The sequence below is a fragment of the Verrucomicrobiia bacterium genome (assembly GCA_019634625.1).
Classification (GTDB): domain Bacteria; phylum Verrucomicrobiota; class Verrucomicrobiia; order Limisphaerales; family CAIMTB01; genus CAIMTB01.
On record JAHCBA010000001.1, the window covers coordinates 1 to 230,686 of the forward strand.

Sequence of the window (230,686 nt, forward strand, 5' to 3'; positions counted from 1 at the left end):
GCGGCGCTCGTCCCTCCGATGGCAACCGGGCGGGGCGATTCCGTCTGCGGCGCGGTGCGGTCTGCGAGGGCGGCGCCTTGGGTGGGGGTGGGGACACCTGGCGGTGCCACCGTGGGCGGAGTGGGCCGGAGGACAGCGGGTTGGGGCGCGGCTTCGCTCGGACTCGCGGCGCTCGTCCCTCCGGTGGCAACCGGGCGGGGCGATTCCGTCTGCGGCGCGGTGCGGTCTGCGAGGGGGGCGCTTTGGGTGGGGGTGGGGACACCCTGCGGTGCCACCGTGGGCGGAGTGGGCCGGAGGACAGCGGGTTGGGGCGCGCCTTCGCTCGGACTCGCGGCGCTCGTCCCTCCGATGGCAACCGGGCGGGGCGACTCCGTCTGCGGCGCGGTGCGGTCGCCGAATGCAAGACTTTGGGCAGTGCCCTGGGGCGCGGGAACCCCTCCACGTGGGCCGATTCGCGCCATTCCGGCGGCAGGCGGCCCGCCTGGGTTGGGGCGAGTCCCGGCGCCATCCGATCGACCCTCCACTCCGCGCTCCAGCGGCGTGCCGTTCGGAGCCGCGCCCGACTGGATCGGCCGGTCGGCGAATGGGTCCGACAACGCCTTGCTCGGAGCCGGCCCGGTTTGCATCGGCGCGGGTTCCGTCTCCGGAGGCTGCTCCGATCCGGAGGTGACCGGAGCGGCCTTGGGCGATGCCCCCGCGGCGGAGACTGCCACGATGGCAGGGTCCCGGATTCCCAACACGTCTTCCGGCGTCGTGCCCGGAGGCCTCGCCAGACTCGGGACGGATCCCGACGCGGCGGGGCTTTCCGCGCCGACAACCGCCTGAGGCGTTCCCATCGGCAACCCGGGTCGGATCGCATCCTCCTGCCAGGCGGGATCCCCACCGGGGACCGCGAACCTGCTGTTCCCCGCTGCAAGGCTGTTCTCCGCCAGCGGCCGGCTCACGTCGTGTCCGGCCTGACCTGCATGGGGGATCGCCCGCGGTCGTGCGGACGTCGAGGGCCCTTCGCCCGCTGGAACGGTCGTTGTCGCCAACGGGATCTCCGGAGATGACGTTCGCGCGCTCACTGCAACACCCTGACGGGCAGTCCCGATCACGGCGGGCGTCCCCGGCTCCCGCGGAACGAACCTCGGCGCCGGTTCGTATCCCGAAGCGGACGGGCGACTGAAAGGGTGATCCTCGGCGGAGTGGGATCGCGTTTCCCGATTCGCGTCGTGGACGGCCTCGCCGTGAGGCGTACCCGGCAGGGTCGGCGGGGGGGCAATCATCCCCGGTGCGGTGTCCCCGACCACGGGCCATGACTCCAGCACGGGGGGGATGACCCGATCCGTTTCGGGTCCCACGCCCCCGCCGTCGCTCCATGCCGCCGCCGGGTCCGGTTCGACCGTCGTCCGCCCGTTCACCGTCGGCTCCCCAGCCTTCGTGGACGCCGCCGCGACGACTGAGATCCCGCCGGCTGGCGGGACCCTGGGAACAGGCATGCTTTCGGCGGCCTCTGGCCTTGGCCCCGGTGCGGACATCGTCTGCCGATCCGGGCCACGCTGGGGCAGGGCCGGACTCCATGTCGGAACGGGATTCGAACCGGGCTGGATCGTGACGGGCCGAGTGGCTTCCGCGGAAACGTCCGCCTCGCCCCGAGGAAGATCGGCCCGCCGGCCGGGTCCCACGGTCGAAGTCGGGACCGATGCCTCAACCGGGCCGGCGTTCGCATCGCGCACCTCGGGGGCGGCCCCGCGATGGGTTTCCCCCTGCACCAGGGCACGCGCCACCAGGGCCGGGAAATCGGACACCCCCGGAATGACCGGTTCGCCGGCGGATGCCGGTCCCGCCGTTGCGCCCGGAACCATCAGGTCCACCGGACCCGGCCCGGTGCCGCCCAACCGCGCGAGAAAGCCATGGGGAGAGGTCATCGGCGGGAAGGGTTCGGAGGCGGGCGAAACACCGCCACGCGCAGTCGTTCGGCAATCGACGCGGCCATCTTCGACTCCGCCTCGCCGAGGCGCACGAACGCCTCGAGGATGGGGGCGATCTCATCCTCCTTGAGGTAGATCAGCACCTTCACGATGGTCGATTCGTCGAGCTGCCGGAGGATCGCCACCGAACCTTCGGGGCCCATGTTGGCATACACGCGGGCGAGCTTCTTGAGGTTGGCGACCTCCTCGTTGTCCACCCGCACGAGCATGGCATCCAGGTCCTGGCGCAACCGATGGACGGCTTGGGTCACCACGGTGAGTTCCATCTGCTCGGACCGCAGCCGGGCTTCGAATTCGTTGAGCTGACGGGCCCGCTCGGCCAGAGCGGACCGCTCGTTGGTCAGTTCGACCGTCAGCATCTCCAACTCAGGGTTGGAGTACTCCCACGATGGGCCGCTGCGTCGGGTGCCGCTCCCATCGGGGGACACGTCACGTGCCAGCTCCAGCTTCGGCCAGCACAGCACCGTGACGGACACGTATAACAGGGCGCCGAGCGTTCCGACACCGGTGGGGGACTGGAGGAACCGGGTCATGGTCGTGGGTCCGTCCCGTGCAGCGTCCGGGCCAGGGCGGTCCGGCGCAGGGCCAGTTCATCGATGAGCTTCGCCTCGGCCGCCCATTGGTCGCGCTGATGCCGCTGCCGCTGCTTGTCCCGGCATTGCTCGACCACCTCGCGCTGCCGGCGGGCTTCGAGCATGGCCTGGAGCGCGGAGGCGACCCCACGGTCGGCCGTGCGCAGGACCTCCACCGCCTGCGCACGACGGACATCCAGCTCGCGGAGATGATCCTGGTGCCGGGCCGCATCGCCCGCCGGCACCGCGGCGGCGAGTCGCGTGCGAAGGACATCGGCCCCACGCACCAGCTCCTCCTCGGCCGACTCCAGCGCTTCGCCGGCCTTCCGCCGTGCCATCAGCGCCGCCGCATAGCGTTCGAGGGCCTCACGTTCCTGGCGTTGCCGGACCGTCAGGACCGCCTGAAGGGTGAATCGAAACGGTTTCACGAAGTCGCTCGTTGGCCGGGTGCGGGCGCCGTGGACGCGGCGGACGTGAGGGAGCGGGCCAGGCCCTCCCAGCTCTCCCGCAGGGCACAGCCCTGATCCACCGGCTGCCTCAGGAATCCCTTCAGCGGCTCATGCAGGCGGATGGCCTCGTCGATCGCCGGATTGCTGCCCGGGGGATAGGCGCCGATCCCGATCAGGTCCTGGTTGCGTCGGTACACCGCCAGCGCCTCGCGCGCCCGCCCCGCCAGGTCGCGCTGTTCCGCCGAGGTCAGATCCCGCACCAACCGGCTCACACTCTCCAGCACGTCGATCGCCGGGTAGTGGTTCTGGGTGGCCAGTTCCCGCGTCAGCACGATGTGCCCGTCGAGGATCGACCGCACCGCGTCGGCGATCGGGTCGTTCATGTCGTCCTGCTCGACCAGCACCGTGAACAGGCCGGTCATCGATCCCCGTTCGCCCGTGCCCGCCCGTTCCAGCAACTGCGGCAGCAGCGAAAACACCGAAGGGGTGTAGCCGCGCGTCGCCGGCGGTTCCCCGACCGCCAGGCCGATCTCCCGCTGCGCCATCGCGAAGCGCGTCACCGAATCCATCATCAACAGCACATTCTGTCCCTCCGATCGGAAATGCTCCGCGATGGACATCGCCACAAACGCCCCCTTCAGCCGGGCGATCGCCGGCTCGTTCGAGGTCGCCACCACCACCACCGACCGGCGCCGCCCCTCGTCCGTCAGGTCCTTCTCCAGAAACTCGCGCACTTCGCGACCCCGCTCGCCAATCAGGGCGATGACGTTCACATCCGCCTCCGACCCGCTGGCGATCATGCCCAGCAGGGTGGACTTGCCCACACCGCTCCCGGCGAAGATGCCCATGCGCTGTCCCCGTCCGCACGGCATGAAGGTGTCGATGGCCTTGACCCCTGTCCGGAACACCTGCCCGATGCGCTGCCGCTTGAGCGGGTGCGGCGGCTGCATGTGAATCGGCACGCTGTCGGCCGTCCGGATCGGACCCAGGTCATCCAGCGGCTGGCCGAGCCCTCCCAACACCCGTCCCTTCAGCGCCTCGCCCACCGGAATCCGCAGCGCCGAACCCAGGGCGATCACCTCGCTGCCCGGATGGATGCCGTGCGTCTCCCCGAGGGGCATCAGCAGGACGTGGTGGTTCCGGAACCCCACCACCTCGGCAAGCGTCGCACCCTCATGCCGGGCGGATTCGATGCGGCACATCTCCCCCACGGCGGCCAGCGGTCCCTCCGATTCCACCACCAGTCCGATGGACTGCACCACCCGGCCATGGTTGCGGACGAACGACGCCTGCTGCAGGCGCTGACGAACGGCCTCGACGCGATGCAGGGGCCGGCTGGGGGTGGAGATCCGGGGGGTCATTCGAGAAGCGATCGTTGGATGAGGTCCAGCTTGGTTTCCCTTCGCGCATCCACGATTCCGAACCGCGTCTGGACCAGGCAACCGCCCCGCGACACCTCGGGCGATCCGTGAAACCGCACGGCGCCCTCATCGTCGGGAGATGCCAGCAACGGCGATTCGACCTTTCGGAGAAGCTCCAGATCGGCCGGATGCAGGCGCACCTGGAATTCGGACGACCCCTCCACCTGGGAGAGCGCCTCGTGGACGGCCGCCTCGACCACCTCGACCGAGATGGGGATCTCGCCGACCACCTTCCGGGCAATGTCGAGGGACAGGGCCACAAGGTGCTCTTCGGTGTCCGCCACCACCTGCCCCACGGCCTTGCCCAACGCCGCGATCGCACCATCGAGCATTTCGCGGACCTGCTGCCGCTGCTGCAGGAGCTGTTCGCCGAGCGCCTTTTCGCCGTCGGCCCGTCCCCGCTCGTAGGCGGCCTGGACGTCCGCCTCGGAGAGGGCGGGCCCGGGTTCCGGCATCGCGGCACCATTCCGGACCGGGCGCACATCGCGCACCGGAGCGGTCAGGCGGATGACCTCACGCGACAATTTCATCGCCTCCCCCCCCGGCGGCGCTGAGTTCGATCTCGCCCTCGGACTCGAGCCGCCGCACCACATCGATGATCCGGCCCTGGGCGCCCTCGATGTCGCGCAGGCGCAGCGGTCCCATGAAACCGATCTCCTCGTTGACGGTCTCGGCGGCGCGCTTGGAGATGCTGGCCAGGAGCGCCTCCTTGACCCGGTCGCTGGCGGTCTTGAGAGCCATGGCCAGGTCGCGCATTTCGACTTCGCGAAGGATCTTCTGGAGCATCGCGGTGTCGAGCTGGGCGAGGTCCTCGAAGGTGAACATCTTCTGGCGGATCGCCGCCCCGAGGTCCGGGTTGCGTTCCTCGAGCCCCACCAGCAGCGCCTTGCTGGTGCTCTTGTCCATCGAGTTCAACAGATCGGCCGCCGTCTTGATGCCCCCCGTCTGGCTGAGCGCCCGGGTGTGGCGCCCGGCGATCTTCGCGTTCAGCAGCTCCACCACCCGCTCGACCACCTCGATCGGCGTCGGCGCCATCGTGGCCAGCCGTTCGATCACCTGGTCCCGCGCCTCCGTGCGCAGCAGCATCAGGAATTCCGAGCTCTTCTCCGCAGCCAGATAACTCACCACCAGCGCGATGGTCTGCGGTTGTTCCTGCTTGAGCAGGTTGAAGATCTGCCGGGCATCCATCTCCAGGATCTGCTGCATCGCCCCCGGCGTGGACCGCGCCGGCGCCACCCGCCCGATGATGCTCGAAGCCCGGAAGGGTCCGAACGACTTCTCCAGCATGTCCCGCGTAAAATCCAGCCCCCCCAGCGTGCAGGTCCCGGCCTGGACCGCCACCTCCGCAAACTCCCGCAACACCTCCATCCGCATCTCCTGGGAAACCACCGTGATCTTGGTCATCTCGGACGTCACGGCCTCCATCTCGGCCTCGTTCATCTGCCGCAGCAGGGTTCCGGCCCCCTCGGGTCCCAGCACGATCATCAGTGCCGCCAGCTTCTGCAGCTTGGTCATCGACGCCACTTCGGGCGCCGCCGGGGTTTCTGTTGAGGACGTGGCCATGGACTACTTGGCTGGGTTGCCCCGGTTCATCCAGGACCGCACGGCCTGGGTGACACTGGCGGGATTCTCGCGGATCAACTGGTTGAGCACCTCGACGGTGACGACCTTGGGGGCGTCGTCCTGGTGGCCATGGGCGCCGTTGCCGTTCCTTCCCATTCCCGGCACCAGCCGGCCGTTGCCCGACCCGTTGGCCGACGGCACCGGCAACCCGAAGGTCAGATCCTCGGGCCGCGTGCGTCGCAGGGCCCGGCGGAACAGCAGCAGGGCGCCGAGACCCAGCGCCGGGAGAATGAGTTGCTGGCCCAGCTCCAGGCCCTGACGCCACGACTCCTGACGGTCGAGCTGGGTCGCCAGATCCATGACCTGACGATCGTTGAACGGCATCTCCTCCAGGGTGATCGCATGCGGCCGGTCCGGATCGCCGTCGGCAATTCCCAAGGCGCTTTGCACAATCCTCTGCAGCCTCAGCAAATCTTCCGCGCTGCGCGGGAGCGCCCGGCGGTCCGCGCCAGTACCCTCGAACTGCTGGGCCACGAACACCGCGGCGGTCAACCCCTCAAGACTGCCCGCCCCCTGCGTCATCGTGCTGACCGTGCGGTTGATCTCGTACTGGTTGTTGGTGGTCTTGCGCTTGGTCCGCGAGGTGGGCGATGCGGGCGCCGCCGGGGCCGAGGGTTCCAGGTCGAACTCCGTGTTGGCTGCCATTCCCGCCGCTGCGGTCGAGGACGGCGAGGTGGACTCGACGCTTTCATCCTCCACGGTGGAGATCCGGATCACCTGCCCGTCCGGGTCGTAGCGCTCCTCGTACCGGGTGATGGAATCCCAGTTGATGTCGGCCGACACCCGCACGACCGCCTGGCCGTGACCCAGCACCCGCTCGAGCATCCCTTCGGCCTTTCGTGCCAGGTACTGCTCGAGGTTCTTCCGTGCGGTGAGCTGGTTGTTGCTCAGGCCGGCGATCGAATCGTCCTCGTTGTCCGAAAGCACATTGCCCAGGTTGTCCACGACCGACACGCTCTGCACCGCCAGCCCTTCGACGGCATTGGCCACCAGCAGGCGGATGGAACTGACCGCCGCCGCCGGCAACGGGCCCGCACCCCGCACCCGTACAAACACGGACGCCGTCGGTTTCTGCTGGTTGCCGATGAGCAGCCGGTTCTCGGGCAGCACGATCATCACCCGGGCGGCATCCACCTGGTCGAGCTGGCTGATGGTGCGGGCCAGTTCCCCCTGGATCGCCCGCGTGTAGTTCGCCCGCTGCACAAAGTCCGACACCCCGAAATTGGGCTTGTCGAAGATCTCGAACCCGACCCCTTCGCCCCGCGGAATCCCCTTTCCCGCCAGTTGCATGCGCAGGGTGTGCACCTGGTCGGCAGGCACCAGGATCGCGCCCCCCGGCCGCACCTGGTAGCGCACCTTCGCCTCGTCGAGCGCCGCAATGACCTTGGCCGCCTCCCCCTCGTCCAGACGGCCGTAGAGAAGCGAGTAGCTGCCCCGGGCGGACCACGCCGCCAGTCCCAGCAGTCCGCCGATCACCAGTGCGCCGGTCAGGGCGATACTGATCCGCTGGTTGAGCCCCAACTGCTTCCAGATGGCCAGCAGTTGGCGCCCGAGCTGCGACAGACTTTCGTTCATAACATTGCCACCGTCTCAGTCCTCACACCTGCATCCGCATCAGCTCCTGGTACGCCTCGAGCAGCTTGTTGCGGACCTCGACCATCAGTTGAAACGACACGCTCGCCTCCTCGGTCGCAATCATCACCCGGTGCAGCGGAATGTCCTCGCCGCTCAGCAGTCCACGGACGGCCTCGGCCGACGCCATCTGCTTGCTGTTGACCTGCTCGACGAACCGGCCCAGGACCGTTTCGAAGGGCTTGGCACCCTCCGTCGGTCCGAGCGGCGCCGCCGCCGCGCCCGGCGGCATCGGCGGCACCGGCGGTTCGATCGCGGGCATCCCGCGCATCGCCGGATCCACCACGTTCCGAATGGCCGAAAGAGAATGCATGCGCCCTCCTCACCGCTTATCGCTTCCCGATGCCCAGGGTCTGCATCGCCATGCTGCGGGCCGTCTTCAGCACCGCCAGGTTCGCCTCGAAGGCCCGCGTCGCCGCAATCATGTCCACCATCTCCTCGTGGACGTTCACGTTCGGCATCGCCACCATCCCCGTCCCGTCCGCATCCGGATGCCCCGGCCGGTACACCAGCCGCGGCTCCCGCGAATCCCCCTCCACCCGGGCCACGCTCACCGCCGGCAGGCTGGGTGAACCCGCCCTCCCCTGGGCGGAAGCCAGCACCGCCTCGAAAACCACCTGCTGGCGCCGGTACGGCTGCCCGTCCGCCCCGCGCGTCACCTGGGCGTTGGCGATGTTCTGTCCCACGACATCCATCCGGACGCGCTCGGCCGCGAGGGCGGCGGACGTGCTTTCGAGACCTCCGAAAATCTTGATCATGGCGTCAGGCGGACCGTCCGGTGATGGCGTGCCGCATCTTCAGCAGCGCGCTGGTGATGAAGTGGGCCTCGACCCCGTACTCGATGCTGTTCCGGTTCAGCCGGACCATCTCGCTCTCGAGATCGACCGTGTTGCCGTCCCGGCGCCGCGACACCGCCGTGGCATCCACCGCAAGTTGCGGGCGGATCGACTTCATGGACGCGACGTCCCGCGCCGCCACCGCCTTCTGCAGTTGCTGCTCGAAGGCCGGCCCCACATCCATCCGGCGGTAGCCCGGCGTCTCCACGTTCGCCAGATTCGTCGCGATCGCCTCGTGACGGAGCACCGTCACGTCCATCAACCGCTTCGCAGCGACCAGGTTCGGTTGATTGAAGAGGGCGTCGATCATGGCGGGCCGTTTCTATCCCCCAGCCTCGAAGCACCCGGCATGCCAGGAGAAGAACCTGCCGCCTGCGTGGGGTTTCCCTCCCCGTCACCCCGTCAGCCGGGCAATTTCGTTCCCATCCACCCCCCAACCCGGCAACGAACGCCTACCCCAACCCGCCCTGGGAAGAATTCGCCACGTGCCATGCTCCCAACCGCCTTCACGCGTCCCCAAGACCGGCCTGGAGCGGAACGCCGCCCACCTTTCGCCCCGTTCCCAACGGCCCCCTGCCCTCCGCCCTTCATCCCCCACCGCTCACTTGTGGCGGCTCAGGCGCCCTCCCCCAGATCAAATAGACGGAATCGTCGTGCATATGCACGACGATTCCGTCTATTTGATCCGCCCGCCCCTGCCGCGCCCGGCCCCGCCCGGTCAGGCGTCAGGTCGAGGCCGCCATCTCCCCGGCCAGGTGCGATCCCTCAGGGATCCCGGGCGGAACCGGGAAGGCGATCACAAATTCGCAGTACTGACCCTCCTCGCTGCGCGCTTCGATGGTCGCACCGACGTCACGTAGAAGCCGGTAACAGATGCTGAGACCGAGTCCCATGCCGCGCCCGGTCTCCTTGGTGGTGAAGAAGGGCTCAAAGATCCGGCCCAGACTGACAGCGGACATGCCAGGACCATTGTCCCGAACCCGCACCATCCGGCACTCGCCGTTGCCGTCGGCGGACAGTCGGATGCGGGGCCGCTCGCCGGGCGGGAAGGTCTTCGACCGCAGGGCGTCCGCAGCGTTGTGGAGCAGATTGATGAACACCTGGGTGAGCCGGGGGCCGACGGCATCGACCGTGAACTCTTCGGGGATGAGATTCTCGACCTCGACCTGTCCTTTGAGTTCTCCGGCCAGGAGCCGCACCGCGACATCCGCCACCCGCTTCACTTCCACCGTGGCCATCGCTCCGTAGCTCGGGTGGTTGAACTCGCGAAGGTCGCGAACAACCGACGCAATGTGGCTCAACCCTTCGCGAATGTCCGTCAGGGTCTCCAGGAACTCCTCCCGACTCGATTCCGAGATGTCCGTGGCATGGCGCCGGCACAGGTTGATCGCCGTGAGCGCGTAGTTCAGGGGATTGTTGATCTCGTGCATGATCCCGGCGCTCATGCGGCCGAGGGAGGCCATCTTCTCCGAATGCACCAGCTGCACCTCCGTGTCCCGCAGCTGGTTGAACGTGCTTTCGAGGGTATGTCGCAACCGATGCAGCACGTCCGGCAACGACCGGACGTCGATGCCGTCGGCACCGGGATTCGGAGGCTTGAGATTCGAGACGCCCGCGGCCTGCGCCCGGGTCAGACCCCGGGCCCCGGCCGAGCGAACCAGCATTTCCTGCATGTCGCGGACCACCCCATGCAGCCGGTCCGTGGCCGTGGCAGCCTGGAGGTTGAGATCCCGTTTCCGGCCCATCGCATGGGCCAGTTGCTGCACCTCGACGTTGTCGAACGGCTTCTTGAGCACCACCAGGTTCTCCGGCTGCCCCAGGCGGGCCCGCATCTCGTCCCACGAATAGTCCGAGTACGCTGTGCAGATCACGATCTGCAGCGCGGGATCCACCTCCCACAACCGCGCGGTGGTCTCGATCCCATCCCATCCCGGGGGCATGCGGACGTCCACAAAGGCCAGCGCATAGGGTTGATCCTGGGCCAGCGAGCGCCGGACCATCTCCAGCGCCTCCTGACCCTGATAGGCGCTCTGCAACTCGAAGACGGGACCGGCATCCGGGCGCGGCGCCGTATTGAAAAGGATGCTCTCCAGCTCCTGCACCGCTCCCTCCCCGGACCGGTCGGGGCACAGGATCTTGCGGAAGTCCACGTGGATCGACGGATTATCGTCGATCACCAGAATGCGTCGATTCGGAGGCGGGGCCGGTCCCCAGGGAGGGCATGAGTTCATGGTGTGAATCGCTGACTGCCGGATGAATGGGAAGTTCCAGGATGAATGTGGCGCCCTGACCCAGACCTTCGCTGTGGACCGACAGGCTCCCGCCCATCTCCCGTGCGGCGTTGGCGCCACTGTGCAGTCCGAAACCGTGCCCGTTCTTCTTGGTCGTGAAGCCGTGCTGGAAGACTCGGATGAGATTCTCCCGGGCGATGCCGATGCCCGAGTCCCGCACGATGAAGGCCAGACGCTCGGCGGCACGGCGTTGGATGCCGATCTCGATGCGCCGTGCAGCGGCATCCATCGTCGCCACGGCATGCTTCGCGTTGCGCAGCAGGTTCACGAGGATCTGCAGCACCTTGTGCCGGTCCACGTTCATCGGCGGCAGATCCGCGTCGAAATCGCGAAGCACCCGGATGCCGTTCGTTTCGAAGGAGGCCCCGTTCATCCGGAGCGCGTCCTCGACCAGTTCGACCGAGGCGACCTGTTCCGAAGTGCCCGACACCGTGGCATAGGCCTGCTGCAAGGCCACCACCTTCTTGATGTGCTCGATGTTGCGCATCAGCCCGTCGATCTCCGTCAGGATGGCGGCGCGCTCGCCCTCGATCTGGGCCGTAACGGCGGCGAAATACTCGGGGAGAATACGACCGCGCTGATCCTCGGTCAGGAACCGGCCGAGCTCTCCTCGGTGCTCAACGAGCATGGCAACCGCCCGCTGAAGTCCGTTCAGCGGGGACTTGCGCAGGCGATCTCCAACGAGCGTTGCGGAGACGCCGACGCTGTTGAGCACGTTGCCGACGTTGTGAAGCACGCTGGTGGCGACCTCGGCCTTGCCGGCGAGACGGGACGCCTCGATCAGCCGCTGCTGGGCCTCGGCCAGGTCCTTGCGGGCCTTTTCCTCTGCGCGCACCTGGTCCACCAGCTCCTGGGTCCGTTCCGCCACGCGCTCTTCAAGGGTCCTCTTGGATTCGAGGAGGGCGTCCTGAACCCTCTGGCGCGAAATGGTGGCCCCCAAGGTGTCGCCCACCGTGCGGAGACTGTCCCGCTCCGAGTCGTTCCACACCCGGTCCTCCCGGCACTCATCGATTCCTAGAAATCCCCACCAGTCTCCGTCCACATGAATGGGTATGGCCAGAAGCGAGCGGATTCCCTGAGGATCGAGCGTCTCCCGTTCCTCGGCAGGCATCTCACGAACCAGCCCGAAAACGACCTCCCCGCGGCTGAGAATCTCCACCCAGCGCTGAAACCCCGCAGCCTCGTAATCCACCTCCTGGAGTGCCGGATTGCCGACCTGCGAAGCAGCGTACGAAACAGTCCATTCGAAGCGCTGACAGGTGAAAAGGCGACCTCCCGGTCCGCGGTAGTTCTGAAACAGGTAGGTGCGACAGCTCTCCGTCGCCTCGCCGATCTTGGCGAGCACCGCCGGCAGCGCGTGATGCCAGCCGTCCGCCTCGAGCAACTCCTGGGCCGCAAACCGGACGCTTTCCAGAACCCGATCCCTCCTCTGAAGGGCGGACGTCATGCAATTGACCGACCCGGCCAGCGCCCCGATTTCGTCAAGGCCCCCCACCTGGGCCATGGCAGACAAGTCGCCGCCCGCAACCCGTCCGACCACCGTGCGAAGGCTGAGGATGGGCCGGACCAATCGGCGGGCGTACACGACCGAGGCGCCAAGGCTGAGGAGAATGCAGGCGGCAGCCATCTGGGTGGTCCTCAGATAGGCATCCGTGACACTGCGATTGAAACCATCGAGGGAGAGGCCGACGTTGATCCAGCCCCATTCGATTTCCGGATAGTCCAGGGGAAGGGCGTAAGCGAACACCCGGCGTTCAAGGACGGGCGCCATGGCAATGCCGCTGTGGATCTCCCGTCGGGCCGGACGCCATTCGACCGGACCGTCTTCCAGGGAGAACCAGCGGTCGCCCCCCTTTTCGTGCAGCAGCGAATACCCGTCATGGCGGGCGATGACGATGTAGTCGATGGAGGGATTGCCGCGAAGGACCAGCCGGCAGTGCTCCACCACGGCGCCGTAATCTTCGCCGGCCAGCCCACTGGTGGCGACGTCACGAATGGAGATGGAAACGCCGTGCGCCTTGGACTCGAGGTTTTCCAGAAACGTGCGCCGCTGCCCGGGAAGCATCGCCACCAGAAAGATCAACAGCGAGGCAATGGCTATCAGCCAGGCGAAGAGTGCGGTGCGGAAGGTGATGCCCCGGCGCGGAAGCCAGCCGACCACCGCGGCCTTCAGCCGGCAGCACGGGCGCCCGACCCGTGGCCCCGAACGCTCGCCCTCTGACGACGAAACGACTGGAGGGGATAACGTCACGGCGGGCCCTCCAACCGGACCTGCTTCCGCAGCACGACCGCCGCACCTGGGGGGTGGACTGTGGGCCGAGTCATCACGGCAGGGGTTCGTCGTGGCTCAAATCGTCAGATGCACCGCCGGCCAAGGGCTCCGGAGCATGGGAATCCCCGTGCCCCGGATGGCTGTCTGACAGGACCCGCGGATCGCCCGCCTGAGCCACCTTCAGTACCAGGACAAATTCCGCCCCATGGCCGATCCCGTCACTGGTGGCCGTCAGGTGCCCCCCCATCTCGCGGGCGGCGTTGGCGCCGCTGTGCAGACCGAATCCATGCCCCTCCTTCTTGGTGGTGAAACCGTGCTGAAAGATGCGTGTCAGGTTCTCGGAAGCGATCCCGACCCCGTTGTCGCGAACGCGAATGGCAATGTGTTCGGGGTTGTACGGCTCGATAAGGATGGTGAGCCGGCGACCATCGGTGCGGCCAGCGTCCAGGGCATGCTTCGCGTTGCCCAGGAGGTTGATCAGGATTTGCAGCGCCTTGTGCCGGTCCACGATGACCCGGGGCAGGTCCGGGTCAACGTCGCGGCAGACCACGATTTGATGCCGTTCGAAAGACGCGGCGTTGATCCTCAATGCGTCATCGACAAGTTCGGCCGGGTCGATGGGTTCGTATGCCCCGGAGACCTTGGCATACGCCTGCTGCATGGCGACGATCTCTTTCAGGTGCTCGACGAACCGGTTGAGCGTGGCGATTTCGTTCAGCAGTTCGGCATGTTCCATGACGAGGAACCCCGCCGCGGTGCCAAGGTACTCCGGGAGCAACCGGCCCTTGGGATCGTCCTCGAGGTAACGGGCAAGGTCCTCCCGGCGATCCCGGAGCATGCCGACAGCACGCTGGAGATTGCCGACCTGCTGGCGCTTCAACCGCTCGGCGACGAGGTTGACGGAGACGCTGACGCTGTTGAGGACGTTGCCGACGTTGTGGAGGATGCCGGTGGCGACCTCCGCCATGCCGGCCAGGCGCGACGACTCCATCAGGCGACGGTGCAAACGCTCCAATTGTTCCTCGGCCCGCTTTTGCTCGGTGATGTCCAGCGCCACGCCCCGAAGACACGACGCCCGCCCGTCCTCCGATTCCACCGCGACGTTCTCCCGGATCCAGATCATGCGTCCGTCGGCGCCCAGCATCCGGTAGTCGATCTGGAAGCCTTTGGAATCCGCCACGGCCTTGTCGTAGGTCTCCTCAACCCGGCGCCGGTCGCCCGTGTGCACGATCTCGAGCCGAAACGCCGGGTCCTCGATCCACCGGCGGAATGGGTACCGAAACAGCGGCTCAACCTGCCGGCTGACGAAGGTGGTGTGTCGGGTGACGGCATCCGCCTCCCATACCACCCCGTGAACGGATTCGAGGATCGACTCCAGCTTGGCGTGGGAATCCAGGATCGCCCGTTCCTGACTCTGCACCCGGCTCAGCACCTCGTTGAAGGTGCGGGTCAGCACTCCGAGTTCCCGTCCCTCTTCCTCCCGCGCGCGGATCGAGAAGTCCTTCCGGTCGGCAATCTCTTGAGCAACGCCGGTGAGGCGGGCAAGGGGGTCGGTTACAACGCGCCGCATCCAGACCAGACAGACGCCCACCAGTGCGGCCCCCGCAGCGGTGAGCCCGACCAGTAGCCAGGCGACGAGACGGGAAAGGCCGGAGTAGACTTGGGTGTGGTCGCCGACAAGGTTGAGCCAGGCCACCGTCTGACCATCCATCACGACAGGCTCCACCAGGAACCCTTCCCGGCCCCGGAGCAACACCCCCCCATCGCCGTGAGCCACCGGTTGCCCCACCGGGTTGCCATAATCGGCAAGCACTGTCCCGTCGGGAAGGACCAGCACCGCACCGAGAACGTTCGCCTTGGTGCGCAACGATCGAAGGAGTTCAGCCGCGGCGCGCCCGTCATCGAAGACCACTGCAGCCGCGGCGTTGTCGGCGACGATGCGAGCCACAGTCTGGAGATCGCGGACGAAGTCCCGGCGAAGCATGCGCATCTGGAAAGCCACCAGGGTCGTGCCCGCAAACAGCAGAAAGACCAGGCACGGCACCAGGACGATGAGTAGCACCTTCCCCTGGATGGACATTCTGACTTGTGGTTCAGCGGAGTTCATGGGCAATCACCGGATCACTGTCCGGGCAAGCGACAGCAGTCGGGAACTGATCTGCAGGCGGGCCGCCTGGGTCGCGCGGAGGTTGATGTCGAAGCGTACATTCCGATCCACCAGCACGAACCCGATCATGCCGCCCTGGCCGACGAAATCCGCATGGCGGCCGACCACCAGCACCGGATGCCTGGACAGCGGCCGCAGCACCTCGCCCATGGGCTCCATGGGGCCCGGATCGAGATACAGCAGGTGAATCCCCGTGAAGTCGTCGTCCAGCGCCAACCGCCGCACTTCAAGCCGGCGCCGGCCGACGGTCTGCCCGGGAACGATCAGCTCCAGGACTGACGCCATGGCCTCGTCACCCACGACTCCGATCGCCAGCGGGGCGTCGCCTTCGAAAACGGCGGACGGCCACTCGACGAATCGGGCGAAATTGATCAGGAAAGCCGCCCTGACCTCATGCTCCCTGGGCGGTGCGGATGCAGGTGACGAAACGGAGAGCACGCCAAGCAGAACGGCCAACAGCCCGGGGAAACGCCCCCATGCCACCTCAGGGCGGAAGGATGCCGCCCACGAAGGACGGGTCACACCGGGTGGGCTGTGGAGATTCATCGGGCGGGTCTTGCGGGGAGGATTCTGCCGAACCGCCAGCTAGAAACGGTAGGTCAGCTTGCACCGGAAGGTGCGGCCGTTCTGCTGGATCCGGTCCAGCTCCACGATCCCGCCGGAGACGGGCCCGCGATAGTAATGGTCGCTCGAAACCGGGTCGGAATATCGACGATCGAAAAGATTGTAGATGCCCGCTGTGACCTCCAGTCCGGGCATGAGTTCGCGGGCGAACAGGTTCAGGTTGACAACCGCATGGGGACTGACCGTCTCGCCCGCAAGGGAACGGCGTCCGCTCATGGCCTGGATCGCCGTGCTGGCAAAGACCTTGTTGCCCCAGACCGGCACGCTGAGGTTGACCTTCCCGAGATGCTCGGGAGCGTTCGGAAGCGGCGCCCCGCGGTCGGCATCCATGGTGTCCGTGAACGAGTAGCTGGCCGACGCCATCACGCCCCTGGGAAGATGATGATCCACCTCCAATTCCACGCCCCGGATCCGGGCCGATCCCTGGTTGGCGTACCTGAAAACCCCGCCCCCGAGATGGTCGGGATCCGCGGACGGATCGACCTCCAGTCCGATCAGATGATCGACGTCGTTCCAGAAGGCGGAGAGGGTGAGGTTCCATCGGGCGCCAAGGACCTGCTCCCAGACGAGTTCGTAGGAGCGGACGGATTTCGGGGTCAGGTCGGGATTCACCGCGAAGAAGGCACCGCTGTAGAACGCCTCGTATGCGTTGGGGGCCCTGAACGCCTGACCATAGAGAGCCTTGAAGGTGGTCTTCTCCCAAGGCGAGTAGAGGGCGGCCACGCGGGGGGTCAAGGCGCCGCCCGAGGGGGTGACATGATCGTAGCGAAGCCCGCCGCTCAGGACCAGATCGTCGCGAAGGCTCCACTCGTCCTGGGCGAAGATCCCGACCCTATCGGCGGATTCGTTCGAATCCGCATGGCTCAGGTACGGGTCATCGTCCCAATTGCGCTGGTCGAGAACCATCTGACCCCGCCACTCGACGCCGGTGCTCAGGTGATGGCGCTCTCCAAGCGGCTTGCCGAGGAGCAGGTTGAGCCCCGTGGAGAAGGACTCCGCGAGGTAGCGATTGACGATGGGCGGCGCTGAAGAGTCGTCCTCGCTGGCGTAGGGGTAGATCCCATCAAAGCGGAACCAGTCGAGTGAACTGCGGGCGTCGAGCAGCCATCCGTCCCCCCACTCGTGCCGGAAGCCGAGTGTGGCGAATGCCCGCTGGTCGGTGATGGACAGTCCTGGTTCCTGCGAATTGGGTAGAGTGTACCAGGCGGCCGTCGGCACATCCTTGACCCTTCGCCCGTAACCGCCGCGCAGCGACCAACTGGCATGCACCACGCTCATGAAGGCGTTGCCCGCCTGTTCTCCATCCAGGTCTTCGGCCACGAATTCCGGAAACTTCAACCGCTCCGCCCCCTCAGACCCCTGCAGCGTCCCGGACACCAGCAATTCCGTCCCATTGCCGAAACGCGTGCCGTAGGTGGTGCGGCCGGACCAGGCGTCGTACGACCCGTACGTGCCGGAGACCTCCACCCCATCGACCTGCCGGCCGCTGCGGGTGATCACGTTGATGACTCCGAAAAGGGCGTTGTTGCCGTAAAGGGACGAGCCCGGGCCGCGGATGATCTCGATCCGTTCAATCAGGTCGATATCGAGTGGAAAATCGAGACCGACGGCCGCCGTGTCGTACACGGCATCGTTGATCCGGTGCCCGTCGATCATCACCAGCAGACGCCCTCCGAAATCGCCGGGCCGTTGGAAACCCCGGATCCCGAGATAGCTGTACGACCGGTCGGACGTCACATAGAAGCCTCGAACGCGCTGAAGCACTTCGCCCAGCGTGCGGTCCCCATGCCGGGCAATCTGCTCGCGGGTGACCAGGGTGACCGCGGAGGGCGCACGGTTCAGCTTCTGTTCCCGCCTCGATGCGCCATAAACGGTCTCCACCTTGATCTCGCCAAGCTCCTCCAGGCTCATTCCGACCAGACTCTGCAGGCGGGCGAGTTCTGACGGCGCATCGCCTGGCAGTTCCTCCCCGCCCCAGACACCCCCCCAGCACCCGAGAACCACCGCAGCGATCAGATGGGGCGTGCGCAGCACTGGGGCAGGCAGCGGACGGGTCATGGCAGCGCCGCGATCAGGGGCTCGGGTCGGCTCTCACCTCCCCGCAGGGAGGACACATGATGGTAAAACAGCGCAGGGATCGCCGACCACTGCACGGGTTTGGAAACGTACTCGTCCATCCCGGCCGCCAGGCACGCTTCGCGGTCGCCGCGAACGGCGCTGGCCGTCATCGCGATGATGGGGACGCGCCGTCCCGTGCAGGTTTCGTTCTGCCGAATCAGCCGGGTGGCGGCCAGGCCGTCGAGTTCCGGCATCTGGCAGTCCATCAGGACCAGGTCGAACGCCTCCTCGGCCGCGGCTTCCACGGCCTGACGGCCATTGACCGCGAAGACCACCTCGCAGCCCATGCGCCCAAGGTAGAGCCCGGCGACCTTGCGGTTGACGGGGTTGTCCTCCGCAACCAGCACGCGCAAGGCAACTGGAAACGGGCCAAGGACCGGCGCCCGTTGCGCACGGGGCGATGCCGGCGCCGCGGCGCCGGAACACGAAACCACGCCCGGGTCGGCGGCAGCGGGAAGCGGGACGCGCAAAACAAAGGTCGAGCCCTGGCCAGGCATGCTCGATGCCTCGATCGATCCACCCATCAGCTCGGCAAGCTGACGGGAGACCGCCAGTCCCAGTCCGGACCCACCGAATTTCCGGGTGATCGAGGAGTCCGCCTGAGAGAAGGCCTTGAAGAGGAGGGGAAGCTGCTCCGGGACGATTCCAATCCCGGTGTCCCGCACCTCGAACTCAACGCCTGCCGGGCCCGCCGGCAACCCGCACGGGCGCACCGCAAGGCCGATCGATCCCTGAAGCGTGAACTTGACGGCGTTGCCGACCAGATTGAAGAGCACCTGCCGAAGGCGCACCGGGTCACCCACCAGCACCGCGGGAAGTTCGGGATGCAACGTGGCGGTCAGCGCGAGCCCCTTGACTTGAGCCTTGGGGATGAAGAGGCCGACAGAGGCGTCCACCAGCGCATCGAGGCGGAACGGCGTCCGTTCAAGTTCCAGCTTGCCCGCCTCGATCTTAGCGAGGTCGAGGATGTCGTTGAGCTGGGCCAGAAGCGACTCGCTGGAGTACTTCAGCGTATTGGCTGCGTCCCGCTGCTCGGTGGACAGCGGGGTCCCCAGAAGAAACTCGCACATTCCCAGAACTCCGTTCATCGGGGTGCGGATCTCGTGGCTCATGTTGGCGATGAACACCGACTTGACGCGGGACGCCTCTTCGGCTGCCAACCGGGCCTCGCGTGCCTCCATCTCGTGCCTCCGACGCTCGACGATCTCGGCCCGCAACGCCGCGGTGCGGTTCGCCACAATGGCCTCGAGTTCGTCCATGCGAACGCGCGCGGCCCGCTGCAGCCGCCACTTCTCCGTCAGAGCATGGGCGAGCTGGATCACCTCCACCGTGTCAAAGGGCTTCTTGAGAATGACCAGGCTGTCCGACTGCCCCAGGCGCCCTGTGATGCCGTCCCACGAATAATCCGAATAGGCCGTGCAGAGCACCACTTGCAGGCCGGGATCCACCTTCCACAGTCCCTCGATCGTTTCGATCCCATCCATCCCGGGCGGCATCCGCCCATCCACGAAGGCGAGGGCAAAGGGAGCCCCCCCGCGATACGCCGCTTCCGCACGGAGAATGCCGTCCCGTCCCTGATACGCCGACTCCAGTTCGAAACAGGCTGCCTCCGGCGTGGGTGCAGGGACGCTCTCCGAGAAGAGCACCGCCTCCATCGCGGCCATCGAGCCCTGCAGCTCCGATACCCTGGGCGTCAGGATCTTGCGGAAGTCATCGTGGATTGCGGCATTGTCGTCGACGATCAGGATCCGCCGGTTCACCGGAGACGGCATCGAGGTCGCCGGCGCTTCGTTCGTCGCGACGGGCCCCGGAGGAGGGCAACAGGACGCCAATTGGACCGACTCCGCATCGTTCGTGAGAGATCCCACATCGTATTCAACGGCCGGTTGGCACCTGCCATTGAGTTCGCTGGGACTTTTTTGCGCACCGTCCTCCATGTCACGGCGGACGGGCATGGCAACCCGGCCTTGGAATCGATTTGGATTGAAGCGGCCGGTACGAGAACCGCGACAACGGTCGATCAGCCCTCCTCAACTCACCCGGGACGGGCGCTCACCGTCCCGCGATGGAAGTCGTCAATCGCCCTCGGGGCCACTTCCGGCGTCGTCCAGGTCGCCGTCCCGCGTGTCCCGGCCATACTCGTGCAGCTTGTTCCGAAGGGTCCGGATGCTGATGCCCAGCAACCGGGCCGCGTGGGTGCGGTTCCCTCCCGTATGGTCGAGGGCCTTGAAGATCTGGATCCTCTCCAACTCGGCCAGCGACTGGATCCCGTTGGCCCCTTCTCCTGACCCCGTTCCCTCGGCCCCCGCATCCCCGACGGCCGTCGCCTTCGTGCCCGCAACCGGGGCGAATCCCAGGTGTTCCGCCTCGAGCAAACCTCCCTCGCCACAGAGAATCACGCCGCGCTCAATGACGTTCTGCAGTTCCCGGACGTTCCCCGGCCAGGAATGGCTCTGCAGGACCCGCAGGCAATCGTCGGCGATCCCGCGCACCCGCACCCCGTGCTTCCGGGCGAACCGCTGCATGAACTGCTCGGCCAGTTCGGGAACATCCCCGATCCGGTCCCGAAGCGGCGGCACCTGGATGGGCACCACATTGAGCCGGAAGTACAGGTCCTGGCGGAATTCCTTGCGCTGCACGCTCTGCTCGAGATTCCGGTTGGTGGTCGCGATCACCCGGACATCCACCTTGATCGTCCGATTCCCTCCCACCCGCTCCAGTTCCCGCTCCTGAAGCACCCGCAGCAGCTTGGCCTGCACCTGGGGCGACACCTCGCTCACCTCGTCCAGCAGGATCGTCCCCCCATGCGCCAGCTCGAACCGCCCCTCCCGACGGGAAATGGCCCCGGTGAAGGAGCCCCGCTCGTGCCCGAAAAACTCGCTCTCGATCAGGTTCTCCGGGATCGCCGCGCAATTGACCTTGATGAACGGCGCCTGGCCCCTCGGGCTTTGGCGGTACAGGGCCCGCGCCACCAGTTCCTTCCCGGTGCCGCTTTCCCCCTGGATCAGCACCGTCGCCTGCGTCGGCGCAATCTTCCGGATCATCTGCCGCAATCCTTCCATCGCCGGACTGCGCCCCAGCAGCTCGAAACCCGTCTCCTCGCTCTCCTCGTGACTCAGATAGCGGGTGACGCGCACCAATTGCGAGAAGTCCTCCGCCTTCTTCAGCCGCACCTCGATCTCATCGAAGGTGAAGGGCTTGGTGAGGTAATCGAGCGCCCCCATCCGCATGCACTCGACCGCCGACTCGATCGAACCCTCCCCGGTCATCATCACCACATGCGGCCGTTGCGGCCGCGACTGAAGCTCCCGAAGCAGATCCCGCCCGTCGCCGTCCGGCAGATTCACATCCACCAGGATCAGGTCGAAGGTCTCCCTCCCGAGCAACTCGTGCGCCTCCCCCAGCGTACCCGCGCTGGCCACCTCGTACCGCCGCTGCCGCAATTGCAGCTCGAGATTCTTCCGCTGAATCAGATCGTCTTCGAGGACGAGGATCTTCTCGATGGGCATGGGCGCTGGGGTTTCATCGGGCACCCTGCCGGCGGTAGAGGTCGGTCACAAAATGGGGCCGTTGCCGGTTCACGGAAGGCAGCTCGCGAGCCGGGAACATCCCCTTCCTCAAAAGCATCTGTTCGTTCTCGCGATCCATGACGATGATCTTCATCAGCAGATCCTGGCTCTGCCGAACCAACGCGCCCACCTCCGGATGACGCGCCCGCGCCGCAGGGCCTCCCGCCTGCCAGGCAGCCCGTGAACTGGCGAGCGCATCTAGCGACGCAACCAGACGGGGAAGCAAGTCCTTTTTGTCCCGCCCCTGCCGCACCGGAACCTGCCCCGTGTCGGAGCGCAGTTCCTCCCCCTCTTCGGACACGGCCCGCCATACGGTCTCGTACAGCGCCAGGTTTTCCCGCAGGACGGCGGCGATTTCAGAAGGTGCCTTCATCGACATTCAAGGATTCCTTTTCCGTCAGCGTCCCCCGCAGCGCCGCCACCCGCTCGGCGACCCCGCCAAGCCAGCCCAACTGGTCCGCGCGCCACTGCGCCATCTCCAGCACGGTTCGCAGGTCGGGCGTGCGCTGCCCCTCCTCCAAGCCCTTCCCCCGCTGGACCACATTCGAATAGGTGGCCGAGGCGCGTCCGGGTTGCTCGAGCCGCTCGTACACCAGACCGATCTGGTACCACAGCGGAAGCTGCCACTCCGGCGAATCATCCAGCACTGCCAGCCGCTCGAAGATCGCCAGCGCGCTCAGATAATCGCCTTCCTGGTAAAGCTGGTTCCCGATCTTGTTCCCGGCCCGCTTCTGCCAGTAGGCCCACACCCGCGGATCCTCCGTCGCCTGGGCGCGTTGCACTTCCAGCAGCCGCAACACCTGCCGCAGCGAATCCGCATTCCGCCCCTGCTCCTTCAAGGCGCCCGCCAGCAGAAATCGCACCTCCGAGGCCTCCGGCAGCCCGCCGTGCGATTCGAGGTACAGCTCCGCCTGGGCCACACACTCGTCCCGCGCCTCGGGCATCATCGAAAGGGCCCGGATCAGCTTGTAACGCACCTGCGCCCGGTCCAGATGGGGCGACGCCAGCCGCAGCAACCGGCGCAGAAAATCCGCCGCATCCTTCCATCGCCCCGCCAGGTAATGCGTGTCCGCAATCCCAATCTGTGCCTCCAGCACCAGCCGCTGGTACAGGTCCAGTTGATCCACACGCAGGCTCAGCGCACTCGTCATGACCGCGTAGTACTTGGACAATGCCAGCCCGTTCGCCCCCGCACGCCGATACAGGTCTCCCTGCCTCAGCAGCACCTCCACCGTGCTCGGATGCCGCGGATACCGGCTCACGTACTGCGACAGGATCTGCTGCACCCGGTTCCACTGCCCCTCGTCCTGCGCCACCCCGGCCAGTTCCAGAAGCGCCGCCCGATGAATCTCGTCCGGGGCGTCCGACTCCAGCAACTGGGTGAGGTGACGCGTCGCCTGGGAACGATGACCGCTCGCCCGCAGCGTCCGCGCCATTTCCAACCGCACCCCATGCGCCTGCAGGCCGGTCCCCGTCACCCCTGTCCCCGCTGCCACAGCCTCCCCACCCGGGTTGATCCCCACCCCCACCCCTCCCGGATCCGCCCCCACACCGCCACCCGCCAGCGCCACCGTCCCAACCAGAACCAGGACCAGCGCCGCCAGGCGCCGCCCGGCCCGATCTCCTCGATGAATTCCAGCAGGCATGGCTCCAGGTTCCGGCTACCGCCCGCGCGTGTACGTCGCCTGACTGGACCGCCTCGCCGCCGGCTGCGGCGGCACAAAGCGCACCGGCTCCGCCACCAGCAGCGCCGCCCGGCTCGCCTCCGCGTCCGTGAAGAACGGCACCAGCAACTGCGGCGTGACGATCTCGGCCCGTTCCGCAACCCCCAACTCCAGCGGCGTCGTTCCAGCCCAGGTCAGCGTCGGCACCCCATTGGTCGAACCGCCGGCGACCGCCACCCCGGCCGTGCCGGAAGGCCCCTCGACCCGCTCCAGGACAGCCCCGGACTGCCCCCCCGAAGCTCCGTTCGCCGAGGCTTGCGGTCCCGCCTCCGCCGGGGTCGAAACGGCAGGCGCCGGATCCCACAGCGCCAGCGGCGGCAGCACCACCGGGTTGGCCACCACCGGCTTCGGCCGTTGATACCGCAACCTCGGGGGCGCGTCGCTGGCGAGATAGCCTCCCGCCCAACCCAAGCCGCTGCCCCACAGGCCCGCGGCCACCATCAACGCATGTCCGGCCGGCAGCTTCATGGCCTCGATCGGCAGCGGCCTACGCCGCCACCGGCACCTCCCGGCCGTTCAATGCCGTCAGCGCATCCTCAAACGAACTGGCAAACGACCAGTCCTTCGTCTCCTCGTACTTCCGGCATTCCTGGATCACCACCGGCGACCCGATCATCCGCAACCGCAGCGACAATTCGTTGCAGAACTGCATCACCTCGAGTCCCAGCTTGATCAGCAGGATGTCCGCGGACTTCAACGCGCTCACATCGAACACCACCCGCCCAAAGCCCGCATCCACCGCCTCCGCCACCTTGGCCCGAAGGTGCGAGGACACCTCGTTGGCCACCGCTCCGTTGAAGGACACCGGCAGGCTCAGCACCAGCACGCCGTCCCGGTGCTGGAAGTACTTGTACGAAGTGTCCAGCGAGAGCGCCCGGGCAACCTTCCCCTTCAGTTCCTCAAACTCGATCGGCTTGGTGATCACACCCGTGAATCCGCTCTGCTGCGCCCGCGCCTGATCCTCCACCGCGTTTTTCACGCACATCGCAAACACCGGCACCGACTTCGTCCGCGCATTCCCCCGCAGCGCCTGGAACAGCGAGAACGCCGAATCGTCCGGCAGCGTGAGGCTCACCAGCACCGCATCCGGCGCCGTCTGATGGCAGTAGTCCAGCGCCTCCCCCGCCTGGCCCCGCGCCACCACCGTCCACTGCGTGTCCGCCAACCCGGCCCGCACCTGATCACCAATCGCCGGCTTGTCGTCCACCACCAGAATCGACAGGGCGTCGTCGAAGCGCCGCGCCTTCACCGGCTGCAGCCCCTTGGGCTTCAGGTCGATGATCCGCCCCACCCGCTCCACGATCAGCTCCTCCTTGAAGGGCTTCACCAGGTAGTCGCGCACCCCCTGTTTGGCGATCCGCAGGACGTTCTCGCGCCCGGATTCGGCGGTCAGCATGACCACCGGGATCGATTTGAGGTCGGGATCCGACTTCAGCTTGGTGAGCGCCTCGTATCCGTCCATCACCGGCATGGTGAGGTCGAGGATGATCACATGCGGCCGTTCCTTCGCCGCCACCGCCAGCCCCTCCACCCCGTTCGAGGCCTCGAACACCTCGCAATCAAAGGGCTTGAAGGCCTTGGCAACGATCAACCGGATCGTCTTGCTGTCGTCAACAGTGAGGATCTTGATGGGCATAGTCCCCGTTTCAGCTGGATTTGATAAGTGTTTCCACCACGAACTGCCGGTCGCCGCAGCGAAACGTATTCACCCGGCGCGTCGTTGAACTGACCGACTCAATGACAAAATGGCTTCCCCGCACAATCGACGGGATCGTCAGCACGCACGGCATCCCCCGGTCCGACAACTGCGACTTGATCTGACCCACCACCATGTTGGTCAGCTCCCCCACCGCGTCGTTGACCATCTCGTCGCCCTCGATCTCCTCCGTCGCCAGACCGAGCATCCGTCCCGTGATCTCCCGCGCCAGGGGCGCACTGGCGTAGATGTACACCACTCCGCTCAAGCGCCCGATGAACCCCACCGATCCCGCCACGTGCGGTTCTCCGTTCCACGTCGGCACCCCGGCCTCCTCGGGCGTCACCTTGAGACTCAACATCGTCTCGAAGGCGCGGGCCACCGCCTGAGTGACCAGTTCCTCCAGTTGATCGATCATGCACCCGTTACATCGGCATTTTCTGCCCGCCCTTGAGCGCCCGGTTTCGATTTCCTCAAGTCGCCGCCGCCTCAGCCGATATCGATGACCGATGAGCGTCGCCGTCGCCCCATGTCCCGTCGAGTTGCCGCGCTATACGACGGCCCAGATCGAGACCCGCCTGCACTCCTGCCCCCGCCTGCCCTCCCTCGGCAGCGTCAACAGCGCCCTCCGGGAACTGCTCAGCGCCGACCACCGCTACACCACCCAGATCGCCGAAATCATCCGCCGCGACCCCAGCCTCACCGAACGCCTCCTGCGCCTCGTCAATTCGGTGTATTACGGATTCTCCACCCCCGTGAACAGCATCGAGGAGGCCGTCTTCTTCCTCGGCGTGCGCCAGATCCGCCAACTCGCCATGATGACCCCCATCATCGAGGACTTCCAAAAGCTGTCCGCCGGGGCCCCCTTCGACTGGCGCGAGTTCTGGCAGCATTGCATCGGTACTGCGATCCTGGCCCGCGAAGTCCTCGGCACCTTCGAGATCCCCGGCGACGAATCCGACTACGTCGCGGGACTCGTCCACGATGTCGGCAAGATCGCCATGGCCGCCGCCTTCCCCAAACACTTCGCGGCCATCCATACCCTCCACCGCGAATCCCTGCGCGACCTCACCGAGCTCGAATCGGAGATCCTCGGCGTCGATCACTGCGAACTCGGGGCCCTGTACCTCCGCAACCATCGCCTCCCCGACCTGCTCGTGGAGGCCGCCCGCCACCATCACCGCCCGGAACTCGCCAGTCGCCATGTCCGCATCGTGGCGGCCGTCCAGATCGCCGATCTCCTCGTCCGCCACGGACGCGTCGGGCACAGCGGGAACCATGTCGAAGTCACCTCGGAGGCCTGGACCAGCGCATCCGGCTGGGCCATCCTCTGCGGCCGCCGGCCCCACACCGAACGGACCATCGCCGAGGCCAGCCTCATGCGGAGCCTCCAACGCCTTCCCAGCATCCTCGAGGGGCTCGTCTAGGCCGTATCCCTGCACCTGGCTACGGCTCAGCCGGATCCGCCCGCCCGCCCGCCTCCACGCAACGCGTCACCTCGTCGATCAGCGCCCGGATCGGAAACGGCTTCTGCAGGAACGCCACCGGCCCGCCCCACGCCCGCTCCGCATCCTCCCGCTGCGACGGCATCCCGCTCACCGCCACCACCGGCACCGCTCCGTTCAACCGCCGAAACGCCGCGATCGCCGACGCTCCGTCCAGGTACGGCATCATCATGTTCACCACCACCACCCCGATCTCCGCGTGGCGTCGCCCGAAGATCGAGATCGCTTCGGCCCCGTCCCGCGCCGTGATGACCTGATACCCGGATCGTTCCAGGGTCACCCGCGCGAGTTCCCGGATCGCATCCTCGTCGTCCGCCACCAGAACCCACTGCCGCCCTCCCTCCTGCGCCGCCGGGGGCAAACCGCCCCCCACATCCACCCCGGACGTCTCCGGACTCGCCGGCAGGTGAACCCTGAACGCAGATCCCCTTCCCACCTCCGTCTCGTACAGGACAAACCCCTTGTGCCCGCGCACGATCCCCTGAACCGTCGAAAGGCCCAGCCCGCTCCCCTGACCCTGCGGCTTCGTCGTGAAGAACGGATCGAAAATGCGATTCGCCACGTCCGGCGCAATCCCGCTTCCGCTGTCCGCCACCTCCAGCACCACATACCGCCCCGGGATGGCCTCCTGAACCGTCCCCAATCGTGCCGCATCCAGTTCAACGTTCCCGATCGACAACCCCAGCGTCCCCCCGCGGGGCATCGCATCGCGTGCGTTCACACACAGGTTCAGGATCACCTGGTGCAGTTGCGTGGCATCCCCCACCACCGGCCATAGCAACGCCGGCACCTTGACCTGGACCTCGATCGATTTCGGAAAGGTCTCCCGCAGGATGGTGGCCGTCTCCTTCAACAAATGCCGCAGATCCAGCGGCACCTGCGCCCCGTCCGCACCCCGCCCGAATTGAAGCAACTGCCGGATGATGTCCGCCCCCCGTCGCGCACTCCGGGTCAGCAGGTCCAGAAATCGTTCCCCCTCCGTCCCCGCCACCGCCGTCCGCAGCAGATCCGCCACCATCTGCACCGGCGTCAGGACGTTGTTCAGATCGTGCGCAATCCCGCACGCCAACGTCCCCAGACTCTCCAGTCGCTGTCCCCGGAACACCTGCCGCTCCAACTGTCGCTTCTCCGTGACGTCCGTCCCCACCAGCAGGATGGACCTCGATTGCCCGTCGGCGTCCCGCATCGCGCTCGCCCGGGCCTCCACCGTCAAGGGTTCGCCCCCGGGGCGGAACGACTGCAATTCGCCATCCCAGTGGCCTTCCTGCGTCACGGCCTTTCGAATCGCCGCCCAATACCGGCTCGCCCCGCCCAGCACCACGCCGGCCGCCATCTGCCCCACCGCCTCCTCCGCAGACCACCCGAACAGCCGCTCCGCACCCCGGTTCCAGTACCGGATCCGACCCTCCAGATCCGTCACGCAGATCGCATCCTGCGCCGCCGCCAACAGCGCCGCCTGTTCCCGCACCCGCTCCTCCGCCAACCGCGCCGCCGTCACATCCTCGATCCCCACCAGCACCATCGACCTCCCCTGGCTGCGCACCGGGCACGACGACACCAGCATCGTCACCTCCACCGGCAATCCGCCACGCAACAGCTTCTGCCGCACCTCGCGCCGACGGTGGACCGTCCCGTGCCGCATCGTGTCCTCCATCACCGCCCTCAATCCACACCCCTGGCACGCCTCCCCCAATCCGCAGTCGGGCGGTCCCTCCAGTTCGCCCCAACACCCCATCAACTCGCTCGCCCGCCAATCCCGGCACGGCCCCTCCTCCACGCCGAAATACTCCATCGCCGCCGCATTCATCCGGCGCACACGGCCGTCCTCGCCGAAGACAACCTGGATGCCGGACGACCCGAAGAACATCGCCTCCAATTCGCTCTCCTCCCCCCCGGGGGCCGGCAGCGATCCGTCCGCCAGTTCCTCCCCCAGCGCCACCAATCCGTGCACCTCCCCCCCACCCGTCCGCACCACCACATAACTCCATCGGACCAGCCGGGTCTCGCCGCTCCGCGTCCGGACCGCACTTTCCCGGCGGCGCGGCACCGCCTTCCCCGCCCGGAATCGCTCCAATACCTCGCGCTCCCGCCCCGATTCCGGCGGTGGAACCATCGCCGTCACCCAGTCCCGCCCCGTCACCTCGGCAGCCCGCCATCCCGCCAGCTCGGCAAGACGCTGGTTGACCGTCCGGATGCGCCCCTCCCGGTCGAGTTCCACCGCCAGCAAGGGCAGATCCTCGAACAAGTCCGGCCACGGCGGGGTGACACCGTCCGCGCCCACCGGACGCGTCATCGCCAACTCGTCCGCTCGATCGTTGATTGCAGTCCCCATCGTGGATGGTTCGTCGCCCGCGGATAGGACCCCTTCCCGGATCGTTGCCCGATCCCCCTTCCCCATCCCAACAACCCCTCTTTACCTAACGAACCCACCACAGAAAACCAAAAGTGGGTGAGTTGGAGGCAAGTGAATTCGCTACGTAAATACACTCCCGTCAGGTCGCGTAGCGCCATGCAAGGGGCGCACGCGAGGCCCCACCCCCTCCGAAGCCCCTGCACAGATCGGATCGGTGCAGGGTCCGCGCAGGACCCGTACCTCCCAACGCCCCGCCCCCCCCGATCGCCGGCTTAGGTCCGCTCGTCCCCCGCCGCCATCGGCGTTTCCACACGACATTCCAGGATCCACTCCGTGTATTCCCACTGCAGCACCGGCACGCTCCTCGCCCCCATGTCCGACTCCGGCGCCCCCCCCTTCCCGCCGGCAATCCGCGCCCGCCCGACCTCCACATCCTCGGTCTGCGTCGCCTCCCCGGGACAATGCGTCGGACGGGCGGACACGACAGGGACGGATCGAAGTTCGAAGCTGGGGCGCTGACGCATGGTGCGGAGGAATGAGAGGGATTGGGAACCAGGCCGGACCGGCAACCTGCGCCGGAACCGTGGCCCCGGATGTTCAGGTCTGAAGTCCAGGCGGGATGGCGTCGGTTCCGATCACCTTGTCGATGTCGAGCAACGTCTTGACCCCACCCTTGATCTTGGCCATTCCCAGCAGGCATCCCGTGTCCTCGGTGGCCCCGAAATCCGGCGTCGGCTCGATGTCCGCCGCCGCGATCTGGATCACCTCCTCCACCGCATCCACGATCACCCCGTTCTGCGCACTGGAACCGTTGGGCAGCTCGACCCGTACGACGACAATGCACGTCCGCTCGGTGGCGTCCGCCACCGGAAGTCCGAACTTCATCCGCAGATCGATGACCGGGATGATCTTTCCCCGCAGGTTGATGACGCCCCGGATGTGGGCCGGCATCTGGGGCACCGAGGTGATGTCCGTGTACCGGATGATCTCGCGGATCTTCAGCACCTGGACGCCGTACGACTCGCGCCCAAGCAGGAACGTCAGGTACTTGCCGGCCACCGCGTGCTCAGCCGATTGAATGGAGGGTAGGGTCTCTGTCATAGTCCTTCTTCTGTTTGCCCCGGATGCGCCGATCCGGTGCCTTCTTCCTGAGTATCGGAGGGAACCCGCGAAACGTGAGTCTCCGTCCGGGCCGGCGCACCCCGCAGGGCCTCGGTCAGGCCGCCATCGCCAGGGCACCCGCCCGGGATGTCCCCAACTGCTCGACATCCAGGATCAATCCCACGCGCCCGTCGCCCAGAATGGCCGCGCCCGACAGTCCGGCACTCCGTTTGAACGTCTCGCCCAGGCTCTTGATCACCACCTCCTGCTTGCCCAGCAGATCGTCCACCAGGATGCCCCGTGCGTCCCGTTCGGATTCCACCACGATCACGATGCCCTGGGTCGCATCCGCCGACCGCGGCGTCAGCCCGAACAAGGCGTGCAACCGCAGCAGCGGCAGCAACCGCCCCCGCACGTTGATCACCTCCGTCCGCCCCTGCACCGTCGAGATCATGTCCGCCGTCGGCCGGAACGACTCCCGCACGGTCAGTGTCGGCACAATGTACCGGTGCGGCCCGATCCCCACGATCATCCCGTCGATGATCGCCAACGTCAGCGGCAGATGAATCGTAAACCGCGATCCGCGCCCGGGCGTCGAACTGATCTCCACCCGGCCCCGCAACTTCTCGATGTTCCGCCGCACGACGTCCATCCCCACACCCCGCCCCGACAGGTCCGTGACCTTTTCCGCCGTCGAAAATCCCGGGGCAAACACCAGGTTGAACACCTCGCTGTCCGTCAACTCGCTCCCCTCGGCCAGGATCCCCTTCTCCACCGCCTTCCGGTGGATCCGCTCCCGGTTCAACCCGGCCCCGTCATCCTCCACCTCAATGACAATGTTGCCGCCCTGGTGAAACGCCCGCAGATGGATGACCCCGTGCGGCGACTTGCCCGCCGCCAACCGCTTCTCCGCCGTCTCGATGCCGTGATCCACCGCGTTCCGGATCATGTGCACCAGCGGATCGCTGATCTCCTCCACAATGGTCCGGTCCAGTTCCGTCTCCTCCCCGCTCATCCGCAATTCGACATGCTTGCCCGCCTTCACCGAGACGTCCCGCACCAGCCGGGTCATTTTCTGGAAGGTGGACCGGATCGGAACCATCCGCAGCGACATCGCCACCCGCTGAAGATCCTTGGTGATCCGTCCCAACTGCCCGAGGTTCCGGCTCAAGACGCGACTCTCCAAGCTCGCAAGGTCCGGATCCTGCATCACCAGGGACTGCGCGATGACCATCTCCCCCACCATGTCCACCAGCGCGTCGAGCTTCTGCGTGTCCACTTTCACGGTGGTCGCCCCCCGCCCGGCGCCACCCGCCTCCGCCAGCGACGCGGATCCGGTGCCCACGGAGGCCTTCGCCACGTCGGCCGCAGCCCCGCTCGATCCGTCTTCCTCCCCCCCGGACGCCCCGGGCCCGACCGGGCCCCTCACGACGGGTTCGACGGCCGCTGCCGGCCCGGCGGCCATCACCGCCCGCACCCGGCCCAGCACGGTGCCGGTCGGCACGAAGATCGGCTCATCCTCCTGCCGGCCGCTCAACCGCGTCTCGATCTCCCCGACAAACCGCTTGAGGATGTCACCGCCGGCAAGGATCAGGTTGATCACCCCGGAGTCGATCGCCAGCCGTCCCTGGCGCGCCAGGTCCAGCAGCGATTCCAGCTCGTGCGCCAACCGGTTGATCGGGCGGAGATTCAGAAAGCCCGATCCTCCCTTGAACGTGTGAAACGCCCGGAAGATCGAGTTCAACGTCGCCGAGTCCGTCGGGTTCTCCTCCAGCGTGAGCACCCCCAGCTCGATGTTCTGCAGATGCTCGTGCGACTCGTTGGCAAACTCCCGCAGCAACTCGGCGTCGCACGCCAGGTTCAGTAGAAACGCCTCCTCCTCCGACTCGTCCCCGTTCGCTTTCGTCAACGGGGGCGCGACCGCCGCTTCGTCCCTTTCCGCACCCGCCGCCGCACCTTCCGCAGCGTGCGCGCCATCCGCGCCATCCGCGCCATCCGCGCCGTCCGCCCCCGCGTCCGGCGTGGCCGGCAGCGGCCCGCCAGCCCCCACGGCCATCGCGCCCGCCTGCATCCATTCCACCCACTCCCGCAGGCGCCCCAGGGTCTCTTCATCGAAGTTTCCCCGCCGGAGCGCCTCGTCCACCACGCCCCGTCCCCGCACACACATCGCCGCGAACGATTCCGGCAGATCGAGACCCGACACGGTCTCCTCGATGTCTCCCAGCAGGCTGTTGATCGGAAGCAACCCGCCATCCTGACCCGGCTGGGCCAGAACGAGCTCCAGCGCAACCTTGTCGATCGACTGGGTCAGGGCGTTCAGCTGGGGGCGGTCCGGGCAGTCCATGGGTTGCATTCCTTCGTTACCTTCCATGAATGCATCGGCACCCGCCGCTCCGGACTTGAGAATCCCTCCACGCCCCGTGCCCCGGAATCGTGGGGAAAGGTGCGAGCTTCGCGAAGCCTCGCCTCCGAGGGCCGGGTCCCACGAGGCCGCAACGGTGTGGAGCCTTGGGTTCAGGACTCGCGGGGCTCGTCCCTCCGATTCCCCGCCTCCTCACCCCCAACTCCGCGAGGCACCGCGCCGCCCCCCCCGGCCGGCCCCCTTCAGCAGTACACCACCAGGGACTGGGCGATCGGCTGGATCCGATGATGGTTCCGCAGCTTGTCGATCGAGGTCTCGTTCAGCTCCCGCCCATCCGGAACCAGCAGGATCCCGTTGGCCGTGTAAATGCCCTTGGCCAGCACCATGCCCGGCTTCAATTCCCCCAGCGAAACCTCCCGCTGCCGCCGTGGAATCGATGCCCCGGGAAGGCACCGCATGAAAACCAGCACCGCTTCCGGATCGTAGGCGCCCCCCCCCTGGTCGTGCACGGTCTGAACCGTGGTCGCATGGTCGTGCGGGCTGGCCGCATACCCCACCGCCACCGCCAGCAGCCGCCCCAGCCACGGTATCTCCTCCCCCGCCAGTCCCGCCGGATACCCGCGCCCGTCGTGCCGCTCATGATGGGTCCGGATCGCCACCCGCACCGCCTCCAGGCTCCCGACAAAGGAGGCCAGCTCCTCCCCAAGGATGGGGTGCTGCTCGATGAGCGCCCGCTCGGCGTCATTCAGCGTTTCCGGTGCCTGCTGCCAACGCGCGATCAGCCGCCGCGGAATCCCCACCAGCCCGACATCGTGCAGCCATGCCGCAATCCCCAGCGACCGTCGCTCCTCCCCGGTCAGACCCGCCGCCACCCCCATCGACCGGCACAACTCGAAGACCCGCCGCGCCTGCGTCCCGAGCGTCGGGTAAAAGGTCTCCATCGTCTTCACGCACAGCTCCACCGAATGGTCCAGGTTGCGCTCCAACGCCCGATTCAACCGCTCCAACTGCTCGTTCTGTTCCGCCACCCGACGCACCTGGTCCTCCAGCCGCCCGTTCAACTCCTGGAGCGACGCGTTCATCGCCTCCGTCTCGGCCCGCAACTGCGTGTTGCGCGCCATCAGGTCGTACCGCTGCGCCGCACTCTCGATCGCCCCAAGAAACTCCTCGCGCAGCCACGGCTTGATGATGAACCGGTAGATCTCCCCCTTGTTGATCGCCTCGATCACCGTCCCCAGGTTCAGCACCGCGGTGATCAGGATCCGCGTCGCGTTCGGCTGCTTCTCCTTGGCGTGACCCAGAAATTCCAATCCCGTCATCCCCGGCATCTGCTGGTCGGTGATGATCACCGCAAAGGCCTGCTCCTCCAGAAACCGGACCGCCTCCTCCGCATCCCCCGTCGCCACCACCTCGTACCCCGCCCGCAGCAGCGTCTCCCGCAACGCCACCAGCACGATCTCCTCGTCGTCCACCACCAGCAGGCGGCGTGACGGCGAGACACCGGTCGGATTTCCAGGAACAGGCGTGGACACTTAGCGGCCGAGGATTTTCCCCAGCTTCTCCAGCACCACCGGCGGAGACAACTCCGGAGTCAGAACCAAGTCCGAAAGCGCCAGCAGCCCGGCATCCAGTTCGTCCCGGTCCCGCCCGATCGGCCGCAACACCACCCGCAACCCCGGCTGCACCTTCCTCCACGCCTCCACATGCGGCCCCAACACCACCCCCGTCGTGTCGAGCAGCAGGAACAACCCCCCGTAAACGTAGTCGCCCGCCGACAGGAATTCGGTCGCCCTCTCCAGCGTGTGGACCGTCGCCACATGGTACCCCCCCGTCCGCAGCACCTCCGCCACCTCGTCGAACAGCCGGCTCGGCGGCCCGTACAGCAGAAGCGCCGGCCGGGTCGCCGGTCGCGACTCCGGCATCGCCACCCGCTCCGCCTCCGAGAAATCCGCCTCCGGCAGGCACACGTGAAAACTCGTCCCCTGCCCCTGGGTGGACTCCACCTGAATCCCGCCCCGATGCTTCTCCGCAAACAGCCGCGCGTTGTACAACCCCAGCCCCGATCCCTTGCTCCCGGACTTGGTGGTGAAAAACGGATCGAACAGCAGGTCCAGGTGCGCCGGCTTGATCCCGCACCCGGTGTCCTGGACGGTCAGACACACACAGGGAAAGGCCGGCGTCACCCCGTGGAATCGACCCGTCGCCGGCGGCGCAATCAGCCGCGCCGTCCGAAACACCAGCCGCCCGCGCTCCGGCATCGCATCCGCCGCGTTCAACGCCAGGTTCACGATCACCTGCCGGATCTCGAACGCATCCACGTACACCGGCAACTGCGCCCCGGTCAGGTCGGGCGCGATCACAATCCGCCGGGGAATCACCTTCCGCACCAGTTCCATCAACTCCCCCACCACCTGGTTGAGATCGTGATAGTTCCTCTCCCCCGGCTTGCCCAGGTGCAGATTCACGATCCGATGCACCAGCTGGCTCGCCTGCAGCGAACTCTTCCGGATCAATCCCAACCCCTCGTGAAACGCGTGCCCGGGCTCGATCTGGCTCAGGAACGATTCGCTCAGCGAATGAATCCCCGCCATCACGTTGCTGAAATCGTGCGCCAACCCCATCGTCAGCACCCCCAGCGTCTCCTTCCACGCCGCCGACGTCAGCAGCTTCTCCGCCAGGGTCTGCCGCGTCACATCCAGCCACACCCCCTCGTACCCCAGCACCAGCCCCCCTCCACTCACCACCGGCTGCCGATGCTCCAGCACATAACTCACCCGGCCCGTCCCCAGATTGCGCACCCGGAAGGTCGTGGTGACGCTCTCCCGACGGTGCGCCGCCCGCGTGATCCTCTGCTGGAGCTCGACCGCATCCCCCTCATGCACCACGTCCCAAAACCGGCCCCGCTGCTGCCGCCATTCACCCGCCTCCAGCCCCGTCAGTTCCCCAATCCGTCCGCTCACCGATTCCATCGAGAAATCGGCCCGCTGGCTGAAAATCACCCCGGGCCAGTGCTGCGCCAGCCGCTCCACCTGCGATTCCGCCCGCAGCAGCCGCACAAACATCTCGCGTCCCGCCCCCATCCCTCCAAACCCCTCGCACCACCCCGCCTCCGCCAATTCCCCACCCCGTGGCAGATTCGCCGCCAGCCGCACCACCCAGCCCACACCCGGCCGCGCCAGTTCCAGCCGGTACGACCCCGCCGGACCGCCCTCCTCCGCCGCCATCGGCAGATCCACCCGCTCCAATCGCTCCGTACCGGCAAACAACCGCTCCACCGTTCCCGCCCAAGGCGGACATCGTTCCCGCAGCGCCTCCCGGAAATCCACACCCTCCAGCCGCTCCCGTCGCATCCCCAGCCAGCCGGACATCGCCTCATCGGCCGTCATCACCCGTCCGGCGTCGTCCAGCACCGCCCACGCCCCGTCCAGCCATTCCCCGCTCCATGCCGCCAGCCCCCCGGATTCCGATCGGTCCCGGATCCCATCCTCCCGCCCCCCTCCCGCTGGTTCCGGTTCACTCATTCGCACGGACGGTCTTGCTCCTCGTCGAGTCGCCCCTCAGGAATAACACTCCCAGCCCGCCTCGGGCTGTCCGATGAACCCCCGGTGCAGCCGGCGCAGTTGATGCGTGCTGCGCTCCGCCGCCATCCGCTCCGCTTCCGCCCGGCTCCGACACTCCTCCAGTCGCAGGGCGTTCTCCCGCTCCCCTTCGATGAGCTCCCCGAAGACGCGCCGCTCCTCCGCCGTCAGGACCCCGATTCCCGCCCCGCCGCCTTCCGCCTCCTCCCAGACCGCCCCCAGCCGCCGTTTGGCCTCCTGGGCCAGCAGGACCGCATCCCACGCCCCGGCCTCCATCGAACGAGCCTCATCGCAGGTCGCCCGGCGCCACGCCTCGCACCATGCCGTCACTTCAAATCGTTCGGTCATGGACATCACGGCTCCTTCACCCCAGCGCCCCGAGTTCTGCCACCACCTGCCCTTCGGTCTGGCCGCCCCGCGTCAGCATCTCCCGCCAGGCGTCCCGCAGCACACCCAATCGCCGGATCACCTCCTCGATTCCGTCGGGCTCCTTCCGGAGATTGCTCTCCTGCAGCCGACGCTCGAAGTAGTGGTAGATCCCCCGGAGCCGCTCCGCCAACTCCCCCCCCTGCTTCACATCCAGCGCGGCGTTCAGCTCGTCCAGGATCATCTGCGCCCGCTGCACGTTGTTGTTGATGGCCTGGTTGAATTCCGCCGGATCGTCCGACGAGAATCCCAGCAGCGCCCTCTCGAGGAAGCGGATCGCCCCCTCATACAACATCAGCACCAATTGCCCGGGCGGCGCCGTCTGCATCGCCACCTGCATGTACGATCTTCCTGCGGCGTATCGATTCATGGTTGAAATGGCTCGCCTCTATCCATCCGCCGGCAGTCGCATCGCCAGCAGATGCGACAACCGCTGGATGGTCTCCCGGGGCGGATAGGTGGGATCCCCCACCAGGTTCCGCGCCCGCTGGATCATCTCGACCCGCACGTCCGGCGCCTCCTCCAAGGCCCGCCGAACCGCCGTCGAACCGGCGAAACTCTCCTCCTCACGTGGAGGATCCTGGCGGCGCAAACCGCTCCGTTGCACCACTGCCGGATTGATGCCGCCCGCTTTCTGATTTGGCTGAATTTCCATAGTACGGCTCTCTTTCAGGCAGGCTCGTCTCGTTTGCTCTCTCTTCCTACCCTGACTCATCTATCGTCAGATCTCCGAAAAAACCTTAGCGCCTTTCGCGCTCAGCGCCCCGGACAGGTGGCCACCAGCAGACTCGCCGTATAGCGGCCAAACCGCGTAGGCGAATTCAGAATGTCGCCCCCGTCCGTCCCCGATCGGCTTCCCCCCGATCGCCCCCCCTGGTAGCGCCGTGCCGCCGCGGCCACCCCGGGCTCGCCCGCGTCGAACACTTCGTCCACCGCCCACCACACTGTCGGCCCGTCGGTGTCCACCAACTGCCACCGCCACCCCACCGCAATCGGCGGGTACGCCCGGTACTCGGTCACTTCGCCGAACAGGACGCCGTCACACCCCGTCTCCTCCCGCAACCGCTCGAAGAAATCCACCGGCAGCCGGTCCGTGGACCGCCATTCCCCCTGTCCCGTCCACTGACGCAGCCGCCCCGCCTCGACCGTCACCACCTCGAATCGTCCCGCCTTGCCCAACTCGGCCGCGAGTACGGGCTGCAACCCCTCCCGGATCCGGCTGCGATGCGCCTCCGGCGCATGCACCGCCAGCGGCAGCAACGCCACCCGCTTCAGTCCCCGCGGCAATCGATCCTCCAGCCGGAACACATTGCCCGGAACCGGGTCGCGGACCGCCGACCCCGACCCCGGACCCGAGGCACACCCCGTCAGAAGTGCCAACAGACACCCCGCTCCCATCCCCACGACACCCGGGACGATCCAGGCCCGACTAAAAGTCGCCACGTTCATTCTGGTCCTGCTGAACCCGCTCCAACTGGCTCAGGCAGGTCGCCAGGCGCCCCGCCAAGAGGTTCGAAAAACTCTCCCAGTCCCGCCGGCGTCGCAAGACTTCGTCCACCTCATCCTCCAACCGCCGCGCCTCGTCCGCCAGACGATCCAGCTGCCCCGCCTCCCAATCGCCGCCCGCCGCCATCGTCCGACCCCGCCGCCGCAGCGACTCCAACACCCACAGCCGCGTCCGCAAATGGGGCCGGAGCCCGCTCCAAACCCGCTCCGCAAAAGCCCAGGGATCCTCCGATCCCGCCCCCGCGGCCTCCCCCATCCGCCCTCCCGGACCCGGCCCGTCATCTCCTCCCGCCAGCGGAAAGGTGGGTGGCGCCGGAGTCGTTGCCGCCTGTTCGATCGTCATCATGAAGTGGCCCTCGGGGTTCACACGCGAGCCTGCGTGCTTCCGAATCGCTGCATCAGAAACTGCATCTGCTGGTTGATGTTGGCCTGCGCCTTCTCCATCACCACAAACCTGTCGAGCATCCGCGCCCGGTTCGACTGCACGATCCGTTCCAGATCGTCGATCTGACGCCCGATGTCCGACGCCTGCCGCGTGAGCAGCGACTGCTTCGATGCCACCACCCCCTCGTCGCCGGTCATCCGGGTCAGATAACTCCCCAAACGCACGGCCAGTCCATGGTCAGGATCCGAAAACAACGCCCGCACCGCCGGCAACCGTTCCGCCAGCGCCCGGTCCAGGGCCTCCGGGTCGGCCAGCTCCAGCTTGTCGTCGTTGCTGTTCGAAACGATCCCCAGCGACTCCAGATGCCGCAGCCCCAGCCCCTCCCCCGACACCGGGCTGTACACCATCCGCCGCAGCGTCGCCGACATCCCATCCGCATCCCCGTCCGCCGTCAGCGGACTCGCCTTCACCTTGCCCTCGGAGTCCGTCGTGCTCGCCGTCTGCGACGCTATCTGCGACTGCACCTTGTTGTACGCATCGATGAAATCCGTGATCGCCTTCCGCATCGCCCCGGCATCCCCCTCCACCCGCACCGTCGTCGTCTCCCCCTCCCGCAAGGCCGTGACAGTCACCCCCGCCAGTCCGGAACTGCCCTCCCGGATGGTGTTCGACTGGCTCCGCAGTTCCCCCCCGCCATTGACCGTATAGAGAAGGTCCCGGCCCCGGTCGAGGGTGCCCCCCTGCAACCCGGTTGCCGCCAGGAAGTTCCCGGTCACATCCTCAAGGGCGATCCCCATGTCCCCGGTCCCCTTGTTCGCCAGGACAAACCGGTCGTTCGAGAAATCGTAGCTCGCCGTCACCCCCGCCGATGACTCGTTGATCCGCCGCAACACCGCGTCCAGCCGGTCGTCCGCATGGAAGGAGATGTCCACGCCGTTGATCCGGAACTTCCCCGCCCCCGCCCCCCCGTCACTCACCGTCGTCGCCAGATTCGACTCCGCCAGCGAAGCCGTCAGACGAACGCTCCCCAGCGCCCCGGCGCTGCTCACCTCGCCCGTCCCGTTGTTGTGAAGCTGCGCCACCTGCAGGAAGTTGCTCGTGTCCGTCGCGCTCCCCAGCACGATCGGCCCCGCACTGTCCAGCCGGATTCGATCCTGCGCCGGGTCGTAGCTTCCCACAACCGCCCCGCCGGTGGCGCTTCCGATCCTGTCGAAGACGTTCTGCAGCGTGTCGTCGGCCGTCACTTCGACCAGGGCGCCATTGACGCGGAAGCTCCCGGCCGTGATCGGCGCGGCGAAGCCGGCCGTCGCCAGGGACAACCCCGACACATCGGGCCCGTCGTGCAACGGTCCTCCGATGTTGCCCTGCCCCACCTGGCGCGCCGCCGTGGCCAACTGACGAAACTCGAAGGTGTACGTCCCCTCCGCCGCCCCCGCGGACGCCGTGGCGCTCGCCGCCGCCGCATCCCCCACCGATGCCTTGCGCGCCTGAAACAGGTCCGGTGACTTCAACGCATCGACGCGGGTCGCAAGAATGTTGAGCTGGGTGAGAATGCTCCCGTAGGCGTTCTTTCGCTGCTCCAGAAGGTTCTGCTCCGACATCAGCCGCCGCTGCGGAAGCCGCTCGACGTTGGCAATCTGGTCCACCAGCGATCGCCAGTCGAAGTTCGACGCCAATCCTGAGAGACCAAGCTCCATGTCTCGGTTCTATCGGCACCCGACGCCCGGACTTGAGTCGAACCTCCCCGCCCCGACGCAGCGCCACCCGGCGCCCGACCCCCCCCACCCCATGGAAAAACCCGGCTGGCCGAAGACCAGCCGGGTCGCACAACCCGATCGTTGAGGCCGACGACTACGAGAGCAGCCGTAGCGCCGACTGCGGATTGGCGTTGGCCTGGGCCAACATCGCCGTGCCTGCCTGGACGAGGATGTTGTACCGGGCGAATCGTGTGCTCTCCTCCGCCACATCCACATCCTTGATCCGGCTGTTGGCGGCCGAGAGATTGTCCTTGAGGACTCCCAGCTGTTCGCTGGTGTAGGTCAGGCGCGAGATGTTCGCTCCCACGTTCGCACGATCGGTCGCCAGCGCTGTGATGGCCGTCTTGACATTGTCCAGCGCCGTTGCCGCCGCCGTCGTCGTCTTGATGTCGTCCGACGCCAGGGTCGATACCGCCGTGGCATCGAGATCGACCGCCGTCATGTTGTACTTGTTCCCGTCCTCGTCCTTGGTGACACCCAGCGACGCGCCGTTGAACAAGCTGACCCCGTTGAACTCCTTCGCCGCCACATCGCCGATGTAGGCCTTCAGCGTGGTGAACTCGGCGTCGTACAGATCGCGGTCCGCGTCCTGCTTGGTGACATCCTGCGACAGGACGGCCAGTTCGCTCATGCGATCAAGAGCCTTGCCCACCTTCTTCAGGAACCCGTCCTGCGTCTGGCTGAACGAAATTGCATTGTTGACGTTGTTGTTCGCGGCCGTGATCCGGTTGACCTGCGCGTCGAAGCGCGTCGAAACCGCCATACCCGCCGCATCGTCCTCCGGCGAGACGATCTTCGAGCCCGATGACAACCGGGCGAGAGACTTCGACAACATCGAGGACGATTCACTGAGCAGACGAGCGCTGGACTGGGCCGAGGTGTTTGTATTGATGACCATAAGAGACTCTTTCCTTGAGTCACCCCTTGCGGGGGTTTCCGACGCGGCATTCCATGCCACGGGCAGATCTTTCCTGGGGCGTCCGCCTTTCTCCCCGCTGGCTCTTACTGGCTGCCAACCGCCACTGTCTTACGACACCCCATTCATCGGCAGCCCGTTCCACCACTTGAGGACCCTAATTCCCATCGTCCCGAAGCCGCAACTCCACCCCCTGAACCCCTTCCCTCCGGTTCAATCCCCGCACCAGTTCCGCCGCCCGAGCCCCCTCCCGCATGGTCACCGTCCAGCTCACCTCCATCACCGCCCCCTGCCTTGCCGTGGACGCCGACCCCGCCGTCCAGCGACTCAGAAACTCCGGAAACGCCTCCCGCGCCAGCGCCTCACTGTCCGTTCCCAATCCCACCCGCATCGTCAGCACCCACTCCGTCGTGTCCGCCGCCAGCCCCCGCCCCGACCGCATCAGCCAGGCCGCCAATCCCGCCACCGCCAGGGTGGCCAGCCCCACCCGGGCATGACCCGCCCCCACCCCCATCCCCACCACCACCGAGAAAATCACGAACGCCGTGTCCCGCGTGTCCCGTACCACCGTCCGAAACCGCACGATGCTCAGGGCCCCCACCAGGCTGAACGCCCGGGCCACATTGTCTCCGATCACCTGCGTCACGGCCGCAATCAGCACCGCCAGCAGCACCAGCGTCGCCGGCAGACTCGGCGCCCCCGCCCCGTTCCTTGTCCTCCCGTACAACCAGGCGATCACCCCCCCCGCCCCCAACGCCAGCGGCAACCGGACCGCCAGAACCGTGAACGGGACCGACGGCCCCTCAGCCAGTGCGGATGTCAGCGACTCAAGGAACATGGCTGCTCTCCAACTCCCGCCCGGGGTCACCCGCCTCCTCCGTCGCCAAGCCGCATGCCCGCACCCCAAGCCGGTACTTCGACAGCGGACCCGGCACGAGATTCCATTCCTCGATGAGTGCCTTCACCATCGCCGGCATCCCCCCGCGGAATTTCACCTCCAGCACACCCCGCCCCTCCAGCAGATCCCGCCCCTGCAGCGGTCGTGGCGGACCCCATCCCCCCGCTTCCTCCGCCCGCACCCCGCGGTCCAGCGTCATGCGCAATGGACCCTCCGCCGTCTCCCCCACCCGCGCCACCCGCTGGTAGCACATCCGCACCACCGGATGCAGCCCCCGAAGCGCCAGTCGATGCTGAAACCACGCCCCTTCCCATGCCGTGCCGTTCAACCGTGCCCCCAGCAGCGCCAACGACGCCTCCGGCACCGCCACCCGCCGCTTCCGCACCACGCCCGACCGCTTCAGCTTCCGCTCCAGAAACACCCCCGCCCCGTCCCCATACCGTCGCACCCGGAACTTCGCCCGCCCGTAGGAGCCGCGACGGTGGAACACGTCGTACCCGGCCGTGTCGCAATACACGCTCTGCACCAGGTACTCGTCCCCACACACGCCGCTGCCGTGGGGATCCGGCCGACAATGCCGGCGCAGCCACTCCAGCACCGGCTCCACCGCACCGCCCGTCAGGGGGAACTTCACCTCTGTCACGCCCGGGTCCGATTCGCCTGCCATGATCGCCTTCCTCTCTGCTTCAAATACCCGTCCATCACCCGTTCCGCAGCCCCGCGGATGCATCGTTTTCGCCTCGGGAACCTGTGGCGGCCCGCTCCCACCCTCACCGCGTTCCCGGTGAAGTGCCGCCCGGAGGTCCCCCCTCCCCGCCCGGAAACGCCGGCATCGTGCCCCGGAACCCCTCGCCGATCTCCTCCGCCGTCAGCGTTCCGTCCCCGTCCCGATCCCACTCCCTCGCCCAGCGCTCAAAAAGCGCCCGCATTTCCCCGCCCGTGAGCCGCCCATCCCGGTCCGTGTCGCCTGCCGTGAAGAATCCCGCCGCCCACATCGCCCCGGGCCCCCCAAACATCGTCGGTCCACCGGCACCAGGACCCGGCCTGAGGCGTGGCCCTGCCCCGCCAGGCCCCGGACCCGCTCCGGGAGGCGGCCCGAACTCGCGGTTCAACCCCTCAACCACCTCGTCCCGACCCACACTCCCGGTTCCCGCCCCGTCCCAAGCCTCATGCCATCGCCGCCCCAGGGCCCGGAACGATTCCGCCGTCATCCCTTCGCCCGGTTCCACCCCCGCCCCTCGCAGAAAGGGCATGGCGAAGACTTCCGCCGGCGGCGGCTGAAATGCCCCCGGTCCGCCTGGTCCCCGCCCGCCTCGCGGCCCGCCCATTCCCGGTATCCCGAACTCGATCCGCTGCCCCTCGCTCCGCCCCTCCAACTGATCACGCACCGATCGCACCCGGCGCTCCACAAACTCCACCAGCGGCAGGTTCGCCGCCTGAAACGGCCCGAAGGCCATCGGCGCCGACCCGCCCGACGGCGTCCCGAACACCGACGCCTCGAAGGCCCGCAGCATCCCCTCCCCCTCCCGTGCGATGGCCGGACGCAACACCGCCGCCCAGGTCTCGATCTCCCGGCGCAGCTTGTCCGGACGCATCGGCCCTTCGATCAGCCGTTTCAAATCCGCCAGGTACCGGCTCCGGATCTTCTCCACCCCCAGCAACCGCTCGATCAACCGGTTCTCCCCCTGCCACGGCTGCCCTATTGAAAACGCCACCCGCTGTTCCGGGGTCCCCATCAGCGCGAAATACCCCCAGCAGTTGTCCAGATCCCACAGCCACCAGTGCAGTCGTCCCGACTCCGCCTCGAGATATGCATAGTAGTTCTGCCCGATCGTCAGGATCGAATCGAGGTTCACCATCGCCACGTTCAACGCCAGGAACAGCGCCGTGTTCTCCACATCCACATAGCGCCCCACCTCCCTCGCAAAAGTCGCATCGTCCGCCTCTTCCAGAAGTTTCAGGAACGCCACCATCCGCTCCCGGTCCGCCGCCGAGCCCTTCTCCTTCACATTCAACGGCCGCTCGTACTCCGCCCACGCCTCCCCCCGATACCGCAGGCTCTCCCGCCCGCCCGGCTTCATCAGCAACCCCTTCCCCGTCCCGAACCGGCCCTTCAGAAACACGTCATCCACCTGCTCGGTCACCGTGTACACGCCCAACGGCGCCCGCTCGTGGCGCCCAGGCACCGTGATCCACACCTCGGCATACGTCGTCCTCGGCGCCGGCAACCCGGCCTCCCGCGCCACCGCATAGCCCAGCGTCTCGTGCAGAAACGTCCGGTCCACCACGTTGTTGTGCAGGTTCAACGTCTTCAGCCCCCGGAACCGTTGCCCCTTCACATACCGGTTGAAATCCACCTTCATCGGCCGCTTGTCCCCGCCTTGCGCCATCACGTAGGTCCCGTTCCCCTTGTACCTCAACCCCACCTCGCCCACCCGTTCCCCATCCACCTCGATGGACCCTCTCACATACGCGAAGTCCAGCCCCAACGCCCCCGCCAATCCCGGCCGCGTCGCCCGCCCGCTCTCGAACGCCTCGCTCAGATCGAACCCCCGCCGCCCGGCCCCCGGCGGCCCAAACCCGCCCCCCTGCCCCTGCCTCGGCTCCATCGCCTCCCAGTCCTCCGCCGACACAATCAGGTGGATCGCATGCACCCGTCCCGGCTCGAAAAACGCCGCCGCCGGGTCCGCCAGCACTTCAGCCGCGCCTCCAACCGCGCGTCCCAACCCCGCGGAACCCAGCAATACCCCCACCAAGGCTCCCACCCGAACCGACGCTTCACGCCATCTCATGACTCCATCCTGGGTCGCCCCCAACCCAAACCCGAGACCGTTGTGATGAATCCCCATCCGATTGTGACAAGAGGGTGACGATCCGTTGTCACCCTGTCCACCCGCAACCCACCCCCCAGTGCCGATGCCGTGCATCCCGGAGTTGCGGGTGAGGAGGCAGCGAATCGGAGGGACGAGCTCTGCGAGTCCTCAACCCAACGCTCCGCACCGTTGCGACCTCATGGAACTCGGCCCTCCGAAGCGACGCTGGGCGGAGTTCGCACCTCACAAGAATAGTAGGTCAGACACACTATTGTTGACCACCGATACCCCAATTCCGCTTCCACTAGATTGCCATGAACATAATTGTTGACTTAGATAGCAGAAGGAAAGCAGGTCAGGCCGACCATTGTTGACCGAAAACTGCACTGCATATGATATGACCAGTCAGTCAATTGTTAACCACCGGTCTCAATGGATTGTCTGGCACCTAATAGTTGATTGTTGACACGCCCATTCCCAAGTCAGCGCCACCATGGCGCTTTCCTGCGCCTTCCTGCGCCCTCCACCCCGTCTCCCCGTCTCTGCTCTGCTCTCCTGCGTTCTTGCGCCGCCCTCGCCCTTTTCCAGGCCAAACAGGGGTGCGACACCCTCCGCACTGGACCCCAGGCAGCCTCCGCAAAGACTTCCCTAACCCACCCCCCTCCACTCCACCTTGGACCTCGTCGGTCCTACGCGGGGTTCCGGGGCTCGAACACGGCCTTGACAGCTCTGCCGCATAGCGTCAGATCCCCGCCCATGTCCCCCGTCCGGCCTTCGCCACGGCGTATGCTGCCCGTTCCCCGCAACGCTTTCACCCTGATCGAACTCCTGGTGGTCATTGCCATCATCGCCATTCTGGCCTCGATGCTTCTGCCCGCGCTCGCCCGGGCCAAGTTCCAGGCCAGGGTCACGCAGTGCACTTCCAATTACCGGCAATGGGGCATCGCCGTGAATGTGTACGCCGGCGACGACGACAAGGGCCGGCTGCCCGCTTTCCGCATGCCCCGCACCGGGCTCAATCCGTGGGACGTCTCGATTCAAATGGCCCCGGGTCTCGAACCCTACGGCCTGACCGTCCCCATGTGGTATTGCCCCACCCGCCCGGCCGATTTTCTGGATGCCAACAGATGGTTCGCCAGCCGCAACGGCGGACAGAACATCCGCACCATCTCCGACCTCAACGGCTACTTCGTCCGCCAGTACGGCAACTTCGCCATCATCTGGCACTGCTGGTGGGTGCCGCGTCCCCTCGATGACGGCGGCCTGTTCCCCACCCCCACCACCTCCGGAACCGTCTCCCGCACCCAGGACGGCTGGCCCACCCGGCTCGAAGATCCCGTCGCCGCCATCCAACCCGTCATCACCGACCTCTGTCTCGCCCAGGGCACCCGCAATACCAATGTCGCCCAGGCCCGCGCCGGTCATTCCATCGGCACCCGGCTCCAGAGCGTCAACCTCGCCTTCGCCGACGGCCACGTCGAAACCCGCAGTGTCCGCCGCATCCAGTGGCAGCAGTCCGGCAACTGGACCACCTTCTACTGAGCCGTCACCCTCCCCATCCCATCCAGCGCCCGCCCTGGTACACCGCCCACGCCAGCACCCACGCCAGCGTCGTCATGTACAACCACTGCGCCACCGGCCATCGCCAGGAGTTCGTCTCGCGCCGCACCACCGCCACCGTGCTCACACACTGAAGCGCAAACACATAAAACACCATCAGGGTGATCCCCGTCAGCGGGGTGTACAGCCGCGTCCCGTCCGGACGCACCTGCGTCTGCATCGCCTCCGCCAACCCGCGGCTCCCGGCCTCCCCCCCATCCATCTCGCCCACGCTGTACACCGTGGACATCGCGCTCACAAAAACCTCCCGCGCGGCAAACGACGCCACCAGCCCGATTCCGATCTTCCAGTCGAACCCCAGCGGCTCGATCAACGGCTCGATCGCCCGCCCCAACCGACCCGCATAGCTCTGGCGCAACCGTTCCCCGGCATCATTCGAACCGGCATGGACTTCCCCCGAATCCGCCACGAACCCCGGAGTCTCCGGCGGACGCGCCCCCCGCGGATAGGTCGCCAGCACCCAGAGCACCATGTTCAGCACCAGGATCACCGTGCCGGCCCGTCGCAGAAATACCATCGACCGATCCCATAGGTGCCGCAGCACCGCCCGCAGTCCCGGCCGCTTGTAGGGCGGCAATTCCATGATCAACAGCGGGGCCGGACCCCGCAGCAGCGTGGACTTGAACAACCACGCCGAGGCCAGCGCCACCCCGATTCCCAGGGCGTACATCCCGAACAGGGTCAGGGCGGACAGTCTCAGAAACCCAAGAAACTCCCGCTCCGGCAGGCACGCCGCGATCAGGACCGTGTACACCGGTAGGCGCGCCGAACAACTCATCAGCGGCGCCACCAGTATGGTCACCAACTGGTCCTTCGGAGTCTCGATGGTCCTCGCCGCCATGATCCCGGGAATGGCGCAGGCAAAGGAACTCAGGAGCGGAATGAAACTCTTCCCGTGAAGACCCACCTTGCTCATCAGCCGGTCCATCAGAAACGCCGCCCGCGCCATATACCCGGTGTCCTCCAGCAGCCCAATGAAGAGAAACAGCAGAACAATCTGCGGAAGAAACACAATCACCGCCCCCACCCCCGCGATCACCCCGTCCGCCAGCAACCCCTGCAAATCGCCCTCCGGCATGACATCCGACACCCACCCGCCCAGTCCCGCCACACCCTCCTCGATCCACCCCATCGGGACCTCGGCGACACTGAACATCGCCTGGAAGATCGCCAGCATCAGACCCGCGAAAATCGCCAGTCCCCACACCCGATGGGTCAGCACCCGGTCGAGCCGGTCGCTCAGAGTCTCCTCCATGCCTCCCGCCTGGGCCGCCGCCGCCCCCAGAATCCGGGCCACCCCCTCGTATCGACCCTCGATCGCCGCCCCCGAGGGATCCACACCCGCCTCCGCCACCCTGCGCCGCGCCTCTTCCGTCGCCCTGACCACCCCTGGATCGTGCCGCCGTCGATTCTCGTCCCCCAGTCGCCCCTCCTCGCTCAATAGCAGCAGCGCCTCGTTCGACGCCCGTCGCCATCCCAACCCCTTCAACTGCTCCCCAAGCCACTCCCGTTCCCGTTCCAAGGCCGGCGGCAACACCGCAAAAAAGGACCGCCGCGGCCCGGTCTCCTCCCGCGGATGCAGGGCCAGACGCAGGATCTCGGCGCGCAACCGGTCCAACCCCTCCCGCCGGCTGGCCACCATCGGCACGACCGGAACTCCCAGTTCCCCGGACAACACCGCCGCATCCACCTCGATCCCGTTTGCCCGCGCGACGTCGGTCATGTTGAGCCCGACCACGGTGGGATACCCCAGTTCGATGACCTGCGTGGCGAAGTACAGGTTCCTCTCGAGATTCGAGGCATCCACCACCACCACCACCACCGATGGCTCCCCCACCTCCGGAAGGCGGCCCAGCAGCACATCCCGCGCAATCGCCTCATCCACCGACTGCGCGCTCAGGCTGTACGCCCCGGGAAGGTCCAGAACCGTCATCCGCCAATGCGGCGCCGTGCCCCGCAACCGCCCCTCCTTCCGCTCCACCGTCACCCCCGCGTAATTGCCCACCTTCCCCCGCAATCCCGTCAGGGCGTTGAACACGGTCGTCTTCCCGCAATTCGGGTTCCCCGTGAGGACCACCAGGGATTCGCTGGGCGGAGGAGCTGGATTCATCCGGATCGGCGCCGTCACCGCGCCGCCAGCCTGACCTGCCCCGCCTCATCCGGCTATCGCGCAGTTGCCGTGAGCTGGCGGAGCCTTGCCACCCATGGGGTCAAATCGATACTTTTTACAATTGGCATGCCAGTCGAAATGTACGGATCTGACCCCTTTCCGTGCATCCCGGCGTTGTGGGTGAAGAGGCGGCGAATCGGAGGGACGGGCTCTGCGAGTCCTCAGCCCAACGCTCCACACCATTGCGGCCTCGTGGAACTCGGCCCTCCGAGGCGACCCTTCGCGAAGTTCGCACCTCTCCCCACCACTCCGGGATGCACCGGACCCCTTCGCCGCTGATTTACCCCCATTGCCATCCTCGAGAAGTTCAAGCCGGTGCGGCCGGGCTTGATTCCTGGTAACAGGGCCCCTTCCAGTTTTCAGACAGGCTCTTAAGGCAAGGGCAGGCGCAGCCGGAAATACCGCTCGGACTCCCCCCCAGGCACCATCACCGTCAACCCCTCTCGGGTGGCCTCCGGTTCGACAGCCACTACGGTCCATTCCGCCGCCGATAGACTCGGACTCGACTCCAACACCGCGTCCGCCGCCAGGGCCGGCCAGGTCAATGCGAGGTCCGGACCGTGGACTTGCACTTTCAGGGCCGGCGGTTCCGCAACCACGGTCATCTGTTCCAATCCCACCAGGTTCGGGGGCGGCATCGTGCCTCCCCCCAGGGTGACCCGCACCGGATTGGATTCCCCACGGCCCCAGCCGCCAATCTCCCGCACCACCACCTTCAATGTCACCTCTTCCCCCGGTTGGCTCCCCTCCACCTCGCCCATTCCCCCGAAGAAATAACCGCCCGCCAGACCCTCAGGCGCCAAGGTCGCAGGCCCCAGCACTCTGCGGCTTGAACCGTCCGCCTCGATCCGGTGCAGTTCGGCCGTCCACCGCTCCCCCGCCAGCCGCTCCCCCGTCGATGCCAGCCGCACGGGGGCATCCACCCCGGCGGCCCCGTTCGCGAAGTTGACCGTGCCCACTTCGCCCGCTCCCGCCACCCATCCCCACATCGCCGCTCCCAGCCACAATCGCTTCATGGGTCCACCTCCGTCACCCACTCCAGTGCCTTCTCCGCCCGGATGAAAAAGCCCTCTCCCCGGCTCAACCGTGGTTCCTCCGGATGCCATGCGTCCCCAGGCAAATACGTGTACACCTCGAACCTGCCGTCACGCCACAGATACACGTTGTCCAGCGGCAACAACTTCAATCCCAGATCGGTCGTGAGTCGTCCCGAGATCGGGTGCAGGGCGGATCGCATCGACAATCCCGCTGGAATCGAATTCGTCCTCCGGCCCGCAGCCAGCCCTCCTGTCAATGTCACCGTCATCGGCTCATCCTGCGGGTTCAATAGAAAGGCGCCCTCGCCGATCCGCAGCCGCTGGGCCGGTTGGTCCCACTCCCCACCGTCGAACCGGGCTTCCACGAAGGACCCATCCGACCACGTCCACAATTCCGTCCCCGCAGGAACCCCTCGCAACACCTCCCCGACCCGCTCATCCGCACCGAGCAATGGGTTCCCGATCAGGGAGTACCCCGGTGGCAAAGCCAGATTCAGGAACAGCATCACGTTCGACGCCTGCGCCATCATCCACCCCAGACCCAATGACAAGCCGAAAGCCCAAACAACCACCTGCCACAGTTTTCGGAAATCCGATGACAACGGGATTCTCACGGAAGGGGTATCTTGTAATAGAATTGATACGTTGCCGCCGCATTGCCCCGCGACGCCATCCCGATGCGCTCCCGTCGGTACCAGGCCACGTGCCCATCTTCGATTGATGTTTGCCGGCCCAATCCCGAAGTACAGAAGGCCTGGGGCCACCCCATGAAGTGCGGAAGCTGGGAGATGACGGCCGCGATCTGCAAGTCCATTCTTGGCTGGCAGCGGACCTCGGGCGCATCTCCGAGTTGTCGGAAGGTGCGACGGAATCGGGGTCGGGGTCGCTATCGGAATCGGTATCGACAGGAGCCAGGAAGCTTCGCGCTTTCGAGCGTCGTCTTCTGCCGGCCAAATAGGTTCCATCCTGCCCGCACAAGAATTGGTTCGACACCCTCCCCGCCGGATCGTAGGCAGCCTCCGCAACATCCCCCCGAACCCGGCCCCGCCCGATGCTGAAACCTCCCACCCCCCTCGATCTCGAACTTCGGTTCTCCGGCATCCGGCTCGAACCCGCCGCAGGGGGTGCGTTGCGCCCGGCCTTCGACGTGCACGTCGTGGACCATTCCCTGGCCAGTCCCGCCGGGATGTCGATGTCTCTCGCGCTCCCCAATGATGTCCCCCTGGGCGGCGACCTCTCCGGATCCTTCGAAGACGCACAGAAGCGTTTTGCCCAGAATGCATGGTCCGAAGGGGAAGCTCTGGCCTTCGGTCGCTGGCTCGCCAACTGGCTCTTTCCATCCCGCGAACCCGAGATCCGGCAAGCCTGGGAAAACCTCTGGCGCCGCTCCCAGCGCGAACTCCGTCCCCTTCGCCTGTTCCTCACCTTCCCGCCGGACCTCGACCTTTCCTTCGATCCCGCCTCCGTTCCCTTCGAACTCCTCGCCGTGGAGGGTGCCTTCGCGTTCCGCGCCGGCGGTTCGTCGGTCATCCGGACCTTCGCCGACCTCGAAGCCGAATCGTGGTCGTGGGAACCCGGCAAACGATTCGGAACGGTCTGGGCCAATACAGCCGCCTCCGCCGGCACCCTCCCCGACGATGTCTTCGAAGCCCACGTGGCGACCGTTCGCGACAGCGCGGCGGCCCTCGGCGGCACCGCCCTGGACCCGTGCCCCCGGGCTTCCCTCCCTGCCCTGCGCGCCTACTTCACCGACCATTGCCCCATCGACGTCGTGGTCTGTGTCGCCCACGGGCAGCCCGGAGGAGGAAGGGTCTGGCTTCATGACCACCCGAACCGCGATCACCCTCTCGATCCGGGGGAACCGGTCTCGGCCGGCGACTTCGCCGCGGAATTCCGATCCGCCCGGGTCCGCGTCGCCTTTCTCTGGATCTGCCACGGCGGCGAACGCAATCGCGAGCTCGACGGACTCGCGGCCCAATTGCTCAGGAACGGGCGCGTGGCCGCGGTGGTGGCGGCCCATGTTCCCGTGCACGCCGAGCGCAGCGTCACCCTCGCACGCGCCATCTTCCACGCCGCCGGCGCCACGGCCCGTTCCCTCGAAGAGGCCGTCAGCGACGCCCGGCGCAGCCTGCACTCCAGCGATCTTCAATGGGCGGCCCCCGTCTATTATGCACGGCCTCTCCGCGGCGAGAGCATCTCGTTCGAGCAGCGCCTTCGCCAATCCTTCGAGGAAATCCTCGAACGCGACAGGGACCAGGCCTTCGTCCTCGCCGCGCCAGACCTTGTCCCGTACTTCCGCGGACGAAACGAAGACCTCGCGGAACTGATCCGGCGAATGACCGCCCATCGCCTCGTCACTCTCACCGGCCTGCCCGGCATCGGCAAAAGCGAACTCGCCCGGGCCGCCGTCGCCCGCCTCGATTCCGACAAACTCCTCGTCCAACGGGCGGTCTGGATCTCGCTCCAAGCGATCTCCTCGGTGGACGCCATCGTCGCCCGCATCGCCTCCGAACTCTTCCCGGATGCCAGGGATCTGGAAGGACCCGCGGCCTTGTTCCGTGCCATGGGAAAGCTCCGGGTGCTCTGGGTCCTCGACAACGCCGAAGACCTCATTGCCGCCGACCGGCACGGCTTCCGTCAATTCCTTGCCCAGGCCTTCGCCGCAGTCCCCGGCCTTCGCTGCCTCCTCGCCAGCCGGCGGGAACTCGGCGACCTGGAAGGGGTGACCGAAAACCTTCTCGAAGTCGATGTCCTGCCGCCCGGTCATGCCCGCGAGGTCTTCCTGGCGATCGCCGGACCCAGGCTCAACCAGGACGAGGTCGAGTCCACCGACCTGCAGGATCTTCTGAGCCTCCTGGACGGGCATCCGCGCTCGATCGTCCTGGTGGCCGGCCAGGCGGGCAGGAGCTTTCCCATCGGGTCGCTGCGGCGGCGGGTTCGCGAGCGGCGCGTGGACGCGGTGGTGGCTTGCCAGATGCTGGGCGAGGCCCCCCCGGACACCCCCGACGAACGGCGTCTCCAACGCTCCCAGCGCCTCGTGGCCAGCCTTGAACTGGCCTATGAGGCACTCGCCGCCGCTTCCCCACAGGCGGCCAGCCTGTTCCGATGGCTCAGTGTGTTTCCTGCCGGACTCCCTTCGGCACTGGCTGTTCCCATCTTTGGGGACGAGGCGGAAGAGGCCGTCGCCTTGCTGCGCCGGCATAGCATGGTCCAGGTCCTGGGCGGCGACCGCCGCTTGCGCCTGCCGGCGCCACTTCGATGGTATGCCCATCGCCAGTGGCATGCCTCCCCGGACCCGGATCGCGACGGCCGTTTGATCGCTGCGACGAAGGTGTTCGCCGAATGGTTGCCGGGCCATTACATCGCGAATCTGGGACAGCCGGGCCGCACAGGGATCGCGCTCCGGACCGCGGCGGAGGATGGGCAGAATCTGGACGAATTGTTCGCCATCTTCGCTGAACTGTCCGCCGACGTCGCCCCATCGGCTTGGTCAGCCGCAGATCCGGCGATCGAGGCCTGGGCGGCGATCGAAGCATTCGCGGGTCGGGCCACGGCAGCCTTGGTGTTTGTTCACCGTTGGTCCGAAGAATCCGGCCGCTGCCTGCCCGGGACGCTCAAGGCGCTGGGCGATCTTCAGGTCCGCAGGGACCGGCTCGAGGACGCCGAGCAGTCCTACCGCGACGCCTTGCCCATCTATCGCCAGATCGAGTCCCGCCTCGGCGAGGCCAACACGCTTAGGGCGCTGGGCGATCTTCAGGTCCGCAGGGACCGACTCCAGGACGCCGAGCAGTCCTACCGCGACGCCTTGCCCATCTATCGCCAGATCGAGGACCGCCTCGGCGAGGCCAACACGCTTAGGGCGCTGGGCGATCTTCAGGTCCGCAGGGACCGGCTCCAGGACGCCGAGCAGTCCTACCGCGACGCCTTGCCCATCTATCGCCAGATCGAGGCCCGCCTCGGCGAGGCCAACACGCTCAAGGCGCTGGGCGATCTTCAGGTCCGCAGGGCCCGGCTCCAGGACGCCGAGCAGTCCTACCGCGACGCCTTGCCCATCTATCGCCAGATCGAGGCCCGCCTCGGCGAGGCCAACACCCTCCAGGCGCTGGGTGAACTTCAGGTCCGCAGGGCCCGACTCCAGGACGCCGAGCAGTCCTACCGCGACGCCTTGCCCATCTATCGCCAGATCGAGGCCCGCCTCGGCGAGGCCAACACGCTCAAGGCGCTGGGCGATCTTCAGGTCCGCACGGACCGGCTCCAGGACGCCGAGCAGTCCTACCGCGACGCCTTGCCCATCTTTCGCCAGATCGAGGACCGCCTCGGCGAGGCCAACACGCTCAAGGCGCTGGGCGAACTTCAGGTCCGCACGGACCGGCTCCAGGACGCCGAGCAGTCCTACCGCGACGCCTTGCCCATCTATCGCCAGATCGAGGCCCGCCTCGGCGAGGCCAACACGCTCCAAGGCATCGCCACACTGACTCTCCGCCAGGGTCTCTTCCGACCGGCCTTCAATCGCTATCGGCAGGCCTTGGACCTTCAGGCGGCCATCGACGATCGCCTCGGAATGGCGGGCAGCCTCGGCTACCTCGCTCGCGCAGCAGCGGCGGCAGGCGAGACCGATCGTGCGATCGTGCTCGGCGTCCGGACATGGAAGGCCCTCGCGGCCATCGAGGACGTGTTCGGCCAGGGGATTGCTCTTCATGACCTCGCGACCGTCTTCGCCAAACGGGATCCGGATTTGGCGTTTGCCGCCTTCTACCTCTCCTGGTCGAAATGGCAAAGCATCGGTGATCCAGCCGCCGGAAGGATGTCCACGATCCTCGCCCAGGCGCTCCCGGGGTTTGACCCTCAGCACCCGAATCCAGCCCTGGGCGCGTCCTGCGAGGTTTCGATCGCCCACGCCGCCGCCGCCAGCCAGCAGGCCCTCGACGATCTGGGCATCGATCCCCTGAGTCCGCTGGACGAGGCGACAGGAAACATTCAGACGGCATGATCCCCGAATACCAGCGCATCGTCGTCCTCAGCGACCTGCACCTGACCCCGGCGGAGCGGTTGGGCAATTTCAATTCGGGTCCGCAACTCGCCGAATTCACCCGGGTCCAGGCCGCGGCCACGCAGCCCGGCCAGGCGCTCGTGCTGGCCGGCGACATTGTCGATTTCCTGCTCATCGAGGATCGCCCACCCACCCTTCACCTGGCCACAGCGGCCCGTCTGGCAGGCCAGACCATGGCGCGCCTGCGCTCGGAGACCGATTGGATGAACCCGTGGCTCGATGCCTTGCGCCAATGGATCCAGCAGGGAGGGCACCTCGTCCTGCTGCCCGGCAATCACGATCTCGAATGGTTCCATCCGGATACCGACAAGGTCTGGCTTGATGCGCTGGGCGTCGCCGACGGATTCTCGATCTGGCGCGACGCGGAACCGTGGCAGGCGAGAGCGGGTGCCTGGGAGATCCTCGTCGGCCACGGCCATCGCGGTGACCCCCTGAACGATTGCGATCCACGAAGGATTCACGCCGCCCTGAATCAGGGCCAGGCATCCATCCCGCTTCCGCCCGGTTCCCAATTTGTCCTGACAACGCTGCATGCCTTCAAACGGGCAATGGATCCGGCGACCGGACGCAGAAGGTTTCCATTTCTCGACGCCCTCAAACCCGAGAGCGCAACGCTGGTACTGTTGTGGGCGCTCGATCCCCCGCTCTTCTTCCGCCATCTGCCCGCCGGGTTTCGCCTGAAGACCACGGAGATCCTGCGGACGCTGCTGCGCCGGCTGCAATCCGCCAGGGTGCTGGGCGCCATCCCGCCGGCCGCCACCTCTCCGCAACCCTCTCCTGCCGCGAGCGATTCCGACAACCTGGAGCTCGAACTCGCCATGGCCGATCTGATCGCGGACGGAATGCCCGAGGGGATGACCAAGGCGGTGCTCGAAGCCGAGATGGCCGCTCTCTTCCGTTCCGACGAACCTGCGCTTCATGGAACCTTGGCCGCCACCTCCTCCGCAGGAAGGATCAGCCGGGCCCGTCGCTGGATGCTCCGCGGCTGGCTGCGGCAGGTTTGCAGGAACGCCGGGGCCTTCTTCCATCCCACCGAACTGTCCGCCCCGGACCGCGCTGTGGTGGAGGCCTGGCTGCCGGAAGAACTCCCGCCGGAAACGCGGCGCGTCGTCGTCTGTGGTCACACCCACGCGGCACGATCCTGGTCGCGCGAAGGCAGACCGCACCACTACCTCAACTCCGGCACCTGGACGAACCTCGTCCACCTGCAAACCCCCGATGAATCGGATGCCTCCATCGACGCCCTGTGGAAATCCCTCGAAGGTGGCGAGCCTCCCCCCTGCCTGCGCCTGACCTGGGCGGAGATCTCAACGCAGGGACCCGCGTTGCAGACCTTAGCCGTATCCATGCAGTAAGGAGGAAAGCGATGGCGCCGCAGATTTTCGGGCAAGACGAGGAGTGAGCGAGGCGCGTATCGGAACCGAGATACGTAACGAGCGAACGACGAAGCTTTTGCCCGAAAAGATCAAGCCAGCGCCTCCGACCTTGCTGCATGGCTACGGCTTAGAAAGCGGGATGGGCCCGACACCTCCCAATGGCCCACCGTGGCCCGCCATTCCATCAGGGCATTGAACACGGTCGTCCTCTTCGATTCACGTCCCCCCGCCGGCCGGGCGGACGAGGATCCGGTCCGCCTCGTGCCGCCGCAGGGACAGGTGGTATCCCCGCACCTTGATCTCCACCGGATCCCCCAGCGGTGCGAAGCGCACCACGCTGATCCGGGTGCCCACGAGCACCCCCATCTCCATCAGGCGCGCCCGGTCCCCCGCCTCGATCCCGATCTCCATCACCCGCCCGTCCGTCCCCACGGGCAACGAACTCAACGGCTGCAACGCCTCGCTCATGGTCGTTCCTCCTTCCAAACCCCATCCACCCGCTCCACTTCAATCATCCCCGCCAGCTCCCGGCTGATCCCCAGCCGCACATTGCACACCAGGCAGATCACCTGCGTGTGCCGGGTCAGCAGCCGCACCCGTTGCCGCTCGCAAAACCCCAGCTCCCGCAGCCGGATCGCCACCTCCGGCGGCGCGGTTACGGCCCGCACGCGCACCGTTGAACCCGGTTCCGCCTGCGCCAGGGAACTCACGCCGTTCCCGGCCGAATCCTCCCTCGCGGTCTGCATCGCCCCTCTCAGGCCGCCGTCGCCACCGGTGCCCGCTCGCCCACCTCCCGGCCCTCCGACGGCTCCGGCCGATGCGGATCCCCCAACGACAACGCCTCCGGCACCTCGACAAACTCCGCAATGGCCGCCCACAACCGGGAGAAATCCTTGTTCACATCCCCGCTCAGGCAGTCCGTGATGTCCGCCGCCAGTTCCGGATACCGGTCGATCACCTGCTTGAACGAGAACTCCTTCTCATAAAACGCGTACACCAGCCGGCGCATGTTCTCGATCCCCTCCCGCATGGTCCGTGCATACGGGAGGAACCGATCCGCGGAAAGATCCCCCTCCGCCAGCGCCTCATGCACCGCATCCCCGACCGCCACCCCGCTTTTCAGCGCCAGCATCAGCCCCGATGAGAACACCGGGTCCAGAAAACAGAAGGCATCCCCCGCCAGCAGCAGCCCGTCCGTCCCGCAATGGCGCGAATGGAACGAGTACTCGCTGGTCAGGTAATGCGGCCCCACCTGCCGTCCCGGGGCCAGGTGCCGCTCGATCCATTTGTTCTCCCCGATCTCCCGCTCGAAGATCGCCCGCGGATCCTTCACCCCGCCCCGCGTCAGGTACCGCCCCTCCGCCACCACCCCCACGCTCACCCGGTTCTCGTGCTGCGGAATGTACCAGAACCACCCCTTCTCCGGCACAAACGCCACCGTGGTCGCCCCCGCGTCGATCCCCTCGTCCCGCGCCGCCCCCTCGTAATAGGTCCACACCGCCACCTTGTTCAGCTTCGGATCCTTCACCCGCCAGCCCTGACGCACCGCGCTGAACGCCTCCTTGCCCGTGCAGTCGATCGTCATCGGCGCCCTCAACTCCCGTTCCTCACCCGTCCCGTCCTTCACCCGCACCCCCGCCACCCGCCCCCCCTCGCGCAGCAACGCCTTCACCTCGACCCCTTCCCACACCTCGGCACCCCGCGACCGCGCATGTTCCATCAGGGTCTGGTCGAATTCGGACCGCACCACCTGCCAGGTCTGAGCCACCTCCGTCCCGTACCGCGTGAAGAAGTAAAACGGCTGGGAAGCGCTCCCGTTCGGCTGCACGAACTGGACACTGAACTTTCGCACAAACGCCGACCGCTCCATCCGCTCGATCAATCCCAACCGCCGCATCGGCAGATTGGTGAACGGAATCATCGATTCGCCGATGTGATACCTCGGAAACCGTTCCCGCTCGAGCACCAGCACCCGGTGCCCGTGCCCGGCCAGGATCGTCGCCGCCGCGCTGCCCGACGGGCCGGCCCCCACAATCAGCACGTCCCATTCTCGCTCAGTGTTCATGCTCATAATTCAGCGTCTCCAGCCATGACCGCGCTCGCTCCCCCTGCAAGCCCCCCTTCCCACCCTTTCTCAAGGCGGCAGAATCTCCACCACCTCCGACATCGTCCTCCCCTCCGGATCGCGCAGCGTGTTGCGCCGGCCATACAGCATCCGTGCCCCGCTCAATCCGAACGCCCGGTTCATCAAGGCGTCGCTCTCCACCCGGAAGAACGCGCCCGGCCTTCCCCAATGCGCCACCTCGTGCGCCTTCAGCAGGTGTCCCAGCGGCAATTGCTCCTCCAGGACCAACCGCCGGACCAGGCTCGGAAGCCGGTCCAGTTCAATCCGGTTCGCCCCGAATTCGACCGCCCGGCCATCGGTGTCCAGCCGCAGGATCACCTCCCGGAAATACACCGCCCCCTGACGCTCCCGCCCCAGCACCTCGATATGGATGTCCCCCCCGTAGTGCCCCTCCAGCGTCGGCGTCATGTCCCGGTCATGCACCAGCAGACCCCGGTACGGTTCCGGAACCGACGTTCCCGGGATCACCTCGAACCGTGGCAACACCACCCCCGAGCGCTCGTAGAACGAATTCAGCGGGAAGATCGCCCCGACGTCGGCCGCCTGCCGTCCCGCCCCGTCGCACTCCTCCACGCGCTTCATGCCTCCGGATTCCTGGCTCGGGTTCGACCTCATCCCGTCCCGCCCGCGTCACGCATAACGACCTGTCCGGTGCTCCTCGAGAAAGAACTCGTGCAGCAACCGGTCCACCTGCAGCAACCCCGCCCGCGTGATCCCCAACCGATCCCCCTCCCCCCGGACCAGGTACCCCCAGGACTCCAGCGTCGCCAGGGGCGCCGCAAACCGGACCCTCGGATCCTCCCCGAACTTCTCCGTGAAATATCCCGCGCTCACATTCCCCAGCTTCAGTTGCAGGATGAACTCCCGGATATACCGCTCGTCGTCACCCGGCGTCAGGGCCCGGTACACCGGGAACTCCCCCGCCGCCACCCGGTCCAGGTAAGGCTGGAAATCATGCACGTTCTGGTAGTGCGTCCCGTTGATGTGCCCGAAACTCGCCACCCCGACCGACAGCAGATCCGCCCCCCGCCACAACTCGTCCCGATACACGAACCGCGTCCGCTCCTTGTCCTTCACCGCCGTGTACGCGCTCCCCACCGTGTATCCCGCCCGCTCCAGTTCCCCGAAGGCGTAATCCACCCAGCGCCGCTTCGTCTCCCAATCCGCCACCGGCGCCGTCAGCTTCCCCTCCGCCTTCATCTGCCGGTAGATGCCGGTGTTGTACGGCACCTCCATCTGGTAGATCGTCACCGAGTCCGGCCCCAGTTCCAACGTCTTCGCCACCGCCATCCGCCACTTCTCCTCCGTCTCCTCCACCATCCCCGCAATCAGATCGATGTTGATCTGCGGAAACCCGATCTCCCGCGCAAACCCATACGCCCGCTCGATCTCCTTCGACCGGTGCGCCCGCCCGTTGATCTCCAGAATCCGGTCGTCGAAATGCTCGATCCCCAGGCTCAACCGCGTCACCCCCATCTCCCGGATCGCCCTCAACTTGTGGTCCGTCAGCGTCCCCGGCTCGCACTCGAACGCCACCTCCTCCACCTCGTCCCACGGCAGACTCCGCCGCATCCCCTCCATCAACGAACGCAACTGCGCCTCCGACAGGTAACTCGGCGTCCCGCCCCCGAAATACACGAACCGCGGACGCCTCCCCCCCACGAACGGCTTCGCCGCATACGCCTCCAACTCCTTCAACAACGCCTCCAGATAACCCCGGATCTCCTGCGAATCCTTGTCGGTATAAACCTTGAAATAGCAGAAATGACACCGCTTCCGGCAAAATGGGATGTGCACATACACCCCCAGCGGCCGGTCCGCCGCCGGCGGACGCTCCAACGCCGCGTGAAACTCCGGCACCGCCTCCGGCTTCCAGAACGCAAACGGCGGATAGTTTGACACGAAGTAGTTCCCGGCTGTGGTCTCCTTCTGAATCGGAGGGAGCGCGCTGCCAGCAGGACGAGGGGCGACGGTGATGCTGCTCATGATGCCTTGCCCGGGCGCCACCGACCCCCGGCCGCGCACCGACCCGCCGAATGTGCCCGGCCCGATCCCAACCGCAACCGCAAATGCTACCTGTACGTATTAAATCGCCTCCTCCTCCCCCGGTCCCCCAACGCCCATCCCCTCCCCATCCCCTCCCCATCCCCCATCTCAACCCCCTCCCCGCCCTCATCGCCGGAGCGAACCTCCGAACACCGGATGTTCGACATCGACACCACAAACCGCCGTCCGCCCGCCCCCACCATCCGTTGCGCCGGCAGAAACCCCAGCACCGTCACCTGCTGCCCCGCCCGCAATCCCCGCGGCAGCGGATACCGCTCCCGCTCGCAGACCCACACCGGATCCCCCAACCGACAGAATATCGTTTCCATGCCCCCATCCTCCCACACCCCATGGGACATCCGCGGTCCCACCCCTCCGCCCTCCGGCGCATCCCGGAATTGCAGGTGACGAGGCAGCCAATCGGAGGGACGAGCTCCGCGAGTCATCACCGCCACATGATGGGCGCTGCGAACTATGCCGGTCTCCCTTCGCGTCTTGGCGTCTCCGCGTATGATCCGCCTATTCCTGAACTCCATTTGAACTCGGCATCGGATCGTGCCCGCGACGCCTCCCAATAATTCGCCGCCACAGAAGTCCCAGACCGGAGCCATTGCCTCCCGATCACCACCACCTCCACCCGCTCTACAGCAGCTCCCTGAACAACCGGATCACCCCCCCTGCAAACCCTTTCGTCCGAGCCCGCAGGTCGCTCTTCCTCCCCTCATAACTGTCCTCCAACTCCATCCTCTCCCACAGGTCTCCGGTCTCAGGTTTCCGGTCTCAGGTCTCAGGTTTCAGGTTTCAGGCCTCAGGCCTCATCCTTCAGTTTTTCCCGTAACGCCCTCCGAAAAATGCTTCTGAGGCCCGGCAGGAAGCTCAATCCTGTCCATGAACACACCCGTGAATCCGAACCGGCCCTGCCCCACCTGCGGCCAGCCCGTCCCCGCCGCCGCCCCGGCCGGCCTCTGTCCCCGCTGCCTCCTCGCCGGTGGCGCCGAACCCCCCTCCGCCTCCAGGTCCCAGCCCTCAGGCCTCAGGCCTCAGCCTTCAGGTTTCAGGTCCCAGCCTTCAGGTTTCAGGTTTCACCTCGAAGAAATTGCCGCCCTCTTTCCCAACCTCGAAATCCTCCGTCCACTCGGTGCCGGCGGCATGGGCGCGGTCTATCAGGCCCGCCAACCCGCCCTCGACCGCCTGGTGGCCCTCAAGATCCTCCCCCGCGGTGGCCCCGACGCCCCCCAATTCACGGAGCGCTTCAATCGGGAAGCCCGCGCCCTCGCCCGCCTCAGCCATCCCCACATCGTCGCCGTTCACGAGTTCGGCCAGACCCAGGGCCTCCACTACTTCATCATGGAGTACGTCGATGGCACCAACCTCCGCCAACTGCAGCAGGCCGGCCGCCTTTCCCCCCGCGAAGCCCTTCAGATCGTCCCCCAGATCTGCGACGCCCTCCAGTACGCCCATGACGAAGGCGTCGTCCACCGCGACATCAAACCCGAGAACATCCTCGTGGACCGCCGCGGCCGCGTGAAGATCGCCGACTTCGGTCTCGCCCGGATTCTCGACACCGACACCTCGGCAGCCCGCCTCACGGCCGACGGACAGGTGATGGGCACGCCCCATTACATGGCCCCTGAGCAGGTCGAACGCCCCCTCACCGTCGATCATCGCGCCGACATCTACTCCCTCGGCGTGGTGTTCTACGAAATGCTGACCGGTGACCTGCCCCTCGGGAAATTCCCGCCCCCGTCCCGCAAGGTCGAAGTCGATGTCCGCCTCGACGAAATCGTCCTCCGCACCCTCGAAAACGATCCGGAACGCCGCTACCAGCGCGCCGGCGAGGTCAAGACCCAGCTCTCCACCATGGCCGGCACACCCAGCCCCGGCGCAGGTTCCCACGCCAGTGCCCCCCCGGCCGCCGAATCGCCCGGTCCATCCTCACCCACCCCGCCTCGGACACTCCACTGGGCCGGAATCCCCGTGGTGATCGAGCGGGACGGCGAACGGGAAGTCTCCTTTTCCGGCGCGCTCACCGCCCTCGCCACAGCCCTCGGGGCAAGCGCCGTCGCGCTCGCCGCCATTCACCTCGCGACCGGCGTTCCCCACACGATGCCGCGCACCGCCGCCTTGCTCGCTGTCGCAACCATCGTCCTTGGAATCCGACACACCCTCCGCCGGCCCGATCCCCCAACCGTCCTCACCGCTCAGGGCACCCGGATCCTGCCCCCCGAACGACCCGCCCTGTCCGCCCGCAATCTCGCCGGTTGGGCCGCACTCGCGCTGGCCATCGTCGGTCTCCACTTCCTCAAGCGCGATGTCATCAATCCTCTCCTTCAACGGAACTCGCCCAATACCGTTCGAGAGGTTCCCGCCCACGCCGACCCCGCCCGGGGAACCCATGTCGCCCCGGTCCCCGGTGGCGGCACCGTCGAACTCCTCGCCATTGGCGAAGGCGGTTCCTCCGACGACCGCTGGTGGAGCCTCCAAGGCACGCCCCTCGAAAACCAGCACTTCGTCCTCTCCCCCGCCGGCACCGTCTTCACGGAATTCGAAGCCCGCACCCGCCAGTTCGTCCTGCGCCTCATGGACCTCCCCCAGGGGGCGTCCGGAACCCGTTTCACCTTCGATCCTCCCGCCCCCCACTCCGGCGGTGGAACCGTCTTCGGACCCGAAGGCCCCATCGACGGCGCCTGGCCGCTGGTCGCCGCCTTTCCCCCTTCGCTACGGTCCACCACGCTCCGCGTCGGACTCGATTTCGGCCCCTGGAACACCATCACCACCCACCTCCCCGAAGAACGTTCCAGCACCCAGTTCCGGCACCCCGGCCATCCCCGCTGGACCGCCGCCGTCCACCGCGCCACCGAGTCGAACGGTTCCGCCCAGATCACCGTGCTCCTGGCGACCGACGATCAACGCTGGAAAACCCGCGTCGTCGCCCTCGATCATGAGGGAACCCCCCATCCCTACACCGACGGCGACGGCACCCCCGCCACCGATGGTGAAGTCTGGACCTTCGCCTTTCGCGATCTGCCGCTGGCCCGCATCCGCGAATTCCAGGTCCAGGTGCGACCCATCCACTGGTTCCGCTTCGAGAACATCCGGCTGGATCCCGTCCGCCCCTGATCCGCCCCGCTCTCCGACGCCCCCTCCCATGAACGATTCCGCTCAAGACGCCCGCCCGCGGGCCGACTGCTTCGCCACCACCCGCTGGACCCTGGTGCTCTCCGCCGGCCGGAAATCCTCCCCCCAGTCCGACCAGGCCCTGGCCGAACTGTGCAGCGCCTACTGGTACCCCCTCTACGCCTATGTCCGACGCCAGGGCCGTTCCCGCGAGGACGCCGAAGATCTCGTCCAGGCGTTCTTCGCCCGCTTCCTCGAACGGAACGACCTCGATGGACTCGACGCCCAACGCGGACGTTTCCGGGCCTTTCTCCTCGCCTCCCTCAAGCATTTCCTCGCCAACGAATGGGACCGCTCCCAGCGCCAGAAACGCGGCGGCGGCATCCCCCATCTCTCCCTCGACTGGCAGGATGCCGAAGGTCGCTACCATCTCGAACCGCCCGACCCCACCCCGCCCGAACCCCTCTTCGACCGCGCCTGGGCCCTCGCCCTACTCCAGCGCGTCGTGAACCGCCTCGAAGCCGAATGCGCCTCCGAAGACAGGGATCGCCTCTTCCAGCACGCCAAGGGCTTCCTCACCTTCGGCGCCGAAGGCCGGACCTACGCCGAAGCCGCCCGGGAACTCGGCCTCGACGAAGGCGCCCTCCGCGTCGCCGTCCATCGCCTCCGCCGCCGGTACCGCGATCTGCTCCGGGATGAAATCGCCCAAACCCTCGCCGACCCGGCCCTCGTGGACGAGGAACTCCGCTCCCTCCAGCTCGCCCTCAGCAGTTAGCACGACACCGGGATCCGATCCGCCCGCTGGACACCGGCATCCTGACGCTGCCGTGGGGCTGGATGGTGCCAGCCGATTGATGCACCGGCTGCAATTTCCTCCGCTGGGGCCTTTGGACGACGTCGTTGTTGGCGAGGTCCCATCAACGCCGCATCGGCTGCACACTGCCATCCCCCAGTGCCACCACAGTGCTGCCGTCCGGAAGTACCACCTTGGCCAGGACCTCACCCGGCTGGGTCTCATCGACATGGATGCGCAATGTCACCTCCATCCCCAGCAGATCCCCCGCGTCCGACTCCGAAAGGAAGCCCCTTCGGATCAATTCGGACAGCGTCACCTCGGCGGGAACCTCCTGTCCTTCCTGGCGCATCGATTCGCCGTAAGCTTTCACGGCCTCCATCCACCGGACGGCGTGGAGGGTTCCCGACTCACGGCCGGTCCCCACGGCCATCCCTACCACCACCAAAGCCAGTGCGATCACCCCCATCCCAACCCCACCCAATACATATCTCGTCTTGGTGCTCATAAGTCCTGGAACACGGATAGCACCACCCATTCCAGCCGAATCCACCCCGTGCATCCCCCGCAAGAGCCTTCCCTCTCGGCCATTCAGCACCCCCTCTCGCGTCAACGTCGCGCACCCCGCGTCACCTCCACGCCCCCAGCCCTCAGGCTTCAGGCTTCAGGCTTCAGGCTTCAGGCTTCAGGCTTCAGGTTCAGGTTTCCGGTCTCAGGTTTCAGCCCTCAAACCCACCCCAACTGCCGATACCAGGCCACCGCGTCCCGCGCCGACTCCCGGATCGGACGCGGCTCCAACCCGAGTTCGGCCAGGCTGGCCGAGGGATCGAACTGCATGCAGCGCCGCGTCAGGCGTACCCCCGTCACCGTTGCCATCGGCATTTTTCCCGTCACCTGGTTCGCCCACCACTCGCTGCCCCACGCCGCCATCAGCGCCACCGCGTAGGGAACCTTCCACTTGGGGAGCGAACGACCCACCTCCTCCCCGAGAATTCGCAGCCAGTCGGTCAACCGGTAATTCTCGCCACCGAGCAGATACCGGATCCCGGTCCGACCCCGATCCATCGCCAGGATCATCCCCCGCGCCACGTCGCGCGCATCGACCAGGTTGAAGCGGCATTCCAGGTAGGCCGGAAGTTCCCCCCGGCAGAACGCCACACTCATCCGGGTCGGCGGCGTCTGATGCCGGTCGCCCGGCCCCACCGGAAGCGTCGGACTCACCACCACCACCGGCGCCCCCTCGGCTGCCAGCCGGAACGCCGCCTCCTCTGCGCGATACTTGCTCCGGCAGTACGGCCCCAGCATGTCCTTCTCCCGGAACCGGACCGTCTCGACCGGACCGCCCTCGAATTCAGGCGACGTCAGAATGCTCTCCGTGCTGGTGTGCAGGACCCGTCGCGCCCCGTTCTCCAGCGCCGCCCGCATCACCTGCACCGCGCCCACATGGTTCACCGCCTCAAACCCGTCTCGCTCCCGCCGCCACAGGTTCGGATCCGCGGCCAGGTGATACACGTACTCGCAACCCCGCGTCGCCTCCCGCACCGATCGCTCGTCGCGAATGTCACCCCGGACCAGTTCAATCCGGTCCAGCGGCAGGTGATCCACGGGAGCCCGGTGCCGTTCCAGAACCCGCACCGGCCGGCCCGCTTCCACCAACTGCCCCACCAGATGCGATCCAATGAACCCCGCCCCGCCCGTGACCAGATTCATCCGCCGCCCCCCCCACGCCACAACGCCTCCACCGCCAGCAACCGCTCCCGCGCCGGACGCAACCGCTCCCGAATGATGGTCTCCACCACGCTCAAGACGGCGCGATTCAGCGGACACGGAAAGTCCCCAGCAAGCCGAATGAGATGCCCGTTGTACGCCTGAACCTCCGTCTGCTCCCCGGCCATGTCCGGCGCCATCGAGCAATACGTCCCCCGCAACGAAGGCCGGAAAAAATGCCCCATCAGCTCCGGCAACCCCGGCGTCCCCAGGATCCGGGAAACGGTGTCCGGGTGAAATGGCCCGATCCGCGCCAGCGGAATCCGGGCGTGTTTGAGAATCCCGTAGTTCTCCCGCAGCAACGCAAAAAACAACCGCCGCGCCAGCCGGTCCCTCAGCAGTTCCCCGTTGTCCACCCCCGCCGCCGCCGCCAGCGGTGAAACGGCTGCGTTATACATCAGCTTGGTCGCCTTGTACGGCCGGATATCCTCCACCCACTCCACCCGGAACAGCTCCCCGGCCTCCAGCACCTCCGCCAGTTCCATCAGGTCCGCCCGCTCCTCTCCGGTCATCCCCCGGCGCGGCCCCAAATGGAGGCTCCCCGCCCGCGTGATCCGTGTGACCGGACGGTCCCGCTCGCACTCGGAGACAAACGACGCAATCCCCTCCCCCGCATGTCCCCACCGATCCAGCTCAGGATCGAACCCGTTCTGCACCGGCACCAGGCGCATCCCGTCCCCCAGCCGCGCCAGCACCGCCGCATTGTCGTAGGTCTTCGTGCACAGCAGCGTCACCACCTCGTCCGAAGGCTCCCAATGCTCGAACCGGATAATCTCGATCTGCGCCGCCGGCCTCCCCACCACCTCGATGCCCGCCGACCGCCCGGCCGCCACCTTCTCGAGAAGCGCCTCCACCATCAGCACCTCGCAACCCGCCCGCGCCAGCGACCAGCCCAGAGCCACCCCAATGCCCCCCGCACCCAGAACGTGAATCGGTCGTTTCAAGCAGTTGTCCGCCACCCTCGGCGCGGCGGCGCGCACGCTAGGCCCCGTGACACAACCCTGACAAGTTCGTTATCGGTGCATCCCGGAGTTCTGGGTGAGGAGGCCGTAAATCGCAGGCAGCGAAGCGGGGGATGTATTCGGAGGGCCGAGTTCCACGAGGCCGCAAGGGAGTGGTGCATTGGATTGAGGACTCGCGGAGCTCGTCCCTCCGATTCATCGCCTCCGAAGCGTTGCCTCCTCACCCATAACCCAGGAATGCACCACCCCAAGACTTGACCGCCGAACGCCGTTTCCGTAGGTCCATCGCCCATGAGTCAGAGCGAGCATCATACGTTCCAGGCCGAAATCCAGCGGGTCCTCGACATCGTCATTCATTCCCTCTACACCGACCGCGAGATCTTCCTCCGGGAATTGCTGTCCAATGCGTCGGACGCCCTCGAAAAAATCCGCTTCCTTCAAACCTCCGGGCAGGTCGTGCATGAACCGGAACGGCCCCTCGAAATCCATCTCACCACCGACGACCAGGCCCGGACCCTGACCATCGCCGACGCCGGGGTGGGCATGACCCGGGACGAACTGGTCGAAAACCTCGGCACCATCGCCCATTCGGGTTCGAAGGCGTTCTTCCAGAAGCTGGCCGAGGCCAGGGAGAAGCCCGCCCTCAACCTCATCGGCCAGTTCGGCGTCGGCTTCTACTCGGCGTTCATGGTGGCGTCGAAGGTCGAGGTCCTGACCCGCGGCCATGCCCCCGACGCCTCCGGCTGGCGCTGGGTCTCGGACGGAGCAGGCGGTTACGATATCGAACCGGCCGGGGAACTGCCCCGCGGCACCCGCGTGGTCCTCCACCTCAAGGAGGACGCCAAGGAGTTCGCCGAAAACTGGCAGGTCCAGCGCACCATCAAGCGCTACTCCAACTTCGTCCCCTTCCCCATCAAGCTGAACGACAGCCCCATCAACACCGTTCAAGCCCTCTGGGCGCGCCCGAAATCGGAGATCAAGGAGGAGGAGTACAAGGAGTTCTACGAGTTCATCGGGCACGACCCCGAACCGCCCCTCGCACGACTGCACTTCAACGCCGACGCCCCCCTCGCCATCCAGGCCCTCCTGTTCATCCCCGGCCGCAACCTCGAAACCATGGGCCTCGGCAAGTCGGAGTCCGAGGTCAACCTCCATTGCCGCAAGGTCCTCATCCAGGCCAAGGCCAAGGACCTCTTCCCCGACTGGCTCCGGTTCCTCAAGGGCGTGGTCGATTCCGACGATCTGCCCCTCAACATCTCCCGCGAGACCATGCAGGACAGCGCCCTGCTCCGGAAACTCAACCGCGTCCTCACCGCGCGCTTCCTCAAGTTCCTCGCCGAACTCTCCGAAAAGGAGCCCGAAACCTTCGCCAAGGTCTATGCCGCCCACAGCCGCTTCCTCAAGGAGGGCGTCATCACCGACTTCGAACACCGCGAGGCCCTCGCCAAACTTCTCCGCTTCGAGTCCTCCTTCACCCCCGCCGGCCAGACCACCTCCCTCGGCGACTACGTGTCCCGCATGAAGGACGGCCAGCAGGAGATCTTCCACCTCAGCGCCCCCAACCGCGCCGCCGCCGAGGCCAGCCCCTACTTCGAGGCCTTCAAGGCCCTCGGCCATGAGGTCCTCTTCACCTTCGAACCCGTCGACGAATTCGTCTTCGAGCATCTCCACGAGTTCGGCGGCAAACCCCTCAAGTCCGCCGAGAAGGCCGACCTCAAACTCGATCCCCCAGCCGAGGGCGGCCTCGATGACGACACCGCCCGGCTCCTTGGCAACTTCGTCAAGGAATCCCTCGGCGACCGCGTCGGTGAGGTCCGCACCTCCCGCCGCCTGGTGGACAGCCCCGCGGTGGTCCTCGAAAGCGACGAGGGCATGACCTCCTCGATGCGGCGCCTGATGCGCGCCATGAAGCCCGAAGCCGATGCCCCCGCCGCCAGACTCGACTTCGAAATCAATCCCCGCCATCCCGTCATCGTCGGCCTCGAGTCGCTCCGCCACTCCAACGCCCCCCTCGCCGCCAAGGTCGCCGAGCAGTTGTTCGACAGCGCCCGCCTCGGTGCCGGCCTCCTCGAAGATCCCCAGGCCCTCCTCCAACGCATGAACGACCTGCTGGTCCAGGTGGTCGCCCCGCGTTGACCGGACCCGGATCGTGACGCCCCCCCCAGCGAACCCCGAAGCCGGCGGCCCATTGGCATCCGCATCGCCCGGGTCGCCGGCAGACCGCTTCCTCGACCGGGTCCGCGACGCCCTCGCGGAGGAGACCTTCGTCCGCCTGGTCCTCTCCCGCCCCGACCCGGCGCTCACCCCGCTGGTCCGGACCGAGGCGCGGCCCATTCAATTGAGGGGGGAGGCCGCGCTGTCGGTGACCCTTCGCGAACCGACCCGGGACAGCACCCGCAATTTCCCCCCCGACGCCTTCCCCGCGTGGGTGGCGGGGGAACTGGCGGGCCGCTTCCGGGCGGCCCTGCTCGAAACCACCCGCCGCGACTGGCAACTCTCGCTGGCACCCGGACGGCCCCCGCGCCTCGTCGCCCACAAGGCCCCGCCCCGCCCCGTGCCGCCCGCCACGCACGACCGCCCCCGGCACCGCTCCCTCGACACCACCGCAAACGACTGGCTCCACGCCCTCGGCCTGACCCATGCCGACGGCAGGGTCCTGCCCAGCCGCGCCGACAAACACCGCCAGATCCTCCGCTACACCGAGATCCTCGATCACCTGGTCCGCGATGCCGGCTGGCACGCCGGCGCTCCGCTGCGCGTCGCCGACATGGGCTGCGGCCGCGGCTACCTCACCTTCGCCGCCTGGCACCTGCTCCGACGTCAGCGCGCCTTCCCGGCAGAAGTGCTCGGCGTGGAAGCGCGTCCCGAACTCGTCCATGACGCCAACGCCACCGCCCGGCGCCTCGATCTCACCGGCCTTCAATTCATCGAGGGCGACATCGCCGGCGCCGTCCTTCCCCCTCTCGACATCCTGATCGCCCTCCACGCCTGCAACACCGCCACCGACGACGCGATCCGGCGCGGCATCGACCTTGGCGCCCGCCTCCTCATCGTCTCCCCCTGCTGCCATCGGGAACTCCGTCCCCAACTGGGCCGCCCCGAACCCCTCGCGCCCATCCTGCGCCACGGCATCATGGCCGAACGCTTCGCCGAATGGGCCACCGACGGATTGCGCGCCCTGTTCCTCGAATGGGCCGGGTACCGCGTGAAAGCCATCGAGTTCGTCGCCTCGGAACACACCCCGAAAAACCTCCTCCTTGCCGGTGTCCGCCAGTCCACCCCGTTCCAGGAACCCGCCCTCCGCCAGCAGATCCTTTCGCTCAAGACCTTCCTCGGAGTTCAGAACCACGCCCTCGATCCCCTGCTGGCTCGCGCGGAGGGATTTCGGGAGGATCCTGGGGAGGCCCCCTGATCCGAAAAAATCAAGCCAGCGCGCCCGACCTTGTTGCATGGCTACGGCGAAGCGTGGCGCCCTGAAAAGTCCTCCCCGGAAGAGAACTCCCGGACAATTCCCTCGGCGGATCCTCCTGACCCCCTGCCCATGACGACACCGGATCCCGCCCCCGACTGGGCCACCCTCGATCGCCTGCGCGAACGGTTCCTCTCCGGCACCGCCGGCCATCACGACTACTGGAGCAGTGACGCCGAACTGGCGGGTTACGACGCCACCTTCGCCCAGCGCATCGGTTGGAAATGGGCGTTCGTCCTCGACGACCTCGCCCGGCGCGGCTGGATCCCCCCCGGGGGCGACGTCCTGGATTGGGGCTGTGGCACCGGCATCGCCGGGCGGGTCTTCCTCGAACGGCACGGCACCGACCCGCAACGCGTGCTGTGGCTTCACGATCGATCCCCAGGAGCCCTCGAATACGCCTCGACCCGGGCCCGGACGCGCTTTCCCGGATTGACGGTCCGCACCAGCTCGAATCCTCCCGGCATGGCTGTCGCCCTGGTCAGTCATGTCCTCACCGAACTGACGTCCGGCCAGGTTGAGGCGCTGGTCGCGACGCTCACCCGGGCGGACGCCATCCTCTGGATCGAACCGGGCACGCCACCGGTCGCGCGCACGCTCGTCGCCGTTCGGGAACGCCTCACCCCCATGTTTCATCCGGTCGCGCCGTGCGTGCATGCCCGTCCCTGCGGGTTGCTGGCCCCCGGGCGGGAATCCGACTGGTGCCACCATTTTGCCACACCGCCGCCCGGGGTGTTCACCGACCCGTTCTGGGCCCGGTTCGGTCAACGACTCGGCATCGATCTGCGCAGTGTCCCGCTCAGCTATCTCGTTCTGGACCGCCGTCCGCCCCCTCCCCTGCCGCGCGGGGCCTGGCGCCTGCTCGGGCGCCCCGGATGGGACAAGGCCCATGCCCACGCCACCCGCTGCGATGGGGATGGCGTCCGCCAGCATACCTGGTCGAGGCGGGAGCATCCGGCTGCCTGGCGTGGCGTCCGCAAGGATCGCTGGGAATCCCTTCAGGACGCCGGGACGAACGGTGGCGCCGACGTTGTCGGAACGGAAACCACCGGGACCGGCCCGCCCCTCACCCCCCCCGCGGCCTGAATCCAGGGGGAAGATTCGAGGGCGGTTCCGGATCCGGAGGATGACCGCCGCCACCCTCCGGCGCTTCCGCCGATCCGGTCAACTCGATGCCGGAGGCTTCCAGACGATCGCGGGCCTTGGCCGCCGCCGGCGTTTCGGGGAACTCCGCCACCACCCGCTGCATCAGCGCCACGGCCTGCTGCGGCTTGTTCAGGCGGTTGTAAAGGTTCACCAGGTGAATCGCTGTCCAGGACTTCCGCTCCGGATCGAAGGTGCGCTGCAACACCTCCTCGTACTCCAGGGCCGCCGCCAGGGGATTGTTCAGATCCTTCTCGTAGATCTCCGCAATGCGGATCTGCCCGTGCACGGCCTGCGGCTTCTCCCTGATGAACTCCCGCAGCAACCGGATCGCCTCCAGATAATCGCCCTCGCCATACGCCTTCTCCACCTGCTCGTAGGTGCTCTCACCAATCTCCTCCCCCTCGTCATCGAACAACGCCTCCCCAGTCCGGTTCGCGGTGTACTGGGTGATGTCGTAGGCCGCCAACGCCCCCAACCCCACCACCGAAACCACCGCCAATAGTCCCCAGCCGATCATCCGACCCAACCCCCGTCCGGTCATCACCCCGGAACCCTCCATCGGCACCACCTCCCTCTCCGGCGTCACGGACGGCGCCACTGACGGCGTCCTTGGTGCCGGTTCGCCCATCCCACGCCACGCGTTGAAGAAGAGAATCCCGAACACCAGCGTCCCGAGTGCGGTGACGACATACAATCCAATCTTGACCTGGGGTTTCATCGGCTGACCCGGGCACCATCGCCGACCCGGCCCGGGGCATCAAACCGTTTCCCCGCCGGCCGGATGGAACAGTGCATCCCCAAGTTGTCGGTACCGAGCCAGCGAACCGGAGGGACGAGCTCCGCGAGTCCTCGTCCCAACGCTCCACACCGTTGCGGCCTCATGGAACTCGGCCCTCCGAAGCGCCGTTTGGCGGAGTTCGCACCTCTCCCCACAACTCCGGGATGCACCGCCCGGGCCCCGGTAGCGCCGCTACCGCTCGCCAGCAGCAGGGCCATTGTGACAACCTTGAAACCCGTCATGCCCGCCGACCTTCGTGCGTCACTCCTTGGGCCGTCGCCTTCCTGCGTCCAGCGCCCGCCATCACCCGAGCGCGCCGAACTCCGTGGATGCAAGACGTCCCGCATCGGCCCCCAGGCTGGCCCCTTGATCCTGGCACTCGTCCTCGCCCTCGTCCCGCTCGCCTGGCCTTCCGCGGCCCCAGCCGCCACGCCGCCGCCCGACTACGCCGCCTGGCGCGCCGCCTGCCGCGAACTGCCCACCAATCGTCAACTCGGACAGCGCCTCGCCCCCCGCCACCTCCTCCCCCTTCGATCGCCGGCCGAATTCAACCGCGCCCTCGACGAACTCCTCGACCTGTTCCGGTCCGGCCCCCTGGCCCAGGCCGATGCCTGGCTCGACGGTCCCCCTCCTCCTTCCTTCCTCGACCCCAACGCCGCGTACTACCTCCAATCCGACACCCCCTTCGTCCCGTTCGCCCGCCGGCTGCGCGTCCCACCCGGCTCCCGGCTCCTGATCCAAGGTGACCTGCACGGCGACATTCACTCGCTCCTGGCCTGCCTCGACCACTTCCAGGCGGAGGGGCACCTCGACGGATTTCGCATCGTCCGCCCGGAAGTGCGGATGGTCTTCCTGGGCGACTACACCGACCGCGGCATGCACGGCGTCGAGGTGCTCTACACCCTCATGCGGTTGCAGCTCGCCAATCCCGAGCAGGTCGTCCTCGTCCGGGGCAATCACGAAGACCTCAACCTGGTCGCCCGTTACGGATTCCTGGCCGAACTCGCCGCCAAATTCGGCCGCTCCGTCGATCCACGCCGCGTGGTGCGCCTCTACGACTTTCTCCCCGCCGTCCTTTACCTCGCCGGCGGCCCCGACGTCATCCAGTGCAACCACGGCGGACTCGAACCCGGCTACCAGCCTGCCCCGCTGCTGGACGCCCCCGATCCCGTTGCCTTCCACTGGATCCGCCAGCTCGATCAGAGCCGGTTCCTGGCCGAACACCCCGACTGGCTCGCCCGCCAGCCCGCCGCCACCCGCCGCCAGTTCCGGGAGCACCTCAAGGACTTCGTGCCAACCAGTCCCACCACGCCGTCCGTCCTGGGTTTCCTCTGGAACGACTTCACCGTGCTCCCCTCCGAACCCCAGTTTGCCCACGACCCCGCCCGTGCCTTCGTGTACGGCAACGAGGCCGCCCGCCTCATGTTCGATCGCGCCCGGGGACCGGCCCACCGCCTTCGCGCCGTCTTCCGCGCCCACCAGCATTCGGCCGCCCTCAGTCCCGTCATGCGCCGCCTCCTCGCCAGTCGAGGTCTGTACCGCCACTGGCAACCCGCCGACAGTCCCGCCCTGCTCCTCGCCCCTCCCGCTTCCCTCCGGACCCGGCTGGAAACGTCCGAGGAACGTTCCCTGCCCGACGGCTCGGTCTGGACCTTCAATGTCTCGCCCGACAGCGTGTACGGCACCGGGTGCGGTTTCGGGTTCGCCACCGTCGGCGAACTGATCACCGGCGATTCCTGGCCCGACTGGCGCCTCCGCGTCCACACCGTCCAGGTGGTCCCCGACCCGTGAACTCCAGGCAGGCGCCGGCAACTCAGCGCTCTTCCAAGGCCTCCTCCCCCGGACCGCCCACAGGAACGGCCTCCGTCGTCTTCCCTTCCCCTGCCCTCCCCTTGGGGTCCGGCCAGAGGCGGCCCGCCACCTTCCACGCCACCACCAACTCCCGAAAGCGCACCACCGCCGGCGTGTCCTCGTCCTCATGCCACACCAGCACGAGGGGGACGGTCTGCCGTGGACGCAGCGGCACAAACCGCAGCGCCCGATCCCGGACCCCGACGGATTCCGTCACGATCCCCATCCCGGCCCCGGCCGCCACGTAGGTAAGGACGGTCCCGATGAGGCTGGGGGTATGCGCCAGGCGCGGAGGGAACCCCGCCGCCCGGCAGGCCCCCAGAATCGCATCGTGCAACCCCATGCCCTCGCGTCGCGCCAGCACAATCAGGGGTCCCTCCGCCAGCGCCCGCCATTCCATCGAAGACCTCCCCGCAAGGGGATGATCCTCCCGCAGGACCACCCCCAGGCGCTCGTCGCGCAACAAGACGGTGCGCATCCCCAGCGACTCATGACCCGTCACCGGCCGCGTCATCGCCACCGACAGCCGGGTCTTCGACACCATCTCCCAGACCCGCTCCGGGGTCCGTTCCTCCAAATGCAGGGCCACCCTCGGGTGCCGCTGCCGGTAGGCATGCAGCAGCCGCCCCAGGAACGGCTCCGTGGGCGGCCCGATGTACCCCAATCGGAGTTCCCCCTCCTCCCCCGAGGCCGTTCGACGCACCCTTCTCAACCCCTCCTCCAACCGCTCGACCACCACCGCCACCTCCCGGAGCAGCACCGCCCCCGCCGGGGTGAGCCGGACATGGTGCCGCGACCGCTCCAGCACCGCGGCCCCCAATTCCCGCTCCAGATCCTGCACCGCCCGGCTCAGAGCCGGTTGCGCAATCCGCAGCCGGCGCGATGCCCGGACAAAGCTCAGTTCCTCGGCCACGGCCTGGAAATATCGGAGATGACGCAGATCCACGGTGTCGTCCAGTGATAACAGCAGGGCATCACGCTGATAGCGAGGTATTGTTTCCATCATAAGCCCCCGCCTGCTACCCATGCCGGCCATGAGTCATGGCGACCTCGCCGTTCTCTTCTTCCTCCAGATCGCCGTCATCCTCGCCGCCTGCCAGGCGGTCGGTTGGATCGCCCGGCATTTCGGCCAGCCCCAGGTCGTCGGCGAAATGATCGCCGGGGTCCTCCTCGGCCCCTCCCTCCTCGGCCTCTTCTTCGCCGGCACCTCCGCCCGCCTGTTCCCCGAGGAGTCGATGAAGGTCCTGTTTCCCGCCTCCCAACTGGGTCTCGCTGCCTACATGTTCGTGGTCGGACTCGAGTTCCGCGTGGACATCGTCCGCCGCCGCTTCCACAGCGCCATGGCCGTGTCGGTGGCCGGCATGGCGGCCCCGTTCGTTCTCGGGGGTCTCCTCGGATGGTTCTTTCACCGGCACACCGACCTCTTCCCCGATCGCACCACCCTCTTCGAGGCGGTCGTCTTCCTCGGCGCGTCGATGTGCATCACTGCGTTCCCAATGCTCGCCCGAATCATCCATTTCAAGGGCCTCGCCGGAACCACCATGGGCACCGTCGCGCTCGGCGCAGGCGCCATCGACGACGCCGCGGCCTGGTGCCTCCTCGCCGTCGTTCTCGCCAGCTTCGATGGCGACTTCACCCAGGCCGCCCGCAATATCGCCCTCGGCGCGGCCTACGTCGCCGTCACACTCCTCCTGATCCGGCCCCTCCTCGAAGCCTGGGCCCGCGGCATCGAACGGCGCGGCCTCCTGTCCGACCGCGAATTCGTCTTCTGCCTCGTCCTGCTGGCCCTCGGCGCGTGGATCACCGATGCCATCGGTCTGCATGCCGTCTTCGGCGCCTTCATCATGGGCACCGCCATGCCACGCGGTCTCGTCACCCGCTCCCTGATCGAACGTATCCAGCCCCTCACCGTCGCCCTCCTCCTGCCCCTCTTCTTCACCTACTCGGGACTCAACACCCAGATCGGCCTGCTCGATTCCAGTTACCTGTGGGCCATGGCCGGCCTGGTCCTCTTCGCCGCCATCCTCGGCAAGGGCGTCGCCTGCTGGCTGGCCGCCCGGCTCACCGGACTCTCCAACCGGGAGGCCCTCGGCATCGGAACCCTCATGAACGCCCGCGGTCTGATGGAACTGATCATCATCAATATCGGCCTCCAGCGCGGCATCATCTCCCCCTCCCTCTTCGCGACCCTGGTCATCATGGCGGTGGTCACCACCCTGATGGCCTCCCCGATCTTCGAATGGCTGGTGGCCCAACGATCCTCCCCGGCCGGAAACGAAGACAGGGAAGATCGTCCCATGCCCCACCACGCTTCCGGCGGCTGAGGGCGGACCTGCCCCGAATCCTTAGCATGGCGAGCCTACAAATGAGTCAGACACCTAGTATTAGTTATTGACCCCAGGTTCCTGCCCTGTAACCCCGCACGCACCGCAGAAAACCGATCGAACCGCAGGGGACGATCTGGTCGCGGTTCGTCAATAATGGTCTGCCTGGCTTGTTAACTGCGTCATTGAATTGGAGCGAATCAGCTTCAAGGGGTCGGTCGATGCGGTTCGTCGCTTCAGCGAAGCCTTGGCACAGGCACGGAACCGGAAGCAGCGCCGGCGGCTGGAGGACCAACTCCTGGCAGTCCTGGCCCACGACCTTGTGCCCGATCGTCCGGGCCGTCGGGAACCCCGTGCGATCAAGAGGCGCCCCAAACCCTTTCCGTTGCTGACATGCCACCGCCGCCAATACAAGGAGATCCCCCACCGCAATCGCTGTCGTCCCAAGAACGAGCCCAAGAACGAGCCCAGGATTTCAAGGGGCTAAACTAAGCGCCATTCAAGTCAGACACCTTGTTTTTGACCCCAGGTTCCTGCCCGGTAACCCCGCACGCACCGCAGAAAACCCATCGAACCGCACGGGACGATCTGATTGCGGTTCGTCAATAATGGCATGCCTGGCTTATTAACTGCGTCAATAATGATTTGCCGGGCATGTTATCTGGAATCATGTCAACAAAAACTAGCCTGTCTTATTCTTTCAAAATCAACAGTAAGCCGCCTGTCTTATTATTTATATTTATGCAGATGGGCAGGGGATGCCGGGAACCCATCCGTAGGCGCTCCAAACCCAAACCGTGCGAACCGTTCGGCTCCGAATTCCGCCTTGTCGAACGGCTCGGCTCCGGAATTCCCCTCGCTTCGTAGGGCGCGGCCCTTCAGCCACCGTTGGCTTGGGCCAGACTGGCGGCGGCCAGTTCCGCCGGGTTGCGTCGGGCATCCTCGACGCTGACCTCCCCGGCATCGATGCGGGCGAGCAGGGCCTTCTGTGCGAGGTAATCCTTGTTGGTCACCCCGGCCCGGCTCTGAAGCATCCGCCATGCCTTCCGCCGTTCCACCCCGAACAGCACCATCTGGCGGCTGACCGCGAAGCACTTCAGTTTTCCATCCACTTCGGCACGAATGTAGGTCCCGAAATTGGGGACGTGGCTTCGGTGGTTCGGATCGAACACACGCCGGTGCACGATGTCGTCCTGGGTGATCAACCAGAGCTGGTCAACGAAGGGCACCAGGTTGGTCGCCTCTTCCTCGCGGATCGCCTTCACATGCTTGCGGAATCGACCCTCGGTCACCGCCCAATGGGCCACCGTCATGTCGTATTCCTCGCCGCTCCTGGCGAAACGGGTCCGCCACCAGTCCCGGTCCAGGGCGGGATTGCCACGCAGATCGAAGGCCTCCTGGCTGGTCTCGCCCTTGCGAGGATTGAAGACGAACTCCGGCATGCCGCGGGCGTCGCGCACCAGGCGGGCCTGATCGGCGGACATGTTGTCGCCCACCCCGTGCTCGGGCTGGCAGGTGGTGTAGCACTGGAAGAACGCCGTGCCCCTGTACTCCACGCCATCGAGCATGGCCTTGTAGAGCTTGGCCGCGTTGGCCATCGAAACCTGCGCCACGAACGGCGAGCCGTGTCCCGCGGTGAACGCCTCGGCCACGTTCTTCTTCTCGATCAGCTTGCCCTGCGACGCCACGCCGAACTGGTTCATGTCGTACCCGCCCAGCATGGTCGAGGAATCCGAGTTCTGGCCGCCGGTGTTCGAGTACACCTGGGTGTCCAGCATCAGGATCTTCACGTTCGGCCGGTTCTGCAGCATGACCTTCGAGACGTTCTGGAACCCGATGTCCCCAATGGCGCCGTCCCCGCCGATGACCCAGACCTTCGGCAGTTCCCGCACCTCCTGCTCGGTCATCAGCGTGTCGTCCAGATGCGTCAGCGTGAACGCCTCAGCCTCGGTCAAGGAACCTTCCGTCCGATCCAGCAGCGCGTCCGCAATCCGCTCCGGCACCACGGAACGCCGGGCGTGCGCCAGGATGACCGACTCCGCCATCAGCCAGGAAATGGTCGCCCCGTCCTGGAACAGCGAGTTCATCCACGGGTACGGATGGGGATTCGAGGGCGGCGTCGATCCGTACACCGTGTTGCAGCCGGTGCTGGCCCCCATCATCATCACCGACATTCCCTGCGCCGGCCGGCCGTCGATCGCCTGCAGGTTCTTGTGATCGAAGGCGTCCTGGCGCAGCACCGCGGCCAGTCCCCCCACAATCTCCGTGTCCGCAATCGTCCCGTGCCGCGCCTCGTACGCGGCGATCCGCGTCGCCGTGTCCTCGGCACTCTCGCCCCCAAGTCCGATCACAATGTGGGCGAACAAGGTGCGCAACCGCTCGTAACCCGCGGCGTCCCGAGCCTTCAACGACGCCAGCCGTTCCACACCCTCCTGTTCCAGCCGGTCCGCCTTGCCGCGCAACCGGTCGGCCTTGCGGTGGTAGATGGGACGCAGGTAGGCCTCGGTCACCGAGGTGCAGGCCCGCAGGACGCTCTTCTCGCCGCAGCCGGCGCAGGCTCCGTCGCCCGAAACCAGCGCCTCGTAGTTCCGCCGCACCATGAGGTGATTGCGAAGGGCCGCCTCCCGGGATTTCTCGGGCTCGCTGTCGTTGTAGAGACCGAGGTACTTCTGCGGGGTGTCCGGCAGCAGACGGGAGAAGATCTGCGCGGTGGTGAGCTGGGCGTTCAACTCCTCCGTCTCCCGCGTCATCCGCAGCGCGTCGTGATCCCCGCACACCTGAACGCACTCGCCGCATCCCTTGCATAGATCGCTGACAAAGATGGCGAAAAGCCCGCCGGAGCCGGCCTTCTTCTGTTCGACCGAACGGTAGATGGCCGGGACATTCGAATAGGCCAGCGGCAGTTGCTCGAGAATCCCGAGGAACTGGCCCCGCGCCTCCTCGGACATCCCGGTCAGGCGCCCCGCCTCGTCCGCGACGATGTCCTTGAACGGCACCTTCTCCCGCTTCCTGACCGCCTCGTTCATCCGGGCCCGGGCCCGTTCCTCGAGGGCCGGAAGGGCCTCCACCAGTTTCCGGCGCTCGGCCGGATCCCGCACATAGTGGATGGCTGCGGTGCGAAGGACGGTCGCCACCTCCTGCGCGGTGTTCGGCAACGCCGTGTCCGGGCAGGCGGTGATGCACTCCATGCACTGGGTGCAGTTCTCCGCGATGTACACGGGCGTCTCGCGGCGGGCGACATACTTGGACTGCGTCGCCCCGGTGCCGGCTCCCATGACCGCAAGCGACGCCAGCGCTCCGGAGGGCTGGTGGTAGCCGAGCCCCGCCCGGAACTCGCTGTCGAACTTGGCCAGCGTCTGGAACGGGGCGCGCGTCTGCCCGGCCGGTCGCGCCACGCCGCCGGTGGCATCGCCGCACCCCGCGGTGGGAGGAAGCTCCGGCGCCTCGATGGGTCGCAACGGCGCGTTGCGCATCGACGAACGGTCCGGATCCTCGATCTCCCCGTACCGGATCTCCTGAACCCGGGAAAAGCCCCCGTTCATCACCGTCATGTTCGAGGCCACCACCGCCTCGCCGAACCGTCCGAACTTCTTCTCGTACTGGTGCCGCACCACCGAGTGGAACTGCTCCTCGCTGATGTCGAAATCGCGCAGAAACGAACTCACCCGGAAAAACGCCCCGAGAAACGAATTGCCCTGCATCCGCAACTGGAGTTCGGCCTGCTGGGTGGCCTCGCGGGCAATGTCGAATCCCGGCAGAATGAACACCCGGATCCCATTCTCGCGGACGAAGCGGCGATGCTGCGCCGGAATCCGCTGCCAGGCCGTCTCCGGGGAATCGCTGGATTCCCAGACCAGACTCCCACCCTTCTTCAGCCCCTCGAGCGGATTGGTGTGGGTGAAGGCCTTGGGATCGCAGCACAGCACCACGTCCACGTGGTTCAGCTCGCAGTTCACCCGCACCCGCTCGGGCGCAACCACCAGGTAGTAGTTGGTCGGGGCCCCCTTCTTCTCCGAGCCGTACTTCGGGTTGGCCATGACGTGGAGTTCGTCCTGACTCCGGCTGCCGGCGCCGCCCGACGCCGACCGCTCGGCGATGAACTGCCCGAGGTCGCCAATGATCGACCCGAGGTTCTTTCCCGTCGTGATCATCCCCCAGCCGCCAATCGAATGGAACCGCACCGCAATGGCCCCCTGCGGCAGAAGCGACGGCGTATCCTTGCTGATCACCGCCGCGGCGTGGTCCACGCCCAGCACCATGTAGGTCTCCCCCTCCGCCGCACCCCGCCCATCCCGGCGCCGCGTCTGGCCCGTGGCGAATTCGTAGGCGCCCAGAATGTGTTCCGGACGGAAATCCCGGGAACCGATGCCATAGGCACCGCGAAACAACCGGGGCGTCTCCTCCGGCGTCAAGGCCGGCAGCGGCCCGCCAAACCGCGCCGCCTCGAGCGCCTTGCCCAGCGCCGTCCGGATGTCCCGCGCCAGGGGGTTGTCGCCCGCCATCCCCTCGTCCGTGCGCTCGAGCACAATGACCGACTTCTTGCCCCGCAACGCTTCGATGATCGCTGCCTCCGGGAAGGGCCGGATGACATTCACGTGGATCGATCCGACCCGGGCATTGCGCTGGCCCCGCAGATAGTCGCAGGCGGCCTCGATGTTCTCCGCCGCGCAACCGAGGGACACAAACACCGTGTCGGCGTCCTCGGTCCGGTACTCGGTGAGGAAATGGTAATGCCGCCCGGTCAGACGCCCGAATTCGGCGTACGCCTGTTCCAGCATGCCGAGAATCGGTTCGTTGAAGTGGTTCCGACGGGCCACCACCCCGTTCATGTGATGCTCCTGGTTCTGAACCGGCCCGAGCAGGATCGGATTGCGTGGATCCATCATCTGCGGAACCCGCCGACGCCGCTCGCCAAACAACTCCCGCTGCGCCGGGGTGGGGCTCTCGATCAGGTCGTCCGGCGCCCCGAGAAACTCCCGCAGCAGCTCCGCTTCCGGTGCCAGATAGGTCCGCTCGGAATGCGTGGTCAGCATGCCGTCCTGGATGTTCATGCCCGGATTCAACGACAGCTCGTTGACCTTGCGCAGGATGATCGCCTGGTCGGCCGCCTGCTGGGCGTCCCGCGCCATCAACATCGTCCATCCCGTGTCCAGCGCGGCGTAGAAGTCGTCATGGCCGCAATGGACGTTGAGCGCGTGCTTGGTCAGCGCCCGTGCCCCAACCTCGAGGACCATCGTCGAAAGCTTCCCGGGCGCGTGGTAGTACTGCTCCATCGCGTACACGATCCCCTGCCCCGAGGTGAAGTTCACCGTGCGCCGCCCGGTCACCGAGTACGCCGTCGCTCCCCCCTGCGCCGCATGCTCGCCCTCCGCCTCGACCGCCACCTTCGGATGGCCCCAGACGTTCAATTCCCCCTGCGCGTAGGACTGCTGATAAATCTCCCCCCCTTCGGTGGAGGGAGTGATCGGATAGAAGACGCCCCCCTCCGTGATGCGCGTCTCGACCCACTGGGCCACCAGGTAGTTCCCGTTGCAGGTGACCCGGATCCCGGGGTACGGCGCCGGATGCCCCTTGGCGGACTTCGACGGCGCTCCTTCAGGGACAGATACGATTTCGGGCATCGACTCGGCTGGAGGGGTCATGAGGCTGGGGGGTACAGGTTGTCCACGACGTCACCACGGGCACTGTGGTTTGGCAAACGTGTTCACGAACCGTATCAGTCCAGCTTCCCACGACAACCCCGAAGCGTGCGTCCGCCCACGCTGGGGAAGCTCGAAACGCCCACCCCGCTCAACCCACCCGCCAGACAATCCGGGCCTTGCCCAGATCGTACGGAGACATCTCCATCCGGACCCGGTCCCCCGTGGTCAGGCGCACCCAGCGCTTGCGCATCTTCCCCGAGATCACCGCCAGGACCTCGTGGTTGTTGTCCAACTGCACCCGGAACATGGTCCCGGGCAGAACCGTCGTGATCTTCCCTTCAACTGTGATGTGATCTTCCATAGAAAACTCGCTCTGACCCGCATCCTCGCACGCCCGGCACCGCAACAACAATCTCCCGTTTCGCAAAGACTTTCCAAGGCATCCCCGCGAGATCGGCAAACCGGACGGTCCCCGTGAAGTCCTGCCCCGCCTTCCACCCCGGAACCGGCATCGCCACGCTCACGATGACCGGGCACAACAAGGGGAGACCCAGCCGCCAATCGGCCGGGTCTCCCTCGAATCCAACAACGGGATGCTTGGGACGCTTAGTAACGGCCGCGCCCGCCGCCGCCGCCGCCACGGCCACCGCCGCCGCCGCCGTAACCGCCACGGCCACCACCACCGCCACCACCACCCGAGGGACGCTCCTCCCGCGGACGGGCGATGTTCACCGTCAGCGGACGGCCGTCCAGGGACGCTCCGTTCATCGCGTCGATGGCGCGCTGCGCCTCGTCAGGCGAACTCATGGTCACAAAACCAAACCCCCGGGGACGACCCGTTTCACGATCCACCATCAGGTTCGCCTCGACGACCGTCCCGTGCGCCGCAAAGGCGTCGTGGAGGTCATTCTCAGTCGTGTTGAAGGAGAGATTCCCCACGTACAATTTGTTGTTCATAACGATCTAAACCGCCGCCCAGCGCAACCGACCTTACCAGACTGTTCCCGACCACCGGGTTTCGAATCATCACTGAACAACGTTCACCTGAAGATCTACCAGACCGTGGAAGCGACATGCAGCCGAATCGGCGGGGAAAGAATGCCGATCCAGTGTCCCCATGCAATGCTTTTTTCGGACATTCTGCAGCCCCGCATTCCGGAGGGGTGGGGAGTGGTGCGGGCTTCGCAAAGCGCGGCATCCGAGGGCCGGATTCCACGAGGCCCCAACGGTTTGGCGCCCTGGGTTGTGAACTCGCGGATCTCGTCCCCCCGATTCGCTGCCTCCTCACCCACCCTCCGGCGACGCACCGTGGAAGCCCCATGACCGTCGGCCCCTCAGGATCGCGCCATCGCCTTCACGACGACCACCGTCAGATCGTCGTCAATCGGCTCCGGACCCGCATACCGGCCCGCCGCCTCGCACAACGCACGCACAATCTCCGCAGCCGGCCGCTCCGCATGCGCCCGCACCACGTCCAGCATCCGTTCCAATCCGAAATCGCCCTCGGCTTCGAAGCCGTTCGCCGTGGGATGCGCCTCCAGGATGCCGTCGGTGTACAACACCAGAATCTCCCCGGGCATCATCCGGATCGGCTGGACGGAACGGTGGGCCGCTCCCATCCCGAAACCCAACGGTCCCCCCGTGCGCCGGAGTTCGCTGCGAACACGCCCTCCGGCATCCAGCAACAGCGCCGGCGGATGCCCCGCGCTGGCATGCACCAGCGTCCCCGTCGCCGGGTCCAACCGGATCAGCACCAGGGTCACGTAATACTCCCCCTGGACATCCTCGGAGATCACCCGGTTGACCCGCGACACCAGCTCGGCCGGGTCGGAACAGTGATGGGCCACGCCGCGCAACAAGCCCCGCGTCTCAACCATCAGCAGACTCGGCCCCAACCCATGGCCGCTGACGTCTGCCACCACCAACCCGACCTGTCCGTCCGGCATCGTCAGGAAATCGTAGTAATCCCCCCCGGTCGCATCGGCCGGCACCGAAATCCCGGCAATGTCGAATCCCGGAACGACCGGCGCCTCCCGGGGAAAGAGCCGTTGCTGGATCTCCCGCGCGGCCCGCATCTGCTCCTCGCGCGCCAGCAGCGCGGTTTCGTTGCGCCGCTTCTCCGTGATGTCCCGGGCGAACAGCACGATCCAACGCCGCTCCGGCAGTTCCAGGCGGCTCGAGGTCACCTCCAACAACAGCACGAGTCCGCCGGAACCCAGGGCCGGACCCTCCACCGGGACCTGTCCCGCCCCGCTGCCGTCCCCCTGTCCCACCGAGGCCAGCGCCCGCTGCAGTCCCCCGCCACCCTCCGGTTCCAAGGACCGGATGGTCCGCCCGGCCAGTTCGTCGGCGCGCACCCCGAACATCCGTTCCGCGGCCGGATTGGCAAAGGCGATGGCGCCCGACTCGTCGCAGACAAGCACCCCGTCCGGCGAGGTCTCCCAAAGACTGCGATACCGCAGTTCGCTCTCCCGCAACCGGCGCTCCGCCTCCCGCCGCGCCCGCCGCTCGACCGCCTCCCGCAGTTCCCGTTCCACGGCAGGCAGCAGGCGGGCCGTCTGCCCTTTCATAACGTAGTCATGGGCCCCGGCCTTCATCGCCGCCACCGCGACATCCTCCCCGATGCCCCCCGACACAATGATGAACGGAATGTCGAGCCCCTTGCCCTGGAGCAGTCGCAACGCCTCCGAGGCGTTGAACGACGGCATGTTGTAATCCGCCAGGATGATGTCCCACCCCTCGCCCGCCAGCGCCTCCTCCATCGCGTCCGCCGTCTCGATCCGCCTCGAATGCACCTCGTAGCCGGCCGCCTTCAACGCCTGCACCATCACCCGCGCATCGAATTCGGAGTCCTCCAGGATCAGGGCGCGAAGCGGAACGCGGGTGCTCATGACACATGCGGCCCGTCCGGTGCCGCCCCGACAGGCTGCCGTTCCCCATACCCCGCCGTCAAATTCAGGGATGACTCCGGCTGCTGGCCAGGTACTCGAAAAGATCGATCAGGTCCTGGTCCGGCAGTTCCTCGAATCCCGAGGGCATGATCGACAGCGGCGACGCCTCAAGGGACCTGATGTCCGCACGCTGGATGACGTGCTTCTGATTGGCCAGATCCAGAATCTCAATCGTGGTCCGGCTCTCGGAATCCAGCCGCCCGGAAACCGATTCGTCGTCCCGCGTGGTCACCGTCCATAGCCGGTAGTTCGCCTCCACCGACCGGTTCGGATCAATGATGTCCAGGTAGAACTCGGCCTTCGGTCGCTCGCCAATCCCGGTGAGGTCAGGTCCGATCGGAACCCCTTCCCCGTCCATGACGTGACACACGGCGCAGTTCTGGACGTACACCCGCTTCCCGTTGACCACGTCGCCGGACTTCTCGGTGAGGGGCCGGATCCGGTCCAGATGGACCTGCATGTCGGTGATGGACGGCGCCTGATCGAGCGAACGTGCCAGTTGGCCAATCTCCCGGTTCCGGCTCCGGCGCAGCAGACCCCACACCTCCGCCGGCACGTCCGACCGCACCAACCGGCCCTCCTCCACCCGCCGCAGCAGCGCCAGCGTCCAGTCCGGGCGGCGGGTCAGGGTGAGGACGACCGCCCGCCGCGACGCCGGAGTCAGTCCCTCCCACACCCCCAGCAGGCTTCCCGCCGCCGCCTCGAGACGGCTGAGTCCCGCCGCGCGGATGAACTCGGTGGCCAGTTCGGGCGAGGTCCTCGGATCGATCTGCCGGACGATCGTCTGCAACGACGTCTCCGTGTCCTCGATGCCGATGAGTTGGGTGGCCGATCGCACCCGCTCCGCATCCGTCAGCGCCGGGTTCCCGAGACGCGCCGTCAACTCCCGGGCCAGCGCCGCGATTTGCGGTGCGAAGAGGTCGCGGCGCTGCCACGCCTCGGCCAGGGCCAGAAACGCAGGCCCGGCGTCTTCGGGAAGCGCGTTCATCAGCGCCACCAGCATCCGTTCCTGCTCGGGGGTGAACGTGGGGAGATCGTTCCGCGGCCACTGGGCGGCAAATCCCTCGAACACCGGGATCGACACCGCAACCGACGCCGTCCGGGCGGCCTCCAGATACGGCTGGATCCTTGCCCAGCCGGCGCTGGCAGCGTGGTGCCCGGCAATGCGCCGGACTGCCTCCGCCGCGTTTCCAGGCAGCGCGGCCGTGCCCGACCCGGTCGCCATGGCCGCCCTCAGAAAGCCCGCGGCATGACGCGCCCCGGCGGCCGTCGCGCCGTCGTTCAACCACTTGTCACCCGCCAGCGCCTCCGTGTTCAGGGCGGCGAACACAGCCGCCCCGGCCGCCTCCGAGGGTGGCATCTCCGCCAGCGCCAGCAGCGTCGCCAACCGCACCTGCCCGTCCGCATCCCCGAGCACTCCCGAAGCAAGCAGAGCCTCGCGCCCGGCCTCATGCCGGGGCAGGACCGCGGCCGCATTGCGCCGGACCCCTGCCGCCGGGTGCCGAAGGGCGGAGACCCCCGTCCGGAACGCCTCGGACCCCGGATCGTCGAGGGCCCCCAGGCCGGCCAGCGTCCAGAGCGCGTGGTTGGCGGCGGCGTTCAGGCCGATCGAATCGGTCCCACGGTCCCGAACCAGAGCGAGCAATCCAGGAACGACATCGTGCCGGCCGCGTTCGACCAGCAGCCGCTGGGCGTGGTTCCGCCACAACAGATTCCCGTTCCCCAGGGTGGCGACGAGATCCGCCGGCGAGGCCCGGTCGAGTCGGGGGGGCTGCGACGTGGGCTTCGAATCGCGATGCACCACGCGATAGATGCGACCGTGGGTCTTGTCCCGGAGGCTCGTCTCGTAGGCGTTGCCCTTGCCGTTCTCGAATCCCTCGGGAACCGGGTTGTGCTGGATGATGTAGTTGTACCAGTCGCTCACCCACAACGCCCCGTCGGGCCCCACCTCCGCCATCACCGGCGAGGCCCACTCGTCATCCGAGGCCACAAAAGACTTCAGATTCCGGGCCACGAAATCCGCCCCCCGCGGCTCGATGCCAAACTGGCCGATCAGGTGGCCGGTCGGTTCGCAGACGAAACCCACCCGGTTCCAGTACTCCATGGGAAAGCTCCGGGCCGTGTAGATGGCGGCCCCCGCCCCCGCGGTGTAGCGCCCATGCCAGTCCACCTGACGCACCTTGGTGGTGATCGGGTGGATGTCCTGGCTGTCGGCAATCGACTCCACCCGGCTCACCGACCAGCCCTGCACCGCCTCGTAGTAGCGGTTGGCAATCGGCATGTACATGTACGCGTTCCCGTTCGCCGTGGAGCCAAAGGCGATCCCGTTCTCGTCGAAGGCCAGCCCCCAGGTGTTGTTGTTGCTCGACCGGATGAACTCCATCGCCGAACCGCCCGGCCGGAATCGGAAAAATCCCTGCCCGAATCGATGCTCCCGCCCGCCAACGCTCCCGCGGAAGCCCGAGTACCCCACCACCCCCCACATCCACCCGTCGGGTCCCATCCGCAGGTTGCTCGCCGTCGCATGGGTGTCGCTCATGTTCCACCCCTCAAACAGGACCTTCCTGGAATCCGCCCGGTCATCCCCATTCGTGTCCCGAAGCAGCACGGTCTCCCCGGAGTGAATCACAATGATCCCCCCTTCGGCGAAGGCGAATGTCGTGGGAATGCTCAGCCGGTCCGCAAACACCGTGAACCGGTCCGCACGCCCGTCGCCATCCGTGTCCTCGGCGATCGTAATCCGGTCCCGCCCCTCACCCGGCGGCTGCAGTTCGTTCGGATAATCCCGCGTCTCGGCAATCCACAAACGACCCCGCTCGTCCCACGCGAAACAGATCGGTTTGAAGATGTCCGGCTCATGCGCAAAGAGGGTCATCTCGAAGCCTTCCGGCACGACGTACCGCCGCGCGGAATCCCCGGGCGTAAGGGGCTTCTGCATGACGGTGATCGCCTCGCCCTGCACCCCCCACCGTTCCCCCGGTATGTAGTTCGGCAGCCGGTCGGGTGCCGGGATGGTCTCCAACGGTGGCAACCCCGCCTTGGGACTCGTCGGGGTGGGCGGCAGCCGGAAGCCCGTCCGTGGATCTCCGCCGGCGGCGGACAGAACCCCCAAAACCATCCAGCCGCCGGCCAGGGCCAGGGCCAGCGGACGGCGGTCGCGGAGACGGCGGTCGCGGATCGACTTCGCGGACAACGTTGGAAAGGCGGCAAAAGACATGGGCATCAGTGTCGGGTCGGCGTGGTTGGATCGGATGACGCACTCTCCTACCGGATGGCGGCACGGAAGGCGAGCATGGAGACATTCGGCAGTTCGATGGATGCATGCCGAAGGTTCCGGCTTGCGATGCCGTGTGGACTGCGTCGTCATCGCTGGTCTTGGATGCTCCACCCGAGTCCTGCTCCGACGCCCCGCCTCCCCCTCCCCATGATCGCGCCATGGGGTCAATTCACGATTCCCGCACTCCGGGTCGCCTCACGCCTCTACCTCGCCCTCGTCGCCCCCGCCCTGGCCCTGGCTCTCGTCCTCGTTCCGCGACCCTCCCTCGCCGCCAATCTGGTCTTTGACCGCTGGACCATCGACAACGGGCTCCCCCAAAACTCTGTCCAGGCCCTGCTGCAAGGCTCCGACGGCTACCTGTGGCTGGCCACCTTCGACGGCCTCGTCCGCTTCGATGGCGTCCGCTTTACCGTCTTCAACAAGGCCACTTCGCCCGAACTCCCCAGCAGCAGCATCCTGTCCCTGCGCGAAGATCGCGACGGAGCCCTCTGGCTCGGGCTGGCCAGCGGCCAGGTGGTGCGGTTCCATCGCGGATCCGTCACCCCCTTCGGCCGTGATCACGGACTCCCAGGTACCGCCGTCTTCGGCATCGGAGATGACGCCCTCGGCGTCCCCTGGTTCCTGTGCCAGGACCAGCCCATCCCCATTCACCACGCGTGGATCCCCGGCTTCCGCTGGTTCTCCTGGCGGGAGAATCGCTTCCATCCCGTCACCCAGCCCGCCCCCTCCCAACCCTACGATGACCTGTGGTGGACCGTCCCGGACGGCAGCGTCTGGGCCGTGGACACCCATGGCCTGCATCACTTCTACGGGCCGGTGGCCCGGACCATCACCCACGACGACGGACTCCCGGACCTTCGCATCCGCGGCGCCTACCGCGACGCGTCCGGAACGCTCTGGGCACTCGGTCAATCGGGCTACCTCGCCCGCATCGAACACGGACGCGTCTCCCGCCTCTACACCACCCTGGACGGCCTGCCGGACACCTGGACCACCGATCCGAGCGCGCCACGTCACTTCCTCGCCATGGAAGATGCCCGAGGCGCCGTCTGGCTGTCCGGCATGGGCGTCTGGCTCGCCCGGCTCGCCAACGGGGTCTTCACCACGTTCCCCAACCCCAATCCGTCCGGCGGTCGCATCAACGCCCTCCATCGCGGCCCCGAAGGCGACCTCTGGATCGGCACCGATGGCGCCGGCCTGCTGCGCGCCCGCGAACACCCCATCCGCGTCATCTCCATCCCCGAAGGCCTCCCCGCAGGCAATATCTATCCCGTCCTCGAAGACCGTTCCGGCGCGGTCTGGGTCGGCGCCTGGGACCAGGGCCTCGCCCGGATTCAGAACGAAATCATCAGCCCCTACGCGGTCCGTGACGGCCTTCCAGACGCCCTCGTCACCTCCCTCCTCGAAGACCGCCTTGGCCGGCTCTGGGTCGGCACCTACGGCGGACTCTGCTTCCTCGAGTCCGGACGCTTTCACCCCGCGCCCCTTCCCCTCGGTCAGCCCGGATACGTCATCTCCGCCATCCTCGAGGATCGCCATGGCACCCTCTGGTTCGGCTCCGACCTCGGCCTCTGGCGCGTTCAAGGCGCCCAACCCCACCTCCTCACCCACCAGGATGGCCTCGCAGGCGACGCGGTCATCGCCCTGCTCGAAGGCCGGGACGGCGATGTCTGGGTGGGCTCCTCCCAGGGACTCTCCCGCCTCCAGAATGGACAGGTCACCTCCTGGACCGAACGCGATGGCCTGCCCAGCAACTACGTCCGCGCCCTCCACCAGGATGCCAACGGAACCCTCTGGATCGGCACCCGCGACGGCGGCCTCGGCCGCTTTCGCGACGGCACCTTCACCCGCATCACCGTCCGCGACGGACTCTTCAACAACGGCGTCTTCCAGATCCTCGAAGACGAGATGGGCTACTTCTGGATGACTTCCAACAAGGGCATTCACCGCACCCGCCGCGCCGACCTCGACGATTTCGCCGCCGGACGACGCCCCTCCATCCTCTCGGTCGGCTTCGACAAGAGCGACGGCCTCCGCAACATCGAATGCAACGGCGGTCGCTCCCCGGCCGGCATCCGCGCCCGCGACGGCCGCCTCTGGTTTCCCACCCAGGACGGCGTCGCCATCGTCAATCCCACCGCCGTCCACAGCAACCCGCGTCCCCCGGGCGTCGTCATCGAAGCCGTCCTCCTCGATCGTCAGCCCGTCCCCCTCCACGGGCCGGTGATCATCCCGCCCAGTGCCGACCACCTCGAGATCCAGTACACCGGCCTGAGCTTCATTCATGCCGCCCGCATGTCCTTCCGGCATCGCCTCGAGGGGATCGACCATAACTGGGTCGAAGCCGGCAGCCGCCGCGCCGCCCACTACTCCCGCATCCCTCCGGGCCGTTACGCCTTCCAGGTGATGGCCGCCAACAGCGACGGCGTCTGGAGCACCACCGCAGCCATGATCCCCATCCATGTCCTCCCGTCCTGGTGGCAAACCTGGTGGTTCCGAACCGCCGCCTCCCTCGGCTTGCTCGGCCTGCTCTTCGGGACCTTCGAAATCCGCGTCCGCCACCTCAAACGCCAGCGCGCCCAGCAGGCCGCCTTCTCCCGCATGGTCCTCGAATCCCAGGAGGCCGAACGCAAACGCATCGCCGCCGATCTTCACGATGGCCTCGCCCAGAATCTCCTCATCGCCGTCCATCGCGCCGCCCTCGGCGCCCGCGAATGTCCCGACCTCCCCGCCGCCCGGGAACGCCTCGTCGAAATCGAGGGACTCCTCCACGACGCCCTCCACGAGGTGCGCGCCGTCTCCCAGAACCTCCGCCCCGTTCTCCTCGAGAAAATCGGCCTCACCCGCTCCCTCGAAGCCCTCGTCCGCAAGGCCTCCGAAGTGTCCCCCGTCCGCTTCCAAATCCAGCTCGGCCCCCTCGACACCTGGTTCTCCCCCGCCGATGCCATCCACGTCTTCCGCCTCTTCCAGGAGGGCATCCAGAACATCCTCAAGCATTCCCGCGCCTCCGAGGCCGCTGTCACCGCCCAACCTGACGTGGGAGGACGCGCCTGCCTCATTCTCTCCGACAACGGACGCGGCTTCGACCCCGACGCCGTCGCCGCCACCGAACCCGGTTCCGAACTCGGCCTCGTCGGCATGGCCGAACGCGTCCATCTCCTCGGCGGCACCTGGTCCTGCGAATCACGCCCCGGCCACGGCACCACCCTGATCATGCGGCTCCCCATCCGTCCCCACCCTCCCAACCCGCCATGAGCCGTCCCCCGCCCGCCAACAGCCCCATCCGCATCGTCCTCGCCGACGATCACCCCATCCTCTGCCACGCACTCCAGCAGTTGCTGGCCCGGGAAACCGACATCGACGTGATTGCAGAGGCCCACGACGGCGACGCTGCCCTCACCCTCGCCCGCACCCTCCAACCCTCCGTGTTGATCCTCGACGTCGAAATGCCCCGCCTCGACGGATTGTCGGTCGCCCGCACCCTGCTGACCGATCCCTCCCGGCCCCGCATTGTCTTCCTCACCATGCACAAGACGGAGGAGATGTTTAACGCCGCGGTCGATGCCGGCGCCCTGGGCTATGTCCTCAAGGAATCCGCCCATGCCGAAATCGTCCCCTGCGTCCGCCAGGTAACCCTCGGCCAACGCTACGTCAGCCCGGCCATCACCGACTTCGTTTTCCACCGCAACCGGCGCTCCCAGGACCTCACCCGCTCCCGCCCCGGCCTCGCCGCCCTCACCGCCAGCGAACGCCTGATCCTCAAACTCATTTCCCAGGACCGCACCACCAAGGAGATCGCCGACCAGCTCGGCATCAGCCCCCACACCGTCACCAATCACCGCGCCAACATCTGTTCCAAACTCGGCCTCCGCGGAACCCACAGCCTCCTCAAGTTCGCCTTCGACCAGAAGTCCTCCCTCTAAACCCTCGGTCTAGTCATATCCCACTAGGGAAGTGATTGTACGCACCGTCCCGGGTCCGGTCGTGCCCAGCCATTCTTCTCTCCCCCGCCCCTGACTCATTCTGTCGGCGTGGCCCGCACTCGTACCCCATGAAAATCATGGTGGTCGAGGACCACGCCCCGATGCGCTCCCTCATCCGAAACGCCCTGCGCCTCCCGGACGCTGAGATCATCGAGTGCGCCAGCGGCCCCGAGGCCGTCGCCCGCTACCCCGAAACCCATCCCGACTGGGTCACCATGGACTGCCGCATGGAACCGATGGACGGCATCACGGCCACCTCTCTTCTCCGCTCCCTCCACCCCGAAGCCCGTATCGTCATCGTCACCAGTTGGGATGACCCCTCCCTCCGTCTCGCCGCCCGCGCCGCCGGTGCCGAGGAGTACCTCCTCAAGGAACACCTCCACCTCCTCGCCGAAATCGTCCGCCGTCCACTCTCCCCTCCCCGCACCGCCTGACCCCGCACCGTGACACACCTCATGTCCCGCCGCCCCCTGCCACTCCGTCCCTCCTTCAGAGCCCGCCGTCGAACCACCGCGGCCACGGCTCTCGCCCTCGGAACCCTGGCCGCCCTGCTCGGTGCCGGTTGTCACCGCCCTTCAGATCCCCCCGTCCCCGACGTCGTCGCCCAGGTCGGCGATTCGGTCATCACCGTCTCCGAACTCGAATCTGAACTTGCCCGCCAGCTCAGCCTCGGCATCGCTCCCTCCCCTTCCCCCGCCCGGGTCCTCGATGACCTCATCCGTCATCGGATCCTCCTCACCCGCGCCCGGGCCGAGGGCATCCATGAACGCCCCGAAACCCTCCGCCTCATCGAGAACCTCATCGTCTCCCGCTACGAACGCGAACACGGTCCCGATCTCGACGCCCTCGCCGCCCCGGCCGAGGCCGACCTCCAGCAGGCATACCAGGAACGCCTCGACGCCTTCACCGATCCCGCCCAGGTCCGCCTCGGCATCCTACTCCTTCAAGGCTCCCCCAAAGCAGGCCCTGAACAGCGCGCCCGCCTCCGCCAACGCGCTCAGGATCTCCGTGACCTCGCCGCAACCGGCTCCCTCGAAACCTTCGCCGAACTGGTCCGCCTCCACTCCGATGATCGCGCCACCCGCTTCTCCGCAGGCGAAACCGCCTGGATACCCCGTCCCGACCCGGCCGCCTCGGGCTGGCCCCTCGCCGTCATCCAGGCCGGCCTTGCCCTTTCCAATCCCGGTGACGTCAGCGCGGTGATCGAAACCCCGGAGGCCTGCCACCTCGTGCAACTCCGGGACCTCCGCCCCGCCGCCGCCCGCCCCTTCGCCCAGGTTCGCAGCCGCCTCGCCCACGAACTCCACCTCGAACGTCAGGCCGCGGCCCGTCGCGCTTACGAGGCACGGCTCCGCGAAGGTCTCCCCGTGGTCATCCACCCGGAATCCCTCGCCCGCCTCGCCCCTTCCGCCACCCCCACCGTCGCCCGGCTCGAACCACCTCCTTCCATGCCCGCCCGCTGACCCACCCCCCCCGACTCCCCGCCCCGCCATGTCCACGCCCCGCTCCCTGACCCTCGTCCTCGCTGCCGGCCTCGCCCTCGGCGCTTCCACCGCCGTCCACGCCAGCACCCTGGTCACCCAGTCCTTCGAGCTGAACGCCGGCTGGAATGCCGTCTGGCTCGAAGTCCAGCCCACCAATGATGCCCCGGCGGTCGTCTTCCAGGACCTCGACCTCGAACAGGCCTGGACCTTCCGGCACCGGCTCCCGGCCGTCGATTTCATCCGTGACCCGGCCGAACCGGTCTGGAATCGCGACGAATGGATGAGCTGGGTCCCCGCAGCCCGCCCCGAATCCATCGCCAACAACCTCTTCGCCATCCCCGGCCATCGCGCCTACCTCCTCAAACTCGCCGCCCCAGGCACCCTCACCCTCACCGGTACCCCGGCCCTCCGCAGCCTCCCCTGGGCCGCGGACGCCTTCAATCTCCGCGGCTTCCCCGTCGATCCCGGCGCCCCGCCCACCTTCCGCGAGTTCTTCCGCCACGCCCCGGCCCACTTCGACGCCACCGCCAACGCCCCGCGCGCCATCTACACCCTCGGGCCCGCCGGCGCCTGGCTCCCCGTCGCCCCCACCGACCTCATGCGCTCCGGCGCCGCCTACTGGGTCTTCTCCCAGGGGGGCTCCGATTTCACCGCCCCGTTCGAACTCCGCATCGAACAGGGTGGCGACTCGCTCGACTTCGGACGTCATGTCGTTCAACTCACCCTCGAAGCCGTCAATCGCCGTCCCGCCCCGGTCAACGCCACCCTCGAACAACTCGATCCCCCGCCCTCCCCGGCCCTCGCCCACGCCGTCTTCTCCGCCACCGAAGGCACCCTTTGGCAGAACCTCCCCGCCCTCGTCCCCCAGGACGTGCCCGCCGGCGAAACCCGCTCCTGGCGCCTCGCCCCCCGACGCCAGTCCCTCGTCTCCGCCTCCTACGCCTCCCTCGTCGAGGTTCGCGACAACCTCGGCACCCGCCATTTCGTCCCCGTCACCTTCCAGCGCCTCAATGTCATCGCCGAAGACCCCGTCCGCCGCAATGCCGGCCTCTGGCTCGGCGTCGCCAGCGTCTCCGCCGTCAGCGAGGCCCACTCCGGCACCCTCGTCACCAACGCCGTCGCCTCCGACGGCACCCCCCTCTCCATCGAACGTACCGGCGTCAGTTCCACCCCCACCCCCACCCGCTCGGCCTTCCCCCTCCGGGTCCTCATCCACGTCGATGCCGATGGCACCGCCCGCCTCCTCCGCGAGGTCACGCAGATGTGGGAGGACGGCACCTACCGGATCAATCCGGAAGGGTTCCGCGAAGCCGACATCCCGGGTCGTTTCGTGCTCGTCACCGACCCCGCAAAGTTCAGCCGCTTCAAAGGCGTCGAGGTCCGTGGCGATGCCATCACCGGTCGCCGATTCAGTTCCGTCGGGTTCGATTTCCCCGGCAGCGGACCCGGCAATGCCGACAACTTCGTCACCCTCGCCGGAACCTTCGCCGCCGGTGCCTCCGTGTCCGGTTCGATCCACCTCGATGCCTCCTTCCCCACCAATCCCTTCCGGCACAAGTACCACCCCGATCACGACAACCTCGACGAGCGCTTCACCGATTTCCGCGCCGAAGCCTATGCCGTAACGCGCGCCTTCAGCTTCGAACTCTCCGACACCGACCCCGGTGACGGGCCGTCCACCCCGGACTACGGCTACGGCCAGCTCGCCGGCACCTACCGCGAAACCGTCACCGGCCTCCATCGCCAGCCCATCCATGCCGAAGGCACCTTCCGCCTCCGCCGCATCTCCGAGGTCGCCATTCTCAACCCCTGATCCGGTCCCGCCATGCGCCACCCCGCCAACGCCCGAACCCACTCCGTCCCCATGTCGCTCCGATTCCTTCCCCGCCGCCTCCTCGCGGGTTGCGCCCTCCTCCTCGCTTCGGCCCTCCCCGCCGCCGCCCAGATCTACGACCAGCCGGGCAGCGTCTCCGTGAACGAGGACACCTCCGGCACCTTCAACTTCAAGGTCGCCGCCTGGGGCATCTACCGCCATGTCGGCGTCACCTCCGCCAACCAGGCCCTCATCCCCAACGGCAACATCTCGGTCACTTTCATCCGCGAGTTCTACGAGTTCCCCAGTTCCCGCACCGAGTGGCGCGTCAACTACACCCCCGCCCCCAACGCCAACGGCTCCACCACCTTCAACATCAACGCCAACGACGGCGCCGGCATCCACAACAACGCAACCGTCACCGTCACGGTGCATCCCGTGAACGATGCCCCCGTGTTCGGCCCCTTCCCCTCCTCCGCCACCATCCCCAAGAACTCCTCGGTGGGCTCCCAGTACCTCGTGGACTTCTCGGTGTCCGACATCGAAAGCATCGCCGCCACCACCGTCACCGCCGCTTCCAGCAACACCGGCCTGGTCCCCAACAACCCCGCCAACCTGACCGTGATCCGGATGACCACCGGCTCGCCCGCCAATACCTTCCGCCTCGTCGCCACGCCCTCCCTCAATGCCACCGGCTCCACCACCCTCACCGTGACCGCCAATGACGGCGAAGGCGGTATCGTCACCCGCTCCGTCACCCTCAACGTCACGGACGAAGGGCCCGTCATTTCCAACCTCAACATCTCGGCTTCCACCCTCGAAGACACCACCTACCTCCGCGATTTCACCGTCTCGGACCGCGAGAACATCGCCGGTACCGTCGTGACCGCCACCTCGAGCAACCCCAGCCTGGTCCCCAATGCCCCGGCCAACCTCTCCGTCACCCGCCTCACCACCGGCTCCCCCGCCAACACCTTCCGCCTGACCGTCAACCCCGCCGCCGACCAGTCCGGCAGCACCACCCTCACCGTCTCCGCCTCCGAAGGCGGCAAAACCGTCACCGCCATCGTTCTCCTCACCGTCATCGCCGTGAACGATCCCCCCGTCCTCACCGTGGCCAACTTCGCCATGAACGAGGACACCACCGCCAGTACCGCAGTCACCTTCGTCGATGTCGATACCCCCGCCGCGTCGGTCACCGTCACCGCCTCGTCCTCCAATACCGCCCTCGTCCCCTCCGTCACCGTGACCGGTACCGGCAATTCCCGCACCCTCACCTTCACCCCCCTCCCCCAGCAGTTCGGCACCTCGACCATCACGGTCACCGCCAACGACGGCGCCGGCGGCACCGACACCAGGACGTTCACCCTCACCGTCAATGCGGTGAACGATCTCCCCGTCGCCGGTTCCCCCTACGCCGTTGCCTTCGATGGCCACGACGACTTCGCCTCCGCCTCCGCCATCGGACTCGCCACTGGCAACACCCCCCACACAATCGAAGCCTGGGTCTTCCCCACCCGCCTCCCCTCCGTCCGCGAGTGGATCCTCCACCTCGGCACCGGCGGCAACGGCCACCACTGGCTCTTCCGCACCGACGGCACCCTCCAACTCGGAGCCTGGGGCCGCGATGCCCAGGTCGCCGATGTCCCCCTTCCCATCGGCACCTGGACCCATGTCGCCGCCGTCTGGGATGGCTCCACCTACGAGGTCTATTTCGATGGCCTCAAGGTCGGCCAGACCCCCTCCGCCACCGGCTTCAACATGGCCTCCCCCACCCTCTCCCTCGCCAACCGCCAGAGCGGCGCCGATGCCAATTTCCAGGGCCAGCTCGATGAGGTCCGCGTCTGGAATCGCGCTCTCCTCCAAGGCGAAATCCAGGCCCTCCGCCGTCAACCCCTCCGCGGCACGGAATCCGGTCTCCTCCTCTACCTCCCCTTCGATGAAGGCCAGGGCGCCACCGCCTTCGACTACGCCGCCGCCGGCGGTCTCTCCCATGCCACCCTCTCCAACGGCGCCGCCCATGTCCGCCGTGAACCCGGTGACCGCGGTGTCCTCCTCGACGGACTCGACGATCATGTCCTCGTCCCTCACCACTCCTCCCTCAACGCCTTCCCCCTCACCGTCACCGCCTGGATCCAGACCACCGACATCGACGGCGGCATCGCCTCCAAGTACGCCGACGGCAGCCTCAACGGCTGGACCTTCCGCCTCGTCGGCGGACGCCTCAAGGCATGGTACTTCGCATCCTCCTTCAACCGGATCTGGGACGGCGGAACCGGCTTCGACGGCGGCCTCGTCAATGACGGCCGCTGGCACCATGTCGCCCTCGTCATCGATGCCGCCGGCGGCCGCCTCTACGTCGATGGCGCCCAGACCGGCTCCCATCCCTGGTTCGGCTTCCCCACCGCCCCCACCAGCACCGATCCCCTCCGCCTCGGACGCTACAGCACCGTCACCGGCGCCCCCGGTCACCTCGCCGGCCAGTTGAACGATGTCACGATCTGGAACCGCGCCCTGTCCCAGGCCGAACTCACCCATCTCCGCCTCAACCCGCCCGCCGGCACCGAGCCCAACCTGGTCGCCTACTACCGCTTCCGCGACGCCTCCGGCGCCCCTGCCCTCGATACCGCCGGCGGCGACCAGAATGGCGCCTATCAGGGCGGTGCCACTCCACGCCTGGCCCCCGATGCCGACACCTTCGTCGAATTCTCCGTCGTCGAGGAAACCCCCACCCCGATCTACCTCCAGGGCTTCGACATCGAAAACAAGCTCGGCCAGCCCGGCGGCTCCCTCACCTTCACCGTCGTCTCCCTCCCCGCTCACGGTACCCTCCAGTCCGGCGTCTCCTCCGTCACCGCCGGCTTCACCGCCAACTGGGCCGATGCCTCCCGCAACCCCCTGATCTATACCCCCTTCGATGCCTATAACGGCCCCGACAGTTTCACCTTCCGCCTCACCGACGGCTCGGGCGGACAGTCCCTCCTCTACCGCGTCCCCATCATCGTCGAGGACGTCAATGACAACCCGACCATCTCCCCCATCGCCAACCGCGTCATCGAGGAGGGCACCGACACCGGCCCCATCCCCTTCATCATCGATGACGAGGAAACCCCCGCCGGCAGCCTCTTCGTGTCCGCCCTCTCCAGCGATACACGCCTCGTCCCGCCCTCCGGCCTCGTCTTCGGCGGGTCCGGCCCCAATCGCACCCTCACCGTCACCCCCGCCCCCGACGAAGTCGGCACCGTCACCATCACCGTCACCGTCACCGATACCGCCGCCCCCGCCGGCTTCGTCACCATCGACTTCCGCCTTCGCGTCGATCCCCGGCCCGCCTACGCCCTCGTCGATCTCGGCGCCCTCGGCACCCTCAATCGCAGTTCCGGCCTCGACATCAGTGACTCCGGCTGGGCCGTCGGTCTCGCCCGCAGCGGCGCCGACGACGCCCATGCCCTCCTCTATCGCGGCCTCACCGGCACCCGCCTCGCCGAAGACCTCAGCCCCACCCAACAGGGGATCGCCTTCGGCATCAATGCCTCCAACGCCATCACCGGCTTCCTCCGCAATTCCACCGCCGCCCCCCGCGACGCCTTCGTCTGGCAGAACAACGCCTTCACCAGCCTCGCCGGCCGGATCTCAGGCTCGGACAGCATCGGCTATGACCTGAATGACTCCGGCGATGTCGTGGGCTCCTTCTCCACCGCCGGCAACCGCCGCGCTTTCTACCTCCCCAACTCCGGGTCCATGGTCAACCTCGGCACCCTCGCCGGCTTCACCTCCCTCTCCGAAGCCCTCGGCATCAATGCCCTCGGCCATACCGTCGGTTACAGTCAGGATGCCTCCGGTCGCAGCCGCGGCTTCTTCTGGAACGGCGGCGCCCTCGCCACCGTCGGTCCCCTCCCCGGTCATGACCACGCCCGCGCCCATGCCATCAACGATGACGGTCTCATCACCGGCTTCTCCGCCCCGGGCACCAGCTCCAGCAGCCCGCGCCGCGCCTTCGTCCTCGAATCCGGTGTCCTCCGCAACCTCGGCGTCCTCCCCAACGGTTCCTATTCCGTCGGCTGGGATATCAATGCCTTCGGCCAGGTGGTCGGCGAGGCCGATCGCGGCACCGTCCGCCGTGCCTTCCTCAACACCGCCGGGGTCATGCGCGACCTCAATGACCTCATCCACGACACCGAAATCCTCCCCGACCTCACCCCGGGCTCCTTCACCCTCGCCGGGGGCCGCTGGGAACTCGTCGAAGCCCGCGCCATCAACAGCCGTGGCGTCATCGTCGGCATCGCCCGCCGTGATGCCAATGACCGCGCCTTCATGGCCGTCCCCGCCTGGGTCATCGGCCGCCAGATCCCCCGTCCCGAGGGCGCCGTCGCCAAACTCCCCGAAATCGAACTGATCCGCGGCAACGCCGGCGACACCGCCGAAAACTCCTTCTACTGGAGCGAATTCGAGAAACGCCTCTACGCCATCCGCCCCGTCGCCGCCCGCCTCCGCTGGTTCACCTCCCTCGAACTGACTTCCGGCTCCGGCGAGACTCTCCAGGTCAACACCGAACGCATCGACGTCGAGGGCATCTCCGTCTGGCCCAAGGACCCCGCCATCCATGTCGCCACCGCACCCGTCGAAATCGAACCCCGCGGCGTCCCCTTCGATTACACCTTCCAACAGATCCGCTACGACACCACCAGCGGCGGCTCCACCGTCGATCCCACCTCCAAAACCTTCAACAACGCCCGCCCCGGCTACTCCGTCGCCTATTACCTCAAAACCGACGGCGGCACCCCCAACCCAGACCAGCAACGCCCCTACTTCGAGGTCGTCCGTACCGTCCTCTGGAACGACGCCGCCCACCTCCGCCAACGCGACGCCGTCGTCGGCCAGTCCCTCGCCGATCCCCCCACCCCCTCCGACCCCGGCCACCAGGATTACTTCGACAAACAAGGCTGGATCCTCAATGCCCTCGCCTACTACGACGGCGCCGGCGAGGACCGCGCCCATGACCGACCCCTCCGTCGCGGCCCCATCATCCCCGTCAACCTCGATACCGACAGCCCCGACGATGACCTCGTCGTCGTCTGGTACCGCCTCAGCCGCATCGGCGTCGCCTGGGCCAGCGTCCCCGCCCGCTATCGCATCGCCTGGCCCGACGACGATTCCGTCCCGAAGATCGTGATCGCCAGCGGTCTCGGCTCCGGCTCCCTGCCCGCCCACTGGACCCAGCCCCGCGCCTATCACCAGCCCAACCGCAACCTCCCGGGCTACAACCCCAACGAGGAACACGCCCTCGTCCTCCCCGCCAATGGCGGCGGCGGTCAGGCCCTCTTCGCCCTCCGCTTCGACCTCAACGACGCCCTCGACACCCCCGCCTCCCTCCCCTACGCCCTCCTCAAATACCGCGACCGCAATACCGGTCAGTGGGGCATCCAACCCTACAAGGTCGTCGGCGAGGAAGCCCCCCACTTCTTCCGCTTCTCCGGATTCGCCGGACGCGAAATCGCCCCGCCCTACCCCCTCAGCATCCTCCCGCTCTGTGAGGAATCCCACGGGGTCTCCGGCCCCTACTGGGAGGATTGGCAGGGCCGCCTCTACGCCCGCGCCGCCGGTCCCTTCGGCGAATCCACCGACGTCGTCCTCCGCTGGGCCTACCCACTCCAGATCGGCTTCTTCTACGACCTCAACCTCGATGGCACCCCCGATGCCCCGCCCGGCTCCTGCGTCTCCTGGCTCGATCGACGTCCCGCCGGCTCCCTCTCCGCCCCCAACGACGAAGCCGGAGAGGAGGATGTCCCCATCGCCGTCACCTACCGCATCGCCTGGCCCGATGCCCCTGTCCTCCAGATCGGCGAAACCCTCACCAGCCCCAAAAACGGCCTGCCCGCCGTCCGCTCCATGGCCAGCGTCCAGTTCGTCTATGACGACCTGACCCCCGCCTGGAATCCCCTCAGCACCAACCCCGCCCCGATCCAGACCCTCGCCCGCCTCTACGATCCCCTCAGCGCCCGCGCCTATCCCCTCGCCCCCTCCGAGTCCATCCCCGACGAAATCCGCCGCACCTCCCGCGGCGGCAAGGAGTTCTTCGACGACCTTCCGCCCAGCCTCGAAAACCGCCTCATCTACGACCCCATCAGCCGCGCCCTCACCTTCACCGGCATCCTCGATGCCTCCGGTGCCGGCGATCCCCTCCTCCTCCCCAACGTCCTCTTCTCCCGCGAACGCGATGTCATCAAGGAACTCGCCCCCGATGACACCGCCTGGGCGAAAATCGTGGATGAACTCTTCGAAATCACCCGCAACCCCAACCGCGTGGACCTCGTCCCCGCCGACGGCAATCCCGACCGCTCCACCGACACCCTCTCCTCCACCAACCGGCAACCCGGCCTCCGCCTCGGTCTCATCACGGACGCCCGGACCAATGTCGTCGCCGAAACACTCGGCAGTCTCCCCAAGGCCCTCACCGCCGCCCTTGGAGACATCCCCTCCCCCGCGTACCGCCCCCTCAACGCCTTCAGCTTCGATGGCACCGGCGGTCACCTCGACGCCGGCCCAGTCAACCTCGACACCGCCTCCTTCACCCTCGAGTTCTGGGCCCGCGCCGATTCCATCGACACCCCCAATTTCATCGCCGGCCTCGGCACTTCCGAACCCGACGGCCAGTTGATCGTCGGCTTCGACCACGCCGGACGCTTCGTCTTCCGCTTCGGCACCAACGACACCGCCTACGCCCAGTTCACTCCCGATCCCGTCGCCGATACCGAATGGCACCACTGGGCCGTCACCTTCAATGCCGCCACCCGCGAACAGGCCATCTTCCGCGATGGCTCCTTCCTTGCCGGCGGCATCAGCACCGGCGTCCTTCGCGCCTCCGGCACCCTCTTCCTCGGCCGCGCCGCCACCTCGCCCGGCTCCGAGGCATTCCATGGTGCCCTCGACGAAATCCGCCTCTGGAACCACGCCCGCACCCCCTTCGCCATCGCCCGCGACCGTTCCAAGGCCCTCACCGGCCATGAAGACGGCCTGATCCGCTACTACCGCGCCGACGACGCCTCCGACAGCAGCCCCAGCCAGGTGGACGCCTCCCTCGTCGGCGGCGTCTCCTTCGTCGCGTCCACCGCCCCCACCGGCATCCCCCCCCGCTACCTCGTCCTCGCGGAAAACAATTCCCCGGACCTCGCCGGCCTCCCCATCCAGCTCCACATCATCCGCGTCGATGACGGCCCTTTCCAGGGCGACCTCAAGGTCCTCTACCCCGGCAACGTCTTCGACCAGCGCCTCACCCTCCGCCACAGCAGCGAATTCGGCGGCGATCCCGATCCGATCCGCTTCCAGTGGTTCTACAAACCCGACGACGCCGGCTTCAACCCCACCGAACTCCCCCAGGTCAATGCCGCCGGGGAAATCACCGATGCCCGTGGCTGGATCCTCTTCACCTCCTTCGATCCCCCCTCCGGCCAGGGTGTCAACGATGTCACCATCGGCACCCCCGCCCAGTCCGGCCTCCTCGCCCTCAGCGACAACTGGTTCATCTGCCGTCACCGCGGCTTCAATGTCCGCGGCGCCACCCCCTGGTCCGGCTGGATCGGCGACCCCTCCGGCGGCGGCACCCCGCGCGCCCAGCTCGCCGAAGGCTGGGTCAAACGCGTCATCCGCGGCCTCAACCCCTTCGATGCCCGTACCGCCGACTTCCACGCCAACGCCTCGGCCACCTACGCCAGCATGGTCCTCCAGGCCGGCGAACGCTTCGAGGGCGACATCGCCTTCAACCCCGACGGCGACAACCTCAATTCCCTCGGCCTCATCGAGGCCTACACCACCGTCCTGCGCCGCGGCAAATCCCTCAGCATCGAAGGCACCCCCCCGGTGGACTTCAACCCCGCCAACAACGCCCTCCTCCTCGCCGCCTCCCGCATCGCCGACCTCTACATGCTCCTCGGCAACGAGGCCTACGCCGATGCCCAGGACCCCACCATCGGCTTCACCTCCGCCTCCGAACCCTACCAGGCCCTCGCCACCTCCATCTTCACCTTCCAAAATCAGCTCGATTCCCTCCTCGCCGAGGAACTCGCCCTCCTCCGCGGCCGAGACGATACCAGCGCCGGCGTCGCCGCCCGCCCCGTCTATAACCGCCTCTTCTGGAACTTCACCCTCGGCGAGGGCGAGGTCGCCTACCAGCAGTCCTACAGCGTCAACGACCAGAACCGGGACGGCTTCATCGACGAACGCGATGCCCGCATCCTCTTCCCCCAGGGCCATGGCGATGCCTGGGGCCATTACCTCACCGCCATCAAGTCCTACTACGATCTCCTCCGTCACCCCAGCTTCACCTGGATCCCCCGCTCCGAACGCGTCCTCGTCGCCGGGGTCCCCGTCGAGGTCGATTACCTCGACGAACGCAAGTTCGCCCAGGCCGCCGCCGCCCGCGCCAAAACCGGCCGCGAAGTCCTCGATCTGACCTACCGCGCCAGTTATGTCGATGACCCCGACGGCCAGTGGCAGGGCTATCGCGACACCGATCCCGATCGCGCCTGGGGCGTCGCCGATTGGGCCTCCCGCGCCGGCCAGGGCGCCTACTTCGACTGGCTCGTCGGCAATACCGTCCTCCCCGCCACCGATCCCAATCCCGAAAACACCGGCATCCGCCGCATCGACCGCACCACCGTCACCGACCTCGACGAGGTCATCGCCCAGTACGCCGAAATCCAGGCCACCCTCGACAACGCCGATGTCGGCCTCAACCCCCTCGGCCTCTCCAAGGGCGCCATGGCCTTCGACATCGATCCAACCTTCCTCTCCATCGGCAGCCGGGCCGTCCAGGGACTCGCCCACTTCGAGCAGTTGAACGAACGCGCCATCAAGGCCCTCAAGAACGCCCAGCGCATCTGGAACGAGGCCAATGCCCAGCGTCGCAACCTCCGCGCCAACCAGGATTCCGTGGACGCCTTCACCGCCAATGCCCGTGCCGAGGAAATCAACTACCGCAACCGCCTAATCGACATCTTCGGCTATCCCTACTCCGGCGACATCGGCCCCGGCAGAACCTATCCCTCCGGCTACGACGGCCCCGACCTCTATCACTACATGTACGTCCCCGTCGCCGAGATCACCGGCGAAACCGTCCCGCCCTCCACCAATTTCACCGGCTTCTTCAAGGCCGTGGACGTCGGACTCCTCGGCAATTCCCATTTCCCAACCGAGGAGAAGTCGTTCTTCAAGGAATACGACCCGGATGCCACCGATCCCGCGGAACTCGAAATCGACTACCCGCAGGCCAACGGCCCCTGGGCCTTCGCCACACCGTCCGACTGGGGTCAACGCCGTGCCCCCGGCCGCCTCCAGCAATCCATCTCCGATGTCCTTCAGGCCACCGCCAAACTCAAGTTCGCCGGGCAGAACTACGACGGCCTCGTCATCGACATCAATGACAAGGTCGTCCTCCTCAATGCCCGCTTCGGACTCGATACCTCCAAGCTTTCCATCCACAACACCCGCCGGGACACCATCGTCGGCATCAACTCCGGCATCGGCATTGCCAAGGCCGTCCAGCTCACCACCCGCGGCATCTCCCGCACCATCCAGGCAGTCGCCGAAGCTGGCGCCGATGCGGTCCCCAAGGTGGTCGGCCTCGCCTCCGATGTCACCGGCCCCATCCGCCTCATCATGCGCGGCGCCTCCCTCCTGACCGCGATCAACCTCGATGCTGCCGGCGATATCGCCGAACTCGTCGAAGGCGCCCTCGAACTCAGCAAGGATCACGTCAACCTCAACGCCGACATCCAGCTCCTCCAGGCCGAGCAGAAATACGAGGTCCTCCAGCAGGTCAAGGAACTCGAAACCGCCGTCCTCAACGAAATCAACCTCCGCCTCGAGGTCTTCCACCATCAGGAGGCCGTCCGCCAGGCTTACGGCCGTTACCTCGCCACCCTCGCCGAAGGCCAGCGCGTCCTCGATTCCCTCATCCTCTTCCGCAAACAGGCCGCCGCCCAGACCACCGAGTACCGCTACCGCGACATGGCCTTCCGCATCTTCCGCAATGAGGCCATCCAGAAATACCGCGCCACCTTCGACCTCGCCGCCCGCTACGTCTATCTCTCCGCCACCGCCTACGACTACGAATCCAACTTCCTCGGCACCGACCGCCGCGCCGCCTCGCGCTTCTTCGACCAGATCGTCCGCCAGCGCCAGCTCGGCGTCCTCATCGATGGCGAACCCATCCCCGGCCACAGCGGCCTCGCCGATATCCAGGGGCGCATGATCCAGAACTGGGAAATCATCGAACCCCAGTTCGGCCTCAATAATCCCCAGCTCGAAGCCGGCCGCTTCTCCCTCCGTCGCGAACTCTTCCGCCTCCGCGACGAAAACCCCGGCCGCCTCGACGACCCCAGCGACGCCACCTGGCGCGCCCTCCTCCGCTCCCAGGTCGTCCCCGACGTCTGGTCCATCCCCGAGTTCCGTCGCTACTGCCGCCCCTTCGCCCCCGAGTCCGCCGGCCCCCAGCCCGCCCTCGTCCTCCGCTTCCCCACCACCATCCAGTTCGGTCAGAATTACTTCGGACGCCCCCTCAGCGGCGGCGACTCCGCCTTCGATCCCTCCTTCTTCTCCACCAAGATCAATGCCGTCGGCATCGGCTTCCCCGGCTACGATGACACCGGTCTCTCCCGCACCCCGCGTGTCTATCTCGTCCCCGTCGGCCTCGACATCCTCCGCGCCCCCACCGGCAACGACCTCGCCACCCGCCAGTGGCGCGTCCTCGATCAGGCCGTCCCCGTCCCCTTCGCCATCGGCGCCAACGACTTCACCAGCAGCCGCTGGGTCGCCTCCCAGGACACCCTCAGCGAAAACTTCGGACAACCCCGCCGTTTCGCCTCCCTCCGCGCCTTCCACGACAACGGCTCCCTCGCCGACGTCGAAATGACCTCCAGCACCCGCCTCGTCGCCCGCTCCGTCTGGAACACCGAGTGGATGCTCATCATCCCCGGCGGCACCCTCCTCGCCGATCCCCAACAGGGCCTCGACCGCTTCATCCAGTCCATCAGCGACATCAACCTCCTCATGATGGTCTATAGCTTCGCCGGCCAATGACCCGTCCCCCCTCCCCCACCCCCGGCACCCCAACCGCCCCAGCCATGAACCCCCTCCCCACCTCCCCCAACCCCTCGGCATCGAAATCGAAATCGGGATCGAAATCGTTGTCGCCATCGTTGTCGCCATCGAACTCACACCCTCCCCTCCGCCCCCTGCCCTCCGCCCTCTGCCTTCTCTTCGCGGCCCTCTGCCTTCCGCCCTCCGTCCCCTGCCTCCACGCCGGCCTCCCGGAACCCGACACCGTCTTCTACGGTTCCATCGCCCTCGAAGGCGCCTTCGTCACCGCCGCAGACTCCAACGTCGTCGTCGAACTCCGCCTCTCCGAAGCCGGACCCGCCGTCGCCTCCTACCGCATGGGCACGGAAACCGCCATCGGCGACCGCTACGTCCTCCGCGCCCCCATGGAATCCGCCAGACCCCTCGTCAACCCTGCCGCTTCCGTCGTCGGCGATACCGTCTGGGTCGCCGTCCGCTCCGGCACCTCCGTCCGCGACCGCCAGTCCCACGCCATCGCTGCCCGCGGCGAGTTCGTGAACCTCAACTTCGGCGATGTGGATACCGACGGCGATGGCATGAGCGATTCGTTCGAACTCCTCCACTTCGGCTCGATCACCGGCGGCGATCCCCATGCCGACCCGGACGGCGATGGTCGCCCAAACCTTCGCGAATTCCTCGACGGTACCGATCCCCTTGTCCCCGACGGACGCCACCCCGCCGATCTCAACCCCGCCGACTGGGCAATCGACATCCGCGAAGTCACCGAATACGCCCTCGCCTGGAAGCTCGGCGAACCTTGGGCCATCGAACCCATTGTCATCCCCGTCGATTACGTCACCCGTGCCAGCGCCCTCTGGGTCTCCGGCGAGCAGTACGTCTTCAACAATCTCCCCCCCACCACCCCGCCCCTCTGGTGGGTCAGCGCACCCCCGCCCCCCGGCGCCCTGCACGCGCCCGACCTCACCCCAACCGCCTCCGAAACTTCCTCGGACCCCGACGCCACGCCGTCCGAGTCCGACCTCGTTCGCACCCAGCTCTTCGCCGACGCCGTCGACGCCCGCACACCGGACGCCGATGGCCGGACCCCGCGCCGCACCCTCCATGGCCCGACCCTCGCCCAGGCCACTCGCTCCCTGCCCGGGTCCTTCGATCTACACCGCGCCTTCACCGTGACCCTTCAGGTCGTCCCGCCCCCGGGCACCCGCGCCTTCGCCATCGAGGAAACCCCGCCGCCCGGCTGGCTGGTCCGCTTCGTCAATGCCGACGGCCGCCTCGACGCCCGCCACAGCCGCATCAAGTGGGGACCCTTCTACGGCGCCGAATCCCGTACCCTCACCTACCAGCTCACCCCGCTGTCCGCCACCGCCGCCTCGTTCCAGGGCCTGGCCTCGTTCGATGGCTCGAGCCGCACCCTCACCGGCGATCTTCAACTCCTCCCGCCCGGTGCCACCCCGCCCCCCACCCTCGTTGCCCGCCGTACCCTCGAGGGAGTCCGGCTCGAACTCCGCGGACCCTCCCAGTCCGAGCACACCGTCGAAACCAGCGCCGACCTCGTCTCCTGGGCCCCCTCCCACTCCGTCCGCACCGATGCCTCCGGTCGCGCCGAGGTCCTCGCCCCCACCACCGATGGCGCCCGGTTCTTCCGGCTCCGAACCGCGGCTCCATGAGCCCCCCCCACCCCAACGACCCCGCGTCCCCGACGATGCCGTCCCGCTCGCGCGCCCGCCGCACGGCTCGACTCGTCCTCGGAGGACTCCTGCTGCTCGGCCCAGCGCTCGCCGCCACGGCCACGGCCGGCCCGGACCCCGTCCCCAGGGTGGTCCGCTCCCTGCCCCGGCATTTCTCTCCGTCCACCCCGGTCCCCCTCACCCTCCACGTCGTCCCCGACCCCGCCAACGCCGCCGTGGCCGTCGAGGAAACCCTTCCCCCGGACTGGAACGTCTCCCACATCAGTCATGGCGGCGCCTTCGATCCCATCCACCGCCAGTTGAAGTGGGGCCCGTTCACCGATTCCCCCGCCCTCTCCCGCACCCTCACCGCCACCCTCACCCCCCCCGCCGGCGCCGCGGGATTCCACCCCTTCACCGGTCGCGCCCACTTCGACACCCTCCAGGTCGTCACCTCCGGCGACTCCGGCCTCTCCCGGTTCTCCGGTGCCCTCACACGCGTTCTCCCGCCGCACTACCTCCCCGATCAACCCGTCACGGTCACGCTCGAAGCCCTCCCAGCCCCCGATGTCCACGCCTACGCCGTCGAGGAACAACCCCCTTCCGGCTGGGCGATCTCCGCCATCTCCCACGATGGCGAATGGGATCCCGTCACCGGCCGCATCAAGTGGGGACCCCTCACCGAATCCCCCTTCCCGCCCCGCACCTTCACCTACACCGCCACCCCGCCCCACGACGCCTACGGTCCCGCCCCGTTCGCCGGTCGCGCCCTCTTCAATGCCGTCGAGGTCCCGGCCGCCGGTTCATCCCCACTCCCGCCTCACCCCAACCGAATCGAACCCGCCAGCCCCGCCACCTACCTCCCAGGACAACCCTGGCCTCTCGTCCTCGACGTCCTCCCCTCCCCCGCCACCCGCGCCTGGACCGTCGAACAACGCATCCCGCCCGGCTGGGAAGTCGGCACCCCCTCCCATGACGGCGTGTTCGATCCCCTGACCCGCCGCATCAAGTGGGGCCCGTTCACCGAATCCCCAGCCCTCCCCCGCTCCCTCGCCTGCTCCCTCACTCCGTCGCCCGACGCCGACGGCATCGCCGATCTGGGCGGCCTCGCCCTCTTCGACCGCGAATCCATCCCCTACCTCGCCCACCCGCGCCGCTTCCGCCTCCACGAAACCAGCACCGTCACCCGGTCCCTCCCGCCCCTCCACGAGGCCCTCGTTCCCATCACCGTCACACTCGCCGTCGTCGCCCGCGACGACACCCAGGCCCTCGCCGTCGAAGACCGCCTCCCGCCCGGCTGGACCGTTGCCCCCGGCGGCATCGACGACGGCGGCGCCTTCGATGCCCGCCACGGCAGCGTCAAGTGGGGCCCCATCTTCGCCCCCGACACCGAACCCCGCGTCCTCACCTACCGCGCCACCCCGCCCCCCGACGCCCTCGGACCCGCCACCTTCCAAGGCATCGCCGTGGTCGGACCCGCCATCCTGCCCATCGAAGGCGACTCCACCACCGTCGCCCCCGCCGGCCGCATCACCCGCCTCGCCCCCGCCCGCTACTCCCCCGACGTCCCCTTCGAGATCCGCCTCGACACCCAGCCCGGACCCCGCACCGACGCCCACGCCACCGAAGACACCGTCCCCGAAGGCTGGACCTTCCATTCCGCCACCGAAGGCGGCCACTTCGATCCCGTGACCCGCCGCGTCAAGTGGGGCCCCTTCTCCGATCCCGAACGGCGCACCCTCACCTACCGCATCGTCCCTCCCCCCGCCCCGGACCCTTCCGTGGCCTTCCATGGCCAGGGCGCCTTCGACCGCACCCTCATCCCCATTTCCGGCGCGGACACCGCCTCCCTCAACCGGCCGCCCCTCGCCATCCCTGACTCCGCCGGTCGCAACCTCGGCGAACTCTTCAAAATCTCCGCCATCAAACTCACCCTCAACGACTCCGATCCCGACGGCGACTTCCCCACCGTCATCTCCGTCGAGTCCCCCTCCGAGAACGGCGCCCTCGTCGTCCTCGACTGGCCCTGGATCTATTACGTCCCCGAACCCGACGACAACCGCCCGGACCGGTTTCTCTACACCATCGACGACGGCTTCGGCGGCACCGCCTCCGCCTGGGTCAACGTCGTCATCAATCCTCCCCCCGCCTCCGCCCAGAACATTGTCCGCATCGAAACCCTTCCCGACGGCACCCGCCGCATCCACTTCGCCGGCGTTCCCGGCTACACCTACCGGATCGAAGCCAGCGAAAACCTCATCCTCTGGACCCCTCTCGCCTCCCTCACCGCCCCCGCCAACGGCCTCTTCGACTACCTCGACACCGCCGCCCCCCTCTTCCCCATCCGCTACTACCGCTCCGTCTGGCCCTAGCCCCATTCCCGCGCCAAATTCCCACCGCGGTCTTCGTCTTCGTCTTCGTCTTCGTCTTCGTCTTCGTCTTAATCTTAATCTTAATCTTAATCTTAATCTTAATCTCAATCTTAATCTTACCCCCCTTCCCCCCCCCTCCCAAACACCCGCACCTCCATCCTGTCGGAGACGCAATCATTCGATGGATCCAACAAGGCGACCATCGGCATCCCCATCGGAATCAGATTCCGAATCGGAATCCACCCTCCCCTGTGATGGACTGCCCCCGGCATGTTTCGTCCCTGCATCGATCTGCGCGGCGGGCGGGTGGTCCAGATCGTGGGCGGCACCCTCACCGACTCCGGCGAAGGCACCCGCACCCGCTTCGAATCGGAACGGCCCGCCTCCTGGTACGCCGACCTCTACCGCCGCGACGGCCTCACTGGCGGCCACATCATCCAGCTCGGCCCCGGCAACGAAACAGCCGCTGAATCCGCCCTCGCGGCCTGGCCCGGCGGCCTCCAGTTGGGCGGCGGCGTCAACCCAGCCAACGCCCCCCGCTGGCTCGATGCCGGCGCCTCCCACGTGATCGTCACCTCCTGGGTCTTCCGCGAAGGCCGCATCGACACGGAACGACTCGACGCACTCCGTCGCCTCGTGGGCCGCGACCGGCTCGTCCTCGACCTGAGCTGCCGGCGCCGCGACGGACGCTACTGGGTGGTCACCGACCGCTGGCAACGCTTCACCGACGTCGAACTCTCCGCCTTCACCCTCGAATCCCTGGCCGGTTCCTGCGCCGAATTCCTCGTCCACGCCGTCGATGTCGAGGGACTCTGCCGCGGCATCGACCGCGAACTGGTCGAACGTCTCGCCCAGGCCACCCCCATCCCCCTCACCTATGCCGGCGGCGCCGCCTCCCTCGCCGATCTCGAAGACGTCTCCCGCCTCGGTCGCGGACGCATCGACCTGACCATCGGCTCCGCCCTCGACCTCTTCGGCGGCACCGGCGTGCGCTATGCCGATTGCCTCGCCTTCAACCGCCGCATTGCTGCATCCCGCAATGGTGGGTGAGGAGCCAGCCAATCGGAGGGACGAGCTCCGCGAGTCCTCAACCCAACGCTCCACTCCGTTGCGGCCTCGTGGAACTCGGCCCTCCAAAGCGCCGCTCTGCAAAGTCCGCACCTCTCCCCACAACTCCGGGATGCACGGCCGCCGCATGTCGGATCCCCCCACCGGATGACAGACCCCGCGGATTCGGGCACCATCCGCCGCCCATGACCTTCGAGGAGGCCCAGGCCAGCCATCGCCAGCTCGCCGCCGAAATCCAGCGGCACGATCACCTCTACTACGTCGAAGCACGCCCGGTCATGACCGACGCCGCCTACGACGCCCTCTACCGCCAGCTCGTCCAGCTCGAAGCCGCGCATCCCTCCCTGGTCACCCCCGACTCGCCCACCCAGCGCGTCGCCGGCCACCCCGTCGATGGCTTCCCCCCGGTCACCCACGAGGTGCCCATGATGAGCCTCGACAATACCTACTCCGAGGCCGAACTCCGCGACTTCATCGCCCGCCTCGCCCGCCTCCTCCCCGGCGAACCCCTCGACTTCGTCATCGAACCCAAGGTCGATGGAGTCGCCGTCAGCCTCCTCTACCTCGACGGACGCCTCCGCACCGGCGCCACCCGCGGCGACGGCGTCACCGGTGACGACATCACCGCCAACCTCCGCACCCTTCGTTCCGTCCCGCTCCGCCTTCGGGACATCCCGGGCGGACTTCCCCGGCGCATCGAGGTCCGTGGCGAAGTGTTCATGTCCCGCTCGGGATTCGACCGGATGAACCGCGAACGCGACGAGGCCGGCGAAGAACGCTTCGCCAACCCCCGCAATGCCACCGCCGGCACCCTCAAACAGCTCGATCCCCGCCTCGTCGCCCAACGCCCCCTCCAAGCCCTCTTCTATTCCGTCGGCGCCATCGATCCCGACACCCTCGCCCCCGCCACCCACCGCGACCTCCTCGCCTGGCTCGGTGACTTGGGATTCCGCACCCCCAGACCCACCTGGCATGCCTCCCACCCCGACGCCGTCCTCCAAGCCCTCGCCGAACTCGACACCGCCCGCCGCTCCTTCGACTACGAAACCGACGGCGCCGTCATCAAACTGAACCCCCTCGCCCTCCGCGCCCGCGCCGGAGCCACCAGCAAGGCTCCACGCTGGGCCATCGCCTTCAAGTACGCCCCCGAACAGGCCACCACCCGCCTCCGCGCCATCTCCATCCAGGTCGGCCGCACCGGCGCCCTCACCCCCGTCGCCGAACTCGATCCCGTCGTCCTCTCCGGCTCCCGCGTCACCCGCGCCACCCTCCACAACGAAGAGGACATGCGCCGCAAGGACATCCGCGTCGGCGACCGCGTCGTCATCGAAAAAGCCGGCGAAATCATCCCCGCCGTCGTCCGTGTCGTCACCGACGCCCGCGACGGCTCCGAAACCCCCTTCCCCTTCCCCCGCTCCTGCCCCGAATGCGCCACCCCCGCCGTGCGCCTCCTCGACACCCAGGCCGCCGAACAGGTCGCCTGGCGCTGTCCCAACCCCGATTGCCCCGCCCAGATCCGCGGACGCCTCCTCCACTGGTGCTCCCGCGGCGCCATGGACATCGAAGGCGGCGGTGAAGTGCTCGTCGCTCAACTCGTCCGCGCCGGTCTCGCCCGCGACCCCGCCGACCTCTATTCCCTCACCCTCGAACCCCTGCTCACCCTCGAACGCATGGGCGCGAAATCGGCCGCCAACCTCCTCGCCGGCATCCAGGCCAGCCGCACCCGCGACCTCTGGCGCCTCCTCTTCGGACTCGCCATCCTCCACGTCGGCGCCAGCGTCGCCAAAGCCCTCGCCCGCTCCTACCCCAACCTCGATGCCCTCGCCCGCGCCGCCACCCAGGACCCCGCCGGCGTTCAAAGCACCGGTGTCGGCGACGTCATCGCCAGCACCCTCCACCGCTGGTTCCGCGACGACCGCAACCGTCGCCTCCTCGAACGCCTCCGATCCGCCGGCCTCAACTTCGCCTCCTCCCTCCATCGCCCCGCCGCCGAACCCGGCAAATGGTCCGGCAAAACCTTCGTCCTTACCGGCACCCTCCCCACCATGACCCGCGAGCAGGCCACCGCCCGCATCGAAGCCCTTGGCGGCAAAGTCACCTCCAGCGTCAGCCGCAAAACCGACTTCCTCCTCGCCGGCTCCGACCCCGGCAGCAAACTCGAAAAAGCTCAAAAACTCGGCCTCACCATCCTCGATGAAGCCGGATTCCTCCACCTCGCCGACACCCCCTGAAACCCTTCGCCCCACCTTCCGGAGGGACGAGCTCCGCGAGTCCTCAATCCAACGCCCCACTCCGTTGCGGCCTCGTGGAACTCGGCCCTCCGATCTCACCCCTTCGCCGCGACGCACCGCGAAATTCGCACCTCTCCCCACGACTCAGGGATTCACCCTCGTCCCAGACCTCCGCATCTTCCCACTTGTGAATCCCCAATGCCATGGGACCCTCCCCGACACTGACCTCACCCGTCGTCGAATCGACCGGCACGAAGTGTCCCTTACCCCCATCCCCATACTCGTACTCAGCCCGAAGGGCGGTACTCGTCCTCGTCCTCGAAATCCGGGATCCCACCCAAAACGCAGCAAATTCAACGAAACCCACCACCGTCGATCACGAGTACGAGTACGAGTACAACAAGCCAGAACGCCCCAACCCGGACCCAACGCCGAACATCCCCCAATCGTTGGGTGTCCACGCTTCAGCGTGTCCCCCGCATCCAAAACCACCCTCCCCGCTCCCCCTCCCCGTCCTCGTACTCAGCCCGAAGGGCGCTGAAGATTGGCCATTGCTCGCGAGAAACCCGGAGGGTTTCCAGAGATTAGCCGGGGGTCGAACCCGGCTCCGCGGGTTCGACCCCCGGGCAGATGACCCACCCCGATCACGACCCCGCCAGGGGTCGCACCCCACCCAAAACCACCCTGCCCGCTCCCATCCCACCGAACCCTCCCTCCGATGCTTCCGCACGAACCCCAGGAGCCGCTCCCCCGAAAGCGGCACGCGCTGAACCGCCCACAACCGCTGCAACCACGCCGGATCCTCGTATTGAAGCGTACAAATGTAGCTGGACCCTTTCAGGCCGCGTATTGGGTGTGTGGCGCCAGAAAGTACGAACGGGTTTTGCGCGGCAGACCCCTGAGGGTCTCAAGATGATCGACTACACGACGGTGAAGTTCATCGGCGGTGGCCACGGGGCACTTTCCGATTCCATCCGCCTTCAGGTCCTGCCAGACAATTTCGTCGGGATTGAGTTCCGGGCTGTAGGGTCGAAGGAAGAAGATCTTCATTGCTCCATGTTCCTCGACGCAGCTTTGCACAGCCTTGGCCTTGCGCATGGGATGGCCGTCCAGAATGAGAAAGACCCTGCGGCGCGCGCCATGCATCAGTCGCTGGATGAACTCGCCAGCCTGTTGCGCCGCAACACGCCCGCGAACCACCATGAAACGAAGGCAACCGCTCGCGCTGATCGCGGAAATGACCTTCAAGCTGAACCTTGCTCCCGTGGCTCGCACTTCCGGCGTCTGACCTCGGACGCCCCATGTAGTTCCCGAGTGATGGTCGGAGCGGACAGCGGCTTCGTCCCCGAAGTAGATTTCCGCCCCCGCAATCTCATGACCCTCACTGATCGGCAATAGGTGGATGATGGGGGCTTCTCGCCAAGTACCGGTCAAATACTCGGCTGTCCTGGCCTTTGGCTTCTTGGAGATCAAGATCACGCTGCAACTGGGGCGATTTACAGAGATGCAACCTTCTCTGAAGTCATCGACGCTGTAGCCTACATAAAGGAAGGAGAGAACGCAAACCCGGCCATTTGGTACTATCTGCCAACGTGGAATTGCACGCATGAGGCGGTCAAGACGGCAAATGAAGCGTTAGGCTTCAGCGTTCCGTCGTACTCAACGCCGTGGGGGCTCTCTGACTGGCTTAACTCCCGGTGAAATCTTAAGATAATTGACTATGAAAAACACCAATACGCATAACCAAATGAGCCTTCTGGGTCGCGTCTTAGTCGTGGCAGTTCCAGTTCTCCTCGTGGGCGCTCTCGTTGCAGGGCAGGAGGCGGTGACGAGCGGCCAGGAACAGAAGGTGGAGATTCCTGTGAATATCCGGGAGACAATGCTACGCAGCAAGTTTGCGGTAGAGAGTCTAAAGCTGCCCCTTGCTGAAACGCAGGCTGTGGAAGTCACAGTGAGGACTGCGAACACAGTCGTCACGAACCTTGTGGAGAAGATTCTCAACGCCACGAACGTATCGGAACAAACGTTCAGTGGGAAGAGAATCGGCCATCTGCAGGAAAATGACCTGCGAATCTCTTACGAGCGCTACAGTGAGAAAGATGGTTCTGGAATTAGGTCGCTGCGGACCTTCGGTTCGCCTTCAGGAAGTAATATTCGGATTCGCTTTCGCCCGGATGGCGCTGCGTATTTCTGGGAGAACCTTGGCACAAAATGCTATGTGGGTCTTAATGAGGCCGGAAGGATTGAGGAGCTTGGCTATATGGAGGGGGAGAAGCTAAGAGAGATGCGTTGGAGGGGTGACGGCGAGTTAACGATGAACAGATTGGGCACTCCGTTCTAGTCGACCTGCCTTGAGACCGTTTGGAGATGATGGGAGAAGTCGTCTCCTCCCGCCGTGACAGTCGCGGCAGATGCCGGCGCTCAGGATCAGTGCCAGCTCTCCGACGTCTCGTACGCTAGCCCGACTTGGCGGATTCGAGGGGTGTCCGGAGCGTAAGTCTCGTAAAATCAACGGATCGGGCCCAAAGGTCTGCACTACAAACCGGTTTGCGGGGGCACGCCCTTCGCCGCGATGCGCGGGGGTGGTTGCCCGGGTAGCGTCAGCTTCAACTTTTATGCATGGCAACCGTCGTTGAGGTTGCACAGACGCCCCGTGCAGGACCCCGGGAATCCCGCCACGGTGAAATCCCGGGCGCCCAAGGAAATCTCGAAGCCAGAACGCATTCTCGATCCCATCGGCAAAATGCCGGCTTGGGACAGCGTTATCGCGACGAGGTGGACCGGCATATCCGCTGGATCGCCATGCACCCCGATCTGCCCCGCATCCGGACTGGTGGTTACCGGCGTGTCAACCTCAAGGTCTTTCCATACTACGTGGAGTCCGTTGACCGCCCCCGCGTTCCTTCCACTCCAGTCCCGCCGACGCGGGATAAGCCGCTGCGTGGAAAAACGCCTCCGGTTTCCGCGGACGCCTTGCGGAAAGTGTCGGTCAGCCCCCTCCCACCGTGGACACCAGGGCCGGGTTCGGAGCCTGGTCACCGTGATTTCTCTCCATGGAGAGTCCCGATTGCAGGGATCAGAGGGCGCCGTGGAGGGTATTCCGCCGGTTCCGGCAGACGCAGACAACACAGGGGCGTCCGGGTCCAGGGCCCACTCTTCACCGTCGGCGGCGTCCTGTTCCCGCTTGTGTCCGGAGATCGTCCGGGCAAAGTCGCAAGTCATATGGATATCGAGGGCTTACGCGAAGCGCTGAACAAGCGACCGTTTCAGCCGTTTACGATTCGGATGGCTGATGGCCGGACCTTGCCAGTACCGCATTCCGACTTCCTCGCCGTTGCTCCTCGTCGAGTCGTACTTGTCGCGGAGGACGGCTCCTGGAGTGTTCTCGAGCCCCGTTTGATCGCTTCCCTCGACTACGATGGCGCGAAAGCGACGCCACCGTGAGAGCCCGAATTGCCGGACGGTCGACGGAACGGGTGCCCGGCGCCGGGTCTGGCGGTCTATTTGGAAGGTCGGTCGTTGATACAAGATTTCAGAGCTCTTCCCGCCAACAACACCTCACCTTGTCGTTCGGCGTCGCTCGCATACACGAGAACCCATGAGCTGCTGCCAACGCCGGCTGCACGCCGGTTTCCAGCCTGCCCGGGTAGATCCGGCGTGGCAGGGCTCAGCGCTCGGCCTGTTCCACATATGCGACCGCTGGCCCAGCCATACGGTCGGCCGGCTGATTCAAGGCAACCCCCGTGCGTGCGACCCAGGCATGGTTTGACATCAACAAGACATAAGAGTGCAGCGATACGTCTATTGGCAGGATGGGGCGCATTGGATCGGGTATTTTGTTCAGAGCTTGGGTTGCGTGCTGGTCCGGCATGGAGGAAAACACGACTGGAATCAGACCCCACGCACTCGTGTGGCACAGCCAGTACCACGGCAACGTGAAGGACTCAGCCCGCCCCCGGGCACCAGGTAATGAACGTGAGGATGATGCACCAGGGTGCATCCCCAGGTGCGCCGGTGTACGGCAACGGAGGATGGCCACCCGCACCTGGCGCTGGCGTGAAGGCATGGACCCCTCCGCCCCACCAGTTTATTCCCTCCCGAATCCCTCCTCCACACCGCACCCACGCCTCCAAATGAGCGGAACCGCCGTGCACATGCACGCGATCCCCGTCCATTTGCCCCACCCCTCCGCGCCACCCTTCCATTCCCTCCCGCATCCCTCCTCCACACCCCACCCACGCCTCCAAATGGGCGGAACTGCCGCGCACATGCACGCGATCCCCGTCCATTTGTCCCATCCCTCCACCCCACCCTTCCATTCCCTCCCGCATCCCTCCGCCACACCCAACCCACGCCTCCAAATGAGCGGAACTGCCGTGCACATGCACGCGATCCCCGTCCATTTGCCCCACCCCTCCGCCCCACCCTCCCATTCCCTCCCGAATCCCTCCTCCACACCCCACCCACGCCTCCAAATGAGCGGAACTGCCGTGCACATGCACGCGATCCCCGTCCATTTGCCCCATCCCTCCGCCCCACCCTTCCATTCCCTCCCGCATCCCTCCCGCATCCCTCCCGCATCCCTCCTCCACACCCCACCCACGCCTCCAAATGAGCGGAACCGCCGTGCACATGCACGCAATCCACGTCCATTTGCCCCACCTCTCCGCCCCACCCTTCCATTCCCTCCCCCATCCCTCTCCCCTGGAGCGGCTGCTGCGCCAGATCGTCGGCGAAGTGCTTCAAGATTGCATGGGGAGAGGACTTTTCTTATGCATGGGAACCGTGGTTGAGGTGGCACAGACATCCCGCGACGGACTGCCCCGGGGAGCCCCGCCACGGTTAACTCCCGGGCGCCCGATGACATCTCGAACCCATGACCCTTCCTCGACCCCATCGACATTCCCGCAGCGCCAGCCACCCCGCCGCGCAGCGGCTTTGTTCAAGCAGACGCCGGAGAGGAGCCGCAGCCACGCCTGTGCCTTCACTTTGATCGAACTTCTGGTCGTCCTCGCGATCATCGCCATTCTGGCAGCGTTGCTCCTGCCGGTATTGTCCTCTGCGCGGCAGCGCGCCAAGGAAGTCCAATGCAGGAACAATGTGCGACAGTTAACCCTGGCCAGTTGGATATACGCCACCGACAGCGGCTCTCACGCGGCCTACAATGATCCGAAGGACGCCGACGGCCTGTGGATGGCGATGGGCTATTACGGGAACCAGGAGCGGCTTCTGCGTTGTCCGTTGACGCGCGATCCCCCGGTCCGGCCCGCGTTCTGGGGCGCGGCGGACCGGACCTGGGTTTGGGGGGGTCAGCAGGGCCAGAACACCAATGTCTATTACGGCAGCTACGGGCTCAACGGTTGGCTTTATGACAAGCCAATCTGGGGCGGCTCAGCCCATCCCGAACTCATGATGGGAAGGCAATCCCTGATTCAGAAGCCGTCCCAAACGCCAGTATTTCTGGATGCCATGTGGGTGGACCTCTGGCCTTTGGAAACCGATCCGCCTTCCAGGGATCTCTACAATGGCGTATATCCGAAGCCGGGCATGGCGCGCTGCACCATTGCGCGGCACGGTGCCGGCAATCCTGCCAAAGCTCCCAGAGATTTCGACACGAGCCAGCCATTGCCCGGCGCGATTGTCATCGGTATGGCCGATGGCCACGTCGAGATGGTCAAACTGGAGAAGCTCTGGCAGCTTTATTGGCACTTGAACTGGGCACCTCCGGCCCAGCGACCTCACTGAATGAAACCGTTCCCGAGACAAATATTGGGACGGCGAATCGTCGAGAAGGTTTAAGTCAGCCCGGAGCGCTGCAGCGCACCGCCGCCCCGCTGGGCAGGCGGACGATTCAGATAATTTGCTCGCGACCGATGCAGCCGACCGGGCGATTCCGGCGGCGGTCGCTGAGCTTGGTCGTTCGGCAAAGAAGGAACTACACAATGCCTCGATACCTGATTTCCTTTGATGACGGCTCCATGAACCACATTCCCGATGGGGTTCTGGCATCTGTAGGTGAAGCCTCACGCAAGGTCGTTCGGGAAGCCAAAGCCGCGGGGGTCTGGATTTTCGGCGGCGGCGTGCAGCGTCAGCAGGCGACCATTGCTGCGCCGGACGGAACCATCACGGTCGGACCCGCACCGGAGACAAAGGCTGTTCTTGGCGGGTTCTCAATCATTGAAGTTTCTTCACATAAGGAGGCGCTTGCCTGGGCCGCCAGACTCGCCGCCGCTTGTCGCTGTGCTCAGGAGGTTCGCGAGATCATGTTCGACCCGGAGTCCTGACAGACCAGATTCATATCAGCGGAATGCAACGCGTAGCAAATTCAGTGCAGGAAGGCCGCACCGAAGGAATACCCTAGCAGGGCAGCGTTACGCCGCATCGGAGGCCGTCCGAGCCTGGATGGATTGGAGCGGGGCTGCGGCAATTGCCAGTTCGCACTTTGGGATCGCCTTGTCGGCGACCTGAACTCAAGGCTGCGGCGCTTGCTCGGGGACTACCGCTCATGGCCGATGAATCCATGGTACAACCCCATGTAGTAGGGCAGCAAAAACACCGTCCCGCTTGCCAGTTCCCGTCCGTCCCCGCCGTAGTCCAGCCTCCACGGGTCCGTGTTCCAGTGATTGAAATGCCGCTCTGCAACCGGCAGCACCCGCCCATTCACCCGGTGGCCGCGGGCCCGCGTATCCGGATCGTACAAGTCGGAGGACTGCTGGAGAGGCAGCCGGACCAGGTCCAGGCGGTGACTGTTGCGGTGGGGCCAGTTGACCCGGTCCAATGGAAATCCGCGCAGCGTGGAGATCGAGTCCTCCAGCCAGCCCTCCCAGGGGTCGAGAGGAAACTCGCCCCAAGGATTGGTCACCCGAGCCCCGCGCCCATGGGCGGCGTAGGCGAAATTGAAGAAGGGGTTCATCTCGGGAAGTTCCAGCGCCGCGTACACATGAAAGGCGTACAGCCAGTGCGGACGCCACGCCGCCTCGGGCGTGTAGCTCAGCAGATTGTAGAAGCACATGAACGCCATCTCGTCGTCGCTCTGGTTTCCCGAACCCATCCCGGTCTGGGTCTTGGGATTCATCGCGTTGGCGCCATACCCGTGCCGCTCGATGAGTTCACGCGCCGCCGCCCCGTACCGGGGATCCCCGGTAATGTGATCGGCGACCGCCAGGTAACTGAGGAGGCTGAGCGAGTTGAGACCGCGTTCCACCCACCAGTCTGGGTCGTCGTTCAGCCGGCGCGGACCGAACACCGCCCAGCGGGTTGGTTGCCCGTCATGGTCCATCAGCGAGTAGTCATGCGCCATCAGATGGTCCGTGAGGTCCCGCACCACCTCCCGCACACGCTCCTTCTCGGCGTCGTCCGCCACCAGGTCATAATACCGGGCATAGAAGAAGTAGTGCCCGTCCAGTTCGTCTGAACTGGTGTCGCTCTTCCAGTACCACCTGCCATTTTCGCTCGTCGGCCAGCGAGGCTCATACACCTTCCAGAGGCGGTCCCGCTCGGCGCGCAGCCGCCGGTCGGATTCTACCCGGCCCACATTCGGGTCCGGCCACTCCATCGGCCGGATGGTTCGTGCCACGTACCCCTTCGGCGGGCTGTGAGAGCCGCCCTGGGTGACCGTCTGAAGAAAGCGCAGCGCCTCGAAGACCTGGCGCGCCCGCCGGCCGAACTCGGGACGCCGCGTCGCCGCATAGGCATAGCATTCACCCGCCCCGTACATCGCCGTCCAAAGCCCGTCGTTGTCGCTGTCGTGATAGCGAACCTCCGACCGATCCCCGGGCGCCCCAAGGGACACCTCCGAGGTGTACCCGAATTCCGTCCGCTTGATGTACCGTTCGACCTCCTCCTCGTAGTGACGCGCCTTGGCGGCGAGCGTCATCGGCCGCCGCTCGATCGCCCCCGCCCCGCCCGCCGTCGCCATCCACGATGTCCCGTCCGGCCCAACCGCCACGCCCCGAATCTCGTCCCCGGGCAGCCAGCGTGGTCCCTGCCGGTAACTCCACTCCACCCCGTCAAAGCGGATCGCTCCCAGCCGCGTTCCAAACCACACCGAACCGTCACCGCCCGTCGCCACCCCGGTAAAGTCATTGTAGGGAAGTCCGTCGCGCCCCTCGAAAAACCGCCACGCACTCCCCGTGCCGCAAGCCACACCCGCAGGCGTCGCCACCCAAAGCCGCCCCACCCCATCGAACGCCAAGCCCCGTACATCCCCTGTTCCCCACCGGCGTCCGCCTTCGTCGGTCATCGACACCATCTCCCATCCCCCCGCCCGCTGCCGGAACAACCCGCCACTCGACGCCACCCACAGCGTCCCCTCCCCATCCACCGCCACCTGCCGCACCTCCCACCGGCTCGGCCATCCCACCGACGTCAACCGGCCTTCCACCACCCGAAACGGGTCCGCGGCGGTCACCACCCACGCCGCATCGTCCCGCCGCGCCAACTGGATCACGTTCCTCCACCGTATGGCCACCCGCACCGGACGCCCCTCCGGCCCCGGAAACACGAATTCATCCTCGCTGGCGCTGCGCCATTCCGGAACCTCCCGCACCGTTCCGTCCAGGCGCGCCGAGAACCAGCGTCCCTCCGAAAAGAACCGCGCTCCGCCGTCCGGTGCCAACTCCACCAGCGTGACCGGTTCCGTCCCCGTCCCCAGCGCGAGGCGCCGGGTGACTTCCTGCGGGAATGGCACGTCGGGGACAGGCACGACGGGCGCCCCCTGCGTGGCACGGAAGGCGAGAATGCCCAGGAGAAGCCAGAACCGGCACAATTGCATCGCGTGAGCCTGCGCCCCCGCCCCCCGCCCCCGCAACTCCGTCGTATCGCACGGCCCGTGCGGCCCCCCCTCAGTGCATCTCCACCCCGCAGCTCCCAATCGCCCCGGCGTAGTAGTTGAACTGCACATTGGGATGGTCGGCCAGCAACGACATCGGCACCCGCGTGTCCGCCATGCCCTTCGAAACCATGTACGCCGACAAGCGCATCCCGAAGGCGTTGTCATGGCACCCCGGATGCCAGATGGACACCTTCTCCGCCCGCCACGTTTCGACCGGCCCGACCGTCACCGCCCGCGTCGGGACCATCGAGAGATTGCCGCCGGCGCTGGTCCGGGCGTTCTGCGACAGCGTCAGCGGATGGAGATCCACCACCCGGGTCGCCAGCTTCCGGTATTCCGCCACCGTCGGCGGTTCCTTGCGCCAGCGCCCGCGCCGCGGCAGCGGGTCGTTGAACGCCCAGTGCTTCACATCCCCCTGCCCGCCCTGCATCACCGCGCACCGCACCCCGGCATCCCACGAACGCCGGTACTCCCGGGTGTCGGCCTTCGGGAAGTGCAGGTGCGCATCCGGCATTCGCAGCGACCGGTCCATCCGGTCGAAACACAATTCACGGTCGCACCGTTCGAAGCTCAGTGGATGCGTCACCGGCACCTCCCGGCCCGTGGCCGCATCCACCCACTCGTCCATCCCCCAGAAATGACCCGACCGCACCTTCAACCCCAGCGCGTTCACGATCCGCGCCACCAGCGGCAACTGTTCGGTCGGCCCGATCGGCCCGCAGACGCCCACCGGGTTGTCATCGGTTGAAGCCTTCCACGCCTCGACATACTCCAGCGCTTCCGCCACGAAAAACTCCTCCAACGTCGGATACACCACCACCCGGAATCCCGGTCGCGACAACCGCACCAGGTCCCGCTCCCGCAACCGGGCCACCTCGTCCAGCAGATCCGCATCGAGGGTCGTGTAGTCCCACCAGTCCGGGGCGATCAGGCTCGTCTTGAAGGGCATGGCCCGCCCGTCTTGCGCCATCGCGATTCCCCGGTCAATCCCGCGCCACACCCCGGCCCCTCCAATACCGCGCCCCCAGCACCTCCGCCAGCGGATCCGCTCCTTCCTCGCAAAACCCAAGGTGCCCGTGCGGCGTCCACCCCTCGGCTTCCCCAAACCGGCCCGACATCCGGCCGACCTCCCGCGCCATCGCCTCCATCGCCGCCACGTAGGAATCCATCCCCTGGCTCGCATCCAGCCACGCCCGCTGGCTTGCGTGGCACTCCAGCGCAGCCCGCTTCCTGTCCCGCACGGACCCGGTGTCCACCCATGCCTCCGCCAACGCCGCGTTCCCCATCCCGTCCCGCAACCCGTGCGGCATCGCGTGGTACACCGTCACCGCCCTCGCCCACGGCGCCACCACCGGCTGCGTCCGGAAATTCGGCATGCCCCGCGCGAACGCCGCCGTGACCGCCAGGCGCGCTGTGTGCGTGTGATCCTCCATGTAATCCGCCAGGGCATGCGTCAGGACCACGGTCGGACGCGCCCGCCGCACCACCGCCGCCACCCGGCGCAGGAGGCGTTCGCCATAGAGGATCTCCAGGTCGTCCGCGATGGGCGCGTGCCATTTCGCCCCCAGCACCTTGGCGGCGGCGCGCGCCTCCCGCGCCCGCACCGTCCGCAACCGGGCCGCAGGAATCGTGGCCGACCCGCAGTTGCCCGTGCTGAGATTGAAGGTGTGCAATTCCCACCCCGCCTCGCCCAGCAGGCACAGAGTCCCCGCCATCAGGAACTCGATGTCGTCCGGGTGCGCGGCGATGGCCAGGGCCGAAGGCATGTGTCGTCAGGCATCCCCCCGCCCTCAGGCCGTGGGCGGGTGCTTCTTCTCGTGGTGCTGCGCCGACCGGTCGGCCGCAAAGATCACCTCATGCGTGAGAAACGCGTCGTCGAGGCTGGTCAGGGGCATTTCCTGCCCGTGATCCAGTGCCCGGAAGAACGCCTCGAACTGGGCCTGATACGGATGGTCGGAGACGTCGCCCGAATCCAGCAGCGGCACCCCCAGCCGGCTCCATTCCTTCTTGCTCAGCGCCCCGAATCGCGTGCTGTGAAACCGGTCGTCGAGCAACGTCCCCTCGCTCCCCACCAGCTGCACCCGGAAGTAGTAGGGCTGATGACAGTCGATCACCGAGGCGCACTTGCCCACCCGCCCGTCCCGGAACTTCAGGATGGTCACACTCGTGGTCGGGTACTCGTAGGCCGCGAAATCCTTGGAACTCGAATGGGTCGCGTAGCTGCTCACCACCTCCACCTCGTTCCCCATCAGCAACAGCAATCCGTCCATCGCGTGGCACCCCGCCGAAAGCAGGCTGCTCCCCCCCGAACTCCGGCGTGTGTTCCATCGATACTGCCCGTACCACGGACCAATCCCGTGGAAATAGTCCACCTCCGCATAGTGCACCCGTCCCAGCAACCCCTGGTCCACCATCGCCTTCGCCACCGTCAGTTGCGCCGAATACCGGCACTCGAATCCCACGCAGGTCCGCACCCCGGCCTCCTTCACCGCATCCCGCACGGCCACCAGATCCTCCCGGTTCAATGCCACCGGCTTCTCCAGGATCAGGTGCTTCCCGGCCTTCGCCGCCGCGATCGCCTGACGTGCGTGATCCTGCGGATACGAACACACCGACACCACCTGCATGTCGGGCTGCGCCAGAAACTCCCCCAGATCCCGAAAGACCCGCACCGGCCCCCCATGCTTCGCCGCCAGTCGCGCCTCGTCCAGCGGCCTCGAACTCAAGATCGACGTCACCCGCGCACGCCCCGTCGCCTGCAACGCCGCAATGTGGGCGCCCGCCACCCACCCATAGCCAATGATGCCAACATGATATGCGTTCATGAATGTCCCCCGGATGGTTCACCCCCATGCCAACCCGTCGCCGCCCCCTTGTCAAAGGCTTCTCCGCCGTCCGCCAGCAGTTCTCATTTTGGAAGAGTGGCCTGAGCGCGAGGGTGGACGAGCAGAGGGATCGGGCCATGGGACGCCGGTGTTCCCAAAGTTTTTTCACTTTTTGCGGGACTCACACCCCTTCCTCGGATATAGCCAAGGCCCGTGGTCGTCGACGAAGTCATCCAGGGGCGGCGATTGACCCCGGCGGAACTGGCCGAGATCCGCAACCTGCTCGCCGACCATCCGGATTGGCATCGAACCCGGATTTCACGAGAGCTCTGCCAGCGTTGGGATTGGCACACCGACACGGGGCGTCCCAAAGACATGGCCTGCCGCAGCCTGCTCCTCAAGTTGGAGGCTCGTGGCTGGATTCGGCTGCCTTCGCGTCAACGTCCCAGCGTCAACGATCGACGCAACCGGCAACCGGTCCAGATCGAGCTGGATCGCAGCGTTCTGGAAGCCGACTTGGCGAGCCTGGAGCCGGTGCGCATCGATCCCGTGGCTCCAGGTTCGCGCGAAGACGCTCTCTTTCGGGCACTGCTCCAGCGCCATCACTACCTGGGTTTTCGCAACCGCGTCGGCGAAAACATCGGCTACCTGGTCTTGTCCCGGACCGGGCGCCCCCTGGCGGCGCTGCTCTTCGGCTCGGCCGCCTGGCATTGTCAGCCGCGCGACGCCTTCATCGGCTGGAACGAGGAACAACGTCATCGGCATCGCTGGCGACTGACCAACAATACCCGCTTCCTCATCCCGGCCTGGGTGCGTGTGCCCCACCTGGCCAGCCATGTCCTGGCCCGGGTCCTCGGCCGTCTGGACCGGGATTGGCGCCAACGCTACGGACATGGCGTGGACCTGGTGGAGACCTTCGTCGAGCCCGAGCGCTTTGCCGGCACCTCGTACCGTGCCGCCGGGTGGCTGCCGTTGGGGCGAACCACCGGCAGGGGACGCAATGGCCCCTCCGACACCGCCTCCACCACCGCCAAGGAAGTGTTCGTACGCCCGCTGGGCCGGCATTGGCGCCAGCGCCTTTGCCCATGAACCCACCCTTCTTCAATCGGTGGCGGGATCACCTGCGCGAGGCACTGGCCAAGCTGCCAGACCGGCGTCGCGGCACCAACAAGTCCTACGCGATGGAGGACTTCGGCTTGAGCGCCTTCGCGGTCTTTTTCACCCAGTCGCCCTCCTTCCTCGCCTACCAGAAGGCGATGCGCCAGGCACGTGGCTGCGACAACGCCCAGAGCCTCTTCGGCATCACCCGTATTCCCAGCGACAACCAGGTCCGACAGATGCTCGATCCGGTCCCCCCTGAGGCGCTGCATCCGCTCTTCGACCGGGTCCTGGATGCCCTGCGGGACGAGGGATTGCTGGAGGACTTTCACGGGGTCCACCAGTCCACGCTCATCGCGCTGGACGGCACCGGCTACCGTTCTTCGGCGAAGGTCCACGGACCGTGTTGCTCGCACCTCACTCCCGAGAAGGGACCGCGGATCTATTTTCACACGGCCCTGACCCCGGTCATGGTGGCTCCCGGTCGCGCCGAAGTCTTCGCCTTGCGTCCCGAATACATCGCCCCCCAGGACGGCCACGAGAAGCAGGATTGCGAGATCGCCGCCGCCAAGCGCTGGCTCCAGGCCAACTTCGAACTCTACCGTCGCCACGGACCCGTCACGGTTCTGGGCGACGACATCTACGCCCATCAACCCTTCTGCCGCCAAGTCCTCCTCCACGACGGCCATTTCCTCTTCACCGCCAAGCCCTCGTCCCATATCGCCCTCTACCGCTGGATCGATGATCTCCAACCCGGACCGGACTTGCGCACCTTGCGGATGCGCGTTCGCGAGAAGGCCGAAACGCTCACCTACACCTACCGATGGACCCACGGCGCCCCTTTGGCCGAGGGGGAAGATGCTCTGAAGGTCAACTGGTTCGAGCTTCGCGTCACCAACCCCCAAGGCCAGACGGTCTACTACAATGCCTGGGTCACCGACTGGAAGATCGACGAAACCAACGTCGCCAGCCTGGCAGCCTCGGCACGGGCCCGTTGGAAGATCGAGAACGAGAACAACAACACCCTCAAGACCAAGGGCTATCATCTCGAGCACAACTTCGGTCACGGCAAGAAGCACCTGGCAGCGGTCCTCACCTCCTTGAACCTCCTGGCCTTCCTCGTGCATACCGCGCTGGGCTGGCTCGATGAGCCCTACAGGCTATTGCGCGCCAGGCTCCCCTCCCGCCGGACGTTCTTCGAACATGTCCGGGCCCTGACCCTCTACATCCACTTTCCCGGCTGGAGCGAACTCCTGGACTTCATGATGCGAGGCCTCGAACTGGGGCCGTACTCGAAAAAAGCCTGACCGGGTTCTCCGCCCCACCGCGGCCTTTCGGTCCGCGGGGCTTGCGCCTGCCCGAATCTCCCCTCCGCCCTCGTCCAGGGCCCTCCTCGTCGATCACGCCACCCTTCCACTACCCACGCGTCCACCCTCGCGCTCAGGCCACTCTTCCAAAATGAGAACTGCTGGCCGTCCGCCCTCCTGCCTGTGCATCCCGGAGTTGTGGGGCGCGGTGCGAACGTTGCGCAGCGTCGCCTCGGAGGGCCGAGTTCCACGAGGCCGCAAAGCGGTATGGAGCGTTGGATTGAGGACTCGCGGAGCTGGTCCCTCCGATGACGTGCAGATGCCCCTCCCGTCGGTTCGCACTTGCCGCTTGAGGGCTCCCCCGGACCGCCCGACCATCCCGGCCCGTGGAACCCGCCCCCTCCCTCCCGGATGTCGGCCTTCCCGTCGCATCCCGCCGCCGGTCCGCACGCCGGCGCCGTCCCTCCACCCGCGCACCTCGTGCCCTCACCCTGGCGGACCAACTGACCGAAGGCCTGATCCTCTTCCTCGTCGTCTTCACCCCCTGGGCCTTCGGCACCACCCAAACCTGGTCCATCTGGACCGCCAACGCCGCCTGCCATGCCCTGGGACTGATCCTCTTCGCCAAACTTCTCCTCCGTCACCAGTCCGCCTACCGGCCCGCCCGCTGGGGCGACGACCTCGTCGTTACCGACAACTCCGGCGAGTTTCAACCCCCCGCCCGACGGCGTCCCGACCCCGCCACCGCCGCCCTCGCCGCGATCACCGTCGCCCTCCTTGCATACGTTCTCGTCGGACTTCTCAACGCCCGGGCCGACTACGATCCGGCCACCCGCTCCTTCCAGTACCTCCGTGAGGTCCGGACCTGGCTGCCCACCACCTACGACCGCTCCGCCTCCTGGTTCGTCTTCTGGCAGTACCTCGCCTGGGCGGCCGCCTTCTGGGCGATCCGGGACTGGCTCCTCCATCGCGGTCCGGAGGAACGCCACAGTCGCGCCGGGCCCGCCTGGGATGACGCGACCGGTCAGTGGAACATCCCCGCCCGTCTGCGCCGCCTGCTCTGGGTCCTTTGCCTCAACGCGGCCCTGCTCGCGGCGATTGCCATCCTCCAACGCGCCGACGGCACCGACAAGCTGCTCTGGATCCTCGGTTCCCAGCGCCCCCGCGAGGCCGGCGCCCTCTTCGGTCCCTGGGCCTATCGCGCCAATGCCGCCCAGTACTTCAACCTCGTCTGGCCCGTGGCCCTCGCCTTCTGGCTCTGGGCGCAGGAACGTGCCTCCCGCGCCCCCCATCGCCAGCTCGGCCGTCTCGACGGACCCCAACTCGTCCTGCTCCCCTGCGCCATCATCGCCGCCGTCTGTCCCATGATTTCCGGAAGCCGCGGCGCCGCCGTGGTCAGTGCCCTCGCCGGTTCCCTCGCCATCGCCCTCGTCCTCCTCGTCTCCCGCCGCCAGATCTCCCCGACCCTCCGCTGGCTCACCGCCGGGGGCATGCTCGTCGCCGGCCTCGGCGCAGTCATCGGCGGTTGGTCCCTGATCCATTCCCGCCTCACCCGCGCCGACGACCGCTTCCCCACCGCCATCGAGGTTGGCCCGTCCGACTTCACCCTTCTCGCCCGGGTCCGTCTTCCCGAAAAACCCGACGGCCCCTGGCATCCCCTGGCCAGTCTTTCCAGCAGCTTCCGCCAGAGCCATGCTCCCCATTCCCTCCACCTCGCCCTCAATGCCCGTGGCGACTTCGGCGCCCACCTCCTCGGCGCCACCCCCGGCGACGTCAATCACCTCGTCGCCCCCCGGTTCCTCCCCCGGCACGCCGGCCGGGAAGTCCTCCTTTCCGTCACCCGCGATCCGGAAATGCGCCTGGCCATTGACGGCGTCCCGATCGAAGCCGCCGCCGGTACTGCCGGCGATGCCGTCGGTTGGAATGCCTACCTCGCCACCCGCTACCTCTTCGTCTCGTCCCCACGCGTTTCCGAGGTCGCCCTCGTCCATGCGGCGCTTTCCCCCGAAGAACTCGCCGCCGCCGCCCAGGTGCCGTTGACGACCTTCCAGTCCAATCGCGTCGCCCACCCCGCCCGCTTCCGGTCCGACCTGCTCCTCACCGATGTGGTGGTCCCCGACGGCGTCGCCACGGAAGTGCTCGCCCCGTCCGCCCAGCCCGAATCGCGCTGGCGCTCCATCCGGCGCGAGGCCGATCCGGGCCTCCTGGGCTTCGGACTGCGCCTCGCCCCCCCCGAACCCCGCCTCCGCGGGCCGCTGACGATGTCCTTCGAAGCCTGGAACCTCGGCCTCAATCCCCTCCACCTCGCGGTCCACCTCGACGGTCATCCCGGCGGGTTCGTCACCCTCCCGCCGCGCCTCGAACGATCCGTATCCCTCCCGGTCCGCGCCCCGCATGGCGAATCCCCCCAGGCCGTCGAGATCCTCCTGGTCGATCCTGAAGGCGACCTCCTCCTCGACACCCCGCCCGACACACAGTTCCTCGTCCGGAATCTCGAACTCGCCGCGCAACCGGCCATGGTCGCCCGCACCATGGGCCGCAGTCTCAGGATGCTGGACCTTGGGGACCGCCTCTCGGGCCGGCACGAGTATTACGAAAATGCCCGCCGCATGGCCCTTGACCATCCCCTCTGGGGCGCCGGCGCCGGCACTTTCGTATCCCTCTACCAACTCTACCTCCAGCCCGGACAGGACTGGCCCGGCTACCTCCACAACGACTGGATGGAGACCCGCCTCACCCTCGGCCCCATCGGGCTCGGCCTGGTGATCGCCTGGCTGGCCGCCCTCGCCTGGCGTTCCTGGCGCGGCCCCGGCCTGCCCACCCTTCGCGTTGTCGTGGCCCTTTGGTGGGTCGCCCTCGGCGGCTGCCTCCTCCATGCCCGATTCGACTTCCCCTTCCAGATCTACTCCGTCGTCTTCCTCTTCCTCGTCCTCTGCGCCGCCCTCACCGTCATCACCGCCCGGCCCGCCCGCTGACGGATTCCTGGTGCCTCACGCGTTCATGGAGGGGATCGCCCAATGATGGCGCTACTTCCCCGAACACCTCCCCTGGATCGGGAACCGTTGCCTCACTCCGACGAAGCAGCCGTGCCCCCCCCGGTCTCGCCAACCGCCCTCGCTCCCGGTTACCCTCCCCCCCGTGCCGGCCCTCCCCGCCCCGTCCGAACCCAACCCCAACCCGCCCGATCCACCACCGGAACCTGTCCCGGTCGCAATCCGCTTCGTCCGCCATCCCCGTGCCCGACGCTACATCCTCCGCGTGGACCGGCAGGGCGTGCGGGTCACCATCCCGCGCGGCGGGTCGGAAGCTTTCGCCCGGCAGTTCGTCGCCGCCCGCGAATCCTGGATCCGCACCCACCTTGCCCGCCTCGCCGCCCGCCTGGCCCCCGCGCAACCCTGGGGACCGGGAACTCCCGTCTGGTACCGCGGCGAACGCCACCCGCTCGTGGCCGATCCGACCACGCTTCGCCTCGGTGACCTCTTCCTTCCCCTCCCGCCCCCCGATACCGACTGGCGGTCCTGGGTGGAAGCCGCCCTCCGCCACCTCGCCACCATCGAGTTCCCACCCCTGGTCCTTGCCATGGCCGCCCACCATCAACTCGCCGTCCGTCACGTCAGCGTCCGGGCCCAGCGTACCCGCTGGGGATCCTGTTCCAGGAATGGAACGGTCTCCCTCAACTGGCGCCTCGTCCAAACCCCCCGCCCCGTCCGGGATTACCTGATCGCCCACGAACTCGCCCACCTGCGCGAGATGAACCATTCGCCCCGGTTCTGGCGCGTGGTGGACCGCTTCTTCCCCGGTTGGCACGACTCCGAAGCCTGGCTCCGCCGCCACGGCCGCGACCTCCTCCCCTGACGCGGGGTCAGATCTCTGAATTTGACAAGTCAAATTCAGAGATCTGACCCCGCCTCCGCTCACAATGGCCCGTTGTCGATCAATCGCGTCGAGCCGAACCGGACCGCCAACGCCAAGCGCGTCCCCGGCACCACCGGGTCTCGTGGCTCCAAGGTCTCCGGATCCATGAATCCGACATAATCCACCCGCCCGCCCGACTCCTCCTCGATCCACGTTCGCAATCCGCTCTCCAACTCCCGCGCCCCCACCGTCCCCTCCCCCCGTACCCGCGACCGGGCCCGCCCCATCGCCCGCCACAACACCGTCGCCCGCTCCCGCTGCTCCGCCGTCAGATAGCGGTTGCGCGAACTCATCGCCAGACCGTCCCGCTCCCTCCGGGTCGGCGCCACCACAAGCCGCACCGGAAAGTTCAGATCCTTCGTCATCCGCCTGACCACAGCCGCCTGCTGCCAGTCCTTGGCCCCAAACACCGCCACGTCCGGCAGCACCAGATGGAACAACTTCGCCACCACGGTGGTCACCCCCCGGAAGTGCGTCGGGCGCGACGCCCCCTCCCATCCGCGGCTGAGCGATTCCTCCACCACATACGTGCTGTACCCGCCCGTCCCACGACCCGGATACATCGTCGCATCCTCCGGATGGAACATCACGTCCACCCCGGCCCGGCGACACAGCGCCCGGTCCCGGCCCGGATCCCGCGGGTACGCGGCAAGGTCCTCCCCCGGCCCAAACTGCGTCGGGTTGACATACAGGCTCACCACGACCTTCCCCGCCCCGCCCACCCGCCGCCGCGCCACCTGGACCAGGCTCAGATGACCCTCGTGAAGGGCCCCCATGGTCGGCACCAACCCCACCCGGAGCCCCTCCCGCTTCCACCGCAAAGCCAGCCGCTGCATCGCCCCCGGCGCATGGATCGTTCGCATGCACCCCACCCTCGGCCCACTCGTCATCCCGGATCAATCCGCCTCCGCTTCCACCCCCTCCTCCGGGCGCAAAATCAAAATAATGGGACTGGCTGCTTGCTGTTTACTACGGTTTGCCAGCATGAGAACTGCTCAAGACCCTGGGTCCCGCCCTTATTTCAGTCGAATGGCCCTAAAAATCATGCATATGCACGATTGTTGGGACCATTACTCTCCTTGCCCTGCCCCCAAAACAATAGGACCGACAGTTTACAATTTACTACTGACGCAGCCTCATAGAATTAGAATAGGTCGGTCATTTTATGGTTGATTGGGGTGATACCCGCTCGATCACGTGCTCATGCCGAACAGGCATCATCCCTGATGCTCGCCAGGGATCCCCCCCCTTCGCCTCCTTTTGCGCCTCCACGCCTCCCTCCCTCGCGTCGCCCATGGGCCCCAACCGAAAAAAGGCTCCGCCGCCCCCGCCGCGCAGCTAACGTCGGCCCATGACCGACCCCATCCATGCCCACCTCGAGTTCCTCTACGGAGCCACCGCGGCGCCCCGCCTCGCATCCCGCCTCGAAACCCTCATGGCGTCCTACCAGTCCCAGATCCCCGCCTCCCTCCAGTCCGCCAACCTCGCCGGCCTGTCCGAACGCGACGCTGTCCTCATCACCTATGCCGATCAGGTTCGCGAAGAGGGTGCCGCCCCGCTCCTAACCCTCGCCGGCTTCCTCGAACGTCACGTCGCGAACCTCCTCAGCGCCGTTCACCTGCTTCCCTTCTATCCGTGGTCCTCCGACGACGGATTCGCCGTGAAGGACTACCTCGCCGTGGAACCCGACTACGGAACGTGGAACGACATCGCCAGCATCGGCCGCTCCTTCGAACTCATGTTCGATGCGGTCTTCAATCACCTCTCCGCCCAAAGCCTGTGGTTCGATCGCTTCCGCCAGGGCGATCCCGCCTTCGCCAACTTCTTCGTGACGGTTCGCGGCCATCCGGACCTTTCCGCCGTGGTCCGGCCCCGGGCCCTCCCGCTCCTCACCGAGTTCGATACCGAGTACGGGCCGCAGCAGGTCTGGACCACCTTCAGCGCCGACCAGGTGGACCTCGACGTTCGTCATCCCGATACCCTGCTGGCGCTGCTCGAAGTCCTCCTCTTCTACGTCAGTTGCGGTGCCCGCTTCATCCGCCTCGATGCCATCGCCTACCTGTGGAAGGAGATCGGGACCCCCTGCATCCACCTGCCGCAAACCCACCGCATCATCCAGTTGATGCGCTCCATCCTCGACCGCGTCGCCCCCCGCTCCCTGCTCATCACCGAAACCAATGTGCCCCATGCCGACAACCTCTCCTACTTCGGCCGGGGCGGCGACGAGGCCCACCTGGTGTACAACTTCGCCCTGCCCCCCCTCGTGGTTCACGCCTTTCGCACGGGCGATGCCTCCTTTCTCTCCCGCTGGGCCGCCGAACTCCGCGTGCCCTCCCCCGACGTGACCTTCTTCAACTTCCTCGCCTCCCACGACGGCATCGGACTCAACCCCGTGCGCGGCATTCTCCCCCCCGAAGCCATCGAGGAACTGGTCCGCGGCACCCTCCTCCGGGGCGGCCTCATCTCTTGGAAACACAACTCCGACGGGTCCCGCGCCCCCTACGAGATGAACATCAATTACCTCGATGCCCTCGCCGATCCCGACCGCACGGAAACCCCCGGCGAACTGGCCCGCCGCCTCCTCACCGCCCACGCCATTCTCGCCGCGCTCCCCGGCATCCCCGCGATCTACTTCCATTCCCTGTTTGGCTCCCGCGGCGATCGCCCCGCCGCCGATTCCACCGGCATCCCGCGCCGCATCAACCGGGAACGCTTCCCCCTGGAACGTCTCGAAGCCGAACTCGCCACCCCCGGCACCCTCCGCGCCCTCGTCTTCGCCGGACTGGGAGAACTCCTCTCCGTGCGCCGTGCCGATCCGGCGTTCCATCCCGCCGCCTCCGCTTCGATCCTCGAACTCGATCCCCGCCTCTTCGCCATCCGTCGCCAGGCCCCCAACGATCGCTCCGTCCTCTGCCTCCACAACGTCAGCGACCAGGCCATCGATCTGCCCACCGGCCTCGCCGCCGGCTCCATCCGCTACGCCGCCGGCGCCACCCGACTTGCCGACACCCTCCATCTCGAACCCCACGGAACCGTATGGCTCGGCCCGGAACACCCGGGGTCGGATCTCTGAATTTGACATTTCCGGGCCGGAGATCGATCCCCGCCATCCCGGGCCCGGCCAACCCCGTCACCTCCCCGTCGCTCACGCCCCCAGCCGCCCGTCCAGCCAGTGCGCCATCCGCTGCCAATCCCCCGCCCCCTCCGAACCCACCCCGGCCGTCGGATCCAGCAGGAAGGTCGCCCACCCACACTGCCTGGACGGCACGATGTCGTTGTCCATCCGGTCCCCGACCATCATCGTCTCCGCCATCTCGATCCCCCGCGCCCGTAACCGGGCGTTGAGCACCTGAAAGACATGCGGGTCCGGCTTGCTGAACCCGTGCTGAAAGGACCAGAACGTCAGATCGCCCTGAAACACGTTCGCCCCCAAGCCCACCGCCGTCAGGGCATCGTTCAATTCGTGCAGCGTGTACGGCTGGGCGTTCGAGGCAATCCCCAGCACCACCCCGGAATTGAGCAGCAACCGCAGCACCGGCGCCGCCCCCGGCATCAACCCCGTCGTGTGCTGCAACCGCGCCAGGGCCACCTCGAACGCCTGGCGCGATCGTTCCGACAGCCCCTTCAGTTCCGGCAGCACATCGGCGATCACCCCGGGCCAGTACACCTCGGGATAGGCGATGCCCCGCGCCCGCGCCATCCCGTGGTCCCGTCGCACCACCGCCTCGCACCCCGCCAGAAAGGTCTCCAGGTCCAGACGCGGCCGCCCCCCAAAGGTGCTCTCCCACAACCATCGCCATCGCGTCGGCGCATCCGCCGGCGGAGGCCCCACCTCCAGCACCGTACGGTACACGTCGAAAACCGCCGCCCGCACTCTTACGAGTCCAGATCCCATAACAGTGGATAAAGATATTCCCGCGATAACCGTTCCCGGATGAACTCCCCCTGCAACGCCGCCCCCGTCGCCTCCTCCTTCCCCTCCCGCACCCGCCCCTTCGCCAGCCGCCAGAAGCGCCTCGCATAGGATCTCCCACCCAGCCACCGCCCCGCCGTCTCCGGCCACCCGCCCACCGCCAACCTCCCCTTCCCCGCCCGTCGTCGCCACTCCTCCAGAAACGGATTCCATCGCACCGCTGCCTCCCACGACACCTCCGCCGGTCGCGCCAGCACCTCCAACTGCGCCGTCAGGGTCAGACGGCTGAACGCCACCGCGCCCCCCTCCGCCTCCCCCGTCACCAACGCCGGCACCTCGGCCCACCCCCGGCACGACGCCGGAAGCCGCCTCCGCCACGCCTCGAATAGCCGCTTCTGCCGCACTCTTTCGCTATCGGCATCAAACAACTCCGGATCAATCAGGATCTCCCTGTACCCGTGCGGAAACCGGAACCCGAACCGCCGCAAATCCGGCGCCACATTCGGCAGGCTCCGCGCCACCAACGGCCGGCCCGCCGCCGTCCCCTCCACATACGGCAGACCAAATCCCTCCTGCAGCGACGTCAACAGCACCGCCTCGCTCGCCCCCAGCAACTCCGGGATGCTCGGATGCCCGTTGCCCCGCGCCGACAACACCCCCAACCGCACCCGCCATCCCCCGGCCTTCGATGCCGCCTCCAGCCGCGCCCAATACGGCCGTTCATCGGCCGAACTGGGTCCCCCCGTGGTCACCAGCCACGCCTCCGGTCGCAGCCAGCGCGTCAGCAGCCATGCCTCCGCCACGTTCTTCCGCCGCAGCAACCGGCAGGGCAGCAGCCATACCGGGGCCCGCTCCCCCACCGCCTCGTCCAGCCATGCCCGTGCCCGCCCTACCGCGGCGCGCGACGGCCCGTCGCCCGGCTCCACCAGATTCGGCAGCCAGCCGCTTCGCACTCCCGCATGCCGCCGCAATATCGACGCGTCCGCCCGGTTGATGGCGGCATGACGCACCCACGGAGAACCCGGAAACACCGCCCCGGCCGCCGCTCCCAGCGTCCCGAATCCCGAAGCCCGGATCTCCGGCCAACGCCGCCATCGCTGGTCAAACCACCAGTCGTGATGATGCGCCACCAGCGGGATCCCCATCCCATCGCATGCCGCCATCAGCGTCTGCGCCATCGGAAAATTCCGCCCCAACCCCAGATTGTGCGCCCATACCACCACCCGCCCGCCCCCCCTCTGCACCTCCCCCGCCGCTTCCCCCAGCAATCGCCCCCACACCGCTCGAAGCCGGCTGCGAAGCCCGTCCGCCGATCGTCGCTGTTCCGCCCGGTACCGAAACACCCCGTCCACCCAGAATCGCACCGGAATCCCCCCCATCGACGTCTCCAGTCCCTTCACCCAGTCAGGATCCCCCGCCTCGCCCGTCGCCACCGTCACCCTTCCAGCCCCCTCCCCCGCACCGCCACTGCCCCACTCCCGCATCAGATGGGGTAACGCCACTTCGATCACCCGTCGCACGCCTCCCGGACGCAGATGGTGGTGAACCACGATCAAATGCACGTGGTGCGAAGTCTGCGCAGAATCGGCCCCCGCGAGAACGACAAACTTTCCCCGGATCCTCCCTTGGCGTTGTTTCCCCCGGTCAGGCACACTGCCCCTCCATCCATGGCCGACTTCTTCCAGACCGGAGCCGTCGCCACCCTCCATCGCCTGGGCCGGCCCGACCTCGCCCGCATGGAGGGCGAACTCGTCGAATTCGCCCGGGAAACCCCCATCGCCCTCGTCCTCCCCTGCCACATCCGCGAACTCGGCTCCCGCGCCCTCCGCGGCATCATCCGCGAACTCGCCCAGGTCCCCTACCTCCAGCAGATCATCGTCGGCATCGACGGCGCCACCCGCCTCCGCGACTGGCAGCTCGCCCGCCACACCTTCGCCCCCCTCCCCAAATCCACCCGCCTCCTCTGGAATGACGGCCCCCGCATGCAGGCCCTCTTCGAACAACTCGACGAGGCCGAACTCGAACCCGGCCCCACCGGCAAGGGTCGCAATGTCTGGATCTGTTTCGGCTACGCCCTCGCCAGTGACCGCGCCCGCATGCTCGCCGTCCACGACTGCGACATCATCACCTACGGCCGCGAACTCCTCGCCCGCCTCTGCTACCCCGTCGCCCATCCCAGCCTCGGCTTCGACTTCTGCAAAGGCTACTACGCCCGCGTCACCGACCGCCTCAACGGCCGCGTCATGCGCCTCCTCGTCACCCCCATGCTCCGCGCCCTGCGCAGCATCCTCGGCCATCACCCCTACCTGGTGTACATGGACACCTTCCGCTATCCCCTCGCCGGCGAAGTCGCCCTCGATCTCGACATCGCCCGCCGCGTCCGCATGCCCCACGACTGGGCCGTCGAAATCGGTCTCCTCGCCGAGGTCTTCCGCAACTCCGCCCCTCGCGCCATCTGCCAGTCCGAACTCTGCGAAAACTACGACCACAAACACCAGGACCTCTCCGTTCGCGACTCCGACAAGGGCCTCAACAAAATGGCCGCCGATATCGCCAAGTCCGTCTTCCGCCGCATCGCCGCCGAAGGCATCAAACTCGATGCCGGCGTCTTCGACACCCTCCTCAGCGCCTACATGCGCCAGGCCGAGGACACCCTCCGCTTCTACGCCGCCGATGCCATGGTCAATGGCCTCACCTACCCCCGCCACGAGGAGGAACGCGCCGTCGCCACCTTCGTCCGCAGCATCCGCTCCGCCGTGAAGGACTTCCTCTCCGATCCCCTCGGCAGCCCCCTCATCGCCAACTAGAACCGCGTCCAGTCCGCCCTCCCCGACTTCTTCGAAAAACTCCAGGCCGCCGTCGAAGCCGATAACCGCGCCTGACCCTCCCCATTCCCCATTCGCCGTTCGCCGTTCGCCATTCGCCATTCGCCCCCCCGCAAACCGAAAGGGGGAGTCGGCAGACCTCTTCGTACTGCCCGACTCCCCTGAGCACCTTGGTCCCGGTGGAACCGTCTTCACCCGGCGGCCTGTGGGTTGTCTTGGGGGGATTCCCTTCCCACCGGGACGGAATCGCCGCCGGATCGTCACTGCACTAGACAAATCGGCACTTCCCGCGCGTCCTTGAGGTGGACATGTCCCCCGAAGCCGAACTGGCAAGGCTCTACGACGCCCATGCCACCGCCCTGTACGCCTTCGGCATGAGTCTCACCCGCGACCAGGACGACACCCGCGATCTGCTTCAGGAGGTGTTCGTCCGCCTCGCCCGCGATCCGTCCCGCCTCCTCGGTCTCCGCGACGAGCGGCACTATCTCCTACGCCTCCTCCACAATGCCGCCATCGACCTCTTCCGCCGCCGCCACACCCGCGCCGCCGCCTCCGAAGCCCTCGCCGCCCAACCCCGCCCCACCTTCGCCCCGTCCCCCGACCCGGACGAACAGGTCCATCGTGACGCCCTCGCCCTCGCCCTCTCGGAACTGCCCCCGGAACAACGCCAGGTGCTCCACCTCAAGCTCTGGGAAAACCTCACCTTCGAGGCCATCGCCGATCTCCTCCGCATCCCCCTCAACACCGCCGCCAGTCGCTACCGCTACGGCTTAGACAAACTCCGCCACCGCCTGCGTCCTCTCTACGAAGAGATCCGATGAAACCCGAGGACTTCGAATCACGACTCTCCCGCACCCCGCTGCAACCGCCCCCGGCAGCCTGGCGCGAAGAGACCCTCGCCGCCGCCCGCGCCGCCCTCCCAGTCCCGCGGCACGAACGCCATCCCACCCCGCGTCGAACGCCCCTCGCCATCCTCGCCACGCTGTGGCACCGCTGGCACCCCCTTCGCCCCGCCCCCAGCGCCCCGTGGGCCGCCCTCGCCGGTGCCGGCCTTCTCGTCCTCGCCCTCCACGGCGTCGGCCGATGGATCGATCACCAGGCCGCCGCCCCCGGAATGCCCTCGGCTGCCGCCCACGATTCCCTCGCCGCCGTGATCGCCGCCGCCCGTTCCTATCATGCCCAGGTCCTCGCCGTCGCCATGCTCGATGGCACCCGCGACGCCGCGATCGACGAATCCGAACCGTCCGCCCAACCGCCGGATCCAAAGGCCGGCCGCCCCCGTTCCCATTGGAACCCAGCCCAACCCGGCACCGTCCCGTTCGTCACCCCTCTCCCCGCCTGACCCCTCACCCCATCAGGAGTCCACCATGAACCGCTCCCTCCAACGCATCCTGCTCTCCTGGGCCGATTCTCCCTGGAACTGGCTCCCCTTCACCCGCCTCCGCCCGCCCCCGCACCAACCCATCCCGGCCGCCTGGATCGCCCTTCATGCCCTCTCCGGAATGGTCTGGTTCGGACTCCCCATCCTCCTCGCCGCCCGCGGCATCCTCGGACGCTGGAGCGCCCCTGCCTTCCTGATCCCGGGTCTCGTCGGTCTGATTGCCGCCCTGATGTGGCACCTCATGCTCCGCGCCGCCTGGAACCGCCGGGCCGCCAGCCTCGCCGCAACCCCCGCCTCCCAGGATTCCGCACCCGGCAGCCTCCCCGCGCCACCCGCTCCAGCCACCCGCCTCAACCCGCTCGAACGCTGGGTCCTTCAGCCGCTCCTCGTCCTGCTGGTCCTCTACGTCGCCATCACCTTCGTGTACGGCGTCGAGAACCTCCGCGGCGCCCTTGCCCTCCGCGCCCTGCACCGCGATCTGCAGGCCCAAGGCCTCCCCATCGCCCCCGCCGACCTCCTCCCCCCGCCCGTCCCCGACGACCGCAATCTCGCCGTCATCCCCCTGTTCAGTCCGCTCTTCGCCTATGACTCGCTGCCCACGGGGATTCGCTGGCACGACACCAATGCCTACCAGCGCGCCCAGAAGGCCTTCACCTACGAGGATCCCCGGACCCCGTTCCAGCGCTTTGCGAAGGATCGGGGAACCCCCGTGGGCGCCTGGCCGGACGGCCAACGCCTGGACCTCGCCGTCTGGCAGGCCTACTTCGCGTCGCTGCCCGACCGGCCTGAGCCCAACCCGGACGCCTCCCCCGGCGCATCCGTTCTCGCCGCCCTCGATCCCCTCGAAGATGACCTCGATCAACTTCGTTCCGCCGCACGGTCCCGCCCGGAGAGCCTCTTCCCGCTGCACTACGAGGAAGGATTCCATATGCTGCTGCCCCACATGGCAGTCCTGAGACGCACGTCCGAACTCCTCCGGCTCCGCGCGGTCGCCCTCCTCTCCGAGGACCGCACCGACGAGGCTCTCGCCGAGACCCTCCTCGCCCTCCGCCTCAGCGACGCCATCCGGAACGAGCCCATCCTCATCAGCCTCCTCGTCCGCGTCGTCATCGATCGCACCGCCCTCCAGTCCGTGTGGGAAGGCTGCCTCGATCGCCGCTGGAACGAATCGCAGCTCCGCACCCTCCAACAGGCCTTCGCCACCCGGCGCTACCTCGACGACATGGCCACCGTCCTCCATGGGGAACGTGTCTTCGGCAGTCACACCTATGACGTCATGGTCCGGGGCGGAGATCCCCTGCGCACCCTGCTGGGGATGATCGCCGACAACGATCACAGTTTCGCGTCGTTCATCCGATTCATCCCGCGGGGCTGGATCCGCCAGAACCAGGTTGCCCATTCCCGCCACCTGGGCGTCCTCGTCGACGATCTCCAACGCGCCCCGTCCCATGCCGCCCTCCCCCCCGGCGATGAGCGCCTCCTCCAAACGATCGACCGGCGATCCCCGTTCACCATCATCGCCGGCATGCTCCTCCCGGCCCTCGCCAAATCCCACACCCGCGCCTACCACGCCGAAGCCGTCAGCCGCCTCGCCCTCGCCGGCCTCGCCCTCGAACGTCATCGCCTCGCCGAAGGCCGCTATCCCGACCGCCTCGACGCCCTCGTCCCCCGATTCCTCGAGTCCGTCCCCATCGATCCCATGGACGGCCAGCCCCTTCGCTATCGCCTCACCGACACCGGCGACTTCCAGCTCTACTCGGTGGGCGAAGATCACCGCGACGACCACGGCACCCGCCCCCGCCCCGGCATGTCCACCGGCACGCACGCCCCCCGTTCCGGCGATCTCGTCTGGCGCTGACCCGTCCGCAACCCGGCCCCAAACCGGCCCCGGTCACTCCGCAAACAGCGCCGCGGCAAATGCCCCGGCGTCGAACGGCTGCAGATCGTCCGCCTGCTCGCCCACGCCGATGAACCGGACGGGCAACCCCAGCTCCTTCCGAATCGCCACCACCATCCCGCCCTTGCTGGTCCCGTCCAGCTTGGTGATCACCAGGCCCGTCAGCGGCACCGCCTTGTGGAACTCCCGCGCCTGGCTCAGCGCATTCATCCCCGTGGTGGCGTCCAGCACCAGCAGCACCTCGTGCGGCGCCCCCGGACACTGCTTCCCAATGACCCGGTGCAGCTTCTGAAGCTCCTGCATCAGATTGTGCTTGGTGTGCAACCGCCCCGCCGTGTCCACCAGCAGGAAGTCCGCCTTCCGCGCCCGCGCCGCCGTCACGGCATCGTGCCCCACGGCCGCCGCATCCGCCCCGTACGCCCCCGCCACCACCGGCACGTCCAGCCGCTGACCCCATAGCTTCAACTGCTCGATCGCCGCCGCCCGAAACGTGTCGCAGGCCGCGATCACCGACGTCCGGCCCCCGCCCCGCATCCAGTGCGCCAGCTTCGCCGTCGTCGTCGTCTTCCCCGTCCCGTTCACCCCCACAATCGACACCACCGTCACCTCGCCGCCCCGCGGTTCCAATCCCGCCACGTTGCCCTCGAACACCCGCTCGACCTCCCGTCGCGCCACCTCCAGCACGTCCTCCCCGCCCCGACCCTGCGATTCGTACGCCTGCCGCACCGCCCCCACAATCTGCTGCGTCGTCGCCAACCCGAAATCCGCCCCCATCAACGCCGCCTCGATGTCGCCCAGCACATCCGAAGTCAGCTTCGGCGACAGCGTCACGATGCGCTTCAGCTCGTGCACCAGCCGCTGCTGCGTCTTCTGCAGCCCGCTCCTGATCTTGTCGAAAAATCCCATGAAAATATCGCCTTCGCTCGGCCGCCGCCGCCGCCATCCTCATTCGCCTGTCGTCAACCCTCCCCGACCGCACCCCGCACCCCCGATCCATGCCGGGCCCGCAACGCCTCGACATGCTCCCACCCCAGCCGCACCGTGCCCATCGTCGGCCGGTTCTTGCTCCGGCCGTGACAGTCCGATCCGCCGGTCACCAGCAGCCCGTAGCCCCGCGCCAGACCGAGATACTTCTCCACGGCCGCCGGGCCGTGCTTCGGGTGATGACATTCCAGCCCGTCCACCCCGAGGCGCACCAGGCGATCGATCATCCTGTCGTCGTGGTTCAACCCGGGATGCGCCATCACCGCGATCCCGCCTGCCTCATGGATCAATGCCACCGCCCGCTCGGCCGACATCTTCCACTTCGGCACCCAGCCGGGACGGTTCTTCTTCAGGTAGCGGTCGAACGCCTCGTCGAGGCTGGTGCAATGACCCCCCGCCACCAGCGCCCGCGCCACATGCGGCCGACCCGGGGCCCGACACGCCGCCAGTTCAAACACCCGCTCCTCCATCAGGGGAATGCCCAGCGCGTTCAGCCGCGCCACCATCTCCCGCACCCGGTCCTGCCGCACCTTCTGCGCCTCGCCCAACGCGGTCCGAAGTCCGTCGTGCCCCGTGTCCACCAGATACCCGAGGATGTGCAATTCCCGCCCCTTCAGCTCCGCCGTGATCTCCGTCCCCGTCAGAAATCCAATCCCCGCCCGCTCCGCCAGCCCCGCCACCTCCGCACACCCCTCGATCGTGTCGTGATCCGTCAACGCAATCGCCGACAACCCGTGCCCGGTCGCCGCCTCCACCAACTCGGACGGCGTGTACGTGCCGTCCGAATGACGTGTGTGAAGGTGCAGGTCGGCGACCATCGAACATCATCCCGCCCGCCGCTCAGGCGCCCGCCGGCTCCCTTGCCGGACGATTCAATTCCCCCTTGATCCGGTCCAGTATCCCGTTCACGAACTTCCCGCTGTCCGCCGTCGAAAACTTCCGCGCAATCTCGATCGCCTCGTTGATCGTCACCACCGGCGGAATGTCCTCCCGATACTGGAGTTCATACACCGCCATCCGCAGCAGACTCCGGTCCACCGACGCCAGCCGGTTCAGCGACCAGTTGATCATCACCTCGCTCAACCGCCGGTCGATGTCCTCCCGCCGGGTCAACGTCCCCCGGATCAACCCGTCGGCAAACACCCGGATCTCCGCCTCCTCCACCGTGGGCCCCGGCGGCGGCTCGCCCTCCCCCACCGGCCGCTCCACCCCGCGCTCGGACCGCATCACCGCAAACTGCTCCTCCCAGAAGGCATCCAGTTCCCTGCCGAGATCCTCCATCGGATTCACCTCGTGCTGGAACAGGAACTGCAACGCCTTTTCCCGGGCCACCCGTCGCAACCGCATGCCGTCACCTTGCCGGACCCGGACCCCACCCGTCAAACGCCGCAGTGCATCCCGGAGTTGTGGGTAGAGGTGCGAACTCCGCCAAATGGCGCTTCGGAGGGCCGGGTTCCACGAGGCCGCAACGGTGTGGAGCGTTGGGTTGAGGACTCGCGGAGCTCGTCCCTCCGATTCGCTGGCCCGGTACCGACAACCTGGGGATGCACCGCAAACGCCGCCTCCCCCCAACTCGGACTTGCCCTCCACCCCAGGCAACGGAAGTGTCGGCCAAACTCACCATGGATACCTCACCGGTCGCGACGTCCACCCCCGCCCCCGCCCCGCCCCGCGAAAACCTCTGGATCAATCTCCTCTGCAATGCCGTCTTCCCCGCCGTCATCCTCACCACCCTCAGCAAGGAACACCGCCTCGGCCCCATGTGGGCCCTCATCGTCGCCGTCTCCCTGCCCCTCACCTACGGCATCTACGACCTCGCCTCCCGCCGGAAATGGAACGTCTTCTCCGTCCTCGGCGTCATCAGCATCTCCCTCACCGGCGGCTTCGGCCTGTTCAAACTCTCCGGCCTCTGGTTCGCCATCAAGGAAGCCGCCGTCCCCCTCGTCCTCGGTGCCGCCGTCCCCCTCACCCTCCACACCCGCCAGCCCCTCGTCCGTATCCTCGTCTGCAACGAGCAGATCATGAACATGCCCAAGGTCGAGGCCGCCCTCCACGCCGCCAACGCCTGGCCCGCCTTCCAGGCCCTCCTCCGCCGCGTCTCCTGGATCATCGCCGGCTCGTTCGCCCTCAGCGCCACCCTCAACTTCTTCCTCGCCCTCTGGATCCTCCGCAGCCCCTCCGGCACCCCCGAGTTCGCCGAGGAACTCGGCCGCCTCACCGTCCTCAGCTATCCCGTCATCACCCTCCCCACCATGGTCGTCATGATGTTCGCCCTCTGGAAACTCATCGCCGGCCTCGAAAAACTGACCGGCCTCTCCGGCGAGGAGCTGTTCCACGACCGCCGCACCAAAGCCCCCTGAACCCCACCCCGAAAACCTTCTCAAACCCAGCCCGCCCGCTCCGCCCTCCGCCCTCCGCCCTTCGCCCTTTGCCCTTTTTCCACCCGGGTTTCATTTTTGTCCCAGGAATGGCTTGACCTCTCACCCTCATTGCCGATTCTTGGCGCGTCACCGATGGCGGCATCGCAGGGCGTCGTAGCTGCCCTGCACGGCTCGAGGGGACGGGTTGAGCGCTTCACGCGCTAGGGAAGGGATGAGCCGGCCTGACCACCCAAGATCAAGGGTTGTCGCTGTCACGAACAGTTAAGCCGTTCCATCGTGCAATCCCGAATCCTGGGGTCGTGCAGACCCGTATCCTTGTGTCTCGTCGTCATGACCTTCATGGCGACCCTCACCTCCTCCCTTCATGCCACCTCCGTCGGCCTGGCATGGAATCCCAACCCGGAACCCGATGTCGTCGGGTACCGCGTCTATCGAGGCACCCAGAGCGGTGCCTATGACTGGGTCCAGGATGCCGGCCCGGAGCCCTCGGCGACCATCACCGGCCTGCAAACCGGGCAGATCTACTACTTCGTCGTGACCGCACGCAACCGGGCCGGCCTCGAAAGCAGTCCCTCCAAGGAAGTCCAGTTCGAGGTCCCCGGCGGCAGAGGCTCCCGCCCCGTTGCCCTCTCCGACTCCGGTACCCTCTCCGCCTCCTCCTCCCTCGCCTTCACCCTCTCCGGATCCGACCCCGACGGCGATGCGCTCGCCTTTGTCGTCACGGCGCCGCCCAACCACGGATCCCTCTCCGGCAAACCGCCCCAGCTCATCTACACGCCCGATCCCGGCTTCAGTGGCACCGATTCCCTCCAGTTCACCGTCAGCGACGGCAACCTCGTCTCGTCGCCAGCCACCTTCTTTCTCCATGTCTTCGCCCCCAACCGTCCCCCGGTCGCCTTCCCCGGTTCATGGACCCAGTCGGGCACCGCAACGCTCAACCTGACCCTCGAAGGCGACGACCCGGACGGAGACCCGCTCGCTTTCCTCGTCACCACCCCCCCCTCCAAGGGCACCCTCTCCGGAACCGCCCCCAAACTCACCTACCGGCCCTTCGCCGGCGCCAGCGGCACGGATAGCTTCGAGTTCGCGGTCCATGACGGCGCCCTCACCTCAGCCCCGGCCACCGTTTCCATCGTCCTCGCCAGCGCCAACACGCCCCCCGTCGCCCACCCCAGGTTCCTGACCATCGAGGCCGATTCCACCATTCCCTTCACCCTCCGCGCCACCGATCCGGAAGGGGACTTCTTGACCTTCGCCGTCATCGAGTTCCCTTCCCACGGGGTCCTTTCGGGATCGCCGCCCAAGGTCCAGTACTCCCCCAACCCCGGCTTCACCGGGATCGATACCCTCCGCTTCGTCGCCAACGACGGCGAATTCACCTCCCTCCCGTCCACCGTGACCTTCACCGTGGTCTCCGCCAACCGCCCCCCGGTCGCCACCCCGTTCTCCATCTCGGGAGCGGCGGATACCTCCCTTCCCATGACGCTCTCGGGCCAGGATCCCGACGGCGACGCCCTCTCCTTCCAAATCGTCCGCCCCCCGACCCACGGATCCCTCTCCGGCAGTCCCCCCTCGATTCTCTACCAGCCGGCATCCGGATTCTCGGGCGCGGACTCCTTTGAGTTCCGGGTCAGCGACGGTTCCAACTTCTCCACCCCGGCCACCGTCTCCATCACCGTGCTCCCCCAAAACCAGGCGCCCGTCGCCCACCAACTCTCGATCAAGCTGTCCGCCGATTCCTCCCAGTCGTTTCAAATCACCGGCTCCGATCCCGACGGCGATCCCATCACCTTCCAGGTCACCCGTCATCCCTCCTCCGGAACCCTCACCGGTACGGCCCCCAACCTCACCTACCGCCCCAATCCCGGCTTCTCCGGCTCCGACTCCATCCGCTTCACCGTCAGCGACGGATCCCTGACCTCCACCCCCGCCACCGTCCTCTTCAGCGTCACCACCCCCAATCGCGCCCCGGTCGCCCAACCCCTCTCCCTCAGCACCACCCAGGGAACCCAGCTCCCCCTGACGCTCGCCGGCTCTGACCCCGATGGCGATCCCATCTCCTTTCACATCAGCAAGGGCCCCTCCAACGGCACCCTCACCGGCAAGCCGCCCCTGGTGACCTACCTGCCTGGACCCGGCTTCCTCGGATCGGACTCCTTCCAGTTCGTCGTCTCCGACGGCAAGACCGACTCCGCCCCCGCCACCGTGTCCCTCAAGGTCAACCCCCTCAACAGCCCCCCGGTTGCCATCGCCGCCAGCCTGTTCACCGGATTCAATATGCCGCTCCCCCTCGTCCTCGTCGGCCTTGACCCCGATGGCGATCCCTTGTCCTTCCACATCGACCGCCTCCCCGGAAACGGCTTCCTCTCCGGCACCCCCCCCATTCTCACCTACTGGCCCAGGGGCAATTTCTCCGGTTCGGACTCCTTCTCGTTCCGTGTCTCGGACGGACATCACACCTCCGAATCCGCCACCATCTCCCTCAGCGTCCTCTCCATTCGCCTGGCCTCCTCCTCCGCCTCCATCGAGGATTCCGAACTGGCTCCCGAACTGGCAACGGATGCCCCGCCCCCGCAGGAAACCCTCCTCGTCACCAGGGAAGGCTCCACCTCCTCCCTCCTCTCAGGCGCCAGCCACCTCGGCGGCGAACGCACGGAGGCCGCCTCCACCCAACAACCCCGCATCGCCCCGGGTCAGCCGCCCATGGCCGGCTCCCTGGAACTCGCTCCCGACGGCTCGTTCCTCTATCGCCACCTCCGTCCAGGCACCTTCACCGACCAGTTCTCGTACTGGGTCCTCGACGGCGACGAACCCCTCTTCGAAACCGTCGTGCCCATCCATATCCTTCAGTGGGCCCACGTCGAAATCCACGGTGCCAACCTCCGTCTCGAGTTCTACGTCGCCCCCGGCGCCGACTATCACGTCGAACTTCAGGAATTCCCCTACGACCCCGCCGCCCCCTGGCACCCGATGATCGCCTTCCCGGCCCATGCCGCCGGAATCGTCACCGTCTGGGATCATCTCCCGCCCGCCGACCAGCCCCGGTCCTATCGCGTACGCTGCATCACCCCCCACAGCGAATGGACCTACACGCTCCCCGCTAGGCCGTAACTCTCGCGCGACCCGCCAGGTCCCGGGTACCCCAATCCGCGACCCACACCCGCCCCCCTGGGGGCCCTGACCGCCCGGCCATCCTTCCCTCGGAAGGATCGCCGGGCGGTCCATTTTCAGCCTCCTCTCCCCCGGCATTCGTCACGAACAACCCTCTGGAACACCCTCTCTCCGTCTGTTGCCCCCCCTCCTGGACTCTCTTCCCCTCCCCTTCCGCTGATCCCGCCTAACCCCTTCGCACTGTGACGGCAGGATCGCGAAACGCGCCCGCGTTGCCCCCCTTCGCCTGAACCGACTTTACGGCGTCAACAAGAATTTTCGCCTCAGTCGATTCAGGTTTTCCAACCGGATCCGATAACTCCAAGTGGTTGGACATCATAGATTTAAACCAAATCAACCTAATCCACGAATGTTAGGCCTGCATACCTACTCAACCCCCGCTGAGTCGCCGTTCGACAAGCAGGTTCGCCTAGGAAATTCAGGCAGTCGATCGACTCCCATCCGCCGCTAAGCCGACGCCGCCATGTCGGCGCCCGTAGCAACCGATTCCAAAGTCAACCACCAAGTCGTATGTCAACTCCTCTAAGTAGAACCCGTCGTTCGCTCCTGCTCGCCTGGCTGGGCACCCTGCTGACCCTCGCCGGTATCGCCTCCCTCCACGCCGAAACCATCCGCCTGGAATGGGACCCCAACACCGAGTCCAACATCGGCGGTTACCGCGTGTACTGCGGCGCCGCCAGCGCGACCTATGACACCGTCATCGACGTCGGCAATCAAACCCACGCCGACATCGCCGACCTCCTTCATGACCGCACCTACTACTTCGTGGTGACCGCCTACGACATCACCGGCCTCGAAAGCCCGCCCTCCAACGAGGTCTTCCACAAAGTCGCCAAACTCAACCTGCCGCCCTCGGGCTCCGAGCTCGTCATCACGCTGGCCGAGAACGGTTCCGCCTCCTTCACCCTGTCCGGTTCCGATCCCGATGGCGACCCCATCGACTTCGCCATCCTCACCACGGTGAAGTACGGCACCCTTTCGGGTAGCCTCCCCCTCCTGACCTACACGCCCTTCGCCAATTTCCACGGCACGGACGCCTTCACCTACGTCGTCAGCGATGGGCACCTGACCTCCGACCCGATCACCGTCACCTTCCAGGTCACCAAGGTCAACAAGGCCCCCGTCGCCTCCAACCTCGCCGTCTCCACCCCCGAAGCCACCCCGGTCTCCTTCACCCTCGCCGGCTCCGATCCCGACGGCGATCCCATCACCTACAAGGTCGAGGCCGCTCCCAAGTACGGCAGCCTGTCCGGCTCCGCCCCCAACCTGACCTACACCCCGGCCGCCGGGTTCCATGGCTCCGATTTCCTCACCTTCTCCGTCTCCGACGGCAAGCTCACCTCCACTCACGCCACCGTCTCCATCTCCGTCTCCAAGGTCAATCAACCGCCCGTCGCCCATCACTTCAAACTCACCCTCGACTCAGGATCGTCCGCCCCCGTCACGCTCCAAGGCACCGATCCCGACGGCGATCCCCTCGTCTTCGTCATCACCCGTCAGCCGACCTATGGCGTCATCCTCGGCACGCCCCCGAATATCATCTACCAGGCCAATGCCGGATATTCGGGTTCAGACTCCATCCGCTTCACTGTCAGCGACGGGGAATTCACCTCGGCGCCCGCCACCGGCATGATCACCATCCTCGCCGTCAATCAGGCCCCCGTCGCCTCCAACCTCGCCGTCTCCACGCTCGAGGACGGCGCGGTCTCCTTCACCCTCGCCGGCTCCGATCCCGACGGCGACGCCATCACCTACAAGGTCGAGTCCGGTCCCAAGAATGGCAGCCTGTCCGGCTCCGCCCCCAATCTGACCTACACCCCGACCGCCGGCTTCCACGGCTCCGATTCCCTCACCTTCTCCGTCTCCGACGGCAAGCTCACCTCCGCCCACGCCACCGTCTCCATCACCGTCACCAAGGTCAACAAGGCCCCCGTCGCTTCCAACCTCGCCGTCTCCACGCCCGAGGACAGCCCGGTCTCCTTCACTCTCACGGCCTCCGATCCCGATGGCGATCCCATCACCTACAAGATCGAATCCGCCCCCAAGAACGGTTCCACCTCGGGCACCGCTCCCAACCTGACCTACACCCCGAAGCCTGGCTTCCACGGCTCCGATTCCCTCACCTTCTCCGTCTCCGACGGCAAGCTCACCTCCGCCCACGCCACCGTCTCCATCACCGTCACCAAGGTCAACAAGGCCCCCGTCGCCTACGCCGCCACCGTGGCCACCGAACAAGGCGCTTCCGTCGCCGTCACCCTGAAGGGGTCCGACCCCGATGGCGATGCCATCACCTTCAAGACTCAGAGCGGGCCCGCCAAGGGCACCCTGACGGGAACGGCCCCGAATCTGACCTACACCCCGAATTCCGGGTTCCATGGCTCGGACGAGTTCACCTTCACCGTCAGCGATGGCTCGCTCACCTCGGCGCCCGCCAAGATCTCCATCACGGTGATCCGCACCGCCACCCCGCCAGTCGCCCATCCGGACGGCATCCTCGTGGCCCAGGGCGCCTCCTCCAGCATCCTTGTCAGTGGCGCCACCTCGGTGCTCGCCAATGACACCGACGCTTCGGGTGTCACTGCGTTCGCCACGCTCAAGACGCCTCCCGTCCACGGAGCCGTCACCCTGGCCGCAAACGGCACCTTCACCTACCGGCACTTCGGTGGCACCGACCTCGCCGACACCTTCACCTACACCGCCTCCAACGACTCCGGCGAAAGCGCCGAGGCGGTCGTCCATGTCCGCGTCCTCCAGGTGGCCGCCATTCGCACCCTCAGCACCGGCGCCGAACTCGAGTTCGCCGTGACCCAGGGCATCGAGTACACCGTCGAATGCCAGAATGCCTCCCCGGGTGCCATCGGACCCTGGGCCGTTCTCACCCGCTTCACGGCGACCACCGACGGCTTCGCCGCGGTCACGGACCCTGCGGCCTCCACCACGCCGAACCGCCTCTACCGGGTCCGCTCCACCGGGGCGCACGGCGACGTAACCAGCGAACCCTGGGGCTACATGCAGATGACCCTGAATGCCTCCGGCGCCCCCCTGACCTCGCCCTTCACCGGCTCCATCGTCCGCCGCGCCCAACTCACCGCCCGCGGTGCCAGCTGGATCCGGCTGGAAGGAGCCCCCTGGGCCGACAAGCAACTCAGCCCACACCGCGGACTCGCGTCACACATCGCCGTCGTCGTCGCCAGCGCCAACCCGGCGGCCGTCGGCCGCTCCTGGACGGTCCGGCTCCATGACGACTCCACCATCGCCCTCAACTCCGGGACCGAAAACGTGGCGCACGTCCTCCAGGTCGGCGATGTGGTCGAAATCCAGACCACCATCACCATCGCCAGCCTCTTCGGTGTGGCCGGCTCCCCCAACGCCCTCCTCAAGCAGAACGACACCGTCACCATCCACGCGATGGAACCCCAGGAGGGCTGGACCCTCCGCTACTCGGTCGCCCGCAACAGCGCCGCCGGTTACTACATGTCCACCCCCGCCGGCATGGTCGGCCCCTTCGACGGCACGACCCTCTACCTCCTCCCCGGTCAATCCTTCTCGCCTCCGTCCAGTCCCAAGAGCGGCGTGAAGGCCATCGGTTCGGGCCGGATCGCGGACGGATCGGATTCCCGATAGTCCGAATCAGCCGGCCCGCCCGGCTGGACTCCCCTCAAGCTCGGCGCCCGCGGCAACCCCGCGCGGCGCCGACGCCTTTTTCCCCATCGCCCGCCCATGTCATCCCGCCTCCGCCCTCCCCGTGCATCCCGAAGTTGTGGGGAGAGGTGCGAGGTTCGCGAAGCGTCCTCTCCGAGGGCCGGGTTCCACGAGGCCGCAAGGGTGTGGAGCGTTGGATTGAGGACTCGCTGAGCTCGTCCCTGCGATTCGCTCCCTCCTCACCCACAACTCCGGGATGCACCGCCGCCCTCCAAAATTGGCATCTCCAACTGGACGCCCTCGTTGCAGGTCGGCATGGTCCCGGTGAGGCATGGATCTCTCTTGGCTCTCGCTCGGCGCGGCCCTGTTCGCCACAGCCCTGGGCGTCGTGGTATTCCGGCGTTCTCCACGGCATCCCGCGCACTGGTCCTTCGCCATCGGGATGGCCCTCATCGCCGCCGAAACCGTCCTCGCCGCCCTCGCCCAACGCGCCCCGCACGTCCTCGAACAGGCCGAGTGGCAGCGCGTCCGCCTGACCGTCGCCGCCCTCCTTCCCATCCCCTGGCTGATCTTCAGCCGCTGCTACTCCCGCGGCGATGCCCTCACCGTCCTCGAAGGACGCACCCTGCTCCTCCTCGCCGCCGTCGTCCTGCCCCTCTCCCTGGCGGTCACCTTCCACTCCTCCCTCGTCGTCCTCCCGGAACCCGGCCTGTTCGCCGATCCCATCCCGCGCCTCGGCTGGGCCGGCATGGCCGTCCAGGTCTTTGTCCTGCTCGCCGCCGTCGGTGTCCTCACCCACCTCGAACGCACCTTCCGCGGCTCGGTCGGCGTCATGCGCTGGCGACTCAAGTACATGGTCCTCGGCGTCGCCGTCCTGTTCGGATACCGCCTCTACGCCTCCAGTCAGGCCGTCCTCTACCAGATCCCCGAGCAGACCTTCGACCGCGCCGCCACCGCCGCCCTCCTCGTCGCCTGCGTCCTCATCTCCATCGCCCTCACCCGCGGCACGGTCTTCGATGTTGATGTCTATCCCTCCCAAACCCTCCTCTACCGCTCCCTCACCGTCCTCCTCGCCGGTTCCTATCTCGTCATCGTCGGCGCCCTGTCCCATCTCGTCGGCCTGCTCGGAGGCGATTCCTCCTTCCCCGCCCAGGCCTTCCTCATCTTTGCCGGCCTCGCCGGCCTCGCCGTCCTCCTCCTCTCCGAACGCTTCCGCCAGCGTCTCCGCACCTTCGTCAGTCGTCACCTCCGCCGGCCGGTGTACGACTACCGCCAGATCTGGAGCACCTTCACCGCCCAAACCACCTCCCTCGTGGACGAGGAATCCTTCAGCCGCACCGTCGCCCGCTGGGTCTCCGACACCTTCCAGTCCCTCTCCGTCAGCGTCTGGCTCGTCGAATCCTCCGGCGATCACCTCCGCATGAGCGGCTCCACCGTCCTCGCCGACGCCGCCGCCGATGGCCTCGACCAGCCCACCGAGGAACTCGCCGAAGCCCTCGCCGCCATCGGACAACGCCACGAACCCTTCATCCTCAACCGCTCCCGCGACCGCTGGGCCGTCACCCTCGAACGCCTCCATCCCGGCGTCTTCCGCGAGGGCGGTTCCCAGGTCTGCCAGCCCCTCAACGCCGGCGGCAAACTCCTCGGCCTCCTCATCCTCGGCGACCGCGTCGCCGGGGTCCCCTTCACCACCGAGGACTTCGACCTCCTCCGCTGCATCGGCGACCAGATCGCCGCCAGCCTCCTCGGCCTCCAGCTCTCCGCCCAACTCCTTCGCGCCAAGGAAATGGAGGCCTTCCAAACCATGTCCGCGTTCTTCGTCCACGACCTCAAAAACACCGCCTCCACCCTCTCCCTCACCCTCCAGAACCTCGGACAGCACTTCAGCGACCCCGCCTTCCGCGAAGATGCCCTCCGTGCCGTCGGCAAGAGCGTCCAGCACCTCAACGGCCTCATCGCCCGCCTCTCCCGGCTCCGCCAGGAACTTCGCGTCCAGGCCGTCCCCGGCGACCTCGTCGCCATCATCGAATCCGCCCTCTCCTCCGTCGGCTCCAGCCCATCAGCCGTCGTCGAAAACAATGCCCAACCCCTCCCGCCCGTCCTCGTCGATGCCGAGCAGTTCGAGAAGGTCGTCGTCAACCTCCTCGTCAACGCACGCGAGGCCGTCGCCTCCAATGGCCATATCCGCATCGACACCCGGCGCCAGGACAACTGGGCCTGCCTCTCCGTCGCCGACAACGGCTGCGGCATGAGCCCCGAATTCCTTCACCGCTCCCTCTTCCGCCCCTTCCAAACCACCAAACGCAACGGGCTCGGCATCGGCATGTTCCACAGCCGCATGATCGTCGAAGCCCACCACGGCCGCATGGAGGTCGAATCCACCCCAGGCCACGGCACCACCGTCCGCGTCCTCCTCCCGTTCGCTCCCATCGTATGAAACCTGCCCTGCTGATCGTTGACGACGACGAGGAAATCCGTTCCCAGCTCCGCTGGGCTCTCGCCGCCGATTACGAGGTCTCCCTCGCCGCCGACCGCTCCGAAGCCGTCAAGGCCTTCCGTGAACTCCATCCCCCGGTCGTCCTCCTCGACCTCGGCCTCCCCCCCTCCCCGGCCGCCCCCACCGAAGGACTCGCCACCCTCGGCGAAATCCTCGCCGAAGATCGCCGCGCCAAGGTGGTCATCGTCAGCGGTCAGGGCGAACGCGCCAATGCCATGCAGGCCATCGGCCTCGGTGCCTGGGATTTCTTCGGCAAACCCATCGACACCTCCGAACTCCAGGCCATCCTCCGGCGCGCCTTCCAGGTCTCCCAGCTCGAACGCGATTTCCATGCCCTCCAGCAGGAGTTCCACGAGGACTCCTTCGAGGGCATCCTCGGCAACAGCCCCGGCATGCGTGAGGCCTTCCGCCTCATCCAGCGCGTCGCCACCACCGACGCCTCCGTCCTCATCCTCGGCGAAAGCGGCACCGGCAAGGAAATGGCCGCCCTCGCCATCCACCGCCGCAGCCGACGCCGCGATCACCCCTTCGTCGCCATCAACTGCGGCGCCATCCCCGAAAATCTCATCGAAAGCGAACTCTTCGGCAACGAGAAGGGCGCCTTCACCGGCGCCACCGCCCAACGCAAGGGCCGTATCGAAATGGCCGAAAAAGGCACCCTCTTCCTCGACGAAATCGGCGAACTCCCCGCCCCCCTCCAGGTCAAACTCCTCCGCTTCCTCCAGGAACAATCCATCGAACGCGTCGGTGGCCGCGAAAGTCTCCCCGTCGATGTCCGCGTCATCGCCGCCACCCACGTGGACCTCAAACAGGCCATGACCGTCGCCCGCTTCCGCGAAGACCTCTACTACCGCCTCGCCGTCGTCACCCTCCGCATGCCCGCCCTCCGCGAACGCGAAGGCGATATCGCCCTCCTCGCCCAGGCCTTCCTCCGCCGCTTCGCCGCCCACTTCGAACGGAAAGACCTCGCCTTCGACCCCGCCGCCCTCCGCCTCCTCGAACGTCACCCCTGGCCCGGCAATGTCCGGGAACTCGAAAATCGCATCAAACGCGCCGTCATCATGGCCGACGGCCGCCATGTCACCGCCGCCGACCTCGAACTCGCCAACGCCGATGCCCCCACCGGTGCCACCCTCAAGGAAGCCCGCGAACAAATGGAACGGGAAATGGTCGCCCAGGCCCTCCGCCGCAACGGAGGCAAAATCACCAGCACCGCCGCCGAACTCGGCATCAGCCGCCCCACCCTCTACGAACTCATGGAGAAACTGAACATCCAGCGGGAATAATCCCGCCCCCTTCCTTCCCCATCCCGGAGGGACAACCTCCGGAGGGACAAACGGCGGAGGGACGAGCTCCGCGAGTCCTCATCCCATCGCACCACACCCTTCCCCCCCCTCAGTCCTCGTACTCATCCCGAAGGGCGGTCCTCGCCCTCGTCCTCGTCCTCGACGCGCAGGCACACCGTTTCAGCGTCGCCTCATGGCTGGCACGTTGGGTTCGATCCTGTTCGGTCCTCCCATTCCGCATGCGAACCGGGCAGGGCGATTACGATTACGAGTACGAGTACGAGGCCTGCTGCAAAAGTCTGAGGTGCGCTGGCAGGGCGGGGACGTGGGGGGGGCAGCGGCTGGGTCGGACTCTGTTGGGTGTGCACGCTTTAGCGTGTCGGGGGCGGATTTGGGAGGCTCACGCTGAAGCGTGGACACCCAACGGTTCCTCCGATCCCACCCCTTCCGCTTCACTCCGGAGGGACGAACTCCGCGAGTCCCCAATCCCTCTCCCCGAACTCAATAAAACGAAAACCGCTCCGGCACGTGCACCACGTCCGACGGCCGCAGATAAAACTGATCCGCCTCCCGACCCCGCAGCGCTGCCTGCAAATCCAGCACGTACGTCCGCGTGCTCCCGTCGTCCCGCTGCCGTACCACCCGCACCCGTCGCAGATCCGCCCGACCCTCCACCGCCCCCCCCGCCTCCACCAGCGCCTCCATCACCGTGATCGATTGGCGGCATTGCACCCGCCCCGGACGCAGCACCGCCCCCCACACGAAAATCGGGAAACCGGACGACTCCACCGCCACCGACACCGCTTTCACCACCAACTGCGGTCCGTACACCTCGAGCACCCGCGACTCGATCTCCGCCGCCGACTTCCCGCGCACCTGCAGCGATTCCCCCAACGGCATCGCAATCGTCCCATCGGCCTGCACCTGCTGCACCGTGCTCATCGTCGGCGCCGAAGGAAAATTGATCCGTACCACATCCCCGGGCTGCACCCCCACCGCCGTGTACGGCTGACGATCCTCCGGCGAAATCGGCGTCGTCTCCGTCGTCCGGCACCCCGCCACCCCCAGAACCACCCCGAGGCACAACAGCCATCGGGCTCCCAACCGAACAAAACCCGACAGGACCCCCGACACCCCGGTACCCGGGGCCCAATTCATCCGGCATGACGCGTTCATCAAATTCCTCCGTTGTGTCTTCGGGGCGAAACCCTACGCCCCCCCTCCCCCGCCGATAAGCCCAAAGTGCGCCCGGCGCCGTCCCACCTTCACAGACCTAGTACCCGCCCCAATTCCCGTGCCGGACCGTTCCCCGGCTCCAACCGCAACACCCGCTCCACCGCCTCACGCGCCTCCCCCATCCGCCCCAACTGCACCAGCACCGTCGCCCGCGCATACGGGATCCGCGCATCCTCCGGACGCAACCGCTCCGCCTCCGCCAGCGCCCCCAGCGCCGCCTCCGCCCGTCCCGCCCCATGGTACGCAAGCCCGAGGTTGTACCAGGCCCGGTCATGCCGTGTGTCCAGCCGCACCGCCGCCTCCAACGCCGCCAGCGTCCCCCCCGCATCCCCGGTCTCGTTTCGTGCCAGTGCCAGCCGGTAATGGTTCTCCGCCTCGCCCGGTTCCAAACGCACCGTTGCCTCCACCTGCGCCAGCGCCTCCCGGGAACGCCCCACCGTGCTCAGCACCACCGCGTAGTCATGTCGCAACGCCGGCGATCCCGGATCCCACGCCACCGCCGTCGCATAGTGCCGCACCGCCTCCTCCCATCGCCCCCGGTCCATCGCCAGCGCCCCCAACTGCGCCTGCCCCGAAGGCTGGTCCGCATTCAACGCCAGCATGTGCGCCAGTTCCCCCCCCGCCCGCGTCCCCATGTCCACCTCGTCCCGCAACGCCCACGCCGCGTGAAACCGTACCCCCCGGGATGCATCCGCCAACCGATCCCGCAGCAACGCCCGCACCCCGTCGTCCCCCATCCCCACCCGCGGCGCCAATCCCTGTGCCGCCCGCGCCCGCACCAGCGGATGCTCGTGCTCCAGCTGCCCCACCAGCCCCGTGACCACCCGCGGCTGGTCAATCCACCGGTCCAGCAGCGCCATCGTCGAGGCCTTCCAGTACGGCGCCTCGGGCCCCGCCAGAATCTCCAGCAACCGCCCCACCACCGCCCCGTCCCCCGCCCGCGCCCGCGCCAACGCCTCCGTCCGTCCCCGCGCCGGCCGTTCCAACCGGCTCCCCCACCATTCCTCACTCACCGCCAGCGCCCAAGCCGCGTCACGGTCCTGATGACACCGGTTGCACGCATTCGGAATCCCGTGCCGCAACGTCATCAGCGGATCCGGAATCGTGAACCCGTGGTCGTGCCGCCAGTGCTTCTGCATGTACAGCGTCTGCGGCATGTGGCAGTCCACACACCGGCTCCCCGGCGTCCCCGGCAGATGCCGGCTGTGCCGCACCGCATCGATCACCGGCGACCCCGCGCGCGTCCCGTCGTGGCACTGCATGCACAGCGCATCGCCCGTCATCCTCGTCTTCCCCCCGTGCGGCTCGTGACAATCCATGCACGTCACCCCCGCCGCATGCATCCGGCTCCCCAAAAACGGCGCATACTCGTAATCCTCATCCCATACCTGCCCGTCCGGATAAAACACGTCCGTCCCATCCACCACCGCCAGCAGGTAATGATCCCAGAACGCATCCCCCGGCGCGAAGTCCCCCGTCAACTCCCCCCGCCGCGCATGGCACGCCGCGCAATTCTCCATCCGTTGCTCCAGCGTGAACGCCCTCAGTGTGGGATCCTTCCGGCCCGACCCCTGCCACGCCTCCTGCCACATCACGTGGTCCCGCATTGGTCCATGACACGACTCGCAACCCACCGTCCGCTCCGCCATCGTGCTCCGGTAGAGGTCCGTCTCCACCTCGTAATTCTTCCGGAACCGCGTGTTGTGGCACGTTCCACACATCGCGTTCCAATTCATGCCGCGCCCGCTCCAATGACCCCACTCGCCCGGCATCCGGTCCTCGTCCCCATACACGTTGAACCACTCCCCACCCCGCGGATCCCACGACGCCTCCAGCGTCTGCAACCGCCCCCCGGGCTCCGCCACCAGGAACTGCCGCAGCGGATCGTGCCCGATCACCCGCTCCACCCGCCGCGCCTCCCGCCGCCCGTCCGGCCCCGTCACAATCACCTCGTAGCTCCCGTCGTCCGCCACCCCCGCTTCGGTGGATTGCGTCCCATGCCGGAATGTCCGCCTGGGCTCGAACGCCGCCGCGTCCAGTTCGGCACTCGCCTCCCGCTCCGCCAACCCGTGGTGCGACCCCCGCCACGCCGCGTACGCCTCCGCATGGCAGTCCCGACACCGGTCCGAACCCGCATACCGCGCAAATACCGCCCCCTCCGCCTCCACCACCACCCCGTCCCACGGCACTTCCACCGCCGATCCTCCCCCGCCATCCCTCGCCCCAAAGCCCCACCACACCGCCAATCCCACCGCCACCAACCCCACGCCCGCCGCCACCCAACGCCACGCCCGATTCCCCACGCCCGCCCCCGGCCGGGCCCCGTCTCCACGCTTCTTCGTTCGCTTCGCCATGCATCGCGGATTCCCTTCTCCGCCCCGCAACGCTGCCCGCACCGCCACCCCATTGGCAACCGCGCGATCCCGCCTCAATCCCCCGCGGGCGCATCTCAGCTCTTTGGAACTCCCCTAAGCCCTACCTCGCGGGCACTCGTACTCAACCCGAAGGGCGGTCCTCATCCTCGTCTTCGTCCTAGTCCTCGATCCGGCAGGCACACCCCTTCGAGCGCCCCCCCACTTCTCCGCCCGAGGTTCCATCCTCCTCCCTGCAATCCGCCACCCCCACTCCATGCCCCACCGACCCTCCCAAAATCGTCGGAACTTCTGTGCATATGCACGCCATTTCCGTTCATTCGCCCCACTTCTCCGCCCGAGGTTCCATCCTCCTCCCTGCAATCCGCCACACCCACTCCATGCCCCACCGACCCTCCCAAAATCGTCGGAACTTCTGTGCATATGCACGCCGTTTCCGTTCATTCGCCCCACTTCTCCGTCCGAGCTTCCATCCCCCTCCCTGCAACCCGCCACCCCCACTCCATGCCCCATCCACCCTCCCAAAATCGTCGGAACTTCCGTGCATATGCATGCCATTTTCGTCTATTTGCCCCACTTCTCCGCCCGGGCTTCCATCCCCTCCCTGCAATCCGCCACACCCACTCCATGCCCCACCCATCCTCCCAAAATCGTCGGAACTTCCGTGCATATGCATGCCATTTTCGTCTATTTGCCCCACTTCTCCGCCCGGGCTTCCATCCCCTCCCTGCAACCCGCCACCCCCACTCCATGCCCCACCCATCCTCCCAAAATCGTCGGAACTTCTGTGCATATGCATGCCATTTTCGTCTATTTGCCCCACTTCTCCGCCCGGGCTTCCATCCCTTCCCTGCAATCCGCCACACCCACTCCATGCCCCATCCACCCTCCCAAAATCGTCGGAACTTCCGTGCATATGCACGCCATTTCCGTTCATTGGCCCCACTTGGGCGCATCTCGAGTTTTCGGAACCCGCCCAAGCCATCCCTCGTGTGTCCTCGTACTCAGCCCGAAGGACGGGACACGGACTCGTCCCCGAACCCGCAGGCACACCTTTTCGAGTGCCGCCTCATCCGTATCCATGCAGACGAGTGCGAGGCCTGCTGCAAAATGCTGAGATGCGCCCCGAGCCCATCCCCCGTTCACCGCCGCCTTGGCGCACCCCTCCCTTCCGTGCATGCTCGCGCCGCCATGCCGCTCCACCCGCTCGCCGGACAGCCCGCCCCTCGCGAGATGCTCGTCGATGTCGCCCGTCTCGAACGCGATTACCTCACCCTCCAACCCGATCCCGCCAACCCCGCCCAGGCCGTCAGCTTCGGCACCAGCGGCCACCGCGGCACCCCCGGCAAAGGCACCTTCAACGAGGCCCACATCCTCGCCATCACCCAGGCCATCGGCGAATACCGCCACGCCCACAACATCACCGGCCCCCTCTTCATGGGCATGGACACCCATGCCATCTCCGCCTCCGCCCAGCGCACCGCCCTCGAGGTCCTCGCCGCCCTGGGCGTCGAGGTCTGCCTCCAGCACGCCGGCGGATTCACCCCCACCCCCGCCATTTCCCACGCCATCCTCACCCACAATCGTGGACGCTCCTCCGGCCTCGCCGACGGCCTTATCATCACCCCCTCCCATAACCCCCCCGCCGACGGCGGCTTCAAGTACAACCCGCCCTACGGCGGTCCCGCCGACAGCGCCGTGACCGGATGGATCGAGCGGCGCGCCAACGAATGGCTCCGCCAGGGCACCGGCGGCATCCGCCGGCTCCCCTACGAGCGCGCCCTCCTCGCCCCGTCCACCCATCCCCACGACTTCATCTCCCCCTTCGTCAATGACCTCGCCCAGGTGCTGAACCTCGCCGCCGTCCGTGAGGCCCGCGTCCGTATCGGCGTCGATCCCCTCGGCGGCGCCTCCCTCCGCTACTGGGAACCCATTCAGGCCGCCTACGACCTCGCCCTCACCGTCGTCAATACCCGCGTCGATCCCCAGTTCGGATTCATGACCCTCGATCACGACGGCCAGATCCGCATGGACTGCTCCAGTCCCCACGCCATGGCCGGCCTGATCGCCCTCAAAGACCGCTTCCAGGTCGCCTTCGGAAACGATCCCGACGCCGACCGCCATGGCATCGTCACGCCGGCCGGCCTGATGAACCCCAATCACTACCTGGCCGTCGCCATTCACTACCTCATCCATCACCGCCCCCGCTGGCCCAAAAAGGCCCGCATCGGCAAGACCATCGTCAGTTCCCGCCTCATCGACCGTGTCGTCCGCTCCCTCGACCGCGAACTCCTCGAAGTCCCCGTCGGCTTCAAATGGTTCGCCCCGGGTCTCCACGATGGCTCCGTCGCCTTCGGTGGCGAGGAAAGCGCCGGTGCCTCCTTTCAACGCCTCGATGGCACGGCCTGGAGCACCGACAAGGACGGTCTCATCCTCGGTCTCCTCGCCGCCGAGATCACCGCCGTCACCGGACGCGACCCCGCCCAGCATTACCGCGAACTCACCGCCCAGTTCGGCGCCCCGCTCTACACACGCATCGACGCTCCCGTCACCCCGGAGCAGAAAGCCGCCTTCCAACGCCTCACCGCGGACTCCGTCACCGCCACCGAACTCGCCGGCGATCCCATCACCCGCAAACTCACCCACGCCCCCGGCAACCAGGCCGCCATCGGTGGCCTCAAGGTCGAGACCGAACACGGCTGGTTCGCCGCCCGCCCGTCCGGCACCGAAAACCTCTACAAGCTCTACGCCGAAAGCTTCCGCGACGAGGCTCACCTCAACGCCCTCCTCGACGAAGCCCGCCAGCTCGTCTCCCGCGTCCTCGACGCCCCGGCCCAGCCCGCCTGATTCATCCCCTCCACCTCTCCAACTTCCCGCGCACCACCGCCACCGCTCTTAACCCCTCCCACCCCCGCCCCATGCCCAAGGCCAAGTCCACCTCCGCCGCAAACCCCGTCCTCGTCGTCGGCTCCACCGCCCTCGATTCCATCAAGACGCCCAATTCCGAAAACCCGCGCCTCCTCGGCGGCTCCGCCAGTCATGCCGCCGTCGCCGCCAGCTTCTTCGCCCCCGTCCGCATGGTCGGCATCGTCGGCGACGATTTTCCCAAAAAGTACGTCTCTCTGTACCAACGCCACGGCATCGACCTCGCCGGTCTCCAGCGCCAATCGGGCGCCACCTTCCACTGGGCCGGGGAATACGAGGCCGACATGAACCGCCGCCGCACCCTGGCCACCGAACTCGGCGTCTTCGAAACCTTCTCCCCGGATCTCCCTCCCTCCTGGACCCGCTCCCCTTTCGTCCTCCTCGCCAATATCGGACCCGACCTCCAGCACCATGTCCTCGACCGCGTCGTCCGGCCCCGCTTCGTCGCCGCCGACACCATGGACCTCTGGATCAACATCGCCCGCCCCTCCCTCCTACGCCTCCTCCGCCGCCTCGACCTCTTCGTCCTCAACGACAGCGAAGTCCATGCCCTCACCGGAGAGGACAACGTCTTCGTCGCCCTCCCCAAACTCCATCGCCTCGGTCCCCGCCACCTCATCGTCAAGCTCGGTTCCCACGGCTCCGTCCTCAGCGGCCCCGCCGGCCGCTTCCTCTGCCCCGCCTACCCGCTCACCCGCGTCGTCGATCCCACCGGCGCCGGCGATTCCTTCATCGGCGCCCTCATGGGCTTCCTCGCCGCCTCCCGCGGCCCCGTCGATCGACACCTCCGCCAGGCCATGGTCCACGGCTCCGTCGTCGCCTCCTTCTGCTGCGAGGGCTTCGGACTCACCCGCACCGACCGCGTCCGCCCCGCCGACATCGCCCGCCGCGTCGCCGAACTCACCGCCATGGCCCGCTTCTAGCCGGTGCATCCCCAAGTTGTCGGTGAGGAGGCAGCCAATCGGAGGGACGAGCTCCGCGAGTCCTCATCCCAACGCACCCCATCGTTGCGGCCTCGTGGAACTCGGCCCTCCGAGGCGATGCTTCGCGAAGTTCGCGCCTCTACCCACAACTCCGGGATGCACGGGCTTCCAGCCCGAACCCGACAAACCCGTTGACGCTCGGGCCCGTCTCCAACAGCCTCGCCCTCCGGGTCGATCCCGCCCGTCCGGGCGGATTCGCGCCCGTGCCGGCCTCTCGACGCATCTCCACATGGCTACCTCCAAGTCCCCATCCCTGAATCCCCTCGACGCAATCTACGCCAACCTTCAGGTCCAAACCGGCGCGAAAATCGCCCTCGTCGTCCTGGATGGCGTCGGCGACATCGCCACCCGGGAACAAGGCTACCTGACCCCCCTCGAGGCCGCCCAAACCCCCAACCTCGACGCCCTCTCCAAGGACTCCGCCCAGGGCCGCATGATCCCCGTCGCCCCCGGCATCACCCCGGGCAGCGGCCCCGGACACCTCGCCCTCTTCGGCTACGACCCCCTCGAATTCGAGGTCGGACGCGGGGTCATCGAAGCCCTCGGCCTCGGCGTCCGCCTCCAGGGCGGCGATGTCGCCATCCGCGGCAACTTCTGCACCCTCGGCGCCGGTAATCTTGTCACCGACCGCCGCGCCGGCCGCATCCCCACCAGCCGCTGCGAGGAACTCTGCGCCATCCTCGCCCGCAAAATCCGCAAACTCGGCGACGTCGAGGTCCTCATCCATCCCGGCAAGGAACACCGCTTCGTCATCGTCCTCCGCGGTCCCGGCCTCGAAGGCCCCCTCTGCGACACCGACCCCGGCCGCGAAGGCCAGCCCATCGCCCCCGCCAAACCCCAGAGCGCCAAATCACCGAAGCAGAAGAAGACCGCCCAGGTCCTGGCCGAGTTCTACAAACAGGCCCTGCCGCTCCTCAAGAACCAGACCCCTGCCAATGGCTTCCTCCTCCGCGGCATCGCCCACCAGCCCCACATCCCCACCTTCGAGGAACGCTACGGCCTCCGCGCCGCCGCCCTCGCCGTCTATCCCATGTACAAGGGCCTCGCCCAACTCGTCGGCATGACCTGCATCGAGGGACCCCAGACCATCGCCCAGCAGTTCCAGCGCTTCGGCGAAATCCAGGACGACCACGACTTCTTCTTCATCCACTTCAAATACACCGACAAGGCCGGTGAAGACGGCAACTTCGAGGCCAAGATCCGTGCCATCGAGGAGCTCGACGCCGCCCTCCCCATCCTCCTCGAACGCAAACCCCAGGTCCTCGCCATCACCGGCGACCACTCCACCCCCTGCGCCCTTCACGGCCATTCCTGGCATCCCCAGCCCGTCCTCATTCACTCCCCCTTCTCCGGCTGGGACAAACTCGACCGCTTCACCGAAACCGGCGCCAACCTCGGCTCCCTCGGCATCTTCGAGGCCAAATACCTCATCCGCCACCTCCAGGCCCACGCCGGCATGTTCGCCAAGTTCGGCGCCTGACCCCATCCCATGAAGGCCGTCCTCCTTGCCGCCGGCAAGGGCACCCGCATGCGGGAACTCACCCAGGAGCTCCCCAAACCCATGCTCCCCGTCCAGGGTCGCCCCATCCTGGAACATATCCTCGAAGGCCTCCGCGACGCCGGCGTCCGCGAAGCCTGCCTCGTCACCGGCTGGCGCGCCGAAGTCATCGAAAATCACTTCGGCGACGGCTCCCGCCTCGGCCTCCACCTCCACTACGCCCGCCAGACCGTCCAGGACGGCACCGGCCGCGCCGCCGATGTCGCCCGCCCCTTCGTCGGCGATCATCCCTTCATCCTCACCTACGGCGACATCCTCGTCCGGCCCGACACCTACGCCCGCATGATCGCCCGCCACCGCGACACCGGCGGCGCCGGCGTCATCACCGTCACCCTCGGCCAGGATGTCGCCCTCGGCGGACTCAACCTCTTCGACCGCGACTTCTTCCTCACCCGCGTCATCGAGAAACCCTCCGCCGACCAGCTCGCCGAACTCCGCGCCTCCGGCAACCTCGCCCCCGGTGCCCCGCTCCACTACAACGCCGGCATCTACCTCTTCCCGCCCGCCCTCTTCGAATTCACCGCGCGCCTCGAAAAATCCCCCCGCGGCGAATACGAACTCACCGACGCCATCACCCTCCTCCTCGCCGCCGGCCACCGCCTCGCCGGCCTCGTCATCGAAGGCCGCTGGGTCGATGTCCGCGACCCGGAAGTCCTCGCCCGCCTCGAACGCGGCGACCTGTAGGCCTCCTCGTCCCGAAATGGCCCCAACTATCGTGCATATGCACGATAGTTGGGGCCATTGTCGTGCCGTCGCCTGAACCCAGCCGCCAGCCGCCGGCAGGCTGCCGTCCCCGCTCCACGCCGCCCGGATCGCTCCCCCCACACACACACAGAAAATGCCCTCGGTCTGGCCTCCACACTCCCCTGTCCCCGCCCACCCCGGTTCTGCGCCTTAGCCAGATGGACGACCCCAATGCGGTGGACGGAAAAGGCTGCACCAGCACAACCCAGCCCAGTCACCCGCGGCGGCGGTCCAGGTGCCGAATCCCCCAGGGTTCACACCGTCCGCAAACACAAAACAAACCAGAATAGGAATCCCAAAATGACCACTCACACCACTGTCAACCAGGAACTTCATAGGGAACTGGACGCCATCGTCGAGGAGTTCGGCCTCGACATCCCCTCCGAGGAGTCCAACGACGCCCTTGCCAGTCTCAACGCTGAACTCAAGGGCACCGAGTTCGCCGCCAGCCCCAACGAATCCCTGGGTGCGCTCGGCCTGGGGGATGATCCTTCCTTCGAACCCCTCATCTTCAATGTCATCAAAAACCGGGCGAAGAAGCTCATCGAAAAGCTCATCGCGCTCGCAAAGAAGTACAAGAACTGCCCCAAGTGCATCGCCTACGTGACCGCCGCGGTCGCCGCGTTCAAGACGGGCAACTTCCTCTCGGCACTCGCCGCGGGTGCCAAGGCCGTGAGCTGCTTCCGAGGCTGCGCAAAGTGATGTCCCCTGGAGACCCGCCGATCCCTTCGGCGGGTCTCCTCCCTCTTTCTCTCTATCTTCATCAAGATCTGTCATGTCACCCGCCCCAACTGTCTCCCCAAACGCATCCATCGAGGACCAGATCCGTTACCTCGATGATTTCCTCCGCGAAATCGGCGCCGACTCCGGTCAGGCTCCCAACCTCCTGCCCCCCCCAAGCCCCGCGCTCCTTCGCGCCCGCGCCTCCCTCATCGAGGTCCGCCAGACCATCGCCGCCGAAACCGACCTCTGATTCGTCCCCAACCCCAACCCCTTCCTTCCCATGCCCAAAATCCCCAGCCGCCCCGAACGTTATATCATCCGCATCCCCCAGATCCGCGCCCTGTCAGGCCCGACCCCGGATCTCAATGCCGTCGCCCGGGAGATCGAGGACCTGATGACCTCCTCAGCCCCCCTCGCCGCAACCGGATCACCCGCGGCAACACCCCCGGTCATCGAGCGCCTCGAACGGACAGGCGAGGGCCTCCACGCCCTGTCGGCGCTCCTCGATGACGATGCCTACAACGCCCTCCAGGCCCGGCATCGCAACAGCCTCCTTATCGAACGCGACGATGAACTGCTCCCCCAGGACCAGTTCGCCACCCTTCACGACACCCGAACCCTGCCCCCCGAGAATCATTTCCAGACCGTCAAGGGCACCGACTTCCGGTTCAAGGTCACGGACGCAGCCCACCAGCCGGTGGCCCGGGTCCTGGTCGAACTCGTCGGCTCCCGCCGCAGCGCACGGGACGTGTCGGATGCCCGTGGCCAGGTGACCCTGACCCTCTTCTCCGAAACCCCGGAAACCCTCCGCCGCCTGATTGTCAAACCGCCCGACCGCTTCTGGGGAATCGATGTCGAACGTCCCGCCCTCACCCCCGCACCCGTCGGCGACAACCCCATCGTCCTCGATCCCCTGGAGGACCTCGACCGTCAGGTCTCCACCTGGGGCCTCCAAATCATGGGCCTCGACCACGCTCCAGCCCAACCCGCCACTCACCCGGTCCGCGTGGCCATCATCGATTCCGGGCTATCGGCCCAGCATCCGGATCTCGAGGCGGCAGGCGGACATGATTTCAATGCCGGCGCCGATCCCGCAAAAACCTGGAAGCAGGACGACAGCGGACACGGAACCCATGTCTCCGGTGTGTGCGGTGCCTTGAACAACCAGATCGGCATCGTAGGGGCCGCCGCTCCAGGAGTGCAGATCTTCGGACTCAAAGTCTTCCCCGACGCCCGGGTCTCCAAACTGGTGCGCGCCCTCGACTGGTGTATCGACAACCGCGTGGACATCGTCAACCTCTCCCTCGGAACCACGGCTTTCAATCAGACCTTCCAAGAAGCCGTCGCCCGGGCGCGCTCCGCCGGACTGGTGCTGGTCGCCGCTGCCGGCAACTCCTCCGGCGACGTCCTCTATCCCGCCCGCTTCAACGAGGTCGTCGCCGTCGCCGCCCTCGGAAAAGCCGACGCCTTCCCGGCAACCTCCCCGCACCGGCACTACATCGGACCACACCAGTCCGGAAATCTCTTCGTCGCCGACTTCACCTGCACCGGCGATGAGATCGACTTCATCGCCCCGGGCGTCGCCGTCGTCTCAACCGTCCCCGGAGGAAGCTATGCCGCCTGGGATGGCACCTCCATGGCCTGCCCCTTCATCACCGGCTTCCTTGCCCGCCTCCTCCAAACGGACCCGCACCTCGCCAGCCTGCCCCGCGACGCCTCAAGAGTCTCCCGGCTCGTCGATCGGGCCAAATCCCTCGCCCGCTATCTCGACTTTCCCCCCACCACCCAGGGCGCCGGTCTCCCAGTCTGGCCGGCCAATGCCTCCCCGGAACCCCACCCCGATTCCGAAACCAAACGCGAGATCCTCCGGCACCTCGACCGCGTCCTCTTCCTGCTCGATCAACGCCTCGGCGAGTCGCCCGACCCCGCCCGCCTTTCCACCTGAACCCCACCCGATCCCCGACCGCATCCCGCCGCGCCAGGGAGGCAGGATGCGGTCGGTTCGTTTCCCCCCCGAATCGCCCCCCCCATTGGCCGCCTGTTTCCACTCCCGGCTTCGCCCGTCCCTCCCGACGTCACCCGGTCACAACCCCGGGCTCTCCACCTGGCATCGGTCCCCCAGGCGACCCGAACAGCCCCGGCGGCGCCCGCCGCGGCTCGGTATCCACCCGCACGCCCGATCGAAACCGCCCCAACCCTCCGCCGTTCTGCCGGATCGCCTCCCCAAGGAAGTAGTCGTCTCCAAAATGAACCAGCCGACGGTCCGGCCAGTCCAGCAGCCGGATCCACGCGCTGCGAATCGCCCAGAACCCGCCCAGCACGAAATCAATCCGCCCCACACATCCCGGCCGGTCCGGCGGCAGCAGCGGCATGCCCCGGTACCAGGGCGCCTCCTCAATCCAGCGCCGCCCCGCCTCGTCCACTCCAACCGACGCCGGGATCCCCAGAATCACCGCACCGGGCTGCGCCGCCACGGCAATCTCCAAGGACGCAAGCCAGTCCGCCCGGAACGGAAACGAGTCGTCATCGAACCAGATCGTCCACTCGGTCTCGATTCCAGGCTCGCGAAAGAGCCGCCGCATCGTCGCCGCCTTCCCGGGATTCCCATCCATCCCCAGCCGCCGAATCATGCGGCCCTCCGACATCGCCCTCGCCACAATCCCCTCCGTCCGAACCCCGCACGCATTCATCCCCACCCGCAGCGGAATCCCCTGCCCGCATCGCCTCCACTGCCGGAAAAACCGCTCCGCAATCCGCGGATGTTCCCCATACACCAGCACACAGGCCGTCGCCGATAGCCTCCCGTTCACCTTAGCCGTATCCATGCAGTAAGGAGGAAAGCGATGGCGCCGCAGAGTTTCGGGCAGGACGAGGAGTGAGCGAGGTGCGTCTCGGAACCGGGATACCTAACGAGCGAACGACGAAGCTCTTGCCCGAAAAGTCCAAGCCAGCGCCCCCGACCTTGTTGCATGGTTACGGCTTGGTTCCCTCCCACTCCGGCCCCCGCATCCCACCCGCCCCTCAGGGAGCGTATCGCTGTCGGATGGCATCCAACCAATCGATGAGGCCCTTGTTCAACCGGAGCGCCACCAGATGCGGATTGGCCGACACCGGCTCGTTGATCGACCGCCGCACATACATGGCCACGAGCTTGTTCTCCTCGGCTTTGCCCATGAACACCGGCGAGCCGCTGTCCCCAAACGCGATGCACCTGCCCTGCTCCTGCTTGCTGACATCGCACTCGCATGCCTTGAAGACATACTCCCGCTCCGCATCGTGCCCGTGGATCGCCGGCTCCTGATCCTTCGAGCTGTAAGTCACCTCCCGCCATTTGCGCCGATGGCCATTCTTACCCTGGCTTTCGCCGGAACTGTCACTGAATCCCGCGATCCTCAGATCCCGGAATTCGTCGTGGGCTTCGAGTGTCGCACAATTCCTCAGATCAAACGCCCGCTGCGCCAGTTGCCCCCGTACGGAACCCTTCTCATTCCCCCACTGCCCCTCGTCGAACTGGAGCATCAGCAACCGCACATCGAAGCCATGCCCCCTGCCAGCCTTCGGATGATCGATGATCCGTCGAACCCGGAAAATCCGCTCCGAATCAGACACGCCCTTCAATCCCGGAAGATGAACGCGGTCCCCCATCACCAGTTCCGACCGCGGCCCATGCGCAACGGTCAGGACCGCGCATTCATGAATCAAAATCCCGGTGGACCACCACTCGTAAGCCCTATCGCCGCCACCGGCGGCCCCTGCGTCGCTCCCGGCAGAGGCTTCTTTGGAGTTGGAACCGGGCGCCTTGGCCGCACCGATCCTGCAACAGTAGCGTGGGAAATACGCCCCATCTTCGCCGCATTCATTGGCAAGAATTGAGTTGTACATGGATTGAATCAGGTGGGATCAACAGTCACTTCCAAAGTGTCACCCCCAGCACGAAGGGCGAGGCGCAGGACCCGGGGTCCGCCCGCAGGGTGAAGCCCTCCATCTCACGGCCCCTTCCCGACGCGCCGATCCGGATCTCGGTGGCGTACAAAACGCCCGGACCGTCCCCCACACGTCCGGTCCAGACCACCCGGGCTTCCCCGGACACCGGCGAATCCCTCCAGCAGCCGGTGTCGCGCCCGTACATCAGCGGCCTCCGAATGGGTGCGGCCTCCCCGCGCACGCGCAGAACGCATTCCCCCGCAATCTCTCCAGGCCGCCCCCGACAGGCGGTGGCATGAAGCACAACCATCCGGCCCGCCGTCCGTCCCCCCAGCGACAGTTCCCGGCTCTCCAGGGGATAAGCCTGACCCAGAAAACCCTCCCCCTTCTCGAACTCCTGCCAGGTCGCCACCGTCCCGCCCGTGGTCTGGATCATCCTTCGGGCATCGAACGGATCCGGAGTCAGTCCCGCACCGCACCGGGTCTCCCGCAGAAACCCATCCAGGGTCAGTCCGTCCGGCAGCCCGTCCATCCAGGGCAAATCCGGATTCGCATTGGCCGCTCCTTCGAGATCCACACAGCCCGCCGGCAACCCCTCGGGCCTCGGCAGATCCGTTTGCCCAGGCGCCCCGGAATGCCGGGACAGCAGCCACGGCATCGTGTAGGGCTCCGGGCGTATGTCCGGAAAGGTGTACTCCCAGTACCGGCCGCTCAGATAGCCGCGTCCATCCACCCCGAGATTCAACACCGTATCCCCGTGCCGCCGGCATCGCAGCATCGGCACCCGGCCGCCCATCGCCGTCCGGGTCAGGGCCACCTTCCACTCCCGCATCTCCATGTCCGGCAGTTCCCCGAGAATCGCCCGATCCACCCGATCCGCGCTGAACTCATAGTTGTAATTCGATTCCGGGTTGTAGGTGCTCGACGAATGGAGATCCCCCTCGGGAGCGAACAGATAGGTCCCGCTTCGCTCCGCCAGGGGACAAACCCACGCCCTCGGATAGGCCAGCAATCGCTCGACCCGCAACGCCCCCAGGTCGGCCGGCCATTCCTCCGCCCCGTGCGCCCGCTGCCAGCGCCGCACCGCGTCACGCAATATTCCCATCCGTCGAAAACACTCCCGCATGTCCGCCTCCCCGCTCTCGCCAGTCGCCCGCCATGCCCCCGCCAGCGCCAACCCCATCCATCCCGCCCGCCGGAGAAATGCCCGGCGCCCCAGACGTCCCTGGCGCCAGTCCGGAGATGCAAAGGGGACGGAGTATCTCATGGTTGGGATCGTCGCTGAGGAAACCCGGCGTGGACCAGGCATCCCCCAAGCCGCGGCACCCTTCATCCGCTTCCCGGCGGATTCGTCGAATTGCGGGACTCCGACTGCCCCGGCGTCTCGAGGCTGAACGCGCGGCTCCGCACCAACACCTCGGTGATGTACCCGTCCACCGTGATGGCAGGCTGAATCCACGTGTACGGATCCCTCATCTCAGCCCCCCACTTGATCCTCAGATCCGCGTAATTCCGGACCGCCATGTCGTACAGTCTCCTCGCTTCGCTCGCGTCCAGTCCGTTGGCCCTTCCCACTCGGTAGTGGTAGAGACCCGTGTTGAGCCGGTCCATCGCGTTCACAATGTCCCAGACAAAATCCGGAAACTCACTGCCCGCCATCTCATGCTCGCCGGACTCCGGAAACCGAACCGGTCCGCCCGACACACTCAGCGGCGGCGGATGGGGCCTCGTCAGCGGGTATTCCTCAGTGGGCATCGCATCCGGATTCCACTGATTCGTGCCGGCCGACGCCTCCCGAGGGGTTTCGGCGTGCGACCGCTGCTCAACCTGCTCCGCCCCCTTCGCCTGGTCTGGACCGCTGCCCGCTGGGGATTTCGTCTTCGCAACTTTACTCATGATAGATGGTAATGGGTTGAACCTGTCGCGCAGGAAGGTGGGCTCGCACGGATTGAATGACCATCGGCGCCTCAATGCTCGCCATGCAACGGGGCAATCCCACCCCGGCATCGAAATCCAGACACAGCCTCTCCGGATCGTCGTTGCAGTCTCCGTCCCCAAGGGGCACCGACCGCCTCTTCCAGCACCCTCCCGAGGCGCAGCAGGGCAGGGTGCCGACGGTGTGCAGATAGCGGTGCCAGGGATACGCCTCCCAGTGCGCCGGCTCCCTCGCGCCGGCCACCACCACACAGGGCCGCTCACCCCGCCGGTCCGGAGGCTGCGGCACCGCCGCCGCCAGGTGCATCAACGACGTCACCGGACACACCACCCCGCGACTGTGATACACCAGCCGAACCAGCTCTCTCAGCGTCGTCCGCCCACGCATGTCCACCACGCCCTCCAGCCGTGGATGATAATGATGCGCCTCCCCCACCTGGACGAACACCACCTCGTCCCGCAGCCGATTCACCACCTCCTGCCACCGCCGGCGGTGCCACCACTTGATCGTGAAGTCATACTTCCCCCCCGCCGCGATGATCCAGTACGGACGCCTGTCCCCATGCACCTCCTCGACGGGACCAGGGTCCGTCATCTCACTCTTGGAAAGATGGATGTCACCCCGGAACGCGGTCGGATGCAGCGAGACTCCCAGCTCCCCGCCAAGATGCTGCACGAAACCGTGCAGGAAATGCCAGGGCTCGCTGTTGGCCCTGTCAATGAGCGGATACCGGCACTCAATGTGGCGCACCTCCGGGTCGTCGCTCCGCAACGGCGTCAACCAGGGATTGTATCGCCACAGATCCGGACACGATGTGCGGACATCCGTCACAAACCGCCCCGGATGGCATCGATGCAAATCCCGCACCGCAGCCGTGAGCATGACGATGTCCCCGGGCGACAGAGAACACTTCAGGATCAGCTTCGTCATCCCCCGCCTCCCCCCGGTCGCGGCCCCGATCCCGCGCCCGTAGTCGCGCAGCCCATCCGATTCAGATCCGCCAGGATCTCCTCCCTCGGTATGCCCGGAATCGACGCCACCTTCGCCAGCAGCCCCGCATCCGGCAGCGCCACCTTGACGCACGCCTCCTGCTCGCTGTGCCGCCGGTGGTTCTCGACAACCCGCTTCCGGGCATACCGGAACACGAGATCCACCGCCTGGTTGCCGCGCATCACCGGCTCCGCATCGAACCCCACCGGGGCACAGCGGTCCTCGAGCCGGTCCCGAAACTCAATCGCCCGGTGCAGGGCCGCCACCAGGACCGCCTCGGCCCCGGGACCCGCAGCCCCCGCGCGACACTCCTCCAACGCCCGATGCAGCCGGTTGAGGCGGTAGTAGGCCGCCAGAAACTCGATCTGCTGCCGCCCGTCAGCATCGCTCGTGTCCGCCGCAGGCCAGGCGCCGCCGTCGCACGCCGGCATCGCCCCTGGATCCGCCGGCCCGCCGCCCCCCCGCGGATCCGTCACGAATTCCTCGAATGTGTCCGCCATGAGCATCGATTCCGTCGCCCTGCCTTTAATGCGTCGTTTCCGTGTCCAGAGGGACACCCGACTTCATCCCCGCATATTCCACGCCCGCCCACGACGGCAGGCAGTTCTCCTCCCCCAGCAGTCTCAGGATCATCCCGACATCCCAAACCCGCAGTTGCCCGTCTTCGCCAATCGCCCCCAGCCAGCGATCCCCTCCTGCAAACCGCAGCCGCTCAAACCTCGAAAACGCCCCCGCCCCCAATAACACCACCGGCCTTAGTCGAGGTGACTCCTCCACCCTGAAGTGTCCCAGGACTATTCCTCCCGAACTCAGCGCGCCGGCCGCCACCACCCCCGTCCGCTGGACCGCCAGTTCCATCAGCGAATCCTCCCCCCATTCCCCATCCACCCGCACGGCCGGGTTCGCCCCGATAACATCCACCACCAGCACCTCCCCTCCACCGCTCACCACACACCAACGGTTCCCGACAAACGCCACACGGCGCCCGCTTCCGGGGAGTGCCGCCGCAACCCGGTCCCCCCACCCCGCACCCCAGACCCGCAGCCCCTCATCCACCCAGGCAATCCTCCCCCCATCCCCCGACATCGCCAGATCCTCCACCCCGCCCCCTCCCGGACGTTCCATCTCCACGACCTCCCCACCCCCAAGCTCAGCCCATTGGATCCGGCCCCTGCGCACCATCGCAGCCCGGCTCTTTCCCACGTTCAACACAATGCGGGCCGGTGCCTCCTCTGGATCCACCTCCCTGAATGCGCGGCTCAATGGCAGAGCGCCCCGGTTCAGGGTTCCTCCATCCCAGACCAGACCGAGATCCCCGAACCGCGAGGACGCCACCAGGCTTGTCGGCGTCAGGAACCGTACCCCGCGACTCATGGCAGCCGTTCCCGATGCCGCATGCTCGCGCCGGTTCCCATCAAACACCGTCACACCCCCCGAACCCGCACAGGCCACCAGGATTCCGTCAGGTGCCACGTCAAAATCCTCGATCCGGCCCAGCCGCTGGCTGGCGAAGGCGCGGGTGACCGGACTCGGAACGCGGCGGAGCGCCCCGACGCCGCCATCCTCCCGATGAATCACGAGGTCGTCTCCCCGCCGCCCCAGGGCCACAGGACGGGAACCGCGGGTGACGGCGACCGACGGGCGCCCGGTCAGCACATCGAAACAGTACACACCGCCGGCCTCATCCGCCGCCACGAGATAGCCGTCGCGGGGAAAGCGTGCGAGAAGCTCCCACTGCCTCGGATGCCCCGCCTCGCTGTCACCCTTCGCCGGATACCGGGCCAGCGGTCGATCCACCCGGACCGCACGTTGTCCCCCCTCCTCGATGCCCCAGGCGTACAGGTACGCATCCGCAGCGGCAGCAATCATCCGGTTCGATGCGGTCCATATCGCCTTCCGCACCGGTGCCGGGTGATACGCGCATACCGCGATCCGGCCGACACTCAACTCCCACACCAGCAGTTCCAGCGAATGGAGGCTCCACTGGGCCAGAAGCCGGTCGTCCGGACTGAACGCCAGGCCTGTGGGCGGACGGGATCGCACACCGGAATCGTCGCCCGCCAGAATTCCGCTCACAGCCCAATCCGGGGCCGCCCGCAGTTCAACCCCGCCTTCGTTCCAGCCGTCCGCAAGACCCACCGCGAGTATATCCCCCCGCGTGTTCCACCCCAACGAAAGTGGCGGACCCCCGAGGGCGATCCGGGCCTCCTCGGTCCCGTCGCTCCCATTCAGGAGAATGACCTGCCGCCGCCACCCGACCGCCGCACGCGCCGCCATCGGCGCCAGCGCCAGCACCGCGGGCTGCTCCAATTCCACCTCGCTCCGCCACAGCCGCCTCCCGTCCAGCCCGTCGATCAAGTCCACCCCGCCCCCCGCCACCTGTCGCAGCAGGAATCTCGAACTCCCCTCAAGCACCGCCTGCAGCCCCCGCCCGTCCAACGCCAAACCCTTCCCCTCCTCAATCGACCAGTCCTCCAACTCAAGAACCCGCACATAGGCATCCGCCATCCGTCGCCGCTCGTCGTCCGACCGGGCCTCCACCCGCGCAAGGACGCTCCGAACCGATTCAATACGGTTCGGCGCCTCACTCGTCGCCAATCGTGCCAGTTCGTTGAGCTGGCTCGACTGGGCGTTGATCCGGGCTTCGCTCTCCGCCGCCGACGCAGCCCGCGCCCGATCCACGGCGTACCACCCGAACCACGCCAGCAGGGCCACCACCCCGCTCGCCAGCACCGCCGTCAGCGCAACCCCCCGCCGGTAGGCCGCCCGCTCGCGCGCCGCAATCTCCGCCCGGCGCCGTTGCTCCCCCGCCTGCCTGGCTTCCAGCGCCCGCAGGCTCGCCGCCAGCTCGCCCGCACTGGCCCACCGCCGGCCCGGCGTTCCCGCCAGACACCGGTTCAAATCCTCCCGAAGCAGCGGATCCTCGATCCGCATGGGCCAGTCCGCCGGGTCCAGAGCGGCCTTGAGATTGCCCACCAGCAACTGCCACAACACCACCCCCAGACTGTAGATGTCCGACCGCGCCGTCGCCGCCCCCCCTTCCAACACCTCGGGCGCCAGATAAAGCATGGTCCCCGACAACTCCGACCTCGATATCCCCGACAAGGTGCGCGTGAACCCGGGCCGCCCCTCCGCCGACGCGATCTCATCCAAAACCACCTGCCCGATCCCGAAATCCGCAATCAGTACATGAACCTCCGCTCCCCCCGAACCCCCAGCCCCCTGATCCCGCACCAGCAGGTTCCCCGGCTTGATGTCCCGGTGCAGGATCCCCGCGTCGTGCGCCGCCTCCAAGGCCTCCGCCGCCTGCGCCACAATCTCGATCCGCGTCCGCAATGGCACTCCTCCCAACCCGTCCGGTCGCTCCGCACACCACGTCTCCAAATCCCGCGCATCCTCCCCCTCCATCATCAAATACCATGGCGGCTCATCCAGGGAAACCTCGTGAAGCTGCACGAAATGCGGGTGACGCCCGATCCGCTCCTTCAGCAGCCGGTACAGCGTATACTCCCGCCTCAACGTTCGCACCTTCGCCTCGCTGGCGCAGAACTTGAACACCCGACGCTGACCCAGCCGCTCATGCTGCCCCAGCCACACCTCCCCGGTGCCACCATCCCCCAGCGGTTCGATCAAACGCCATTCGGTCCCGGGTACCATGGCACCCGCGGCAGGCACCCATGCCGGCACAGGCCTCGCCGGTAGCCCGTAGCTCCCCGACACCCGGGCCATCGCCCGACCCAACGAGGCCACCGAGTAAAATCGATCCGCCGGATCCCGCCGAACCGCCCGCGCCACCAGCAAATCCAGCTCTTCAGGACAATCCGGCAACACATCCTTCAACCGTGGCATCGGCGCGGTCAGGACCGCCTGCCGAACCGCCGCCAGTCGGGTCCCCGGCGGAAACTCGAACAGCCGCCGCCCCGACAGAATCTCGAACAGCACCGCACCCAACGCATACACGTCCACGCTCTGCGACCGCCGGAAATCCGTGTCCAGCCCAAGATGCTGCTCCGGCGCCGCATAGTGGGGCGTTCCCGAGAAATGAGCCGGATCCCCCGCGCTGGTCATCCCCAAAAACCGCGCAATCCCAAAGTCCAGAATCACCGGCCGCTCATCCGAACCCACCAGGATGTTCGCCGGCTTCAGGTCCCGATGAACAATGTGACGGTCGTGGGCCGCCTGGACCGCCTCACACACCGCCACCATCACCTCCAGTTTCCGCTTCCGATCGTCGCCAACAGCCCCCGCCCAGCGGTCAAGCGCCTGCCCATCCACCAGTTCCATCGCAAAATACGGCAGCGGCCCGCGAACCGGATCCTCATGATATCCCGCATCGAACACCCGCACGATCCCAGGATGTCTCAACCGCCCCAGAAGCCGGACCTCATCGAGCGAACGCTCCAGGGATTGGGCCGAAACCACCGCCGGATGCAGGATCTTCAGCGCCACATCCCGCTCGATCGTCCGCTGCGTCGCCCGCCACACCGCACCCATCCCCCCGTTGCCGATCTTCTCCACCAGCGTGTAGCCCCCACCCACCACCGCGCCAGGCCCAAGCCCGTTCTGGATCGGAGGCAGACCGTGCCATACCCCCACCAGCGTCAATACCGACGGCGGTTCCCCCGCAGCAGCCAGTTCCTCAAGCCGCACCAACGCCTCTTCCGCCGACAACGCCCCCAACTGCTCCGCCAACTCCTCCACCCGCCGCCAGTGCCCTTCCGTCGGAATCCTCATGCCTCACCCATCCTCGAGGCCGCCTCCAGCATTTTCCGCAGCAACACCCTCGCCTTCTTCAAATCGCGGTCCACCGTCTTCTCGCTCACCTCCTGAAACTGCGCCATCTCCGCAACCGTGTACCCGAAGTAGTAGTGCTGACGCAGGATCCCCGCGAGCCGCGCATCCTGCTCGCCCAGGCGGGTCAGCGCCTCCTCCAGCATCAGGACCCGCTCCGGCTTCTCCTCCGCCGCGGCCGGCAGATCCCGAAACACATCCTCGTCCGGTGGCAGGTATAGCACCTTGCTCCGACCCTTCGCCCGCCGCCGCCGCGCATGGTCCACCAGCGCATTGCGCATGGCGACCGACATCGCCGCCATGAAATGCCCGCGGTTCTCCCACCGCACATCCTCCCACGCCTCCTCCTTCAACTTCGCCCGCCGCAACGCCGTCATCGCCAGCGCCGTCGGCGTGTAGGTGTGGTTGCGGGATTCAAATGCCAGCAGTCGCGCCGCGACCATCCGCAATTCCCCGATCAAGTCCCGCAGATCGTCCACCGTGACGCATTCGCCCGCCGCCTGCCCGGATGGCTCCATAGGGTTCTCGTGATCGTTGGAGGCAATCTCGCTCCGTTGCTGCCGCAGCGGCCTTCCATCCCGACACCACCCCCATGAACGCCTCCCAGGAAAGCGCTCGAAAACCTGCCCCAGGACGCTCACCCGGCGCGGTCTTCAAGCCGTTGGAATTCCACCGCTGATGATCCGGAGCCTCGCGAATCCATAAGGCCGAGTTCAAGGCAAAATCAGCAGGATGGGCGTATCCATCCCCTTGCATCCCGAAGTCGTGGGGAGAGGTGCGAATTTCGCCAAGCGTCGTCTCGGAGGGACGAGCTCCGCGAGTCCGCAATCCATCGCTCCACATCCCTTCTCCCTCCCCGTACTCGTACTCAGCCCGAAGGGCGGTACTCGTCCTCGTCCTCGAACCCCCAGGCGCACCTTCTTGAGCCCTGCCTCGTGGCGGGTGCGATGGGTTCGGTCTTGTGCGGTCTTCCCATTGCGCATGGGAATTGGGGGGGCGAGGGAGATTAAGATTAAGATTAAGATTAAGATTACGAGTACGATCGCGAGCGCGAGGACTGCTGCAGGAAATGGTGCCAGCCTCACCCTGACCCCATCTCACCGAGGCCGCTCCCGCGATCCATCTCCACCCCCTCCCTCACCCGGCCCGCGGTGACCTCCGGCGGCTCCTCCACCGCCACGTCGATCCACCTCGCCGCCATCTGATGCCGGAACCACGTCATCTGCCGGCGTGCAAACTGCCACGTCCTGGTCTTCACCCGCGCAATCGTATCCGGCAAATCGGCCAGGCCCTCCAGATGCTCCACCACCTGCCGATACCCGATGGCCTGCATCGCCGTGCGATTCCCGCGCAACCCCCGTTCCAGCAATCCCCGGGTCTCCTCCACCAACCCTCCCGCAAACATCGCGTCCACCCGGCTGTCGATCCGCCGGCGCAAATCGGCGGGCGTCCGCCGCAGGACCACTACCATTCCTGCGTCCCGGCCCTCGACCACCGCCCCCAACCCGCCCGCCCCCGCCCGACCCGTCCGCCGCAACCGCTCCACCGCCCGGATCACCCGTCGCGGATTCGACCGGTCCACCCGGGCCCACGTCTCCGGATCCCCCGCCTCCAGTTCCTGAAGCAGCTCGCCCAAAGGCATCGACTCCAGGGCCGCCCGCTGGTCCGGATCGGATGGGCAATCGTCATCGAGCCCCTCCAGCCACGCCCGGAAGTACAACCCCGTCCCGCCACACACCACCGATGCCCTCCCCCGACCCTTCACGTCGGCATGCGCCCATCGTGCGCATCCAAGCCAGCGGGCCGCATCGAACGATTCCCAAGGATCGACCAGATCGATCAGATGATGCGGTACCCGTGCCCGTTCCGCCGCCGTCGGCTTGGCCGTCCCGATGTCCAGCCCCCGGTACACCTGCATCGAGTCCGCGGTCAGGATCTCTCCACCCAAGGCCTCCGCCAGAACGAGCGCCACCGCCGACTTCCCAGACGCCGTGGGCCCCGCCAGCAGGACCGTCGGAATCCCTCGCTCCATCGCCAGGGCCCTGACCCCTACGCGTAGTGCGGTTCCAATTCGCTCCGCACCCGCTCGAGCAGTGCCTTCGTCTTCAGAATCCCCTCCGCCTCGCTCACGCCGCCCCCCTCGTACTCGATCCCGACCCAGCCCCGGTATCCCGAATCCAGCACAATCCGCATCATCCGCCGGTAGTCGGTGTGAATCTCGTCCCCGTTCTCATCGAAGTCGTGCGACTTGGCGCTGACCGCCTTCGCAAACGGCATCATCTCCTGAACCCCGCGATAACGGTCGTACACCTCCCCCGCCCGGATCTGGAAGTTCCCGAAGTCCGGCAGCGTCCCGCAGTTCGCCATGCCCACCTGCCGCATCACCCCGGCCAGCCACGCGCCGTTCGAGGACAACTGCCCGTGGTTCTCGACAATCACATTCAGGCCGTGCTGCCGCGCAAACTCCGACAAACGCCCCAAACCGTCGGCCGCCCGGTCCTGCTGCTCCTCGAAGCTCCCAACCCCGCGCGTCTCCGCGTTCACCCGGATCGAATGGCACCCCAGAAACTGCGCCGCCTCCACCCACGGGTAATGGTTCTCCACCGCCTTGGTCCGCGCCGCCTCGTCGGGATCGCCCAACGCCCCTTCGCCGTCCACCATGATGAGCAGGGTCTGCACGTTCATCTCCAACGCCCGCTGCTTGAAGGCGCTCAGGTACGCACGATCCCGCGCCTTGTCCTTGAAGAACTGGTTCACCAGCTCGATCCCGCTCAACCCAAAGTCCAGCCGCGCCACCTTCGGGAAGTCCATGTGATCCATCGCCCCCGAGAAGATCGCCCGGTGCAGCGACCACTCGGCCAGCGAGATCCGATAAAGCCGGCTCTCCGCCCTGGGCCTCGGCCCGTAGGCCGCCGCCCCCAGCGGTGCCAGCGCGGTTCCTGACCCCGCTGCCGCCATGGCGGCAGCAAGCCCGGTGCGACGAAGGAATTGGCGACGATCCATCGGAGAGTTCATGAGGTTGGGGTCTGCGTGGTGTCTGCAGGCTTTGAGGTTCAGGCAGCGCCGTTCCGCGGCCGCGGATTCCGGAATGCCACCAGGAAAAACATCATGATTGCCCCGGCAAACAGGGCGGGCTTCATCCACAGTGGCCGCCACTCGATGGCCTTCAGCTCCGCCTGGCGCAACTCGACGGCCTCATTTCCCAGAATCCGCGCCTGCGCCTCCAGGGATTCGCGTTCCGCCCCGCTCGCGCCCGCCGCCAACGCCGTCACCCGATCCCGTTCGGCCGCCTTCGCCACCACCTGCACCGACAGCGCCTTCGCCTCGTCTGTGGTGTGCCGGGCCTCGATCCGGCCCGCCACCTGCGCCCCGATGAACATCCCCAGCCCCAGCGTGAACAACACCAGCATCCCCTGCGCCTGCGCCCGGATCGTCCGCGGTGCCACCTGGTCCGTGTAGATCTGCCCGGTCACAAAGAAGAAGTCGTAACAGATGCCGTGCAGCAGCACCCCGAAAATGATCATCCACCGGATCTGGTCCGGCGCCCCGATCGCAAACAGGAAATACCGCCCCACCCACGCCATCATCCCCACCATCAGCATCCACTTCACCCCCAGCCGCGCAAAGAAGAACGGCATCACGATCATGAAGAAGATCTCCGACATCTGCCCGTACGACATCGTCTGGCCAATCGGCAGCCCGGTCATCTCCACCACCCGGCTGGTGATCTGATAATAGAACGCCAGGGGAATGCAGATCAGCGTCGAGGCGATCATGAAGGTCCGGTACGATGGATCCTTCAACAACACCAGGGCATCCAGCCCCAGAATCTGCCGCGCCGACACCGGCCCCGTCGCCGTCGGCGGCGTGTTCGGAAGGAAAAAGCTGAACAATCCCAGCGCCACCCCCGCCCCCACCGTCAGGTAGAACATCCCGATGCTCCGGTCGAGACTCAGCCATGTCAGGCTCAACCCCGCCGCAATCCACCCGATCGTCCCGAACACCCGGATCATCGGAAACTCCTTCTGCGGATCCGTCATGTTCCGCATCGCCAGCGTGTTCGTCAGCGCCAGCGTCGGGTAGTACGTCAGCATGTGCCCGAAGAACGCCAGGTTGATCAGGCCCGGCGACGGGCTCTCCGCCCGCATCATCAGCGTCGCCAGCAGCATCAGCCCCGCCCCCATCAGGTGCATCGCCCCCAGCACCCGCTGCGCCGGAAAAAACCGGTCCGCAATCATCCCCACGAAAAACGGCGACAGCATCCCCGCAATCGGCCCCACCGAGTACGTCCAGCCAAAGTCCCCGGCCTGAAATCCTATCGTCCCCAGGTAGTTCGGCGCCGTGACATACCACGAGCCCCAAACAAAGAACTGGATGAACATCATTACCGACAACTGGGCGCGGATTCCGTTGTGCATGGCCGTATTCGATCCCCCTCCGTCCTGTGGGTGTGTCCGTGTCCGGGGCGGGTGCGCGGACCTTACGGGACCCCCTTTCCGCCTTGCAAGGCTGCCCTACGCCGTCGCCAGATTTCGCCTCAGCACCTCGCCAGACACCCCGCCGTTCCCCATCGGCGCTCCTTCGGCCGCCCCTTCATCCCACACCCGGATCGGCTCGTAGAAGGTGTTCCGCTGCACCGGCACGAATCCCGCCTCCCGGATCGCCTTCACCAGTTCCGCCTCCGTCCGGCCCTGCGGCGACGTCGCCCCCGCCATGTGGAAGATGTGCTCCTCCAGGATCGTCCCGTGCAGATCGTCCGCCCCGTAGCTCAACGCCACCTGCGACAGCTTCGTCCCCAACCCCACCCAGTACGCCGTCAGGTGATCGAAGTTGTCCAGGAACAGCCGGCTGATCGCCAGCGTCCGCAGCGAATCGAATCCCGTCGGCCCGTGCTCGACCGGAATCCGGTTGTTGTCCGGCTGGTACGGCAGCGGAATGAACCCCGTGAACCCCCGCGTCTCGTCCTGCAAGTCCCGCAACTGCCTCAGGTGATCCACCCGGTCCTCCACCGACTCCACATGCCCGTACAGCATCGTGCAGGTGCTCCGCCCCCCAAGCCGGTGCCACGTCCGATGCACATCCAGATACTCCGCCGCCGATTCCTTGCCCCGCGCAATCTGCTGCCGCACCGCCGGACGGAAGATCTCCGCCCCGCCGCCGGTCAGCGCGTCGAGTCCCGCCGCCCGCAGTTCCGACAGCGTTTCCTCCACCGACTTCCTGGCCAGCCACGCCAGGTGCAGCACCTCGATCGCCGTGAAACACTTCAGTTGCAGCCGCGCATCCAGCGACTTCAACGCCCGCAGAAACTCGAGGTAATACGAAAACGGCAGCGACGGATGCAGCCCCCCCACGATGTGCAGCTCGGTGATCCCGATCGCCAGCGCCTCCCGCGCCTTCCCGATCATCTGCTCCGCCGTCAGCTCAAACCCGTCCGCATCCCGCCGCTTCCTCGCAAACGCGCAGAACTGGCAGCTCAGAATGCAGTAGTTCGAGTAGTTCAGGTACCGGTTCACCAGGTAGCTCGTCCGCCGCCCCACCCGCCTCAGCCGCATCGCATGGGCCAGTGACCCCAGCGCGTTCAGATCCCGGCACGCAAACAACCGCCCCGCGTCCTCCACCGTCAATCGCTCCCCCGCCTCAACCCGCCCGGCCAGATCGCGAATCTCACTTCGAAGTACGGCACCGTTCATGCGCCCCGCCAGTGTGCCGCTTCCACTCCCCCATGCAACGCTCCGCCAACGTTGGTGCATCCCGGAGTTGTGGGTGAGGAGGCCGTGAATCGGAGGGACGAGCTCCGCGAGTCCTCATCCCAACGCTCCACTCCCTTGCGGCCTCGTGGAACTCGGCCCTCCGAGACGAGGATTCGCGAAGTTCGCAGATCTCCCCACAACTCCGGGATGCACGACGCCCGCGTCGCCAGTTCGTAACCCCCTTGTCACCCCCCTTCCGTTGCCCCACCCTCCGCATCGATGGTAGCCACGCGCCGCGTCATGCCAAAAATCCTGGTCGTGGACGACGAGCCCGATGCCGTCGAATTGATCTCCTTCAACCTAAAGGGCGCCGGCTTCGAGGTCGTGGCCGCCGCCGACGGCGCCGAAGCCCTCAAAGCCGCCCGCCTCTACGCCCCCAATCTCATCCTCCTCGACGTCATGCTCCCCGAGGTGGACGGCCTCGAAGTCTGCAAACTCCTCCGCCGCGACCCCGCCACCGCCGGCGTCCCCATCATCATGCTCACCGCCAGGGCCGCCGAAATCGACCGCGTCCTCGGCCTCGAACTCGGTGCCGACGATTACGTCACCAAACCCTTCAGCCCCCGCGAACTCGTCCTCCGCGTCCGTAAACTCCTCGAACGCCGCACCCAGTCCGCCGAACGCCCCGAACGCCTCCAGACCGGCGACCTCGCCGTCGATATCCCCCGCCACCTCGTCACCGTCGGCGGCAAACGCATCGACCTCACCGCCACCGAGTTCAAACTCCTCACCACCCTCATGGAACGTCGCGGCCGCGTGCAGTCCCGCGAACAGCTCCTCCAGGACGTCTGGGAATACGACAACATCATCGACACCCGCACCGTCGATACCCACATGCGCCGCCTCCGCGAAAAACTCGGCCGCGCCGCCCGCCACCTCGATACCGTCCGCGGCGTCGGGTACCGCTTCGCCGAGGACTGATCCCGGCCTTCCCGACGCTTCCATGTGGACCGCGGTCGCCCTCGCCCTGGCCGCCGCCCTCGTCGCCAGCCATGCCTGGTGGGGGTGGCGATGGCACCGCGCCCGGCTCCGCTTCGATCGCGACGCCGCCCGCGCCCGCGAACTTGAACGCCATCTCCGCGACGAACTCGAACGCGACCGCGCCGGCCAGACCGCCGCCTTCAATTGCATGGTCGAAGGCCTCCTCGTCCTCGGCCCCGATGCCCGCGTCCAGTGGATCAACCGCCCCCTCCAACAGATCTTCGCCCTCCCCGACGACATGCGCGGACGCACCCTCATCGAGGCCCTCCGCCGCCATGAACTCGAGGAACTCGCCCAGCGCGCCCGCCTCGAAGGCCAGGCCCTCGGCTACGAACTCGAACTCCACGGCCCCCATCCCCGCATCCTCCAGGTCAACGCCACCACCTCCGGCAACGGCGACCCGCGTCATCGCCTCGTCATCCTCGTCTTCCACGACGTCACCCGCCTCAAGGAACTCGAAAGCACCCGCCGCGAATTCGTCGCCAACGTCTCCCACGAACTCCGCACCCCCCTCGCCCTCATCAAGGGCTACGTCGAAACCCTCATCGACGGCGCCCGACACGATCCCGAAGTCGCCCTCCGCTTCCTCCAGACCATCGAGAAACACACCAACCGTCTCACCTTCCTCATCGAGGATCTCCTCACCATCTCCCAGCTCGAAGCCGGCCAGGTCGTCATGAACCGCCAGGCCGGCGAACTCCATCCCCTCGTCGCCCGCGTCTTCGAAGACTTCACCGCCCGGGCCGCCGACCGCCAGGTCCAGCTCGTCAATGCCGTCCCGGAGGACCTCTCGCTGCGCGTGGACTTCGACCGCCTTCAGCAGGTCCTCTTCAACCTCATCGACAACGCCATCAAATACGGTCGCGCCGGCGGACGCGTCACGGTCGGCGCCCAAACCAATCCCCGCGCCGCCCGCGCCGAACTGTGGGTGGCCGACGACGGACCCGGCATCCCCCGCGAAGCCCTCGACCGCGTCTTCGAACGCTTCTACCGCGTCGATGCCGCGCGTTCCCGCGAACAGGGCGGCACCGGACTCGGCCTCTCCATCGTGAAGCACATCGTCCAGGCCCATGGCGGTGAAGTCCGTGCTGAAAGCGAATCCGGCAAGGGCGCCACCTTCCGCCTCACCCTCCCCTGGGACCCCCCACCGCCCAATCCCCCCATACCCTGACCCCACTGCGCCCCCCTTTTAGCCATTCGCCATTCCCGAATCGCCAGAACCCCTGTCCGAGGAAGTGGTGGAGCCGAGGGGAGTCGAACCCCTGACCTTCTCATTGCGAACGAGACGCTCTACCAACTGAGCTACGACCCCGACCGCGGACGCCGGAAAAACTGCGAGACCCGCCTGCCATTGGCAAGCCCGGAAGAGCCACGGAATTCCCCCGTCAGTTCTTAATCACGGCGGCTTCCCCCGGGCCTTCCGTCGCCACACCAGCACGGGGTTCAGGTGTCCCCGCGTGCCCATCCCCAGGCGCTCCGCGATCCTGCCCGCCGTCATCCTCCTCTCCGCCCGCAACCGCGCCGCCGTCGCCCAGTTGGCCGTTGTCCGATGCCCCACCGGCGCGCAAGGTACCCTCATGGACTCCAGCCCAACGCCTTCTCCCGGCCCGAGATCAGCTGCGGCTCCGGACGATGACGTCGCCTGGGCCCGCCGCGTCAATGGACGGTGGCTCGTTCACCATGGTCTCCGGGAGGATGCCGAGGCCTATCTCGATCACCTCGCCAGGGAAGCCCCCGACAGACTGCTCCGTTCCTGCCGTCGCGCCCGCGCCATGGGACGCCAATGCCCCCCCGGCACCGACCCCAAACCGTGGTTCTACGGAGGCCTGTTCAGTCTCGCCACCGAGGAGGAGGCCAGTCGATTCCTGGCCGGTCACTGGTTCACCCTGTGTACCGTCCCGTCGGTCCATGAACCCGCCAAGGCAGCGGCCAACGTCCCGCCCGGCGAAGTGTCCGACGGCACGCGGGACACCCTTCGATCCGTCCGCGAAGCCATCGCCGCATTGACCCTGAGCGGGGAATAGGGACCGCAAACGCCGGCCGAAGCGTGCCTCTCAGATCCGCGTGTCTCGTCGTCTCCCTCCGCCTCACCCCCATCGGACTCCCGATCACGAGAAGTCGTGCCGGATCCGCACCAATCGCACCCCGGCTCCCGTCACCATCAGCGTGTCCCACCAGTCCGCCCCCTGGTATCGGTACCGCACCTGCACCCCGCGGACCGCCCCGGATTCCAGCAACGCCCGCGCCTCCTCCAGCGTCAGGCGCCCTTCCTCGACCATCCGCCGGTCGGCGAACTTCGGAATCACCTCGACGATCTCCGCGCATTGGGACAAATCCCGGAACAGCCTGCCCAGCGTCTCCGAATCCAGCACCGCCTGATTCAACTCGGGCAACGGCCCCTCGTCGCCATCCCCCGTTCCTGTCCCCGTCCCCGCGCCCGATCCTCCACTCACGGGGCCGCTCCCCCCGGAATCCCGGTCAACAGCCCCGAACCCGGCCCCGCCGTGACACCCAGCAGAAATGGATACGCCTCCAGCCCGGCGTCCGGCACATGGCACTGCGTGCAGGCCTGCCGTTCCGGGTGCGGCGTCCTCAACGCAAACGCGCCGAACGGCCCGTGGCAGCTCATGCAATCCTCCCGCATGCGGGTCGGGTGCGGAATCGTCGGGGGCGCCTCCGGCCAGGCCCGCGTGCCGCGGCGCGGGGCCGATGCCCCGATGAACCCGTTCCCGGCCAGCGGCTCGTCCATCGCCGCCATCGGAAACGCCATCCCCAGGCCGGCCTCCGAAACGTGGCATTGCGTGCAGTTCGGATACACGGGGTGGCTCATCCGCGAGGCAAACCGATCCTTCACCGCCATCCCTTCCCCGTGGCACGCCAGGCAGGCCGTCACCGAGTCCTGCACAATCGGATGCGGCACCGTCGGTGGCGCCCCGTCGAAGGCCCGTCGCGCCGCCCGATCCCGGCGCGCCCGTTCCCGGTCGGCCTCGGAAACCGCCTGCACGTCGGCCGGCTCGAACGACGGTTGCACCAGGCGCGCCAGGTGGCTTTCCCATCCCGCATTCGGCCCGTCCCGCAACCAGTCCTGCCGGGAATACGCCACGGCCACCGGTGCCTGCGGTTCGCCCGCCCCTTCCGGCCGGACCGCGTCCGCCGTCGAAAACGTCGCCGGTTCCCCGCGGTTCAACGCCGATCCGGTCTGCCTCAACCCCATGAAATACCCGCTCACCGCCGCCGTCACCAGCACCGCCCCGACCACCCACGTCCCCTTCCGCAGGTGCCCGTAGCGGGAAGGTTGATCCGGCGCACTCATCCCGCCGCCCTCCCCTCGCGCGACACCGACACGCCCGCGGCCTTCACAGCGTCACCTCCCGCGCACGCCGGGCCTCGGCGACACTGCCGCGGACCACCTGCGCCGCGCACTTCTTGTAATCCGGCTCGCGCGAAATCGGGTCGGGCTCGCCCAGCGTGAGATCGTTGCAGAGCAGCCGTTCGTCGAAGAAGGGAATGAACAGCGACCCCCGCGGCACATGCCCGCGGCCCCCCACCCACACGGGCAACGCCAGGGCCCCGCGCCGGGTCTGAATCGTCACGGTCTCCCCGTTGCGAATCTCACGCACCGCTGCGTCCTCCGCGTTCATCTCGACGTACGCATGCGGCATCGCCGCGTGAAGCTGCGGAATCCGCCGCGTCATGCTGCCCGTGTGCCAGTGCTCCAACACCCGCCCCGTGCACAGCCAGAACGGATACTCGGCGTCCGGTTCCTCGGCCGCCCGCTCGTACGGCGCGTACCAGATCAGCGCCCGGTCATCCCCCGTCACCGAATGGTAAAACTGTACCTCCCGCCCCTTCTCCACATAGGGATCGTCGAACTCGGAGAACCGGAACTTCGTTTCCCGCCATGTCCCGTCCTCCTGCTCCACCACCGGCCAGCGCAGTCCCCGCGCCTTCACGTACTCCTCATAAGGCGCCAGGTCCTTGTGCTTGTACCGCGTGAACACGCGGTACTCCTCGAACAGCGCGCGATCGACGTTCACGTCGTAGTACCGTTCCCACTCCCACACGGGCACCTCGTGCCCCTGATCGTCCAGCACCTGGAACAGATACCGCCCGTCCTTGTCCTTCATCCCCGGATGCCCCAGGTCGTGCAGCCGCCGCGCCACGGCCAGCGTCTGCCAGCAGTCGTCCCTCGCCTCCCCCGGCGGTTTCACCATCCGGAACCACTGCTGCGTCCGCCGTTCCGAGTTGCCGTACATGCCGTTCTTCTCGACCCACATCGCCGACGGCAGCACCAGGTCCGCCAGTTCCGTCGTCGCGGTCGGATACACGTCGGACACGATCAGGAACTTGTCCTCCAACCCCCGCTTCGCCTTGAAGAGCTTGTGCAGATTGGGCAGCGAATGCCCCGGGTTGGTCACCTGCACCCAGAGGGTCGAGATGTCTCCCCCGCGGTCCGTCGCCGTGCAGAACTTCTCCCACATCAGCACGGTGTGATACCCCACCTTCCCGCTCAACCGGCCCTCGGGCAGGTTCCACAACCGCTCCGCATCCGCCCGGTGCTCCGCATTCGCCACCAGCCGCCCGCCCGGCAGGAAATGGCACATCGTCCCCACCTCCCGCGCCGTCCCGCACGCGCTCGGCTGCCCCGTCAACGACGTCGGCGCATCCCCCGGCCGGCCGAAATGCCCGCTCAACAAATGAATCCCATGACACAGCCGGTTGATGTTCGTCCCCCGGGTGTGCTGGTTGAACCCCATGCACCACACACTCGTGATCCGCAGATCCCGCCGCCCGAACAACTCCGCCAGCATCCGGATCTTCGCCGCCGGCACCCCGGAAATCCGCTCGACCTCCTCCGGCGTGTACGGCTCCAGGGCCGCCCGGTACTCGTCGAACGTCATCCCCCGCCCCAGCAGCGAAGGCTCCTCCGTGTCCTGCCGGAACGCGCAGTGCCGCTCCACGAATTCCCGGTCGAAGGTCCCGTCCTTCAACAGCAGGTGCGCAATCCCGTTGGCGATCGCCAGATCCGTCTGCGGCCGGAACTCCAGGTACTCGTCCGCAAATTCCGTGCTCCGCGTCCGCCGCGTCGCCAGATCAATCACCTTCACCTTCTCGCCCCGTGTCCGACGGTCGATCACCCGCGAGAACAACACCGGATGCATCTCCGACATGTTGTTCCCCCACAGGATCAGCACGTCGCAACGGTCCAGGTCGTCATAGCACCCCGCCGGCTCGTCCACCCCGTACACGCTCAGATACCCCGTGACCGCACTGGCCATGCACAACCGCGCGTTCGGCTCGATCTGGTTGCTCGACAACCCCGCCTTCATCAGCTTGTTCGCCGCGTACCCCTCCGGAATGGTCCACTGCCCGGACCCGTAAATCGCAAACCGGTCCGGCGCCTCCAGGATCCGCCGCGCCACCACGTCGATCGCCTCGTCCCACCCGATCGGCTCCAGCCGCCCGTTCCGGCGCAGCAACGGCGTCGTCAACCGGTCCTTCCCGTACATCGCCAGCCCGACGTGATACCCCTTCACGCACAACAACCCCTTGTTCACGTCCGCCAGCGGCTCCCCCTGGATCGCCGCCACCCGCCCGTCCTTCACCCCCACCCGCACATGACACCCCGTTCCGCAAAACCGGCACGGCGCCTTGTCCCACCGGATCCCATCCCGGCCAGTTCCAACCGCCGCCTCCGCCGCCTGCGCCGCCCCGCCCACCCGTTCCGATATCGCCGCCGCCGCCGCCGCCAGGGCGCTGGCCCGCAGAAATTCACGTCGCTCTAGTTGCATCGTTCGTTCTCCCGGTTGTGGCGCGGTCGTTCCCGCACCGGACTGCCATCCGCCCCGATCGCCCCCCCGTCGGCCCTCCCCGACGCAGCACCCTCCCCATCCGCCTCGAAATGCACGGACACCACCTCCACCCGCACCACCCCGGGCAACCGCTCCATGCGCTCGTGCAGGTCCCGGCCATGCCCCGGATCCCGCGACTCCACCGCCACCGCCACCCAGTCGCCCTGCCGCTCCCCAATGGTCACCTCGGGCCAGCCCCGCAAGGCTTCCAGTTCCGCCGCCCCGACCTCCCCCGGCGCCACTCTCACCATCAATCCGCTGATCGGCATGGTCCTCCGTCGTTGCTCGTTCCCACCCGGCACGTCCGCACTATCCCGCCTCCCCAACCGCCCCTGCCTTGAGCCAGGTCAAGGTCTCCCAATCCCACACCCTCCATGCTCTCATCGAGTTGGGGCGAATCGGGAATCACAAGAACACATTTCCGCGATGGAGCGCATCAGACAAGCTTTACGTGCCCCGTCCGGCCCGCTAAGAAACCTCCGTCCCAGCAACCGGCATCGCCGCGACCATCGCCGCGACCACCGTCGCCCGGCCCAAGGAATCCGCTGTGAAACCGTCCAGTCGCCAAGTCCTCACCTTCGCCGCCGTGGCCGGCCTGGCCCTCGCCGGTCTGCTCCTCGCCGCCCCCGCCATCCGCCCGCCCCAGGATCCCGGGATGTCCGTGGAACCCACCCCCGATGTCTCCCCGCCCTCCCGGTTCGCCACCTCCATCCGGCCCACGCCCGGTCCCCAGGGCATCCCAACCGGCCTCACCGATCCCCACGGCCAACCGGTGACCGTCGCCTGCGCTTCCTGCCACGCCACCACCACCCCCAATCGTGACCTCCGCTCCGCCGATCAGCTCGTCCAGTTCCACCAGGGTCTCCACTACGCCCACGGCTCGCTCTCCTGCCTGAGCTGCCACAACGCCGACAACTACGACACCCTCCGCCTCGCCGACGGCTCCACCCTCGCCTTCACCGACAGCATGACCCTCTGCGGCCAGTGCCACGGCCCGCAGTTGCGCGATTATCAGCGCGGCCTCCACGGCGGCATGAACGGCTACTGGGACCTCTCCCGCGGACCCCGCACCCGCAACAGTTGCATCCATTGCCACGATCCCCATGCCCCGGCCTTTCCCCTCGTTCAGCCCGTCTTTCCACCCCGCGACCGCACGCCGGTCCCCAGACCCAACCCCAACGCCAACCCCAACGCCTCCCATTGATCCCTCGCCCCACGCCCTGATCCACGTCCCGAACGCCTCATGAGCCCCACCGAAACCTCCACCAACAGCCAGGGCTGGACCCGCCGCGACGTGCTCAAAGGGGTCGGCGTCACCCTCGGCGTCGCCGCCTTCGCCAAGGCCGTCGCGCCCCTCACCGAATGGGCCCGCGACATCCCCGTCGAGGACTTCCTCCAGAAACACTACAAGGAACTCAGCGCCGTCGATCTTCACGTGATCCTCCGCCGCCTCGAAAACGAAACCCGCGACCAGTACGGCGCCGAGGTCACCATCGCAGACCCCAAACCCCTCCCCGGCGTCAAGTTCGGCTACGCCCTCAACCTCAGCATCTGCAACGGCTGCCGCAAATGCGCCGAAGCCTGCCACCTCGAAAACAACCACGACCGCCCCTCCCAGCAGTCCTACATCCGCGTCTTCGAAATGCAGAAGGGCTCGCTCGACATGGAAAAGGGCACCGTCCATTACGACCACACCGTCCCCCAGCCCGACAAGTTCTACATGCCCGTCCAGTGCCAGCAGTGCGAACACCCGCCCTGCGTGGACGTCTGCCCCGTCGAGGCCACCTGGAAGGAACCCGACGGCATCGTGGTCGTGGACTACAACTGGTGCATCGGCTGCCGCTACTGCCAGGCCGCCTGTCCCTATCACGCCCGCCGCTTCAACTGGACCAAACCCCAGATCCCCGCCGGCGAGATCAATCCCAACCAGGCCTACCTCGCCAATCGCATCCGGCCCCAGGGCACCATGGAGAAATGCCACTTCTGCCTCCATCGTACCCGCGTCGGACGTCTCCCCGCCTGCCTCGAAGCCTGCCCCACCGGCGCCCGCGTCTTCGGCAACCTCCTCGATCCCGATTCCGAAATCCGCCAGGTCCTCGCCCACAAACGCGTCTTCATCCTCAAGGAGGAACTCGGCCTCAAACCCCAATTCTTCTACTTCTTCGATGTCTGACCCGTCCCTGCCCACCCTCGCCCACACCGCCCCCGAGCCGTCCCCGTCCGCCGGTCACTGGCGCAATTACTCCCGCTTCCTCGGACGCGTGGTCTGGGAGGCCTTCGACGGCAACTGGACCTTCTACGTCTGGATGACGGTCCTCACCGCCATCGCCCTCGTCGGCGCCAACGCCTGGGCCGTCCAGGTCCGCGACGGCATGATCCTCACCCACATGAACGACCACGTGTCGTGGGGCCTCTACATCGCCAACTTCACCTTCCTCGTCGGGCTCGCCGCGGGCGGCGTCATGATGGTCATCCCCGCCTATCTCTACCACGACGACGAAATGCACCACGTGGTCATCATCGGCGAACTCCTCGCCATCGCCGCCATCGTCATGTGCCTCATGTTCGTCGTCGCCGACCTCGGCCGGCCCGACCGCTTCTGGCATCTCATCCCCGGACTCGGCCGCTTCAATTTCCCCATGTCGATGCTCACCTGGGATGTCATCGTCCTCAACGGCTACCTCCTCCTCAATCTCCACATCTGCGGCTATCTCCTCTACATGCGCTTCCTCGGACGCGCCCCCAACCCGAAGTGGTACGTCCCCTTCGTCTTCCTCTCCATCGTCTGGGCCATCTCCATCCACACCGTCACCGCCTTCCTCTACTGCGGCCTCGGCGGACGCCCCTTCTGGAACACCGCCCTCCTCGCGCCCCGCTTCCTCGCCTCGGCCTTCGTGTCCGGCCCCGCCTTCATCATCGTCGCCATCCTCGTCCTCCGCCGCGTCCTCGGCGGCGCCTTCGGCGCCTCCCCCATCCGCACCCTGGTCAACATCATGCGGATCACCATCCTCGTGAACCTCCTCATGGTCGTCTCCGAGGTCTTCACCGAGTTCTACACCGGCGGCTCCCACACCTCCTCCGCCCAGTACCTCTACTTCGGCCTGCACGGTCACAACGAACTCGTCCCCTGGGTCTGGAGTTCCATCCTCATGACCGTCCTCGCCGCCCTCCTCCTCCTCTGTCCCAAGGTGTACGACCACTCCGCCATGCTCATCGCCGCCTGCGCCCTCGCCTTCGCCGGCATCTGGATCGAAAAGGGCATGGGTCTCATCATCCCCGGCTTCATCCCCTCCTCCCTCCACGAAATGGTCGAGTACCGGCCCAGCCTCCTCGAATGGAAGATCACCGCCGGCATCTGGGCCGCCGGCCTCCTCATCTACACCATCGCCCTCAAAGTCGCCCTCAACGTCTTCGCCGGCGAACGCGCCCGCTCCCCCAATCCCGCCCCCGCCCCATCTCCAGGCACCCCCGCCTGAACCGGTGCATCCCCAAGTTGTCGGTACCGAGCCAGCGAACCGGAGGGACGAGCTCCGCGAGTCCTCAACCCAACGCTCCACACCGTTGCGGCCTCGTGGAACCCGGCCCTCCGAAGCGCCGCTTGGCGGAGTTCGCACCTCTACCGACTACTCCGGGATGCACGGCGCCTGAACGCCCCCATTCCCCATTCCCTACTCCCTACTCACCTTCCCCGTCCCTCCCCTCCGCCCACGCCTCCAACTCAGGCCCGATGAGCGATGCCCACAGGGCATAGCCCGCATCGTTGACGTGCAAATCGTCGTCCAGAAATAACTCCCCGCGCGGCCGTCCCTCGTCGTCCAGCATCGGCGTGAACACATCGACGTACCCGAGGTGAGGCCGCTCCGCGCAATCCTCCCGGATCCGCTCGTTCAACACCCGTTGCGCCTCCAGCCACCGGATCCGGCTCGGACTCGGCTTCACCGCGACAAAACGGATCGCCGTTCCCGGCATCGCCGCCTCGACCCGTTCCACGAACTGCCGCCAGCCCTCAAACACCGCGTCCACCGTCTTCCCCGCCGCCAGATCGTTGTCCCCCTCATACACGAAAATCAGCGCCGGCCGGTATCGCGTCACCACCCGGTCGAAGAAATGCAGCACATCGCTCATCTGCGATCCCCCAAACCCGCGGTTGATTACCGGAAACCCCGGAAACGCCGTCTCCAGACCCCGCCACATCCGGAACGACGACGATCCCACAAACAGCACCGGCCGCTCCGGCGGTGCCTCCCGAAGGTCTCTCGCCTCGAACGCGCGGATGTCTCCCTCGAACCGGTTCGTCCCCTGAGCACCCGCGCTTCCCCCAGCCAACGCCATCCCCACCGCCACGAACCCCACTGCCACCACCCTTCGAGCGAACAAAAACGGTATCGTCGGCCTCATGCGGTCCGCACCCTATCGCCCCTCCCTCCCCCTGCCAATCGCCGCATCCCCGCCGCATCCCCGGTCGGCCCACCCTCCCCTCTTTTTCCGCGCCATTCTCCGCCCGCCACGTTACCAAATCCCCATGCGCGTCGCCCTCGTCCTCACCATCATCGGCCGCGACCGGCCCGGACTGGTGGAATCCCTCGCCTCCATGGTCACCCGGCACGACGGCAATTGGCTCGAATCCCGCATGAACCGGCTCGGCGGCGAGTTCGCCGGACTCCTCCGCTGCGACCTGCCCCCCGACCGCGAGGACGCCTTCCGCCAGGCCCTCGCCCAACTCGACGCCCTCACCGCCGTCGTCCGCCGCGACCAACCGGCCCCCGCCCCAACCGCCCCCCTCGCCACCCTCGACCTCGTGGGACACGACCGCCCCGGCATTGTGCGTCAACTGGCCGCCATCCTCGCCGCACAGGGCGTCAACGTCGAGGAACTCGCCACCGAATGCGTCTCCGCTCCCATGTCCGGCGAACCCCTCTTCAAGGCCCGCGCCCGCCTCGCACTCCCGCCCGGCCTCAACCTCGCCTCGCTCCGCACCGATCTCGAACGGGTCGCCGCCGATCTCCTCGTGGAAATCGCCATCAGCCCCGTTACCCCTCCCGCTTGAACACACCCCCATCGCCCGCTTCCCCACTCCGACTCCCCCGCGTCCGACAGTCATGAGCCGGCACCGCCAACCGCCCCGTTCCCCGCACCCCGGGAAACCCTCCCCCGGATCACCTCCGCCCACGGGATCTCGTCGGACCCGCCCCCTCTCCAACATCCGCAAAGCCCTCCTGGGCGGCGCCGTCACCCTGACCGCCTTTCTACTCCTCGAACTCCTTCTCTGGGCCTGCCGCGTCCAGCCCGCCTGGCGCACGGAAGACCCCTACGCCGGTTTCTCCCGCCACATTCCCCACTTCATCCGCGAACCCGGCCCGGACGGAGCGGCGCGCATCTCCGTCGCCCCCGCCAAGTCCGCCGTCCTCAACCCGCAAACCTTCGCCGCCCGCAAACCCACGGGCACCTACCGCATCATCTGCCTCGGAGGTTCAACCACCTACGGCCGCCCCTTCTACGACGCCACCTCGTTCCCCGGTTGGCTGCGGGCGTTCCTTCCCGCCGCCGACCCCTCCCGTTCCTGGGAGGTCATCAACGCCGGCGCCATCAGCTACGCCAGTTACCGCGTCCTGGGCGTCATGGAGGAACTCGCCCGCCACGAACCCGACCTCTTCATCCTTTACACCGGCCAGAATGAGTTTCTCGAACGGCGAACCTACGACGGCCTGGCCGCCGCCACCTCGCCCCTCGCCGACGCCGCGTCCCTCGTCAATCGCACCCGCCTCGCCACCGTCATGCGTCAGGCCCTCGACGCCGCAGGCGTCGCCCGCAAATCCTCCGGCCACCGCGCCCCTGTCCTCGGTGAAAACACCCGCGCCATCCCCATCGATGCCGTCGGCCCCGCGGCCTACCATCGCGACGACGCCCTCGCCGCGGATGTCCTCGAACATTATCGGGCCTCCCTCCGCCGCATGGTCGCCCTCGCCCGCTCCGTCGGCGCAGAAATCCTCTTCGTCGTGCCCGCCTCCAATCTCGCCGACTTCGCCCCCTTCAAGAGCGAACACCGCCCCGGCCTTTCCGCCACCGAACTGACCGAATGGTACGCCCTCGAACGCGCCGGCCGTGCCGCCGCCGCCGCGGGTCGTTTCGACGACGCCGTCCGCGCCTTCGAATCCGCCATCCGCCTCGACGACCGCCACGCCGGCCTCTGGTTCCATCTCGGCAACGCCCTTCGCGCCCTCGGCCGCCATGGCGATGCCCGCACCGCCTTCCGTCGGGCCATCGACGAGGATATCTGCCCTCTCCGCATGCCCTCCCCCTTCACCCTAGCCGTCCGCGAAATCATCGCCGAAACCGGTGCCTGCGGCGTGGACTTCGAAGACTGGGTGGCCCGCGAAAGTCCCGATGGCCTCGCCGACCGCCGCTTCTTCCACGACCACGTTCACCCCACCCTCGAAGGCAATCGCGGTCTCGCCCTCGCCCTCCTCGACTGCCTCGCCCAACGCGGCATCGTCCGCCCGTCCCCCGACTGGAACGACGCCACCCTCGCCCGCGTCACCGCCAGCGTCGAGGCCTCCATCGACCGTCCCCTCCATGCCCTCCAACTCCGCATGCTGGCCGCCATGCTCGGCTGGCTCGGCCAACCCGACCAGGCCAGACACCAGGCCGAACTCGCCCTCGCCCTTGCCGGGCCGTCACCCGACGTTCTCCTGGACCAGGCCCAACGTTTCCAATCCGTTCGCGCCCACACCCTCGCCACCGAGTTCCTGGAACGTGCCGCGGCCGCCCATCCCGAAGCCGCCCCGGTCCGCTTCCAACTGGCCCTCGCCCTTCTCGCATCGGGACGGGACGCCGATGCCCTGAACGACCTCCAGGACGTGGTCCGGCTCGATCCCAACCATGCCGAAGCCCACACCCGCCTCGGTGCCATCCTCGCCGCCCAGGAACGCTACGGCGACGCCGAGCGGCACTTCGCCGAAGTCGTCCGCCTCGCGCCCCACTCGGACGTCGCTCTCAACAACCTCGGCCTTGCCATGGCCCGGCAGGGCCGCTTCGAGGATGCCATCGTCGCCTATCGGCAGGCCCTCGCCGCCAATCCCCGCTCCGTCGCCGCCCATGTCCACTACGGACTCGCCCTGGAAGGTCTCGGCCAGACCCGCGACGCCATCGAACACTTTCGCACCGCCCTCCGCCTCGACCCGTCCCATTCCGAAGCCGCCACCCGCCTCAAGACCCTCCTCGCCGTCCCCGCCCCCTGACCCCGGTCCTTCCCCGAGTGGCGGATGAGAAGGCAGCAAGCCGGAGGGACGAACTCCGCGAGTCCACAACCCAACGAACCGCTCCCCTGCGCCCCACCCTCCGTCTTCCGCCTTCATCCCTCCCCCGACTCGCGCTACCCTCCCTTCCATGCGTCGATTCGTTGTGGGAACGCGCCGATGGTGGACCCTCCTTCTTGCCCTGGGCTGGACCATGGGCTGCACCGTGCCTCCCAAGGCACCGCTGCCCGCCACCCACTTCACCGGGCTCACTCGCGTGGCCTGTGTCGGGGACAGCATCACCGCCGGCTCCGGCCTGGCCAACCCCGGGGAATCCGCCTATCCCGCCGTTCTTGCCGACCTCCTCGGTCCCACCTACCGCGTCCGGAACTTCGGCGTCAGCGGCGCCACTCTCCTCCGTGACGGCGACCTGTCCTACACCGGCACCGCCACGTTCCAGGAAGCCCTCGACTTCCGCCCGCATGTCGTCGTCATCGCCCTCGGAACCAACGACTCCAAGCCTCAGAACTGGCTCCATGCCGACAGCTTCGAACGCGATCTCTACCGTCTGGTGCGCGCTTTCCAGTCCCTCCCCTCCCGCCCCGTGGTGTACCTGGCCACCCCGCCGCCCGTCTTCCGCGACCGCTGGGGTATCACCGCAGCGACCGTCCGCGACCGGATCGTCCCCACCCTCCGCCGCATCGCCGCCCGCGAAGGATGGTCGGTCATCGATTGGCACCTCCTCCTGAACGACGACCCCGCTGTCTTCCCCGACGGCATTCATCCCGATGCCCTCGGGGCCGCCCGGATGGCCGGCCATGTCGAAACCGTCTTCCGCGGTCGCTGAACCCCCGCCCTTCGCGGGCCCAGGCGGCGCTGTGGCGCCCGGTCTGACCGAGAACGAGACGTTTTGCCCCTGGAGCGGAGCACGATGTCGGCAGGCCACCGTCGCTGGCCGCTGCACTGGACCGCTACGCTGGACCGCTGCGCTGGGAAACGAGGCGCGAAACGAGAGCACCCCTGACCAGCCCTCTCGATGCCCCGCGCCGGTCCCGGGGTGGACCTGGGCGACGACCTGGGAAATGGGGCCGCGACCTGAACACGCGGCTGGGCCATTCTATCGGGCCACTCCCGACCACTTTCCTTCGCCCGACGCAAGGGGCCCGCCAAAAGTGGCCCAAAAGTGGTCCAGCAGACTTTTCGGGAAGCCCTTGAATCTTCGTAAGTCCTTGGTGCCGTTGGAGCCAGTTGTCGGATTTGAACCGACGCCCGTCCGATTACAAATCGGGTGCAAGGCGTTTTTCCACGTCGTCCCATGTCGTGTGAAATCGCACAAATCCCTTGCAAAACAGGGGTTCAAGCGCGACAACACGCGACATGACGCAACCGCAACGGACGCCAAAAGTGGCTAAGCAAGTGGCTAAGCAAAACGAAGGCGGCAAGGTTTCGACTGGAATCCGGCGCTTCGAGTCCAAGGTCTTCAAGCCGGCGTGGACGAAGGGCGGCAGACGCTTCGAGCTTGAGCATTACGCCATCCGTCTCCGACACGACGGGAAGCGCGCCACGGTCAACCTGCAAACCGCCGACGCCCGGGAGGCGGCACGTCGGGCGGCGCGGTTCGCCACCATCTTGGCGGCAAGCGGATGGGAAGCGGCGCACGCCGACCTTTCACCCGAACAAGCCCGCGTCGTGGCGAAGCGCGACACGCCAACCGTCGGAGACTTGATTCGCGAAGCCGACCGCGTTGCCGTCCATGTCAAGGCGCCAACCCTTCGAGGTTACGGGAACTGCCTTCGACAACTGGCTACCCTCGTCGCCGGCATCGAGGGCGATGCCAGTCGGTTCAACTACCGCACCGGGGGAACCGAACGGTGGCGCGAGACGGTTGACGCCATCCGCATCGGCACCCTGACGCCTCGCGCCGTCGAGGGCGCCACGGCCGCCTACGTGAAGTCTCGCGGGACGACGGACTCGGCGAAGCGGACGATGGCGGCCGTTCTTCGCGGTGCCCGGGCGTTCTGGAGCCGACGCCTTCGCCGGTTGCTGCCCTTCGAGAACCTGCCCGACCCGTTCGAGGGCGTCGTTATCGAGTCGCCGCGCCCTCCCAGGTACGTCTCGACGGTGAACGCAACCGCCCTCGTCGAGGCGGCACGTTCCGAACTTCGCGACGGTGGCGACCCCGAGGCGTGGAAGGCGTTGCTCCTGGAGTTGGGCGCCGGGTTGCGGCGCGGAGAGGTTGACCAGTTGCTCTGGGCGAACGTGGACGCATCGCGCCGGGCAATCCGCGTCATCGCCGGCAAGTCGTGGGAGAGCGTCGCCGAGGTTCCCCTGGCGGACGGCATCGCATCGGAATTGGAACGGCTTCGCCCCGACGCGAAGGGGCTTTACGTGCTGGAGGGCGGACCAAGGCCCGGCCCGGACGAGAAGCGACGCCGCTACGGTGCACACCGAACATGGCGACGGCTGACCGATTGGCTTCGCCGCAACGGGGTCAACAGCCGAACGCCAAACCATTCGATGCGAAAGGAGTGCGGCGCGATCATCAACGCCACGGCCGGGCTTCACGCCGCATCGCGGTTCTTGCGCCACGCCGACGTTGCCGTGACCGCCAGCCATTACAGCGACGCCCGCAACCGCGTCGTGGTGCCGTTGTTCGACGACTCGACGCCCGGGAAGACTGGCGGGAACGCGTCTTGACCCTGATCCCGGCGCCTCGCCCGTGGTGGCGTCGTGGTCATGGCCAGTTGCAAGCCCGCAAAAGACACGCCCCACCCGCTTCCAAGATGCTACGTCCGGCACGCTGAGCCTTCCCGAACACTGTCCGGGAGGCAGTCTTCCGCACTCGGGTTCCGTGCTCGCCGGGCGAGTCGAAGCCACGAAAGAGCATGAATTGACGCCGGTTTTCCCAAAATTCCGGTAAGTGTGCATCGCGTGCACCGCATTGATTCCCTTTCCGCCTCGGAATCAACACGTTAACAGGGGTACAAAGTCAGGTTGCCTAGACGACGCGCTACAGTGGTAGTCTCGGCGGTGCATGAATGAATCTGACATTCCTACGCCAATCGAGACACTTCGCCGGTACACACTCGAAAAGATCGCGGAGCTTGCCTCTTGCTCCGTCGAGACCGTCCGTCGTCGCGTCCGTCGGGGGCAGCTTCCAGCGGTCAGGCACGGTAAGGGTTGGACTGTCGGCCACGCCGACGCGGTGAAGTTTCTGACGACCGGAGGTTCCCGATGAGGCCCAGCCTTCGATGGTCGAGGGCCAGCGGGTCAACCAAGGCGAAGGTCGCCAGCCTGATCCGGCGCGGTTGGTTCCCGGGGTGCAGGATTTGCGACCTTGGCAGGCGGAAGCGAGGCGGTCGGTGAGAACCGCCGAGTTCCTGGACCGCTTGGGGGGCGTCCGGAAGTCCGGGCCGTCGAGCTGGATGGCGCGTTGCCCGAGTCACAAGGACCGGAATCCGTCACTCGCCATCACGGAGACAGCGGACGGCAAAACGCTCCTACGATGCCACGCGGGCTGCACCGCCGAGGCCGTCGCGGGCGCCGTCGGGCTTCGCATGAGTGACTTGATGGGCCCGAGTGAGTCGCGCAACGGCGGCCACCAACCCAAGGCGCCGCGCCGCATCGTCGCGACCTATCCCTACCACGACGAGACCGGCGCACTTCTCTTCGAGGTCGTCCGGTTCGACCCGAAAGACTTCCGGCAACGGCGTCCCGACCCCTCGGCGACGGACGGTTGGGCGTGGTCGCTGAGTGGCGTCCGTCGCGTTCTCTTCCGGCTTCCCGAGATCCGAAGGGCAATCGAGTCCGGGACTCCGGTTGTGGTCTGCGAGGGCGAGAAAGACGCCTTGCGCCTCGTTGAAATGGGCTTTCAGGCGACCACGGCACCGGCCGGCGCTGGCAAGTGGACGGATGCCTACTCGGACTCACTTGCTGGCGCGGATGTCTATGTCGTTCCGGACCGCGACGAGCCGGGTCGAAAGCACGCGGAGCAAGTCGCCAAGTCACTCGATGGCAAGGCCAATTCCGTTCGCGTCGTCGAGCTTCCGGCTGAGTGGAGCGGCGGGCCAGTCAAAGACGTTTCCGACCTGTTTGACGGCGGGGCAACGGCTGGTGATTTCTTGGCTTTGTGTGAGTCGGCGAGTGAGTGGGCGAAGCTGCGTGAGGGAAGGAAGAAAAGTCATGGCGGCAACAGGCGGAGTGAGGATGCCAGTTCAAAGGGCAATAGTTGCCCCATGGTAACTATTCAGGTCGGTGGTGCGCAGGGGAGGACTTTGCCGGGGTGAAGGGCTTCGGCGGACCGCGATGAGGGGAGCGATCGGCGAGGGTGGTGCGAGGGAGGGGAAGGAAAGTTGCGATCCAGACTGGACTCTTGCTTCAGCCTCGGGCAGGGTCACTACCCGTGGAGCACGAGACCATGGTGATGCAGGGCAGGGAACTGGGAGCGGCCGAGCTGACGCAGATCCGCTCACTCATCGCAACCCGGCCGGATTGGAGTCGCTACCGGTTGTCGCGGGAGTTGTGCCTCCTTTGGAACTGGCGGACCGCCACCGGCCAGATGAAGGACATGGCGGCGCGTACGCTGCTCTTGAAACTGGAGGAGCGGGGCCTGGTGCAACTGCCCCCACGTCGATGGGCCTCGCCCAATCGGATGCGGCGCAAGCGGCTAGTGCCCTCGGCTCACGCCCGGGAACCGGTGGTCGGCGCGCTCGCCGAGTTGCAGCCGCTGGAAGTGGTGGAACTGAGTCGGGCCCCCGCCGAACTGGCGCTCTTCGAGACCTTGCTCCACACGCATCACTACCTGAGTTACACCAGTCCGGTGGGGATGAACCTGAAGTATCTGGTGCGCGATCGCCATGGACGACCGGTGGCCTGCTCCCTGTTCGGGTCCGCAGCGTGGCGCTGTGCCGCCCGGGACGGGTTCATCGGCTGGTCGGAGGCGACGCGCGCGCGCCACTTGCAGCGGATCACCAACAACACGCGCTTCCTGGTCATGCCCTGGGTTGAGGTCCGCCATCTGGCCGGCCATGTCCTGGGCCGGATCGAGCGGCGGCTGCGCGCCGACTGGAGGCGCAAGTATGCCGAACCGTTGAGTCTGGTGGAGACCTTCGTCGATACGAGTCGCTTTGCCGGGGTCTGTTACCGGGCGGCCAACTGGATTGCGGTGGGTGAGACCACCGGACGGACCCGTCAGGACCGCTTCAGCCGCATCGAGGTTCCCCGCAAGACGGTGCTGGTGCGTCCGTTGGTGGCGAACTTCCGGGAGGAACTGGCGGCATGAGCCGGCGCGACGAACTGCTGGCATTGGCGCGGGCGAACCCCGAGGGCATCGTCGATTACGTGCTCACGCTGGAAGAGCGGATCCGCCAACTGGAAGCGCGCGTCGTCGAGTTGGAAGCGCGTCTGGCTCAGAACAGCGGCAACAGCGGCCGGCCACCCTCCAGCGACGGCCTCGCCAAGCCGCCTCCACGCAGCTTGCGTGGCAAATCGGCGCGCAAACCCGGTGGCCAACCCGGTCACCCCGGTCGCACCCTTCAGGCGGTCGCCAAGCCCGACCGGGTCCAGGTTCACCCGCTCACCCAGTGTCATTGTGGCCAATGCGGCGGCGTATCTCTGCTCGGCCAGCCGGTGCTGGATCACGAGCGCCGCCAGGTGTTCGATCTTCCGGTGCTCCAACTCTCGGTGACCGAGCACCAGGTCGAGATCAAGTGCTGTCCGGTCTCGGGCCGGAAAGTCAGCGCTGCCTTTCCGGCGGGAGTCCTGGCCCCGGTGCAGTACGGCCCCAACTTCCGTGGGCTGGCGCTCTATCTGTTCAACCAACAACTCCTTCCCTACGACCGGTTGCGGCAAACCTGTCTCGATCTCTTTGGACAGCCCTTGAGCCTGGGCACCCTCGGTTCGATCAACGAAAGCGCCTACGATGTCCTTGCCCCGGTGGAGAGCGCCATCATCCGTGGCCTCATCCGGGCTGAGGTGGTGCATGTGGACGAAAGCGGGTTGCGCGTTGCCGGAAGCCTCCACTGGCTGCATGTCGCCTGCACACCCGAACTGACTCACTACGGCGTTCATGCCAATCGCGGGACCGAAGCGATGGATGCGCTGGGGGTGCTGCCCCTCTGCCGACTATGGCTGGTGCACGACCACTGGAAGCCCTATTTCAAGTACGACGCCCTGCACGCGCTCTGCAACCAGCACCTCCTGCGGGAACTCAAGTTTGTGGCCGAGCAGATGAATGAAGCCTGGGCCTCGGAACTGAGCGCGTTCCTGATCGGTTGGAAGAACGACCCGCTCACTGCCCTGGGACTCGATGAGGACCAGTTCAACCGGGCCCATGCCCACTACCGCGCAATCCTCCGTCGGGGTCGGCGCCTTCATCCCCGCCGCCGGTCCGGGCAGGGTCGGACCAAGCAGGACAAGGCGACCAATCTGCTTGACCGCCTGGAGGACTACGATCTGTCGGTGCTGGCCTACCTGATCGATCCCAAGGTCCCCTTCACCAACAACCAGGGCGAGCAGGACATTCGCATGATCAAGGTGAAGCAGAAAATCAGCGGCTGCTTCCGGACCTTGCGCGGGGCGAACCTCTTCGCGCGCATTCGCAGCTACCTCTCCACCTGCCGCAAGCAGGGACACAATCTCTGGGACGCCTGCCGGCGCCTGGCGCTCGGACAACCCTTCATGCCCGAGGTTCCGGCCGCCGGCCCCTGACCGGGCAACCTCGTAGCGGCGCGGACGAGCCCGCGACCGAAGCCCTCCTGCTCCGATTTCCCGACTTGCCGGGACCCTCTACCGCGGAAAGCCGCAACAGTAGCGATCCTCCCCGCTCATCCGTCCTGGCCAGTGCCGTCACTTGCACCGCTCCCGGGCCCCCCCATTTGGGGACCTGAACAGTTACGCCCCATGAACTCTGCCGCCGACAAGAAGACTGCCGCTGAGGTTGAAACCGAGTCACCCCGCGCCGAAATCATCGGCATCTTGTCCGAAAAGGGACTCAATGGAACTGAGCGTGGAACACTGATTGCCAACGCGGTCGTTGAGTCACTTTCGAGGCGCGGCAGGTTCTACTATCACGCCGACCGCAGAGACTTTGATTCCGCAATGTTCTTCGACGCCGATAGGAAGCGCCTGGAACGGGTTCGGTCTGACGCGTTCCGAGGGTGGATTTCCGAATGGACCGCACTGAACCGGGCGGCCACCCACTCGAAGTTTATCGAGTCCGGAATAGAGACCGCCGCGCTTGCCGGGCCACTCACAACCGGCATCGTTCCCGAAGCCTACTTCTGTTCCCGGGGCGGTGCCGTCTATCTTTCCAACGGCGACGGCTCGATTGTCCGCGTTCGCGCCGAAGGAATTGACATGGTGGACAACGGGACCGACGGAGTTCTTTTCGCGGCCGGGCGCACACTGGCGCCGTGGGCACTCACTGGCCCTCGCGACCCGTTCGAGACGTGCAGCCTGTTCAGCAACGTGAATTGCGGGGCCACGCACGGAAGAGACCTTCTGAAGCTATGGGTTCTCTCGCTTCCGACTTCGCCGAGATCGAAGCCGCCGCTGTGTCTCGCGGGCGACGTCGGCAGCGGGAAGACACGGGCAGCGAAGGGCATCGCGGAACTGTACGGAATGCCATTCGTGGCCTCGGCGGTCGAAGAGTCACGCGAAGACGATTTCTGGCCCGGCATCGACGCGGGCGGGCTGTTCACGCTGGACAACGCCGACTCCCGCGTTCGGTGGCTCGCCGATGCGCTGGCGTCTGCCGCTACGGACGGTTGCTCCCAGAGGCGCAAGCTCTACACAAACTCGGAGACCGTGAACCTTCGTGCCCGCGCTTGGGTGGCCGTGACGACCGCCAACCCGACCTTTGCCAGCGACCCGGGACTCGCCGACCGCCTGCTCGTGGTGCGACTACTCCGACGGGAGGGCGAGACCGCCGACACCGCGCTTTCTGACGAAATTACCGCGAACCGCAACGCCGGACTATCCTTCGTCGCACGCACGCTTCAACGGGCCCTGGCTGATTCCTCGCCGGTCCCCTCCGGACTGAACGCACGCCACCCGGATTTCGCATCGTTCGCGGTTCGGATCGGGAGGGCAATCGGGCGGGAGGTGGAGGCCGTCGCGGCTCTGTCGAGCGCGGAAGCGGACAAGGGCCGGTTTTGCGTCGAGAACGATCCGATTGGCGCCGCCCTACTTTCGCTCGTCGAGGCTTCCGGGTTCATTTCCGGGACTGCCGCCGAGATCGGCCCGCGCCTTATCGAAGTGGACTCGGAGCTTGAGAACCGGGCGACGCCGAAGCGTCTCGGCAAGAAGTTGTCGGCACTATGGCCGCACCTGGAGCGCGTCATGGGTGCGCGAAAAGAGGCCAACCGCATCGGGGTCACGACCTTTCGATTCACCCGACAAGGAGGCTTGGTGCAGGGTTTGCAGGGTTTCGACCCCCATGGTTTTGAAAAGTCCCCTCGTGAAGAGAATTCTGGGGACTTTTGGAAACCATGCTCTTCAAACCCTGCAAACCCTGCAACCGAGTCCGATTTCCGTCTCGGCGACTCACAACCCGAAATGGTTTGGCCGGACTAAATGCGACTTCGAGTTACTATGAACGACAGAGACCTTGAAACCCTTGCGGGCCGGGTGGAGCGATGCGGGACGCTGACCCGCGCCATCCGGGCTCTTCGCTGGTGCCGGGAGTGGCCTGCTGGTCACGCCGACCGGCCGGCCCAACCCGGATTCGTCCGCGACTTCGAGAAGGCCCACGGTCCCTTGCCGGCGAGCGCGGAACGGATCATGGCTGAGTTTCAGCCGGAGGACGCATGAACGACGACATCGACCTTCCAAGCGACGGCTCGTGCCGGCCGTGCATCGTGGTCGATTCGAGGGAGCAAACGCCTCTGGCCTTCCGGCGCCTGGCGTCGGTCGTTGGGACGCTTGGAACTGGCGACTACTCGGCGCGGGGCTTGGAACATCACCTCGTGGTCGAGCGGAAGTCCGTCGCGGATTTGATCGGGTCGCTTGGTCCGGAACGCGAGCGGTTCGAGAGGGAATTGCATCGGCTTCGCGGGTTCGTCTTCCCCCGCCTGCTGATCGTCGGGACCGAGGCCGAGGTGATTGCTGGGCGCTATCGGTCGAACATGAAGCCGCGTTCTGTCATGGCTTCGTTGCATGCCTTCGAGGCGCGTTACGGCGTGCCGATTGTTTGGGTGGCCGATCCGGAATCGGCGGCGCGACTGGTCGAACGGTGGGCGGCGTGGTGCGCGTACGACGTGACCCGGTCCGCGAGGCTGTTGGCGAAGGGCATGCCGGAAGCCGTGGAGGCGCGTTGAGGAGAGGCCCGCTGTGGTTACCCTCGGACGAAATCAAAACCGCGTGGCGGTGCCCGTGCGGGGCGGGAAAGGGCATCCCAGAGAAAAAGGGGGGAAAAAGGTAAGTATTTTCTTTAAACCCGCTCACACGGCAGGGTTGGCAGGACGGCGAACTTTATGCATAAAGCCCTCGAAAATCGAACTGTCACCCCCTCCATCTGAATCACCTATGAACTCACAACCGAAATCCAACGCTCAACTGGCAAAAAAGTACGGCGCGACGACCCGAACCGTTCAACGCTGGCGTGCCGAAGGCGCACCCCTCCATGACCACGCTCAAATGCTCTCATGGCTGGCTGGCCGGCGCGTTTGTCCGGAACCGCCGGTTGAATCACCCATGACATCGGCGGCGAAAGTGATGTCACCCCCGACGCCGCCTGTGGAACCGCCGGCAGGGGCGGCTTGTGCCGATGCCGGGGACGGGGACGAGGGTGCGGCGCAAGCATTGCGAAGGCTGGAGGCAGGCGAGCGGCAGGCACACAACGCCTTCCTGCGAGCCGTTGAGTCTGGCGACCCCAGGGCAATCGCGTCGTCGCGGCGTGGATGGTTGGCGGTGTGCGAGGCGCTGAGGAAAGCGGACCTGGCGGTGAGTGAGGTGAGGCGAGGCGACACGGTTTCCAGCGTTGCCGCCGTCGGGGCGTTCATAGCCGCGTTGGCACCACTCCGACAGCATGCCGCGGCCCTGCTATCAAGGATAGGTCCGGGGTGTTGCTCCCAGGCGCGGGATGCGAGCGCATCCGCAGAGATCGAGGCTGTCATTCAGGGTGAATGCGACGCGCTGGAAGTATCCATCGAACACGCCATCGAGCTGTTTTCCGGCAACCTTGGCCAGCAGGCCGGGGAGGTTGGGAAGCGGGTCTTGGATCAATCGCTGACGGCGGGACGGACCCTCCAATCGCTACTCGGACGGATGTTCGGGGAGCTGGATGAGACCGCGTCCCGTCGCCCGATCGCGAGGCATGAACTCAAAAGCGCGAGGGAACGGTTGTTTCTGGAGTTCTCGAAGAGACTCGGCGGGCTTGGGGAGGGTAAGCCATGAGCAGGAAACTGACCGAGTCGGAGCGACTGGTCTTAGACTCCGTGACCGCACCGCCCGATGAGAGCGTTGAGGACTTTTTGGCCAGCGTAGCGTTCGGGGTGCCCAAGACACCGAAGGCGACGGTCCTGAAACCGAAGGCAAAAAGGAAACGGAATGAGTTACCATGACCCAGCGCGGCTGTTCGAGGGGCGGAAGAAGGAGGTGACGAATCCTCAAGGCGTGAATCAGCACGGGGAGGCTGACCCTCAAAATGAGGTTCAACCAACAACCGCCGCTCAAATCGCCGCCGAGACGGGCGTCAGCCGCGCCACCGTCGAACGCGACGTAGCCTTCGCCAAAGCCGCCGACAAACTCTGCGTGGCGGATGACATAACAAAGGCTCGCCAATGAATGGCTTCGATGATGACAGCAGCGTGGTCCCGGCCGTGGACTTCCCTTACGACGACATAGACGCCCCCGTGGACTCACCTCGCGATGACAACACCCTCATGCACGTCCTGTCGATCATCTGCGATGGGCGCGACGCGGAGCAGATAGGCAAGCGTGCTCTGGTCGTTCAGCAACTCCTGAATCCGCTCCCAGGCACACAACGGGACTTGGCTAAGACTCTCGGAGTGTCTGAGGGTCGAGTAAGCCAGCTACTTAAGGCGCTGCGGGCCGCATTGCTGTCATCCACAACGACTTAGGTTGGCTAAGTCACTCTGCCGCTAAAGTCCGGACACATTCTTGATGGCATCAAAAACTTTGAGAACGTCACGGGAGCTTGTCGTGGAGGCCCTGGACCGGTTGTGCGACTTGTCACTGACCCAAGACGACCCCAACGCTCCACACTTCGGCGGGCCCAGGCTTCCCGAGACCTTCCGTGAAAAGCGCCAACGCATGGAGGCCGAGGCGGCGGCGGCGCGGGCGGAGCATGAGGCGGAGCAACGGCGGTTGGCCAGTCTGTTTGTGAGTGTGCGCGACGGACAGGCCCATGCCCGTCGTTCACGCCAGAAACTCGAATCCATCGAGGCCAGCCTGAAGGATTCAGATGGTGACATCGCGGCACAGTGTCAATGGCTGGTGGACACCTACGGTCATGCTGGCGACGGCATGAATCCGATGGGATTGCAGCAACTTGCGGTCCTGCATGCGCTCAAGGCCAGTCGGGAGCAACTGATTGGCGCGGCGCGGCGTGAGTTTGAAAGCGCATCGGCGGCGCTGAGTAGGTTGGTGTCTGAGAACTCGAAGGACTTGGAGGCGATGGGACTTTTCAAAGCTGAGTCGCCAGAAGACACTGGCGCGAGCCCTTCCTGATATCGACAATTCGCAGAGACAGGCGCACACTCTCACCGAAGGAGACACTGACATGAACGACAACAAACTTAGCGGGCTGGCCCGAGTCACCGCAGCATTCGCGGCGGAGCATCAATCGAAGAAGGAGCGAGTCCTGGCCGCACACGCCGTCGCGGATTCCCTCCGCCCGAAGAGCAACATGGTTGGGTTGCACGGGCTGGAGAAGGTCACCGAGGCTTTCGCGGGGGCCCAGGCGCGGCGCATCGTCGAGGCCTTGGCCAGAAAGACCGGCATTCCGCTGCCGGGGGCGCCGAAACCGGCCGCGCAACTGCTGGGAACCAGTCCGGCGCCGGCCCGTCGTCTCTGCGGTGTGATGCCGTTGGGATTCGCGGATTGAACCATCCTCGCGGCGGGCGCCATCCATGCGCCTTTTCGCGGCGAACCCCGGCGCCGGCCGCACCAACCGGGGGCTGGCAGGACCACCCACCTGCCGGCATTTGAGGAACCGACATGCCAACATTGAGCGGAACGATTCGGTCCATCGGCGGCAACCCGGTTCGGACCGTCGTCAAGGCGACGAGGACGAGCAAGCCGGGCCCTGTCGGCGACGGGAAGTTTTGCCTCGGCGGTTCAGTGTCCTTCGAGACCGATGCCGACGGGAACTTCTCCGTGACGCTGGTGCATGGCGAGTTTCGACTGGACTGGAGCGTGGGCGGGCTTCCCTCGCGGCTGAACATCGTCATTCCCGAGGGCGCCGAGACCGTCTCGCTGGTTGACGTGATGGCCCCGACCTGACCAACGGATTCACGGTCACGCCCCCGAGAACGGCGCACGCCCGGTCTTCCGCGTAGGGGAGGCCGGGCTTTTCGTCTGCTATGGCCACCTTCCCCCGGTTGTTCCGATGCGTCTCCGTGGCACCTGGAGCGTCGATTCCGGCATCGAGGCGCGCTGAATTGCCCCGCGTCAGGCTGCCCGAAGTAATGCCTTTGGATGGGCGACGTTAACGGGCGGCAAATCGAAATTGGCGAGGCACAAGGAAATCGCGTCACTGTCCGCGTCGAGGAGGTGCCGGTCGGACGTCACCAAAACGGGAAGATCGCAGAGGCTCGCCTCAGCGAGAATCAACGCATCATGGAGTTCATCGGAGGGGAGCTTGCATCGCCAAATCGCTTCTCTCGCGACCTTCTCCGCGATGCCATGCTCCACCGGCGAGAGCGGCAGTGGCGTTGCCCCCCAGCCCCGCAGGTCCCGGAGTGCTACCCCCGCAAGCGCCTGTTCCTCACCCTCCTTCTCCGTCGCCGCGTGAGCCAGTTCCTCAATGACGGTCGGTGTGGCGAACAGCGCAAATCCCCGCTCTTGGAACTTCTCACGAAAGGCGTGCGCCCAATTCTCGCCCCCCGCCAAGGCGTACAAGACGTTAGTGTCGAGCGCGAACCGCTTGCTTCGCCGGGGCTGCCCCATAGATTATCTGCATTCCCCGCTCGAAAAGCCGCGCCCGATCCGAGTCCGACAGGCGGTTTGCCGTCTCTCGCGTTTGGCGGGCGAGCTTCGTGCTTGCCGGCTCTTCGCCCTCCCTCTCGCCCTGCTTGGTGATAGGCTTGTCGGTTGCCATCGAGGCTCCTCGCGAATTGTGTGTTGCGCCAGTTGACGCCAAATGCCAGCAACTGACGCCAAATGCCAGCAACTGCATGGACCGTTACCCGTAGGGAGGAGCCTGTCAACGTCCCAGTCGAGGCCATGGTGGACCCGATGGAGCCGCACCGATCCCGAACCCGTGCCGTCCGTCATGGAGAACGTCCCCGCCGTCGAGGCGACCCCGTCCTGGACGACGTGGCGGCACCCGGAACGAGCTTAGCCACTCGCCGCCTTGCCCGCACCCCCGCCGCAATCCTGCCGCCAGAAGTGGCTAAGTTTTGGCTAAGCAAGGTTTCTCGGAGGCTCCTGAATCTTCGTAAGTCCTTGGTGCCGTTGGAGCCAGTTGTCGGATTTGAACCGACGACCGTCCGATTACAAATCGGGTGCTCTACCACTGAGCTAAACTGGCCCGGCCCGGAGAGGCACTCTTCCCCTTGGGTTCCCCGCCCCAGTAAGCGCCCCCTCCCCATCTTCGGTCAAGTCAGCCCTGATCCCCCAGGAAGCAAACCGTGCATCCCGGAGTGGTGGGGAGAGGTGCGAACTTCGCGAAGCGTCACTTCGGAGGACCGGGCTCCACAAGCCCGCAACGGTGTGGCGCGTTGGGTTGTGGACTCGCGGAGCTCGTCCCTCCGATTCGCTGCCTCCTCACCCACAACGCCGGAAGGCACCGCCTCAACCCCCGCCATCCCCTATCCGCACAAACCGCCTTTGCGAGCCCCAGGAGCCGGGCGAGTCGCTGAAGTCCCCGGGCAGGAGCAAGCTGCAGTTCGGGCATCGCCCGCTGGGCGTCAGCTTCCAGGCGGTCAGATCGTACCGATCCCGGGCAATCAGGATGTCATCGCATCCCGGACATCGGGTGGATTGCCCCTCGGGATCCTCGATGTTGCCCGTGTACACGAATCGCAATCCCGCCGCCAATGCCTGGCCCCTCGCCCGCCGCAACAACGCCGGAGGCGTCGGTGGCACGTCGAGCAACCGGAAGTCGGGATGAAAGGCGGTGAAGTGCAGGGGCACGTCCGGTCCAAGATGCTCCAAAAACCATTCGCACAGCGCCCCGATCTCCAACGGCCCATCGTTCAACCCCGGAATCAGCAGCGTCGTCACCTCGATCCATACCCGCGTCGAGCGGTGCACCCACTCGATCGTCTCCAGGACGGCCTCCAACCGGCCCAAACATTGCCGCCGGTAAAACTCGGGATGAAACGCCTTGAGATCGATATTGGCCGCATCCAGTGGGGCGTAAAACGCCTCCCGGGCCGCTTCGGTCACGTAGCCTGCCGTCACCGCCACCGCCCGAATGCCCGCCTCCCGCGCCGCGTGCGCACAGTCGATGGCGTACTCCGCGAAGACCACGGGATCGTTGTAGGTGAAGGCCACACTCCGACACCCGGCACGCACCGCTGTCCGGGCCACTTCCTCCGGTGCCGCCACCTCCGCCAGGCGATCCATGTTCCGTGCCTTCGAAATCGACCAGTTCTGGCAGAACCGGCACCCGAGATTGCAGCCCGCGGTGCCGAAGGAAAGGATGCTGCTGCCCGGCAGAAAGTGGTTGAGTGGCTTCTTTTCGATGGGATCGATGCAGAAACCGGAGGCTCGCCCGTAACTCGTCATCCGCATCCCGGCGGCATCCGCATCCCGGACAAAACAAAACCCCCTCTGCCCCGGCGCCAGCCGGCATTCCCGCGGACATAAATCGCACTGAAACCGGCCGTCCTCGGTGCGATGCCACCACTCGGCACGCACCACCGAGGGCCCCAGCCGAAGTCGCTGAACGCGCGTCATCATGCAGTCCCCCGGTGAGGATCCAACCCCCGCCCTCCCCACCGGTCAACCCTGCAGTGGTTCCCCAAATCGCCCCCAAGGCCATCCCCGCACTTGCCGTCGGCACAGCCCGCTCGCCACCCTCTCGCCCGAGTGACCATGCCGATGCCGCTGGAAGGGAAAGAAATCCAAACGGATCACCAGGACACCGGGGAGATCCCCGCCGCCGCCCGGGAAATCCGGTGGTTCGTCGCCCATACCCGGGCGCGCTGCGAGAAGAAGCTGGCGTCGTACTGCACCCGCGCCGGCCTCGAAACCACCCTTCCCCTCTACAAAAGCGTCAAGAAATACCGCGGCAAAACCATGACCTTCGAGAAACCCCTCTTCCCGGGGTATCTGTTCCTGCGCATGCCCATGCTCTCGAGGGCCTCCGTCCTGCAAAGCGACTACGTCGCCAACCTCCTCGATGTCCCCTGCCAGGAGGAGTTCGAGGAACAACTCGGATCCATCCTCCGCGCCCTCGACACCGAATACGATGTCCGCCTCGCCCCAACCATCCAGCCCGGCTCTCACGTCCGCGTCCGCTCCGGCCCGTTGCGCGGCCTCGAAGGCTATGTCGAACAACGCCGCGGTCTGGTCGAGGTTCACCTCCGCCTCGACTTCATCAGCCAGGCCGCCGCGGTCACGCTCGATGCGGATCTCCTCGAACTGATCTAGCCACACCCCATCCAGCCGCCGCTCCCGCTCAACGCACCCCATCCCATCCCGGATCCCGTCTCGAAGGCGCGGATCCCGGAAATGGAAATGCGTTCAGGCGAAAATGCCCCTTGCTGCCATTCCACCCGATCCTTATAGTCCCCGCTCCTTTTCGACCGACGAGGGGACATCAGGACATTATGCGACGAGCCCGCCCGCCCAAGACCAAGAAATCCGTGGCCAAACGCTTCAAGATCACGGCCACCGGCAAGGTGATGCGTTCGCGTTCCGGCCGACGCCACCTACTCCAAAGCAAGAGCCCCGGCCGACGCCGCAGCCTCCGCAAACAGGTGGAAGTCAGCCCCACGGATACGCATCGCGTCCTCGCCAGCCTGCCGTTTTCCCACCGCTGATCCCACCGCTGATCCCACCGCCCGCCGCGGCCAACTGATTCCACACCCCGTTCTCCCACCATGCGTGTCACCAACGCCCCAGCCTCCCGCCAACGCCGGAAGAAGATGCTCAAGATGGCGAAGGGCTTCCGCCTCAAGCGGTCCAAGCTCTATCGCTACGCCTCCGACGCCGTGGACCACGGCCTGCAATACGCCTACCGCGATCGTCGCAATAAGAAACGCACCTTCCGCGCCCTCTGGCAGATCCGCATCAATGCCGCGGCCCGCGCGGCCGGCCTCACCTACAGCCGCTTCATGGAGGGCCTCAAGAGCGCCCAGGTCGCCCTCGACCGCAAGGTCCTCGCCGACCTCGCCGCCACCGATGCCAACGCCTTTGCCGAATTGATCCGCGTGGCGCAAACCGCCCTCGACGCGAAGCGCGCCGCCGCCAGGGCCTGATCGGGCACCCGCTGCCGAACCTCACGTTTCCTTACCCAACGGGCGGCCCAACCAGGCTGCCCGTTTTTTTCTGACCCGACCCCATCCCCACTCCCCTTCCCATGGCTGGCTGGCTCGCCGACATCGATCCCCTCGCCCGCGAGGCCGCCGAGGCGCTTCGCTCCGCCCCCGACCTCCCCGCCCTGGAACGGGCCAAGGGCGCCTTCCTCGGTCCCGACGGCCGGTTCACCCGCCTCATGAAACAGCTCGGCTCGCTGTCCCGTGAGGAGCGGCCCGCCGCCGGCAAGGCCATCAACGCCGCCAAGTCGGACATCGAACAACTCCTCGTCGCCCGCCGCGAAGAACTGGAATGCCAGGCAACCGCCCCCCGCATCCCGGCGGATTTCACAGCGCCGGGACGTCGCCGCCACCTGGGCCGCCTCCACCCCCTCACCCAGACCACGGACGCCATCGTCGCCGCCTTCCGCCGCCTGGGGTTCGCCGTCGCCGACGGACCCGAAATCGAGGATGAGCGCCATTGCTTCGATGCCCTCAACACCCCCGCCGACCATCCGGCCCGCGACGCGCAGGACACCTTCTACCTCGATCTGGCCGACCGCCCCCTGCTCCGCACCCACACCAGCTCGGTGCAGATCCGGGTCATGGAACGTCAACCCCCTCCCATCCGCATCATCGTCCCCGGCCGCGTGTACCGGCGCGACAACGCCGACGCCACCCACAATCCCACCTTCCACCAGGTGGAAGGCCTCTACGTCGATCGCGACGTGACCGTCGGCGACCTCAAGGGCACCGTCGAATTCGTCTTTCGCACCCTGATGGGCGAGGACACCCGGATCCGCTTCCGTCCCCACTACTTCAGCTATACCGAGCCCAGCTTCGAGATCGATTTCAGCAACGCCCTGGTCCAACGCCTCGGCAAGGAATGGCTCGAAATCGCCGGATGCGGCATGGTCCATCCCCAGGTCTTCGAAAACGTCGGGTATGACCCCGAGGTCTGGTCCGGCTGGGCCTTCGGGTTCGGCATCGAGCGCATTGCCATGCTTCGCCACGGCATCGACGACATCCGGCTCTTCTACGGAAACGATGTCCGTTTCCTCCGCCAATTCTGATTCCCCAATCTCTCCCCTCGCGCCCCGGCACCCTTCCCGCCTCCACCCCTGCCACCTCATGAAATCCATCGCCACCGCTCTCCTGGCCGCCGTCGGCCTCGCCGCCTTCATCGCCCCCAGCGCCCACGGCGCCGACCGCGCCACCCGGCATGTCTTCCTCATCTCCACCGACGGCCTCCGCTGGGAGGAGGTCTTCCGCGGCGCCGAGGAAATCCTCATCAGCCGCGAGTACGGCAATGTCGGCAACACCAACGCCCTGCGCGAGCTGTACTGGCGACCCACCCCGGAGGCACGGCGCCAGGCCCTGCTGCCCTTCCTTTGGTCCACCGTCGCCACCCAGGGCCAGCTCTGGGGCAACCGCGACCTGCGCAGCGATGTCCGCGTCTCCAATACCCGCCTCTTCTCCTACCCCGGCTACAACGAACTCCTCACCGGCTACGCCGATCCCCGCATCGACAGCAACGACAAGACCCTCAACGTCAATACCAACGTCTTCGAGTGGCTCAACACCCTCCCCGCCTACCGCGACCGGGTCGCCGCCGCCATCAACTGGGATGTCCTTCCCTGGATCCTCAATGCCCCGCGCGCAGGCTTCCCCGTCTGGAGCGGGTTCGATGTCCCTCCCGGCACCCGCCGCATGGACGTCCCCGATGCCCTCACCGAAATGGTCGAGTACGGACGCACCATCTGGTCCGGCGTCCTCCTCGATACCTTCGTCGGCTACGCCGCCCGCCACGCGGTGCGCAGCCTTCAACCGCGCGCCATGTACATTTCCCTCGGCGAAACCGACGACTGGGCCCACGACGGCAGCTACGAACGCTACCTCCGTGCCGCCCACGAATTTGACCGCTTCCTCGCCTCCCTCTGGACCCTCGTCCAGTCCATGCCCGATTACCGTGACCGCACCACCTTCCTCATCACCGTGGACCACGGACGCGGCCCCGCCCCACTGGCCTGGAAGGACCACGGACGCGCCATCGCCGCCTCGGCCTACATGTGGTTCGCCGTCCTCGGACCCGACACCGCCCCGCTCGGCGAACGTTCCAACACCCTCCTCGTCACCCAGGCCCAGATGGCCTCCACCGTCGCCGCCTTCCTCGGCGAAGACTTCCATGCTTTCTTCCCCAATGCCGCCCAGCCCGTCCGCGAGATCCTCGCCCGCCCCTGAGCCTCCCCTCCGCCCCATCGCATGAAGGTCACCCTCAACTGGCTCCGCGAATACGTCGGGTTCGACGGCTCCCCCGGCGAACTGGCCGAACGTCTGACCCAGCTCGGCCTCGAAGTCGAAGCCATGGAATCGCTGGGTGGCGACTTCCCGGGCGTGGTCGTCGCCGAAGTGCTCACCCGCGATAAACATCCCAACGCCGACAAACTCTCCGTCTGCCGCGTCCACGACGGCCAGGGCGAACGCCAGATCGTCTGCGGCGCCCAGAACTTCAAACCCGGCGACAAAGTCCCTCTCATCCTCCCCGGCCACCCCCTCCCACCCCGTCCCGGCGAATCCGCCCCGTTCGTCATCAAAGTCGGCAAAATTCGCGGTGTGGAATCCCACGGCATGCTGTGCGCCGCCGACGAACTCGGCATCCACCCCGAATCCCTCGGCCTCGCCCGCGAAGAGGGCCTCCTCATCCTCCAACCCGAGGCCACCGCCGGCCAACCCTTCGCCGAATACCTGGGCCGCGGCCGTCCCGACACCCTCTTCGACCTCGAAGTCACCCCCAACCGCCCAGACCTCAACAGCGTCATCGGCATCGCCCGCGAAATCGCCGCCGTCACCGGTCAACCCCTTCGTCTCCCCACCGTCCCCACCCCCGATCCCGCTTCGGACCATCCGCCGGCCGATCACTGCGTCTCCGTCCGTCTCGAAGCCCCTGAACTTTGCCCGCGCTACACCGCCCGCGTCCTCTTCGGCATCCGCGTCGGCCCCAGCCCGGACTGGCTCCGCACCACTCTCGAACGGGTCGGCCTCCGCAGCATCAACAACGTCGTGGACGTCACCAACTACGTGATGCTCGAAACCGGCCAGCCCCTCCACGCCTTCGACTATCGGTCCCTTGCCCCCGACGCCCAGGGCCGCCCCGCCATCATCGTCCGCCGCGCCTCCGATGGCGAATCCTTCACCGCCCTGGACGGTCGGACCCACACCCTCGCCCCGGATCACCTCGTCATCGCCGACCCGACCCGCCCCCTCGCCCTCGCCGGGATCATCGGCGGCCAGAACTCAGAGGTCACCGACCAGACCCGCGACATCCTCCTCGAGTCGGCCAACTTCGCCCCCACCTCGATCCGCCGCACCTCGAAGACCCTCGGCATCCGCACCGACGCCTCCTACCGCTTCGAACGCGGCGCCGATCCCAATCAACCCGGGGCCGCCAGCGCCCGCGCCGCCCACCTCATCCTCTCGCTCGCCGGCGGTTCCATGGCCCCGGGAGTCGTGGACGCCTACCCCTCCCCGGTCCAACCCCGCCTCGTCACCCTGCGTCACGCCAGGGTCAACCAGCTCCTTGGCACCCATCTCTCACCCGAGGAGATCGAATGCCTCCTCGCCCAACTCGGCCTCAAGGCCGCCCACCGCCGCCCCCGCGCCGTCGCCGAATCCGCCGCCCCTGAACCCCTCACCGTCTCCATCCCCACCTACCGCGTGGACCTGAAACGCGAAACCGACCTCATCGAGGAGGTCGCCCGCATGTACGGCGTCGATCGCATCCCCTCCGTACCCCCGCGCCAGGCCCAGGGCACCCATCCCTTCGATGCCCGCTACGACGCCTTCATGGAGGTGCGCCGATGGCTCACCGGCCTCGGCCTCAGTGAGGCACAGGGCCAGACTCTCGTCGCCCTCCCCTCCATTCGTGGCGTCCCCGACCCCGCCATCGTCCGCCTGGCCAATCCGCTCAGTCACGACATGGACGCCCTCCGCCCCAGTCTGATCCCCGGGTTGCTGGACGTCCTCCGCCACAACCTCCGCCACCAGAACCGGGACGTCGCCCTGTTCGAGTTGGGACGCATCTTCCGCCGCCAGGACGCCTCATCCCGGACCACCGAATCCTGGAGCGTCGGCATCGCCCTCACCGGCGCCCGTCATCCCGCGTCCTGGTCCGGAACCGACCGCGATGCCCGGTACGATGCCCATGACCTCAAGGGCCTCATCGAGACGTTCTTCGAACATCTCGGACTTCGCGGCGCCGCATTCCAGCGCCAGGACGCCTCCACGGATCTCTTCGTCGAACACGCCACCATCGCCCTCGGCGGCAAACTGCCCCTCGGCACCCTCGGACAACTCCATCCCCGGCTTGCCCGCGACTACGATCTGCGGGACCCCGTCCTCCTCGCCGAACTCGATCTCGACGCCCTCCTCGCCCGCCGCAACCCGGCCCGCTCCTTCAAGGCCCTCCCCGCCTTCCCCGCCACCCGCCGCGATGCGGCCATGCTCCTTCCGGAATCCGTCACCCACGACGCCGTCCTCCAGGCCGTTCGTCAGGCAAAGGCGCTCCACCTCGAATCCGCCGAACTCTTCGATGTCTTCCGCGACGAACGCCTCCCCGCTGGCCAGAAAAGCGTCGCCTACGCCTTCACCTACCGCGCTCCTGATCGAACCCTCACCGATGCCGAGGCCAATGCCTCCCACGACAAGATCCTCGCCCATCTGAAGGATCGCCTGGGCGCCACCTTCCGCGCCTGAACCCGGAACCGCCGGTAGCCACGGGTCCGCCACGGCTCCCCGTCGGCTCGTTTCGCACACAACCCTCCACCCCCCGGAGGGACGAGCTCCGCGAGTCCTCAACCCATCGCCCCACCGTCATGCCCGCCGCGCATAGCCGGCGCGTCCTCCCCCTTCCACTCACCCAAGTTGTCCCCTGGAGGGACGCCCCCCCCCGGCATCCTCACGCCTCGGCAGGTGCCGGTTTCGCCGACGGCCTCCCCTTCGGCGTCCCTTCCGCCTCCTCTCCCTCAGGCTCCGGATCCCGCGCCGCCTCCGTCTCAGGCGAAGGCGCCCACCGGTGCACCCACGCGAACAGTGCGGTGAACAGCCCCCCGCTCAGCATCGTGTTGCGGAAGAACTCCCACGTGGGCGGAAACCCCGCCGTCCCCTTGGTCAACGCCACCAGCCAGCCGGCCAGATCCTTGGTGTATTCCGGATGCCCGAACGGATTGAACAACCAGGAAGCCGTGTTCGTAAGCACGTAAAACAAACACGCCCCCAGCAGGCCTCCCCCCAGCAACGGCAACAGCCCCCGGTGCGAACGGAAACACCGCCCCAACCCGATGAGCACCGCAAACCCCGCGTAATTCAAAAGCTGGTACCACTGGAACGCCTCGTACCCGAGCCAGTACTGGTAGTAGCAGTTCAACACCAGGTCCGTCGCCAGCAACGTCCCCAATGGCACCCACCAGGCCACCTGGCCCCGAAAGAAGGCCCCCGCACAAAACGCCAACGCATAAAACGCACTGAAATTCGGCGGAAACAAACCGGGCCATCGCGTCAGTGCCGCCACCCCCACAAACACGGCAGGCAGCACCCATCGACGATTCCACTTCACGCGCACCACGATACGGACCCCGCCCCCTCCCGCCAAGCGCAGCCTCCACCTCCTCACCCTCGAAGTCCCGGAAGGAAGAGCCCCCCCCTCCCCCAGCTATCCCCCCCATCACTTGCCAAGGCAAAACTCGCCGAATATCCGGTCCAGCAAATCCTCCGTCGTCGTCTTCCCCACCATCTCGCCCAACGCCTGGACCCCCAATCGCAATTCCATCGCCACCAGTTCCAGCCCCTCCCCCGCCCGCAATGCATCGGCCGCCGATCCCACCGCCACCCGCGCCCGACGCAGAATGTCCTCGTGCCGGGCATTGATGGCAATGTCCTCCGTCCCTCCACCCGCTCGCCCCGACCCTGCCTCCCGCACGATCGCGTCCTTCAGCGCCTCCAACCCCTCCCCCGTCCGACAGCTCACCGACACCGCCGCCGGCCCCAGTTCCCTCAACGCCAGGTCCGATCCGAGATCCGCCTTGTTCAGGACCAACACCCGGGGACGCCCGGCAAACTCCTCCAGAAATCCCCGGTCCGTCGCCGACATCGGCTCGGATCCGTCCAACACATGAAGCAGCAGCTCCGCGTGGGCCGCCGCCCGCCGCGAACGCCGCACCCCCTCCTCCTCGATCGCGTCTCCGGCCTGCCGCAGTCCCGCCGTGTCCACAAACACCACAGGAATGCCCCTCACGTTGGCCGTCGCCTCGATCGTGTCCCGCGTCGTCCCCGCCACCGGCGAAACGATCGCCCGATCCCGCCCCACCAACTCGTTCAACAAACTCGATTTCCCGGCATTCGGGCGCCCGATGATCGCCGCTCGCACGCCCCGACGCAGCACCTCCCCCTCCCGCGCCGTCGCCAGCAACCCGTCCATCCGCCCCAGGGCCGATTCCAAACGCGTTCCCATCCCGTCCTGCGTCTCCGGCTCGATGTCCTCGTCCGGGAAATCCAGGTGCGCCTCGACATGCGCCAGCACCCCCATCAGATCGTCCCGGAGCCCGCCCACCCGCCGCGACAACGTCCCCGCCAGCTGCTCCTGGGCCGCCCACAAGGCGCGCTCCGTCCGGGCATGGATCAGATCCGCCACCGCTTCCGCCTGAACCAGATCCAGCCGCCCGTTCAAGAACGCCCTCCGCGTGAATTCCCCGGGCAACGCCAGCCGCGCCCCCGCCGCCAGCACGGCGTCCAGCACCTGCCGCGCCACGAACACCCCGCCATGACACGAAATCTCCGCCACGTCCTCGCGCGTGAACGTCCGAGGCGCCCGCATCACCGCAAGCAGCACCTCATCCACCACCTTCCCATCCCGCACCACATGCCCGTAATGCAGGGTGTGCGTCGCCGCCACCAAGGCTCCCCCCCTCGCCGAACCCGGCGTCACGAAAACCCGGTCCGCCACCGCCAGCGCTTCCCGCCCCGACAGCCGCACCACCGCCAGCCCCCCCTCGCCCATCGGGGTCGCAATGGCCGCAATCGTGTCCGTCTCCCCAGCCGTCAGGCGCATGCCGCCAGCCTGCCGGGTGAACGTCAGGGTTCAATCCGAACCGGTGCCTTCACCATGACCACATGCTCCACCCGCCCGAAAAGCACCGGCCCCGGACCCATCGCCCGATACCCCCTCCGTGCGTAGAACTCCGCCACCTCAATCCTCGCATTCAGGCCGATCTCCCCGGCCCCGCGTCGCCCCGCCTCCCGTTCCAGGGACTCCAGAAGCGCGGCACCCACGCCCCTTCCGCGCCAGGCCTCCTCCACCGCCATGTAGCGCACCTGCGCCACCCCCTCCGCCACCCACTGAACCCGCCCTGTCCCAATCACCCGCCCCGCCGACGTCACGGCCACCCGATGAACGCTGTCCGCCTCCCCTTCGTCCCGCTCGCTCCCACGCTCCTGCCCCCACGGCGCCCGCAACACCCGCCAGCGCAGATCGTACAGCGCCTCCCATTCGCCCAGGCCTTCCGGCCCACGAATCATGAAGTCACCGGAATCGCTCGCTCCCATCCTGTTCCCCCTTCCCCGCCCCCGGGTCGTGCCGGGGTTTTGCCGATTGACGCTCAAACAAGCCCATTCGTAAGGTTTCCATGCCGGCAGCGGTCCCTCCTCCGCCTCACGGCCCGGCCCTATGATCGAAGGTTACTGCGTCAAGTGCAAAGCCAAGCGTCCCATCGCCGAGGCCGTCGAGGAACAAATGAAGAACGGTCGCAAAGCCGTGAAGGGCAAATGCCCCGCTTGCGGCGCCGTCATGTTCAAGATCCTCGGCGGCAAAACCTCAACGCCACCCGCAACGCCATCCGCAACGCCACCCGCGATCCCATCCCCCACCTCCGAGTCCCCTCTCGCCAACCCTGCGCCGGAACCCGCTCCCGGCCCCCCCTGATTCCATGGCCGACCAACTCGCCTACGTCATCCTCACTCCCTACACCCTCCAGAAATCCCGCACCGGCGGGATTTTTGCCAGATTGATCACCCGCACCGGGCTCGAACTCGTGGCCGCCCGCATGTTCGCCCCCAGCCAGACCCTCATCGACGAATACGCCGCCCACATCGTCTCCGCCGAGGATCCCCAGGACCGCCGCATCCAGGAATGGATCCGCGACTACGTCGCCCGGAACCTCGCCCCCAATCCCGCCACCGGACGCCGCCGTCGCGTCATGGTCCTCCTCTTCCGCGGCGAAGACGCCGTCCGAAAGGTCCGGTCCGTGGTCGGCAACTTCACCCAGACCCCCCGCAGCGGCGAAACCATCCGCGATTCCTTTGGCGACCTGATCCTCGACGAACACGGCCAGGCCCGGTACTTCGAACCCGCCGTCCTCGCCGCCCCCAACGGCGAGGAAGCCGCCTCCAAACTCCAGATCTGGGCCCGCTACGCCGCCCGGGACGGCGGCCTCCTCGAAGACGTCGCCTTCCACGACGCCCCCGGCCCCATCGAACGCACCCTCGTCCTCATCAAGCCCGACAACTTTCGCTTCCCCTCCGGCCGCCCCGGAAACGTCATCGACTTCTTCTCCCGCACCGGCCTCGCCATCGTCGCCATCAAGGTCCACCGCATGAGCGTCGCCGATGCCGTCGAGTTCTACGGGCCCGTCCGTGACATCCTTCGCACCCGCCTCAACGAGTCCGTCGGCCATCGTGCCGCCGCCGCCCTCGAAAAGGAATTCGGCTTCCGCCCCGGCCCGGACGTCGCCGCCCGCCTCGGCGAACTCCTCGGCCCCGCCTTCGGAGACCATCGGTTCGAGGAGATCGTGCAGTTCATGTCCGGCCTCGCCCCCAGTCAGTGCCCGCCCGGGCGCCTGCACGAACCGGGCACCGAGAAATGCATCGCCATCGTTTACGAAGGCCCCGAGGCCATCCGCAAAATCCGCGATGTCCTCGGACCCACCGACCCCTCCCAGGCTCCCCCCGGTTCCATCCGCCGCGAATTCGGCTCGACCATTATGGTCAATGCAGCCCACGCCAGCGACTCCGCCGAAAATGCCCGGCGCGAAATGGCCATCATCAAACTCGGCCAGGAAAACATCTTCCAGAAAACCGTCGAGGACTTCTACGCCGGATGCGGATCGGGCGGCGCATCCCGGAATGGGGGTTGAGGAGGCTGCAAATCGCGAAGGGACGAGCCCTGCGAGTCCTCAACCCAGCGCTCCACACCGTTGCGGCCTCGTGGAACTCGGCCCTCCGTAGCGACGCTGCGCGACGCTCGCACCTCTCACCACAACTCCGGGATCCCGCGCCCGAGCAACAGCGCAATTGAACGCTGCGCAATTGAACGCTTGCAATCCCCCCGCCCATTGCCCACCCTGTCCGCGCTTCACGGGAAGCGAGCGTAGCTCAGCCTGGTAGAGCGTCACCTTGCCAAGGTGAATGTCGAGGGTTCGAATCCCTTCGCTCGCTCCATTTCTCTCAAGCGCCTCCTTTCCCCAAGGAGCGCGCACTTCCAGCAGCCTTCGACTACTAGCGTACTCACCGTTAAGCCCGCGGTTCAACGCCACATCAGTGCGCTTCCCCTCCCCTTTTCAACCAATTCATATCATCGCATCCGGATGAATTGATTTGATCACGGGTCCAACCTTTGCTCCCATGCCGATGGCCCTTCCCGATCGGGTCCCGCCATGAGTTACGCCGAAACGTCCAGCCATCCCCTCTGTCGTCTCCTGCGCGAACGCATCGTCCTGCTCGATGGCGCCATGGGAACCATGCTCCAGCGCCATCCCCTCGACGAAGCGGCATTCCGGGGTGCCCGCTTCGCCTCCTGGCAGGGCAAGGACCTCAAGGGCAATAACGAACTGCTCGTCCTCACCCAGCCCGAGTTGATTCAGCGTATCCATCGCGAGTACCTCGAAGCCGGCGCGGACATCGTCGAAACCAATACCTTCTCGGCCACCACCATCGGCCAGCACGACTTCCTCTTCCCCCGACACCCGATGGGCCGCAAGGACCAGGCCTTCTTCGACGACGTGGTGGCCGATCCCGTCCTCCGTGAGATCGCCGCCGACATGAATCGCGCCGCCGCCCAACTCGCCCGCCAGGCCGCCGACCAGGTCGCCAACGAAACCGGCCTTCCCCGCTTCGTCGCCGGCGCCATGGGCCCCATGCCGGTCACCGCCTCGATCTCGCCCGAAGTCGGTGACGCCGGATTTCGCGCCGTCCGCTTTGACCAACTCCGGCAGGCCTATCGCGAACAGGTCGAGGCCCTCCTCGAAGGCGGCGTGGACCTGCTCCTGGTCGAGACCATCTTCGACACCCTCAACGCCAAAGCAGCCCTCTTCGCCATCGACGAGGTGCTCTCCCGGAAAAGTCCCCATGACCGCCTCCCCATCATCATCTCCGGTACCATTACCGACCGGTCTGGCCGCACCCTGACGGGCCAGACGCCGACGGCCTTCTGGCACTCGATCTTACACGCCCAACCCCTCGCCGTCGGCCTCAACTGCGCCCTCGGTCCAAAGGAGATGCGCCCCTTCGTCGAGGAACTTGTCCACGCGGTCCCCGCCTTCTCCTGCTTCTACCCCAACGCCGGCCTCCCCGACCCACTCTCCGAAACAGGCTTCCCGGAAACGCCGTCCAGTCTCGCCCCCCAACTCCAGGACTGGGCCGAGAACGGCTGGCTCAACCTCGTCGGCGGATGCTGCGGCACCACCCCCGACCACATCCGGGCCCTCGCCAACGCCGTGCGCCGTTGCCCGCCCCGCACCCCCCCAAAGGTCGCCCCCGCGCTCCGACTCAGCGGCCTGGAACCGTTCACCCTCCATTCTCCCGCCCCCGATGCACCCCCGGCCCCCGGCCTGAGCACCCCGCCCGATCCCGACGGCCTCCCCGTCGATGCCGATCCCGCCGGCGCTGCCCGCACCTTCGTTAACATCGGCGAACGCACCAACGTCGCCGGATCCCCCAAGTTCAAAAACCTCATCCTCGCCGGCCGCTACGAGGAGGCTCTCGCCATCGCCAAACAACAGGTCGAAAACGGCGCCCAGATCATCGATGTCTGCATGGATGAGGGCATGCTCGACGGCGTCGCCGCCATGACCCGCTTCCTCCAGTTGGTCGCGGCCGAACCGGACATCAGCCGCGTTCCGATCATGGTCGATTCCTCGAACTGGTCCGTGCTCGAGGCCGGTCTCCGCTGCCTCCAGGGCCGCGGCATCGTCAATTCCATCTCCCTCAAGGAAGGCGAGGAGAAGTTCCTCCAACAGGCCCGCCTCATCCGCCGTTACGGCGCCGCCATGGTGGTCATGGCCTTCGATGAACGGGGCCAGGCCGACTCCTTCGAGCGTCGCATCGAGGTCTGCCGCCGCAGTTACGACCTCCTCACCCGCGAAGCCGGCGTCGATCCCCACGACATCGTCTTCGACCCCAACGTCCTTACCGTCGGCACCGGCATCGAAGACCATGCCAATTACGGCGTGGACTTCATCCGCGCCACCCGCTGGATCAAGGAACACCTCCCCGGCGCCCGCGTCAGCGGTGGCATCTCCAACATCAGCTTCGGCTTCCGCGGCAATAACGCCGTGCGCGAAGCCATGCACGCCGCCTTCCTCTACCACGCCATCCGCGCCGGCCTCGACATGGGCATCGTCAACGCCGGCATGCTCGAGGTGTACGAGGAAATCCCCAAGGACCTCCTCGAATGCGTCGAGGATGTCCTCCTCAATCGCCGCCCCGATGCCACCGAACGTCTCGTCGCCCTCGGCGAAGACCTCAAGCGCCGACAAACCGGCGAGACCGCCGACCCCGCCCGCACCGCCGAAGCCTGGCGTGCCGAACCCGTCGAAAAACGCCTCGAACATGCCCTCGTCAAGGGCCTCGACGCCCACATCGAAGCCGACGCCGAAGAGGCCCGACAGAAACTCGGACGCCCCCTCGCCGTCATCGAAGGTCCCCTCATGGCCGGCATGAACGTCGTCGGCGACCTCTTCGGCGCCGGCAAGATGTTCCTCCCCCAGGTCGTCAAGTCGGCCCGCGTCATGAAAAAAGCCGTCGCCTACCTCACCCCCTTCCTCGAAGCCGAAAAACGGGCCGCTGAGGCCGCCGGGGCCGCCACCCGCGCCGCCGGTCGCGTCCTTCTCGCCACCGTCAAGGGCGACGTCCACGACATCGGCAAAAACATCGTCGGCGTCGTCCTCGGCTGTAACAACTACGAGGTCATCGACCTCGGCGTCATGGTCCCCTGCGACCGCATCCTCGATGCCGCCCGGGAACATCGCGTGGACATCGTCGGCCTCAGCGGCCTCATCACCCCCTCCCTCGACGAAATGCAGCACGTGGCCCGCGAAATGGAGCGGCAGGGCCTCCACCTGCCCCTCCTGATCGGTGGCGCCACCACCAGCCGTGCCCATACCGCCGTCAAAATCGCCCCCGCCCGCAACGCCCCGGTCATCCATGTCCTCGATGCCAGCCGCGCCGTCCCGGTGGTCAGTTCCCTCCTCAGCGACACCGACCGCGCCCCCTTCGTCGCCCGGGTCCGCGACGAGTACAAGCAACTCCGCTCCCAACACGCGGGACAACGCGCCCAACTCCTCTCCATCGCCGAGGCCCGCCAGCGCGCTCCCCGGTTCGACTGGACCGCCTACACCCCGCCCACCCCGGCCTTCCTCGGCTGCCGCACCGTCGCCTCGACGCCACCCCCGGGCTGCGCCCCGGCGACCGCGCCCGGCCAGGCCGCCACCCCAATCGACCTCTCCGACCTCGTCCCCTTCATCGACTGGTCGCCGTTCTTTCACACCTGGGAATTGCGCGGCCGTTACCCAGCCATCCTGGACCACCCCCGGCACGGCGAGGAGGCCCGAAAACTCTACGCCGACGCCCGCCAACTCCTTGACCGCCTCGTCACCGGGAACCTCCTCCAGGCCCGCGCCGTGTACGGCTTCTTCCCCGCCGCTCGCGACGGCGACGACGTGGTCCTCTTCGCCGATCCGTCCCGCACGTCCGAACGCGCCCGGTTCCGCTTCCTCCGTCAGCAGGCCGTCAAGGAGGACGGCAAACCCTGCTGGTGTCTCGCCGATTTCATCGCCCCCGCCCAACTCGAAGGTCACCCCGGACCCCCGGACTTCCTTGGCGCCTTCGCCGTCACCGTCGGCCATGGCCTCAAGGATTTCGTCGAGGTCTGCAAGACCGGTCACGACGACTACAACGCCATCATGGCCGAGGCGCTCGCCGACCGCCTCGCCGAGGCCTTCGCCGAATGGCTCCACCTCCAGGCACGGCGCGACTGGGGCTACGGCCGCGAGGAACACCTCACCAACGAGGACCTGATCGAAGAAGCCTACCGCGGCATCCGCCCCGCCGCCGGCTATCCCGCCTGCCCTGACCACACCGAGAAGGGTCTCCTCTGGAACCTCCTCGACGCCGAACGCGCCGCCGGCATCTCCCTTACCGAGAACTTTGCCATGTGGCCCGGCTCCTCCGTCAGCGGCCTCTACTTCTCCCACCCGGATTCGAAGTACTTCGCCGTCGGCAAACTGGGTCGCGATCAAATCGAGGATCTCGCCCGCCGCAAAGGCGTGCCCATCGCCGAATCTGAACGCTGGCTCGGCCCCTGGCTCAATTACGATCCCGCCTGATCGCCGGCCTCCCCCCCCGCCGCCTTCCCAGGCAGCGCCAGCAACCGCCACTCCCCAACCGGCAGTCCCTCCAGTCCGTACGGCCCAAAACCGGGACGGTGCAGTCGCACCACCTCCACCCCGACCTCCGCAAACATCCGCTTCACCTGGTGATACCGGCCCTCCCTAAGGTGCAGGCGCGCCTCGGTCCCCGAAACCAGTTCCAACCTCGCTGGAAGACACGGACCCTCCTCCCCCTCCAGGCGCAACGTCCCCGAGGCGAACAACTCCACCCATTCCGGTCGCAGCATCCCATGCACCTCCACCTCGTAGCACTTCTCCACATGGTGCCTCGGTGACGTCCACCGATGCACCCACTCCCCCAGATCTGTCACCAGCAGCAACCCGGTGGTGTCCCGATCCAACCGTCCCACCGTGGTCACAGGAGGATTCCGGCGCAACCACCGCGCCGGTAGCAGATCGTAAACCGTCGGCCCTTCCCGGTCGTCTCGCGTACACACCACCCCTTGAGGTTTGTTCAGCATCACCAGCAATCCGTCCGGCCCCTCCACCCCCTCCCCGTCAATCCGCACCCGCCCCACCTCCACCCGCTCCGATCCGTCCCTTACCGGCTGGCCGTCCACCGTCACACGCCCCGCCTTCCACCACGCCCGCCCCTCACGACGCGACGCATACCCATACCGGGAAAGAAGTTGATCCACCCGAACCCGCCCACCGTGCGTATTGATGCGTGCGTCACCCATGACCTTGCCGGATCCCACCTTCCGCCACCCGCCACCCAAACTTCAATCCCCGCCCGAATCCGTCGCGGATATCAGGCAGCAAAGGACAACAACTAAGATAATAGGACCGACTCTTTACTGTTGACGCCTTTCTTATAACAAGTCAGACTCTTTTCTGTTGACGCCGCACTCACCGCCCTAGACCCGACCCGCAACGGACTTTCGAGCCCTCAGGTTCCCCACTAGGCTTCAACAACGCTCAAGCCGCGACGCTCACCAGGCATTCGGGCACCTGCGTCCCGGGACGTTTTCGGTTCCGCCCGCAGGGCACCCTGTGCTATCTGCCTCGACGACATGCAACTCCGCCGGGCCCGGATCCGTCGCCACACCCAGGAGACCCGGATCACCCTCAACCTCGATATGGATGGCCGTGGCCGCTCCTCCATCCGCACCGGAATTCCCTTCTTCGACCACATGCTGACCCTCTTCGCCAAGCATGCCGTGGTGGACCTCACCCTGCGCTGCCGGGGCGACCTCGAGGTGGACATGCATCACACCGTCGAGGATTGCGGCATCGCTCTCGGCCAGGCCTATCTCCATGCCTTGGGCGAAAAGCGCGGCATCCGCCGATATGGCCATGCCTTCGATCCCCAGTCGCCCCTCTACGGCGACGCCTTTGTCCCCATGGACGAAACCCTTGCCCGTGCGGTCATTGACTTCTGCGGTCGTCCCACCCTCGTCTGGCGCGGCATGAACAACCTCGCCGCCCGGCGTACCACCCCGCCCGACCGCACCCAGGACCCCTCATCGGCCTTCCGCTTCGGCCTCGCCCGCGAGTTCTTCCAGGGCTTCACCAATGAGGCCCGCTGCGCGCTTCACCTCGAACTGCTTTACGGTGACGAACCTCACCACATCGTCGAGGCCCTCTTCAAAGCCTGCGCCCGCGCCGCCGACCTCGCCTGCCGCCTCGATCCCCGCCGCGCCAACGATATCCCAAGTACCAAGGGAACCCTCTGACCCCGCCTGAATAGCTCCGCAACACCCCCCGTCCACGAAATGCTCGGGCCCGACAACAAGACCGCCTGGACGGATGATGCCTTGGTGGACGCTGCCAAGGCTGGCGATTTGGAGGCCTTCGAGGAACTCGTCGCCCGACACCGAGACAAGATGTACGCACGCGCCTTCAGCATGGTCCGAGACGAACAGGAGGCGCTCGACCTCTCTCAGGAAGCCTGGATCCGCGCCTGGAAACGTCTCGGCCAGTTCGCCGGGGATTCCAGTTTCACCACCTGGCTGACGCGCATTACGATCAACGTGTGCTTGGATCACTTCCGAAAACATCGCCGGTTCCGTGTCGAACCGCATGCGGACCAGAAGGATGATCCCGAGGCTTGGGATCGCCTCGTCCCCCCGGTCTGGCCCAATCCCACCGAACGCCTTGAACGCGAGGAAATCCGCCGCCGCATCGATGAAGCCCTCGGCAAACTCTCCGAAGCCCATCGCACCGTCCTCATCCTCCACGAGTTCGAAGGCATGGAATACAAACAAATCGCCCAGGTCGTAGGAATCTCCATCGGCACCGTCATGTCGCGCCTCTTCTATGCCCGGCGCCGCATGGCCACGCTCCTCCCCGACCTTGGCCAACCCGGAACACGACGATGAACCCCCAAGACCAACTCGATTATCAGGCCTGGGTGGATGGCGAATTGCCAGAAGTCCGGGCCCGGGCCCTTGAGGAATCCCTCCCAAGCGACCCCGATGCCCGCACCTTCTGCGACGGACTCCGCAACTTCCGCGACGTCCTTCGCCATCACGAACCCACCGTCGCCCTCCCCGAATCGCGCGATTTCTACTGGTCCAAGATCCGCCGGGCCATCGAGCAGGGTGGCGCCAGTCCCGCACCGTTCCGTTCGCCCGAACGTGGCTCGCCTTACCGCTGGCTCGGCTGG

Annotated in this window: 171 protein-coding genes, 3 tRNA genes and 1 pseudogene (1 of these 175 cut by a window edge); 79 read left to right on the forward strand and 96 right to left on the reverse strand. The window is 66.9% G+C overall.

Going from position 1 to position 230,686, the window contains the following annotated elements:
* Positions 1 to 1,906: 1,906 nt before the first annotated feature.
* The 21 genes from KF833_00005 to KF833_00105 form a co-directional block, all read right to left on the reverse strand.
* The gene (locus tag KF833_00005; GenBank protein MBX3743666.1) at positions 1,907 to 2,506 is read right to left on the reverse strand and encodes a hypothetical protein; all 600 of its coding nucleotides are present in this window, start codon (positions 2,504 to 2,506) and stop codon (positions 1,907 to 1,909) included.
* Complete coding sequence (locus KF833_00010; protein ID MBX3743667.1) at positions 2,503 to 2,973, reverse strand: flagellar FliJ family protein; 471 nt, start codon at positions 2,971 to 2,973, stop codon at positions 2,503 to 2,505. The genes KF833_00005 and KF833_00010 overlap by 4 nt, the downstream gene beginning before the upstream one ends.
* Entirely contained in the window at positions 2,970 to 4,355 is a 1,386-nt protein-coding gene (locus KF833_00015) for a FliI/YscN family ATPase (GenBank protein MBX3743668.1), read from the reverse strand. Before KF833_00015 ends, KF833_00010 begins: the two co-directional genes overlap by 4 nt.
* Positions 4,352 to 4,945, reverse strand: a complete 594-nt coding sequence (locus tag KF833_00020) for a hypothetical protein (GenBank protein MBX3743669.1) — start codon at positions 4,943 to 4,945, stop codon at positions 4,352 to 4,354. The genes KF833_00015 and KF833_00020 overlap by 4 nt, the downstream gene beginning before the upstream one ends.
* Positions 4,929 to 5,978, reverse strand: coding sequence for a flagellar motor switch protein FliG (gene fliG, locus KF833_00025; GenBank protein ID MBX3743670.1), 1,050 nt, complete (start codon positions 5,976 to 5,978; stop codon positions 4,929 to 4,931). Before fliG ends, KF833_00020 begins: the two co-directional genes overlap by 17 nt.
* A gap of 3 nt (positions 5,979 to 5,981) precedes the next feature.
* Positions 5,982 to 7,613 (reverse strand): flagellar M-ring protein FliF, encoded by a 1,632-nt coding sequence (fliF, locus tag KF833_00030; GenBank protein ID MBX3743671.1) that lies wholly within the window; start codon positions 7,611 to 7,613, stop codon positions 5,982 to 5,984.
* 22 nt (positions 7,614 to 7,635) lie between these two features.
* The gene (gene fliE / locus KF833_00035) at positions 7,636 to 7,902 is read right to left on the reverse strand and encodes a flagellar hook-basal body complex protein FliE (protein ID MBX3743672.1); all 267 of its coding nucleotides are present in this window, start codon (positions 7,900 to 7,902) and stop codon (positions 7,636 to 7,638) included.
* A gap of 97 nt (positions 7,903 to 7,999) precedes the next feature.
* The gene (gene flgC, locus KF833_00040; protein MBX3743673.1) at positions 8,000 to 8,428 is read right to left on the reverse strand and encodes a flagellar basal body rod protein FlgC; all 429 of its coding nucleotides are present in this window, start codon (positions 8,426 to 8,428) and stop codon (positions 8,000 to 8,002) included.
* 4 nt (positions 8,429 to 8,432) lie between these two features.
* Complete coding sequence (gene flgB, locus KF833_00045) at positions 8,433 to 8,816, reverse strand: flagellar basal body rod protein FlgB (protein ID MBX3743674.1); 384 nt, start codon at positions 8,814 to 8,816, stop codon at positions 8,433 to 8,435.
* A 415-nt stretch (positions 8,817 to 9,231) separates the two neighbouring features.
* Entirely contained in the window at positions 9,232 to 10,737 is a 1,506-nt protein-coding gene (locus KF833_00050; GenBank protein MBX3743675.1) for a response regulator, read from the reverse strand.
* A complete protein-coding gene (locus KF833_00055) occupies positions 10,670 to 12,568 on the reverse strand; it encodes a HAMP domain-containing protein (protein MBX3743676.1) in 1,899 nt (632 codons plus the stop codon). The genes KF833_00050 and KF833_00055 overlap by 68 nt, the downstream gene beginning before the upstream one ends.
* A gap of 553 nt (positions 12,569 to 13,121) precedes the next feature.
* A complete protein-coding gene (locus KF833_00060) occupies positions 13,122 to 15,131 on the reverse strand; it encodes a PAS domain-containing protein (GenBank protein MBX3743677.1) in 2,010 nt (669 codons plus the stop codon).
* A gap of 51 nt (positions 15,132 to 15,182) precedes the next feature.
* A complete protein-coding gene (locus tag KF833_00065; protein MBX3743678.1) occupies positions 15,183 to 15,782 on the reverse strand; it encodes a YfiR family protein in 600 nt (199 codons plus the stop codon).
* A gap of 39 nt (positions 15,783 to 15,821) precedes the next feature.
* A complete protein-coding gene (locus KF833_00070) occupies positions 15,822 to 17,918 on the reverse strand; it encodes a TonB-dependent receptor (protein MBX3743679.1) in 2,097 nt (698 codons plus the stop codon).
* A complete protein-coding gene (locus KF833_00075) occupies positions 17,915 to 19,750 on the reverse strand; it encodes a response regulator (protein MBX3743680.1) in 1,836 nt (611 codons plus the stop codon). The genes KF833_00070 and KF833_00075 overlap by 4 nt, the downstream gene beginning before the upstream one ends.
* Before the next feature lie 303 nt (positions 19,751 to 20,053).
* Positions 20,054 to 21,487 carry a sigma-54-dependent Fis family transcriptional regulator gene (locus tag KF833_00080; GenBank protein MBX3743681.1) on the reverse strand — a complete coding sequence of 478 codons (1,434 nt, stop codon included), beginning with the start codon at positions 21,485 to 21,487 and terminating at the stop codon, positions 20,054 to 20,056.
* Between the two features lie 13 nt (positions 21,488 to 21,500).
* Positions 21,501 to 21,920 carry a hypothetical protein gene (locus KF833_00085; protein ID MBX3743682.1) on the reverse strand — a complete coding sequence of 140 codons (420 nt, stop codon included), beginning with the start codon at positions 21,918 to 21,920 and terminating at the stop codon, positions 21,501 to 21,503.
* Positions 21,904 to 23,193, reverse strand: a complete 1,290-nt coding sequence (locus KF833_00090) for a hypothetical protein (GenBank protein ID MBX3743683.1) — start codon at positions 23,191 to 23,193, stop codon at positions 21,904 to 21,906. The genes KF833_00085 and KF833_00090 overlap by 17 nt, the downstream gene beginning before the upstream one ends.
* A gap of 15 nt (positions 23,194 to 23,208) precedes the next feature.
* Positions 23,209 to 23,739, reverse strand: a complete 531-nt coding sequence (locus tag KF833_00095) for a hypothetical protein (GenBank protein ID MBX3743684.1) — start codon at positions 23,737 to 23,739, stop codon at positions 23,209 to 23,211.
* Positions 23,740 to 23,758: 19 nt separating this feature from the next.
* Positions 23,759 to 24,907, reverse strand: a complete 1,149-nt coding sequence (locus KF833_00100) for a response regulator (GenBank protein ID MBX3743685.1) — start codon at positions 24,905 to 24,907, stop codon at positions 23,759 to 23,761.
* A 10-nt stretch (positions 24,908 to 24,917) separates the two neighbouring features.
* Positions 24,918 to 25,385, reverse strand: a complete 468-nt coding sequence (locus KF833_00105) for a chemotaxis protein CheX (GenBank protein ID MBX3743686.1) — start codon at positions 25,383 to 25,385, stop codon at positions 24,918 to 24,920.
* Positions 25,386 to 25,476: 91 nt separating this feature from the next.
* On the opposite strand from KF833_00105, the gene KF833_00110 reads away from it, so the two are divergent.
* On the forward strand, positions 25,477 to 26,394 hold the full coding sequence (locus tag KF833_00110; GenBank protein ID MBX3743687.1) for an HDOD domain-containing protein: 918 nt from the start codon (positions 25,477 to 25,479) through the stop codon (positions 26,392 to 26,394).
* Positions 26,395 to 26,413: 19 nt separating this feature from the next.
* On the opposite strand, the gene KF833_00115 is transcribed toward KF833_00110, so the two are convergent.
* The 16 genes from KF833_00115 to KF833_00190 all read right to left on the reverse strand — a co-directional run bounded on the left by KF833_00115 (position 26,414) and on the right by KF833_00190 (position 44,546).
* On the reverse strand, positions 26,414 to 28,804 hold the full coding sequence (locus KF833_00115; protein MBX3743688.1) for a PAS domain S-box protein: 2,391 nt from the start codon (positions 28,802 to 28,804) through the stop codon (positions 26,414 to 26,416).
* 293 nt (positions 28,805 to 29,097) lie between these two features.
* Entirely contained in the window at positions 29,098 to 29,349 is a 252-nt protein-coding gene (locus KF833_00120; protein MBX3743689.1) for a hypothetical protein, read from the reverse strand.
* Positions 29,350 to 29,422: 73 nt separating this feature from the next.
* On the reverse strand, positions 29,423 to 29,926 hold the full coding sequence (locus KF833_00125) for a purine-binding chemotaxis protein CheW (protein MBX3743690.1): 504 nt from the start codon (positions 29,924 to 29,926) through the stop codon (positions 29,423 to 29,425).
* A gap of 115 nt (positions 29,927 to 30,041) precedes the next feature.
* Positions 30,042 to 31,982: a chemotaxis protein CheA gene (locus KF833_00130; GenBank protein MBX3743691.1), complete on the reverse strand. Its 1,941-nt coding sequence runs from the start codon at positions 31,980 to 31,982 to the stop codon at positions 30,042 to 30,044.
* A gap of 548 nt (positions 31,983 to 32,530) precedes the next feature.
* Positions 32,531 to 33,820 carry a response regulator gene (locus tag KF833_00135; protein MBX3743692.1) on the reverse strand — a complete coding sequence of 430 codons (1,290 nt, stop codon included), beginning with the start codon at positions 33,818 to 33,820 and terminating at the stop codon, positions 32,531 to 32,533.
* Positions 33,821 to 35,809, reverse strand: coding sequence for a PAS domain S-box protein (locus tag KF833_00140; GenBank protein MBX3743693.1), 1,989 nt, complete (start codon positions 35,807 to 35,809; stop codon positions 33,821 to 33,823).
* Positions 35,810 to 35,845: 36 nt separating this feature from the next.
* Entirely contained in the window at positions 35,846 to 36,214 is a 369-nt protein-coding gene (locus KF833_00145) for a hypothetical protein (protein MBX3743694.1), read from the reverse strand.
* A 16-nt stretch (positions 36,215 to 36,230) separates the two neighbouring features.
* Positions 36,231 to 36,662 (reverse strand): flagellar export chaperone FliS, encoded by a 432-nt coding sequence (gene fliS, locus KF833_00150; GenBank protein ID MBX3743695.1) that lies wholly within the window; start codon positions 36,660 to 36,662, stop codon positions 36,231 to 36,233.
* An 18-nt stretch (positions 36,663 to 36,680) separates the two neighbouring features.
* Complete coding sequence (locus KF833_00155) at positions 36,681 to 36,947, reverse strand: hypothetical protein (GenBank protein ID MBX3743696.1); 267 nt, start codon at positions 36,945 to 36,947, stop codon at positions 36,681 to 36,683.
* A 101-nt stretch (positions 36,948 to 37,048) separates the two neighbouring features.
* Positions 37,049 to 37,741 (reverse strand): hypothetical protein, encoded by a 693-nt coding sequence (locus KF833_00160; protein ID MBX3743697.1) that lies wholly within the window; start codon positions 37,739 to 37,741, stop codon positions 37,049 to 37,051.
* A complete protein-coding gene (locus tag KF833_00165; protein ID MBX3743698.1) occupies positions 37,722 to 38,144 on the reverse strand; it encodes a hypothetical protein in 423 nt (140 codons plus the stop codon). The genes KF833_00160 and KF833_00165 overlap by 20 nt, the downstream gene beginning before the upstream one ends.
* 17 nt (positions 38,145 to 38,161) lie before the next feature.
* On the reverse strand, positions 38,162 to 39,880 hold the full coding sequence (fliD, locus tag KF833_00170) for a flagellar filament capping protein FliD (GenBank protein MBX3743699.1): 1,719 nt from the start codon (positions 39,878 to 39,880) through the stop codon (positions 38,162 to 38,164).
* Between the two features lie 154 nt (positions 39,881 to 40,034).
* The gene (locus tag KF833_00175) at positions 40,035 to 40,838 is read right to left on the reverse strand and encodes a flagellin (protein MBX3743700.1); all 804 of its coding nucleotides are present in this window, start codon (positions 40,836 to 40,838) and stop codon (positions 40,035 to 40,037) included.
* A gap of 175 nt (positions 40,839 to 41,013) precedes the next feature.
* Positions 41,014 to 41,694, reverse strand: a complete 681-nt coding sequence (locus KF833_00180) for a DUF4956 domain-containing protein (GenBank protein ID MBX3743701.1) — start codon at positions 41,692 to 41,694, stop codon at positions 41,014 to 41,016.
* The gene (locus tag KF833_00185; protein ID MBX3743702.1) at positions 41,684 to 42,421 is read right to left on the reverse strand and encodes a polyphosphate polymerase domain-containing protein; all 738 of its coding nucleotides are present in this window, start codon (positions 42,419 to 42,421) and stop codon (positions 41,684 to 41,686) included. Before KF833_00185 ends, KF833_00180 begins: the two co-directional genes overlap by 11 nt.
* Positions 42,422 to 42,524: 103 nt before the next feature.
* Positions 42,525 to 44,546 carry a CotH kinase family protein gene (locus tag KF833_00190; GenBank protein ID MBX3743703.1) on the reverse strand — a complete coding sequence of 674 codons (2,022 nt, stop codon included), beginning with the start codon at positions 44,544 to 44,546 and terminating at the stop codon, positions 42,525 to 42,527.
* An 807-nt stretch (positions 44,547 to 45,353) separates the two neighbouring features.
* On the opposite strand from KF833_00190, the gene KF833_00195 reads away from it, so the two are divergent.
* On the forward strand, positions 45,354 to 46,109 hold the full coding sequence (locus KF833_00195; protein ID MBX3743704.1) for a prepilin-type N-terminal cleavage/methylation domain-containing protein: 756 nt from the start codon (positions 45,354 to 45,356) through the stop codon (positions 46,107 to 46,109).
* A 4-nt stretch (positions 46,110 to 46,113) separates the two neighbouring features.
* On the opposite strand, the gene feoB is transcribed toward KF833_00195, so the two are convergent.
* From feoB to KF833_00210, 3 genes are all read right to left on the reverse strand, one after another.
* Entirely contained in the window at positions 46,114 to 48,297 is a 2,184-nt protein-coding gene (gene feoB, locus KF833_00200) for a ferrous iron transport protein B (protein MBX3743705.1), read from the reverse strand.
* Between the two features lie 431 nt (positions 48,298 to 48,728).
* Positions 48,729 to 49,373, reverse strand: a complete 645-nt coding sequence (locus KF833_00205) for a hypothetical protein (GenBank protein ID MBX3743706.1) — start codon at positions 49,371 to 49,373, stop codon at positions 48,729 to 48,731.
* Positions 49,370 to 49,924: a hypothetical protein gene (locus tag KF833_00210; protein MBX3743707.1), complete on the reverse strand. Its 555-nt coding sequence runs from the start codon at positions 49,922 to 49,924 to the stop codon at positions 49,370 to 49,372. Before KF833_00210 ends, KF833_00205 begins: the two co-directional genes overlap by 4 nt.
* A gap of 521 nt (positions 49,925 to 50,445) precedes the next feature.
* Here KF833_00210 and KF833_00215 point away from each other — a divergent pair.
* Positions 50,446 to 54,384: a tetratricopeptide repeat protein gene (locus KF833_00215; GenBank protein MBX3743708.1), complete on the forward strand. Its 3,939-nt coding sequence runs from the start codon at positions 50,446 to 50,448 to the stop codon at positions 54,382 to 54,384.
* A complete protein-coding gene (locus KF833_00220; GenBank protein MBX3743709.1) occupies positions 54,381 to 55,799 on the forward strand; it encodes a metallophosphoesterase in 1,419 nt (472 codons plus the stop codon). Before KF833_00215 ends, KF833_00220 begins: the two co-directional genes overlap by 4 nt.
* Before the next feature lie 237 nt (positions 55,800 to 56,036).
* Here KF833_00220 and KF833_00225 read toward each other — a convergent pair whose 3' ends face one another.
* The 7 genes from KF833_00225 to KF833_00255 all read right to left on the reverse strand — a co-directional run bounded on the left by KF833_00225 (position 56,037) and on the right by KF833_00255 (position 60,628).
* On the reverse strand, positions 56,037 to 56,288 hold the full coding sequence (locus KF833_00225) for a ferrous iron transport protein A (protein ID MBX3743710.1): 252 nt from the start codon (positions 56,286 to 56,288) through the stop codon (positions 56,037 to 56,039).
* Complete coding sequence (locus tag KF833_00230) at positions 56,285 to 56,566, reverse strand: ferrous iron transport protein A (GenBank protein ID MBX3743711.1); 282 nt, start codon at positions 56,564 to 56,566, stop codon at positions 56,285 to 56,287. Before KF833_00230 ends, KF833_00225 begins: the two co-directional genes overlap by 4 nt.
* Positions 56,567 to 56,574: 8 nt before the next feature.
* A complete protein-coding gene (locus KF833_00235) occupies positions 56,575 to 57,885 on the reverse strand; it encodes a tryptophan 7-halogenase (GenBank protein MBX3743712.1) in 1,311 nt (436 codons plus the stop codon).
* Between the two features lie 69 nt (positions 57,886 to 57,954).
* On the reverse strand, positions 57,955 to 58,527 hold the full coding sequence (locus KF833_00240; GenBank protein MBX3743713.1) for a hypothetical protein: 573 nt from the start codon (positions 58,525 to 58,527) through the stop codon (positions 57,955 to 57,957).
* A 48-nt stretch (positions 58,528 to 58,575) separates the two neighbouring features.
* The gene (locus tag KF833_00245) at positions 58,576 to 59,931 is read right to left on the reverse strand and encodes a coproporphyrinogen III oxidase family protein (GenBank protein MBX3743714.1); all 1,356 of its coding nucleotides are present in this window, start codon (positions 59,929 to 59,931) and stop codon (positions 58,576 to 58,578) included.
* Between the two features lie 86 nt (positions 59,932 to 60,017).
* A complete protein-coding gene (locus KF833_00250) occupies positions 60,018 to 60,320 on the reverse strand; it encodes a hypothetical protein (protein ID MBX3743715.1) in 303 nt (100 codons plus the stop codon).
* 143 nt (positions 60,321 to 60,463) lie between these two features.
* Complete coding sequence (locus tag KF833_00255) at positions 60,464 to 60,628, reverse strand: four helix bundle protein (protein ID MBX3743716.1); 165 nt, start codon at positions 60,626 to 60,628, stop codon at positions 60,464 to 60,466.
* Between the two features lie 251 nt (positions 60,629 to 60,879).
* Here KF833_00255 and KF833_00260 point away from each other — a divergent pair, with 251 nt between their 5' ends.
* Both KF833_00260 and KF833_00265 read left to right on the forward strand, forming a co-directional pair.
* Positions 60,880 to 63,111, forward strand: a complete 2,232-nt coding sequence (locus KF833_00260) for a serine/threonine protein kinase (protein MBX3743717.1) — start codon at positions 60,880 to 60,882, stop codon at positions 63,109 to 63,111.
* Positions 63,112 to 63,139: 28 nt separating this feature from the next.
* Positions 63,140 to 63,883: a sigma-70 family RNA polymerase sigma factor gene (locus KF833_00265; protein ID MBX3743718.1), complete on the forward strand. Its 744-nt coding sequence runs from the start codon at positions 63,140 to 63,142 to the stop codon at positions 63,881 to 63,883.
* 142 nt (positions 63,884 to 64,025) lie between these two features.
* On the opposite strand, the gene KF833_00270 is transcribed toward KF833_00265, so the two are convergent.
* The 3 genes from KF833_00270 to KF833_00280 all read right to left on the reverse strand — a co-directional run bounded on the left by KF833_00270 (position 64,026) and on the right by KF833_00280 (position 66,627).
* Positions 64,026 to 64,409 (reverse strand): hypothetical protein, encoded by a 384-nt coding sequence (locus KF833_00270; GenBank protein MBX3743719.1) that lies wholly within the window; start codon positions 64,407 to 64,409, stop codon positions 64,026 to 64,028.
* Between the two features lie 218 nt (positions 64,410 to 64,627).
* Positions 64,628 to 65,611: an NAD-dependent epimerase/dehydratase family protein gene (locus KF833_00275; protein MBX3743720.1), complete on the reverse strand. Its 984-nt coding sequence runs from the start codon at positions 65,609 to 65,611 to the stop codon at positions 64,628 to 64,630.
* Positions 65,608 to 66,627 carry a ketopantoate reductase family protein gene (locus tag KF833_00280; protein ID MBX3743721.1) on the reverse strand — a complete coding sequence of 340 codons (1,020 nt, stop codon included), beginning with the start codon at positions 66,625 to 66,627 and terminating at the stop codon, positions 65,608 to 65,610. Before KF833_00280 ends, KF833_00275 begins: the two co-directional genes overlap by 4 nt.
* 294 nt (positions 66,628 to 66,921) lie before the next feature.
* Here KF833_00280 and htpG point away from each other — a divergent pair, with 294 nt between their 5' ends.
* The 3 genes from htpG to KF833_00295 all read left to right on the forward strand — a co-directional run bounded on the left by htpG (position 66,922) and on the right by KF833_00295 (position 71,185).
* Positions 66,922 to 68,766, forward strand: coding sequence for a molecular chaperone HtpG (htpG, locus tag KF833_00285; GenBank protein ID MBX3743722.1), 1,845 nt, complete (start codon positions 66,922 to 66,924; stop codon positions 68,764 to 68,766).
* Between the two features lie 13 nt (positions 68,767 to 68,779).
* Positions 68,780 to 70,042 carry an SAM-dependent methyltransferase gene (locus tag KF833_00290; protein MBX3743723.1) on the forward strand — a complete coding sequence of 421 codons (1,263 nt, stop codon included), beginning with the start codon at positions 68,780 to 68,782 and terminating at the stop codon, positions 70,040 to 70,042.
* Positions 70,043 to 70,171: 129 nt separating this feature from the next.
* Positions 70,172 to 71,185 carry a hypothetical protein gene (locus tag KF833_00295; GenBank protein ID MBX3743724.1) on the forward strand — a complete coding sequence of 338 codons (1,014 nt, stop codon included), beginning with the start codon at positions 70,172 to 70,174 and terminating at the stop codon, positions 71,183 to 71,185.
* Here the strand turns inward: KF833_00295 and KF833_00300 are convergent.
* The gene (locus tag KF833_00300; GenBank protein ID MBX3743725.1) at positions 71,166 to 71,963 is read right to left on the reverse strand and encodes a tetratricopeptide repeat protein; all 798 of its coding nucleotides are present in this window, start codon (positions 71,961 to 71,963) and stop codon (positions 71,166 to 71,168) included. The two genes, KF833_00295 and KF833_00300, sit on opposite strands and share 20 nt — an antisense overlap.
* A gap of 426 nt (positions 71,964 to 72,389) precedes the next feature.
* On the opposite strand from KF833_00300, the gene KF833_00305 reads away from it, so the two are divergent.
* Positions 72,390 to 73,814: a serine/threonine protein phosphatase gene (locus KF833_00305; GenBank protein MBX3743726.1), complete on the forward strand. Its 1,425-nt coding sequence runs from the start codon at positions 72,390 to 72,392 to the stop codon at positions 73,812 to 73,814.
* A 22-nt stretch (positions 73,815 to 73,836) separates the two neighbouring features.
* Here the strand turns inward: KF833_00305 and KF833_00310 are convergent, their stop codons facing one another.
* Complete coding sequence (locus tag KF833_00310) at positions 73,837 to 74,820, reverse strand: LysR family transcriptional regulator (protein MBX3743727.1); 984 nt, start codon at positions 74,818 to 74,820, stop codon at positions 73,837 to 73,839.
* A gap of 88 nt (positions 74,821 to 74,908) precedes the next feature.
* Between KF833_00310 and KF833_00315 the strand changes: the two genes are divergently transcribed.
* A complete protein-coding gene (locus KF833_00315; GenBank protein MBX3743728.1) occupies positions 74,909 to 76,198 on the forward strand; it encodes a cation:proton antiporter in 1,290 nt (429 codons plus the stop codon).
* 878 nt (positions 76,199 to 77,076) lie between these two features.
* On the opposite strand, the gene KF833_00320 is transcribed toward KF833_00315, so the two are convergent.
* The 5 genes from KF833_00320 to KF833_00340 form a co-directional block, all read right to left on the reverse strand.
* Entirely contained in the window at positions 77,077 to 81,819 is a 4,743-nt protein-coding gene (locus KF833_00320) for a 2-oxoacid:acceptor oxidoreductase family protein (protein MBX3743729.1), read from the reverse strand.
* Positions 81,820 to 81,988: 169 nt separating this feature from the next.
* Positions 81,989 to 82,201, reverse strand: coding sequence for a translation initiation factor IF-1 (infA, locus tag KF833_00325; GenBank protein ID MBX3743730.1), 213 nt, complete (start codon positions 82,199 to 82,201; stop codon positions 81,989 to 81,991).
* Positions 82,202 to 82,446: 245 nt separating this feature from the next.
* Complete coding sequence (locus KF833_00330; protein ID MBX3743731.1) at positions 82,447 to 82,797, reverse strand: RNA-binding protein; 351 nt, start codon at positions 82,795 to 82,797, stop codon at positions 82,447 to 82,449.
* Positions 82,798 to 83,174: 377 nt separating this feature from the next.
* On the reverse strand, positions 83,175 to 84,731 hold the full coding sequence (locus KF833_00335) for a SpoIIE family protein phosphatase (protein ID MBX3743732.1): 1,557 nt from the start codon (positions 84,729 to 84,731) through the stop codon (positions 83,175 to 83,177).
* 64 nt (positions 84,732 to 84,795) lie between these two features.
* Complete coding sequence (locus tag KF833_00340; protein MBX3743733.1) at positions 84,796 to 88,008, reverse strand: c-type cytochrome; 3,213 nt, start codon at positions 88,006 to 88,008, stop codon at positions 84,796 to 84,798.
* Between the two features lie 207 nt (positions 88,009 to 88,215).
* On the opposite strand from KF833_00340, the gene KF833_00345 reads away from it, so the two are divergent.
* The 10 genes from KF833_00345 to ligA all read left to right on the forward strand — a co-directional run bounded on the left by KF833_00345 (position 88,216) and on the right by ligA (position 113,762).
* Positions 88,216 to 91,323, forward strand: a complete 3,108-nt coding sequence (locus KF833_00345) for a hypothetical protein (GenBank protein ID MBX3743734.1) — start codon at positions 88,216 to 88,218, stop codon at positions 91,321 to 91,323.
* The gene (locus KF833_00350) at positions 91,320 to 91,991 is read left to right on the forward strand and encodes a response regulator transcription factor (GenBank protein ID MBX3743735.1); all 672 of its coding nucleotides are present in this window, start codon (positions 91,320 to 91,322) and stop codon (positions 91,989 to 91,991) included. The genes KF833_00345 and KF833_00350 overlap by 4 nt, the downstream gene beginning before the upstream one ends.
* Before the next feature lie 128 nt (positions 91,992 to 92,119).
* The gene (locus tag KF833_00355; protein ID MBX3743736.1) at positions 92,120 to 92,485 is read left to right on the forward strand and encodes a response regulator transcription factor; all 366 of its coding nucleotides are present in this window, start codon (positions 92,120 to 92,122) and stop codon (positions 92,483 to 92,485) included.
* Positions 92,486 to 92,506: 21 nt separating this feature from the next.
* A complete protein-coding gene (locus KF833_00360; protein ID MBX3743737.1) occupies positions 92,507 to 93,514 on the forward strand; it encodes a peptidyl-prolyl cis-trans isomerase in 1,008 nt (335 codons plus the stop codon).
* Between the two features lie 28 nt (positions 93,515 to 93,542).
* A complete protein-coding gene (locus KF833_00365) occupies positions 93,543 to 95,348 on the forward strand; it encodes a hypothetical protein (GenBank protein ID MBX3743738.1) in 1,806 nt (601 codons plus the stop codon).
* Positions 95,349 to 95,399: 51 nt separating this feature from the next.
* Positions 95,400 to 106,424 (forward strand): tandem-95 repeat protein, encoded by an 11,025-nt coding sequence (locus KF833_00370; GenBank protein ID MBX3743739.1) that lies wholly within the window; start codon positions 95,400 to 95,402, stop codon positions 106,422 to 106,424.
* A gap of 44 nt (positions 106,425 to 106,468) precedes the next feature.
* On the forward strand, positions 106,469 to 108,091 hold the full coding sequence (locus KF833_00375; protein ID MBX3743740.1) for a hypothetical protein: 1,623 nt from the start codon (positions 106,469 to 106,471) through the stop codon (positions 108,089 to 108,091).
* A gap of 35 nt (positions 108,092 to 108,126) precedes the next feature.
* Positions 108,127 to 110,463: a cadherin-like domain-containing protein gene (locus KF833_00380; GenBank protein MBX3743741.1), complete on the forward strand. Its 2,337-nt coding sequence runs from the start codon at positions 108,127 to 108,129 to the stop codon at positions 110,461 to 110,463.
* Positions 110,464 to 110,733: 270 nt separating this feature from the next.
* Positions 110,734 to 111,513 carry a phosphoribosylformimino-5-aminoimidazole carboxamide ribotide isomerase gene (gene hisA / locus KF833_00385; GenBank protein MBX3743742.1) on the forward strand — a complete coding sequence of 260 codons (780 nt, stop codon included), beginning with the start codon at positions 110,734 to 110,736 and terminating at the stop codon, positions 111,511 to 111,513.
* A 203-nt stretch (positions 111,514 to 111,716) separates the two neighbouring features.
* On the forward strand, positions 111,717 to 113,762 hold the full coding sequence (gene ligA, locus KF833_00390; protein ID MBX3743743.1) for an NAD-dependent DNA ligase LigA: 2,046 nt from the start codon (positions 111,717 to 111,719) through the stop codon (positions 113,760 to 113,762).
* Between the two features lie 837 nt (positions 113,763 to 114,599).
* Here ligA and KF833_00395 read toward each other — a convergent pair.
* Positions 114,600 to 115,235 (reverse strand): IS630 family transposase, encoded by a 636-nt coding sequence (locus KF833_00395; GenBank protein ID MBX3743744.1) that lies wholly within the window; start codon positions 115,233 to 115,235, stop codon positions 114,600 to 114,602.
* A 274-nt stretch (positions 115,236 to 115,509) separates the two neighbouring features.
* Between KF833_00395 and KF833_00400 the strand changes: the two genes are divergently transcribed.
* Positions 115,510 to 116,103 carry a hypothetical protein gene (locus KF833_00400; GenBank protein MBX3743745.1) on the forward strand — a complete coding sequence of 198 codons (594 nt, stop codon included), beginning with the start codon at positions 115,510 to 115,512 and terminating at the stop codon, positions 116,101 to 116,103.
* 1,550 nt (positions 116,104 to 117,653) lie between these two features.
* On the opposite strand, the gene KF833_00405 is transcribed toward KF833_00400, so the two are convergent.
* Positions 117,654 to 117,752, reverse strand: a complete 99-nt coding sequence (locus KF833_00405; GenBank protein MBX3743746.1) for a hypothetical protein — start codon at positions 117,750 to 117,752, stop codon at positions 117,654 to 117,656.
* Between the two features lie 870 nt (positions 117,753 to 118,622).
* Here KF833_00405 and KF833_00410 point away from each other — a divergent pair.
* Both KF833_00410 and KF833_00415 read left to right on the forward strand, forming a co-directional pair.
* Positions 118,623 to 119,507, forward strand: a complete 885-nt coding sequence (locus KF833_00410; GenBank protein MBX3743747.1) for a prepilin-type N-terminal cleavage/methylation domain-containing protein — start codon at positions 118,623 to 118,625, stop codon at positions 119,505 to 119,507.
* Between the two features lie 197 nt (positions 119,508 to 119,704).
* Positions 119,705 to 120,046: a hypothetical protein gene (locus KF833_00415; GenBank protein ID MBX3743748.1), complete on the forward strand. Its 342-nt coding sequence runs from the start codon at positions 119,705 to 119,707 to the stop codon at positions 120,044 to 120,046.
* A gap of 212 nt (positions 120,047 to 120,258) precedes the next feature.
* Here KF833_00415 and KF833_00420 read toward each other — a convergent pair whose 3' ends face one another.
* From KF833_00420 to KF833_00435, 4 genes are all read right to left on the reverse strand, one after another.
* Positions 120,259 to 122,535 (reverse strand): hypothetical protein, encoded by a 2,277-nt coding sequence (locus KF833_00420; protein MBX3743749.1) that lies wholly within the window; start codon positions 122,533 to 122,535, stop codon positions 120,259 to 120,261.
* Between the two features lie 70 nt (positions 122,536 to 122,605).
* Positions 122,606 to 123,544, reverse strand: a complete 939-nt coding sequence (locus KF833_00425; protein ID MBX3743750.1) for a glucosamine-6-phosphate isomerase — start codon at positions 123,542 to 123,544, stop codon at positions 122,606 to 122,608.
* Between the two features lie 34 nt (positions 123,545 to 123,578).
* Entirely contained in the window at positions 123,579 to 124,361 is a 783-nt protein-coding gene (locus KF833_00430) for a PIG-L family deacetylase (protein ID MBX3743751.1), read from the reverse strand.
* A gap of 24 nt (positions 124,362 to 124,385) precedes the next feature.
* Positions 124,386 to 125,420, reverse strand: coding sequence for a Gfo/Idh/MocA family oxidoreductase (locus KF833_00435; protein ID MBX3743752.1), 1,035 nt, complete (start codon positions 125,418 to 125,420; stop codon positions 124,386 to 124,388).
* 213 nt (positions 125,421 to 125,633) lie between these two features.
* Here KF833_00435 and KF833_00440 point away from each other — a divergent pair, with 213 nt between their 5' ends.
* The 4 genes from KF833_00440 (at position 125,634) to KF833_00455 (ending at position 131,680) form a co-directional block, all read left to right on the forward strand.
* Positions 125,634 to 126,509, forward strand: coding sequence for a DUF4338 domain-containing protein (locus KF833_00440; protein MBX3743753.1), 876 nt, complete (start codon positions 125,634 to 125,636; stop codon positions 126,507 to 126,509).
* Positions 126,506 to 127,825, forward strand: coding sequence for an ISNCY family transposase (locus KF833_00445; GenBank protein MBX3743754.1), 1,320 nt, complete (start codon positions 126,506 to 126,508; stop codon positions 127,823 to 127,825). Before KF833_00440 ends, KF833_00445 begins: the two co-directional genes overlap by 4 nt.
* Before the next feature lie 386 nt (positions 127,826 to 128,211).
* Positions 128,212 to 130,800: an O-antigen ligase family protein gene (locus KF833_00450; GenBank protein MBX3743755.1), complete on the forward strand. Its 2,589-nt coding sequence runs from the start codon at positions 128,212 to 128,214 to the stop codon at positions 130,798 to 130,800.
* 163 nt (positions 130,801 to 130,963) lie between these two features.
* Complete coding sequence (locus tag KF833_00455; GenBank protein ID MBX3743756.1) at positions 130,964 to 131,680, forward strand: M48 family metallopeptidase; 717 nt, start codon at positions 130,964 to 130,966, stop codon at positions 131,678 to 131,680.
* 59 nt (positions 131,681 to 131,739) lie between these two features.
* Here the strand turns inward: KF833_00455 and panC are convergent, their stop codons facing one another.
* Entirely contained in the window at positions 131,740 to 132,603 is an 864-nt protein-coding gene (gene panC / locus KF833_00460; protein ID MBX3743757.1) for a pantoate--beta-alanine ligase, read from the reverse strand.
* A gap of 488 nt (positions 132,604 to 133,091) precedes the next feature.
* Between panC and KF833_00465 the strand changes: the two genes are divergently transcribed.
* Positions 133,092 to 134,813 (forward strand): DUF3459 domain-containing protein, encoded by a 1,722-nt coding sequence (locus KF833_00465; protein MBX3743758.1) that lies wholly within the window; start codon positions 133,092 to 133,094, stop codon positions 134,811 to 134,813.
* Between the two features lie 72 nt (positions 134,814 to 134,885).
* Here KF833_00465 and KF833_00470 read toward each other — a convergent pair whose 3' ends face one another.
* Both KF833_00470 and KF833_00475 read right to left on the reverse strand, forming a co-directional pair.
* Positions 134,886 to 135,635: an HAD family hydrolase gene (locus KF833_00470; protein ID MBX3743759.1), complete on the reverse strand. Its 750-nt coding sequence runs from the start codon at positions 135,633 to 135,635 to the stop codon at positions 134,886 to 134,888.
* Positions 135,617 to 137,215 carry a hypothetical protein gene (locus KF833_00475; protein ID MBX3743760.1) on the reverse strand — a complete coding sequence of 533 codons (1,599 nt, stop codon included), beginning with the start codon at positions 137,213 to 137,215 and terminating at the stop codon, positions 135,617 to 135,619. The genes KF833_00470 and KF833_00475 overlap by 19 nt, the downstream gene beginning before the upstream one ends.
* 105 nt (positions 137,216 to 137,320) lie before the next feature.
* On the opposite strand from KF833_00475, the pseudogene KF833_00480 reads away from it, so the two are divergent.
* From KF833_00480 to KF833_00495, 4 genes and pseudogenes are all read left to right on the forward strand, one after another.
* Positions 137,321 to 138,535 (forward strand): annotated as a pseudogene (locus tag KF833_00480) (glycosyl transferase).
* Between the two features lie 251 nt (positions 138,536 to 138,786).
* On the forward strand, positions 138,787 to 139,299 hold the full coding sequence (locus tag KF833_00485; protein MBX3743761.1) for a sigma-70 family RNA polymerase sigma factor: 513 nt from the start codon (positions 138,787 to 138,789) through the stop codon (positions 139,297 to 139,299).
* A complete protein-coding gene (locus KF833_00490) occupies positions 139,296 to 139,820 on the forward strand; it encodes a hypothetical protein (protein MBX3743762.1) in 525 nt (174 codons plus the stop codon). The genes KF833_00485 and KF833_00490 overlap by 4 nt, the downstream gene beginning before the upstream one ends.
* A 25-nt stretch (positions 139,821 to 139,845) precedes the next feature.
* Positions 139,846 to 141,717 carry a hypothetical protein gene (locus KF833_00495; protein MBX3743763.1) on the forward strand — a complete coding sequence of 624 codons (1,872 nt, stop codon included), beginning with the start codon at positions 139,846 to 139,848 and terminating at the stop codon, positions 141,715 to 141,717.
* 33 nt (positions 141,718 to 141,750) lie between these two features.
* Here KF833_00495 and ftsY read toward each other — a convergent pair whose 3' ends face one another.
* Genes ftsY through nusB form a run of 3 tightly spaced genes read right to left on the reverse strand, consistent with a single transcriptional unit; the run spans position 141,751 to position 144,087 of the window.
* Positions 141,751 to 142,662: a signal recognition particle-docking protein FtsY gene (gene ftsY / locus KF833_00500; protein MBX3743764.1), complete on the reverse strand. Its 912-nt coding sequence runs from the start codon at positions 142,660 to 142,662 to the stop codon at positions 141,751 to 141,753.
* Between the two features lie 53 nt (positions 142,663 to 142,715).
* Positions 142,716 to 143,558 carry a PHP domain-containing protein gene (locus KF833_00505; GenBank protein ID MBX3743765.1) on the reverse strand — a complete coding sequence of 281 codons (843 nt, stop codon included), beginning with the start codon at positions 143,556 to 143,558 and terminating at the stop codon, positions 142,716 to 142,718.
* A 22-nt stretch (positions 143,559 to 143,580) separates the two neighbouring features.
* Complete coding sequence (nusB, locus tag KF833_00510) at positions 143,581 to 144,087, reverse strand: transcription antitermination factor NusB (protein ID MBX3743766.1); 507 nt, start codon at positions 144,085 to 144,087, stop codon at positions 143,581 to 143,583.
* Positions 144,088 to 144,362: 275 nt separating this feature from the next.
* Between nusB and KF833_00515 the strand changes: the two genes are divergently transcribed.
* The 5 genes from KF833_00515 to prsR all read left to right on the forward strand — a co-directional run bounded on the left by KF833_00515 (position 144,363) and on the right by prsR (position 155,717).
* On the forward strand, positions 144,363 to 145,100 hold the full coding sequence (locus KF833_00515) for an MFS transporter (protein MBX3743767.1): 738 nt from the start codon (positions 144,363 to 144,365) through the stop codon (positions 145,098 to 145,100).
* Positions 145,101 to 145,451: 351 nt separating this feature from the next.
* Positions 145,452 to 148,232, forward strand: coding sequence for a tandem-95 repeat protein (locus KF833_00520; protein ID MBX3743768.1), 2,781 nt, complete (start codon positions 145,452 to 145,454; stop codon positions 148,230 to 148,232).
* Between the two features lie 570 nt (positions 148,233 to 148,802).
* Positions 148,803 to 151,916 (forward strand): tandem-95 repeat protein, encoded by a 3,114-nt coding sequence (locus KF833_00525; GenBank protein MBX3743769.1) that lies wholly within the window; start codon positions 148,803 to 148,805, stop codon positions 151,914 to 151,916.
* A 349-nt stretch (positions 151,917 to 152,265) separates the two neighbouring features.
* The gene (gene prsK, locus KF833_00530) at positions 152,266 to 154,371 is read left to right on the forward strand and encodes a PEP-CTERM system histidine kinase PrsK (GenBank protein ID MBX3743770.1); all 2,106 of its coding nucleotides are present in this window, start codon (positions 152,266 to 152,268) and stop codon (positions 154,369 to 154,371) included.
* The gene (prsR, locus tag KF833_00535; protein MBX3743771.1) at positions 154,368 to 155,717 is read left to right on the forward strand and encodes a PEP-CTERM-box response regulator transcription factor; all 1,350 of its coding nucleotides are present in this window, start codon (positions 154,368 to 154,370) and stop codon (positions 155,715 to 155,717) included. Before prsK ends, prsR begins: the two co-directional genes overlap by 4 nt.
* A gap of 501 nt (positions 155,718 to 156,218) precedes the next feature.
* Here the strand turns inward: prsR and KF833_00540 are convergent.
* Together KF833_00540 and KF833_00545 are read right to left on the reverse strand one after the other, a co-directional pair.
* Positions 156,219 to 156,875, reverse strand: a complete 657-nt coding sequence (locus tag KF833_00540; GenBank protein ID MBX3743772.1) for a polysaccharide biosynthesis/export family protein — start codon at positions 156,873 to 156,875, stop codon at positions 156,219 to 156,221.
* 107 nt (positions 156,876 to 156,982) lie between these two features.
* Complete coding sequence (locus KF833_00545) at positions 156,983 to 159,307, reverse strand: tetratricopeptide repeat protein (protein ID MBX3743773.1); 2,325 nt, start codon at positions 159,305 to 159,307, stop codon at positions 156,983 to 156,985.
* A 1,209-nt stretch (positions 159,308 to 160,516) separates the two neighbouring features.
* Here KF833_00545 and pgm point away from each other — a divergent pair.
* The 7 genes from pgm to KF833_00580 all read left to right on the forward strand — a co-directional run bounded on the left by pgm (position 160,517) and on the right by KF833_00580 (position 168,203).
* Complete coding sequence (gene pgm, locus KF833_00550; GenBank protein ID MBX3743774.1) at positions 160,517 to 162,172, forward strand: phosphoglucomutase (alpha-D-glucose-1,6-bisphosphate-dependent); 1,656 nt, start codon at positions 160,517 to 160,519, stop codon at positions 162,170 to 162,172.
* 71 nt (positions 162,173 to 162,243) lie between these two features.
* Positions 162,244 to 163,173, forward strand: a complete 930-nt coding sequence (locus KF833_00555; GenBank protein MBX3743775.1) for a sugar kinase — start codon at positions 162,244 to 162,246, stop codon at positions 163,171 to 163,173.
* Positions 163,174 to 163,486: 313 nt separating this feature from the next.
* On the forward strand, positions 163,487 to 164,713 hold the full coding sequence (locus KF833_00560; protein ID MBX3743776.1) for a 2,3-bisphosphoglycerate-independent phosphoglycerate mutase: 1,227 nt from the start codon (positions 163,487 to 163,489) through the stop codon (positions 164,711 to 164,713).
* 9 nt (positions 164,714 to 164,722) lie between these two features.
* Positions 164,723 to 165,475 carry a nucleotidyltransferase family protein gene (locus KF833_00565; protein MBX3743777.1) on the forward strand — a complete coding sequence of 251 codons (753 nt, stop codon included), beginning with the start codon at positions 164,723 to 164,725 and terminating at the stop codon, positions 165,473 to 165,475.
* Positions 165,476 to 165,835: 360 nt separating this feature from the next.
* Positions 165,836 to 166,237 carry a hypothetical protein gene (locus KF833_00570; protein MBX3743778.1) on the forward strand — a complete coding sequence of 134 codons (402 nt, stop codon included), beginning with the start codon at positions 165,836 to 165,838 and terminating at the stop codon, positions 166,235 to 166,237.
* Positions 166,238 to 166,310: 73 nt separating this feature from the next.
* Positions 166,311 to 166,508: a hypothetical protein gene (locus KF833_00575; protein MBX3743779.1), complete on the forward strand. Its 198-nt coding sequence runs from the start codon at positions 166,311 to 166,313 to the stop codon at positions 166,506 to 166,508.
* Between the two features lie 30 nt (positions 166,509 to 166,538).
* Positions 166,539 to 168,203 (forward strand): S8 family peptidase, encoded by a 1,665-nt coding sequence (locus KF833_00580; protein ID MBX3743780.1) that lies wholly within the window; start codon positions 166,539 to 166,541, stop codon positions 168,201 to 168,203.
* Positions 168,204 to 168,333: 130 nt separating this feature from the next.
* On the opposite strand, the gene KF833_00585 is transcribed toward KF833_00580, so the two are convergent.
* The 12 genes from KF833_00585 to mqnE form a co-directional block, all read right to left on the reverse strand.
* On the reverse strand, positions 168,334 to 169,083 hold the full coding sequence (locus KF833_00585; GenBank protein ID MBX3743781.1) for a hypothetical protein: 750 nt from the start codon (positions 169,081 to 169,083) through the stop codon (positions 168,334 to 168,336).
* Positions 169,084 to 169,279: 196 nt separating this feature from the next.
* Positions 169,280 to 169,960, reverse strand: a complete 681-nt coding sequence (locus tag KF833_00590; protein ID MBX3743782.1) for a trypsin-like serine protease — start codon at positions 169,958 to 169,960, stop codon at positions 169,280 to 169,282.
* A 205-nt stretch (positions 169,961 to 170,165) separates the two neighbouring features.
* A complete protein-coding gene (locus KF833_00595) occupies positions 170,166 to 171,449 on the reverse strand; it encodes a hypothetical protein (GenBank protein MBX3743783.1) in 1,284 nt (427 codons plus the stop codon).
* Between the two features lie 62 nt (positions 171,450 to 171,511).
* Positions 171,512 to 172,078, reverse strand: a complete 567-nt coding sequence (locus KF833_00600; protein ID MBX3743784.1) for a hypothetical protein — start codon at positions 172,076 to 172,078, stop codon at positions 171,512 to 171,514.
* Positions 172,071 to 173,048, reverse strand: coding sequence for an ADP-heptose--LPS heptosyltransferase (locus KF833_00605; protein ID MBX3743785.1), 978 nt, complete (start codon positions 173,046 to 173,048; stop codon positions 172,071 to 172,073). Before KF833_00605 ends, KF833_00600 begins: the two co-directional genes overlap by 8 nt.
* On the reverse strand, positions 173,045 to 173,608 hold the full coding sequence (locus tag KF833_00610) for a hypothetical protein (protein ID MBX3743786.1): 564 nt from the start codon (positions 173,606 to 173,608) through the stop codon (positions 173,045 to 173,047). Before KF833_00610 ends, KF833_00605 begins: the two co-directional genes overlap by 4 nt.
* A gap of 25 nt (positions 173,609 to 173,633) precedes the next feature.
* Positions 173,634 to 177,842, reverse strand: a complete 4,209-nt coding sequence (locus KF833_00615) for a serine/threonine protein kinase (protein MBX3743787.1) — start codon at positions 177,840 to 177,842, stop codon at positions 173,634 to 173,636.
* Positions 177,839 to 178,417, reverse strand: coding sequence for a sigma-70 family RNA polymerase sigma factor (locus tag KF833_00620; GenBank protein ID MBX3743788.1), 579 nt, complete (start codon positions 178,415 to 178,417; stop codon positions 177,839 to 177,841). The genes KF833_00615 and KF833_00620 overlap by 4 nt, the downstream gene beginning before the upstream one ends.
* 563 nt (positions 178,418 to 178,980) lie before the next feature.
* Complete coding sequence (gene miaA / locus KF833_00625; protein ID MBX3743789.1) at positions 178,981 to 179,931, reverse strand: tRNA (adenosine(37)-N6)-dimethylallyltransferase MiaA; 951 nt, start codon at positions 179,929 to 179,931, stop codon at positions 178,981 to 178,983.
* A 17-nt stretch (positions 179,932 to 179,948) separates the two neighbouring features.
* Positions 179,949 to 180,902: a TIM barrel protein gene (locus KF833_00630; protein ID MBX3743790.1), complete on the reverse strand. Its 954-nt coding sequence runs from the start codon at positions 180,900 to 180,902 to the stop codon at positions 179,949 to 179,951.
* A 50-nt stretch (positions 180,903 to 180,952) separates the two neighbouring features.
* Positions 180,953 to 182,317, reverse strand: a complete 1,365-nt coding sequence (locus tag KF833_00635) for an MFS transporter (GenBank protein ID MBX3743791.1) — start codon at positions 182,315 to 182,317, stop codon at positions 180,953 to 180,955.
* A 96-nt stretch (positions 182,318 to 182,413) separates the two neighbouring features.
* Positions 182,414 to 183,589 (reverse strand): aminofutalosine synthase MqnE, encoded by a 1,176-nt coding sequence (gene mqnE, locus KF833_00640; protein ID MBX3743792.1) that lies wholly within the window; start codon positions 183,587 to 183,589, stop codon positions 182,414 to 182,416.
* A gap of 300 nt (positions 183,590 to 183,889) precedes the next feature.
* Here mqnE and KF833_00645 point away from each other — a divergent pair, with 300 nt between their 5' ends.
* Entirely contained in the window at positions 183,890 to 184,570 is a 681-nt protein-coding gene (locus KF833_00645; protein MBX3743793.1) for a response regulator transcription factor, read from the forward strand.
* 22 nt (positions 184,571 to 184,592) lie between these two features.
* On the forward strand, positions 184,593 to 185,801 hold the full coding sequence (locus tag KF833_00650) for a PAS domain-containing protein (protein ID MBX3743794.1): 1,209 nt from the start codon (positions 184,593 to 184,595) through the stop codon (positions 185,799 to 185,801).
* 65 nt (positions 185,802 to 185,866) lie between these two features.
* Here KF833_00650 and KF833_00655 read toward each other — a convergent pair.
* Positions 185,867 to 185,942: transfer RNA gene (locus tag KF833_00655), tRNA-Ala, on the reverse strand.
* A 145-nt stretch (positions 185,943 to 186,087) separates the two neighbouring features.
* Here KF833_00655 and KF833_00660 point away from each other — a divergent pair.
* Positions 186,088 to 186,654 carry a hypothetical protein gene (locus KF833_00660; protein MBX3743795.1) on the forward strand — a complete coding sequence of 189 codons (567 nt, stop codon included), beginning with the start codon at positions 186,088 to 186,090 and terminating at the stop codon, positions 186,652 to 186,654.
* Positions 186,655 to 186,738: 84 nt separating this feature from the next.
* Here the strand turns inward: KF833_00660 and KF833_00665 are convergent, their stop codons facing one another.
* The 4 genes from KF833_00665 to KF833_00680 are packed head-to-tail and all read right to left on the reverse strand — an operon-like array spanning position 186,739 to position 190,751.
* Positions 186,739 to 187,083, reverse strand: coding sequence for a hypothetical protein (locus KF833_00665; protein MBX3743796.1), 345 nt, complete (start codon positions 187,081 to 187,083; stop codon positions 186,739 to 186,741).
* Positions 187,080 to 187,943: a hypothetical protein gene (locus KF833_00670; GenBank protein MBX3743797.1), complete on the reverse strand. Its 864-nt coding sequence runs from the start codon at positions 187,941 to 187,943 to the stop codon at positions 187,080 to 187,082. Before KF833_00670 ends, KF833_00665 begins: the two co-directional genes overlap by 4 nt.
* A gap of 43 nt (positions 187,944 to 187,986) precedes the next feature.
* Positions 187,987 to 190,422, reverse strand: coding sequence for a molybdopterin-dependent oxidoreductase (locus KF833_00675; GenBank protein MBX3743798.1), 2,436 nt, complete (start codon positions 190,420 to 190,422; stop codon positions 187,987 to 187,989).
* On the reverse strand, positions 190,413 to 190,751 hold the full coding sequence (locus KF833_00680) for a hypothetical protein (protein MBX3743799.1): 339 nt from the start codon (positions 190,749 to 190,751) through the stop codon (positions 190,413 to 190,415). The genes KF833_00675 and KF833_00680 overlap by 10 nt, the downstream gene beginning before the upstream one ends.
* Positions 190,752 to 191,029: 278 nt before the next feature.
* On the opposite strand from KF833_00680, the gene KF833_00685 reads away from it, so the two are divergent.
* Genes KF833_00685 through nrfD form a run of 3 tightly spaced genes read left to right on the forward strand, consistent with a single transcriptional unit; the run spans position 191,030 to position 193,958 of the window.
* Positions 191,030 to 191,686, forward strand: a complete 657-nt coding sequence (locus KF833_00685) for a hypothetical protein (protein ID MBX3743800.1) — start codon at positions 191,030 to 191,032, stop codon at positions 191,684 to 191,686.
* A 39-nt stretch (positions 191,687 to 191,725) separates the two neighbouring features.
* A complete protein-coding gene (locus KF833_00690) occupies positions 191,726 to 192,655 on the forward strand; it encodes a 4Fe-4S dicluster domain-containing protein (GenBank protein MBX3743801.1) in 930 nt (309 codons plus the stop codon).
* A complete protein-coding gene (gene nrfD / locus KF833_00695; protein ID MBX3743802.1) occupies positions 192,648 to 193,958 on the forward strand; it encodes a polysulfide reductase NrfD in 1,311 nt (436 codons plus the stop codon). The genes KF833_00690 and nrfD overlap by 8 nt, the downstream gene beginning before the upstream one ends.
* A 199-nt stretch (positions 193,959 to 194,157) precedes the next feature.
* On the opposite strand, the gene KF833_00700 is transcribed toward nrfD, so the two are convergent.
* Positions 194,158 to 194,880, reverse strand: a complete 723-nt coding sequence (locus tag KF833_00700; protein ID MBX3743803.1) for an acetylhydrolase — start codon at positions 194,878 to 194,880, stop codon at positions 194,158 to 194,160.
* 124 nt (positions 194,881 to 195,004) lie between these two features.
* Between KF833_00700 and KF833_00705 the strand changes: the two genes are divergently transcribed.
* From KF833_00705 to KF833_00780, 16 genes are all read left to right on the forward strand, one after another.
* Positions 195,005 to 195,529, forward strand: coding sequence for a glycine cleavage system protein R (locus KF833_00705; GenBank protein MBX3743804.1), 525 nt, complete (start codon positions 195,005 to 195,007; stop codon positions 195,527 to 195,529).
* Positions 195,530 to 195,581: 52 nt separating this feature from the next.
* Positions 195,582 to 197,720 carry a tetratricopeptide repeat protein gene (locus KF833_00710; GenBank protein ID MBX3743805.1) on the forward strand — a complete coding sequence of 713 codons (2,139 nt, stop codon included), beginning with the start codon at positions 195,582 to 195,584 and terminating at the stop codon, positions 197,718 to 197,720.
* Between the two features lie 148 nt (positions 197,721 to 197,868).
* Positions 197,869 to 198,564, forward strand: coding sequence for a hypothetical protein (locus KF833_00715; protein MBX3743806.1), 696 nt, complete (start codon positions 197,869 to 197,871; stop codon positions 198,562 to 198,564).
* A gap of 569 nt (positions 198,565 to 199,133) precedes the next feature.
* A complete protein-coding gene (locus KF833_00720) occupies positions 199,134 to 200,414 on the forward strand; it encodes a site-specific integrase (protein MBX3743807.1) in 1,281 nt (426 codons plus the stop codon).
* 337 nt (positions 200,415 to 200,751) lie between these two features.
* On the forward strand, positions 200,752 to 200,955 hold the full coding sequence (locus KF833_00725; GenBank protein ID MBX3743808.1) for a helix-turn-helix domain-containing protein: 204 nt from the start codon (positions 200,752 to 200,754) through the stop codon (positions 200,953 to 200,955).
* 319 nt (positions 200,956 to 201,274) lie between these two features.
* A complete protein-coding gene (locus tag KF833_00730; GenBank protein ID MBX3743809.1) occupies positions 201,275 to 202,003 on the forward strand; it encodes a toprim domain-containing protein in 729 nt (242 codons plus the stop codon).
* A 221-nt stretch (positions 202,004 to 202,224) separates the two neighbouring features.
* Entirely contained in the window at positions 202,225 to 202,998 is a 774-nt protein-coding gene (locus KF833_00735; GenBank protein MBX3743810.1) for a DUF4338 domain-containing protein, read from the forward strand.
* Entirely contained in the window at positions 202,995 to 204,425 is a 1,431-nt protein-coding gene (locus KF833_00740; protein MBX3743811.1) for an IS66 family transposase, read from the forward strand. The genes KF833_00735 and KF833_00740 overlap by 4 nt, the downstream gene beginning before the upstream one ends.
* Positions 204,426 to 204,617: 192 nt before the next feature.
* Positions 204,618 to 206,291, forward strand: a complete 1,674-nt coding sequence (locus KF833_00745; GenBank protein MBX3743812.1) for a hypothetical protein — start codon at positions 204,618 to 204,620, stop codon at positions 206,289 to 206,291.
* 18 nt (positions 206,292 to 206,309) lie between these two features.
* Positions 206,310 to 206,528: a hypothetical protein gene (locus tag KF833_00750; protein MBX3743813.1), complete on the forward strand. Its 219-nt coding sequence runs from the start codon at positions 206,310 to 206,312 to the stop codon at positions 206,526 to 206,528.
* On the forward strand, positions 206,525 to 207,034 hold the full coding sequence (locus tag KF833_00755; GenBank protein MBX3743814.1) for an ERCC4 domain-containing protein: 510 nt from the start codon (positions 206,525 to 206,527) through the stop codon (positions 207,032 to 207,034). Before KF833_00750 ends, KF833_00755 begins: the two co-directional genes overlap by 4 nt.
* A 376-nt stretch (positions 207,035 to 207,410) precedes the next feature.
* Positions 207,411 to 208,112: a hypothetical protein gene (locus KF833_00760; GenBank protein ID MBX3743815.1), complete on the forward strand. Its 702-nt coding sequence runs from the start codon at positions 207,411 to 207,413 to the stop codon at positions 208,110 to 208,112.
* A 153-nt stretch (positions 208,113 to 208,265) separates the two neighbouring features.
* Positions 208,266 to 208,502 (forward strand): HTH domain-containing protein, encoded by a 237-nt coding sequence (locus tag KF833_00765; GenBank protein ID MBX3743816.1) that lies wholly within the window; start codon positions 208,266 to 208,268, stop codon positions 208,500 to 208,502.
* Positions 208,503 to 208,880: 378 nt separating this feature from the next.
* Positions 208,881 to 209,408: a hypothetical protein gene (locus KF833_00770; GenBank protein MBX3743817.1), complete on the forward strand. Its 528-nt coding sequence runs from the start codon at positions 208,881 to 208,883 to the stop codon at positions 209,406 to 209,408.
* A 52-nt stretch (positions 209,409 to 209,460) separates the two neighbouring features.
* Positions 209,461 to 209,784, forward strand: coding sequence for a hypothetical protein (locus KF833_00775; protein MBX3743818.1), 324 nt, complete (start codon positions 209,461 to 209,463; stop codon positions 209,782 to 209,784).
* 113 nt (positions 209,785 to 209,897) lie between these two features.
* The gene (locus KF833_00780) at positions 209,898 to 210,182 is read left to right on the forward strand and encodes a hypothetical protein (GenBank protein MBX3743819.1); all 285 of its coding nucleotides are present in this window, start codon (positions 209,898 to 209,900) and stop codon (positions 210,180 to 210,182) included.
* A gap of 168 nt (positions 210,183 to 210,350) precedes the next feature.
* On the opposite strand, the gene KF833_00785 is transcribed toward KF833_00780, so the two are convergent.
* From KF833_00785 to amrS, 3 genes are all read right to left on the reverse strand, one after another.
* A complete protein-coding gene (locus tag KF833_00785) occupies positions 210,351 to 210,848 on the reverse strand; it encodes a type II toxin-antitoxin system VapC family toxin (protein MBX3743820.1) in 498 nt (165 codons plus the stop codon).
* A gap of 508 nt (positions 210,849 to 211,356) precedes the next feature.
* Positions 211,357 to 211,431: transfer RNA gene (locus KF833_00790), tRNA-Thr, on the reverse strand.
* 263 nt (positions 211,432 to 211,694) lie between these two features.
* The gene (gene amrS / locus KF833_00795; GenBank protein MBX3743821.1) at positions 211,695 to 212,804 is read right to left on the reverse strand and encodes an AmmeMemoRadiSam system radical SAM enzyme; all 1,110 of its coding nucleotides are present in this window, start codon (positions 212,802 to 212,804) and stop codon (positions 211,695 to 211,697) included.
* Between the two features lie 138 nt (positions 212,805 to 212,942).
* Between amrS and KF833_00800 the strand changes: the two genes are divergently transcribed.
* The 6 genes from KF833_00800 to pheT all read left to right on the forward strand — a co-directional run bounded on the left by KF833_00800 (position 212,943) and on the right by pheT (position 219,118).
* Positions 212,943 to 213,500 carry a hypothetical protein gene (locus tag KF833_00800; GenBank protein ID MBX3743822.1) on the forward strand — a complete coding sequence of 186 codons (558 nt, stop codon included), beginning with the start codon at positions 212,943 to 212,945 and terminating at the stop codon, positions 213,498 to 213,500.
* Between the two features lie 179 nt (positions 213,501 to 213,679).
* Entirely contained in the window at positions 213,680 to 213,892 is a 213-nt protein-coding gene (rpmI, locus tag KF833_00805) for a 50S ribosomal protein L35 (GenBank protein ID MBX3743823.1), read from the forward strand.
* A 60-nt stretch (positions 213,893 to 213,952) separates the two neighbouring features.
* A complete protein-coding gene (gene rplT, locus KF833_00810; protein MBX3743824.1) occupies positions 213,953 to 214,330 on the forward strand; it encodes a 50S ribosomal protein L20 in 378 nt (125 codons plus the stop codon).
* Positions 214,331 to 214,431: 101 nt separating this feature from the next.
* A complete protein-coding gene (gene pheS, locus KF833_00815; protein MBX3743825.1) occupies positions 214,432 to 215,439 on the forward strand; it encodes a phenylalanine--tRNA ligase subunit alpha in 1,008 nt (335 codons plus the stop codon).
* 58 nt (positions 215,440 to 215,497) lie between these two features.
* Positions 215,498 to 216,607 carry an AP protein gene (locus KF833_00820; GenBank protein MBX3743826.1) on the forward strand — a complete coding sequence of 370 codons (1,110 nt, stop codon included), beginning with the start codon at positions 215,498 to 215,500 and terminating at the stop codon, positions 216,605 to 216,607.
* Between the two features lie 21 nt (positions 216,608 to 216,628).
* The gene (gene pheT, locus KF833_00825; GenBank protein MBX3743827.1) at positions 216,629 to 219,118 is read left to right on the forward strand and encodes a phenylalanine--tRNA ligase subunit beta; all 2,490 of its coding nucleotides are present in this window, start codon (positions 216,629 to 216,631) and stop codon (positions 219,116 to 219,118) included.
* A 202-nt stretch (positions 219,119 to 219,320) separates the two neighbouring features.
* On the opposite strand, the gene KF833_00830 is transcribed toward pheT, so the two are convergent.
* From KF833_00830 to KF833_00840, 3 genes are all read right to left on the reverse strand, one after another.
* A complete protein-coding gene (locus tag KF833_00830; GenBank protein MBX3743828.1) occupies positions 219,321 to 219,977 on the reverse strand; it encodes a hypothetical protein in 657 nt (218 codons plus the stop codon).
* A 108-nt stretch (positions 219,978 to 220,085) separates the two neighbouring features.
* The gene (mnmE, locus tag KF833_00835) at positions 220,086 to 221,468 is read right to left on the reverse strand and encodes a tRNA uridine-5-carboxymethylaminomethyl(34) synthesis GTPase MnmE (protein ID MBX3743829.1); all 1,383 of its coding nucleotides are present in this window, start codon (positions 221,466 to 221,468) and stop codon (positions 220,086 to 220,088) included.
* Positions 221,469 to 221,491: 23 nt separating this feature from the next.
* A complete protein-coding gene (locus tag KF833_00840) occupies positions 221,492 to 221,935 on the reverse strand; it encodes a GNAT family N-acetyltransferase (protein MBX3743830.1) in 444 nt (147 codons plus the stop codon).
* Positions 221,936 to 222,342: 407 nt separating this feature from the next.
* Between KF833_00840 and KF833_00845 the strand changes: the two genes are divergently transcribed.
* The 3 genes from KF833_00845 (at position 222,343) to metH (ending at position 228,015) form a co-directional block, all read left to right on the forward strand.
* Positions 222,343 to 223,548 carry a nucleoside-diphosphate kinase gene (locus tag KF833_00845; GenBank protein MBX3743831.1) on the forward strand — a complete coding sequence of 402 codons (1,206 nt, stop codon included), beginning with the start codon at positions 222,343 to 222,345 and terminating at the stop codon, positions 223,546 to 223,548.
* Between the two features lie 227 nt (positions 223,549 to 223,775).
* Positions 223,776 to 223,852 (forward strand) — tRNA-Gly (locus KF833_00850).
* Positions 223,853 to 224,067: 215 nt separating this feature from the next.
* The gene (gene metH, locus KF833_00855; GenBank protein MBX3743832.1) at positions 224,068 to 228,015 is read left to right on the forward strand and encodes a methionine synthase; all 3,948 of its coding nucleotides are present in this window, start codon (positions 224,068 to 224,070) and stop codon (positions 228,013 to 228,015) included.
* Here metH and KF833_00860 read toward each other — a convergent pair.
* A complete protein-coding gene (locus tag KF833_00860) occupies positions 228,000 to 228,758 on the reverse strand; it encodes an rRNA pseudouridine synthase (protein MBX3743833.1) in 759 nt (252 codons plus the stop codon). The two genes, metH and KF833_00860, sit on opposite strands and share 16 nt — an antisense overlap.
* A 333-nt stretch (positions 228,759 to 229,091) precedes the next feature.
* Here KF833_00860 and KF833_00865 point away from each other — a divergent pair, with 333 nt between their 5' ends.
* The 3 genes in view from KF833_00865 to KF833_00875 are tightly spaced (at most 39 nt apart) and all read left to right on the forward strand, a layout consistent with a single transcriptional unit that may run on beyond the window.
* Entirely contained in the window at positions 229,092 to 229,754 is a 663-nt protein-coding gene (locus KF833_00865) for an imidazoleglycerol-phosphate dehydratase (GenBank protein ID MBX3743834.1), read from the forward strand.
* Positions 229,755 to 229,793: 39 nt separating this feature from the next.
* On the forward strand, positions 229,794 to 230,399 hold the full coding sequence (locus KF833_00870) for an RNA polymerase sigma factor (GenBank protein MBX3743835.1): 606 nt from the start codon (positions 229,794 to 229,796) through the stop codon (positions 230,397 to 230,399).
* Positions 230,396 to 230,686, forward strand: the 5' portion of a protein-coding gene (locus KF833_00875) for a hypothetical protein (protein MBX3743836.1). It continues 213 nt past the right edge of the window; only the first 291 of its 504 coding nucleotides appear in the window; the start codon lies at positions 230,396 to 230,398; its stop codon lies beyond the right edge, outside the window. Before KF833_00870 ends, KF833_00875 begins: the two co-directional genes overlap by 4 nt.

Bases quoted from the DNA above. Each gene is read 5' to 3' on its own strand.
- KF833_00005 (MBX3743666.1), bottom strand. From the start codon at position 2,506: ATGACCCGGTTCCTCCAGTCCCCCACCGGTGTCGGAACGCTCGGCGCC.
- KF833_00015 (MBX3743668.1), bottom strand. From the start codon at position 4,355: ATGACCCCCCGGATCTCCACCCCCAGCCGGCCCCTGCATCGCGTCGAG.
- KF833_00020 (MBX3743669.1), bottom strand. From the start codon at position 4,945: ATGAAATTGTCGCGTGAGGTCATCCGCCTGACCGCTCCGGTGCGCGAT.
- fliG (MBX3743670.1), bottom strand. From the start codon at position 5,978: ATGGCCACGTCCTCAACAGAAACCCCGGCGGCGCCCGAAGTGGCGTCG.
- fliF (MBX3743671.1), bottom strand. From the start codon at position 7,613: ATGAACGAAAGTCTGTCGCAGCTCGGGCGCCAACTGCTGGCCATCTGG.
- fliE (MBX3743672.1), bottom strand. From the start codon at position 7,902: ATGCCGCCGGGCGCGGCGGCGGCGCCGCTCGGACCGACGGAGGGTGCC.
- flgC (MBX3743673.1), bottom strand. From the start codon at position 8,428: ATGATCAAGATTTTCGGAGGTCTCGAAAGCACGTCCGCCGCCCTCGCG.
- flgB (MBX3743674.1), bottom strand. From the start codon at position 8,816: ATGATCGACGCCCTCTTCAATCAACCGAACCTGGTCGCTGCGAAGCGG.
- KF833_00050 (MBX3743675.1), bottom strand. From the start codon at position 10,737: ATGAACTCATGCCCTCCCTGGGGACCGGCCCCGCCTCCGAATCGACGC.
- KF833_00055 (MBX3743676.1), bottom strand. From the start codon at position 12,568: ATGGCGCCCGTCCTTGAACGCCGGGTGTTCGCTTACGCCCTTCCCCTG.
- KF833_00065 (MBX3743678.1), bottom strand. From the start codon at position 15,782: ATGAATCTCCACAGCCCACCCGGTGTGACCCGTCCTTCGTGGGCGGCA.
- KF833_00070 (MBX3743679.1), bottom strand. From the start codon at position 17,918: ATGACCCGTCCGCTGCCTGCCCCAGTGCTGCGCACGCCCCATCTGATC.
- KF833_00075 (MBX3743680.1), bottom strand. From the start codon at position 19,750: ATGCCGTCTCCGGTGAACCGGCGGATCCTGATCGTCGACGACAATGCC.
- KF833_00080 (MBX3743681.1), bottom strand. From the start codon at position 21,487: ATGCCCATCGAGAAGATCCTCGTCCTCGAAGACGATCTGATTCAGCGG.
- KF833_00085 (MBX3743682.1), bottom strand. From the start codon at position 21,920: ATGAAGGCACCTTCTGAAATCGCCGCCGTCCTGCGGGAAAACCTGGCG.
- KF833_00090 (MBX3743683.1), bottom strand. From the start codon at position 23,193: ATGCCTGCTGGAATTCATCGAGGAGATCGGGCCGGGCGGCGCCTGGCG.
- KF833_00095 (MBX3743684.1), bottom strand. From the start codon at position 23,739: ATGAAGCTGCCGGCCGGACATGCGTTGATGGTGGCCGCGGGCCTGTGG.
- KF833_00100 (MBX3743685.1), bottom strand. From the start codon at position 24,907: ATGCCCATCAAGATCCTCACTGTTGACGACAGCAAGACGATCCGGTTG.
- KF833_00105 (MBX3743686.1), bottom strand. From the start codon at position 25,385: ATGATCGATCAACTGGAGGAACTGGTCACTCAGGCGGTGGCCCGCGCC.
- KF833_00110 (MBX3743687.1), top strand. From the start codon at position 25,477: ATGAGCGTCGCCGTCGCCCCATGTCCCGTCGAGTTGCCGCGCTATACG.
- KF833_00115 (MBX3743688.1), bottom strand. From the start codon at position 28,804: ATGGGGACTGCAATCAACGATCGAGCGGACGAGTTGGCGATGACGCGT.
- KF833_00120 (MBX3743689.1), bottom strand. From the start codon at position 29,349: ATGCGTCAGCGCCCCAGCTTCGAACTTCGATCCGTCCCTGTCGTGTCC.
- KF833_00125 (MBX3743690.1), bottom strand. From the start codon at position 29,926: ATGACAGAGACCCTACCCTCCATTCAATCGGCTGAGCACGCGGTGGCC.
- KF833_00130 (MBX3743691.1), bottom strand. From the start codon at position 31,982: ATGGCCGTGGGGGCTGGCGGGCCGCTGCCGGCCACGCCGGACGCGGGG.
- KF833_00140 (MBX3743693.1), bottom strand. From the start codon at position 35,809: ATGAGTGAACCGGAACCAGCGGGAGGGGGGCGGGAGGATGGGATCCGG.
- KF833_00145 (MBX3743694.1), bottom strand. From the start codon at position 36,214: ATGACCGAACGATTTGAAGTGACGGCATGGTGCGAGGCGTGGCGCCGG.
- fliS (MBX3743695.1), bottom strand. From the start codon at position 36,662: ATGAATCGATACGCCGCAGGAAGATCGTACATGCAGGTGGCGATGCAG.
- KF833_00155 (MBX3743696.1), bottom strand. From the start codon at position 36,947: ATGGAAATTCAGCCAAATCAGAAAGCGGGCGGCATCAATCCGGCAGTG.
- KF833_00160 (MBX3743697.1), bottom strand. From the start codon at position 37,741: ATGAACGTGGCGACTTTTAGTCGGGCCTGGATCGTCCCGGGTGTCGTG.
- KF833_00165 (MBX3743698.1), bottom strand. From the start codon at position 38,144: ATGATGACGATCGAACAGGCGGCAACGACTCCGGCGCCACCCACCTTT.
- fliD (MBX3743699.1), bottom strand. From the start codon at position 39,880: ATGGAGCTTGGTCTCTCAGGATTGGCGTCGAACTTCGACTGGCGATCG.
- KF833_00175 (MBX3743700.1), bottom strand. From the start codon at position 40,838: ATGGTCATCAATACAAACACCTCGGCCCAGTCCAGCGCTCGTCTGCTC.
- KF833_00180 (MBX3743701.1), bottom strand. From the start codon at position 41,694: ATGTTCCTTGAGTCGCTGACATCCGCACTGGCTGAGGGGCCGTCGGTC.
- KF833_00185 (MBX3743702.1), bottom strand. From the start codon at position 42,421: ATGGCAGGCGAATCGGACCCGGGCGTGACAGAGGTGAAGTTCCCCCTG.
- KF833_00190 (MBX3743703.1), bottom strand. From the start codon at position 44,546: ATGAGATGGCGTGAAGCGTCGGTTCGGGTGGGAGCCTTGGTGGGGGTA.
- KF833_00195 (MBX3743704.1), top strand. From the start codon at position 45,354: ATGCTGCCCGTTCCCCGCAACGCTTTCACCCTGATCGAACTCCTGGTG.
- feoB (MBX3743705.1), bottom strand. From the start codon at position 48,297: ATGAATCCAGCTCCTCCGCCCAGCGAATCCCTGGTGGTCCTCACGGGG.
- KF833_00205 (MBX3743706.1), bottom strand. From the start codon at position 49,373: ATGAAGCGATTGTGGCTGGGAGCGGCGATGTGGGGATGGGTGGCGGGA.
- KF833_00210 (MBX3743707.1), bottom strand. From the start codon at position 49,924: ATGATGGCGCAGGCGTCGAACGTGATGCTGTTCCTGAATCTGGCTTTG.
- KF833_00215 (MBX3743708.1), top strand. From the start codon at position 50,446: ATGCTGAAACCTCCCACCCCCCTCGATCTCGAACTTCGGTTCTCCGGC.
- KF833_00220 (MBX3743709.1), top strand. From the start codon at position 54,381: ATGATCCCCGAATACCAGCGCATCGTCGTCCTCAGCGACCTGCACCTG.
- KF833_00225 (MBX3743710.1), bottom strand. From the start codon at position 56,288: ATGAGCGAGGCGTTGCAGCCGTTGAGTTCGTTGCCCGTGGGGACGGAC.
- KF833_00230 (MBX3743711.1), bottom strand. From the start codon at position 56,566: ATGCAGACCGCGAGGGAGGATTCGGCCGGGAACGGCGTGAGTTCCCTG.
- KF833_00235 (MBX3743712.1), bottom strand. From the start codon at position 57,885: ATGAACACTGAGCGAGAATGGGACGTGCTGATTGTGGGGGCCGGCCCG.
- KF833_00240 (MBX3743713.1), bottom strand. From the start codon at position 58,527: ATGAAGCGCGTGGAGGAGTGCGACGGGGCGGGACGGCAGGCGGCCGAC.
- KF833_00245 (MBX3743714.1), bottom strand. From the start codon at position 59,931: ATGAGCAGCATCACCGTCGCCCCTCGTCCTGCTGGCAGCGCGCTCCCT.
- KF833_00250 (MBX3743715.1), bottom strand. From the start codon at position 60,320: ATGGAAACGATATTCTGTCGGTTGGGGGATCCGGTGTGGGTCTGCGAG.
- KF833_00260 (MBX3743717.1), top strand. From the start codon at position 60,880: ATGAACACACCCGTGAATCCGAACCGGCCCTGCCCCACCTGCGGCCAG.
- KF833_00265 (MBX3743718.1), top strand. From the start codon at position 63,140: ATGAACGATTCCGCTCAAGACGCCCGCCCGCGGGCCGACTGCTTCGCC.
- KF833_00270 (MBX3743719.1), bottom strand. From the start codon at position 64,409: ATGAGCACCAAGACGAGATATGTATTGGGTGGGGTTGGGATGGGGGTG.
- KF833_00275 (MBX3743720.1), bottom strand. From the start codon at position 65,611: ATGAATCTGGTCACGGGCGGGGCGGGGTTCATTGGATCGCATCTGGTG.
- htpG (MBX3743722.1), top strand. From the start codon at position 66,922: ATGAGTCAGAGCGAGCATCATACGTTCCAGGCCGAAATCCAGCGGGTC.
- KF833_00295 (MBX3743724.1), top strand. From the start codon at position 70,172: ATGACGACACCGGATCCCGCCCCCGACTGGGCCACCCTCGATCGCCTG.
- KF833_00300 (MBX3743725.1), bottom strand. From the start codon at position 71,963: ATGAAACCCCAGGTCAAGATTGGATTGTATGTCGTCACCGCACTCGGG.
- KF833_00315 (MBX3743728.1), top strand. From the start codon at position 74,909: ATGAGTCATGGCGACCTCGCCGTTCTCTTCTTCCTCCAGATCGCCGTC.
- KF833_00320 (MBX3743729.1), bottom strand. From the start codon at position 81,819: ATGCCCGAAATCGTATCTGTCCCTGAAGGAGCGCCGTCGAAGTCCGCC.
- infA (MBX3743730.1), bottom strand. From the start codon at position 82,201: ATGGAAGATCACATCACAGTTGAAGGGAAGATCACGACGGTTCTGCCC.
- KF833_00330 (MBX3743731.1), bottom strand. From the start codon at position 82,797: ATGAACAACAAATTGTACGTGGGGAATCTCTCCTTCAACACGACTGAG.
- KF833_00335 (MBX3743732.1), bottom strand. From the start codon at position 84,731: ATGAGCACCCGCGTTCCGCTTCGCGCCCTGATCCTGGAGGACTCCGAA.
- KF833_00340 (MBX3743733.1), bottom strand. From the start codon at position 88,008: ATGTCTTTTGCCGCCTTTCCAACGTTGTCCGCGAAGTCGATCCGCGAC.
- KF833_00345 (MBX3743734.1), top strand. From the start codon at position 88,216: ATGATCGCGCCATGGGGTCAATTCACGATTCCCGCACTCCGGGTCGCC.
- KF833_00350 (MBX3743735.1), top strand. From the start codon at position 91,320: ATGAGCCGTCCCCCGCCCGCCAACAGCCCCATCCGCATCGTCCTCGCC.
- KF833_00355 (MBX3743736.1), top strand. From the start codon at position 92,120: ATGAAAATCATGGTGGTCGAGGACCACGCCCCGATGCGCTCCCTCATC.
- KF833_00360 (MBX3743737.1), top strand. From the start codon at position 92,507: ATGTCCCGCCGCCCCCTGCCACTCCGTCCCTCCTTCAGAGCCCGCCGT.
- KF833_00365 (MBX3743738.1), top strand. From the start codon at position 93,543: ATGTCCACGCCCCGCTCCCTGACCCTCGTCCTCGCTGCCGGCCTCGCC.
- KF833_00370 (MBX3743739.1), top strand. From the start codon at position 95,400: ATGTCGCTCCGATTCCTTCCCCGCCGCCTCCTCGCGGGTTGCGCCCTC.
- KF833_00375 (MBX3743740.1), top strand. From the start codon at position 106,469: ATGAACCCCCTCCCCACCTCCCCCAACCCCTCGGCATCGAAATCGAAA.
- KF833_00380 (MBX3743741.1), top strand. From the start codon at position 108,127: ATGCCGTCCCGCTCGCGCGCCCGCCGCACGGCTCGACTCGTCCTCGGA.
- hisA (MBX3743742.1), top strand. From the start codon at position 110,734: ATGTTTCGTCCCTGCATCGATCTGCGCGGCGGGCGGGTGGTCCAGATC.
- ligA (MBX3743743.1), top strand. From the start codon at position 111,717: ATGACCTTCGAGGAGGCCCAGGCCAGCCATCGCCAGCTCGCCGCCGAA.
- KF833_00400 (MBX3743745.1), top strand. From the start codon at position 115,510: ATGAGCCTTCTGGGTCGCGTCTTAGTCGTGGCAGTTCCAGTTCTCCTC.
- KF833_00410 (MBX3743747.1), top strand. From the start codon at position 118,623: ATGACATCTCGAACCCATGACCCTTCCTCGACCCCATCGACATTCCCG.
- KF833_00415 (MBX3743748.1), top strand. From the start codon at position 119,705: ATGCCTCGATACCTGATTTCCTTTGATGACGGCTCCATGAACCACATT.
- KF833_00420 (MBX3743749.1), bottom strand. From the start codon at position 122,535: ATGCAATTGTGCCGGTTCTGGCTTCTCCTGGGCATTCTCGCCTTCCGT.
- KF833_00425 (MBX3743750.1), bottom strand. From the start codon at position 123,544: ATGCCCTTCAAGACGAGCCTGATCGCCCCGGACTGGTGGGACTACACG.
- KF833_00430 (MBX3743751.1), bottom strand. From the start codon at position 124,361: ATGCCTTCGGCCCTGGCCATCGCCGCGCACCCGGACGACATCGAGTTC.
- KF833_00435 (MBX3743752.1), bottom strand. From the start codon at position 125,420: ATGAACGCATATCATGTTGGCATCATTGGCTATGGGTGGGTGGCGGGC.
- KF833_00445 (MBX3743754.1), top strand. From the start codon at position 126,506: ATGAACCCACCCTTCTTCAATCGGTGGCGGGATCACCTGCGCGAGGCA.
- panC (MBX3743757.1), bottom strand. From the start codon at position 132,603: ATGCGAACGATCCATGCGCCGGGGGCGATGCAGCGGCTGGCTTTGCGG.
- KF833_00465 (MBX3743758.1), top strand. From the start codon at position 133,092: ATGACCGACCCCATCCATGCCCACCTCGAGTTCCTCTACGGAGCCACC.
- KF833_00470 (MBX3743759.1), bottom strand. From the start codon at position 135,635: ATGGGATCTGGACTCGTAAGAGTGCGGGCGGCGGTTTTCGACGTGTAC.
- KF833_00485 (MBX3743761.1), top strand. From the start codon at position 138,787: ATGTCCCCCGAAGCCGAACTGGCAAGGCTCTACGACGCCCATGCCACC.
- KF833_00490 (MBX3743762.1), top strand. From the start codon at position 139,296: ATGAAACCCGAGGACTTCGAATCACGACTCTCCCGCACCCCGCTGCAA.
- KF833_00495 (MBX3743763.1), top strand. From the start codon at position 139,846: ATGAACCGCTCCCTCCAACGCATCCTGCTCTCCTGGGCCGATTCTCCC.
- ftsY (MBX3743764.1), bottom strand. From the start codon at position 142,662: ATGGGATTTTTCGACAAGATCAGGAGCGGGCTGCAGAAGACGCAGCAG.
- KF833_00505 (MBX3743765.1), bottom strand. From the start codon at position 143,558: ATGGTCGCCGACCTGCACCTTCACACACGTCATTCGGACGGCACGTAC.
- nusB (MBX3743766.1), bottom strand. From the start codon at position 144,087: ATGCGGTTGCGACGGGTGGCCCGGGAAAAGGCGTTGCAGTTCCTGTTC.
- KF833_00515 (MBX3743767.1), top strand. From the start codon at position 144,363: ATGGATACCTCACCGGTCGCGACGTCCACCCCCGCCCCCGCCCCGCCC.
- KF833_00520 (MBX3743768.1), top strand. From the start codon at position 145,452: ATGACCTTCATGGCGACCCTCACCTCCTCCCTTCATGCCACCTCCGTC.
- KF833_00525 (MBX3743769.1), top strand. From the start codon at position 148,803: ATGTCAACTCCTCTAAGTAGAACCCGTCGTTCGCTCCTGCTCGCCTGG.
- prsK (MBX3743770.1), top strand. From the start codon at position 152,266: ATGGATCTCTCTTGGCTCTCGCTCGGCGCGGCCCTGTTCGCCACAGCC.
- prsR (MBX3743771.1), top strand. From the start codon at position 154,368: ATGAAACCTGCCCTGCTGATCGTTGACGACGACGAGGAAATCCGTTCC.
- KF833_00540 (MBX3743772.1), bottom strand. From the start codon at position 156,875: ATGAATTGGGCCCCGGGTACCGGGGTGTCGGGGGTCCTGTCGGGTTTT.
- KF833_00545 (MBX3743773.1), bottom strand. From the start codon at position 159,307: ATGGCGAAGCGAACGAAGAAGCGTGGAGACGGGGCCCGGCCGGGGGCG.
- pgm (MBX3743774.1), top strand. From the start codon at position 160,517: ATGCCGCTCCACCCGCTCGCCGGACAGCCCGCCCCTCGCGAGATGCTC.
- KF833_00555 (MBX3743775.1), top strand. From the start codon at position 162,244: ATGCCCAAGGCCAAGTCCACCTCCGCCGCAAACCCCGTCCTCGTCGTC.
- KF833_00565 (MBX3743777.1), top strand. From the start codon at position 164,723: ATGAAGGCCGTCCTCCTTGCCGCCGGCAAGGGCACCCGCATGCGGGAA.
- KF833_00570 (MBX3743778.1), top strand. From the start codon at position 165,836: ATGACCACTCACACCACTGTCAACCAGGAACTTCATAGGGAACTGGAC.
- KF833_00575 (MBX3743779.1), top strand. From the start codon at position 166,311: ATGTCACCCGCCCCAACTGTCTCCCCAAACGCATCCATCGAGGACCAG.
- KF833_00580 (MBX3743780.1), top strand. From the start codon at position 166,539: ATGCCCAAAATCCCCAGCCGCCCCGAACGTTATATCATCCGCATCCCC.
- KF833_00585 (MBX3743781.1), bottom strand. From the start codon at position 169,083: ATGGATACGGCTAAGGTGAACGGGAGGCTATCGGCGACGGCCTGTGTG.
- KF833_00595 (MBX3743783.1), bottom strand. From the start codon at position 171,449: ATGAGATACTCCGTCCCCTTTGCATCTCCGGACTGGCGCCAGGGACGT.
- KF833_00600 (MBX3743784.1), bottom strand. From the start codon at position 172,078: ATGAGTAAAGTTGCGAAGACGAAATCCCCAGCGGGCAGCGGTCCAGAC.
- KF833_00605 (MBX3743785.1), bottom strand. From the start codon at position 173,048: ATGACGAAGCTGATCCTGAAGTGTTCTCTGTCGCCCGGGGACATCGTC.
- KF833_00610 (MBX3743786.1), bottom strand. From the start codon at position 173,608: ATGGCGGACACATTCGAGGAATTCGTGACGGATCCGCGGGGGGGCGGC.
- KF833_00615 (MBX3743787.1), bottom strand. From the start codon at position 177,842: ATGAGGATTCCGACGGAAGGGCACTGGCGGCGGGTGGAGGAGTTGGCG.
- KF833_00620 (MBX3743788.1), bottom strand. From the start codon at position 178,417: ATGGAGCCATCCGGGCAGGCGGCGGGCGAATGCGTCACGGTGGACGAT.
- miaA (MBX3743789.1), bottom strand. From the start codon at position 179,931: ATGGAGCGAGGGATTCCGACGGTCCTGCTGGCGGGGCCCACGGCGTCT.
- KF833_00630 (MBX3743790.1), bottom strand. From the start codon at position 180,902: ATGGATCGTCGCCAATTCCTTCGTCGCACCGGGCTTGCTGCCGCCATG.
- KF833_00635 (MBX3743791.1), bottom strand. From the start codon at position 182,317: ATGCACAACGGAATCCGCGCCCAGTTGTCGGTAATGATGTTCATCCAG.
- mqnE (MBX3743792.1), bottom strand. From the start codon at position 183,589: ATGAACGGTGCCGTACTTCGAAGTGAGATTCGCGATCTGGCCGGGCGG.
- KF833_00645 (MBX3743793.1), top strand. From the start codon at position 183,890: ATGCCAAAAATCCTGGTCGTGGACGACGAGCCCGATGCCGTCGAATTG.
- KF833_00650 (MBX3743794.1), top strand. From the start codon at position 184,593: ATGTGGACCGCGGTCGCCCTCGCCCTGGCCGCCGCCCTCGTCGCCAGC.
- KF833_00670 (MBX3743797.1), bottom strand. From the start codon at position 187,943: ATGAGTGCGCCGGATCAACCTTCCCGCTACGGGCACCTGCGGAAGGGG.
- KF833_00675 (MBX3743798.1), bottom strand. From the start codon at position 190,422: ATGCAACTAGAGCGACGTGAATTTCTGCGGGCCAGCGCCCTGGCGGCG.
- KF833_00680 (MBX3743799.1), bottom strand. From the start codon at position 190,751: ATGCCGATCAGCGGATTGATGGTGAGAGTGGCGCCGGGGGAGGTCGGG.
- KF833_00690 (MBX3743801.1), top strand. From the start codon at position 191,726: ATGAGCCCCACCGAAACCTCCACCAACAGCCAGGGCTGGACCCGCCGC.
- nrfD (MBX3743802.1), top strand. From the start codon at position 192,648: ATGTCTGACCCGTCCCTGCCCACCCTCGCCCACACCGCCCCCGAGCCG.
- KF833_00700 (MBX3743803.1), bottom strand. From the start codon at position 194,880: ATGAGGCCGACGATACCGTTTTTGTTCGCTCGAAGGGTGGTGGCAGTG.
- KF833_00705 (MBX3743804.1), top strand. From the start codon at position 195,005: ATGCGCGTCGCCCTCGTCCTCACCATCATCGGCCGCGACCGGCCCGGA.
- KF833_00710 (MBX3743805.1), top strand. From the start codon at position 195,582: ATGAGCCGGCACCGCCAACCGCCCCGTTCCCCGCACCCCGGGAAACCC.
- KF833_00715 (MBX3743806.1), top strand. From the start codon at position 197,869: ATGCGTCGATTCGTTGTGGGAACGCGCCGATGGTGGACCCTCCTTCTT.
- KF833_00725 (MBX3743808.1), top strand. From the start codon at position 200,752: ATGAATGAATCTGACATTCCTACGCCAATCGAGACACTTCGCCGGTAC.
- KF833_00730 (MBX3743809.1), top strand. From the start codon at position 201,275: ATGAGTGACTTGATGGGCCCGAGTGAGTCGCGCAACGGCGGCCACCAA.
- KF833_00740 (MBX3743811.1), top strand. From the start codon at position 202,995: ATGAGCCGGCGCGACGAACTGCTGGCATTGGCGCGGGCGAACCCCGAG.
- KF833_00745 (MBX3743812.1), top strand. From the start codon at position 204,618: ATGAACTCTGCCGCCGACAAGAAGACTGCCGCTGAGGTTGAAACCGAG.
- KF833_00750 (MBX3743813.1), top strand. From the start codon at position 206,310: ATGAACGACAGAGACCTTGAAACCCTTGCGGGCCGGGTGGAGCGATGC.
- KF833_00755 (MBX3743814.1), top strand. From the start codon at position 206,525: ATGAACGACGACATCGACCTTCCAAGCGACGGCTCGTGCCGGCCGTGC.
- KF833_00760 (MBX3743815.1), top strand. From the start codon at position 207,411: ATGACATCGGCGGCGAAAGTGATGTCACCCCCGACGCCGCCTGTGGAA.
- KF833_00765 (MBX3743816.1), top strand. From the start codon at position 208,266: ATGAGTTACCATGACCCAGCGCGGCTGTTCGAGGGGCGGAAGAAGGAG.
- KF833_00775 (MBX3743818.1), top strand. From the start codon at position 209,461: ATGAACGACAACAAACTTAGCGGGCTGGCCCGAGTCACCGCAGCATTC.
- KF833_00780 (MBX3743819.1), top strand. From the start codon at position 209,898: ATGCCAACATTGAGCGGAACGATTCGGTCCATCGGCGGCAACCCGGTT.
- KF833_00785 (MBX3743820.1), bottom strand. From the start codon at position 210,848: ATGGGGCAGCCCCGGCGAAGCAAGCGGTTCGCGCTCGACACTAACGTC.
- amrS (MBX3743821.1), bottom strand. From the start codon at position 212,804: ATGACGCGCGTTCAGCGACTTCGGCTGGGGCCCTCGGTGGTGCGTGCC.
- KF833_00800 (MBX3743822.1), top strand. From the start codon at position 212,943: ATGCCGATGCCGCTGGAAGGGAAAGAAATCCAAACGGATCACCAGGAC.
- rpmI (MBX3743823.1), top strand. From the start codon at position 213,680: ATGCGACGAGCCCGCCCGCCCAAGACCAAGAAATCCGTGGCCAAACGC.
- rplT (MBX3743824.1), top strand. From the start codon at position 213,953: ATGCGTGTCACCAACGCCCCAGCCTCCCGCCAACGCCGGAAGAAGATG.
- pheS (MBX3743825.1), top strand. From the start codon at position 214,432: ATGGCTGGCTGGCTCGCCGACATCGATCCCCTCGCCCGCGAGGCCGCC.
- KF833_00820 (MBX3743826.1), top strand. From the start codon at position 215,498: ATGAAATCCATCGCCACCGCTCTCCTGGCCGCCGTCGGCCTCGCCGCC.
- pheT (MBX3743827.1), top strand. From the start codon at position 216,629: ATGAAGGTCACCCTCAACTGGCTCCGCGAATACGTCGGGTTCGACGGC.
- mnmE (MBX3743829.1), bottom strand. From the start codon at position 221,468: ATGCGCCTGACGGCTGGGGAGACGGACACGATTGCGGCCATTGCGACC.
- KF833_00840 (MBX3743830.1), bottom strand. From the start codon at position 221,935: ATGATTCGTGGGCCGGAAGGCCTGGGCGAATGGGAGGCGCTGTACGAT.
- KF833_00845 (MBX3743831.1), top strand. From the start codon at position 222,343: ATGGCCGACCAACTCGCCTACGTCATCCTCACTCCCTACACCCTCCAG.
- metH (MBX3743832.1), top strand. From the start codon at position 224,068: ATGAGTTACGCCGAAACGTCCAGCCATCCCCTCTGTCGTCTCCTGCGC.
- KF833_00860 (MBX3743833.1), bottom strand. From the start codon at position 228,758: ATGGGTGACGCACGCATCAATACGCACGGTGGGCGGGTTCGGGTGGAT.
- KF833_00865 (MBX3743834.1), top strand. From the start codon at position 229,092: ATGCAACTCCGCCGGGCCCGGATCCGTCGCCACACCCAGGAGACCCGG.
- KF833_00870 (MBX3743835.1), top strand. From the start codon at position 229,794: ATGCTCGGGCCCGACAACAAGACCGCCTGGACGGATGATGCCTTGGTG.